This is a genomic window from Streptomyces clavifer, from assembly GCF_036345975.1.
In the GTDB taxonomy this organism is placed as follows: domain Bacteria; phylum Actinomycetota; class Actinomycetes; order Streptomycetales; family Streptomycetaceae; genus Streptomyces; species Streptomyces clavifer.
Genome location: NZ_CP107793.1, coordinates 6183964 through 6413175 on the forward strand (window position 1 = coordinate 6183964; position 229212 = coordinate 6413175).

The 229212-nt window shown below is 71.7% G+C and carries 199 protein-coding genes, 1 tRNA gene and 4 pseudogenes (2 of these 204 cut by a window edge); 111 read left to right on the forward strand and 93 right to left on the reverse strand.

The genetic code is table 11. The annotated features are described in order from the left end of the window. Positions 1 to 781 carry the 3' portion of a dihydrodipicolinate synthase family protein gene (locus tag OG927_RS26830; RefSeq protein ID WP_330320904.1) on the forward strand. The gene continues 155 nt to the left of window position 1, outside the view, so the window shows 781 of its 936 coding nt (coding positions 156-936); its start codon lies off the left edge, out of view; it ends in the stop codon at positions 779 to 781. A 68-nt stretch (positions 782 to 849) separates the two neighbouring features. On the opposite strand, the gene OG927_RS26835 is transcribed toward OG927_RS26830, so the two are convergent. After that, the gene (locus tag OG927_RS26835; RefSeq protein ID WP_330320905.1) at positions 850 to 1659 is read right to left on the reverse strand and encodes a chaplin; all 810 of its coding nucleotides are present in this window, start codon (positions 1657 to 1659) and stop codon (positions 850 to 852) included. 445 nt (positions 1660 to 2104) lie between these two features. On the opposite strand from OG927_RS26835, the gene OG927_RS26840 reads away from it, so the two are divergent. The 4 genes from OG927_RS26840 (at position 2105) to OG927_RS26855 (ending at position 4707) form a co-directional block, all read left to right on the forward strand. Beyond that, positions 2105 to 2791, forward strand: a complete 687-nt coding sequence (locus OG927_RS26840) for a hypothetical protein (RefSeq protein ID WP_330320906.1) — start codon at positions 2105 to 2107, stop codon at positions 2789 to 2791. 559 nt (positions 2792 to 3350) lie between these two features. Next, on the forward strand, positions 3351 to 3623 hold the full coding sequence (locus OG927_RS26845; protein ID WP_056792021.1) for a hypothetical protein: 273 nt from the start codon (positions 3351 to 3353) through the stop codon (positions 3621 to 3623). A 356-nt stretch (positions 3624 to 3979) separates the two neighbouring features. Then, positions 3980 to 4255: a hypothetical protein gene (locus OG927_RS26850; protein ID WP_056792023.1), complete on the forward strand. Its 276-nt coding sequence runs from the start codon at positions 3980 to 3982 to the stop codon at positions 4253 to 4255. 101 nt (positions 4256 to 4356) lie between these two features. Beyond that, positions 4357 to 4707 (forward strand): hypothetical protein, encoded by a 351-nt coding sequence (locus OG927_RS26855; protein ID WP_056792025.1) that lies wholly within the window; start codon positions 4357 to 4359, stop codon positions 4705 to 4707. A gap of 100 nt (positions 4708 to 4807) precedes the next feature. Here OG927_RS26855 and OG927_RS26860 read toward each other — a convergent pair whose 3' ends face one another. Further along, positions 4808 to 5818 carry an alpha/beta fold hydrolase gene (locus OG927_RS26860; protein ID WP_330320907.1) on the reverse strand — a complete coding sequence of 337 codons (1011 nt, stop codon included), beginning with the start codon at positions 5816 to 5818 and terminating at the stop codon, positions 4808 to 4810. A gap of 373 nt (positions 5819 to 6191) precedes the next feature. Here OG927_RS26860 and OG927_RS26865 point away from each other — a divergent pair, with 373 nt between their 5' ends. From OG927_RS26865 to OG927_RS26875, 3 genes are all read left to right on the forward strand, one after another. Further along, complete coding sequence (locus tag OG927_RS26865) at positions 6192 to 6389, forward strand: hypothetical protein (RefSeq protein ID WP_124280736.1); 198 nt, start codon at positions 6192 to 6194, stop codon at positions 6387 to 6389. 234 nt (positions 6390 to 6623) lie between these two features. Next, entirely contained in the window at positions 6624 to 7775 is a 1152-nt protein-coding gene (rsgA, locus tag OG927_RS26870) for a ribosome small subunit-dependent GTPase A (protein WP_056792033.1), read from the forward strand. A gap of 69 nt (positions 7776 to 7844) precedes the next feature. Beyond that, the gene (locus OG927_RS26875; RefSeq protein WP_330320908.1) at positions 7845 to 9233 is read left to right on the forward strand and encodes a DNA-3-methyladenine glycosylase 2 family protein; all 1389 of its coding nucleotides are present in this window, start codon (positions 7845 to 7847) and stop codon (positions 9231 to 9233) included. Between the two features lie 83 nt (positions 9234 to 9316). On the opposite strand, the gene OG927_RS26880 is transcribed toward OG927_RS26875, so the two are convergent. Both OG927_RS26880 and OG927_RS26885 read right to left on the reverse strand, forming a co-directional pair. Beyond that, positions 9317 to 9799, reverse strand: a complete 483-nt coding sequence (locus tag OG927_RS26880; RefSeq protein ID WP_209469440.1) for a DUF456 domain-containing protein — start codon at positions 9797 to 9799, stop codon at positions 9317 to 9319. Positions 9800 to 9874: 75 nt separating this feature from the next. Then, a complete protein-coding gene (locus tag OG927_RS26885; protein WP_056792040.1) occupies positions 9875 to 10861 on the reverse strand; it encodes a helix-turn-helix domain-containing protein in 987 nt (328 codons plus the stop codon). 367 nt (positions 10862 to 11228) lie between these two features. Between OG927_RS26885 and OG927_RS26890 the strand changes: the two genes are divergently transcribed. Both OG927_RS26890 and OG927_RS26895 read left to right on the forward strand, forming a co-directional pair. After that, positions 11229 to 12788: a protein phosphatase 2C domain-containing protein gene (locus tag OG927_RS26890; protein WP_330320909.1), complete on the forward strand. Its 1560-nt coding sequence runs from the start codon at positions 11229 to 11231 to the stop codon at positions 12786 to 12788. A gap of 80 nt (positions 12789 to 12868) precedes the next feature. Beyond that, positions 12869 to 14611 (forward strand): pyruvate dehydrogenase, encoded by a 1743-nt coding sequence (locus OG927_RS26895; protein WP_056792042.1) that lies wholly within the window; start codon positions 12869 to 12871, stop codon positions 14609 to 14611. Between the two features lie 21 nt (positions 14612 to 14632). On the opposite strand, the gene OG927_RS26900 is transcribed toward OG927_RS26895, so the two are convergent. After that, entirely contained in the window at positions 14633 to 15022 is a 390-nt protein-coding gene (locus tag OG927_RS26900) for a barstar family protein (protein WP_124280732.1), read from the reverse strand. A 94-nt stretch (positions 15023 to 15116) separates the two neighbouring features. After that, entirely contained in the window at positions 15117 to 15515 is a 399-nt protein-coding gene (locus OG927_RS26905) for a ribonuclease domain-containing protein (protein ID WP_124280731.1), read from the reverse strand. Positions 15516 to 15756: 241 nt separating this feature from the next. On the opposite strand from OG927_RS26905, the gene OG927_RS26910 reads away from it, so the two are divergent. Continuing rightward, positions 15757 to 16176, forward strand: coding sequence for an ATP-binding protein (locus OG927_RS26910; RefSeq protein ID WP_124280730.1), 420 nt, complete (start codon positions 15757 to 15759; stop codon positions 16174 to 16176). Between the two features lie 47 nt (positions 16177 to 16223). On the opposite strand, the gene OG927_RS26915 is transcribed toward OG927_RS26910, so the two are convergent. Continuing rightward, complete coding sequence (locus OG927_RS26915) at positions 16224 to 17306, reverse strand: DUF2637 domain-containing protein (RefSeq protein WP_124280729.1); 1083 nt, start codon at positions 17304 to 17306, stop codon at positions 16224 to 16226. Positions 17307 to 17510: 204 nt separating this feature from the next. Further along, positions 17511 to 18359 (reverse strand): (2Fe-2S)-binding protein, encoded by an 849-nt coding sequence (locus OG927_RS26920; protein ID WP_056792050.1) that lies wholly within the window; start codon positions 18357 to 18359, stop codon positions 17511 to 17513. Positions 18360 to 18501: 142 nt separating this feature from the next. Here OG927_RS26920 and OG927_RS26925 point away from each other — a divergent pair, with 142 nt between their 5' ends. After that, positions 18502 to 19251 carry a GntR family transcriptional regulator gene (locus tag OG927_RS26925; RefSeq protein ID WP_124280727.1) on the forward strand — a complete coding sequence of 250 codons (750 nt, stop codon included), beginning with the start codon at positions 18502 to 18504 and terminating at the stop codon, positions 19249 to 19251. Between the two features lie 117 nt (positions 19252 to 19368). Here the strand turns inward: OG927_RS26925 and OG927_RS26930 are convergent, their stop codons facing one another. Continuing rightward, on the reverse strand, positions 19369 to 20151 hold the full coding sequence (locus tag OG927_RS26930) for a hypothetical protein (RefSeq protein ID WP_056792055.1): 783 nt from the start codon (positions 20149 to 20151) through the stop codon (positions 19369 to 19371). A gap of 163 nt (positions 20152 to 20314) precedes the next feature. Further along, positions 20315 to 22078, reverse strand: coding sequence for a PucR family transcriptional regulator ligand-binding domain-containing protein (locus OG927_RS26935; protein WP_124280726.1), 1764 nt, complete (start codon positions 22076 to 22078; stop codon positions 20315 to 20317). A gap of 285 nt (positions 22079 to 22363) precedes the next feature. Here OG927_RS26935 and OG927_RS26940 point away from each other — a divergent pair, with 285 nt between their 5' ends. The 6 genes from OG927_RS26940 (at position 22364) to OG927_RS26965 (ending at position 32981) form a co-directional block, all read left to right on the forward strand. Further along, on the forward strand, positions 22364 to 23254 hold the full coding sequence (locus tag OG927_RS26940) for an FAD binding domain-containing protein (RefSeq protein ID WP_056792059.1): 891 nt from the start codon (positions 22364 to 22366) through the stop codon (positions 23252 to 23254). 3 nt (positions 23255 to 23257) lie between these two features. Continuing rightward, positions 23258 to 23842: a (2Fe-2S)-binding protein gene (locus tag OG927_RS26945; protein ID WP_056792062.1), complete on the forward strand. Its 585-nt coding sequence runs from the start codon at positions 23258 to 23260 to the stop codon at positions 23840 to 23842. Between the two features lie 2 nt (positions 23843 to 23844). Continuing rightward, the gene (locus tag OG927_RS26950; protein ID WP_330320910.1) at positions 23845 to 26262 is read left to right on the forward strand and encodes a xanthine dehydrogenase family protein molybdopterin-binding subunit; all 2418 of its coding nucleotides are present in this window, start codon (positions 23845 to 23847) and stop codon (positions 26260 to 26262) included. Positions 26263 to 26435: 173 nt separating this feature from the next. Further along, on the forward strand, positions 26436 to 27893 hold the full coding sequence (locus tag OG927_RS26955) for an NCS2 family permease (RefSeq protein ID WP_124280723.1): 1458 nt from the start codon (positions 26436 to 26438) through the stop codon (positions 27891 to 27893). 41 nt (positions 27894 to 27934) lie between these two features. Next, positions 27935 to 29077, forward strand: coding sequence for an XdhC/CoxI family protein (locus OG927_RS26960; RefSeq protein WP_319101816.1), 1143 nt, complete (start codon positions 27935 to 27937; stop codon positions 29075 to 29077). A gap of 151 nt (positions 29078 to 29228) precedes the next feature. Further along, positions 29229 to 32981: a S8 family peptidase gene (locus tag OG927_RS26965; RefSeq protein WP_330320911.1), complete on the forward strand. Its 3753-nt coding sequence runs from the start codon at positions 29229 to 29231 to the stop codon at positions 32979 to 32981. 531 nt (positions 32982 to 33512) lie between these two features. Here OG927_RS26965 and OG927_RS26970 read toward each other — a convergent pair. From OG927_RS26970 to OG927_RS26990, 5 genes are all read right to left on the reverse strand, one after another. Beyond that, positions 33513 to 35060: a peptidoglycan-binding protein gene (locus tag OG927_RS26970; RefSeq protein WP_330320912.1), complete on the reverse strand. Its 1548-nt coding sequence runs from the start codon at positions 35058 to 35060 to the stop codon at positions 33513 to 33515. Between the two features lie 214 nt (positions 35061 to 35274). After that, positions 35275 to 36006, reverse strand: a complete 732-nt coding sequence (locus OG927_RS26975) for a nitroreductase family protein (protein WP_056792072.1) — start codon at positions 36004 to 36006, stop codon at positions 35275 to 35277. Between the two features lie 158 nt (positions 36007 to 36164). Beyond that, positions 36165 to 36605 carry a nitroreductase family deazaflavin-dependent oxidoreductase gene (locus OG927_RS26980; protein ID WP_330320913.1) on the reverse strand — a complete coding sequence of 147 codons (441 nt, stop codon included), beginning with the start codon at positions 36603 to 36605 and terminating at the stop codon, positions 36165 to 36167. A 370-nt stretch (positions 36606 to 36975) separates the two neighbouring features. Then, positions 36976 to 39390 carry an endonuclease/exonuclease/phosphatase family protein gene (locus OG927_RS26985; protein ID WP_330320914.1) on the reverse strand — a complete coding sequence of 805 codons (2415 nt, stop codon included), beginning with the start codon at positions 39388 to 39390 and terminating at the stop codon, positions 36976 to 36978. A 483-nt stretch (positions 39391 to 39873) separates the two neighbouring features. Beyond that, on the reverse strand, positions 39874 to 40311 hold the full coding sequence (locus tag OG927_RS26990) for a VOC family protein (protein ID WP_056792077.1): 438 nt from the start codon (positions 40309 to 40311) through the stop codon (positions 39874 to 39876). 90 nt (positions 40312 to 40401) lie between these two features. Between OG927_RS26990 and OG927_RS26995 the strand changes: the two genes are divergently transcribed. Continuing rightward, complete coding sequence (locus tag OG927_RS26995; RefSeq protein ID WP_056792495.1) at positions 40402 to 41895, forward strand: MFS transporter; 1494 nt, start codon at positions 40402 to 40404, stop codon at positions 41893 to 41895. Then, positions 41892 to 42917, forward strand: a complete 1026-nt coding sequence (locus OG927_RS27000; RefSeq protein WP_056792079.1) for a glutathione S-transferase family protein — start codon at positions 41892 to 41894, stop codon at positions 42915 to 42917. The genes OG927_RS26995 and OG927_RS27000 overlap by 4 nt, the downstream gene beginning before the upstream one ends. 7 nt (positions 42918 to 42924) lie before the next feature. Here the strand turns inward: OG927_RS27000 and OG927_RS27005 are convergent, their stop codons facing one another. Continuing rightward, entirely contained in the window at positions 42925 to 43794 is an 870-nt protein-coding gene (locus OG927_RS27005) for a DMT family transporter (RefSeq protein ID WP_241191696.1), read from the reverse strand. A 105-nt stretch (positions 43795 to 43899) separates the two neighbouring features. On the opposite strand from OG927_RS27005, the gene OG927_RS27010 reads away from it, so the two are divergent. Further along, positions 43900 to 45018 (forward strand): winged helix DNA-binding domain-containing protein, encoded by a 1119-nt coding sequence (locus OG927_RS27010; RefSeq protein ID WP_319101802.1) that lies wholly within the window; start codon positions 43900 to 43902, stop codon positions 45016 to 45018. Positions 45019 to 45121: 103 nt separating this feature from the next. On the opposite strand, the gene OG927_RS27015 is transcribed toward OG927_RS27010, so the two are convergent. After that, complete coding sequence (locus tag OG927_RS27015) at positions 45122 to 45967, reverse strand: response regulator transcription factor (RefSeq protein WP_056792084.1); 846 nt, start codon at positions 45965 to 45967, stop codon at positions 45122 to 45124. A 105-nt stretch (positions 45968 to 46072) separates the two neighbouring features. Between OG927_RS27015 and OG927_RS27020 the strand changes: the two genes are divergently transcribed. Then, positions 46073 to 47749, forward strand: a complete 1677-nt coding sequence (locus tag OG927_RS27020; RefSeq protein ID WP_056792086.1) for an AMP-binding protein — start codon at positions 46073 to 46075, stop codon at positions 47747 to 47749. Then, positions 47746 to 49353, forward strand: a complete 1608-nt coding sequence (locus OG927_RS27025; RefSeq protein WP_330320915.1) for an AMP-binding protein — start codon at positions 47746 to 47748, stop codon at positions 49351 to 49353. The genes OG927_RS27020 and OG927_RS27025 overlap by 4 nt, the downstream gene beginning before the upstream one ends. A gap of 76 nt (positions 49354 to 49429) precedes the next feature. On the opposite strand, the gene OG927_RS27030 is transcribed toward OG927_RS27025, so the two are convergent. The 3 genes from OG927_RS27030 to OG927_RS27040 all read right to left on the reverse strand — a co-directional run bounded on the left by OG927_RS27030 (position 49430) and on the right by OG927_RS27040 (position 50984). Then, entirely contained in the window at positions 49430 to 49651 is a 222-nt protein-coding gene (locus OG927_RS27030; protein ID WP_056792088.1) for a hypothetical protein, read from the reverse strand. Positions 49652 to 49722: 71 nt separating this feature from the next. After that, positions 49723 to 50250, reverse strand: coding sequence for a GNAT family N-acetyltransferase (locus OG927_RS27035; RefSeq protein WP_124280716.1), 528 nt, complete (start codon positions 50248 to 50250; stop codon positions 49723 to 49725). 20 nt (positions 50251 to 50270) lie between these two features. Further along, positions 50271 to 50984 (reverse strand): hypothetical protein, encoded by a 714-nt coding sequence (locus OG927_RS27040; RefSeq protein WP_330320916.1) that lies wholly within the window; start codon positions 50982 to 50984, stop codon positions 50271 to 50273. 283 nt (positions 50985 to 51267) lie between these two features. On the opposite strand from OG927_RS27040, the gene gcl reads away from it, so the two are divergent. Further along, positions 51268 to 53052 carry a glyoxylate carboligase gene (gene gcl / locus OG927_RS27045; RefSeq protein WP_124280714.1) on the forward strand — a complete coding sequence of 595 codons (1785 nt, stop codon included), beginning with the start codon at positions 51268 to 51270 and terminating at the stop codon, positions 53050 to 53052. Positions 53053 to 53497: 445 nt separating this feature from the next. Here gcl and OG927_RS27050 read toward each other — a convergent pair whose 3' ends face one another. The 4 genes from OG927_RS27050 to OG927_RS27065 form a co-directional block, all read right to left on the reverse strand. Then, complete coding sequence (locus OG927_RS27050; RefSeq protein WP_330320917.1) at positions 53498 to 54955, reverse strand: catalase; 1458 nt, start codon at positions 54953 to 54955, stop codon at positions 53498 to 53500. A 181-nt stretch (positions 54956 to 55136) separates the two neighbouring features. After that, entirely contained in the window at positions 55137 to 56030 is an 894-nt protein-coding gene (locus tag OG927_RS27055; RefSeq protein ID WP_330320918.1) for a 2-hydroxy-3-oxopropionate reductase, read from the reverse strand. Between the two features lie 44 nt (positions 56031 to 56074). Then, positions 56075 to 56905 (reverse strand): TIM barrel protein, encoded by an 831-nt coding sequence (locus OG927_RS27060; RefSeq protein WP_056792094.1) that lies wholly within the window; start codon positions 56903 to 56905, stop codon positions 56075 to 56077. 154 nt (positions 56906 to 57059) lie between these two features. Then, positions 57060 to 58178 (reverse strand): glycoside hydrolase family 16 protein, encoded by a 1119-nt coding sequence (locus OG927_RS27065; RefSeq protein ID WP_408058130.1) that lies wholly within the window; start codon positions 58176 to 58178, stop codon positions 57060 to 57062. On the opposite strand from OG927_RS27065, the gene OG927_RS27070 reads away from it, so the two are divergent. From OG927_RS27070 to OG927_RS27105, 8 genes are all read left to right on the forward strand, one after another. Continuing rightward, positions 58059 to 58748, forward strand: a complete 690-nt coding sequence (locus OG927_RS27070; RefSeq protein ID WP_408058131.1) for a GntR family transcriptional regulator — start codon at positions 58059 to 58061, stop codon at positions 58746 to 58748. The genes OG927_RS27065 and OG927_RS27070 overlap by 120 nt on opposite strands. A gap of 178 nt (positions 58749 to 58926) precedes the next feature. Further along, a complete protein-coding gene (locus OG927_RS27075; RefSeq protein ID WP_056792095.1) occupies positions 58927 to 59178 on the forward strand; it encodes a hypothetical protein in 252 nt (83 codons plus the stop codon). Next, on the forward strand, positions 59175 to 59552 hold the full coding sequence (locus OG927_RS27080; RefSeq protein ID WP_056792096.1) for a helix-turn-helix domain-containing protein: 378 nt from the start codon (positions 59175 to 59177) through the stop codon (positions 59550 to 59552). Before OG927_RS27075 ends, OG927_RS27080 begins: the two co-directional genes overlap by 4 nt. A gap of 170 nt (positions 59553 to 59722) precedes the next feature. Beyond that, entirely contained in the window at positions 59723 to 60244 is a 522-nt protein-coding gene (gene uraD / locus OG927_RS27085) for a 2-oxo-4-hydroxy-4-carboxy-5-ureidoimidazoline decarboxylase (protein ID WP_056792097.1), read from the forward strand. A 5-nt stretch (positions 60245 to 60249) separates the two neighbouring features. Next, positions 60250 to 60639 (forward strand): hydroxyisourate hydrolase, encoded by a 390-nt coding sequence (gene uraH / locus OG927_RS27090; protein ID WP_241191695.1) that lies wholly within the window; start codon positions 60250 to 60252, stop codon positions 60637 to 60639. 6 nt (positions 60640 to 60645) lie between these two features. Next, positions 60646 to 61569, forward strand: coding sequence for a factor-independent urate hydroxylase (gene pucL, locus OG927_RS27095; RefSeq protein WP_124280711.1), 924 nt, complete (start codon positions 60646 to 60648; stop codon positions 61567 to 61569). Positions 61570 to 61730: 161 nt separating this feature from the next. After that, the gene (locus tag OG927_RS27100; protein WP_056792100.1) at positions 61731 to 63128 is read left to right on the forward strand and encodes an 8-oxoguanine deaminase; all 1398 of its coding nucleotides are present in this window, start codon (positions 61731 to 61733) and stop codon (positions 63126 to 63128) included. Between the two features lie 258 nt (positions 63129 to 63386). After that, positions 63387 to 64808 (forward strand): nucleobase:cation symporter-2 family protein, encoded by a 1422-nt coding sequence (locus tag OG927_RS27105; protein ID WP_330320919.1) that lies wholly within the window; start codon positions 63387 to 63389, stop codon positions 64806 to 64808. Between the two features lie 161 nt (positions 64809 to 64969). Here the strand turns inward: OG927_RS27105 and OG927_RS27110 are convergent, their stop codons facing one another. Together OG927_RS27110 and OG927_RS27115 are read right to left on the reverse strand one after the other, a co-directional pair. Continuing rightward, the gene (locus tag OG927_RS27110) at positions 64970 to 65857 is read right to left on the reverse strand and encodes a chitosanase (RefSeq protein ID WP_330320920.1); all 888 of its coding nucleotides are present in this window, start codon (positions 65855 to 65857) and stop codon (positions 64970 to 64972) included. A gap of 192 nt (positions 65858 to 66049) precedes the next feature. Continuing rightward, on the reverse strand, positions 66050 to 66853 hold the full coding sequence (locus OG927_RS27115) for a chitosanase (RefSeq protein WP_330320921.1): 804 nt from the start codon (positions 66851 to 66853) through the stop codon (positions 66050 to 66052). Positions 66854 to 66917: 64 nt separating this feature from the next. Between OG927_RS27115 and OG927_RS27120 the strand changes: the two genes are divergently transcribed. Together OG927_RS27120 and OG927_RS27125 are read left to right on the forward strand one after the other, a co-directional pair. Next, on the forward strand, positions 66918 to 67598 hold the full coding sequence (locus tag OG927_RS27120) for an alpha/beta fold hydrolase (RefSeq protein ID WP_330320922.1): 681 nt from the start codon (positions 66918 to 66920) through the stop codon (positions 67596 to 67598). A 172-nt stretch (positions 67599 to 67770) separates the two neighbouring features. Further along, positions 67771 to 69921 (forward strand): hypothetical protein, encoded by a 2151-nt coding sequence (locus tag OG927_RS27125; protein WP_330320923.1) that lies wholly within the window; start codon positions 67771 to 67773, stop codon positions 69919 to 69921. Between the two features lie 55 nt (positions 69922 to 69976). On the opposite strand, the gene OG927_RS27130 is transcribed toward OG927_RS27125, so the two are convergent. Beyond that, complete coding sequence (locus OG927_RS27130) at positions 69977 to 70582, reverse strand: TIGR03086 family metal-binding protein (RefSeq protein ID WP_209469416.1); 606 nt, start codon at positions 70580 to 70582, stop codon at positions 69977 to 69979. A 132-nt stretch (positions 70583 to 70714) separates the two neighbouring features. On the opposite strand from OG927_RS27130, the gene OG927_RS27135 reads away from it, so the two are divergent. Next, positions 70715 to 71695 carry a fibronectin type III domain-containing protein gene (locus OG927_RS27135; protein ID WP_330320924.1) on the forward strand — a complete coding sequence of 327 codons (981 nt, stop codon included), beginning with the start codon at positions 70715 to 70717 and terminating at the stop codon, positions 71693 to 71695. 58 nt (positions 71696 to 71753) lie between these two features. On the opposite strand, the gene OG927_RS27140 is transcribed toward OG927_RS27135, so the two are convergent. Both OG927_RS27140 and OG927_RS27145 read right to left on the reverse strand, forming a co-directional pair. Beyond that, positions 71754 to 71960: a DUF397 domain-containing protein gene (locus OG927_RS27140; protein WP_124280707.1), complete on the reverse strand. Its 207-nt coding sequence runs from the start codon at positions 71958 to 71960 to the stop codon at positions 71754 to 71756. Beyond that, on the reverse strand, positions 71957 to 72787 hold the full coding sequence (locus tag OG927_RS27145) for a helix-turn-helix domain-containing protein (protein WP_330320925.1): 831 nt from the start codon (positions 72785 to 72787) through the stop codon (positions 71957 to 71959). Before OG927_RS27145 ends, OG927_RS27140 begins: the two co-directional genes overlap by 4 nt. Before the next feature lie 234 nt (positions 72788 to 73021). On the opposite strand from OG927_RS27145, the gene OG927_RS27150 reads away from it, so the two are divergent. After that, positions 73022 to 73567 carry a QsdR family transcriptional regulator gene (locus OG927_RS27150; protein ID WP_199862756.1) on the forward strand — a complete coding sequence of 182 codons (546 nt, stop codon included), beginning with the start codon at positions 73022 to 73024 and terminating at the stop codon, positions 73565 to 73567. 102 nt (positions 73568 to 73669) lie between these two features. Continuing rightward, complete coding sequence (locus OG927_RS27155) at positions 73670 to 75025, forward strand: hypothetical protein (RefSeq protein ID WP_330320926.1); 1356 nt, start codon at positions 73670 to 73672, stop codon at positions 75023 to 75025. 54 nt (positions 75026 to 75079) lie between these two features. Here the strand turns inward: OG927_RS27155 and OG927_RS27160 are convergent, their stop codons facing one another. From OG927_RS27160 to OG927_RS27180, 5 genes are all read right to left on the reverse strand, one after another. Beyond that, on the reverse strand, positions 75080 to 76246 hold the full coding sequence (locus OG927_RS27160) for a vWA domain-containing protein (RefSeq protein WP_330321360.1): 1167 nt from the start codon (positions 76244 to 76246) through the stop codon (positions 75080 to 75082). A 1-nt stretch (position 76247) separates the two neighbouring features. Continuing rightward, complete coding sequence (locus tag OG927_RS27165) at positions 76248 to 77456, reverse strand: AAA family ATPase (RefSeq protein WP_330320927.1); 1209 nt, start codon at positions 77454 to 77456, stop codon at positions 76248 to 76250. Then, positions 77453 to 79198: an ankyrin repeat domain-containing protein gene (locus OG927_RS27170; RefSeq protein WP_330320928.1), complete on the reverse strand. Its 1746-nt coding sequence runs from the start codon at positions 79196 to 79198 to the stop codon at positions 77453 to 77455. Before OG927_RS27170 ends, OG927_RS27165 begins: the two co-directional genes overlap by 4 nt. After that, a complete protein-coding gene (locus OG927_RS27175) occupies positions 79195 to 80331 on the reverse strand; it encodes a leucine-rich repeat domain-containing protein (RefSeq protein WP_209469411.1) in 1137 nt (378 codons plus the stop codon). Before OG927_RS27175 ends, OG927_RS27170 begins: the two co-directional genes overlap by 4 nt. A gap of 102 nt (positions 80332 to 80433) precedes the next feature. Beyond that, positions 80434 to 80506 (reverse strand) — tRNA-Arg (locus OG927_RS27180). A 223-nt stretch (positions 80507 to 80729) separates the two neighbouring features. Between OG927_RS27180 and OG927_RS27185 the strand changes: the two genes are divergently transcribed. Continuing rightward, positions 80730 to 85673: a DUF3320 domain-containing protein gene (locus OG927_RS27185; protein ID WP_330320929.1), complete on the forward strand. Its 4944-nt coding sequence runs from the start codon at positions 80730 to 80732 to the stop codon at positions 85671 to 85673. Positions 85674 to 85834: 161 nt separating this feature from the next. Next, the gene (locus tag OG927_RS27190) at positions 85835 to 86191 is read left to right on the forward strand and encodes a hypothetical protein (protein ID WP_330320930.1); all 357 of its coding nucleotides are present in this window, start codon (positions 85835 to 85837) and stop codon (positions 86189 to 86191) included. Positions 86192 to 86330: 139 nt separating this feature from the next. Here the strand turns inward: OG927_RS27190 and aceB are convergent, their stop codons facing one another. Together aceB and OG927_RS27200 are read right to left on the reverse strand one after the other, a co-directional pair. Continuing rightward, positions 86331 to 87950 carry a malate synthase A gene (aceB, locus tag OG927_RS27195; RefSeq protein ID WP_124280704.1) on the reverse strand — a complete coding sequence of 540 codons (1620 nt, stop codon included), beginning with the start codon at positions 87948 to 87950 and terminating at the stop codon, positions 86331 to 86333. A gap of 257 nt (positions 87951 to 88207) precedes the next feature. Then, positions 88208 to 88813 (reverse strand): nucleotidyltransferase family protein, encoded by a 606-nt coding sequence (locus tag OG927_RS27200; protein WP_209469407.1) that lies wholly within the window; start codon positions 88811 to 88813, stop codon positions 88208 to 88210. 187 nt (positions 88814 to 89000) lie between these two features. Between OG927_RS27200 and OG927_RS27205 the strand changes: the two genes are divergently transcribed. Beyond that, positions 89001 to 89315 carry a DUF5955 family protein gene (locus OG927_RS27205; RefSeq protein WP_056792119.1) on the forward strand — a complete coding sequence of 105 codons (315 nt, stop codon included), beginning with the start codon at positions 89001 to 89003 and terminating at the stop codon, positions 89313 to 89315. Between the two features lie 2 nt (positions 89316 to 89317). Here OG927_RS27205 and OG927_RS27210 read toward each other — a convergent pair whose 3' ends face one another. Both OG927_RS27210 and OG927_RS27215 read right to left on the reverse strand, forming a co-directional pair. Beyond that, entirely contained in the window at positions 89318 to 89962 is a 645-nt protein-coding gene (locus OG927_RS27210) for a response regulator (RefSeq protein WP_056792120.1), read from the reverse strand. Continuing rightward, positions 89959 to 91164 (reverse strand): sensor histidine kinase, encoded by a 1206-nt coding sequence (locus OG927_RS27215; protein WP_330320931.1) that lies wholly within the window; start codon positions 91162 to 91164, stop codon positions 89959 to 89961. Before OG927_RS27215 ends, OG927_RS27210 begins: the two co-directional genes overlap by 4 nt. Positions 91165 to 91274: 110 nt before the next feature. On the opposite strand from OG927_RS27215, the gene OG927_RS27220 reads away from it, so the two are divergent. After that, the gene (locus OG927_RS27220; protein ID WP_056792122.1) at positions 91275 to 92360 is read left to right on the forward strand and encodes an ABC transporter permease; all 1086 of its coding nucleotides are present in this window, start codon (positions 91275 to 91277) and stop codon (positions 92358 to 92360) included. Beyond that, on the forward strand, positions 92357 to 93046 hold the full coding sequence (locus OG927_RS27225; protein ID WP_056792123.1) for an ABC transporter ATP-binding protein: 690 nt from the start codon (positions 92357 to 92359) through the stop codon (positions 93044 to 93046). Before OG927_RS27220 ends, OG927_RS27225 begins: the two co-directional genes overlap by 4 nt. Positions 93047 to 93101: 55 nt before the next feature. On the opposite strand, the gene OG927_RS27230 is transcribed toward OG927_RS27225, so the two are convergent. Further along, positions 93102 to 93905 (reverse strand): IclR family transcriptional regulator, encoded by an 804-nt coding sequence (locus OG927_RS27230; protein ID WP_056792124.1) that lies wholly within the window; start codon positions 93903 to 93905, stop codon positions 93102 to 93104. A gap of 334 nt (positions 93906 to 94239) precedes the next feature. Here OG927_RS27230 and allB point away from each other — a divergent pair, with 334 nt between their 5' ends. From allB to OG927_RS27245, 3 genes are all read left to right on the forward strand, one after another. After that, positions 94240 to 95607 carry an allantoinase AllB gene (gene allB, locus OG927_RS27235; protein ID WP_124280700.1) on the forward strand — a complete coding sequence of 456 codons (1368 nt, stop codon included), beginning with the start codon at positions 94240 to 94242 and terminating at the stop codon, positions 95605 to 95607. Between the two features lie 3 nt (positions 95608 to 95610). After that, the gene (gene alc / locus OG927_RS27240; protein ID WP_330320932.1) at positions 95611 to 96726 is read left to right on the forward strand and encodes an allantoicase; all 1116 of its coding nucleotides are present in this window, start codon (positions 95611 to 95613) and stop codon (positions 96724 to 96726) included. 123 nt (positions 96727 to 96849) lie between these two features. Next, on the forward strand, positions 96850 to 97179 hold the full coding sequence (locus OG927_RS27245; RefSeq protein WP_330321361.1) for a putative quinol monooxygenase: 330 nt from the start codon (positions 96850 to 96852) through the stop codon (positions 97177 to 97179). A gap of 370 nt (positions 97180 to 97549) precedes the next feature. Here the strand turns inward: OG927_RS27245 and OG927_RS27250 are convergent, their stop codons facing one another. After that, positions 97550 to 97945: a GNAT family N-acetyltransferase gene (locus OG927_RS27250; RefSeq protein WP_164494153.1), complete on the reverse strand. Its 396-nt coding sequence runs from the start codon at positions 97943 to 97945 to the stop codon at positions 97550 to 97552. Positions 97946 to 98056: 111 nt separating this feature from the next. On the opposite strand from OG927_RS27250, the gene OG927_RS27255 reads away from it, so the two are divergent. Beyond that, positions 98057 to 98245, forward strand: a complete 189-nt coding sequence (locus OG927_RS27255) for a hypothetical protein (protein ID WP_209469404.1) — start codon at positions 98057 to 98059, stop codon at positions 98243 to 98245. 60 nt (positions 98246 to 98305) lie between these two features. On the opposite strand, the gene OG927_RS27260 is transcribed toward OG927_RS27255, so the two are convergent. Both OG927_RS27260 and OG927_RS27265 read right to left on the reverse strand, forming a co-directional pair. Next, positions 98306 to 99142, reverse strand: a complete 837-nt coding sequence (locus tag OG927_RS27260) for an aldo/keto reductase (RefSeq protein ID WP_124280698.1) — start codon at positions 99140 to 99142, stop codon at positions 98306 to 98308. 71 nt (positions 99143 to 99213) lie between these two features. Next, the gene (locus OG927_RS27265) at positions 99214 to 99969 is read right to left on the reverse strand and encodes an SDR family NAD(P)-dependent oxidoreductase (RefSeq protein ID WP_056792131.1); all 756 of its coding nucleotides are present in this window, start codon (positions 99967 to 99969) and stop codon (positions 99214 to 99216) included. 218 nt (positions 99970 to 100187) lie between these two features. On the opposite strand from OG927_RS27265, the gene OG927_RS27270 reads away from it, so the two are divergent. Continuing rightward, on the forward strand, positions 100188 to 100811 hold the full coding sequence (locus tag OG927_RS27270; protein WP_209469403.1) for a dihydrofolate reductase family protein: 624 nt from the start codon (positions 100188 to 100190) through the stop codon (positions 100809 to 100811). 170 nt (positions 100812 to 100981) lie between these two features. On the opposite strand, the gene OG927_RS27275 is transcribed toward OG927_RS27270, so the two are convergent. Further along, positions 100982 to 101626, reverse strand: a complete 645-nt coding sequence (locus OG927_RS27275; protein WP_056792133.1) for a TetR/AcrR family transcriptional regulator — start codon at positions 101624 to 101626, stop codon at positions 100982 to 100984. Positions 101627 to 101845: 219 nt separating this feature from the next. On the opposite strand from OG927_RS27275, the gene OG927_RS27280 reads away from it, so the two are divergent. From OG927_RS27280 to OG927_RS27290, 3 genes are all read left to right on the forward strand, one after another. Then, on the forward strand, positions 101846 to 102766 hold the full coding sequence (locus OG927_RS27280) for a DMT family transporter (RefSeq protein ID WP_056792496.1): 921 nt from the start codon (positions 101846 to 101848) through the stop codon (positions 102764 to 102766). A 283-nt stretch (positions 102767 to 103049) separates the two neighbouring features. After that, the gene (locus OG927_RS27285) at positions 103050 to 104222 is read left to right on the forward strand and encodes a cytochrome P450 family protein (RefSeq protein ID WP_056792134.1); all 1173 of its coding nucleotides are present in this window, start codon (positions 103050 to 103052) and stop codon (positions 104220 to 104222) included. 91 nt (positions 104223 to 104313) lie between these two features. After that, positions 104314 to 104517 carry a hypothetical protein gene (locus OG927_RS27290; RefSeq protein WP_330320933.1) on the forward strand — a complete coding sequence of 68 codons (204 nt, stop codon included), beginning with the start codon at positions 104314 to 104316 and terminating at the stop codon, positions 104515 to 104517. Positions 104518 to 104563: 46 nt separating this feature from the next. Here OG927_RS27290 and OG927_RS27295 read toward each other — a convergent pair whose 3' ends face one another. Beyond that, positions 104564 to 105568, reverse strand: coding sequence for a Gfo/Idh/MocA family protein (locus OG927_RS27295; protein ID WP_319101762.1), 1005 nt, complete (start codon positions 105566 to 105568; stop codon positions 104564 to 104566). Between the two features lie 93 nt (positions 105569 to 105661). Here OG927_RS27295 and OG927_RS27300 point away from each other — a divergent pair, with 93 nt between their 5' ends. From OG927_RS27300 to OG927_RS27340, 9 genes are all read left to right on the forward strand, one after another. Further along, a complete protein-coding gene (locus tag OG927_RS27300; RefSeq protein WP_124280693.1) occupies positions 105662 to 106423 on the forward strand; it encodes a GntR family transcriptional regulator in 762 nt (253 codons plus the stop codon). 252 nt (positions 106424 to 106675) lie between these two features. Beyond that, complete coding sequence (locus OG927_RS27305) at positions 106676 to 107689, forward strand: substrate-binding domain-containing protein (RefSeq protein ID WP_442759648.1); 1014 nt, start codon at positions 106676 to 106678, stop codon at positions 107687 to 107689. Next, the gene (locus tag OG927_RS27310; protein WP_056792139.1) at positions 107686 to 108732 is read left to right on the forward strand and encodes an ABC transporter permease; all 1047 of its coding nucleotides are present in this window, start codon (positions 107686 to 107688) and stop codon (positions 108730 to 108732) included. Before OG927_RS27305 ends, OG927_RS27310 begins: the two co-directional genes overlap by 4 nt. Beyond that, the gene (locus OG927_RS27315; RefSeq protein WP_056792140.1) at positions 108729 to 109595 is read left to right on the forward strand and encodes an ATP-binding cassette domain-containing protein; all 867 of its coding nucleotides are present in this window, start codon (positions 108729 to 108731) and stop codon (positions 109593 to 109595) included. The genes OG927_RS27310 and OG927_RS27315 overlap by 4 nt, the downstream gene beginning before the upstream one ends. A 131-nt stretch (positions 109596 to 109726) precedes the next feature. Next, the gene (locus tag OG927_RS27320; protein ID WP_056792141.1) at positions 109727 to 110893 is read left to right on the forward strand and encodes an ROK family glucokinase; all 1167 of its coding nucleotides are present in this window, start codon (positions 109727 to 109729) and stop codon (positions 110891 to 110893) included. A 67-nt stretch (positions 110894 to 110960) separates the two neighbouring features. Further along, positions 110961 to 111638, forward strand: coding sequence for a hypothetical protein (locus tag OG927_RS27325; RefSeq protein WP_371613049.1), 678 nt, complete (start codon positions 110961 to 110963; stop codon positions 111636 to 111638). A 255-nt stretch (positions 111639 to 111893) separates the two neighbouring features. Further along, the gene (pcaDC, locus tag OG927_RS27330; RefSeq protein WP_434092659.1) at positions 111894 to 113447 is read left to right on the forward strand and encodes a bifunctional 3-oxoadipate enol-lactonase/4-carboxymuconolactone decarboxylase PcaDC; all 1554 of its coding nucleotides are present in this window, start codon (positions 111894 to 111896) and stop codon (positions 113445 to 113447) included. Between the two features lie 13 nt (positions 113448 to 113460). Further along, positions 113461 to 114114, forward strand: coding sequence for an MBL fold metallo-hydrolase (locus OG927_RS27335; RefSeq protein ID WP_209469399.1), 654 nt, complete (start codon positions 113461 to 113463; stop codon positions 114112 to 114114). A gap of 34 nt (positions 114115 to 114148) precedes the next feature. Continuing rightward, positions 114149 to 114928 carry an exodeoxyribonuclease III gene (locus OG927_RS27340; RefSeq protein ID WP_056792144.1) on the forward strand — a complete coding sequence of 260 codons (780 nt, stop codon included), beginning with the start codon at positions 114149 to 114151 and terminating at the stop codon, positions 114926 to 114928. 10 nt (positions 114929 to 114938) lie between these two features. Here the strand turns inward: OG927_RS27340 and OG927_RS27345 are convergent, their stop codons facing one another. Further along, positions 114939 to 115232 (reverse strand): glutaredoxin domain-containing protein, encoded by a 294-nt coding sequence (locus tag OG927_RS27345; RefSeq protein ID WP_056792145.1) that lies wholly within the window; start codon positions 115230 to 115232, stop codon positions 114939 to 114941. A 129-nt stretch (positions 115233 to 115361) separates the two neighbouring features. Between OG927_RS27345 and OG927_RS27350 the strand changes: the two genes are divergently transcribed. Beyond that, a complete protein-coding gene (locus OG927_RS27350) occupies positions 115362 to 116114 on the forward strand; it encodes a Clp protease N-terminal domain-containing protein (protein ID WP_330320934.1) in 753 nt (250 codons plus the stop codon). A 208-nt stretch (positions 116115 to 116322) separates the two neighbouring features. On the opposite strand, the gene OG927_RS27355 is transcribed toward OG927_RS27350, so the two are convergent. Further along, the gene (locus OG927_RS27355; protein ID WP_056792147.1) at positions 116323 to 117102 is read right to left on the reverse strand and encodes an SDR family NAD(P)-dependent oxidoreductase; all 780 of its coding nucleotides are present in this window, start codon (positions 117100 to 117102) and stop codon (positions 116323 to 116325) included. Between the two features lie 100 nt (positions 117103 to 117202). Between OG927_RS27355 and OG927_RS27360 the strand changes: the two genes are divergently transcribed. The 5 genes from OG927_RS27360 to OG927_RS27380 all read left to right on the forward strand — a co-directional run bounded on the left by OG927_RS27360 (position 117203) and on the right by OG927_RS27380 (position 120962). Beyond that, positions 117203 to 117664 carry a DUF6278 family protein gene (locus tag OG927_RS27360; protein WP_124280690.1) on the forward strand — a complete coding sequence of 154 codons (462 nt, stop codon included), beginning with the start codon at positions 117203 to 117205 and terminating at the stop codon, positions 117662 to 117664. Between the two features lie 101 nt (positions 117665 to 117765). After that, positions 117766 to 118509 carry an amino acid ABC transporter ATP-binding protein gene (locus OG927_RS27365; protein WP_330320935.1) on the forward strand — a complete coding sequence of 248 codons (744 nt, stop codon included), beginning with the start codon at positions 117766 to 117768 and terminating at the stop codon, positions 118507 to 118509. 11 nt (positions 118510 to 118520) lie between these two features. Next, a complete protein-coding gene (locus OG927_RS27370) occupies positions 118521 to 119435 on the forward strand; it encodes a glutamate ABC transporter substrate-binding protein (protein ID WP_124280689.1) in 915 nt (304 codons plus the stop codon). 16 nt (positions 119436 to 119451) lie between these two features. Next, positions 119452 to 120096: an amino acid ABC transporter permease gene (locus tag OG927_RS27375; RefSeq protein ID WP_056792151.1), complete on the forward strand. Its 645-nt coding sequence runs from the start codon at positions 119452 to 119454 to the stop codon at positions 120094 to 120096. Continuing rightward, complete coding sequence (locus OG927_RS27380) at positions 120093 to 120962, forward strand: amino acid ABC transporter permease (protein WP_056792152.1); 870 nt, start codon at positions 120093 to 120095, stop codon at positions 120960 to 120962. The genes OG927_RS27375 and OG927_RS27380 overlap by 4 nt, the downstream gene beginning before the upstream one ends. A gap of 391 nt (positions 120963 to 121353) precedes the next feature. Here the strand turns inward: OG927_RS27380 and OG927_RS27385 are convergent, their stop codons facing one another. From OG927_RS27385 to OG927_RS27410, 6 genes are all read right to left on the reverse strand, one after another. Continuing rightward, on the reverse strand, positions 121354 to 122100 hold the full coding sequence (locus OG927_RS27385; RefSeq protein WP_056792153.1) for a hypothetical protein: 747 nt from the start codon (positions 122098 to 122100) through the stop codon (positions 121354 to 121356). 220 nt (positions 122101 to 122320) lie between these two features. Further along, positions 122321 to 124552 carry a M20/M25/M40 family metallo-hydrolase gene (locus OG927_RS27390; protein WP_330320936.1) on the reverse strand — a complete coding sequence of 744 codons (2232 nt, stop codon included), beginning with the start codon at positions 124550 to 124552 and terminating at the stop codon, positions 122321 to 122323. Further along, on the reverse strand, positions 124549 to 125370 hold the full coding sequence (locus tag OG927_RS27395) for an SDR family NAD(P)-dependent oxidoreductase (RefSeq protein WP_056792155.1): 822 nt from the start codon (positions 125368 to 125370) through the stop codon (positions 124549 to 124551). The genes OG927_RS27390 and OG927_RS27395 overlap by 4 nt, the downstream gene beginning before the upstream one ends. Further along, entirely contained in the window at positions 125370 to 126698 is a 1329-nt protein-coding gene (locus OG927_RS27400; RefSeq protein ID WP_056792156.1) for an MFS transporter, read from the reverse strand. The genes OG927_RS27395 and OG927_RS27400 overlap by 1 nt, the downstream gene beginning before the upstream one ends. Next, positions 126695 to 127651 (reverse strand): polysaccharide deacetylase family protein, encoded by a 957-nt coding sequence (locus tag OG927_RS27405; RefSeq protein ID WP_330320937.1) that lies wholly within the window; start codon positions 127649 to 127651, stop codon positions 126695 to 126697. Before OG927_RS27405 ends, OG927_RS27400 begins: the two co-directional genes overlap by 4 nt. 85 nt (positions 127652 to 127736) lie before the next feature. Next, positions 127737 to 128744, reverse strand: a complete 1008-nt coding sequence (locus OG927_RS27410) for an Lrp/AsnC family transcriptional regulator (protein WP_079099390.1) — start codon at positions 128742 to 128744, stop codon at positions 127737 to 127739. Positions 128745 to 129111: 367 nt separating this feature from the next. Between OG927_RS27410 and ggt the strand changes: the two genes are divergently transcribed. The 13 genes from ggt to OG927_RS27475 all read left to right on the forward strand — a co-directional run bounded on the left by ggt (position 129112) and on the right by OG927_RS27475 (position 143853). Next, positions 129112 to 130920, forward strand: coding sequence for a gamma-glutamyltransferase (gene ggt / locus OG927_RS27415; RefSeq protein WP_330320938.1), 1809 nt, complete (start codon positions 129112 to 129114; stop codon positions 130918 to 130920). Between the two features lie 185 nt (positions 130921 to 131105). Further along, positions 131106 to 131804, forward strand: coding sequence for a glycoside hydrolase family 75 protein (locus OG927_RS27420; RefSeq protein WP_242413104.1), 699 nt, complete (start codon positions 131106 to 131108; stop codon positions 131802 to 131804). Between the two features lie 127 nt (positions 131805 to 131931). Continuing rightward, a complete protein-coding gene (locus tag OG927_RS27425; RefSeq protein WP_330320939.1) occupies positions 131932 to 132321 on the forward strand; it encodes a PPOX class F420-dependent oxidoreductase in 390 nt (129 codons plus the stop codon). Between the two features lie 122 nt (positions 132322 to 132443). Beyond that, a complete protein-coding gene (locus tag OG927_RS27430; RefSeq protein ID WP_330320940.1) occupies positions 132444 to 133835 on the forward strand; it encodes a hypothetical protein in 1392 nt (463 codons plus the stop codon). 442 nt (positions 133836 to 134277) lie between these two features. Next, complete coding sequence (locus tag OG927_RS27435) at positions 134278 to 134460, forward strand: hypothetical protein (RefSeq protein ID WP_056792161.1); 183 nt, start codon at positions 134278 to 134280, stop codon at positions 134458 to 134460. Next, on the forward strand, positions 134457 to 135182 hold the full coding sequence (locus OG927_RS27440; RefSeq protein WP_330320941.1) for a hypothetical protein: 726 nt from the start codon (positions 134457 to 134459) through the stop codon (positions 135180 to 135182). Before OG927_RS27435 ends, OG927_RS27440 begins: the two co-directional genes overlap by 4 nt. Then, the gene (locus tag OG927_RS27445; RefSeq protein WP_124280680.1) at positions 135179 to 136099 is read left to right on the forward strand and encodes a DUF6895 family protein; all 921 of its coding nucleotides are present in this window, start codon (positions 135179 to 135181) and stop codon (positions 136097 to 136099) included. The genes OG927_RS27440 and OG927_RS27445 overlap by 4 nt, the downstream gene beginning before the upstream one ends. Next, a complete protein-coding gene (locus OG927_RS27450; RefSeq protein WP_124280679.1) occupies positions 136096 to 137130 on the forward strand; it encodes a serine hydrolase domain-containing protein in 1035 nt (344 codons plus the stop codon). Before OG927_RS27445 ends, OG927_RS27450 begins: the two co-directional genes overlap by 4 nt. A 132-nt stretch (positions 137131 to 137262) precedes the next feature. After that, the gene (locus OG927_RS27455) at positions 137263 to 138105 is read left to right on the forward strand and encodes a nitrilase-related carbon-nitrogen hydrolase (RefSeq protein WP_056792165.1); all 843 of its coding nucleotides are present in this window, start codon (positions 137263 to 137265) and stop codon (positions 138103 to 138105) included. Further along, positions 138102 to 139385 carry an aspartate aminotransferase family protein gene (locus OG927_RS27460; protein ID WP_330320942.1) on the forward strand — a complete coding sequence of 428 codons (1284 nt, stop codon included), beginning with the start codon at positions 138102 to 138104 and terminating at the stop codon, positions 139383 to 139385. The genes OG927_RS27455 and OG927_RS27460 overlap by 4 nt, the downstream gene beginning before the upstream one ends. A 387-nt stretch (positions 139386 to 139772) precedes the next feature. Then, positions 139773 to 141173 (forward strand): dihydropyrimidinase, encoded by a 1401-nt coding sequence (gene hydA / locus OG927_RS27465; protein WP_124280678.1) that lies wholly within the window; start codon positions 139773 to 139775, stop codon positions 141171 to 141173. An 11-nt stretch (positions 141174 to 141184) separates the two neighbouring features. Next, positions 141185 to 142186, forward strand: coding sequence for a TIGR03842 family LLM class F420-dependent oxidoreductase (locus tag OG927_RS27470; protein WP_124280677.1), 1002 nt, complete (start codon positions 141185 to 141187; stop codon positions 142184 to 142186). Between the two features lie 134 nt (positions 142187 to 142320). After that, entirely contained in the window at positions 142321 to 143853 is a 1533-nt protein-coding gene (locus tag OG927_RS27475) for an NCS1 family nucleobase:cation symporter-1 (RefSeq protein ID WP_056792169.1), read from the forward strand. Between the two features lie 123 nt (positions 143854 to 143976). On the opposite strand, the gene OG927_RS27480 is transcribed toward OG927_RS27475, so the two are convergent. After that, positions 143977 to 144750, reverse strand: a complete 774-nt coding sequence (locus OG927_RS27480; protein WP_056792170.1) for a hypothetical protein — start codon at positions 144748 to 144750, stop codon at positions 143977 to 143979. Positions 144751 to 144935: 185 nt separating this feature from the next. Between OG927_RS27480 and OG927_RS27485 the strand changes: the two genes are divergently transcribed. From OG927_RS27485 to OG927_RS27495, 3 genes are all read left to right on the forward strand, one after another. Next, entirely contained in the window at positions 144936 to 145292 is a 357-nt protein-coding gene (locus OG927_RS27485) for a hypothetical protein (RefSeq protein WP_056792171.1), read from the forward strand. A gap of 287 nt (positions 145293 to 145579) precedes the next feature. Then, positions 145580 to 147052, forward strand: coding sequence for an amidase (locus OG927_RS27490; protein WP_056792172.1), 1473 nt, complete (start codon positions 145580 to 145582; stop codon positions 147050 to 147052). A gap of 274 nt (positions 147053 to 147326) precedes the next feature. Further along, on the forward strand, positions 147327 to 149546 hold the full coding sequence (locus tag OG927_RS27495) for an NADP-dependent isocitrate dehydrogenase (protein WP_124280674.1): 2220 nt from the start codon (positions 147327 to 147329) through the stop codon (positions 149544 to 149546). A 90-nt stretch (positions 149547 to 149636) separates the two neighbouring features. On the opposite strand, the gene OG927_RS27500 is transcribed toward OG927_RS27495, so the two are convergent. Beyond that, the gene (locus OG927_RS27500) at positions 149637 to 150692 is read right to left on the reverse strand and encodes a lipoate--protein ligase family protein (RefSeq protein ID WP_319102390.1); all 1056 of its coding nucleotides are present in this window, start codon (positions 150690 to 150692) and stop codon (positions 149637 to 149639) included. A gap of 200 nt (positions 150693 to 150892) precedes the next feature. Between OG927_RS27500 and OG927_RS27505 the strand changes: the two genes are divergently transcribed. Then, entirely contained in the window at positions 150893 to 151504 is a 612-nt protein-coding gene (locus OG927_RS27505; protein ID WP_330320943.1) for a hypothetical protein, read from the forward strand. A gap of 90 nt (positions 151505 to 151594) precedes the next feature. Here OG927_RS27505 and OG927_RS27510 read toward each other — a convergent pair whose 3' ends face one another. Together OG927_RS27510 and OG927_RS27515 are read right to left on the reverse strand one after the other, a co-directional pair. Then, entirely contained in the window at positions 151595 to 152143 is a 549-nt protein-coding gene (locus OG927_RS27510; RefSeq protein ID WP_319102384.1) for a tellurite resistance TerB family protein, read from the reverse strand. A gap of 445 nt (positions 152144 to 152588) precedes the next feature. Beyond that, positions 152589 to 153107, reverse strand: a complete 519-nt coding sequence (locus OG927_RS27515) for a DUF4232 domain-containing protein (protein WP_124280673.1) — start codon at positions 153105 to 153107, stop codon at positions 152589 to 152591. Between the two features lie 115 nt (positions 153108 to 153222). Between OG927_RS27515 and OG927_RS27520 the strand changes: the two are divergent. Further along, a pseudogene (locus tag OG927_RS27520) lies at positions 153223 to 153792 on the forward strand (transposase family protein); the annotation flags it as partial. A 176-nt stretch (positions 153793 to 153968) separates the two neighbouring features. Here the strand turns inward: OG927_RS27520 and OG927_RS27525 are convergent. Both OG927_RS27525 and OG927_RS27530 read right to left on the reverse strand, forming a co-directional pair. Continuing rightward, a pseudogene (locus OG927_RS27525) lies at positions 153969 to 154664 on the reverse strand (alpha/beta fold hydrolase); the annotation flags it as partial. A 106-nt stretch (positions 154665 to 154770) separates the two neighbouring features. Then, positions 154771 to 155739 (reverse strand): annotated as a pseudogene (locus tag OG927_RS27530) (AraC-like ligand-binding domain-containing protein). 583 nt (positions 155740 to 156322) lie between these two features. Here OG927_RS27530 and OG927_RS27535 point away from each other — a divergent pair. After that, complete coding sequence (locus OG927_RS27535; protein ID WP_124280671.1) at positions 156323 to 156784, forward strand: peptidoglycan-binding domain-containing protein; 462 nt, start codon at positions 156323 to 156325, stop codon at positions 156782 to 156784. Positions 156785 to 156864: 80 nt separating this feature from the next. Here OG927_RS27535 and OG927_RS27540 read toward each other — a convergent pair. The 5 genes and pseudogenes from OG927_RS27540 to OG927_RS27560 form a co-directional block, all read right to left on the reverse strand. Beyond that, positions 156865 to 157053, reverse strand: a pseudogene (locus OG927_RS27540) (DALR anticodon-binding domain-containing protein); the annotation flags it as partial. A gap of 256 nt (positions 157054 to 157309) precedes the next feature. Continuing rightward, positions 157310 to 157603 carry a hypothetical protein gene (locus OG927_RS27545; RefSeq protein ID WP_330320944.1) on the reverse strand — a complete coding sequence of 98 codons (294 nt, stop codon included), beginning with the start codon at positions 157601 to 157603 and terminating at the stop codon, positions 157310 to 157312. A 177-nt stretch (positions 157604 to 157780) separates the two neighbouring features. Continuing rightward, positions 157781 to 158893, reverse strand: a complete 1113-nt coding sequence (locus tag OG927_RS27550; protein WP_330320945.1) for an alkene reductase — start codon at positions 158891 to 158893, stop codon at positions 157781 to 157783. Positions 158894 to 158956: 63 nt separating this feature from the next. After that, positions 158957 to 159559 carry an NADPH-dependent F420 reductase gene (locus OG927_RS27555; RefSeq protein WP_330320946.1) on the reverse strand — a complete coding sequence of 201 codons (603 nt, stop codon included), beginning with the start codon at positions 159557 to 159559 and terminating at the stop codon, positions 158957 to 158959. Continuing rightward, positions 159556 to 160587, reverse strand: coding sequence for a zinc-binding dehydrogenase (locus OG927_RS27560; protein WP_330320947.1), 1032 nt, complete (start codon positions 160585 to 160587; stop codon positions 159556 to 159558). The genes OG927_RS27555 and OG927_RS27560 overlap by 4 nt, the downstream gene beginning before the upstream one ends. Before the next feature lie 95 nt (positions 160588 to 160682). Between OG927_RS27560 and OG927_RS27565 the strand changes: the two genes are divergently transcribed. Beyond that, on the forward strand, positions 160683 to 161282 hold the full coding sequence (locus tag OG927_RS27565; protein WP_330320948.1) for a TetR/AcrR family transcriptional regulator: 600 nt from the start codon (positions 160683 to 160685) through the stop codon (positions 161280 to 161282). Positions 161283 to 161999: 717 nt separating this feature from the next. On the opposite strand, the gene OG927_RS27570 is transcribed toward OG927_RS27565, so the two are convergent. From OG927_RS27570 to OG927_RS27590, 5 genes are all read right to left on the reverse strand, one after another. After that, a complete protein-coding gene (locus OG927_RS27570; RefSeq protein ID WP_330320949.1) occupies positions 162000 to 162842 on the reverse strand; it encodes a MerR family transcriptional regulator in 843 nt (280 codons plus the stop codon). A gap of 423 nt (positions 162843 to 163265) precedes the next feature. Next, positions 163266 to 163418 carry a hypothetical protein gene (locus OG927_RS27575; protein ID WP_206431724.1) on the reverse strand — a complete coding sequence of 51 codons (153 nt, stop codon included), beginning with the start codon at positions 163416 to 163418 and terminating at the stop codon, positions 163266 to 163268. Between the two features lie 255 nt (positions 163419 to 163673). After that, positions 163674 to 163997, reverse strand: coding sequence for an SCO4225 family membrane protein (locus tag OG927_RS27580; RefSeq protein WP_124280664.1), 324 nt, complete (start codon positions 163995 to 163997; stop codon positions 163674 to 163676). Between the two features lie 56 nt (positions 163998 to 164053). Beyond that, on the reverse strand, positions 164054 to 164734 hold the full coding sequence (locus OG927_RS27585; RefSeq protein WP_209469386.1) for a response regulator: 681 nt from the start codon (positions 164732 to 164734) through the stop codon (positions 164054 to 164056). Next, positions 164731 to 167103 (reverse strand): sensor histidine kinase, encoded by a 2373-nt coding sequence (locus OG927_RS27590; RefSeq protein ID WP_330320950.1) that lies wholly within the window; start codon positions 167101 to 167103, stop codon positions 164731 to 164733. Before OG927_RS27590 ends, OG927_RS27585 begins: the two co-directional genes overlap by 4 nt. A gap of 329 nt (positions 167104 to 167432) precedes the next feature. On the opposite strand from OG927_RS27590, the gene OG927_RS27595 reads away from it, so the two are divergent. From OG927_RS27595 to OG927_RS27620, 6 genes are all read left to right on the forward strand, one after another. Beyond that, positions 167433 to 167741, forward strand: coding sequence for an SCO4225 family membrane protein (locus OG927_RS27595; RefSeq protein WP_209469384.1), 309 nt, complete (start codon positions 167433 to 167435; stop codon positions 167739 to 167741). Positions 167742 to 167845: 104 nt separating this feature from the next. Beyond that, positions 167846 to 171166 carry a S8 family peptidase gene (locus OG927_RS27600; protein ID WP_330320951.1) on the forward strand — a complete coding sequence of 1107 codons (3321 nt, stop codon included), beginning with the start codon at positions 167846 to 167848 and terminating at the stop codon, positions 171164 to 171166. Between the two features lie 186 nt (positions 171167 to 171352). Then, positions 171353 to 171766, forward strand: a complete 414-nt coding sequence (locus tag OG927_RS27605) for an RICIN domain-containing protein (RefSeq protein WP_330320952.1) — start codon at positions 171353 to 171355, stop codon at positions 171764 to 171766. 70 nt (positions 171767 to 171836) lie between these two features. Then, complete coding sequence (locus OG927_RS27610; RefSeq protein ID WP_245376666.1) at positions 171837 to 172298, forward strand: site-specific integrase; 462 nt, start codon at positions 171837 to 171839, stop codon at positions 172296 to 172298. 47 nt (positions 172299 to 172345) lie between these two features. Further along, the gene (locus OG927_RS27615) at positions 172346 to 174142 is read left to right on the forward strand and encodes a gamma-glutamyltransferase family protein (RefSeq protein ID WP_124280657.1); all 1797 of its coding nucleotides are present in this window, start codon (positions 172346 to 172348) and stop codon (positions 174140 to 174142) included. Between the two features lie 45 nt (positions 174143 to 174187). After that, positions 174188 to 175021, forward strand: coding sequence for an inositol monophosphatase family protein (locus OG927_RS27620; protein WP_209469382.1), 834 nt, complete (start codon positions 174188 to 174190; stop codon positions 175019 to 175021). A gap of 3 nt (positions 175022 to 175024) precedes the next feature. On the opposite strand, the gene OG927_RS27625 is transcribed toward OG927_RS27620, so the two are convergent. Continuing rightward, positions 175025 to 175870: a nucleotidyltransferase domain-containing protein gene (locus OG927_RS27625; protein ID WP_056792177.1), complete on the reverse strand. Its 846-nt coding sequence runs from the start codon at positions 175868 to 175870 to the stop codon at positions 175025 to 175027. Between the two features lie 86 nt (positions 175871 to 175956). On the opposite strand from OG927_RS27625, the gene OG927_RS27630 reads away from it, so the two are divergent. Next, a complete protein-coding gene (locus OG927_RS27630) occupies positions 175957 to 177372 on the forward strand; it encodes a phytoene desaturase family protein (protein WP_124280654.1) in 1416 nt (471 codons plus the stop codon). Positions 177373 to 177528: 156 nt separating this feature from the next. On the opposite strand, the gene OG927_RS27635 is transcribed toward OG927_RS27630, so the two are convergent. Further along, positions 177529 to 178752, reverse strand: coding sequence for an erythromycin esterase family protein (locus tag OG927_RS27635; RefSeq protein ID WP_330320953.1), 1224 nt, complete (start codon positions 178750 to 178752; stop codon positions 177529 to 177531). A 70-nt stretch (positions 178753 to 178822) separates the two neighbouring features. On the opposite strand from OG927_RS27635, the gene OG927_RS27640 reads away from it, so the two are divergent. The 3 genes from OG927_RS27640 to OG927_RS27650 all read left to right on the forward strand — a co-directional run bounded on the left by OG927_RS27640 (position 178823) and on the right by OG927_RS27650 (position 181936). Then, the gene (locus OG927_RS27640; RefSeq protein WP_330320954.1) at positions 178823 to 179596 is read left to right on the forward strand and encodes a TioE family transcriptional regulator; all 774 of its coding nucleotides are present in this window, start codon (positions 178823 to 178825) and stop codon (positions 179594 to 179596) included. A 332-nt stretch (positions 179597 to 179928) separates the two neighbouring features. After that, positions 179929 to 181401, forward strand: coding sequence for an AlkA N-terminal domain-containing protein (locus OG927_RS27645; protein WP_330320955.1), 1473 nt, complete (start codon positions 179929 to 179931; stop codon positions 181399 to 181401). Positions 181402 to 181417: 16 nt separating this feature from the next. Next, complete coding sequence (locus OG927_RS27650; RefSeq protein WP_330320956.1) at positions 181418 to 181936, forward strand: methylated-DNA--[protein]-cysteine S-methyltransferase; 519 nt, start codon at positions 181418 to 181420, stop codon at positions 181934 to 181936. 95 nt (positions 181937 to 182031) lie between these two features. Here OG927_RS27650 and OG927_RS27655 read toward each other — a convergent pair whose 3' ends face one another. Continuing rightward, positions 182032 to 182616: a TMEM165/GDT1 family protein gene (locus OG927_RS27655; protein ID WP_056792183.1), complete on the reverse strand. Its 585-nt coding sequence runs from the start codon at positions 182614 to 182616 to the stop codon at positions 182032 to 182034. A gap of 325 nt (positions 182617 to 182941) precedes the next feature. Here OG927_RS27655 and OG927_RS27660 point away from each other — a divergent pair, with 325 nt between their 5' ends. Continuing rightward, positions 182942 to 183349: a (2Fe-2S) ferredoxin domain-containing protein gene (locus tag OG927_RS27660; protein WP_056792184.1), complete on the forward strand. Its 408-nt coding sequence runs from the start codon at positions 182942 to 182944 to the stop codon at positions 183347 to 183349. A 213-nt stretch (positions 183350 to 183562) separates the two neighbouring features. On the opposite strand, the gene OG927_RS27665 is transcribed toward OG927_RS27660, so the two are convergent. Further along, on the reverse strand, positions 183563 to 184294 hold the full coding sequence (locus OG927_RS27665; protein WP_330320957.1) for an SIR2 family NAD-dependent protein deacylase: 732 nt from the start codon (positions 184292 to 184294) through the stop codon (positions 183563 to 183565). 113 nt (positions 184295 to 184407) lie between these two features. Next, positions 184408 to 184929, reverse strand: a complete 522-nt coding sequence (locus tag OG927_RS27670) for an NUDIX domain-containing protein (RefSeq protein WP_056792186.1) — start codon at positions 184927 to 184929, stop codon at positions 184408 to 184410. 153 nt (positions 184930 to 185082) lie between these two features. Between OG927_RS27670 and OG927_RS27675 the strand changes: the two genes are divergently transcribed. Continuing rightward, entirely contained in the window at positions 185083 to 186198 is a 1116-nt protein-coding gene (locus OG927_RS27675; protein WP_056792187.1) for a glycerate kinase, read from the forward strand. A gap of 145 nt (positions 186199 to 186343) precedes the next feature. Here OG927_RS27675 and OG927_RS27680 read toward each other — a convergent pair whose 3' ends face one another. Next, the gene (locus OG927_RS27680) at positions 186344 to 187060 is read right to left on the reverse strand and encodes a PucR family transcriptional regulator (protein ID WP_056792188.1); all 717 of its coding nucleotides are present in this window, start codon (positions 187058 to 187060) and stop codon (positions 186344 to 186346) included. 218 nt (positions 187061 to 187278) lie between these two features. Between OG927_RS27680 and OG927_RS27685 the strand changes: the two genes are divergently transcribed. The 5 genes from OG927_RS27685 to OG927_RS27705 are packed head-to-tail and all read left to right on the forward strand — an operon-like array spanning position 187279 to position 192154. Continuing rightward, positions 187279 to 188079 (forward strand): ABC transporter ATP-binding protein, encoded by an 801-nt coding sequence (locus OG927_RS27685; protein WP_056792189.1) that lies wholly within the window; start codon positions 187279 to 187281, stop codon positions 188077 to 188079. Then, the gene (locus tag OG927_RS27690) at positions 188076 to 188879 is read left to right on the forward strand and encodes an ABC transporter ATP-binding protein (RefSeq protein ID WP_056792190.1); all 804 of its coding nucleotides are present in this window, start codon (positions 188076 to 188078) and stop codon (positions 188877 to 188879) included. The genes OG927_RS27685 and OG927_RS27690 overlap by 4 nt, the downstream gene beginning before the upstream one ends. Next, positions 188876 to 189766, forward strand: a complete 891-nt coding sequence (locus OG927_RS27695; protein ID WP_056792191.1) for a branched-chain amino acid ABC transporter permease — start codon at positions 188876 to 188878, stop codon at positions 189764 to 189766. Before OG927_RS27690 ends, OG927_RS27695 begins: the two co-directional genes overlap by 4 nt. A gap of 4 nt (positions 189767 to 189770) precedes the next feature. After that, on the forward strand, positions 189771 to 190904 hold the full coding sequence (locus OG927_RS27700; protein ID WP_199862761.1) for a branched-chain amino acid ABC transporter permease: 1134 nt from the start codon (positions 189771 to 189773) through the stop codon (positions 190902 to 190904). Further along, positions 190901 to 192154 carry an ABC transporter substrate-binding protein gene (locus tag OG927_RS27705; RefSeq protein ID WP_056792193.1) on the forward strand — a complete coding sequence of 418 codons (1254 nt, stop codon included), beginning with the start codon at positions 190901 to 190903 and terminating at the stop codon, positions 192152 to 192154. The genes OG927_RS27700 and OG927_RS27705 overlap by 4 nt, the downstream gene beginning before the upstream one ends. A 57-nt stretch (positions 192155 to 192211) precedes the next feature. Here OG927_RS27705 and OG927_RS27710 read toward each other — a convergent pair whose 3' ends face one another. The 9 genes from OG927_RS27710 to ccrA all read right to left on the reverse strand — a co-directional run bounded on the left by OG927_RS27710 (position 192212) and on the right by ccrA (position 204969). Beyond that, positions 192212 to 194578, reverse strand: coding sequence for a galactose-binding domain-containing protein (locus tag OG927_RS27710; RefSeq protein WP_330320958.1), 2367 nt, complete (start codon positions 194576 to 194578; stop codon positions 192212 to 192214). Positions 194579 to 194836: 258 nt separating this feature from the next. Beyond that, positions 194837 to 196969: a SpoIIE family protein phosphatase gene (locus OG927_RS27715; RefSeq protein ID WP_330320959.1), complete on the reverse strand. Its 2133-nt coding sequence runs from the start codon at positions 196967 to 196969 to the stop codon at positions 194837 to 194839. Positions 196970 to 197179: 210 nt separating this feature from the next. Further along, a complete protein-coding gene (pssA, locus tag OG927_RS27720) occupies positions 197180 to 198043 on the reverse strand; it encodes a CDP-diacylglycerol--serine O-phosphatidyltransferase (RefSeq protein WP_245376664.1) in 864 nt (287 codons plus the stop codon). Beyond that, the gene (locus OG927_RS27725; RefSeq protein WP_056792197.1) at positions 198030 to 198677 is read right to left on the reverse strand and encodes a phosphatidylserine decarboxylase; all 648 of its coding nucleotides are present in this window, start codon (positions 198675 to 198677) and stop codon (positions 198030 to 198032) included. The genes pssA and OG927_RS27725 overlap by 14 nt, the downstream gene beginning before the upstream one ends. Positions 198678 to 198858: 181 nt before the next feature. Next, positions 198859 to 200064, reverse strand: a complete 1206-nt coding sequence (locus tag OG927_RS27730; RefSeq protein WP_056792198.1) for an acyl-CoA dehydrogenase family protein — start codon at positions 200062 to 200064, stop codon at positions 198859 to 198861. Beyond that, positions 200061 to 200594, reverse strand: a complete 534-nt coding sequence (locus tag OG927_RS27735) for a MaoC family dehydratase (RefSeq protein ID WP_056792199.1) — start codon at positions 200592 to 200594, stop codon at positions 200061 to 200063. Before OG927_RS27735 ends, OG927_RS27730 begins: the two co-directional genes overlap by 4 nt. A 2-nt stretch (positions 200595 to 200596) precedes the next feature. After that, positions 200597 to 201577 carry an HpcH/HpaI aldolase/citrate lyase family protein gene (locus OG927_RS27740; protein WP_209469371.1) on the reverse strand — a complete coding sequence of 327 codons (981 nt, stop codon included), beginning with the start codon at positions 201575 to 201577 and terminating at the stop codon, positions 200597 to 200599. Further along, on the reverse strand, positions 201574 to 203586 hold the full coding sequence (locus OG927_RS27745; RefSeq protein ID WP_330320960.1) for a protein meaA: 2013 nt from the start codon (positions 203584 to 203586) through the stop codon (positions 201574 to 201576). The genes OG927_RS27740 and OG927_RS27745 overlap by 4 nt, the downstream gene beginning before the upstream one ends. 9 nt (positions 203587 to 203595) lie before the next feature. Further along, positions 203596 to 204969 carry a crotonyl-CoA carboxylase/reductase gene (gene ccrA, locus OG927_RS27750; protein ID WP_056792202.1) on the reverse strand — a complete coding sequence of 458 codons (1374 nt, stop codon included), beginning with the start codon at positions 204967 to 204969 and terminating at the stop codon, positions 203596 to 203598. A gap of 710 nt (positions 204970 to 205679) precedes the next feature. Here ccrA and OG927_RS27755 point away from each other — a divergent pair. Then, complete coding sequence (locus OG927_RS27755; RefSeq protein WP_330320961.1) at positions 205680 to 206438, forward strand: restriction endonuclease; 759 nt, start codon at positions 205680 to 205682, stop codon at positions 206436 to 206438. A 28-nt stretch (positions 206439 to 206466) separates the two neighbouring features. On the opposite strand, the gene OG927_RS27760 is transcribed toward OG927_RS27755, so the two are convergent. Together OG927_RS27760 and OG927_RS27765 are read right to left on the reverse strand one after the other, a co-directional pair. Beyond that, positions 206467 to 207282: a TetR family transcriptional regulator gene (locus tag OG927_RS27760; RefSeq protein WP_056792204.1), complete on the reverse strand. Its 816-nt coding sequence runs from the start codon at positions 207280 to 207282 to the stop codon at positions 206467 to 206469. Positions 207283 to 207373: 91 nt separating this feature from the next. Next, positions 207374 to 209155 carry a 3-hydroxyacyl-CoA dehydrogenase family protein gene (locus tag OG927_RS27765; RefSeq protein WP_056792205.1) on the reverse strand — a complete coding sequence of 594 codons (1782 nt, stop codon included), beginning with the start codon at positions 209153 to 209155 and terminating at the stop codon, positions 207374 to 207376. Positions 209156 to 209510: 355 nt separating this feature from the next. Here OG927_RS27765 and OG927_RS27770 point away from each other — a divergent pair, with 355 nt between their 5' ends. After that, positions 209511 to 210083, forward strand: coding sequence for an adenylosuccinate lyase (locus OG927_RS27770; RefSeq protein ID WP_330320962.1), 573 nt, complete (start codon positions 209511 to 209513; stop codon positions 210081 to 210083). On the opposite strand, the gene OG927_RS27775 is transcribed toward OG927_RS27770, so the two are convergent. The 3 genes from OG927_RS27775 to OG927_RS27785 all read right to left on the reverse strand — a co-directional run bounded on the left by OG927_RS27775 (position 210061) and on the right by OG927_RS27785 (position 213427). Beyond that, positions 210061 to 210624, reverse strand: a complete 564-nt coding sequence (locus OG927_RS27775) for a GNAT family N-acetyltransferase (protein WP_330320963.1) — start codon at positions 210622 to 210624, stop codon at positions 210061 to 210063. The genes OG927_RS27770 and OG927_RS27775 overlap by 23 nt on opposite strands. A gap of 45 nt (positions 210625 to 210669) precedes the next feature. Beyond that, positions 210670 to 212259 carry an alpha/beta hydrolase gene (locus OG927_RS27780; RefSeq protein WP_330320964.1) on the reverse strand — a complete coding sequence of 530 codons (1590 nt, stop codon included), beginning with the start codon at positions 212257 to 212259 and terminating at the stop codon, positions 210670 to 210672. 127 nt (positions 212260 to 212386) lie between these two features. Beyond that, a complete protein-coding gene (locus tag OG927_RS27785) occupies positions 212387 to 213427 on the reverse strand; it encodes an Rv2578c family radical SAM protein (protein WP_330320965.1) in 1041 nt (346 codons plus the stop codon). 148 nt (positions 213428 to 213575) lie between these two features. Here OG927_RS27785 and OG927_RS27790 point away from each other — a divergent pair, with 148 nt between their 5' ends. Together OG927_RS27790 and OG927_RS27795 are read left to right on the forward strand one after the other, a co-directional pair. Next, complete coding sequence (locus tag OG927_RS27790; RefSeq protein WP_056792220.1) at positions 213576 to 214019, forward strand: SRPBCC family protein; 444 nt, start codon at positions 213576 to 213578, stop codon at positions 214017 to 214019. Between the two features lie 199 nt (positions 214020 to 214218). Continuing rightward, positions 214219 to 216636 carry an MFS transporter gene (locus OG927_RS27795; protein ID WP_124280628.1) on the forward strand — a complete coding sequence of 806 codons (2418 nt, stop codon included), beginning with the start codon at positions 214219 to 214221 and terminating at the stop codon, positions 216634 to 216636. Positions 216637 to 216701: 65 nt separating this feature from the next. On the opposite strand, the gene OG927_RS27800 is transcribed toward OG927_RS27795, so the two are convergent. From OG927_RS27800 to OG927_RS27810, 3 genes are read right to left on the reverse strand one after another with little or no spacing between them, the layout of a single operon-like run. After that, entirely contained in the window at positions 216702 to 217778 is a 1077-nt protein-coding gene (locus OG927_RS27800) for an acyltransferase family protein (protein ID WP_056792222.1), read from the reverse strand. Beyond that, on the reverse strand, positions 217778 to 220024 hold the full coding sequence (locus OG927_RS27805) for a bifunctional polysaccharide deacetylase/glycosyltransferase family 2 protein (RefSeq protein ID WP_056792223.1): 2247 nt from the start codon (positions 220022 to 220024) through the stop codon (positions 217778 to 217780). Before OG927_RS27805 ends, OG927_RS27800 begins: the two co-directional genes overlap by 1 nt. Next, on the reverse strand, positions 220024 to 220431 hold the full coding sequence (locus OG927_RS27810) for a hypothetical protein (protein WP_056792224.1): 408 nt from the start codon (positions 220429 to 220431) through the stop codon (positions 220024 to 220026). The genes OG927_RS27805 and OG927_RS27810 overlap by 1 nt, the downstream gene beginning before the upstream one ends. Before the next feature lie 291 nt (positions 220432 to 220722). Between OG927_RS27810 and OG927_RS27815 the strand changes: the two genes are divergently transcribed. Beyond that, a complete protein-coding gene (locus tag OG927_RS27815; protein ID WP_056792504.1) occupies positions 220723 to 221727 on the forward strand; it encodes a chitinase in 1005 nt (334 codons plus the stop codon). Positions 221728 to 221757: 30 nt separating this feature from the next. Here OG927_RS27815 and OG927_RS27820 read toward each other — a convergent pair whose 3' ends face one another. After that, positions 221758 to 222648, reverse strand: a complete 891-nt coding sequence (locus OG927_RS27820; RefSeq protein ID WP_056792225.1) for a LysR family transcriptional regulator — start codon at positions 222646 to 222648, stop codon at positions 221758 to 221760. A 128-nt stretch (positions 222649 to 222776) separates the two neighbouring features. On the opposite strand from OG927_RS27820, the gene OG927_RS27825 reads away from it, so the two are divergent. Further along, positions 222777 to 223781, forward strand: coding sequence for an aldo/keto reductase (locus OG927_RS27825; protein ID WP_319102159.1), 1005 nt, complete (start codon positions 222777 to 222779; stop codon positions 223779 to 223781). A 142-nt stretch (positions 223782 to 223923) separates the two neighbouring features. On the opposite strand, the gene OG927_RS27830 is transcribed toward OG927_RS27825, so the two are convergent. After that, positions 223924 to 225006 (reverse strand): magnesium and cobalt transport protein CorA, encoded by a 1083-nt coding sequence (locus tag OG927_RS27830; RefSeq protein ID WP_330320966.1) that lies wholly within the window; start codon positions 225004 to 225006, stop codon positions 223924 to 223926. A 273-nt stretch (positions 225007 to 225279) separates the two neighbouring features. On the opposite strand from OG927_RS27830, the gene OG927_RS27835 reads away from it, so the two are divergent. The 3 genes in view from OG927_RS27835 to OG927_RS27845 are tightly spaced (at most 22 nt apart) and all read left to right on the forward strand, a layout consistent with a single transcriptional unit that may run on beyond the window. Next, positions 225280 to 226116: a M55 family metallopeptidase gene (locus OG927_RS27835; RefSeq protein ID WP_056792227.1), complete on the forward strand. Its 837-nt coding sequence runs from the start codon at positions 225280 to 225282 to the stop codon at positions 226114 to 226116. Then, the gene (locus OG927_RS27840; protein WP_056792228.1) at positions 226109 to 227449 is read left to right on the forward strand and encodes a M20/M25/M40 family metallo-hydrolase; all 1341 of its coding nucleotides are present in this window, start codon (positions 226109 to 226111) and stop codon (positions 227447 to 227449) included. Before OG927_RS27835 ends, OG927_RS27840 begins: the two co-directional genes overlap by 8 nt. Before the next feature lie 22 nt (positions 227450 to 227471). Beyond that, positions 227472 to 229212, forward strand: the 5' portion of a protein-coding gene (locus tag OG927_RS27845; protein ID WP_056792229.1) for a S9 family peptidase. The gene runs 269 nt beyond the window's last position; the window shows 1741 of its 2010 coding nt (coding positions 1-1741); its start codon is at positions 227472 to 227474; the stop codon falls past the right edge of the window.

Genomic DNA, 229212 nt, shown 5'->3' on the forward strand with positions numbered 1-229212 from the left:
TGAGACCGCCTACCTGACACCGGGGCAGCAGGACGAGGTCATCAAGGTGATCACCGCGGCCTCGGGTGGCCAGGTGCCGGTGCTGGTCGGAGCCATCGAAACCACCACCAACCGTGCCATCGAGCGGGGCCGCGCCGCAGCGGCTCTCGGCGCCGACGCCGTGGTCGTCACCGCACCGTTCTACACGCGCACCCATGCCACCGAGATCGACCGCCACTTCAGGGACATCGCCGACGCGGTCGAACTGCCGCTCCTCGCGTACGACGTACCGGTCTGCGTCCACAGCAAGCTCGACCCGGAACTGCTGCTGCCGCTCGCCGCCGACGGTGTGCTGGCAGGGGTCAAGGACTCCAGCGGGGACGACGGTTCGTTCCGCCGGCTGGCCATCGGCGCACGTGGTATCCCGGGGTTCGCGGTGCTCACCGGCCATGAGCTGGTCGTCGACGCGATGATGCTGAGCGGGGCCGACGGTTCGGTCCCCGGCCTGGGCAACGTCGACCCGCACGGCTACGTGCGGCTGCACGAGGCGGCGGTGCGCGGCGACTGGGCCGCAGCGAAGGCCGAGCAGGACCGGCTGGTGGCCCTGTTCGACATCGTCGGAGCGGCCGCACCGGGCACGGCGTCGGCCACCGCGGCCGGCCTGGGCGCGTTCAAGACGGCCCTGATGCTGCGTGGCATCATCGCGACGAACGTGATGAGCCCCCCGATGCGCCGGCTGGACGCGGCCGAGACGGCCAGGATCGCGGCCCACCTGGACCGTGCCGGACTTTCCCGCACGTAGGGACACGAAGAGAGGGCCGCCCGGCAGCGTCAGGTGCTGCCGGGCGGCCCTCTCCGTAAGTACCGCGACTAGTTGCGCGAACCGCGGGTACGGCGCATGAGCACCGCTCCGCCGAGCAGCAGAGCCGCGCTCGCACCGGCGGCCATGCCGATCTCACCGGCACCGGTGTGCGCCAGCTGCTCGACGGGGACGTTCGGCGCGGGGGCGGCCGGGGTCTCACTGACGGGGGGCTTCTCGGCCGGCGGCTTGGCCTTGGTCGGGGGCTCGTCGACCGGCGGCTCGTCGACCGGCGGCGCGACCGGGCCGCTCTCGTTGTAGCACTCGTTGTCGGAGGCCGCGTTGAGCGCACCGATCACATTGACGCTGTTGCCGCAGGCGTTGACCGGGACGTGCACCGGTGCCTGGATCAGGTTGCCGGAGAGCACGCCGGGGGAGTTGCTGGCCACGCCCTCGGCGTGCGCTCCGCCGTAGCCCTGGTAGGCGTCGTCGTAACTGTTGGCGCTCGGGGCGTCGAGACCGCGGTCGCTGGGCTCCGCGTAGGCATCCTCGTTCTTGCCGTCGCTGTCGAGGCTGCGGCTGTCGCCGTGACGGTCGCTGCGTTCGGCGTCCTGCCCCTTCTCGTGGCCCTTGCCGGATCCGACGTTCGCGCATTCGTTGCCGAAGGAGGGGTTCAGCAGGGCGGCCGCGTTGACGGTGTTGCCGCAGGCGTTGACCGGGACGTGCACCGGCACCTGGGCGACGTTGCCCGAGGCGACGCCCGGCGAGTTGACGGCGGCGCCCTCGGCGGAGGAGTCGGCGTGGGCATACCCGCCGACAGTGGTCAGGATGCCGGACGCCGCTGCCATGACGATCATGCTTTTGTTCAACACGTGACGCATTGAATGGGCCTTCCTCAACATTTCTATGCGGGTGGTGCACCCGCAAGTGACGCGTGTGTGTGACGAGTGGTGCCGTTGCTGTGTGAGGTCATGGCCTCGGCGGATCGTCATCTCCAGTGCGCTGGACGACAGTCATAACGAGCGGGCCGCTTCGGGGAAACTCGGAAAACGCCGCGAATCGAGGAATCCTCCGAACGGGTTACGTGCACGCGTGCCACCGTGTTCGCCGCAGTCGCCGGCGGATGCGCCTCGGCATGCGCTTCCGTACTTGTGTACGGCCAGGCGTGGACCCCGTCACTCGTTCAGCGGCATTACCCATCCGAATCCATGTCGTTCATTGTCGTGGTACGTAGGAAATCGCTGGGACGTTGTACAGTCGCGAAGAATTCGACTTACCAGCAGTTTCCGTCGAATGAATTCACGCCAGCAAATGAAAGGTATCTCCGTGTTCGGAAAGCGAACTGCCGTTGTCTCCCTGTCAGCCGTGGCCCTGGTGGTCATCGGGGCGGCCGCGGCTCAGGCCGACGACGGTCCCAAGTTCGAGAACAACGGGCAAATCCTGTCCTGCTTCAGCCTGGAAGCCCTGAACCTCCCGGTCGCCTCGACCTCGAGCAGCAAGATGGACTGCTCCACCAACTACGAGTGGAACACTCAGGCGAACACGAACACGACGGTCATCGACGCCAACGCGGCCCCCGCTGCGGCTCCGGCCGAGGCCCCGGCTCAGGCTCCGGCGCAGGCCCCGGCTGCGGCCCCGGTCCAGGCTCCGGCCGAGGCGCCGGCCGCTGCTCCGGTCCAGGCTCCGGCTCAGGCTCCCGCGCAGGCTCCGGCTGCAGCGCCGGTCCAGGCCCCCGCGCAGGCTCCGGCCGAGGCGCCGGCTGCGGCTCCGGTCCAGGCCCCCGCGCAGGCTCCGGCTGCGGCTCCGGTCCAGGCCCCCGCCCAGGCCCCGGTCCAGGAGCAGGCCCCGGTCCAGGAGCAGGCTCCCCAGCAGGCCCCGGCCCAGGAGCAGGGTTCGTCCGCGCCCGTCAAGACGCAGGCCTACCTGCTGACGCCCATTCAGGATGAGGCTCCGGTGGGCGCGCAGGCTCTCGTCGAGGCGCCTGTCGAGGGGCTCGCCCCGACCCTGGGCTGAGCGAAAGCCTGACGGGGACTAGCACCAGACATTTGCTTGTGCGTCGCGCGCTGAATTCGAAGCGCCTTTCTGGGTGACGGGAATAGCGCCGACGTGCGGGCTGGCTGACTGCATTTCGCTCAGTTGGCATTCAGGCCGATAGTAATATCGAATACCTGGATGGGTCCGGCTGGTGAGTGCTCCTGAGAAACCGCAGTGAAGCGGGAGAGGTCACTGCCGCTGACCTCTTGCCCCGCGCACCCCCGCCCCCGGGTTCCTCCCCCGGCGGCGGGGGTCTTTTGTGTCTCGGGTGTGGAGCCCGCTCGTGGCACATTCAGCAGCGACGCGCTTCCCAAGTGGGCTGAACGGGTGTATTCGCCCGGGGTGCGCCCTGGTCCTCGAAACCCGCAAATTCCTTGCCCTGTAAGGGGACTGAGGCGTTGCGCACCTCGTGACCCGTGACCACCGTGCCGAACACGCGTCGTGGCGCTGTGACTCGACGGACATTCTCCACTAACATCCTGTAACTGTACGAACACGGTCCACAACGGACTGTGTCGAATGAGCAAACGGAGAAAAAATGCGCAAGCTTCAGAAGGCTGGCGTCGTGGTCGCCATGCTCGGCAGCCTCGGCTTCATCGGTGCCGGCACCGCCTTCGCTGGTGACGACGGCCCGAGCGTGGACGTGACGCAGAGCACCACCTGTAAGTCCCACGACCTGAACGTCGACATTCTCGGCAACGTCGGCATCCTCAACGGCCTGCTGGGCAACGCGCTCAACGGCGAGGGTGACCCGGGTGCCCAGAGCACCAAGCTCGGCTCCACGATGGACTGCAGCAACGACGCTTTCTGAGTCGGTGAGCAGTTGACCCTTTAGAGCACCACAGCGGCGGGCCGCCCCCTCGGGGGTGGCCCGCCGTCTTGCTGTGCCGGCGCCGTGCCCGGCGTGGTGCACCGCCCCGGTGCGGCGGCGCTGCCCCTGATGTCGCGCGCTGTCCTGGCGCGCGGTGCCGCACCCGATGTGGCCTGCCGTTCCGGTGCCTGGATCACCGGGTCGGGCGCACGGAGGGGCGAGCGCTCGGCCGAATGGTTGTCATCGCCGCCAAAACCCTGCGCCTCGTTGGTGGTTGCGGTTGTTCCACCCTAAGATCGTCACTGTTGGTACACGCTCCAGCACGGAGCGTGTCGATATGCGAAAACGGAGAAAAAATGCGCAAGCTCCAGAAGGCTGCCGTCGTCGTCGCCATGCTCGGCAGCGTCGGCTTCATCGGTGCCGGCACCGCCTCCGCCGGTGGCCACGGTGGACCGGACATCGACGTCACGCAGAGCTCGGTCTGCACCTCGCACGACGCCAACGTCGATGTTCTCGGCAACGTCGGCATCCTGAACGGCGTCGCGTCCAACCTGCTGAACGGCGAGGGCGACGCCGGTGCCCAGAGCACCAAGCTGGGCTCGACGCTGGACTGCAGCAACGACGCCTTCTGAGTGACCTGGTAGTTCGAGCAAGTACCTGAGAGCGGGTCCCGGTTTCCGAGCCATGCGCCCGGTGGCCGGGCCCGTTTTCTTAGTGCGGAGGAACGCAGCACATGTTCAGTCGGAAGAAGATCGCAGTCGCCTCCATGCTCATGGGGGGCCTTGCCCTGACGGGGCTGGGTGTCACTCAGGCGTACGCCGGAGGGGCGCAGGGCGACTGCACGCCGGACGCGTACGGCAACGTCGTCTGCGTCGAGAAGACGGAGACCTCGTACACCAGCGAGGACGGCACGTACCACCTCAACCAGACGCAGGAATGCACCACGACGGCCCGTGAGACGGTCCAGCAGCCTACTGGGGCCGGCGTGGGGCAGCGAGGGACGACGGATGTCGGCCCCGCCGTCGACTGCGCCAACTCGGCCCCCGCGCCGGAGGGCTTCGTCGCTCCCACCGTCGGGTACTGAGTCCGGGCCGAGGGCCCGGTACGTGTGAATGGACGAATGGCCGGACCCGAATCAACCGGGCCCGGCCATTGGTCTGTTCACGCGCGTTCAGGTGCGGCCCTCACCGGACCGACGCCGCCTGGCTCCCACCGGTCGGCGCGGGGACGGCGGGGCGCCGCACGGCGGTGCCCAGCGTCTCGACCTGGTTGCAGTACGGCAGTCCGACCAGCGGCTGCTGCGTGCAGAACCTGATGATCAGGTCGGAGAACTCCTCCATCCGTTCCACCGGGGCCAGGTGGTCGGCCTCCTTGATGGTGGTGAAGCTCGCCGCGGGCAGTGAGGCGGCGACGGCGCGTCCCATGGCGGGTGTGCAGAGCGTGTCGTGCTCGCCGGTGAACACCAGGGACGGGACGGCCGGTACCGGCTCGTTCCGGTACCAGTCGTGACTCATCAGCCGCGCGTTGTGCTCCACCGACATCCGGAGCTCGTCCTCGGACTGCGCCATGAACTGCCGCAGGAGCAGCCGGGAGACGACCGCGTGCTTGCGGACCGCGCCGGTACCGGCCGGTGACATGAACCGCTCGACCAGTTCGCCGGCGATCCCGGCCCTGTCGCCCTGCTCCAGCATCCGCGTCCAGCGGGGTACGGAGTCGGCGTAGTCGTCCGGGATCACCCGGGTCATGCCGACCAGTCCGAGCCTGGCCACGTATGCGGGGTGCTGCTGGGCGAAGCGCAGAGCGATGGCCCCGCCGAAGCAGCTGCCGACGAGGTTGACGCGGGGCATGGCCAACTCCCCGAGTAGGTGGCGCACGTTGGCGGCGAGGAAGTCGATGCCGTGGACGACGGGCAGGAAGTCCGCCGTGCCGTAGCCCGGCAGGTCCACGGTGACCGTCGTGCAGTACTCGGCCAGCCACTTCTCGTGGCGCAGCCACGCGTACCGGTTCTGTGAGGAACCACCCAGCAGGATCAGTGGCTCGGTCCGCGGGTGATCCTGGTGGACGATGCGGCAGTGGTACGCGAACCCCTCGAAGGTGAGCGTCCGTTCTTCCACCCGTGCGGTGGCCGGCGGCATCGGACCGGGCCCGGGATCTGCCGCGGATGTGTCCTGTGCGGTGCCGATGTCAGAGCGCATGGTGCCCCCAGAGGAGTGAGACAAGTATGAGACCTAATCTCACGATCCTCCCCCTGCTCCCCGCTTCGCGCCGTTCCACCCATGGTGGGCGTGTCGGGGATATTTGTTCTGTAGTCCGTCCGTGTCATGGGCGGCGTCCCGCGGGCAGGGGTGTGGCCCGTGGCGGAGGGCCAACAGGGCGGTGCGCGAACGGACTTGTCCGGACCGACGGGGCTGTCCTGTCCGAACTCACGTATGCGGCGGGGCGTCCGGCTGCCCGGCGGCCGCGGTCCGTCCCGGCGGCAGGGTCCGGTGCGCCCGCACGGGCCCGGAGGCTTGGGCCGGTCGGCGCAACAGCCGATACGGTCTCGCGGGCTTCGGGTACTGCATCTCCATGGACCAGCACGACAGCCCCGCCCCCTCCTGGCGCCCGGAATCCGATACGCCCATCTACGACCGGCTGCTCGCCGAATGGCGGGAGGCGGCCGAGGGCCCGGAGCGGATGCCGCGTCCCGCGCCCCGCCCTCACTCCAGGAGCGTCCTCGTCCCCGGGGCGCGCACCTCCGGCGAGGTCCTGGGCGGCCGCGGCTGACGGAGGGACCGGAAAACCCTTAACGCTGCCCGGCGCCCGCGGGCTATGGTGTGGCCGAGCACGAGCACGAGAACGCCGGATACAGGAGAGGTGAGGACATTGATGACGGTCGTTGCGATGGGCACCGCCCACACGAAGAGCATCGTTCCCACTCCTGTGGCCGCCGGCTGACCCGACCTTCTCTCTCCGCGCTCGAACGCGCGTTGCCGGGGCCACCCTTGTGAAGGGTTTCCCTTGTCTTTCCCCATTCCCGGTAGTTCCCCGTCGCACCCGCTGGCCCCGTACGGCTGGGACGACGACTGGGCTGCCGCCTTCGCCCCGTATGCCGAGCAGGGACTCCTGCCCGGCCGTGTGGTGCGCGTGGACCGCGGGCAGTGCGACGTGGTCACCCCGGACGGCACAGTCAGGGCGGACACCGCGTTCGTCGTGCCCCGCGATCCGATGCGGATCGTCTGCACCGGCGACTGGGTGGCCGTCGATCCCGACGGTGACCCGCAGTTCGTCCGTACGCTCCTGCCCCGGCGCACCGCGTTCGTACGCTCGACGTCGTCGCAGCGCTCGGAGGGGCAGGTGCTCGCCACCAACATCGATCACATCGTCATCTGCGTCTCGCTCGCCGCCGAGCTGGACCTCGGGCGCCTGGAGCGTTTCCTCGCGCTGGCGATGTCCAGCACCGCCGGCGCCGCACTGCTCGGCGACGGTACGCAGGCCGACCGGTACGAGGCACACCCGCTCGTCCTGCTCACCAAGGCCGATCTGGTCCCCGACGTGACCACGCTGTCCCATCTGGTCGACGACATCGAAGGCATCGCCCCCGGCGTGCAGGTGCTGCCCGTGAGCTCCGCCACCGGTGAGGGGACCGACGTGTTCGGGGCCATCGTCGCCGGTGGCACGAGTGTGCTCCTCGGGCTCTCCGGCGCGGGCAAGTCGACCCTCGCCAACACCCTGCTCGGCGAGGACGTGATGGATGTGCGGGCCGCGCGCGACGTGGACGGCAAGGGCCGGCACACCACCACGACGCGCAACCTCCTCGTCCTGCCCGGCGGCGGCACGCTGATCGACACCCCGGGACTGCGCGGGGTCGGCCTGTGGGACGCGGAGGCGGGCGTCGGCCAGGTCTTCTCCGAGATCGAGGACTTGGCGCAGCAGTGCCGCTTCCACGACTGCGCCCACGAGGCCGAGCCGGGCTGCGCCGTTCTCGGCGCCATCGAGGACGGGACGCTGCCCGTGCGACGTCTGGAGAGCTACCGCAAGCTGCTCCGCGAGAACCATCGCATCGCGGCGAAGACCGACGCCCGGCTGCGCACCGAGACCCTGCGTGAATGGAAGCGCAGGGGAGCGGAGGGCCGGGCGGCCATGGCGGTCAAGCAGGGCCGGATGCGGTAGCGCCCGGCGGGCTCCCTGTCCGAAATCCGCGAGTGTGCGCCGCCGGGGGCGGCGCACACTGGACCTGTGATGGATGAGCGGACCAGGTACGAGGCGGTGAGCAGCCGCGACGCGCGCTTCGACGGAGAGTTCTTCTTCGCCGTCGCGACCACCGGCATCTACTGCCGGCCGAGCTGCCCCGCCGTCACCCCCAAGCGGCAGAACGTGCGGTTCTACCCCACCGCGGCCGCGGCGCAGGGCAACGGCTTCCGGGCGTGCAGACGATGCCGCCCGGACGCCGTGCCCGGCTCCGCCGACTGGAACGTCCGTGCCGATGTCGTCGGACGCGCCGTCCGCATGATCGGTGACGGCGTGGTGGACCGCGAGGGCGTCCCGGGCCTGGCCGGCCGGCTCGGCTACAGCGCCCGTCAGGTGCAGCGTCAGCTCACCGCCGAGCTGGGCGCCGGTCCGGTCGCCCTCGCGCGCGCCCAGCGCGCCCACACCGCGCGGGTCCTGCTGCAGACCACGGACCTGCCGGTCACCGAGATCGCCTTCGCGTCCGGATTCGCGAGTGTGCGCCAGTTCAACGAGACGATCCGGCAGATCTACGCCCGTACCCCCAGTGCCCTGCGCGCCGAGGCCGCGACGGGCCTGGGGGCGTCGGCACGCGAAGGGCGCAGGGCCGGCATTCCGCTCCGGCTCGCCCACCGCGGCCCGTACGCCGCCCGGGAGGTGTTCGACCTCCTCGGGGCCGAGGCGGTGGCCCGGACCGAGGAGATGATCGGCGACCCCGGTGCCCGTACCTACCGGCGCACCCTGCGGCTGCCGTACGGCACGGGCACCGTGTCCGTCGACGAGAGGTCCGCGGGGCCCTGGCTGGAGGCCCGGATCGACCTGACGGACCTGCGCGACCTGACGACCGCCGTGCAGCGCCTGCGCCGCCTTCTCGACCTGGACGCCGATCCGTACGCCGTCGACGAGGCACTGGGCGCGGACCCGCGCCTGGCACCGCTCGTCGCTGCGACCCCCGGGCTGCGCTCTCCGGGCTCGGCGGACCCGGCGGAGTTCGCCGTGCGCGCCCTGGTCGGCACCGAGGCCGCCGGTGAGCTGGTCGAGCGGTACGGGAAGGTCCTGGACGTGCCGTGCGGGGGGCTCACCCATGTCTTTCCGGAGCCGGGCGTGCTGGCCGGCGTCGACGACCCCGCGCTGCGTGCGCTCGCGGGCGCACTGGCCGACGGCACGGTACGGCTGGACGCCGGGGCCGACCGGGACGAGGCGGAGCAGGAGCTGCTGAGACTGCCCGGCACCGGACCGCGGACCGCAGCCCTGATCCGCATGCGGGCGCTGGGGGACCCCGATGTGGATCCGTACGGGACGCCGGCCGTCCAGGGTCTGCGGCCCTGGCGCTCGTACGCCGTGCGCCATCGCGAGCTCGCGGGGTGGTCCGCCCGGGAGGGTGCGTCGGGTTCCCGGCCGTGAATCCCCCGGCGGGTGGATGCGGACGACCTCCTCGCCGCAACGCCGGCCGAGGTCGTCGGTCCCGGTGAGGAGCCCCGCCACGGTCAGCCCCAGATCACGGCGCCCAGCCACGCCCCCGCCACCATCAGGCAGCAGTAGAGCTCCAGGAGCACCGAGTGGCCCGTCGTCCGCATCACCGACTTCAGTGAGGCCCAGCCCGCCCCGTGGCTGCCCAGCCGCAGCCGCTCGGCGCCGTAGATCGCACCCACGTACCCCAGGATCCCGCCCACCACCGGGACCACGAAGAAGCCGGCGATCGCGGCGAGCCCGCCGAGCACCAACGTCCTCCGCGGGGCCCCCGCCTCGCGCGGACGGCGCGAGGGCAGCGTCGCCTTCAGGGCCTGGTTCAGCAGCATCAGGCACGTCGCCCCGATCAGGACGCCCCAGGCGACCGCCGTCGTGTCCGTCAACGCCCACCACAGCACCGCCGCCCAGACGATCGCCCGGCCGGGTACGCCCGGCACCAGTACGCCCACCAGGCCGAGCAGCATCACCGCCCCGACAGCGACGAGCTGCCACACACTCATTCGACCAGCCTGCCGGAGTCCGTCCGGTCCTGCCCGTCAGGGCCCACGGGCAGGACCAGGGAAGGCGCGGTGCGGTCAGCGCGGGGCGCGGGCCACCCAGCCCCGTTCGTAGGCGTGCCAGCCCAGCTGCAGACGGGTGGAGACCCCGGTCAGCTCCATCAGCCCCTTCACCCGCCGCTGGACCGTCCGCAGCCCCAGCTCCAGCTGCTTCGCCACGCTCGCGTCGGTCAGACCCGCCAGCAGCAGCGAAAGGATCTCCAGATCGGTCGCATCCGGCCCGGGGCCGTCCTCCTCCCGGATGCCGCCCTCGCCCAGCCGCAACGGCATCGAATCCCGCCACACGGCCTCGAAGAGCCCCATCAGCGACTCCAGCAGCCCGCTGGCGTGGACGACGAGAGCCGAGGGCTCGGCGCCCCGTCCGGTCAGCGGCACCAGGGCGAGCGACGCGTCGGCGACCACCAGTTTCGTCGGCACCCGGTCGATCACCCGGCACTGCTCGTCACGGCTCAGCGCGGCCGAGAGCTCCACGATCCCGGACGGCAGCGAGAGCACGTCCCGCTCGACGACCACCCGGTAGGACACCCCGCGCATCGTCGCGCGCTCCTCGGACTCGTTCTCCATGCCGGTGACCGCGATCGGTTTGCCCGTGACCAGCGCGCAGACCTCCGAGGTGGCGCCCAGCTGCAGCTGGTGGAACCGGTGGGCCACGGCACGCGCACCGGTCACCACCTCCACCAGGTCGTGCACCGCGGGGACGGCAGCCTCCGCCCGGTACTCCTCGGCGAGCAGCACCGACGCCAGCTCGGCCTGCTCCAGCTCGTGCCGCTGCTGCGTCAGCAGCGCACCCAGAGCGACTCCGGGAGGCGCCGCGACCCAGCGGCCCGCCCGGGACGAGGACTGGGCCGCAAGCCCCTGCTGCTCCAGCCGGCGCAGCGCCCGCTCGGTGTCCGCCTCGGGCAGCGCCAGCCGGCGTGCGAGATCGGAGAGTTCCGCCGCTCCCGCCGCCACCAGCGCGCGGTAGGCCGCTTCCTGTCTCTCGTCGAGACCTATCGCTGCCAGCATCCTCGGGCCCTCCCCGGAGTGGTGATCGCACATCGCTGCGCCCGTCGGCCGTGGCGGGAATCTGCCACGGCGCTCATCCGCCGGGTCATCCTGCCCCGTACCAGCAGGCACTCTGCCAGTGTGGCGTTACAGCGGAACCAACTACCGCTCCCTACGAACGGCTTGTACTGCTCTGTGCCGCAATCGCCCGAGGACGGCGATGCGTCCGGCATCGCGCGGGGCATTCCGACCGGGCCGCCGGGTGACCTTCCCGTGGGGGGTGGGGACACCCGGCGGACCCTTCTCGCGCCCCCGCCCGGGCTTCACTTCCGGGCCTCTTTTCCTGATGACCCGTTTTCGCGCGGCCTGTGCGGTGGACAATATGGGCATGAGTCAGCAGGGGGAGAAGCCCGCCGCCCACGAGGACGACTGGTGGCGCAGGCTGTACGACGACACCGCGCCGGACACGGGCCCGAGCAGCGCGCCCGACAGTCTCGACGACCGCTTCGACTCCGCCTCGGACGCGGTGAGCGGGCCGCCCGGCCCTCAGGACCACCCGGTCACGGCGGTACCGGTGCCCGACCCGCGCACACCCGGGCCGGGATCGGCAGTACGGGACACGCCGGGTGGCGCACCTGCGGCCCCGGCTCCACCCCCTGCCCCTTCCGCACCTTCGACCCCATTCGCCCCGGAGCGATTCCGCGCGCCGCCCGCGGCACGCTCCGCGCCGGAGCAGCCCTTTGTGCCCCCGGTCCCTCCGGAGCCTGTGCCCGCGCCCTCCGCGCCGGAGCGATCCCCGGCGCCGTCCGCGCGCTCCACGCCCCCCGTACCCCCGGCCCCGTCGCCGCCGCGCACCCTGGCCGTTCCCGCGCCCTGGGAGGCCCCGTCCGGACCGGCGGGGCCCCGTACCTTCGCGGTGCCGCTGAATCCGGAGCCGCCGCCCGAGCCGCCGGCCCCCGCAGGATTCCCGTACGTGTCCCCGGAGGGCGAGCCGCCGCGCCCGGTCGTCGGCCACCTCGGGGACCGGCCGCCGACGTACGACGCCGACCCCGCCGCGCTGCCGGTCTCCGGCCCGGACGACATCGGCGGACTCGTCCCCGACACCGTGCTGGACGGGGCCCGCTACGGCACGTACACGCTGCGGGCGGCCTCCGTGCGCGGCGACTCGGCGCGCTTCCGCGGTGAGCCCCGCCGTGACGCCCTGCTCACCGCGCGTTTCGGTACCGGTGACGACGCACTGATCCTGGTCGCGGTGGCCGGGGGAGCCAGGGCCTCGGGCCACGCGCACCTCGCCGCCGCCGACGCCTGCCGCTGGATCGGCGGTGCGGTCGCCCGCAGCCACACCAGGCTCTCCGACGACATAAGGGTGGGCCGCCGGGGAGACCTCAGATCGGGGCTGCACCGCCTCACCGACCGCACCAGCGGCAGGCTGCGCGCCCGCGCGTCCGAACTGGGCCTCGAACCGACCGCGTACACCGCCGCGCTGCGCTGTCTGCTCCTCCCCGCCGATCCGGAGTGCCGCACCCGGGTCTTCTTCGGCATGGGTGCCGGCGGCCTCTTCCGGCTCCGCGACGGCGTCTGGCAGGACCTCGAACCACGCGTCCCGGAGCCGTCCGGCGCAACGGCCGACGAAGAGGGCCCGGGCGGGGACAGGCTGACGATGGATCTGCAGATCACCACACCCCCGCCCCCGTACACCGCGGAGCCCGCGCAGCCGCCCGCCGAGCCCTTCCGGTTCCGTGCCTCGGTCGCCCGCGCCGGGGACACGCTGCTGCTCTGCGGCAGCGGACTGGCCGGACCGATGCGCGGCGAGCCCGTTCTCGCCGAGGAGCTCGCCCGACGCTGGGCCACGGGCCCGCCGGGCCTGCCCGCCTACCTGGCCGACACCCAGCTCAGGATCAAGGGGTACGCCGACGACCGCACGAGCGCCGCGGTCTGGGAGGCGTAACCGCGCACACCATGGGTTGATGGACTCCGTAGCGGGGCAGCCGCATGTGCACGGAGCACACACAGAGAGGGTGCGCACCCATGGCCAAGCAGAACGTGTCGGAACAGTTCGTCGACATTCTCGTGCGGGCGGGGGTCAAGCGGCTGTACGGCGTCGTCGGCGACAGCCTGAACCCCGTCGTCGACGCCGTCCGGCGGAACGCAGCCGTCGAGTGGATCCAGGTCAGGCACGAGGAGACCGCCGCCTTCGCGGCCGGTGCGGAGGCCCAGATCACCGGGAGCCTGGCCGTCTGCGCCGGATCCTGCGGCCCGGGCAATCTCCACCTCATCAACGGCCTCTACGACGCCCACCGCTCGATGGCCCCCGTGCTGGCCCTCGCGTCGCACATCCCGTCGAGCGAGATCGGCCTCGGCTACTTCCAGGAGACCCATCCCGAACTGCTCTTCCAGGAGTGCAGCCACTACAACGAGATGATCTCCAACCCGCAGCAGATGCCGCGGCTGCTCCAGACGGCCATCCAGCACGCGATCGGCCGCGGCGGCGTCAGCGTCGTCTCGATGCCCGGCGACATCGCCTCCCAGCAGGCCCCCGAGAAGTCCATCGAGCACGCCCTGGTCACCTCGCGGCCCTCCGTGAAGCCCGGCGACGAGGAGATCGAGAAGCTCTGCCGGATGGTCGACGAGGCCAAACGGGTGACGTTGTTCTGCGGCAGCGGAACGGCCGGCGCGCATGCCGAGGTGATGGCCTTCGCCGAGCGCGTGAAGGCGCCGGTCGGCCACGCGCTGCGCGGCAAGGAATGGATCCAGTACGACAACCCGTACGACGTCGGCATGAGCGGTCTGCTCGGCTACGGTGCCGCCTACGAGGCCACCAACGAGTGCGATCTGCTGATCCTGCTGGGCACCGACTTCCCGTACAACGCGTTCCTGCCGACCGACGTGAAGATCGTCCAGGTCGATGTGCGGCCCGAGCACCTGGGGCGGCGGTCCAAGCTCGATCTGGCGGTCTGGGGCGATGTGCGCGAGACGCTGCGGGCCCTGACACCCAGGGTGCGGGCCAAGACCGACCGCAAGTTCCTCGACCGGATGCTGAAGAAGCACGCCGACGCGCTGGAGGGCGTGGTCAAGGCGTACACCCGCAAGGTCGAGAAGCACGTGCCGATCCATCCCGAGTACGTCGCCGCCGTGCTCGACGAACTCGCGGACGACGACGCGGTGTTCACCGTCGACACCGGCATGTGCAACGTGTGGGCCGCCCGCTACCTCACGCCGAACGGCAGGCGGAGGGTGATCGGTTCGTTCAGCCACGGCTCCATGGCCAACGCACTGCCGCAGGCGATCGGGGCCCAGTTCACCGACCGGAACCGGCAGGTCGTGTCGATGTCCGGCGACGGCGGATTCACCATGCTGATGGGCGACTTCCTCACGCTCGTCCAGTACAACCTCCCGGTGAAGGTCGTCCTGTTCAACAACTCCTCGCTCGGCATGGTCGAGCTGGAGATGCTGGTGGCGGGCCTGCCCTCGTTCGGCACGACCTACAAGAACCCGGACTTCGCGGCGGTCGCCCGGGCCGCCGGAGCCTACGGTGTGCGGGTGGAGAAGCCCAAACAACTGGAGGGCGCCCTCAAGGACGCCTTCAAGCACAAGGGGCCCGCACTCGTCGATGTGGTCACCGACCCGAACGCGCTGTCCATTCCGCCGAAGATCAGCGCCGACATGGTCACCGGCTTCGCCCTGTCCGCCAGCAAGATCGTGCTGGACGGAGGCGTGGGGCGGATGCTCCAGATGGCGCGCTCCAACCTCCGCAACGTCCCTCGCCCCTGAGGCGGGCCCGGCGAGGAGCGGTCACCTCAGGCGCAGGGTCCCGGGCGCGGTGCGCTCGGTGATGATCTGCACCAGCTGGTCGAAGAGCGTCGGCCCCCGGCCGGCCAGCGCCTCGGCCAGCTCGGCCCGCACCCGCTCCCTGCCGGTGGCGTGCGCCCGGTCCAGGGTGCGGCGCAGGTGGCGGGCGGTCTCCTCATGGCCCAACGCGCCTGCGGACGCGGCATGGTCGCGCCACTCGATGACGAAGTCGGCATCGTCCGGGGTGCCCATGCCACCGCTCAGGCAGTCGGCGAAGGCGTCGAGATTGCGTCCGAAATAGCCGCCGGGACCGTTCACGGCCTCGCCGACCACCTCCCAGAAGCGCTCCAGGCCGGTGACCTCGGAGCCGTCGATCACATAGATCACGGTCATGCTCGGAGGGTACAAGCGTCTCTCCCGACGCCCGTCCGGTGATCCGCGCCGCAGGTGGGGGGCTGCGGCGCGGACCGGACCGGGGTGGTGCGGATCAGCAGCCGTGGTCGACCAGGTCGAAGGACTCGTAGTGGTCCGCGGTGTAGTAGTCCTCCCGGACCTCGTCACCCGTCACGATCCGGCGGGCTCCGCGCGTGTCGGAGCCCGGCGTGATGACCGTGTACTCGTGGTAGTAGCCCGCACCCCGGCTCGGCAGGACGCCCTCCCGGTTCTGGAAGACGGTGCCGTCCTGGTCGAACGGGAAGGGGCCGCCCGCGTCGATGAGATCGAGGGTGTCGTGCGCCTGCGCCGGCAGCGCCGAGTAGCAGATGCTGCCGACGGCGGCGGTCGAGGGAGCGGTCGCCGCCGTCGCCGTGACGGGGCCGGCGACGAAGAGGACGGACAGAAGGGCGGCGACGCCGCCGAGCGTGGTGATCCGTGGGGGGATTCGCATGCCCACCATGATGACGCGCGTAGATACCCTTCCGTCAACGCCGACCCGTGTGAATCTTTGGCGAGTCAACCGTGCTCATGGATACACAACTCGACTGACACGCCAGGGGTGTTGGACGGGTGCATGTTCACCTGTTGGTGCCGGAAAAAGGGTGACCGCCCGTCAGTGGGGCATGCATCCCGTGACGGTGTTCGACACATGACGGAATCAAGGAGGCCGATTCACGGTGCATGCGGGGGACATGACGAAGCGGCAGAAGCGTCAGGAGAGCGAGCCGGTCCGGCTGCACCGCAGACTCGGCCACACCGATCTGTCCGGTGTGGGGGAAGTGCGCGGTGCGCTGAGGGATTTCCTCCGCCACCGCTCGCGCCCCGAGGAGACCGATGTGGCGGAGCTCCTGCTGAGCGAGCTGGTGACGAACGCACTGATCCACACGCGGAACGGGGCCGTGGTCACGGTGACGGCGGCTCCCGCGCGATTACGCGTGGAGGTGCGCGACTTCGTGGCGGGGCAGGAGCCCGCGCCGTACGTACCCAACGCCGACGACGGTACGCACGGCAGAGGGCTCCTCCTCGTGCAGAGCCTGGCGGACTCCTGGGGGGTCACGGCACAGGCGCTGGGCAAGGTGGTCTGGTTCGAGCTGAACGGCGGGAGGGCCTGACGCCCGGCTCGCGGCTCACGCCGCTCAGCCGGACCGCTGTACGCCGGTCACCCGAACTGCTGCTCCAGGTCCTTGAGTTTCTGCTCGAGCGAATCGAGCCGGGGCAGTGCCTGGGCGTCGTACTCCGCACCGACGTCGACGGCGGCCGGTTCCTTGCTGGTGGTCGGTGCCGACGTGCTTCTGGATTGCGTGTGGTTCAGGGCCTGCAGGGACGGCCGGGGACGAAGGGGCAGCTGTCCCGCCTCCGTCGTGGCGGGCTCCACGGCCGCCTGTCCGCCGCCCGGTGCGGTGGCGATGGCCTGCACGTCCATCTGGCGGCCGATCCGGGCGCTGCGCCCCCACACCCGGTTCTGCCGGTTCAGTGCCTTGATGTGGGCGCGGTCCAGCTTCGCCCGGTCCCTTCTGTTGTGCCGGTCCAGCTCCTTCTTCTGACGGTCCTCACGGACGTCGTCCACCGCCTCGTCCAGGGTGCGTACGCCCTCGAGGAGCATCAGCGACCAGGCGCCGAAGGTCTCCCTGGGGGCGCGCAGCCACCGCACGATGCGGATCTGGGGCAGGGGGCGGGGCACCAGGCCCTGCTCGCGCAGTGCGGCCCGGCGGGTCTGCTTCAGCGCGCGGTCGAACAGTACGGCAGCCGAGAGGGACATCCCCGCGAAGAAGTGAGGGGCGCCCGCATGCTCAATACCGCGGGGTGCGTGCACCCAGTTGAACCAGGCGGCGGCGCAGGCGAACGTCCACACCAGCAGCCGGGACCCCAGCGCGGCGTCGCCGTGGCTGGCCTCGCGCACCGCGAGCACCGAACAGAACATCGCGGCCCCGTCGAGGCCGAACGGGACGAGGTACTCCCAGCCTCCGGAGAGGTTGAGGTTTTGCCGGCCGAAGCCGACGAGCCCGTGGAAGGAGAGGGCGGCGGCAACCGCGGCGCAGCAGAACAGCAGCAGGTACGAGGCGGTGGCGTACAGTGCCTCCTTGCGCCTGCGGCGGTCCTCGCTGCGTTCCCAGCTGTCGTCGGCTGCGGCCTGCTCGGCGGCGCGCTTGCCGCGCGCGATCACCGTCACCGCCGCCAGTACCCCCACGAGCAGCACGGCGCCCGGAAGCAACCAGTCAAGCGAGATATCGGTCAATCTCATGCGCGGTCCCTTGCGTCACGTAGGGCGTATCGAGCGCCATCGTGACGGAAAACCGCACCGTGCAGGGGGGTTTCGGGCCAACTAAACCCTATTGAGGTGGTCAAGTTCACCGATGGGGTGAAAACTTATCGAACGGCCGCCTATGGGTAGCGTGTTGTGTTCGAAGTCGGGTCGCCCGGACGGGCGGTGCGAGCCAACGAGGGCTCAGGGAGCGGGAGTCAGCTTCCGGACACGGTCGGCGTCGCAGGTGCGGGGGCAGGTGACACAGGTGTCCTCCGGCCGCAGCGTGTAGAACAGGCAGCAGCTCGCCCGGTCACGGGTCGGGAGGGACGCGCCGTCGGGGCCGGTCAGCTCACGGAAGCCGGCCGTGCCCACGTACGGCTTGGTGGTGCCGGGCAGGAGCAGCCCCAGCTCCTTCATCGCGCGGCGCTCCTCGCCGAGCAGGTGGGCCACGTACCAGAGGCCCTCGACGATCTCGTCGGTCGCCATGCCCCACAGTGCCCGCTTGCCGCGCCGCATGCGCGGTCCGAATCCGTCCAGCACCGGGCCGAGGTGTTCCGCCACGGCATCGAGGACCTCGGCCCGCAGCGCGGCCTCGTCCGGCACGATCCGGGCGCCGGGCAGGACCGCCGCCGGGTCGTCCGGCAGACAGGCGAACTCCCGCACACGGAGGGTCAGACGGCCCAGTGCCCGATGGAAGGAGACGTCCTGTACGGGGATCCGGGGCACCCGGCGGTGCGTGAACCAGGGCACCGTCACCAGCAGGCAGGCGGGCCAGGCGTAGCGGTGCAGTCCGAAGCTGGCCACCACGTCGGGGCGGGCTCGCGTGCCGTAGTCCCGCACCACCTGGGCGTCGTCCCAGGCCAGGAAGGTGTCCAGGGTCGCACCGCCCTCCGCGAGCCCGGCCGCACCGACCCAGCCGGATCCCGACGGTGCCGGGGCGTCATCGGCGAGCACCTCGGCGCGCAGTCCGGGGAAGACCTCGGCCAGACGTGTGTACGCCGCCGTCACGGGTGACGGGGCGGCGGCGGTGAGCAGGGTGGGGACGGTCATGCGGGACCACCGAATCACGATCTTTTACAGGTAAGCCTTACCTTACCCGAAACGGTCGGTATTTGAACTGCGGGCCGCTCCGCCTATCGTGCTCAGGGGGCCGGGCGCATGCGAGCGGGGCCCGCGGTCCGAGGAGGTTCCGGTGGAGCAGGGCAGAACGCGCGACGGCGTACGCCTGCCGTACGCATCCTCAGGGACCCCGCCGGACGCCCGCGTGCCCGAGCAGGCGCGCGGTGAGCACACCCACAGTGAGCCGCACGCGCCCCGGGTGGTGCAGCGGCACTCCGTGCGCAGCCAGGTCCTCGACGCGCTGCGCGCCGCCCTCGTCGGCGGTGAGCTCGCCCCCGGGCAGGTCTACTCGGCCCCGGCGCTGGGCGCCCGCTTCGGTGTCTCGGCTACACCGGTGCGTGAGGCCATGCAGCAGCTGACCGTCGAGGGAGCCGTCGAGGTCGTGCCCAATCGCGGCTTCCGGGTCAGTGAGCGCGGCCCGCGTGAGCTGTCCGAGCTCGCCGAGGTGCGTGCCCTGATCGAGGTCCCCGTGATGCTGCGGCTGGCCCGTACCGTCCCGGCGGGCAACTGGTGCGCCCTGCGGCCACTGGCCGACGCCACGGTCGCGGCGGCCGCGGTCGGTGATCGTGCGAGCTACGCGGAGTGCGACCGCGCCTTCCACCGTGCCGTTCTCGCGCTCTCGGGCAACGAACAGCTCGTGATGGTCGCCGACGACCTCCACCGCCGCTCCCAGTGGCCGCTGGTGAGCAACCCGGCCACCCGCCGGGCCGATCTCCTCGCCGACGCCTCGGAGCACACCGCGCTCCTGGACGCGCTGATCGCCCGGGACCTGGCGGTGGTGCAGTCGCTGGTGCGCGAACACTTCAACGGCGCGGACGGCTGAGGGCCGCCGGTCGCGCCCGCTCCCGCCGTCCGGAAGCCTCCCCTCCCGGCCCTGCCCGTCGGGCGGAGGGGCGGTACGGCGGCCCGGGTGAGGGCCTGACCGCCCCTCCGCCCGCGCTCAGTTCGCCTCGACGGTCTCCGGGGCCGGCGGTTCCAGCCGGGGAGCCAGCCAGGTCGGTACGCCGCCCAGCAGCCGGAACAGCCTGCCCGCCTCGGCGCGCAGCCGGGCGGCCTCGGGTCCCGTCTCGGCGTCCGCGAGGGAGATGAGCGCGGGGGCCGTGCCGACGAGATAGCCCAGCTCCTCCCGTATCCGCAGCGACTCCGCGAATCCGTGCCGGGCCTCCGCGAGCTCCCCGTCGCGCAGGGCGAGCGAGGCGAGGTGCCGCCAGGTGAACGACAGCAGCAGCTCGTCCCCCTGGGCCGTGGCCCCGGCGTGCGCCCTGCGGTAGGCGGCGCGTGCCGACTCGGGTGCGTCGGCGATGTTCTGGGCGATGAGCCCACGCCGGAAGTCCAGCAGCGGGCGGCCCGGAGCCGCGGGGGCGAGCAGGGCCGCGGCCCTGCTGAGCGCCACGCTGGCCTCGTCGGCCCGGTCCCGTGCGCCGAGCAGGGTCGACGCGTAGGCCAGGTAGCCGCGCTCGCAGGCGGCGGCTCCGCGCTCGGTGTTGTCGTGGGCGAGCGCCTCCGCGGTGCGCAGCGCGTCCTCGGCGTCGGTCCAACCGGTGCCGGTGTACAGGCACCGTTCGGTCAGCAGGGAGGTCCGCTGGAGGGCGGCGGCGGGGTCGGTGGCCGCGTGCGGTTCGAGCAGCGCGGCCGCGTCGGTCCAGCAGGCGCGTGAACGCAGCCGCCATACCGCTGTCTGGAGCGGCGGATCGTCATCTGCTGTCGTTCCGGAACCAGACATGGCGGTATGCGCCACATTGCCCTCCCCGAGCGCGCCATTGAGCTGTTGAGTCTGGGCGCATCTCAGCACGGATTGGCACGCCGGGCCAAGGGGTGGGATCGATGTCAGGTGAAAGAATTCACAATCGGGCGGAGCCCGGACGGGCCGTCCGGGGGCCCGGAGGTCAGCTCATGCGCAGGGCGAGGAAGAAATCGAGCTTGTCCTCCAGGCGCGAGAGGTCACGCCCCGTCAACTGCTCGATACGTCCGACGCGATAGCGCAGTGTGTTGACGTGGAGGTGCAGCCGGGCGGCGCAGCGCGTCCAGGAACCGTCGCAGTCCAGGAAGGCTTCGAGCGTCTCGATGAGCTCCGCCCGGTGACGCCGGTCGTAGTCGCGCAGCGGGTCCAGGAGCCGTGCCGTGAAGGCCCGGCGCACGTCGTCGGGGACGAAGGGCAGCAGCAGGACGTGCGAGGCGAGCTCGTGGTGACCGGCCGCGCAGACCCGCCCCGGCCGGGCCGCCGCGACCCTGCGGGCGTGCCGGGCCTCCTCCAGGGCGCCGCGCAGACCTTCGGCGGAATGCACGGCGGCGCTGACACCCAGTGTCAGGCGGCCGTCGTCCGCGAGACCCGCGGACAGCGGGTCCCGGACCGTGGCGAGCAGGGAGTCGGCGTGCAGCGCGGTGTCCCGCCGCTCCCGCGCCCCGGTGTCCCGGGCCGTCCCCGCGGGGGACGCGCCCTCGGGCCTCTCCGCGCCCTCGACGTCCGACGGCCCGCCGGGTGCGGAGGCAGGGCTCACGGCGGGCAGGGGCACGAGGGCGATGGCCTCGTCGCCCGTGTGTGCCACGGCGATCCGGTCGGCGGAATCGGGACCCGTCACCGCGGGGTCGACCAGGATCTCCTCCAGCAGGGCCTGCGCGACCTGGCCGCCCGGAAGGTCGGCGTCCTCGCCCGACCACTCGACCCGGGCCACCACGACCTGCCAGTGCGGGGCCGTACCGAGGCCCGGCAGCAGGACCGGGGCGGCCACCCGCAGCCTCGCCGCGATCTCGGACGGGGCGGCACCCGTCTGGACGAGCTCCAGCACCTCCTGGGCGAGCCTGCGGCGTACCGCGCGGGCCGCGTCGCGGCGGTCGCGTTCGACCGCGATCAGCTGGGTGACGCCCTGGAGCAGGTCCAGCCGCGCGGCCGGCCAGTCGCTCGCGTCCGCCTCCACGGCGAGCAGCCAGTCCGAGAGCACCGACTCGCGCACGTCGCGGGGTGCGGCCGGGACGGTGCCCCGGCCGTTGTTCCGGATCGGGAACAGCGAATACGTCGTACCGTCGGCCTCGGCCCGGTGCGGGCCCCGGCGGCCGGTCCGGGTCGCCGCGAGGTGCTGCCCGGCCAGGGCCGCACCGACGTGCCCGGCCAGCGGCTCGCCCGCCCCGGCGATCTGCCGGCCCGTGGGGGAGAGCACCCAGGCCCGCAGATCGAGGTCGGAGGTGAGCAGGTCCAGGACCACTTCGGGGCCGCCGCCGGTCGGGCCCGAGGTCATCAGCCTGCGGTGCCTGTCGACGACGGCGGCGAGGTCGCCGGCCCGTTCGCCGGAGACCTGGCGCACCACGTGCTCGGTGATCGTTGCGAAAGCGACGATCTCGTTCACTGCGAAGAGCGGCAGCCGGTGCTGCAGGCACGCCTCGACCAGATCGTCGGGGACGTCGCCCAGCTCCGCCTCGCCCGCCGCCAGCCCGGCCACCCCGGCACCGGCCAGGATCCGGACGAACGGCTCCGAGTCCGAGGCGTCCCGGCGCCAGGCCAGTCCCGTGAGGACCAGCTCGCCGCCGGAGAGATAGCGGCTGGGGTCGCGCAGATCGGTCGTCATGACGCCCCGGACCGAACGGTCCAGCTCGTCCTCGCCGCCGAGCAGCCGCAGGCCCAGCGCGTCGGTGTCCAGCAGTGCGCGCAGCCGCATCGTCGATTCGCCGCCGATTCTTTTCGTTGGTGCGTGAGGGGGTGTGGGGGCGGCGGGGACACCTGTGAATTGCGGTGAGGTTACCGGAACCCGCCATTCGTTCGAATCTACAAGACAGGGGTGGGGGCCAGCCAATTCCTTCATGGTTTCGGTGACTGCACCGAGTGGAGCAAGGCTTGTGTACTGGGCCACACACCGCGTCAACAACACAGGAACGACCAGTAGAGGGCAGGCCGCACCCCGCCCCCAGCCGAACGACCCCGATTGAGAAGAAGAGAGCCACTCATGGACTTCCTTCGCCCCGCCAGCTGGGAGGAGGCGCTCGCCGCCAAGGCCGAGCACCCGACGGCTGTGCCCATCGCGGGTGGCACCGATGTGATGGTCGAGATCAATTTCGACCACCGGCGGCCCGAACACCTCCTGGACCTGAACCGGATCGGTGAGCTGTCCGAGTGGCAGACCGGCCCGGACACCGTGCGGCTCGGCGCCTCCGTGCCGTACAGCGCCATCATGGAGAACCTCAGGACCGAGCTGCCCGGCCTCGCGCTCGCCTCGCACACCGTCGCCTCACCGCAGATCCGCAACCGCGGTGGTGTCGGCGGCAACCTCGGCACCGCGTCCCCCGCGGGCGACGCCCACCCGGCCCTGCTCGCCGCGGGTGCCGAGGTCGAGGCCGAGTCCGTACGCGGCACCCGGATGATCCCGATCGACGCCTTCTACACCGGCGTCAAGCGCAACGCCCTCGCGCCGGACGAGCTGATCCGGGCCGTCCACATCAAGAAGGCCGACGGCCCCCAGCAGTTCTCCAAGGTCGGCACCCGCAACGCGATGGTCATCGCCGTCTGCGCCTTCGGCCTCGCCCTCCACCCCGGGACCCGCACCGTCCGCACCGGCATCGGCTCCGCCGCCCCCACCCCGGTCCGGGCCGAGGCGGCCGAGGAGTTCCTGAACGCCGCGCTCGACGAGGGCGGGTTCTGGGAGAACGGCAAGATCATCACTCCGTCCGTCGCCAAGCAGTTCGCCCAGCTCGCCTCCGGCGCCTGCAGCCCCATCGACGACGTACGGGGCACCGCGGCCTACCGCAGGCACGCCGTCGGCGTCATGGCCCGCCGCACGCTGGGCTGGACCTGGGAGCAGTACCGCGACACCGGCCGCACCCTCGAAGGAGCTGCTTAACCCATGCGAGTGAATTTCACGGTCAACGGCCGCAAGCAGGAAGTCGACGACGTCTGGGAGGGCGAGTCCCTCCTGTACGTCCTGCGTGAGCGCATGGGCCTTCCCGGTTCGAAGAACGCCTGTGAGCAGGGCGAATGCGGTTCCTGCACCGTCCGCCTCGACGGTGTGCCGGTCTGTTCCTGTCTCGTCGCGGCCGGCCAGGCGGAGGGCCGTCAGGTCGTCACCGTCGAAGGTCTCGCGGACTACGCCAGGCACCGCGAGGACGCCCACCCCGGCACCGGCTGCGCCACCGGAGCCTGCGGCACCCCGCTCGGCACGGCCCGGAGCCGGCAGGCCGGGGACGGGCAGGGCACCGAGGAGCTCTCCCCGATCCAGCAGGCGTTCATCGACGCGGGCGCGGTGCAGTGCGGGTTCTGCACCCCCGGCCTCCTGGTCGCCGCCGACGAGCTGCTCGAAACACAGCCCTCCCCGTCCGACCAGGACATCCGCGAGGCACTCTCCGGCAACCTCTGCCGCTGCACCGGTTACGAGAAGATCCTCGACGCGGTCCGCCTCGCGGCCGCCCGGCAGGAAGAGGCGGTCCGATAGCCATGGCGCTGCACCCACGAGCCGCCTCCGTACCGGCCGGCACCCCCACCAGGATCACCCAGGGTTCGATGACGAAGGGCGGAATCGGCGAGTCCACCCTGCGCCCCGACGGCACCCTCAAGGTCACCGGGGAGTTCGCGTACTCCTCGGACATGTGGCACGAGGACATGCTGTGGGGCCACACGCTCCGCTCCACCGTGGCCCACGCCGCGATCAGGTCGATCGACATCGGCGAGGCCGTCGCCACGCCCGGCGTCTACGCCGTGCTCACCTACGACGACCTGCCCGCCGCGATGAAGAACTACGGCCTGGAGATCCAGGACACCCCGGTCCTCGCCCACGGCAAGGTCCGCCACCACGGTGAACCGGTGGCCCTCGTCGCCGCCGACCACCCCGAGACCGCACGCCGCGCCGCGGCCAAGATCCGCATCGACTACGCCGAACTGCCGGTCATCACGGACGAGGCGTCCGCGACCGCACCGGACGCGGTCCTGGTCCACGAGGGCCGCACCGACCACCACGTCGGTCATGTCGCGCACCCCAACATCGTGCACCGCCAGCCGGTCGTCCGCGGCGACGCGGACGCCGCCGCGCAGCAGGCCGACGTCGTCGTCACCGGCGACTACGTCTTCGGGATGCAGGACCAGGCCTTCCTCGGCCCCGAGTCCGGCCTCGCCGTGCCGTCCGAGGACGGCGGCGTCGAGCTGTACGTCGCCACCCAGTGGCTGCACTCCGACCTCCGCCAGATCGCCCCCGTCCTCGGCCTCCCCGAGGACAAGGTCCGGATGACGCTCTCCGGCGTCGGCGGCGCCTTCGGCGGCCGCGAGGACCTGTCGATGCAGATCCACGCCTGCCTGCTCGCCCTGCGCACCGGCAAGCCCGTGAAGATGGTCTACAACCGCTTCGAGTCCTTCTTCGGGCACGTCCACCGGCACCCGGCCAGGCTCCACTACGAGCACGGGGCCACCAAGGACGGCAGACTCACGCACATGAGGTGCCGGATCGTGCTGGACGGCGGCGCGTACGCCTCCGCCTCCCCGGCGGTCGTCGGCAACGCGGCCTCGCTCGCGGTCGGACCGTACGTCGTCGAGGACGTCGACATCGAGGCGCTCGCGCTCTACTCCAACAACCCGCCCTGCGGCGCCATGCGCGGCTTCGGAGCGGTCCAGGCGTGCTTCGCGTACGAGGCGCAGATGGACAAGCTGGCCGCCGCACTGGACATGGACCCCGTCGAGCTCCGGCAGCTGAACGCCATGGAGCAGGGCACCCTGCTCCCCACCGGCCAGCGCGTCGACTCCCCGGCCCCCGTCGCCGAGCTGCTGCGCCGCGTGAAGGCCCGCCCCATGCCGCCCGAGCAGCAGTGGCTCTCGGCCGACGCCGGGGGCAGCTCCGTCGACGTACGCGCGCTGCCCGGCGGGCTGTCCAACACCACGCACGGCGAAGGCGTCGTGCGCGGGGTCGGCTACGCGGTCGGCCTCAAGAACGTCGGCTTCTCCGAGGGCTTCGACGACTACTCCACCGCCCGGGTGCGGATGGAGGTCATCAACGGCGAGCCCGTCGCCACCGTGCACACGGCGATGGCCGAGGTGGGCCAGGGCGGTGTCACCGTCCACGCCCAGATCGCCCGTACCGAGCTCGGCGTCAGCCAGGTGACCATCCAACCGGCGGACACCCGGGTCGGCTCCGCCGGTTCCACCTCCGCGTCCCGCCAGACGTACGTCACCGGCGGCGCCGTGAAGCACTCCTGCGAGGCCGTCCGCGAACAGGTGCTGGAGATGGGCCGCCGCAAGTTCGGTACGTACCACCCCGCGTGGGCGACCGCCGAACTCCTCCTGGAGGGCGGCAAGGTCGTCACCGACGGCGGCGAGGTGCTCGCACCGCTGGCCGAGGTGCTGGAGGACGAGGCCGTGGACATCGAGCTGGAGTGGCGCCACCGGCCCACCGAGGCCTTCGACCTGCGGACAGGCCAGGGCAACGGCCACGTCCAGTACTCCTTCGCCGCCCACCGCGCGGTCGTGGAGGTCGACACCGAGCTCGGCCTCGTCAAGGTCATCGAGCTCGCCTGCGCGCAGGACGTCGGCAAGGCCCTCAACCCGCTGTCGGTCGTGGGCCAGATCCAGGGCGGCACCACCCAGGGGCTGGGTGTCGCCGTCATGGAGGAGATCCTCGTCGACCCGAAGACCGCGAAGGTGCGCAACCCGTCCTTCACGGACTACCTGATCCCCACCATCCTCGACACGCCGAGCATCCCGGTCGACGTGCTGGAACTCGCCGACGACCACGCCCCGTACGGGCTCCGCGGCGTCGGTGAGGCCCCGACCCTGTCGTCCACCCCGGCCGTCCTCGCGGCGATCCGGAACGCGACGGGGCTGGAGCTCAACAGGACACCGGTGCGCCCCGAGCACATCACCGGGACCTGACGCACCGACAGACGACCCGGGACGGTGCCGCGCACCGTCCCGGGCCCGGACCCACCTGCACGAAACGTTCGCCTCGGGCCGTCCCCCGGGTCGTGCCGCCACGCAGTCATCCCAAATCCCGCAATCACGTCGCTCCACGCGGGTGCCCCTGTGAACCTTGGGAGTCAGGCAACATGACCCAGCAGTCAGTGGAACCCAGGACGAGCGCGGACGACGCGGGCCCCGGCTCGCGCGTCCCCGCAGGACGGTCCTGGCTCGACCGGTACTTCCACATATCCGAACGGGGATCGACCGTCGCGCGCGAGGTGCGCGGCGGCGTCACGACCTTCATGGCCATGGCGTACATCCTCCTGCTCAACCCGCTCATCCTGGGCGGCGAGGACGTCGACGGCCGGCTGCTCAGCCAGCCGGGACTGATCACGGCCACCGCGCTCGCGGCGGCGGCGACCACGCTCCTCATGGGCTTCGTCGGCAAGGTCCCCCTCGCGCTGGCCGCCGGCCTCAGCGTCTCCGGTGTGCTCGCCTCACAGGTGGCCCCGGCCATGACCTGGCCGCAGGCCATGGGCATGTGCGTGGTCTACGGCGTGGTGATCTGCCTGCTCGTCGTCACCGGCCTCCGCGAGCTGATCATGAACGCGATCCCGCTCGCGCTGAAGCACGGCATCACGATCGGCATCGGTCTCTTCATCGCCCTCATCGGCCTCTTCAAGGCGGGCTTCGTCCACCAGGGGACCGCGACCCCGCTCTCCCTCGGCCCCGCCGGTGAACTCGCGGGCTGGCCGGTCCTCGTCTTCGCCGTGACCCTGCTGCTGATCTTCATGCTGCAGGCGCGCGACGTCCCCGGCGCGATCCTGATCGGCATCGTCGCCGGAACCGTGGTCGCGATCGTCGTCAACGCCGTCGGCGACATCGACCCGAAGGCCTGGAGCAGCGGCCCGCCCGAGCTGGGCGGCAGCGCCGTGTCCCCGCCGGACTTCTCGCTCTTCGGGCACGTCGAGTTCGGCGGTTGGGGCGACGTCGGGGTGATGACCGTCGGCCTGATCGTCTTCACCCTCGTGCTGGCCGGTTTCTTCGACGCGATGGCCACCATCATCGGCGTCGGCACGGAGGCGGAGCTCGCCGACGACAAGGGCCGGATGCCGGGGCTGTCCAAGGCGCTGTTCATCGACGGCGCGGGCGGAGCGATCGGCGGAGTCGCCGGAGGCTCCGGCCAGACCGTGTTCGTCGAGTCGGCGACCGGGGTCGGGGAGGGCGCGCGCACCGGCCTCGCCTCCGTCGTCACCGGTCTCTTCTTCGCCGCCTGCCTGTTCTTCACCCCGCTCACGGCGATCGTTCCGGCCGAGGTGGCGTCGGCCGCCCTGGTCGTCATCGGCGCCATGATGATGCAGAACGCCCGGCACGTGGACTGGAGCGACCGCTCCGTCGCCGTCCCGGTCTTCCTCACCGTGGTCCTGATGCCGTTCACCTACACGATCACCACCGGTGTCGCCGCAGGCGTCATCTCGTACGCCGCCATCAAGCTCGCCCAGGGCCGGGCCCGGGAGGTCGGCGTCTTCATGTGGGTCCTGACGCTGGTCTTCCTCGTCTACTTCGCCCTGCACCCGATCGAGAGCTGGCTGGGCGTCAACTGACCCGCATCCCCTCGCACCTCCGTCAGAAGGAGACACACGCCATGCTGGACATCGCCGAGGAACTCCACCTGTGGGTCGGGCAGGGACGCGCGTTCGCGGTGGCCACCGTGGTGGCCGTCGGCGGCAGCGCGCCCCGGCAGCCGGGCGCCGCACTCGCGGTCGACAGCGACGGCACGGCCATCGGGTCGGTCTCCGGCGGATGCGTGGAGGGGGCGGTGTACGAGCTGTGCCGGCAGGCCCTCGACGACGGCACCACCGTGCGCGAGCGCTTCGGCTACAGCGACGACGACGCCTTCGCGGTCGGTCTGACCTGCGGTGGCGTCATCGACATCCTGGTCACACCGGTGCGCGCGGACGATCCCGCGCGCCCGGTGTTCGCCGCCGCGTTCGCCGCCGCCGCCGGGGGGACGGCGGCGGCGGTCGCCCGGGTCACCGAGGGGCCCGACGACCTGCTCGGCCGCCCGCTGCTCGTGCACGCCGACGGCACGTACGAGGGCGGGCTCGGCGGCGCGCCCGAACTGGACCGCACCGCCGCGGCCGAGGCCCGCGCGATGCTGGACGCGGGCCGCACCGGCCCGGTGGGCATCGGTGCCGAGGGGTCGCGCTGCGGCCGGCCCCTCACCCTGCTCGTCGAATCGAGCGTTCCGCCGCCCCGCATGATCGTCTTCGGGGCCATCGACTTCGCCGCGGCGCTGGTGCGGGCCGGCCGCTTCCTCGGCTACCGCGTCACCGTCTGCGACGCCCGCCCCGTCTTCGCCACCGCGGCCCGCTTCCCGGAGGCCGACGAGGTCGTCGTCGACTGGCCGCACCGCTACCTCGCGGCCACCGGCGTGGACGCGCGCACGGTCCTGTGCGTCCTCACGCACGACGCCAGATTCGATGTGCCGCTGCTCGAACTGGCCCTGCGCCTGCCGGTCGCCTACGTCGGCGCGATGGGATCGCGCCGCACGCACCTGGAGCGCAACGAGCGGCTGCGCGAGGCCGGGGTGACCGAACACCGGCTGGCCTCCCTGCACTCGCCCATCGGGCTCGATCTGGGGGCCCGTACGCCCGAGGAGACGGCTCTGTCGATCATGGCGGAGATCGTCGCCGACCGGCGCGGTGGCAGCGGCGTACCGCTGACGGGAGCCCACACCCCGATCCACCACGAGGGCGGCCCGTCGTCGCTCGCCTCCGTCGCCTGATGCCTGATGCCTGATGCCTGATGCCTGACGACTGACCCGACGCCCGAGGCTCGACGGGCCGTCGTCCGAGCACGGGCGGATTGCCGCCACGGCGGCTTCCTGCCAGGCCCGAAAGCAGCCGTGGCCCGGTATTTGCCGGTAGATCAGCTGCATGACATCTTCCCCCTCCTCCGTTTCCGGCCGGGCGCGACCCGCCCGTGCGGGACGCAGAGCCCTGCTCATAGCGACCTCGGTCGCGCTCGTGAGCGGCGTGCTGCTCCCCGCGGCCGGTACCGCCTCCGCCGCCCCCGGCCCGACGGCCGCCGGCATCCGGCCCGAAGTCCGGGTCCAGGACCACGACATCACCCTGGTCACCGGGGACGTCGTGCACTACGCCGACGGGCCCGGCAGCCAGGACACCGTCACCGTGGACCGCCCCGACGGCGCGTACGGGGGTGTCCACGTCCAGCAGGCGGGCGGGGACCTCTTCGTCCTGCCCGACGAGGCGACCGCGCTCCTCGCGGCGGGCAAGCTGGACCGACGGCTGTTCAACGTCTCGGCCCTCGTGAAGATGGGCTACGACGACAGGAGCACCGGCGGCATCCCGCTGATCGCCACCTACGCGGCGTCCCCGGGCCGCGCGCTGCCGGCCGCCCCGCGCGGCAGCGAGAGGGTCAGGACACTCGGCTCCATCCACGGTGCCGCGCTCGCGGCCGACAAGGACGACGCCCGCGCCTTCTGGAACGACATCGCCCGCACGGACAGGGCCCGTTCGCTCGACAACGGCATCGCCGAGCTCTGGCTGGACGGCCGCTCCGAGGCGCTGCTGAAGGAGTCCGTGCCGCAGGTCGGTGCACCGCAGGCCTGGGCCGCGGGCTTCGACGGCAAGGGCACCAAGGTCGCCGTCCTGGACACCGGCATCGACACCGGCCACCCGGACGTCAAGGACCGCATCCTGGAGACCAGGAGCTTCGTGCCCGGCGAGGAGGTCGACGACAAGAACGGCCACGGCACGCACGTCGCGTCCACCATCGCCGGTTCGGGAGCCGCTTCGGACGGGGCCAACAAGGGGGTGGCGCCGTCCGCCGGCCTGCTGGTCGGCAAGGTCCTCGGAGACGGCGGATCCGGCGCGGACTCCGGCATCATCGAAGCCATGGAATGGGCGAAGGCCGAAGGCGCAGACGTCGTCTCCATGAGCCTCGGCTCCCCGGTCCCGGACGACGGATCCGACCCGATGTCGCAGGCCGTCGACGCCCTGTCGGCCGACGGCGGCCCGCTGTTCGTGATCGCCGCGGGCAACGCGTACGGCGCGGGAACCATCGGCTCGCCCGGTTCGGCGGAGAAGGCGCTCACGATCGCCGCCGTCGACAAGCAGGACGGGCGCGCCCCGTTCTCCTCCATGGGTCCGCTGGTCGGCTCCTACGGCCTGAAGCCCGACCTCTCGGCGCCGGGCGTCGACATCAACGCGGCCGCCTCGCAGTCCGTCCCGGGCATCGAGGGCATGTACCAGTCGATGTCCGGTACGTCGATGGCGACCCCGCACGTCGCGGGTGCCGCGGCGATCCTGAAGCAGCGTCACCCCGACTGGTCGGGCCAGCGCATCAAGGACGCGCTGATGAGCTCGTCCGAGCAGCTCGACGCGTACACCCCGTACGAGCAGGGCACCGGTCGGCTGGACGTGAAGGCGGCCGTCGACACGACGGTCGAGGCCACCGGTTCCGTCGCGGTCGCGTCCTACGGCTGGCCGCACAGCCCGTCCGACCCGGTCGCCGAGCGGACCATCACCTACCGCAACACGGGCGACCAGGACATCACCCTGAGGCTGGCCACCGACACGGACGCGAGCGCCTACACCCTGTCCGTCCCCGAGCTGACCGTCCCGGCCGGCTCCACAGCCGAGGCCGTGCTCTCGCTGGACCCGGCGGAGGTGGCCGCCGACACGCGGTTCTCCGGCCAGGTCGTCGCCACGGACGCGGCGGGCAGGACGGTCGCGCACACCGGCTTCGCCCTCGACAAGGAGCGGGAGCTCCACGACCTGACGCTCAGGCTGAAGGACCGTGCGGGTGAACCGATGGACGGCCAGGTCGTTCTCGCCGCGCTCGGCGACCCGGAACTCGGAGTGGTCCAGGTCTCCGGCGAGGCCACGCTGCGGCTGCCCCCGGGCACCTACACGGCATGGACCACCGCGGAGATCGACGGCGACCGGGCCGACTCGAAGGCCGTCGCCTTCCTCGCGGCTCCCGAGACGATCCTGGACAAGTCCACCACCGTCACCCTGGACGCCTCCGAAGCCCACCGGATCAGCGTGCGGACGCCCAAGGAGACCGAGACCCGTCAGCTGCGGTACGACATGGCACGCACCGCCCCGGACGGCAGCGTCCAGCGCGATGCCTACCAGATCCCGCTGACGTACGACCAGCTGTGGGCGAGCCCCACCAGGAAGGTCACGCAGGGCAGCTTCAGCTTCCTGACCCGCTGGCGCCAAGGAGAGGAACTGATCGGCCTGACGGCCGACGGGCGTGACGTCCCGGCCACCGTGCAGGGCGGGTCGGTCGTGGCCGAGGACAGTGAGCAGAAGCTGACCGGTGTCTTCGCCGGGAACGGTGCCGCCGCCGACTACGAGGGCCTGGACGCCAGGGGCAAGGCCGTCGTGATCGACCGCAGCGACGCCGTGGCCCCCGCCGACCGGCTGGCCCACGCGCTCGCCGCCGGCGCCAGGGCGCTGTTCGTCGTCAACGACGGCCGCGGCGTCGCGATGGAGTCCTACCTCCCCTACGGCGAGGAGAGCACCATTCCCGTCGCCTCCGTGCAGAAGATCGCGGGCGAGACCCTGACCAGGGCGGCACAGCGCGGCAAGAAGCTGTCCGTCGACCAGAAGAGGTTCGCGAGCTACGTCTACGACCTGGTCGACCGGCACGACGGAGCCGTCCCGGACCGTTCGCTGGCGTTCGCCCCGTCGCCCCGGCAGCTCGCGAAGGTGGAGAACACCTTCTACGGGCACAAGGAGACGCTGGGCGGCGGCTTCCGCTACGACATCCCGGACTACGGGCCGGGCGTCGGCTTCGAGGAGTGGGAGAAGTACCCGGGCGTCCGGACGGAGTGGGTCAACCCGCTGCCCGGCGACTCCTTCTGGTACGAGAACCACTCGGTGCTGAACGCCACCGCCTCCGACACCGCACACGAGGTGCGCAGCGGGAAGCTGGACTACACGGCGGGCCGGACCTACCGCGACGAGTGGTTCGCCCCCGTCACGAGCCCCCGCCTGGGCACCGGCTACTGGGGTCCGTTCCGGACCGCTTACGACGACGTCCAGTTCAACATCACCCCGTGGACCGACTCGGGCGAAGGCCACTCCGGGTCCATGCCGGAGGACGAGTACGACACCACGTCCTACGGCTTCTACCAGGGGGACACCCTGATCAAGAAGGGCGCCGGCCGGGCCGGGTACGCCTGGGACCTGTCACCGGAGGAGCTTCCCTACCGGCTGGTCATCGACTCGGTCAGGGACGCGGAGACCTGGAAGACGTCGACGCGGACGCACACCGAGTGGGACTTCGTCTCGGGCGCCCTGTCCGACGGCACCCAGCAGGCCGACATCCCGCTACTCCAGCTGGACTACTCCGTGGACACCGACCTGGCGGGCGACGTCAGGGCCGGGAAGTCCGTCGAGCTCGGCCTGGAGGCCGCTACCCAGGCGTGGCTGGACGGTGCGGTGAAGGCGACGAAGGCCTCGCTGTCGGTCAGTTACGACGAGGGCAGGACGTGGAGCGAGCCCGAGCTGCGCAGGAACGCCTCCGGTACCTGGACCGCGAAGTTCACGACGCCCCGGAAGGGCGCCACGTCGGTGTCGCTCCGGGCACACGCCGAAGGGCCCGGCGGTCTGGCCGTCGACCAGGAGATCATCAAGGCCTTCGGCCTGAAGTGACCCGCTGACTGACACTTGAGAGGTGGTTCCGCATCCCCGCCCGGGGATGCGGAACCACCTCTCTTCACGCGCCGAGGGACCAGGGTTCGTGGCCCCGCTACCGGGTTCCGCCTCTGCCCGCCCGGTCCGCCGCCTTGCGCCGTGCCACCGTGTACCTCGACCAGTCGCCCCGATGCCGGTCGCACCGGGACGCCCCCACCATGGCCAGCCGGCGGCAGCCCGTGCCCTTCTGGGTGAGTGCTCCGCATACCGACTGTCTACGAGCCATGCCCGACCGCCCCCTCGCATCCCGCCCGTTCCGCCGGCCCGATGCCGGCAGGGCCCAGACTCGCCCGGCGGCGGCCCCTGCGGGAAGGCGTACCGAGGTGCCCCGGGTGCGCTCCGGAGCGTGGGGGCGGGCGGGGCGGCGCCGGACCGTCGCGCCCGTCGGACCGGCGTACCACGCCCGGGCCCACCGAGTGATCACGACGAGCGCGACGGGTCGGTCGTACGCGTACTCAGCAGGCAGGGGCAGGGGCAGGGCGTCGGAGGTCAGCGTCCGGACTGCAGAGCGGCCCAGGTGTCGGGTCCCGCGCTGCCGTCGGCGGTCAGGCCGCGCGAGCTCTGGTAGCCGCGTACGGCCGTGTCCGTCGCCGAGCCGAACGCGCCGTCGACGGCCACCGTCGAGCCGAGCGCCGCGGTCAGCGCCCGCTGCAGTCGCTTCACCGCGTCCCCCGAACCTCCCTTGACGAGCGTCGGTGTCGTCCCGGCCGAGAGCAGCGCGGTCCAGGTCTTCGGGCCGACCGTGCCGTCGGCGGTGAGCCGCCGGGCCGTCTGGAACGCCTGGACGGCGCTCTTCGTGGCCGTGCCGAAGGTGCCGTCCACGGCGCCCGCCTGGTACCCCTGGTCGTTGAGCAGCTTCTGGACGGCCTTGACCTGGGCGCCCGACGAGCCCGACTTCTGCGTCGCGTACGAGGCGAAGCTCAGCCCGTCGCTCCCGCTGCCGCCGGTGCCGGTGACGAGCTGCATGTAGTAGGTCCAGTTCCAGTGGACGCCCGGGTCGGTGTGGTCGTTCCCGGGGGCCTCGCTGTGCCCGATGACGTGGGACCGGTCCTTCGGGATCCCGTACCGGTTGCAGAGGTACGCCGTCAGCGCCGCCGAGGAGCGGTACATCGAGTCCGTGAACCACGACGGGTTGTCGACGAAGCCCTCGTGCTCGATGCCGAGCGACGACGCGTTGGCACTCTTGGCGTGGTACGCGGTGTCCTTGTCGCGCACCATCTGGGTGATCTCGCCGTCGGCGGACCGGATCACGTAGTGGGAGCTGACCTTGGACGTCGCGTTCTGGAACCAGCTGATGGTGCCCGCGTAGGAGCCCTGTGTGACGTGGACGACGACCTTGTCGACCGTCGCCGTCCTGCCCGCCGCGTAGTTGGCGGAGTTCGCCGGCACCCAGAGTGCCGAGGGGTAGTCGGGGCTCGGGGCGGTGACCTGGGCCGCTGCCAGGGCGCCCTTGTCCGGGGAGACCGGCCGGGAGGTGACCGAGATCCGCTCCCCGCCGGGGACCGTCGTGTGCAGTCCCTCGGCGAGGAAGGTGTAGACGGTGTCCGCGTACAGGGCCGCGATCGCGCCCTCGGCGCCGCTGTAGCGGGCGACCGCCGGGTACCAGGCGTCGATGTCGTCGCGCTCGGCCCGGGACAGGCCGAGTGCGTCGGCATGGCTGCGCAGCACGGCGGCGCCGCCCAGGATGTTCGCCTCGGTGTCGTTGCGCAGAGCGGCCGCTGACTCGCCCGTCAGGGCCGCGGCCTTCTCCAGGGAGCGGTTCGTGGGGTTGCTGGCGAGGTGCATCACGCCGTAGCCGTTGGCCTGGCTGGGGCGTCCCGCATGTCCGTCGAGGTGGGTCTCGCCGTATCCGACGGCGGCGAGCAGGTCGCGCGGGACGTCGAACTCCTCGGCCGCCGCGGCGAAGGCCTGGTTCATGGGTTCCGGCCCGGCCTGGGCGGCGGGGGCCGGGTGGCCGGCGGCGACGAGGGTGGTCGCGGCGACGGCGGCCAGAACTGCTGCGCGTCTTCCGGTGTGGCCTGCTGGGCGTCGTGGCATACCTGCTCCTGGTCCGTGGGGGAAGGAAGGCCCCGGACGCGGTGGGGTGGGTACGGGGCCGCTGAGCTCGCACAGGCTATCGATGTGATCAGGGCATGACAATGCCTCTCCGGCGTGTCCAAAACCCCTTCACTCCAATGGAGTTGTGCCGGAGACCGGACTTCCCCCGTGGGGAGCCGTCACCCCCGGCCGGGGGTGACGGCGAGGGGTACGGCTACCAGCGGTCCCGGTGGATGACGTCGGCCACCGGGCGGCGCCGGACCGGCCCGAAGTTGCCCTGCGGCAGGCCCACCGGAATGGCAGCGAAGGTGTGCGTGTCCGCGGGGATCCCGAGAGCCTCCTTCCACTCCTGCTCCAGGAACAGGTGCCAGATGGTGACGTTGGCCGCGAGGCCCAGCGCCCGGGCCGCGAGCAGGAGGTTCTGGACGCCCGGGTAGACGCAGGAACCCTCCGCGAGTGCCTGGAAGCGGGTCTGGGTGTTCGTCATGTGCTCCAGGCCCGCCGGGCCGAGCGCCTGTGCGTAGACCCCAAGGCCCTCCTCGTCGAACCGCGGCTCCGGGAACTTGTAACAGGGGATGATCAGCACCGGGGTGTCCGCGAAGTGGTCGCGCTGGTACTCGATCGCCGCCACCATCCGGCCGTACGCCGCGTCGTCCATGCCCTGCGGCGCGTGCTTGCCGGTCGTCGCCAGGTAGGCGTCCACGCAGCGCTTCCACAGCGGGGCCAGTCGGGCCATCACCGCGCGGTCGGTGACGACCACGTACTCGTAAGCCTGCATGTTGCCGCCGCTGGGCCCCCAGACCGCGGCCTGTATGAGCTGATCGATCGTCTTGTCCGGTACGGCGTCCGGCTTGAGGCGGCGCATGGCGCGCATCGTGGACATGGTCGGGAAGAGTGCGGGCCCGTCGAGGGCGGACGCGTCGGCCTGAACCGTTTCGAAGGTCATGATCGCGGAGTGTACGGGCCGACTCCCGCTGCGGGGAGCCCTGTTGGCGTGCTCCTCCGGCAGTCGCGCACACCGACTGCACGCCGGGATGGAGCCGCCGGCCGGGACGGTCCGTGCGGCCGGGCCGTCCCGTGCGGGCGGAGCGGGCCCCGTGCGGGTCAGCGCCGTCGGAGGCGCACCACTGGGATGTCGCGCGTGGTGCCCGCGCGGTACGCGGCGTACCGGGGGAAGACCTCCACCAGGTGCGGCCACACCCGCTCCTTCTCCTCGGCGGAGAGCGTCTCGGCGAGCGCGGGGAAGCGCTCGGTGCCCACCCTGACCTCGACGGCCGGATCGTCCAGCAGGTTGAGGTACCAGAGGGGGTGGCGGTCCGAGCCGCCGTTGGAGCCGACGATCAGGTGGTCGTCGCCGTCGCGCCCGTACATCAGCACCGTGCGCCGCCGCGCCCCGCTCCGCCTGCCGACGTAGTCCAGCAGCAGGCAGGGGACCCCGAGCTGGGTGGTGCCCTTCGTCCCGCCGGAGGACTCGTACAACTCGGCCTGCCGGGCGACCCATCGCGTCGGGCTGACCTCCGGTCCGTCCTGCTGCTCCTCCGCCATGACTCCCTCGTCCTCCGCCCGTCCCCGTGTCCGCCCCATCGTGCCACTCACGGCCCCGGCGAGGCGGATTCGCGCATCCGGGCACCCGCACCGCCGCGTCCGGCTGTGCGCGCCACGACCCGGACGGGGCGCACCGTCTCGTCCCGGGTCGTGGCGCGCATCGGTGCGGCGCGACGACCGGCGCCGGGCGACGCGGCGGTGGACGAGAGGGCGCGCGGGGATGCGCGGCGCCGGCCGCCGACGCACTGAACACGGAGCCGCGGGTCCTTCACGGTCCGGCCGCCCGGCTCCGAGCAGCGGAGCCGCCCCGAAGGGCCGCGTTTCCGGGGGCGGTTGGGGCCGTGGCCGGCCCCAACCGCCCCCGTGACCGTCAGTGCCGGTGGCCGGAGCCGTTCACGTCGATCCGTACGATCTGCGGATCGTGGTCGCTCGCCTGGTCGGCGAACTCGGCGTTGATGTGCACCACGTCGTAGTCGAAGCGGCGGATGGCGGGGCTGGTGAGGATGTGGTCCAGCGTCTGCGAGTTGCCGTCGTACACGTAGCTGTACTGCTCGCTCGCGGGCAGCGTCGTGATGAGCGGCTTGAGGACCCTGCCGCGGGTCAGCGCGTCCATCGTGGGGGAGAAGGCGAAGTCGTTCAGGTCGCCGAGCGTGACCACCCGGGCCGACTTGTCCGCCTTCAGCAGCGAGGTGACGAAGGAGTTGACCTCGGTCGCCTGCTGCACGCGCTTCGTCTCCGAACTGCGCACCGGCTCCTGGTAACGGCCGTGCAGCGGCTGGTCGCCGCCCTTGGACGCGAAGTGGTTGCCGATGACGAAGACCGGCTCGCCACGGAAGCGGAACTCGCCCACCAGCGGCTTGCGGCTGTCGTCCCAGGCTGCGCTCGCCGGGTTGATCCGGCCGGGCGAGACGGAGAGCGTGACCCCCTTCCTCGTCTTCACGGCCTTCACCGCCGTGGTCGCGTCGCCGCCCGCGCGGTCCACGAAGTCGACCCGCTCGGGGTTGAAGAGGAAGACGTTGCGGATGTTGCCGCCGGGCTCGCCGCCGTCCCGGCCGTCGGCGGGGGCGACGTAGCGCCACGCGTAGCGCGGGCCGCCCGCGGCGACGATCGCGTCCGTGAACCGCTTCAGCGTCGCCTCGGAGCCGACCGTCCCGTCGTTCGTCGCCCCGTTGTCGTCCTGGATCTCCTCCAGCGAGACGATGTCGGGGGAGGAGAGGGAGACCGCGACCCCCGAGGCGAGCGTGTCGAACTTGGCCTGCTCGTCGAGCGCGTCGAGGTTCTCCACGTTGTACGTGGCGACCGCGAGCTCCTTGCGCTTCTGCTTCCGCGTCACCTCGCGCCGCAGCCCGTTGTCGGTGAGCGTGCCGAGCTCGGTGGCCTGGAGGTTGTACCCGCCGAACGACGCGTAGTCGATGACGCCCGTGGTGGAGCCCGAGAGCACGTCGCCCACGTCCGCCACCGGGACGGGCTGTGCGGCGTTCAGCGACATCACCTTGATGCGGCCGGTGTTCTGGTCCTCGTACGACGCGTAGAGCGTGCCGCCGCGCCGGGTGCGGTTCTCCTTCGGCTTGACCGTCACCCAGACCTCGTCGTACGCGGTCGTCGCACCCGTCACCCGGGTGTCGGCGACCGTGACGCGGGTGCCCTCGAGCGACTCGTACAGGTCCAGGGCGTAGGCCGCCGGCTCCAGCGCCAGCGTGTCGATCGACCCGCCGCCCGCCGTCGGCACGTAGGCGCCGGGCACGGACTTCGCGTCGAGGACGACGGGCGCGGGCAGGGCGTTGCCCGAGGACAGGACCGTCGACGTGGGGGCGGTGAGCTGCGTGAGCGACTGGGTGGTGGAGGACGGGTAGTACTCCGCCACCTTGCCGCTGACCAGCACCGAGTCGCCCACGGACACGGTCGGGGCGGCGGAGCCGGTGTAGACGAACAGCCCCTCGCTCGTCCGGGGATCGGCGTCCGGTGCGGTGTCCTGGATCCAGAAGCCGCGCGAGCCGCTGGTGCGTACGCCGGTGACGACGCCGGGGACACCGGTCACCGACTGGCCGACGAGGGGGGAGACGCGCGTCGTGCCCTGGATGTCGTGCACCCGCACGGTGCCGGGCTCGGTCGGTCCGCCGGGCTCGCCGGGGCCGGAGCCGCCGGACGTCTCGCCTGCCGCGTTGACCGGGGTCGGGGTGCCGGCGGTCAGGTCGGCGGCGTTGTCGTCCGTGTCGTCGAGGGCCGTGCCGCGCGCCACGGACGCGGTGGCCGACGTGCCCGTCACCGGACCGCTGCCCTCGCGCACGACTGCGGAGCCGTAGCCGACGAGGTCGACGATCCGGGTGTCCACGGCACAGTCCGCGGCGGTCTTGCAGGTCAGCGGGGTCGTACCGGAGACGAGGGCGACGGTGCCGCTCGACGCGGACATGGCCACGGTGCCGGTGGCGTCGGCGGTCGGCAGCGCCACCGTGCCGCCGGTGCCCGCCGCCTGCGCGACGAGGTAGCGGTCGCCGGGGGCGACAGCGCCGGACAGTTCGGAGACCTGCCACAGCGAGCCGGCCGACGGGGCGCCCGGCAGGTACTGGACGCTGAAGCCGGACAGGCCGAACGGGCTCGAACCGGCGTTGGCCAGCTCGATGAAGTCGCGGGTGAGCGTCGCGCCGGAGTTGCCGCCGCCCCCGTACACCTCGGAGATCACGGCGGACGAGGACGGGGCCGCGAAGGCGGCGGGCAGCGCGGTCGCCGAAAGCGTTACGGCGACGGCGCCGGCCAGCAGGGCGGAGCCGGTTCTGGCTATCTGCACGGGAACTGCCCCCAAATGTGTAGTGAGGGAGCAAAAACTATGCGCGTAGACCCTGGGTGACAAGGCATCACGAGGTTAAATCCTGGAAACGGCCGGGTGCGCGACCGGCCGCCGGGTGACAGGCCGCGCGGCCGGTGGAGGCGCGGGGCCGCGTCATCGTGCGGTCATCCGCCGCCCGCAGCGCCTCAACACCCCCTCGCCACACGGCGGCACGGGGGCGACGGCACGTCCCGGCAAGGCGTCGCGCACGCGGGCGGAGGGTCCGACCGGCTCACCGCGTCCCGGCCCTCGTCCAGCCGTCCCGGCCCTCGTCCTGGAGCACCCGGGCGTCACCTCGGCGATCACCGGCCCGCACCCTCGGACAGCCGGAGAGCGCGGACGAGGCGCGGACGAGGTGCGGTCCGGCCGTGACGTGACGTGACGTCCTTGACCGGACCGACGAGATCGCCCCGCCGGCACCAACCCGGCGGCACGCGGGACGCGTTACACCCCGTCCGAGCTCACCGATCCCGCTTCGCGCCGCCGTTCGGTGGCGAAGGAGGGGTAGACGGCCAGGGAGAAGGAGTGCCCGGCCGGATCCGTGTAGACGCGGACATCACGCGGACCGCTGTTGCTGTCCTTCGTGTCCACCGGCCGGGCACCGAGGCCTATCGCCTCGCGTTCGGCCTCGTCCATGTCCCCCTCGTCCACCAGGATGCGCAGATGCGCCTGCTGGGAATCCTCGGGGCGGGGCCAGCTGGGCGGCGCGTAGCCGTGGTCGCGGCGGACGGCCAGGTGCACACCCTGGTTGCCGATGATCTCGACGAAGTCCGGATCGCTCCCGACCTGCATCTCGGCACCCAGCAGAGCCGCGTAGAACCCGGCGAGCTCCATCGGCTCGGCGCAGTCCAGGACCAGAACGCTCGTTTTGAGGACAGTCATGTTCCGCGAATACCCCCGGTGGGGCGGAACACGCCGGGCCCCGCTACCGGAGTCCGCCGGAACCGGGGGCCGCGGCCTAGGGTGCGGACCATGGCAGAGAGCGCGGTGCACCGGGATCCTGGCTCTCCTCCCGGACCTTCCGATCCCCGTCGCTGGCGGGCCCTCGCCGTCTGCCTGGTGGCGGGCTTCATGACGCTCCTCGACGTGTCCATCGTCAATGTGGCGCTGCCGTCCATCAAGCAGGGGCTCGACACCCCGGAGTCCGACCTCCAATGGGTGCTGTCCGGCTACGCGCTGGCCTTCGGGCTCGTCCTCATCCCCGGCGGACGCCTCGGGGACGCCCGCGGGCGGCGCACGATGTTCATGTGGGGCCTCACCCTGTTCACACTGGCCTCCGCCGCCTGCGGGGCCGCCCAGTCCAGCCTGTGGCTCGTCATCGCGCGGCTGCTCCAGGGCGCGGCCGGAGGACTGCTCTCGCCGCAGATCTCGGCACTGATCCAGCAGATGTTCTCGGGCCGGGAGCGGGGCCGGGCCTTCGGCATGTTCGGCACCGTCGTCGGCATCTCCACCGCCGTCGGCCCGCTCGCCGGCGGGCTGCTGATCCAGGGTGCCGGGGCGGAGGAGGGCTGGCGCTGGGTGTTCTACGTCAACCTGCCGATCGGAGCCGTCTGCCTCCTGCTGGCCCACCGGCTGCTCCCCGACACCCCGTCCGCGAGCCGGGTCGGGCCGCGCGACCTGGACCCGCTCGGGGTGCTGCTGCTCGGCTCGGGGGTACTGGCCCTGCTTCTGCCGTTCGTCCAGGCCCAGCAGTGGCCGGGCAACGGGAAGTGGCTGCTCGTCGTGGTGGCCCTGGTCCTGCTGACCGCCTTCGTCGGCTGGGAGTCCCGCTGCGCGAAGAAGGGCGTCCAGCCCGTGGTGGACCTCTCGCTCTTCAGGCTCAGATCCTTCTGGCTGGGCTGCCTGATGATCCTGCTGTACTTCGCGGGGTTCACCTCGATCTTCTTCATCACCACCCTCTACCTGCAGTCGGGCCTGCACTACACCGCCCTGGAGGCAGGCATGGCGATCACCCCGTTCGCCCTGGGCGCGGGAGGCGCGGCGAGCATCGGCGGCCGGCTCGTCGGCCGGTTCGGCCGGCCCCTGATCGTCGTCGGGCTGACCATGGTGGCGGTCGGGCTCGGCCTCACCGCGCTGGCCGCACACCTGGTGCCGGGCCGCGGCGCCGGACTGGCCATGGCGGCGCCGCTGCTGCTCGCCGGACTCGGCAGCGGACTCGTCATCGCCCCCAACCAGACGATGACCCTCTCCCAGGTGCCGGTGCACAACGCGGGCAGTGCCGGGGGCACCCTCCAGACCAGTCAGCGGGTCGGATCGGCCATCGGGATCGCCGCCGTGGGTTCGGTCTTCTTCTCCCAGCTGGGACCCGACGGCTGGGCGGACGCGTACGACCGGGGGCTCGTCGTCTCGGTCGCGTTCGTCCTGGCCGCACTGATCGTGGCCCTGGCCGACGTCGGAGCCGGCCGACGGGGAAGAAGACGCCAGGAGACATCCCGAGCAACTGAACCGAAGAGGGGAACACGATGAGCGAGGAAGCAGAGCCGGGCGGGAACGACTCGTACGGCCACAAGCCCTTCAAGCGCTCGCGCAGCCACTTCGCCGACCGCATCACCGCCGACGGCCGCGACGGCTGGCCCGTCGAGGCGGGCCGCTACCGGCTGGTCGTCAGCAGGGCGTGCCCGTGGGCGAGCCGCGCGCTCGTCTCACGGCGGCTTCTCGGGCTGGAGAGCGCCCTCTCGCTGGCCGTCACCGATCCGCTCCAGGACGACCGCAGCTGGCGCTTCACCCTGGACGAGGGCGGCCGCGATCCGGTGCTCGGCATCCAGTACCTGAGCGAGGCCTACGAGGCCCGCGAACACGGCTACCCCGGAGGGGTCAGCGTCCCCGCGATCGTCGACGTACCCAGTGGCAGGCTCGTCACCAACGACTACCAGCGGATCACGCTGGACCTGGCCACCGAATGGAAGGCGCTGCACCGTCCCGGAGCCCCCGACCTCTACCCGGAACCGCTGCGGGAGGAGATCGACGAGGTGATGGAGGGCATCTACCGCGACGTCAACAACGGCGTCTACCGGGCCGGATTCGCCGACGGTCAGAGCACGTACGAGGCGGCGTACGCCGATGTGTTCGGCCGGCTGGACAGCGTCTCGGAGCGGCTCGCCGACCGGCGCTACCTCGTCGGCGACACCCTCACCGAGGCGGACATCCGGCTCTTCACCACCCTGGTGCGCTTCGACGCCGTCTACCACGGACACTTCAAGTGCAACCGCACGAAACTGGCCGAGGACCCCGTGCTCTGGGCGTACGTCCGCGACCTCTACCAGACCCCGGGCTTCGGCGACACGGTCGACTTCGACCACATCAAACAGCACTACTACCGCGTGCACACGGGCATCAACCCCACCGGCATCGTGCCGCTCGGCCCCGACCTGTCCGGCTGGCTGACCCCCCACCACCGGGAGCAGCTCGGCGGCCGCCCGTTCGGCGACGGCACCCCGCCCGGTCCGGTGCGGCCCGGCGAGGAGGTGCCGCCCCGGGGCCGCCCCTGATCCGCCCTCACCGCACCCGCGGCGCGGGTGGGGCGTTGCCCCCGGCCAGCGGGGAACGCGCCAGCACCACACAGCCCACGGCGATCAGGGCCGCACCGGCCAGCTGCGGCAGCAGCCACCAGCCGGTGCGCAGCTCCTCGCCGAACAACGTGACGCCGTACGCGATGCTGATCAGCGCGTCCCCGAGCGTCAGCATCGGCTGTACGGCCGCCAGGCTGCCGGCGTGCAGCGCGTTCTGCAGGAGGAACAGCGCCCCTACACCGGCCGCCGCGGTGGCGTAGAGCTGCCAGGCCGTCAGCAGGCCCGTCACACCGCCCTCGTCCAGCTGCGCCATGGCGTCCTTCATCAGGGCCGCCGTCAGCGCGTACCCGCAGGCCGCCGCCAGGCCCAGCAGCGCGGCCCGCGCGTTGCCGTCGCTGCCGAGCGCGGCGGTGATCAGCGCCGCCTCGAACAGCCCCGTGACCACCAGGGCCGGGAACCAGTCCCCGCCCGGCACGCTCTCGCGGCCTCCGACCGGTGCGGCGGCGGCCATGGCGACGGCCAGTCCGACCGTGACGGCGGACACCCCGTACCAGACGGTCCGTGGCACCCGCACGCGCATGACGACTCCCGCGAGCAGCAGCGTCGCGGGCAGTTCGATCACGAAGATCGGCTGGACCACCGCGATCGGGCCGGTGGCCAGCGCGACCGCCTGGCACACCGCGGCGACGATCACCAGAACGATCCCGCACAGCCACACCTTCTGGCGCAGCAGATGCCCCATGAGGGACAGACGCATCGCCTCGCCGGCGGGCACGTTCAGGGCGGCGCGGCGTTGGAGGACCGAGGCGGCACCGTTGCTGAGCGCCGTCAGGACGGCGAAGAGGACACTGATCACGGGCACCATCATGAGGGCGTACGGCGCCCGGCCGGTGGTGCCGCCGTCACGTGCGAGTGTCGGAATCGAGCGTCAGTGCACCACCTCCCGCGTAGCGTGCGGTCCATGGTCGCGAAGAATGCTCCCGTGCTCACCACCCGCGCTCTCAACAGGGCAACCCTGGAACGCCAGTTGCTGCTCCGGCGCGCCGCCGTGCCGGTGCGGGACGTCGTCACCCGCCTGGTGGGGCTGCAGGCGCAGAACACCCGGCCGCCGTACTTCCAGCTCTTCTCCCGGATCGACGGCTTCGACCCCGCGTCGCTCTCCGCGCTGATGGAGTCCCGTGAGGTCGTCAGGATCGTCACCCTTCGGTCCACCATCCACACCCACACCGCCGACGACGCGCTCGCCCTGCGCCCCCTCGTCCAGCCGGCGCGCGACCGGGAGCTGAAGGTGTTCCGGAGCGGGCTCACCGGGGTGGACCTGGACCGGCTCGCCTCCCTCAGCAAGGAGCTCGTCGAGGAACGGCCCCGCACCATGAAGGAGCTGCGCGACGAACTGACCGTGCACTGGCCGGACGCCGACCCGCGGGCCCTGTCGGTCGCCGCCCGCTGCCTGCTGCCGCTGGTCCAGGTCACCCCGCGCGGACTGTGGGGACGCAGCGGACAGGTCGCGCTGACGACCGCCGAGCACTGGCTCGGCAGACCGTCGCAGGCGGCCCCCGCGCCCGACGGAACCGTACTGCGCTACCTCGGCGCCTTCGGACCGGCCTCCGTGAAGGACATGCAGATGTGGGCCGGGCTGACCCGGCTGCGCGAGGTCTTCGAACGGCTGCGCCCGCACCTGGTCACCTTCCGCGACGAGAGCGGCGTCGAGCTCTTCGACCTGCCGGACGCCCCGCGTCCCGGCCCCGACGTCCCCGCTCCCGCCCGGTTCCTGCCCGAATTCGACAACGTGCTGCTCGGCCACGCCGACCGGACACGGGTCATCCCCGCCGCCTACAAGGGGCGCAACGGCGTGGGCAACCAGTCGTACGGGACGGTCCTCGTGGACGGCTTCCTGGCCGCGCTCTGGCGCCTCGACGAGACGGCCGACGACGCGACGGTCACCGTCCAGCCCCTGGGCACCCTCGGCGGGGCGCAGCGCGAGGAGATCACGCAGGAGGCCGTGGAGATGCTGACGGCCATGTCGGCGGCGCCCGCGCACGACGTCCGGTTCGCCACGTTCATCGACTTCGGCGACTGAGGCGACTGAGGCGACCCGGGCGCCGGGGCGGACCGTCCCCGCCGAGTGGCGGCGTGGACCGACCGACGGACCCCATGTCCGTCACCCTCCCGTCCGTGGTCCATCAGGGCAGCAGCCCCGCCCGCCGCGCCGCCACCACCGCCTCGAGCCGGGTGTGCGCCCCCAGCTTCCGCATCGCGGAGCGCAGATACCCCTTCACCGTCTCCGGCCGCAGCCCCAGCCGCTCGGCCGCCGCCGCGTTCGTCGCTCCCGAAGCGACACAGGCGATCACGTCCACCTCGCGGGGCGCCAGCCGTACGGACCGTACCGCCGGATACCGGTCCCCGCCCGCGGCCGACGCGAGCCGCCCGCACACGGCGAGCAGCTCGTCGCGCAGTGCCGGATCGACGATCTTCGGTGCCAGCGCCCGCAGCTCGCGGTGCGCCTCGCGGACGTGCTCCCACGTGCCGGGGCCGGTCCCCGGGTCGGCCACCTGCTCCCGGGTGGCCGCCAGGAGCTGCCGCACCTCGTCCCGTACGGCCAGCGCCTGCTCGACATCACGCGCCGCCGACGCCGCCGCGTCGAACGTGCGGTCCCCGAGCGTGAGCGGCTCGCGCAGCGCCCCGTACAGCACGCCGCGCACCTTGCGGCGGACGACGACGGGCACCGCGACGACCGAGCGCAGCCCCTCCGCCGCGACGGGGGTGTCGTACTCGTGGCTGATGTGGCGCGAGGAGGCGTAGTCGCTCACCGCGCACGGCCGCGACAGGGCGATGGCCTTGCCACCGAGCCCGCTGCCCGCCGAGATGACGAGCCCGCGCAGCGCACCCGTCTGCGCCCCGTTCAGCTCGGCGATCCGCGCGTGGCGCGCGTCAGAGAGGAGTCCGCCGAAGACGACGGGCAGCCCGCTCGTCCGGCGCAGCCTCAGCAGGGCCGCCTGCAGTTCGGTCGCCTCGCCCGGTTCCGGCACGCCGATGTCTCTCCGCCCTCTACGTCGTACCCCCGTTCGGGGGTGGTGAGATCTGGGTCACTGTTCGCATGATGTTAGGGGACGGGTCCGCAACGAGGAGGGCACATGTCGGCAACCAGCGCGACGCAGACGTTCCGGGCAGCCCGGGACTTCCTGCTCGAGCACCGTGAGGACTACGCGAAGGCCTACGAAGGCTTCAGCTGGCCGCGCTCGGACCACTTCAACTGGGCGCTCGACTGGTTCGACGTCATCGCGGAGGACAACGACCGCACCGCCCTGCACATCGTGGAGGAGGACGGCGGCCGCACCGAGGTGTCCTTCGCCCGGATGGCCGCCCGCTCCAACCGGGCCGCGAACTGGATGCGGTCCCAGGGTGTGCGGGCGGGCGACCGGATCCTCGTGATGCTCGGCAACCAGACCGAGCTGTGGGAGACCGCCCTGGCCGCGATGAAGCTACGCGCCGTCGTGATCCCCGCGACCCCGCTGCTCGGCCCGCTCGACCTGCGCGACCGGGTGGAACGCGGCAGGGTCCGGCACGTCCTCGTACGGTCGGCGGACACGGCCAAGTTCGACGAGGTCCCCGGCGACTACACGCGGATCGCGGTCGGCGACGAGGTCGGCGGCTGGCGGAACTACAGCGGGGCCGACGAGGCACCGGACACCTTCACGGCGGACCGGGAGACCGACGCCGACGAACCGCTGATGCTGTACTTCACCTCCGGCACGACCGCGAGCCCCAAGCTGGTCGAGCACACCCACGTCTCGTACCCGGTCGGCCACCTGGCCACGATGTACTGGATCGGGCTCAAGCCCGGCGACGTCCACCTGAACATCTCCTCGCCCGGCTGGGCGAAGCACGCCTGGTCCAATCTCTTCGCGCCCTGGAGCGCGGAGGCCACCGTCTTCATCTTCAACTACACCCGTTTCGACGCGGCCCGGCTGATGGCGGAGATGGACCGTTCCGCCGTGACCAGCTTCTGCGCACCGCCGACCGTCTGGCGGATGCTCATCCAGGCCGACCTCACCCAGCTGAGGACACCGCCGCGCGAGGTCGTGGCAGCCGGAGAACCCCTCAACCCGGAGGTCATCGAGAGCGTCCGGCGCGCCTGGGGCGTCACCATCCGGGACGGCTTCGGGCAGACGGAGACCGCCGTCCAGGTGGCCAACTCGCCGGGACAGCCGCTGAAAGCCGGCTCCATGGGACGGCCCAGCCCCGGCTTCACCGTGGAGCTCCTCGACCCGGTCACCGGCGAGGCGGGCGTCGCGGAGGGTGAGATCTCCCTGGACCTGGCCGCCGCCCCCGTGGGCCTGATGACGGGCTACCACGGCGACCCGGACCGGACCGCCGAGGCGATGGCGGGCGGCTACTACCGCACCGGGGACATCGGCTCGCGTGACGAGGACGGTTACATCACGTACGTGGGCAGGGCCGACGACGTCTTCAAGGCCTCCGACTACAAGATCTCGCCGTTCGAGCTGGAGAGCGCACTGCTGGAGCACGAGGCGGTCGCCGAGGCCGCGGTCGTCCCCGCACCCGACCCGGTGCGGCTGTCCGTCCCGAAGGCGTACGTCGTGCTCGCGGAGGGCTGGGAGCCCGGCCCGGAGACGGCGAAGGCGCTCTTCGCCCACTCCCGGGCGGTCCTCGCCCCGTACAAGCGCATCCGCCGGCTGGAGTTCGCCGAGCTGCCCAAGACCGTCTCCGGCAAGATCCGCCGGATCGAGCTGCGCGAGCGCACGGCCCAGGGAGAGGGCACCGAATTCGACGAGGGGGACCTGCGATGAGCGAGCTGTCCTACGCGCACGGCACCGGCACCACCGCCCTGCTCGGTGACACCATCGGGCGCAACCTCGACCGGGCGGTCGGCGCCTTCCCGGAGCGGGAGGCACTCGTCGACGTGGTGTCCGGACGACGCTGGACGTACGCCGGATTCGGCGCCGCCGTCCGGGAGCTGGCCCGCGGGCTGATGGCGTCCGGCGTCGCCAAGGGCGACCGGGTGGGGATCTGGGCGGTCAACTGCCCGGAGTGGGTGCTCGTCCAGTACGCGACGGCCCGCATCGGCGCCGTCATGGTCAACATCAACCCGGCCTACCGGGCGCACGAGCTGGAGTACGTGCTCAACCAGGCAGGCGTCTCCGTCCTGATCGCCTCGCTCGCCCACCGGACCAGCGACTACCGCGCACTCGTCGGGCAGGTCCGCGCCGGCTGCCCGGCGCTGCGGGCCGTCCACTACATCGGCGACCCGAGCTGGGACGAGCTGACGGCCGCGTCGGCGTCGGTCGACGAGGAGGAACTGGCCGCCCGCGAAGCGGCGTTGTCCTGCGACGACCCGATCAACATCCAGTACACCTCGGGCACCACCGGCTTCCCCAAGGGGGCCACGCTCTCCCACCACAACATCCTCAACAACGGCTACTTCGTCGGGGAGACGGTCGGTTACACGGAACAGGACCGCGTCTGTCTGCCGGTGCCCTTCTACCACTGCTTCGGCATGGTCATGGGCAACCTCGGCATCACCTCGCACGGTGCCTGCATCGTGATCCCCGCCCCGTCCTTCGAGCCCGCCTCCGTGCTGGCGGCCGTCCAGCAGGAGCGCTGCACCTCGCTCTACGGCGTGCCCACCATGTTCATCGCGGAGCTGAACCATCCGGACTTCGCCACGTACGACCTGTCCACGCTGCGCACCGGGATCATGGCCGGATCCCCGTGCCCGGCCGAGGTGATGAAGCGGGTCGTCGCCGAGATGCACATGGACGAGGTGTCCATCTGCTACGGGATGACGGAGACCTCCCCGGTCTCCACACAGACCCGCCGGGACGACGACCTCGAGCGCCGCACGGGCACGGTCGGCCGGGTGCTGCCGCACGTAGAGGTGAAGATCACCGACCCGGTGACGGGGCTGACCCTGCCGCGCGGCGAGGCCGGTGAGCTGTGCAGCCGGGGCTACGGCGTGATGCTCGGCTACTGGGACCAGCCGGAGCGGACCGCCGAAGTCGTGGACGCGGGGCGCTGGATGCACACCGGGGACCTCGCGGTGATGCGGCAGGACGGGTACGTCCAGATCGTCGGCCGGATCAAGGACATGATCATCCGGGGCGGCGAGAACGTGTACCCGCGTGAGATCGAGGAGTTCCTCTACGGCCACCCGAAGATCGCCGACGTACAGGTGGTCGGGGTACCGGACGCCGCCTACGGGGAGGAGATCCTGGCCTGCGTCATCCCGCGCGACCCGGCCGACCCGCCGACGCTCGACGACGTGACGGCGTACTGCCGCGAGCGGCTGGCGCACTACAAGATCCCGCAACGGCTGCAGGTCCTGGAGACGTTCCCGATGACGGTCAGTGGGAAGGTCCGGAAGGTCGAACTGCGGGAGACCTACGGGAGCTAGCCCGCGCCGGCAAAACGGCGAACCGGCGCGCGGGAGGCGGCCGGCACGCCCCGGGGGACGGCCGGCGCCCCCGGGGTCAGGCGGCTTCGATGATGTCGGAGCTGATGCCCCGCGTCGCCGCCGCCCATTCGATGAGCAGCACTTCGTACTTCGCGGCTTCCACGGACGACCAGTCCTGGCCGGCGCGCGCATCCACGAGTGCGCGGATCGCCTCGTTGGCCTCGACGGCGGACTGGTGTGTCGGCTGGGTCGGGAGAACGGGGGTGGAACGGGTGGAAAGTCGTGGAGTTAAGACCATGCCTTCACTCTACGTCCCCACACTGACAACAGTCCGAACATATGCGCTTCAGGGGGCGCAGGTGACCGAAATCATGGCCCGGGGCGGAAGGGGAGTTCGCCGCGCATGCACACGCGCGGCCAGCGGTTCAGGCCGTGTTCCGCCTCCTGTTCCCTGATCGAGCGGAGCCCTTCTCCGAGCTCGTCCGCCGCCAGTGTCCGAAAACCGAGGCGGGCGTAGTAAGGGGCGTTCCACGGGACCTCGGCGAACGTGGTCAGCGTCAGTGCCGTCATCCCGTGCTCCTCGGCCCAGGCGGCGGCCCGGCCGATGAGGGCGCGGCCCACGCCCCGGCGGGCGGCCGCCGGGGCTACCGACACCTGCTCGATGTGTGCGGCGCCGTCGACGCGTTCGGCGATCAGATAGCCGACGGGCAGGTCCGTCCCCCCGTCCGCCGCCACCCAGCAGCGCCCGTCGCGACGGCAGGCCTCCAGGAGGCCGAGCGACGGAGGGTCGTCGTCCGCGACGGACCGCATGCCGAGGGCCCTGAAGGGTTCGCCGGCGGCGCGCTCGATGTCCTGGAGCAGGGGGAGTTCGGCGCGGAGGGCGGGGCGGATGCGCATGGGCCGAGTATGGCGGGCGGTCAGGGGCCGGTGCGGGCCAGTGCGTCGGCGGCGCCGTTCGCCGGCCGGGGCGTCCCCGTGAGGTCCATGACGAAGAGGGGGATGGACAGGCCGTTCGCCCGTGACCGGGCGTCGTCGGCGTATCCGGCGAGGGAGAAGAGCACTCCGGACACCGATGTGTGGAGAGCGTTGAGCCAGAGGCACTCGACGTCGCGCAGGGCGATGGGCCGGGTGGTCGAGTCGACCTGGGCGATGACTCCGGCCGCCCGGAGGTCGATGCGGGAGGTGGGCCGCACCTCGGGCTGGACGACGTCGCGGTAGCCCAGCCAGGTCAGGTAGAGCGCGGCGGCGCTCACCGCGTCGCGTGCCGTACGGATCACCAGGGGCTGGAACGCCGGGCGGGGTTGCGCGGCCGTACGGGGAAGGGGGGCGGGGGGCGGCCCGGGCGGGGCGGACGGTGTGAAGCCGCGCGTGGCCACCGGCCGCACGGGTATGCGCAGCACGGTCCCGCAGGGGCAGCACAGTTCGGGGTACGGCCACTGGTCGCGGCGCCCGCAGGAGTGGCAGCGCACGCTCACCCAGTCGTCGTCCCAGGTGCGGCGGGTGATGGGCTCGACCGGGGCGCCGCGCATCAGCGGCGGGGCGGTCGGGGAACCGCACGGGCAGGGGTACACCGGCGTGAGGTACGCGTGATCCCGGCTGCAGACCGGGCAGCGCACCGGTAAGGACTCCACGTTGTGCCCCTCCCCGCCGCCGTCGCGGCGACTGCGTTCCGTGCCCCCATCGTCCACCAGGAGCGACGCTCGGGGGAGGGGCTTGGCGTACTTCGTCCCGGCGTTCTCCCTATGGGGTCCCCGCGCCGGCCTCGCACCGCTCCCGCGTCCTCCCTTGACGCTCGTACGGGTCCACCCTAGATTTGATTCCGCATAGCAGAACAACATTTCCGTCATGCGGAATTGGTGCTCTCAGGTGGCGCGACAGAGCCCGACTCCACCAGGTCCGAAGCAGGAGTACTCAATGCCTCGTATGACCGCTGCCCGAGCGGCAGTCGAGATCCTCAAGCGTGAAGGCGTCAGTAACGCGTTCGGTGTGCCCGGTGCGGCGATCAACCCGTTCTACGCCGCCCTCAAGGCCTCCGGCGGGGTGCACCACACCCTCGCCCGTCACGTGGAGGGGGCCTCCCACATGGCCGAGGGCTACACCCGCGCGAAGGCCGGGAACATCGGCGTCTGCATCGGTACGTCCGGTCCGGCCGGCACCGACATGATCACCGGCCTCTACTCGGCCGTCGCCGACTCGATCCCGATCCTCTGCATCACCGGCCAGGCGCCGACGGCCGTGCTCCACAAGGAGGACTTCCAGGCCGTCGACATCGCGTCGATCGCCGCCCCGGTGACCAAGGCGGCGACCACCGTCCTGGAGGCCGCGCAGGTCCCGGGGGTCTTCCAGCAGGCCTTCCACCTGATGCGCACCGGGCGGCCGGGGCCGGTCCTCATCGACCTGCCGATCGATGTGCAGCTCACCGAGATCGAGTTCGACCCCGAGCTGTACGAGCCGCTGCCCGTGCACAAGCCCGCGGCGACCCGCAAGCAGATCGAGCGGGCCGTCGAGATGCTGAACTCCTCCGAGCGTCCGCTGCTCGTCGCGGGCGGCGGCATCATCAACGCCGACGCCTGCGAACTCCTGGTGGAGTTCGCCGAGCTGACCGGTGTCCCGGTCGTCCCGACCCTGATGGGCTGGGGCATCCTCGCCGACGACCACGAGCTGAACGCGGGCATGGTCGGCCTGCAGACCTCGCACCGCTACGGCAACGCGAACTTCCTGGAGTCCGACTTCGTCCTCGGCATCGGAAACCGATGGGCCAACCGGCACACCGGCAAGCTGGACGTCTACACCCGGGGGCGTACGTTCGTCCACGTCGACATCGAGCCCACCCAGCTCGGCAGGATCTTCGCGCCGGACCTCGGTATCGCCTCCGACGCGAAGGCCGCGCTGGAACTCTTCGTCGAGGTGGCGCGCGAGCTCAGGGACGCGGGCAGGCTCAAGGACCGGTCGGCTTGGGCGGCGTCCACCCAGGAGCGCCGTGCCACGCTGCAGCGCCGTACGCACTTCGACGACGTCCCGCTGAAGCCGCAGCGGGTGTACGAGGAGATGAACCGGGCCTTCGGCCCCGAGACCCGGTACGTGACGACGATCGGCCTCTCCCAGATCGCGGGCGCGCAGATGCTGCACGTCTACCGGCCGCGCCACTGGATCAACTGCGGCCAGGCCGGACCGCTCGGCTGGACGATCCCGGCCGCGCTGGGTGTCGCCACGGCCGACCCGGACGGCTCCGTCGTCGCGCTCTCCGGGGACTACGACTTCCAGTTCATGCTGGAGGAGCTGGCGGTCGGCGCGCAGCACCGCATCCCGTACGTCCACGTGCTGGTGAACAACTCCTACCTGGGGCTCATCCGGCAGGCGCAGCGCACCTTCGACATCGACTTCCAGGTCAACCTGGAGTTCGAGAACATCAACTCCCCGGAACTGGGCGCCTACGGCGTGGACCACGTCAAGGTGGTCGAGGGGCTCGGGTGCAAGGCGATCCGGGTCACGGAGCCGGACCAGCTGCTGCCGGCCTTCGAGGAGGCGAAGAAGCTGGCGGCGGAGTTCCGGGTGCCGGTGGTGGTGGAGGCGATCCTGGAGCGGATCACGAACATCTCGATGAGCGGGACGGACATCGCCTCGGTCAACGAGTTCGAGGACGTGGCGACGGAGCCGGGCCACGCGCCGACGGCGGTCCGTGCGCTGACCGTCTCCTGACCCGCCTTCCTTCCTGGCTCCCGCCCGGGCCCCCGGGCGGGAGCCTTCTGCCATCCTCGCCGGGGTGTGTCCTCGATCGCCGGACGGGCCTGGTCCGGGCCGAGTGGCATGTCCGAGCCCGTCCGGCGATCGAGGACGAAGGCCTGCACCGGCGGTGCGGGACAGGGCATCCAGCCCGTCCGGCGATCGAGGACGGGCAGGCAGCAGAACAGGGGCGCGCCCCACGGTGGGCTCCGTGGGGCACGCCCCTGTTCGCTCAGCTCACAGCGACCGCGGCGGCGGCGAGCGGGCCGGCCGGCGACCGGGCTCCTTCAGGTCAGGAGCCGGGCCGGCCGGGCCCTTCGCCACCGCACTGGCGTCGTCCGCCGCCGCGGCCCCGTCCTGCCCGCGCCGCGCTTCACCCCTCATCCGGGTACGCGGCACGGGCAGGGCCCCGGGTGAAGGCTCAGTCCTCGCGCAGTGCGCGGACCGCCTTCTCCACGCGGCTGCCGTAGTCGGCGTCCGCCGCGTGGAAGTGGGAGAGGTTCTTCTCGATCACGTCGTCACGGGCGACCTGCGAGAGTCCCCGCGCGATGTTCGCGACCAGGCGGTCCTTCTCGTCGTCCGACATCAGCCGGTAGAGCTCGCCCGCCTGGAAGAAGTCGTCGTCCTTGGTGTGTGCGGGTGTCTCGTGCGTGCCCGTCCAGCCGTGTACGGCCTGCGGGGCGGCGAGGGCCCTGCCGGTCTGGGCCGGGCCCTCGTACGAGTTGGGTTCGTAGTTCCTGTCCCGGCGCGAACCGTTCCGGGTCGCGTGCAGGCCGTCGCGGCCGTAGTTGTCGACGACGGCCGCCTTCGGCGCGTTGACCTCGAGCCGCGTGTGGTTGACGCCGAGCCGGTAGCGGTGCGCGTCGGCGTACGCGAACAGCCGACCCTGCAGCATCCTGTCCGGGGACGGGCCGATGCCGGGCACGAAGTTGTTGGGCGAGAACGCCGCCTGCTCGACCTCGGCGAAGACGTTGTCCGGGTTGCGGTCGAGTACCAGGCGCCCCACGCGCTGCAGCGGGTAGTCGGCGTGCGGCCACACCTTGGTGACGTCGAACGGGTTGAAGCGGTAGTCGGCGGCCTCCGCGGCCGGCATCACCTGTACGTGCAGGGTCCACGACGGGTTGACCCCGCGCTCGATGGCCTGGAGCAGGTCCGTCTGGTGCGAGGCGGCGTCCTGGCCGGCGAGCTCGGCGGCCTGGTCGGCCGAGAGGGAGCGCACGCCCTGGTTCGTCTTGAAGTGGTACTTCACGAAGAAGGCCTCGCCCGCCGCGTTCGTCCACTGGTAGGTGTGCGAGCCGAAGCCGTCCATGTGGCGGTAGGAGGCGGGGATGCCGCGGTCCCCCATCAGCCAGGTGACCTGGTGCGTCGCCTCGGGGGAGTGCGCCCAGAAGTCCCAGACGTTGTCCGGCTCCTGGCGGCCCGTGAACGGGTCGCGCTTCTGCGAGTGGATGAAGTCGGGGAACTTGACGGGGTCCTTGATGAAGAACACCGGGGTGTTGTTGCCGACGAGGTCGTAGTTCCCCTCGTCCGTGTAGAACTTGAGGGCGAAGCCCCGGGGGTCGCGTACGGCGTCGGCGCCGCCCAGGGAGTCGGCGACCGTCGAGAACCGTATGAACGTCTCGGTGCGGCGGCCCACTTCGGAGAGGAAGTCGGCGCTGGTGAAGCCGGTGACGTCGTCCGTCACCTCGAAGTAGCCGTACGCGCCGGAGCCGCGCGCGTGGACGACGCGCTCCGGGATGCGCTCGCGGTTGAAGCGGGCGAGCTTCTCCAGCAGGTGCTGGTCCTGGAGGAGGAGCGGCCCGCCGGCGCCCGCCGTGGCGGAGTTCTGGTTGTCGGCGACCGGGGCGCCTGACTCGGTCGTGAGCACACGCTTCGACATGGAGACCTTCCGTACGGGGCTGCTGACGGCTTCAGGAGCGTAGATTCGCCGCGGACGAAACGTCAACAGTTTGTTGAAATCGGAGGAGAGGGTTCCGGGTCGCGGCGGCACCTGGGCGCGACAGGACAGGTGTCAGCGCCGCCGCGACCCGGAGTTCCGGGGGCCCGGGAGGGCCGGAGTGTCAGACCTGGGCGCCCGAGAGGCGCTCGACGGAACGCAGCAGCGCCGAGTGGTCGAGGCCGCCGTCGCCCTGTGCGCGCAGCGAGGCGACGAGCTGGGCCACGACCGCGCCGACGGGCAGCGCGGCCCCGACGGTGCGGGCGGCGTCCGTCACGATGCCCATGTCCTTGTGGTGCAGGTCGATCCGGAAGCCCGGAGCGAAGTCCCGCTTGAGGAAGTTGTCCTTCTTCCGGGTCAGTACCGTGGATCCGGCGAGCCCGCCGTTCAGTACGTCGAGTGCGGCGGCCAGATCGACCCCGGACTTCTCCAGGAAGACCACGGCCTCGGCGCACGCCTGGATGTTGACCGCGACGATCAGCTGGTTGGCGGCCTTCACCGTCTGGCCGGAACCGTGCGGCCCGCACAGGACGATCGTCCTTCCCAGCGCCCGGAGCAGCGGCTGCGCGGCGTCGAAGTCGGTCTGCTCGCCGCCGACCATGATGGACAGGACGGCCTCGACCGCGCCGGCCTCACCGCCGGAGACCGGCGCGTCCAGCACGCGGATGCCCTTGTCCTTCGCGTTCCTCGCCAGGTCCACGGAGGTCTGCGGCGTGATCGAGGACATGTCGATCAGCAGGGTGCCGGGCCGGGCGTTCTCCAGGATGCCGTCGGAGCCGTACGCGACGGCCTCGACCTGCGGGGACGCGGGGACCATGGTGACGACGACATCGGCCTCGCGCACGGCGTCCGCGATCGAGGCGGCGCCCGTGCCGCCCGCCGCGACCAGCCGGTCGACCTTGTCCTGCTCCAGGGTGTGGCCGGTGACGTCGTACCCGGCCCTGATCAGGTTCTCCGACATGGGCGAGCCCATGATGCCGAGCCCGATCCACGCGACCTTGGGGAGGTTGCTGCTCATGAGGTGCCTTCCGATAAGCGTGTGTACGAGGGGGCCGGCGCGTCCTACCGGTGCCCGGCGGGGAGCCAGTCGAAGGACTCCGCGCTCGGCCGGTCGCCCGGCTTGTACTCCAGGCCGACCCGGCCCTCGTAACCGGCCTGCGCCAGCTCGTCGAGGAGCCGCTCCAGCGGGAGGGAACCGGTGCCCGGCGCGCCGCGCCCCGGGTTGTCGGCGATCTGGACGTGGCCGGTCTTCGCGGCGTACGCCTTGATCACCTGGCCGAGGTCCTCGCCGTTCATCGACAGGTGGTAGAGGTCCAGCAGGAACGCGGTGTTCCCCAGGCCCGTCGCCTCGTTGACCCGGTCGACCACCTCGATCGCCGCCGGTGCGCTCACCAGCGGGTAGCGGGGCGACTCCGGCTCGTTGAGGGTCTCGATCAGGAGGGTGGCCCCGATGCCGTCGGCCGCACGGGCGGCGGCGGTGAGGTTCTCGAGGGCGAGCGCGTCCTGGGCGGCCGGGTCCGCACCGTCGACCCGGTTGCCGTACAGCGCGTTGAGCGCCCGGCAGCCGACCGAGTCGGCGAAGGCGGTGGCCACCGCGATGTTGGCGCGGAAGCGGTCCGACTCCGCGCCGGGCACGGAGAGTGCGCCGCGATCGGGTCCGGGCAGCCGGCCCGCGTAGAAGTTCAGCCCCACCAGCTGGGTGCCCGCGTCGTCGAGCGCCCCCTTCAGGGCGTCGAGCTCGGCCTGCGCCGGGGTGGGGGTCTCCGTCCACGGCCACCAGAGCTCGACCGCGGTGAAGCCCGCAGCGGCGGCTGCCGCGGGGCGCTCCAGGAGCGGGAGTTCGGTGAAGAGGATCGAGAGGTTCACATCGAAGCGCTGGTCCGAGTACCCCATAGTGCGCTCCTTCCGTATCGCGGAAGTTACTTTCTGCTCAACGGAAGATTGCCCGGAAGGGGGTCGGGCTGTCAAGGGGCCGCCCGGACTTCCGGGCATGCCGGAGCGGGGTGGAGGCCGCCCGTCCCCCACCCCGCCGGTCACACCCGTGGGGTCAGCCGGCCGGCACCGTGTCCTGGAAGGCCGTGCCCGCCGCGCGGTACGTGGCCACCCGTGCGGACACCTGGGCCGGGGACAGGACCCGGTCCTTCACGTGCAGCACGTAGTCCACCTGCTGGTCGTAGGCACGGGGCGTGGTGCTGCTCTGGCCCGCGAGATCGATCAGCCACTGGTTGAAGTTGATCGACATCGGCCGCTCGGGCAGATACGCCGCCCCGTGCGTCCCGAAGTGCTGCCCGTCGACGTAGTACGTGATGGCGCTGTCGTCGACGGTCACCACCAGGTCGTGCCATCCGGCGTAGCTCTGCCGCACCTCGCTGTGCTGGTTGACGGCCTCCCACGGGTCGGGGCGGTAGGTCTCCCACGACGTGGTGTAGAGGATGTTGGCCGGCTCGCCCCAGCCGCCGTTGGGCAGGTACTCGAAGTCGTACTCGGCGTAGTCGTCCGCCATCGGCGCCTTGAGGTCGTTGATGGTGAAGAAGGTCTGGACGAGGTGGTCGCCGTCGGGCCCGGACCGGGGGGCGTCGCTGAACTTCACCCGGGCCGCGTAGGTCCCGTTGCGGAACTTCGTGGCCTGCGTGAGGATCTCCGTGTGCTCCGTCGAGGCGCCGGTACCCGCCGTGGACGTCTCCAGGTTCATCACCGCATTGCCGTTCTGGCTGCTGAAGGTGACGTTCTCCGGAGCCCACACGGCTCCCGGCACACCCGGACCGCCGGAGTTGGAGCGGACGCTCCAGCCGTGCGCCGCGATCCTCGGGTCCGTGTGGCCGCTGTAGTCGAAGTCGTCGAACAGCGTGGGCCCGTCGGCAGGCGGATCGGTGGGGGGATCGGTCGGATCCGTCGGGCCGTTCCCGCCGGGAGCCTCGCCCCAGGCCGTCACCCCGCCCGACTGGGCGGTGATCCGGGGCCAGTCGCCGTAGGCGGTCCGTCCGGCGCCGAAGGAGTAGTCGTCGCTCTGGCGCAGCGACTGCCAGTCCGCCCGGTGGAAGCGCGGCTGCATGTCCCCGGTGTCCGCACCGGGGGCCAGCGAGCCCGCCCCCGGGGTGAAGGCGATCTCCAGGTAGCGGTCGGCGTCGGCGGTCGGGTTCGCGAGCGTGCCGAACGTGCCGGTGATGTTCCCGCAGCCCTTCACCGCCCAGGAACAGGCGAAGCGGTAGGACGCCGAGGCCGAGTCGGCCGCAAGCTGCGGATGTCACCCGCCGAGGAGATCGTGTACGTCGCCCGGCTGCGCCTGGTGGACGGTGCCCCGATGGCCATCGAGCACCTGCACATCAGGGCGGTGTTCGTCCCCGGCCTGTCCGCCCAGGAGCTGGAGAGCGGAGACCTGTACGAGCACCTGCGCGACATCCACGGCGTGCACGTCCACGAGGCGGTCCAGGCCATCGAGCCCACCGTCGTGACCCGCGCCGAGGCGCGGCTCCTGGAGGTTCCCGAGCTGTCCCCCGCGCTCCTCTTCGAGCGGCTGACCTCGGACACCGCGGGGCGGCCCGTGGAGTACGTCCATTCGCTGTACCGGGGCGACCGCTACCGGATCGTCTCGCGGCTCGCGCTCGGCCCGGCGGCAGCGGCGGCGGCGGCCGGAAGGGGCAGGGACGGGCACCATCCCGGCATCCCGCCCGGCGACTTCGCGCACGGCGACCCGATCACCTCGTCCACCCGGGGGGACATCCAGGCGGGCACCTGACCGCCGTGCCGTTCGAGCACCTGACTGCCATGCCCCGACCGCCACGCCCCGGGCGCCCCTCGCCGGGCGGGCCGGGCGCTCCCCTCGCCGGGCGGGCCGGGCGCCTCATCGGCGTGCCTTAGGGTCGGGAGCCAGCCGTGCGAGCCGACGACCGCGGCGGGGACATGAGGGAGGCACCGTGCGCTTGAGGGTGGAATTCACCACCGAGCCCTTCGATCTCGACGAGGCGCCCGCCCACGCGGTGGTGGCCCGTGAGGTGATCAGGACGGCCGAGCTGGACGCAGTGGATGTCGGACCCTTCGGCAACACGGCCGAGGGCGGCGCGGACCAGGTCCTCACGGCCGTGGACTCGCTGCTGCGCAAGGCCCTGGACTCGGGAGCCACCCGGGTCTCGCTCCAGGTCAACGTGATCGGGGAGGACACCCCGTGACCGGACAGGCGGACCACCCCTTGGTCGCCGCGGTGAAGCCGCTCGTCGACGCCATGGGCGCCGAACTGCTCGGGCCCGAGCAGGCGCAGGCCGATGACGTGGTGCTCGCCTGGGAGGGCCGGGACGTCCTGGCGGTACGGCTTCCGCAGCTCTCCGACTCGCTCGACCACATCCTGGCCGGGATGGCGCGGCGGCACGGAATGCCGCTCGCCGACCTGGACCGCAAGACCAAACAGCTGATCGTGCGGACTCTGGAGGCACGCGGTGCCTTCGCCGTGCGACACGGAGTGGAGACCGTGGCGGGTGCCCTGGGTGTCAGCCGCTTCACGGTCTACAACTACCTGAACCGCGAGAACGGCGCCAAGAGTGAGTAGGTGACCCGGGGGCCGGCCGTGCGCCCGAGGGAGAGCCGCCGTCCGGATGCCGGGACGGCGGCTCCTTGCGTTCGTGGAATTTCAACAAACTGTTGACGTGAAGTTGCGAAGGGCGTTAGCTGTCCGCAGCCCGAACAACGCACAGCGAAGAAGCAGCCACGGAGGCTCCCGTGACTTCGAGCTCCACACCGGGCCTGGCCCGGTTCAACACCCTGACGGCCGACGAGGCCGCTGCCGCGCTGCACGAGGTGTGCGCCAGCACGGCATGGGGGAGCGCCGTCCTCGCCCACCGGCCGTACGCCACCGAGGAAGCCCTGTTCACCACGAGTGACGCCGCCACGGCCGAGCTCTCCCCGGAGGACCTGGCCGAAGCGATGGCGGGCCACCCGCCGATCGGCCGCCCGAAACCCGGGGACCCGGCCTCCGCCCGTGAACAGCGGGGGATGGCCGGAGCGTCCGAGGAGCTCAGGACCGAAATGCTCGAACTGAACCTGGCCTACCAGGAGCGGTTCGGCCATGTCTTCCTGATCTGCGCCACCGGAGCCACCGGTGAGCAGATGCGCGACGCGGTGAAGTCCCGGATCGCCAACTCGCCCGAGCAGGAACGCGGACACGTACGCACCGAACTGGGCAGGATCAACCGCATCCGGCTGACCCGCCTCGTACGGGAATCCCCAGAGCAAGGAGCGTGACGGCCTTGAGCACCGACACCACCGCGTCCGTGTCCACCCACGTCCTGGACACCAGCACCGGCCGCCCCGCCGCGGCCGTCGCGGTCTCCCTCGCCGCCCGCGGCGGCGACGCGCCGTACGCGGCGCTCGGCGGATCCGCGACCGACGCGGACGGGCGCTGCAAGGACCTGCCGGCCCTGCCGGAGGGCACCACCCACGTACGGCTCGTCTTCGACACCGAGTCGTACTTCACCAGCCAGAAGCAAGCCGAGGCGCAGCAGGACGCCCCCCGCGTAAGGGACAGCGGTGCGTTCTTCCCGGAGGTGGCGATCGCTTTCGCCGTCGCCCCGGGCGAGCACTATCACGTACCGCTGCTGCTCAACCCGTTCGGCTACTCCGTTTACCGAGGGAGCTAGCAGACAATGCCCACGATTCTCGGCCAGAACCAGTACGGCAAAGCAGAGAACCGCGTCGTCAGGATCACGCGGGACGGCGACACGCACCACATCAAGGACCTCAACGTCTCCGTCGCCCTCTCCGGCGACATGGACGAGGTCCACTACTCCGGCTCCAACGCGAACGTCCTGCCGACCGACACCACCAAGAACACGGTGTTCGCGTTCGCCAAGGAGCACGGCATCGAGTCCGCCGAGCAGTTCGGCATCCACCTCGCCCGGCACTTCGTGACCTCGCAGGAACCGATCGGGACCGCCCGGATCCGGATCGAGGAGTACGCCTGGGAGCGCATCGCGACCTCGGACGCCAACTCGAGGTTCATCGGCGCCGACGACGTCAAGCACTCCTTCGTCCGCAAGGGCCAGGAGACCCGCACCACCCAGATCACCTACGACGGACAGAAGTGGGAGGTCGTCTCCGGTCTCAAGGACCTCACGGTGATGAACTCCACCAACTCCGAGTTCTGGGGTTACGCCAAGGACCGGTACACGACGCTCAAGGAGGCGTACGACCGCATCCTCGCGACGGACGTGTCCGCGAGGTGGCGGTACAACTGGACCGACGACGAGGAGCGCATGCCGAACTGGGAGAAGTCCTACGAGCAGGCGCGCAAGCACATGCTCCAGGCCTTCGCCGAGACCTACTCCCTCTCGTTGCAGCAGACCCTGTACCAGATGGGTTCCCGCATCATCGAGAGCCGGAGCGAGATCGACGAGATCCGCTTCTCACTGCCCAACAACCACCACTTCCTCGTGGACCTGGAGCCGTTCGGCCTCGAGAACGACAATGAGGTCTACTTCGCGGCCGACCGCCCGTACGGCCTCATCGAGGCGACCGTGCTCCGGGACGGCGCCGAGCAGAGGATCCCGGTGGACATGACCAACCTCTGACGCAGTACCGAGCCGGCCCTCCGCCGCCCCCGCAGCCGTGCGGAGGGCCGGACGATCTCTCCCCCCTCGGCACCCACGGCGCCCGCCTCGCCGCCGTGGCACTCAAATCCTCCCAGGGTCCTGCCGTGCCCACCTCGCCAGAGACGGAAGAAGGAAGCACCATGGCAGCTTCGGCGGACCCCAGGGCCACGGAACGCATCGTCATCGAGAACTGTTCGATCGCGACCGTCGACGCCCACGACACCGAGTACGCCTCGGGCCATGTCGTCGTGGCCGGCAACCGCATCGAGTCCGTCGGCGCGGGCAGCGCGCCCGACGGGCTCGCCGGCGTCGTGCGGCGCGTCGACGGCACCGGTCACCTCGTCACGCCCGGCCTGGTCAACACGCACCACCACTTCTACCAGTGGATCACCCGGGGCCTCGCGACCGACCACAACCTCTTCGACTGGCTCGTCGCCCTCTACCCGACCTGGGCGCGCATCGACGAGCCGATGGCCCGCGCCGCGGCCCAGGGCTCCCTCGCCATGATGGCCCGCGGCGGAGTCACCACCGCGATGGACCACCACTACGTCTACCCGCGCGGCTCCGGCGACCTGTCCGGCGCCATCATCGGAGCCGCCCGCGACATGGGCATACGCTTCACCCTCGCCCGCGGCTCCATGGACCGCAGCGAGAAGGACGGCGGACTCCCGCCGGACTTCGCCGTCGAGACCCTGGACGGGGCTCTCGCCGCCACCGAGGCGACCATCGACGCACACCACGACGCGTCGTCCGACGCGATGACCCGCATCGCCGTCGCCCCCTGCTCACCCTTCTCCGTGTCGACCGAACTCCTCCGGCAGGGCGCCGAACTGGCCCGCCGCCGCGGAGTACGGCTGCACACGCACGGCTCGGAGACCGTCGAGGAGGAGCAGTTCTGCAAGGAACTGTTCGGCATGGGCCCGACCGACTACTTCGAGTCGACCGGCTGGCTCGGCGACGACGTGTGGATGGCGCACTGCGTCCACATGAACGACTCCGACATCGCCGCCTTCGCCCGCACCGGCACCGGCGTCGCCCACTGCCCGTCCTCCAACGCCCGCCTCGCCGCAGGCATCGCCCGCGTACCCGACATGCTCGCCGCCGGTGTCCCCGTCGGCCTCGGCGTCGACGGCACCGCCTCCAACGAGTCCGGCGAACTCCACACCGAGCTGCGCAACGCCCTTCTCATCAACCGTCTCGGCGCCCGCCGCGAGAAGGCGCTCAACGCCCGCCAGGCCCTGCGCCTGGGGACGTACGGCGGTGCGCAGGTCCTCGGCCGCGCCGGCGAGATCGGCTCCCTGGAGGCCGGCAAGCTCGCCGACCTCGTGCTGTGGAAGCTCGACACCCTCGCCCACGCCTCCATCGCCGACCCGGTGACCGCACTCGTCTTCGGCGCCGCGGCACCCGTCACCCTCTCCCTCGTCAACGGCAGACCCGTCGTCGAGGACAACCACCTGATCACGGTGGACGAGGACGCCATCGCCCGCGCGACCCGCGACGAGGCCCGGCGCCTGGCGACGATCGCCGCCGGAGCCTGACGCTCCGCGCCCTCCCACCCGCACCACCCCCCCTGACAGGCCGGCCGAGGGGGACGGCCCTCGGCCGGCCGCCGTGGACCCGTGAGGATCCGCGGCAGCCGCTGCGGGAGCGTGTGCCCGGACGCACCTGTCCGGCGCATGCCCCGCACCGGTGACGAAAGCTGCCGCACCAGCTGCACGACCTGCATCAACGCCCCACTCAGCACCACCTCCCTGACACCCGCGTCCCTGACGCGTACCCGACCGGAGGAAGCCGCCGTGGCAGCTACGCCCAGGTTTCGCACAGACACATCCGTAGAATCCGACCTGAAGCACCCGGTCGACGAGAAGCTCCCCCCGCTGAGGATGTTCACCAGCGGTCTGCAGCACGTGGCCGCGATGTACGCGGGTGTGGTGGCCCCGCCCATGATCGTGGGGCCCGCCGTGGGCCTCACCGCGGCGGAGACCGCGTTCCTGATGGGAGCGAGCCTCTTCACCGCCGGTATAGCCACCCTGCTCCAGACTCTCGGCTTCTGGCGCATAGGCGCCCGGCTGCCGTTCGTCAACGGGGTCTCGTTCGCCGGGGTGACCCCGATGATCGCGATAGGCAAGGACCGGGGGCACGACGGCATCGCCGTCATCTTCGGCGCGATCATCGTCGCCAGCCTCCTCGGTTTCGTACTCGCCCCGTACTTCTGCAAACTCGTCCGGTTCTTCCCGCCGGTGGTCACCGGCACCGTCATCACCCTGATCGGCGTCTCCCTGCTGCCGGTCGCCTTCAACTGGTCCCAGGGCGGCGACGCGCGCGCGGCCGACCACGGTTCGACGACCAACATCACGATGGCCGCCGTCACCCTCGTGATCGTGCTCGCCCTGCGCAAACTCCTGCGCGGCTTCCTCCAGCAGATCGCCATCCTGCTCGGCCTGGTCGTCGGCACGCTCATCGCGATCCCCGTCGGCATCACCGACTTCGGGGCGCTGGGGGACGCGGACCTGGTCGGCTTCCCGACGCCGTTCCACTTCGGGGCACCGCAGTTCGAGATCGCGGCGATCATCTCGATGTGCATCGTGATGCTGGTCTGCATGACCGAGTCCACCGCCGACATGCTGGCTCTCGGCAAGATCGTCGGGCGCCCGGCGGACGAGCGGACCATCGAGGGCGGGCTGCGCGCGGACACGCTCGGCAGCGCCATCAGCCCGCTCTTCAACGGGTTCATGTGCAGTGCGTTCGCCCAGAACATCGGGCTCGTCGCGATGACCAAGGTCCGCAGCCGGTTCGTCGTCGCCGCGGGCGGGGTCATCCTCGTGGTGCTCGGCCTGGTCCCCGTCGCCGCGTCCGTCATCGCCCTCGTGCCGCTGCCCGTACTCGGCGGCGCCGGCATCGTCCTCTTCGGGTCGGTCGCCGCGAGCGGCATCCAGACCCTGGCCGCGGCGGCGCTGGAGAAGGGCGAGAACGCCCTGATCGTCGCGACCGCGGTCGGCATCGGCCTGATCCCGATCGCCGCGCCGGACTTCTACCACGCCTTCCCCGAGGACCTGCTCGTCGTCCTCGACTCGGGCATCTCCACGGGCTGCGTCGTGGCGATCCTGCTGAACCTGGCCTTCAACCACCTGGGCCGCGAGCGGGACGGGGGAGCGGGGGGAGAGGACGTGGACGGCGAGCAGCCGAAAGACCCGATGGCCCTGCCCGTCGCCCACTGACCGGGGGCGGGCGACCGGGGCCCGGGGTCGTGGGCATGCCCGGCCGGGTGCGCGCACGACCGGGCGTACGTACGGCCGGGTGCGCGGCGGTCCGGGTGCGCGGCGGACCGGTACGGGTACGGCGGTCCCGGGACCGCCGTACCCGCACCGGGCGCGGGGGATCAGCCGATGTGGAAGGCGTCGCCGTACACGTGCCAGTCCAGCGGCGGATCCAGATCCAGGTTGCCGTTCCGCAGGAAGACCCGCTGGGCCGTGTCCACCCGGCTGGTGTCCGAGTGGGCCTCCTCCTGCTCCATCGCCCAGACCCGCGCGTCCAGGAACGCGTCGAGGTAGGCGACCTCGTCACCGCCCTGCGACGGCGGCCGCGCCTGCGCCACGGCCCTCTGCCGGATCGACCCGAAGCTCGTACCGTCGTCGCCGCCGCCGTGCATGACGATGGCGTCGTAGTACGCGAACTGCCCGAGCGTTCCCAGGCCGTCGGCCTTGCCCCGGCTGACCGCCGGGTCGAAGTAGACCCGGTCCCGCTCGTCGTTCTGCGCCTGCTCGAACGCCGGGTCGGACGCCGCTTCGGCCCAGTCCCCGGTGAAGCCCGGGTCGAGCCCGTCGTGCGAGTCGGATCCGTCCACCTCACGCAGGGCGGGCAGGTACTCCGCGAGGACGTTGCCCGGCTTCCGCTCCGTGTACAGCTCGACCAGATCGAGCATGTCGCCGGTGCCGGAGCAGAATCCGATGATGCCGGCGGTGTAGCCGCGGCCGTCCCCGATGTCCTCGATGTAGCCGTACTGCGCCTTCCAGTCCAGTGAGGAGTTCTCCGCGCTGGACACCAGCCGCATGGCGATGTCCTTCTTCGCCGGATCGTCGAGCCCGGTCGCGGCGGCCTCCAGGTGATGAACGGCCGGCGGCGTGGGGACGCCGGCCTGGGCGGTCATCGGAATCGCCGTGAAGGTCAGCCCGAGGGCCAGCATGGCGAGACCGACGGGGCGGGTGAGGTGGGTACTGCGGGTGGTGCCGGTGGTGCGACGTGCGGTGCTGTTGTGGGGGTGATGCACCAGTCCTCCAAAGGGAGTTCGCCGTTCCGTTGTTCTGTTAGGAAGCTTTCCTATCAGGCTGTGGAGCGTCCGGTACACCCCCCGGACACAGGTGAACCGAGATCGTGCACGGCGTTGCGCACGAGCCACGCACCGAAGGAACCGGCGTACGCGCACAGGGGTGCGGGTGCTTCGCGCGCCCCCGGTCGTGGGTCAGCCGCCGGAGATGCGGAAGCTCTCTCCGTACACCCGCCACACCAGCGGGGTCTCCAGTTGCAGTCTGCCCTCGCGCACGAAGACGCGCTGAGCCGTCTCCACCCGGCTGGTGTCGCTGTGCGAGGGCTCCTTGCGGATCGCGGCCACGCGGGCGTCCAGGAAGGCGTTCAGATAAGCCTCCTCGTCGCCGCCCTCGGACGGCGGATCTGCCGCCGCCAGGGCCTCGGCGCGCATCGTGCGGAAGCCGACCGAGCCCTTGGCGTCCGCGTAGCCGTGCATCACGTACGCGTCGTAGTAGATGAACTGACCCAGGGAACTGAGTCCGTCCGCCTCGCCCCGCGCGACCGCCGGATCGAAATACGCCTCGTCGCGCTCCGCGTCCTGCGCCGCCCGGAACGCCCGGTCGCCCGCGGCCTTCGTCCAGGCCGCGGTGAACGCGGCGCCGAGCCCCTGGTGCGAATCACTGCCCTCCACCGCCCGCAGCGCCGGCCGGAATCGGGCGAGTGCGTTTCCCGGGCGGGCCTTCGCGTACCGCTCGACGACCTTCAGCATGTCGCCGGTGCCGGAGCAGAATCCGATGATGCCGGCGGTGTAGCCCCGGCCGTCCCCGATGTCCTCGATGTAGCCGTACTGCGCCTTCCAGTCCAGTGAGGAGTTCTCCGCGCTGGACACCAGCCGCATGGCGATGTCCTTCTTCGCCGGATCGTCGAGGCTCCTCTCCGGGGAGCCGGAGGCGGATGCGGAGCAGCCGGTCAGGGCGAGGGCCACGGTGGCGGCGAGGGCGAGACGTAGGGGTTTCACCCGCCAAGCCTGCCAGGCGGGGGCCGGGGCCCGGCGGGCGCCGTGCGGCTGTAGCGTTCGGGGCATGGAAGATCAGTCTGTTGTGGACGTCGGAGATGTGCGGCTGGCGTATCGGACCTGGGGTGATGCGTTCGGCTCGCCCGTCGTCCTGCTGCACGGCCTCGGCGGCTCGTCCGCGAGCTGGGAGACGGTGGGCGGTCTGCTCGGTGAGGAATGGCGGGTGTACGCCCTGGATCTGCGCGGGCACGGCGAGAGCGACTGGCCGGACGAGTACACGTTCGAGCAGATGACGGAGGACGTCCTCGGGTTCCTCGACGCGTGCGAGCTCGACCGGGTCGGCATCGTCGGCCATTCGATGGGCGGAGTCGTGGCCTACCTGCTCGCCGAGGAGCACGCGGACCGGGTCGAGCGGCTGGTGCTCGTGGAGACCCCGCCGCCCTTCCCGGGCCAGGTGGTCGACGGCCGCCCCTCGGGGCCGGTGGACTACGACGAGAACGCGGTACCCGAGATCAAGGCCCAGATCGCCGCCCCCGACCCGCGGTGGGAGGAGGACCTGGGGCAGATCGTCGCACCCACCCTGATGATCGCCGGCGGACCGGAGAGCGGCATGCCGCAGGACCGGCTGCCCGACATGGCCTCCCTCATCCCCGACTGCCGGCTGATCACGCTCGGCGGCGGCCACCAGGTGCACAAGAGGCACGCCGACCAGGTGGCCCAGCAGATCAGCGAGTTCTTCACCAGCTGAGAACCCGGCACCGGTCCGGGGCGGCGCACACGCCGGGCCGCCCTCCGGCCGTCGTCCGGCGCCGCGTCCCGGGCCGCCCTCCGGCGCCGCGTCCAGGGCGGCCCGGACCGGCCGTCCCCGACCCAGGCGCGTCCACCGGGCGTTGTCAGTACCGGGTGCCAAGATCCGGCTCATGGATCTCGCACCCCTGTTCGCCGGTCTCGACGCCCAGCCCTGGGCCACCTACCAGCATGCCTACGGCAGCGCCGCCGATGTGCCCGACTGCCTGCGCGCGCTGGTGGACGAGGACGACGAGCAGGCCGGCGAAGCACTCGGCGAGCTGTACGGGAGCATCCTGCACCAGGGCTCGGTCTACGAGGCCACGGCACACGCCGTCCCGTACCTGGCACGCCTGGCCCGTGCGGGTTTCCGCACCGCGGACGTGCTGGCCCTGCTCGGCGGGATAGCGGAGGGCGGGGCGGACGAGGGGGAGGGCGACGAGGCTGCCTGCCGGAGGGCCGTGACCGCGCAGCTCCCCCTGCTGCTGGCCTCGGTGGAGGCGGGGAGCGCCGACGTACGGCGGGCCGCCGTCTGGGCGGCGGCCATGACCGGGGCCGCGGACCGGGTGCGCCCGGTGCTGCGGACCCGCTTCGCCACGGAGGCCGAGCCGCTGGTCCGCGCCGAGATCCTCGGCGGCCTGGCCCACCTGGACCCGGCGGGCACGGCAGACCTGGCGGCCGGGGCGATCGGTCCGGACGGGCCGGGGGAGCTCCGGATCGCTGCACTCCTCGCCTGCGTGGACGCGGGCGCGCCCTGGTCCGCAGCGCACCACGAGGCGATGCTCGACCTGCTGCCGGCCGACGAACTGGTAGCCGCCCGCATGGACCTGGAGCGCAACGAACCCCTGCGGTACGTGGTCTCGGAGCTCCTGCTGCGTGACACGGACACCGATCGCGACGCCGTGTTCCGACTGCTGGACGCGGCGCTGCGGAGTGAGCGGTCCGAGGCACGCACGGAAGCCCTGTGGGCGGCGGAGTCCGCCTGCCAGATCTCGCGCAGCGCGCCCGACAGGGTGGCCGGCCCGCTCGCCGCCGCGGTCCTCGAAGACCCTGAGGCCGTCGGGCAGGCGCTGTCGCTCCTCAGGCTGCTGGGCCGCCGCGCCGCCGCAGTGGCTCCCGCCCTGGCCGACGTCGCGGAGGGGGACGGCGACCTTGCCGACCGGGCGCTCGAAGCGCTGGTGAGCGTGGCCCCGGAGCAGGCCGTGCCGCTCCTGACCCGTGACCTGGAGAATCGGCCGCGGGCACTCGGCGCCGCGTGCGGCGGACTGCTCGGGGCCTCGCCCACGGTGCCGTTCGACGCCGGACTGCTCGCCGCCGTACGCGCCCGGCTGGCCGCGCCGGAGAAGCTCAGGGACGACGAACCCTTCCGGTACGCGGTGCTGCTGTCGTCCTGGGGGCATCGCGCGGCCCCTGCCCTGCCCGAGCTGGGCACCGCGCTGCGCATGCATCCGCAGCCGATGGCGAGGGCCCTGGCCGCCGTCTGTCCGCCGGACCACCGCGAGGCGACGGGCGGACTGTTGCGCCGCGCAGCCCGGTCGGGACCGCCCGAGGCCCGGCTCGCCGCGGCCCGGGCCGTGTGGCAGCTGACCGAGGACGCCGGCCCGCTGCTGGGCGTCCTGGCCGAGCAGCTGACCGACGGCGGTCGCGTGCGGGAGGCCGCGACCGCCGCGGCCGAGCTGGGACCGCGGGCGGCGGAGTTGGTGCCCGCCCTCGTGGCGGCGGCGAGCACTCCCGGGGCGAGCCGCGTCATCCCGCACCTCGACGCCGATGTCGCGATCGCCGAGGCGCTGTGGCGGATCACGGGCCGGGCGGAGGAGGCGCTGCGGCTCCTGGCAGGAGTGCTGGGCGAGACCGGGCTGAGCTGGATCCGGTGGACGTTCGTCCGGGCCGCACGGGTCGCGGCCCGGCTCGGGGACGAGGGCCGTCCACTCGTACCCGAGCTGGAGAAGCTGCTCACGCACCCGCTCCACACCCCGGCGGCGGTGCTCGCCCTGCACACCATCGCCCCCGGGACGCTCGACGTCCGCGCGGCGGCCGGACTGCTGCTGGACTCGGCGGAGGACGATGCCGACGCGGCCACGGCACTGGAGGCGCTCCTGGCACTCGGTCCGGACGCGCTGACCGAGGACCACGCACGGCGGCTGACGGCCCTGGCCGAGCGGGACCTGAGGGTGACGGCCTCCGGCGTGGAGACCACCATCGCCGCCACCGACGACAGGCTGCGGGAACAGGCAGGGCAGGTGCTGCGAGCGCTGGGCGCGGGCCCGACCGTCGCAGGAGCCTGAGAGCCCCCGGGCCGTGGCGCTCGGTGGAGTGCGCGGGACAGGGTTCCCGGCGCCGTCAGTCGCCCGGCCGCCAGTCCGGGCGGCGACCGCTCAGCCCGATCACACGGTCGAGCAAGGGTGCGTCGTGCGGAACCGGCACGGGCGGGCCGAAGGGCGATTCCGCCCCCGGGCCGTCGTCCACGGGGGCCAGCAACGCCTGTGACGAGCGCAGGCTCGCCTCGTCCGCCTCGAATTCCTGACCGGTGGACCTGGCCAGATCCCAGCCGTGCACGACCAGTTCGTTGAGCACGACCATCGCCGCCACCGATCCGGGCAGGTCCACCCCGCCGGCCCGGGTCATGCCCTGGGAAGCGGCCGGAGCACGCCATGCCGTGACGAGCTCGTCCAGCAGCGGGGGCCACGACTCACGCCAGTCGCCGGGGAGCACCGGCAGCGCCGAATCCGGTGGGGTGCTGGTCGCCGGCCCCAGATCCTTGCGTGCCGCGTCACGGAAGGCGACGGCCAGTCCGAGCACGTGGGCGAGCAGCTCGCGGACCGAATAGTCCGGGCAGGGCGTGGGCCCGGACAGCTGCCGGTCGTCGACGGCGTCCATCAGTTCACCCATCTGCCGGGCCGCCGGTTCCAGATCGAGGGCGGGCGCGGTCCCGCTGTGCGTATCCATACCCTTCGGACTCCCGCGGAGCCCGGAACTCATCGCGGACATTGCGGAACGTTCCGATCCGTCCTCTTGTCGGCACCCCCACCGGCATGGCATACAGGTCTGGACCATTGCTTCCGGACGGAAGGCATCACCGTGCAACGCCCCCACGCACGCACCGCGTTGGCCTGCTCCGCCGCCGCCCTGTTCCTCGCCGCGATCACCGGATGCGGAGGGTCCGCGCAAGCGGACACCCAGAAACCGACGGCACCCGAAGGAGTGACCGCGCAGGCCGGCAGCGCCACGTCCGTGCACGTCATGTGGGAACAGGCCTCGGACAACAAGGGGATCGCCGGCTACGAGGTCTACCGCGAAGGCAGGAAGGCCGGATCGGTACCTGCCGCCAAGCGGATGACCGACATCGACGGGCTGACCGCCTCCACCGCGTACACGTTCACCGTCCGGGCCCGCGACGCCGCGGGGAACCTCTCCGCCCCGAGCGCTGCCGTGCCCGTCACCACCCCCGCCCCCACCCCCGACGACGCCGAGCCGCCGACGGCCCCCGAGAAGCTGCGGGGCAAGCCCGTGAACGGCAGGACGGTCACCCTGGCCTGGGGCGGCTCCACGGACGACGTGGCAGTCACCTCGTACGACATCTACCAGGAGGACTCCAGGATCCACAGCGTTCCCGGCACGCAGCTGACGGCCCGGCTCACCGGGCTGCGCCCCGGCACCGTCTACACCTTCACCGTCCGCGCCCGGGACGCCGCCGAGAGGTCCTCCCCGGACAGCGGGGCGCTCGACCTGACCACCCCCTCGGCCCCCGGCGCACCGTCCGGCACGGCACCCACCGGCCTGCGGACGGAAGCTGCCATCGTGGGCGAGGAGTCCGTGATCGACCTCTCGTGGGACCAGCCCGACACCGGCGGCACGATCCCCGCGTACCAGCTGTACCTGAACGGGAAGCCGACCACCACGATCGTCTGGGGCGGCACCCCGCCCACGGGTCGCGCGACCTACCGCCTCACCGCCACGGACCCGCCCGGCACGCGCTACTCGCTCAAGATCCGGGCCAAGCTGCCCGACGGGACGTGGGGCGACTTCTCCGCCCAGCGCACGGTGGTGGTCACGGGCTGACGGCACCGTCCCCGCCGCGGGGTGCCACAGCGGCGGGGACGAGGCGTCCGCTGCGCGGTCAGCCCTGCGCGGCGTAGCCCACGAAGGCCGCCCAGCCGCCGGAGGTGACGGACAGGACCGGCCCGGCGGTGTCCTTCGAGTCCCGGACGTGGACGGTGCCGGGGCAGGCCGCGACCTCGACGCATTCGCCGCCGGCTCCACTGCTGTAACTGCTCTTGGACCACGCGGACTCGGGCAACGTCCCCACAAGCGCTTCGGCGTTCATGTCTCTCCCAGCAGTGTCTCGATGAGGACCAGCGATTCGCGCGGAGTGAGTGCCTGGGCCCGGAGGACTCCGTACTGCTCCTCGAATTCCCGGACCGACTTTCGCTCCGTGTAGAGACGGCTGTCCTTGTGCGCCTCAACGTATGCGATCCTCCGCTCTTCCTTGGTCTCGATCAAGGTGAAGGGACCGGCCATTCCGGCGTGCTCCTCGCGCCGGGTGGGCATCACCTGGATCTCGACGTTGCGGTACTGCCCCATCACCAGGATCTGCTCCAACTGGCCACGCAGTACCCCGTTCCCGCCCAGAGGCCGGTGCAGCACGCCCTCCTCGATCACGAAGCTGATGGTCGGGCCGGGACGGCGGGAGTAGATCTCGTGCCTGGCCAGACGAGCGGCCACCCGCTGCTCCACGACCTGCTCTTCCAGCAGCGGTCGCCACATCGCGAACACGGCCCGTGCGTACTCCTCCGTCTGCAGCAGCCCGGGCACCCCGTGGTTGGCGTACACATGCAGCTCGATCGCCTCTGCCTCCAACCGCGCCGCATCCCGGAAGAACGCCGGATACTGCGCCCGGGCGACCTCCTCCTTGCTGGCCTTCAGCACCCCGCCCGCGTCCAGCAGTTCGTCCGCCTGGTCGATGAACTTCGGCTGCGGGATCCGGCGCCCCTGCTCGAACGACGCGATGGACGACGCCGCGTACCCCGTCATCGCCCCGAACTCCGCCCGCTCCAGCCCCGCCCGGACCCGGAACAGCTTCAGGTGCTGCCCGAACACCTGGAGGATGCCCGATCCGACCTCGTACTCCGGCTGCTGTCGTTGATCGTCCACGTCCCACGCCTCCCACTTCACCCCGCACGCCCCGAACCGGCCGTCCCCGCCTACGGATCGGCCAACGCCGTCCGGCCGGACCGGTTACGCCCGGTGCCGCGTACAGTCCGGGAGCCGGCGCGTACAGCGCGAGGAGGTCGGGGCCGCCGCACGGTAAGGTACCGGCGCCGCCCGGGAGGGGTGGCCGGACGAGGAGGCGGGTCTGTCGTGCCGGGTGCGGGGTCTGCCCGGCGCGTGGTCAGCCGGGGTCATGTGGTGCACAGCGCCTGCCGGTACTTCCTGCGGCACGGCACGGTGGACATGGAGGCGCTCGCCCGCGACCTCGCGATCAGCCGGGCCACTCTCTACCGCGTGGTGGGCAGCCGGGACGGTCTCCTGGCAGACGTGCTGTGGCAGTTGGCCGACCATCTGCTGGACCGGGCGCGACGCCGGCGTACCCGTGGGGGTGTGGACGGGGTTCTGGAGATCACCCGTTACTTCGTGACGGCCCTGCGCGGCTCCGCACCGTTCCGCGCCTTCCTCCGGGCCGAGCCCGAGACGGCGCGGCGTCTGCTGACGGGCGGAGGCGTGCACCGGCGGGCCGTGCTGGCCCAGCGGGCCATTCTGCTGGAGGCGGGGGAGGGCAGGCCGCTCTGGCCCGAGGCGGGCGTCGACGAACTGGCCTACCTCTACGTCCGGGTCGTCGAGTCCGCGCTGTACGCCGAACTGCTGAGCAGCCGCCGGCTGGACCCCGCGCTGGCGGAACGCGCTGCCCGTGCCGTACTCCGGCAAACCCTCTGAACCGGACCTGAGACCGCCGTCTCACCCTCGCGTCACCGTCTGGTGGCCCGGCAGGTACCGGCCGTAGCTTCCGACTCCGACGACGCGACCCCGGAGGAGATCATGACCGGTTCCCTGCCGGCCCGGACGGGCCGGACCATTCTGTACGCCGTAGTCCTCGCACTCGTCGCGACCCTCGGCGCGCTGACGGACCCGACGCGGTCCGAGGCCGCACCGCGCACGACGGTCAATCCCGTGATCTTCGTGCACGGCCAGCAGGGTTCGGCGCAGCAGTGGCAGTCGCAGGCCCAGCGGTTCTCCGGCAACGGCTACCGCGACGACCTGCTGTACGTCCACGAGTACGACACCTCCGTGGCGACCGACGACCACGCGATCGCCGGTCTGGAGGCACTGGTCGACTCCGTCCGGGCGCGCACCGGCGCGGCACGGGTCGACATCCTGGCGCACTCGCGGGGTACGCGCGTCGTACAGGCGTACCTGTCCGTGCCGGAGCGGGCCGCGGAGGTGGCCAAGTACGTGAATCTGGACGGCCGCACGGCGTCCGCGCCGCCCGGCGGAGTGCCCACGCTCGCGATCTGGAGCAGTCTCCAGCCGAACGGGTCGATCCCCGGGGCGGTCAACGTCCATGAGCCGCAGGCGGGCCACACGGAGTCCGCCACCTCCGCCGAGAGCTTCGGTCACATCTACGCCTTCCTCCGCGGCAGGCCGCCGCACACCACCCGGGTGCTGCCGGAGCTGCCCGGCCTGGTGGAGATCGCGGGGCGGGTCGTGCACTTCCCGCAGAACGCGGGGCTCCGGGGCCGTCTGGACGTGTGGAGGCTCGACCCCGGCACGGGCGCCCGGGTCGGCCTGCTCCCGCAACACACCGCGCGGGTGGGCGCGGACGGACACTTCGGCCCGCTCCGCGTCAACGGGCGCGGACACTACGAACTGGCCCTCGTCCGCGACGGGGAGCGCGTCAGCCACTTCTACTTCGAACCGTTCGAGCGCAGTGACCGCTTCGTGCGGCTCCTCGTCTCGCCGCCGGGCGGTGTCGCCGATTCCATCGACACCTGTCCCGGGCACACGGCCCTCACCGTCGTCCGCGCCCGGGAGTGGCGTGCGGGCACGGCGGACGACGACCGCCTCCGCATCGGCGGGACCGACGTCCTCAACCCGGCCGTCTCGCCCCAACTCCGCCAGATACTCGGTGTGTTCGTGTTCGACCGGGGCTGCGACGGTGTGAGCCGGCTCGACGTGCCGCTGCCGCCCTTCGACCGGGTCCCGTTCCTCACGGCCACCGACCTCTACCTCCCGGCCGACGCGCAGGCCCGGGGGGCGATCCCCGTCACCCAGACGATGCGCGGCACCGGCGGGGCGACCGCGACCCTCGTGGTGCCCGACTGGCCCTCCGACCAGCACGCCGTCTCGCTGCAGTTCGACGACTACGCGGACGTCCCGTCCACGGCGGTGCGCTGAGCCCGGCGCCCGCCGGTCCGGGAGCGGCACACCCGGACCGGCCGGGCGACGGGCTCAGCCGGTGATGCGTACCGACTCGACCCACGGAGGAGCGGCAGGGGCGGACGGGCCGATGAGGGCGGCGATGATCCTGCACGACGGGTTCTCGTCCGGCCAGGGGGTGAGGCCGTCCGTCAGGACGATGACGATGTGCGGGCGCTCCCGCACCTCCAGCGCCGCGGCGATGCCGACCCGCATGTCGGTGCCGCCACCGCCGCTCAGGGTGATCTGTTCCGCGGACGTCACGCGGGAGACGGCCCGCACATCCGCGTCGCAGGCCAGGACGGTCACCCGGTTGCCCCGGATCCCCACCTCACGCAGGACGCCGGTGACCTCGGCCAGGGCCGCGGCGATCTCGGACCCACCCATGGAACCCGAGGTGTCGATGACGACCGCCACCCGGGGCAGCGGACGCCTGAGACTCGGCAGGACCACACCGCGCAGCGAAGCGCTGCGGCGGGACGGCCGGCGGTAGGTGTAGTCGATCGCCCCGGCGGCCCAGGCGGCGCCCTCGCGCACCGCACCCGCGAGTGCCTGCCGCCAGTCGACCGTCGGCTCACAGATCTCGTCGGCCCAGCGCCGCCAGCCACCGGGCAGGGTGCCCCTGGCCCGCACATGGGCGCGCATCGCCTCCGCGGTGTGGCGCCTCAGCGCCTCGGCCTCGACCGGGCCCACCCCCGCCGGGCCCGTGTCCCGCCCGCCCGACTCCCAGGGCACCGGCTGCCCATGGGCGCCCGATCCGCAGTCGTGGGTGAAGCCGGACGGGGGCAGCGCGGCCAGGTACACCTCGAAGAGCTGCCCCTCCGGAAGGCCGAAGAGGCGTGGCTCCAGGCGCCCGGCGGGCAGCGGCAGCCCGTCGGAGACCAGGTCGTCGTTGATCTCGCAGTCCTGCGCGACGTTCACCCGGTGCCGGTCCCGCTGGTCCGCCGCGGGCAGCAGCCCGGCCCGCCCGTGGTGGTCGCGCAGCAGATGCGCCACCTCGTGCACCCACACCGCCGCCAGTTCCGCCACCGGCGTCCGGTCGACGAACCCGGGCGACACGTAGCAGCGCCAGTGCCGGTCCACGCCCATGGTCGGCACCTCGTCGCTCGGCACCACCGTCAGGGCGTACAGCGCCGACGCAAGGTACGGGCGGTCCTGGGCCGCCCGGTAGCGCGCCGCGAGGAGCTTCGTCGTGTCCAGCTCAGCCTCCCTGCGGCAGGGCGCCGGACTGCCGCAGCAGGTCCAGGAACCCGTCGATCCCCGGCGGCACCGGCCAGTCGAGGCTGCGCATCGCCGCCAGGTCGACCGCGGCCCGGGCGGCCACATCGGGCACCCCCGCGTCCACGGCCTTGGCCAGCACGGCCCAGCCCGCCTCCCAGCGCTTCCGGGTCAGGTCACCCTGAACGGCGGCGACGACCGCGATCAGGAAGGCGAGCTGCCGGTCCCCGCGCTCGGGCAGGGCGAAGGCGTCCGGGTCGGCGAGCACACGGTCCGGGTCGGGCAGGTCGAGGTGTTCCAGGTACGACAGCAGCTCGATGCCCGCCCCGTCCCCGACGGCCCCGGTGAGGGCGGCGGCGACCGCCTCCCGGCCGGCACCCGTCGCGTACCCGGTGGCGAGCAGCCGCAGGGCCATGTCCCAGGTGCGCGGGGACGGCCAGGCCCGGCCCCGGCTCTCCGCGTCGGCCGGGAGGTGGTGGACCAGGCCGGGCCGCGCGGTCAGGAAGCCGGAGACGGCGCCCCGCGCACGGGCGGCGGCGCCGGGCACCTTGGCGGGTTCGACGACCGGCACACCCAGCGCGGGCCACGTCCCGGCCATCCCACGGGCGACGGTGCGAGGGTCGTGTGTCCACCGCAGGTGGACGAAGCGGTTGGCCAGCGGCGGGCTGAGGTGCCAGCCGTCCGCCGCGCTCGACGGCGGGTTCGCCGCCGCCACGATGCGTACCGCCTCCGGCAACTCGAGGCTGCCCACCCGGCGTTCGAGCACGACCCGCAGCAGCGCGGCCTGCACGGCGGGCGGCGCGGACGACAGCTCGTCGAAGAAGAGCAGCCCCTGCCCCCTGCGGGCGAGGCGCACCGCCCAGTCCGGCGGCGCCATCGGCACACCCGTCACGGCCGGGTCGTCACCCACGACCGGCAGACCGGCAAAGTCCGACGGCTCGTGGACACTGGCGATGACCGTCTCCAGGCCGAGACCCAGACCGGCGGCGAGCTGCTCCATGCCGGCGGACTTGCCGATCCCCGGCTCGCCCCACAGCAGCACCGGCTGATTGGCGGTCACCGCAAGTGCCAGTGCCTCCAGCTGCGGGCTGCGGGACGGCTCGGTGCGGGTGGTGCGCAGCCGCCGGTTGAGCTCGTCCGCCGCGTCCAGGGGGCCGGGGGCCGGGGACGGGGGCCGGATGGTGGTGCTCACTGTTCCTCGTCCTCTTCCTTCTGCTGCTGCCACTCGTCGTACCAGTCCGACCCGATGCCCGGATGCTCGGCCAGCACCCGCTCCCGGAGGAAGCCAAGGTCCGCGCGCTTGTACCGGCGGATCACCTGGGCCAGCGAGAGCTCCATCTGGTCGATCACGTCGATGCGGGCCCCGGCGTCCAGCAGAGCCCGGACCAGCGCGGCGGAGCCCCCCTCGCTCACCACGACGCCCAGGGGGGTCCGGTCATGGTGGTCCAGGGCCTCGAGGTCGAGCCCCGCCGCCAGTAGCCGGGGCAGCAGCGCCTCGTGGTCGAGCAGGTGCAGCACATGCAGCAGCCCGCGCCGCCTGCCGTCCCGTACGCGCAGGTCGACACCGGCGTCCAGCAGCTCCAGGACACCCGGGGTGTCCCCGTGCTGGACGCGCAGGAAGAGCTCCTGGCGCTGTGCCCGCAGCGCTCTGGGAAGCCGGCCCGTCCCCGACGTGCAGGAGTGCTCGACCGCGAAGCAGCCTGCCACGGCGCCGCCGAACGCACGCATGGCGCTCTCGCGGTTCCGCTCCTCCTCGGTGTGCGGGGAGCGGAGCGCACCGTCCCGGAAGACGACCTCGTGCCAGTCGCCGCGGCACCGTACCCGCACGGGCCGCGGAGCCGACGGGCCCGGCGCACCGAACGGGCCCTCCAGCGCGGGGAGGAGCGCCCCGGCGACGAGCGGGTGCAGCCACCGCGCGGGCATACGCCCGGCCCGCAGCAGGTCGAGGTCCGGCAGGCGGCGCCAGACCACCTCGGGGAGGAAGGCGGCCGCCGTGGCCGTTCCCGGTTCCACGACACTCGCCCGGAGCCGTCCGCCCGCGCTGTGACCGGTGAGTTCCAGCAGGACGTGCCCCCGCCAGTGGGCGCCGATCCGGAAGCGCTCCGTACCGGTCGCCGCCATCGACCGCCGCACTCCCGACTCCAGCCTCGGGATGTCGAGGGCCATCGAGGCGATGACCTTCTCCGGCTCCACGCGGTACCAGGAGCGGTCCGACTCCGGCGGCGTCGGATCCCACTCGACGCCCGCAGCCGCGAACGCCTCGGCCACCCTGCCGTCCCGGTGCAGCAGCGACACCCGCTCCGCCCTCGCCGCGGCGTCACCGCGGTCCGGCGGGGCGGGCTCCCGCGGCGCACGGGGTGTGCCGTCGGGGTGGAGGAACGGGATCCGATCCCCGATGCCGGCCGCGGCACGCAGGTCGCCCGTGCGCCGCGCGTCCCACGCGTACCGGGCCGCCCGCCAGTCCTCGGTGCCGGAGCCGAACACACCGGGAGAGGTCTCGCCGGGGACGGCCCCGAAGTCCAGGGTGAGCCGCTGGGGTCCGTCGACCATCGGGGGCGTACGCAGGTGCAGATACGGGGCGAGGGGCAGACCTGCCCCGTCCCGGTAGCCCGCCAGGACGACGGTGCGGTCGGTGGAGACCGTCGAGCGTCCGCCCAGCACCCGGGGCAGGTGCCAGCGCACCAGATCGGGCGCCAGGTGCTGGAGGTCCGACACGAGCGCCCCGGCCACGGCCGTACCGTGCTCGGCCGCCACCCGGGCAGGGTCGAAGGCCGCGTCGACCCCGGCCACGGCGAGCGCGCCCCGCCAGTCGCCCGCCAGTCGGCGTTCCGTGGCCCGCTCGACCATCCAGCGGGGCACCGCGTACTGACGCGCCCTCCGCAGACTGGACGCCTCCTCGGCCGGGATGAAGGGGTCGTCCGGGCGGTGCCTCACCGGTAGACGCTCCGTATCGCACGCAGATCCGTGTGGGCGCCGCCGTCCGGGCGCAGCCGGGTCGCGAAGGAGCGCTTCACCTTGCGGGGGAGCCCCGGGCCCAACCCCACGTACTCCAGCCGGGAGTCCGCTCCCACGGCACCCAGCAGGGTCTTCGCGCCCCGCCCGGTCAGCCCGGTGTGCGCCAGCTCCAGACGCCGCAGCGGGCTGCCGCGCAGCGCGCCGGCCAGTGCGTGGGCCCCGGCGTCGCCCGTCGCGTTGCCCGTCGCCCCGAGGCTGCGCTCCGACATCGGGCGTCCGAGGTCGAGCGCCTCGATCCCGTCGAGCGCACCCGCCAGGGCGCACGCGCCCGCCGGCCCGATGCCGTTGCCGCCCAGCCCCAGCCGCACCGGGCGCGCCGGGTCGGCCGCGGCGGCGAGCACCGCGGCCCCCGCGTCGCCCAGGTGGTTGGCAGGCACGTACAGCTCCCGCACGCCCGCCTCACGGATCAGCGCGGCGAGCGCGGGTGCGGTCTCCGGGCCGAGGCCGTTGCCGCCGAGGAACAGCCGCTCCACGGGCCGCTTGCGGGTGGTCAGCACCCCGAGCAGCACCTCCAGTCCGGCGGCGGTGATTCCGCTGTTGACCAGGTCCAGGGTGCGCAGCGCGGTGTTGCGGGCCAGCATCCGCGCGAGGACCCGGACACCGGGGTCGCCCAGCGGATTGCGCTTCAGCCACAGGGCCCTGACGGTGTCGTCCTCGTCCAGGGCGTCGGCGAGCGCGGCGGCCCCTTCGGCCCCGATGCGGTTGCAGCCGAGATAGACGGTCCGCAGCGGGTGACGGCCACCGCGCAGCGCGTCCGCGACCGCACCGGCACCCTCGTCACCGAGGGAGTTGGTGCCGAGCAGGGCATGGGTGGCGTGCGGTGACCGTACGAGAGCGGGCATCACCCGGGCCGCACCGGCGGCACCGAGTCCCTGCTTGCACAGATCAACGCGCCCGTCCGCACGCAGGGTCCCCAGCGGGAACACCTCGTCCGCCCCGACGGGCGGCTCCTCCGCGAGCCGTGCCAGCAGCGGATCCAGCAGTGCCGTGTCGGCGAGCGGAATGTCCGGGTGCTCGATCACGGGGCAGCGCACGGGCATTGGCTGCGACATCACAACTCCCCAGTCCCCGCCGGATTCCGGCGGGGACGGACGACCGCGTCCGCCGCCCGTCCAGGACGCCGACGCCATCGACTTTCCTTCACGAAAAGGCGGCAAGACCGGTCGGATTCGAACCGACGTCCTCCAGCTCGATGCTAGGGCGCGACGACCTCTGCGCTACAGCCTTGCCGTGCGTGATCATAGCTCCAGAAGAGCGCTAGTCGCACGCCAGTGCGACTGTTTTCCGAGAGCTCTTCAGGTCCTGATTTGTTCGGTCCTTCACAACAGATACATATCGTGTTGCCCTGCACCGGCGTGTCGGACCATCTGGGCTGATAAGTAGATACCTCCAGGGGGGACCTGTTGAGAGTGGATACCCCTGTGCGCCCTGCTCAGGAGGTACCTGCCCCATGCCCCGTCAGCCCCAGACCCTGTCCGCCGACGCGAGCGATCCGGGTCTCGACCGGCTGAAGGCCGTGCTCGACGGGTGGCGCAACTCCCTCCTGGACATGGGCGGACGGAACCGCCTGCTGAACTTCCGGCACACCAGGACGTCGACTCTGGAGATCACCTCGCCCGACGCGGGGTCCCTGCTTCCGGTACTCGCCAAGGGCCGGGAGTTCGCGCCGGTGGTGGAGGCCGGCGACGAGGACCGCGATGCGGCCGAACGCCGTGCCGACCCGGGACTGGTCACCCAGAAGGCCACCCAGGCGACGTTGGACAGCGCCCTGTACCAGCTGAGGCAGAAGTCCGGTCAGATGTTCAACGACTACGGCCTGTGGGTGCTGTGGCTGGGGATCGGCATGCTGGACTGGCGCGAGGACGGCGCCCACGAGGGCAGCCTCGCACCGCTGTTGCTGGTCCCCGTGGAACTGCGCCGTGACACTCGTCGCGGGTACCGGCTCCACCTGGCCGACAACCAGGACCGGGCCCACAATCCCGCACTCGCTGTGAAGCTGGAGCGGATGGGCGTCGACTGGTCCACGGTCACCGCCACCGACGTCAACGACCTGCCCGCCCTGTTCTCCGCGGCCCGCGCCGTCTGTGCCCGGCAGAAGGGCTGGTCCGTCGACGAGCGGGTCGTACTCGGCCTGTTCGCCTCGCACCGCGAAGCGATGTACCAGGACCTCCAGCAGAACGAGGACCGGATCCTCGGGCATCCGCTGGTCCGCGCCGTGGCCCTCGGCCCCGACGCGGGCCTGCCCGACGACCTCATCGGCTTCGAGCCGCCCGAGCTGGACCGCATCGACGACGTCCAGCTGCCCGAGAAGACCCCGCTGGTGCTGGACGCCGACGCCTCTCAGCGCCAGTGCATCGCCGCGGCACTCGACAACAGGTCCTTCGTGATGAGCGGCCCGCCCGGTACCGGCAAGAGCCAGACGATCACCAACATGATCGCCGCCCTCATGCACGCCGGGCGCAGCGTCCTGTTCGTCAGTGAGAAGGCTGCTGCGCTCGACGTCGTACGCAACCGTCTGCGCGGCGTGGGCCTCGGCGACTTCGTCATGGCGCTCCACAGCGGTGACACGAGCAAGAAGGCGGTCGCCACCGAGCTCGCCCGGGTGCTGACCACCGAGGCCCGCGTCACCGGAGCCGCCGAGCACGAACTGGAGCGGGCCCGGCGTCTGCGCGAGGAGCTGTCCGCGTACGCCGCCGGTATGAACCAGGAGCGGGAGCCCCTCCGGCAGACCCTCCACGACGTCCTCGGACGACTCGTCCAGCTGGAGCGTGCGGGCACACCGCAACTGCCGTTGTCGGCCCAGAACGCGAAGACCGTCCAGACCCTGAGCGCCGGAGCGCTGCAGGAGCTCGCCGAAGCAGCCCAGGCGGTCAGCAGAGCCTGGCGTCCCGCAGCCGAGGGGGAGGCCTTCCCCTGGCGCGGGCTGGTCGGGACATCGGCGCACCAGGTCGCCACCGAGGCGTCCGACGCTCTCGCCGCACTGCAGACCGTGGCAGGCCGCCGCCCCTTCGCGGGGAGTGTCGACGAAGCCCGGTCGGTCCGCGCACTCCAGCAGGCCGTACGCTCCGTGCGGGCCGGCCTCCCCGACGGCATCGGCTCGCCCGACGCGCCCCTCCCCGACGACGTGTCCGGCCGGCTCGCGCAGCTCGCCGACCTGTTCGGCGTGCCGAAGCGGGGGGAGGTCGACGCGGCCTTCGCCCTCTGCGAGCTCGCGGACCTGACCACCGCCGAGCACCGCCCGCCACGCGGGTGGTTCGACCGCGACACCCTGCGCCGCGCGCACCGGGCCGCGCAGGAGCTGCGGCAGGCCCTGGAGGCCGAGACCGAGGCGCGCACGGCCGCCGAGGACGTCTTCCACGAGCGCGTCCTCGATGCGGCGGACCTGGCGGATCTGGTGGCCCGTTTCGCGGATCAGCACCGTGGGCTGCGGGCCCGGTTCTCGGCCCGTTACAAGGCGGACCGTGCAGCCGTCGCGGCCCTCACCCACTCCGGGACCTGGGCCAAACCGCTCGTCGGCCGCCTGGAGCACGCACTGGCCTGGCACGTGGCCGCGGCCGAAGCGGCACGCCTCGCGTCCGAGCACGCCACCCTCCTGGGCCGCTACGTCCCCCGTGAACGGGAAGCGCTGGACGTGCTCGACGAGGCACTGGCCACCGCCGACCGCGTGGCCGCCCTGGGCCGCGAAGCCGACGGGTGGGACCTGCTCGCCGGGCAGCTCGCCGACGGTGTCGAGACGGACCGCCTGCCGGCGCTGCTGGCCGCCGATGTCAGGCGGTCGCTGGGCGACTGGTGTGCGATCTCCACCCGCCGGGCCGAGCGCTGGAGCACGTCCGTGGCCACGCTGCTCGGCCTCTTCGGTCCTGCCCGGCAAGGGCAGCTCTCCCCGCTCCTGCTGGACACCTTCGAACAGGCGCAGCAGGTGGTCGGCACGTTCCTCGCCGACCCGCACGGTCCCGAGGAGTGGCACGCCCACCGTGACGGCCTCGACGTCCTCGCCCGCCATGGTGCCGACGGCCTCGTGGCGAGCGCGGCCGAGCGGTCCGTCGATCCGCGGCAACTGCCCCACATCGTGGAGCAGGCGATGCTCCGGTCCTGGGCCGACGGCATCCTCGCCACCGACGCACGCCTGCGCACGACCCGTTCGGACGACCTGGACGCACGCGTGGCGGACTACAAGGAAGCCGACCGCCGTCTGATCGCGGCCGCGGGCGGAGCCGTGATCGAGGCGTGCAACAAGCGCCGGCCCCGCCGCTTCGGCAGCGGGGGCGGCGCCGTCATCACCCGCGAGGCCGAGAAGAAGACCCGGCACATGCCCGTGCGTGAGCTGCTCGGCCGGACACGCGAGGTCGTGCAGCCGATCAAGCCCTGCTTCATGATGAGTCCACTGACGGTCAGTCAATTCCTGCCCGCCGACTACCACTTCGATGTGGTCGTCTTCGACGAGGCCTCACAGGTCCGGCCCAGCGACGCGATCAACTGCATCTATCGCGGACGTACGCTCGTCGTGGCCGGGGACGACAAGCAGCTGCCGCCGACCTCGTTCTTCGACTCCGCGGGTGAGGACGACTCGGACGAGTACGAGGAGGACGCGCCCGAATCCTTCGAGTCCCTGCTGCACGCCTGCAAAGCCGGCGCCATGCGGGAACTGCCCCTGCGCTGGCACTACCGCAGCCGCCACGAGAATCTGATCACCTTCAGCAACCGCTCGTTCTACCAGAACTCGATGGTGACCTTCCCCGGCGCCCTCGACGAGGGCAACGACGTCGGTGTCGCCTTCCTCAAGGCCGACGGCGTCTACGACCGGGGCGGCCGCCGCGACAACCGGGCCGAGGCGAGCTACGTCGCCGATCGCGTCATCCACCACTTCGACACCCGCCCCGGCCGGACCCTCGGTGTGGTCGCCCTCTCCCAGGCACAGGCCTCGGCCATCGACCAGGCCGTGCAGCAGGCCCGTCTCGTGCGCCCGGACCTCGAGCACTGCTTCACCGAGGGCCGCCTCGACGGCTTCTTCGTCAAGAACCTCGAGTCGGTACAGGGCGACGAACGTGACGTGATGATCATGTCGGTCGGCTACGGCCCCGACGAGCACGGCAAGCTCGGGCTGAACTTCGGCCCCATCAACAAGGGGGGCGGCTGGCGGCGCCTCAATGTCGCCGTCACCCGCGCCCGCTACCGCATGGAGGTCGTCGCCTCCTTCCGCGGCGCGAGCCTGGCCGACAGTGCGAACGAGAGCGTCCAGCACCTCAAGCGCTACCTGGAGTACGCGGAGAACGGTCCCGCCGTCCTCGCCCGTGACGTCATCCAGTCCGACGCGGAGCCGGACAGCCCCTTCGAGGAGTCCGTACTGGCCGTGCTGCGTGACTGGGGCTACCAGGTCCAGCCGCAGGTCGGCGTCGCCGGCTACCGCATCGACCTCGGCCTGCGGCACCCGGAGCTGCCGGGCGCCTACGCCCTGGGCATCGAGTGCGACGGGGCGATGTACCACTCCTCGAAGACGGCCCGGGACCGGGACCGGCTGCGCGAGCAGGTGTTGAACGGCCTCGGCTGGCGGTTGTACCGGATCTGGGGCACCGACTGGTACCGGGGGAGGGCGGCGGCGGAGCTCCGGCTGCGCGAGGCGGTCGAGCAGGCGATCGCCCGGGGCCCGCTGACGGCGTCGGTGCAGCCGGGGCCCTCGGCACCGGCGGAGGCGGAATCCGTAGCCGTGGCCTCCGCGGTCAGTCCGGCCGGTCAGTCCGGCGGGCGGGTGCTCACCGTTCCCCTCACACCCGTACCCGCGCGGGCGGAGGCGCCGGCCGGTATCGAGTACGAGCGGGTTCCCGTCGACGTGGAGGTGCAGCGTGAGTGGAGTGCTCCGTATCGTGCCTGCCGGATCACAGCCACCTCCGGCGGCCACGAGCTGCACACGGTGGAGGCCAGGCCGGCACTGAAGGAGGTGCTGGCGCAGATCATCGGCTCCGAAGGGCCCATCCACGAGGACCTCCTGGTGCAGCGCGCCCGTGAGGCGTGGGGCGTGGGCCGGGCGGGGAACCGCATTCGGGACAACGTCCGCGCCGTGGCCCACCAGCTGGTCCGCTCGGGAGGCTTCTCCTCGCAGGGCGACTTCTACGCGGCGGCCGGTGGGGGCAGCGTCAGGGCGCGGCGGGCGGAGGACGGGGAGGCGGCGCGCAAGGTCACGTACATCGCGCCGGCTGAGCGGCAGTTGGCGCTGAGCGAGCTCGCGGCGGAGTGTCCCGGCATGACCCAGGACGAGTTGATCAAGCAGGCGTGCGAGTTCTTCGGGTGGCGCAGGATGGGCGCGGACATCCGCACGTGCCTGGAGGCGGACATCGCGGAGCTGTACAGGCAGCGTCGGCTCGAGGGCGGGCCCGGCCGCATCAACGCATTGCGCTGACGGGTACCTCGGAGGGCTGGACGAGGCCCGTGGGCCGTCGGCCGGCCGTGGGCCTCACCGGCGGTCGGGTGATAGGTTTCGAACGTGTTCAAAAGTGAGGGCGTGGCAGGCCGGGCGGCCACTTCCGGTGCGTCGTGCGTCATGAGGAGAGGCCCGCAATCATGAGCCGTAGCAGCCGTTTCCGGACCGCTCGGGCCCTCGCCCTCGCGTACGTCGCCCTCACGGCCCTCGCCGGGCTGATCGCGGGCGCGCAGGGATCCTCGCTCGCGGAAGTGCTGGTGTTCTGGCTGTCGCAGCCCGGGCTGAACGTCCTCTACGTCTTCGTCCTCATGCCGCTCACCGTGGCGTTCGGCGACTTCGGCGGGGGAGGGGGCGAGCCAGGTGCCGTCGGCTCGGCGCTCGCCGGCGGGCTCGGGGCCGCCGTGAACGTTCTGCTCGTGCGCGGCGCGGTCTGTTTCCTCCGTAGGGTCGCCGCTGATCTGCCCGTCTGCCGGAAGCGTCGTACGCCCCTCGGCTGACCGGCCCGTGCGGCGCCCCCTCTCGGCTCGCTCCGCGGCCGCCCGTCGCGTTGCGGGCCGGCCGGCATCGCACTGTCCCCGGCCGCACACCGCCCCCGGCGCCGTGCGGCACCGGGGGCGGTCGGGAGCGCGCGAGGTGTCAGCGCAGCTGCTCGTACGCCGGCAGCGTCAGGAAGTCGGCGTAGTCCTGGTCCAGCGAGACCTGGAGCAGCAGGTCGTGGGCCTGCTGCCACTTCCCCGCGGCGAACGCCTCGTCGCCGAGTTCCGCGCGGATCGCGGCCAGTTCCTCGGTGGCGACCTTGCGGGCCAGGTCCGCCGTGGCGTGCTCGCCGTTCTCGAAGACGACGTCCGCGTTGATCCACTGCCAGATCTGCGAGCGCGAGATCTCCGCGGTGGCCGCGTCCTCCATCAGGTTGAAGATGGCGACCGCGCCCATGCCCCGCAGCCACGCCTCGATGTAGCGGATGCCGACCGCGACGGCGTTGCGCAGACCGTCGTACGTGGGCTTCGCGTCCAGGGTGTCGATGGCGATCAGGTCGCCCGCCGCCACCGAGACGTCCTCGCGCAGGCGGTCCTTCTGGTTCGGCTTCTCGCCGAGGACGGCGTCGAACGAGGCCATCGCGATCGGGACGAGGTCCGGGTGGGCCACCCAGGAGCCGTCGAAGCCGTCGCCGGCCTCGCGGTCCTTGTCGGCCTTGACCTTCTCGAAGGCGACCTTGTTGACCTCCGCGTCGCGCCGCGAGGGGATGAAGGCCGCCATGCCGCCGATGGCGTGCGCCCCGCGCTTGTGGCAGGTACGGACGAGGAGTTCGGTGTACGCCCGCATGAACGGGGCGGTCATCGTGACGAGGTTGCGGTCCGGCAGGACGAACTTCGGTCCACCGTCACGGAAGTTCTTGACGATGGAGAACAAGTAGTCCCAGCGGCCCGCGTTCAGCCCGGAGGCGTGGTCGCGGAGCTCGTAGAGGATCTCCTCCATCTCGTAAGCGGCGGTGATCGTCTCGATCAGGACCGTCGCACGGACCGTGCCCTGCGGGATGCCGACGTAGTCCTGGGCGAAGACGAAGATGTCGTTCCAGAGACGGGCCTCCAGGTGCGACTCCGTCTTCGGGAGGTAGAAGTACGGGCCCTTGCCCAGGTCGATCAGCCGCTGGGCGTTGTGGAAGAAGTAGAGGCCGAAGTCGACCAGCGCACCGGGCACGGGTGTGCCGTCCAACTGCAGGTGGCGCTCGTCCAGGTGCCAGCCGCGCGGGCGGGTGACCACGGTCGCGAGCTCCTCGGCGGGCTCGAGGGCGTACGACTTGCCGGACTTCGGGTCGGTGAAGTCGATGTTCCGGGTGTACGCGTCGCTCAGGTTGAGCTGGCCGGTGATCACGTTCTCCCACGTGGGGGCGGACGCGTCCTCGAAGTCGGCGAGCCAGACCTTGGCGCCCGAGTTCAGGGCGTTGATGGTCATCTTGCGGTCGGTCGGGCCGGTGATCTCCACCCGGCGGTCGTTCAGCGCGGCCGGGGCCGGGGCGACCTTCCAGGAGTCGTCCGCGCGGATCGCCGCCGTCTCGGGCAGGAAGTCCAGTGTGGAGGTGCGGGCGATCTCGGCGCGGCGCTCGCCCCGGCGGGCGAGCAGCTCGTCGCGCCGCGGGGTGAACCGCCGGTGCAGCTCGGCCACGAACGCGAGGGCCGCATCGGTCAGGACCTCGTCCTGCCTCGGCAGGGGCTCGGCGTCGACGATGGCCAGCGGGGACGGCGCTGGTGCGGACATGAGCTGTCACTCCTTCAGCGGGGCGGTGCGGACGGTGTGCCGCGGTCGCCGGGTCGCCCGGGTGCGGCACGGGGTGCCAGGGCTCCGGGATGCGGCCGTGGGTGCCGTCCGGGGGCAGAAGCGGTCCTGCAGAGCTTCTGATCAGTGGATATTAGTTTCCTCATGGTGGAAGTTCAATGGTTTGTTGATGTCGAGATTCTCCGGGTCGACAGAGGTGCGCCCGCGGTGGCCCACCGTGCCAGGGCGGGCACCACCGGTCACTCCAGGTGCCGCAGATCCTCCGCCGTGTCGATGTCGAAAGCCTGAGCCACATCGGAACACTCGACGAGCGTGATCGCATCGTGGTGCGCCCGCAGGTACTCCCGTGCGCCCCGGTCGCCGGTCGCGCCCGCGGCGATGTCCGCCCACCGGTCGGCCCCGAACAGCACCGGATGGCCGCGCTTCCCGCCGTACGCCGCCGCCGCGAGGGACGACCGGGTGCGGTAGGCCGACCGCACCCGCGCCACCGCCTCCGCCCCGATGCCCGGCTGGTCGACCAGGAGCACGAGCGCCGCGTCCACGTCCGAGCCGACCAGCTCCCCGAGTCCCGCCCGGAGCGAGGAACCCATGCCCTCCTCCCACCAGGGGTTGACGGTGGTCACGCACCCGGAGAGGTCCGCCCGCGCCCGCACCTCCTCGGCCGCGGCACCGAGCACCACATGGACGGGGCCGCACCCGCCGTTGCGCAGCGCACGCACCGCGTGCTCGACCAGCGGACGGTCGCGGTGTTCCAGCAGCGCCTTCGGCCGGCCACCGAGCCGACGGCCGCCACCTGCGGCCAGCAGCACCCCTGCGATCACCGGGACGGGTTGTGTGTGAGCCATGGCCCCTGGATACCACCGCCCCGTTCGCACAGGCGAAAGGCATGTCACCCTCACGGGTACTCTTTTGTGTCCGCGCGGTGGCGCGCGCCGCCTTTTATGGCGTTAACTTGCTTACAACCCTGGGCACTTGACCGCCGTCCGGGATCTGATGAGTACTGCGGCACGCAGTGGCGCGAGGGGGAGTGCTTTGTTGCGAAGTGTGGGGCAGAAGCGGTTGCGCGGTGATGAGGACCTGAGGGTGACGGAGCTGCGTACGGCCGTGTCCCGGCTCCGGCGCGAGCTGGCCGGCCATCCTTCCGAGTTCCCGGACCGGGGCATCGCCGAGGACGAGCTCGCGGCGCTGGACGCCATGGCGGCCAGTGGTACGCCCGAGATCCCCCGGCTCCGCCGCTCGCTGCTGCTGGTCGCGGGGGCGATCGGATCGGTCAGCGCACTGGCGCCCGGCCTGCGGGCCGTACGGATCGCCGTGGACCTCTTCGGGGAGCCGCCGCGCCACTCGTGAGGTCAGCGGCGGAGCAGACGGCGCGCGGTGGCCGCAGCGACCGCCGAGGTGCGTGAGTCGACTCCGAGCTTGGCGTAGATGTGCACCAGGTGGGACTTCACCGTCGCCTGGCTCAGGAACAGCCGCTTGCTGATCTGCTGGTTCGACAGGCCCTCGCCGACGAGCTGGAGGACCTCCAGCTCGCGCTTGGTCAGGGCCTGCGCGGGGGTGCGCATCCGGTCCATCAGACGGTGGGCGACCGCCGGGGCGAGTGCCGAGCGGCCGGCCGCCGCCGTGCGCACCGCCGCCGCCAGCTCCTCCGGAGGGGCGTCCTTGAGCAGATAGCCCCCGGCCCCCGCCTCGACGGCTGCCAGGATGTCCGCGTCCGACTCGTACGTGGTGAGGATCAGCACCCGGGGCGCGTCCGCCGCAGCCGTGATCGCGGCGGTCGCCTCCGCGCCGTGCATCCCCGCGCCGAACTGCAGGTCCATCAGGACGACGTCGAAGGCGCCGGTCGCCGCGAGGGCGACGGCCCGCTCGGCGGTCGCGGCCTCGGCGACGACCTCGAAGTCCTGTTCCGTGTCGAGCACCGCGCGCAGGCCGGCCCGGACGACCGGGTGGTCATCGGCGAGCAGCAGCCTGATCGGGCCGGTCGTGCGGGGGGTCATGCGGCGGGGTCCTCTCCGTCGGCCGGCGGATGGGGGAGTGGCAGCGGCAGCGTGACCGCCAGCGCCGTGCCCTGGTCCGGCGCCGACTCCACGCTCAGCGTGCCGCGCAGCGAACGGGCCCGCGAACGCATCGCGGGCAGGCCGAAGCCCCCGCTGCCCGAGCTCCGCCGTACCCCGTCCGTGGCGCCCGGGTCGAAGCCGCACCCGTCGTCCACGACGTCCAGGGACACCGACGTCTCCATGAAGCTGAGAGTGATCTCCGCCCGCCGTGCGCCGGAGTGCCGCACCGTGTTGGCCAGCGCCGACTGCGCGGTGCGGAGCAGCGCCACCTCGTACGGGGTCGGCAGCACCACCGGCGTGCCGCTGACCGCGAACTGCACGGCGAGCTCCGGTGTCGAGGTGCGGGACGACAGCCGGGACAGGGCCGCCGCCAGCGAACCGTGCTCCAGGTCCGGCGGACTCAGCGCCCGCACGAAGCGGCGGGCCTCGGCCAGATTGTCCTGCGCGGCCTCACGGGCCCGGCGCACATGAGGGGTGGCCGGTGCGTCATGGGGGAGCGTGCGCTCGGCGGCCCGCAGCAGGAGCTGGATGCTGGACAACCCCTGGGCGAGGGTGTCGTGGATCTCGCGGGCCAGCCGCTCCCGCTCGGCCAGGGTGCCCGCGTCGCGCTCCGCCTCGGCGAGCTCCGCCCGGGTGGAGACCAGCTCCTCGATGAGCTCGCGGCGCCGCTCGCTCTCCCGGAACAGCGCGTCGTACCCCCACGCGGTCGCGACGGCCACCGCCGCACCGAGCAGCGGGCCGATGAACGTACCCGGACCGATCTCCTGGTCGTGCAGCAGGAAGCCGGTGATGGCACCGGCCGCGGTGACCGCCACGGCGGCCAGCCCCCAGCGCACCGGAAGCAGGTGCAGCTGCAGGAAGTAGAGCGGGAAGGCCACCCACAGGGCGTCGGGCGACAGGGCGAGAAGGGCCAGCCAGACCGCGCCCAGCGCGGCCAGCCAGAGGGCGGCGGCCCGGGTGTGCGGCAGTACGACGGGGGCCAGCGCGCCCGCCCCGTAGAGCGCGGCCATCACCGCCGCGAGCACGACGAACGCGGTGTCGTCCATCGAGCGGGTCGCGGCGAGCGCGAGCAGCCCCACCAGCAGCGCGTGCAGACAGAGCCGCAGGGCGGTGGTGACGTGGGTGTGCGCACGCGGATCCATGGTCGTTCCAGCGTAGGGGCGACCGGCCCGCGACCGGTCAACCGAAAGGTTGATGTCCGCCCCGTCCGGCGTGCGATGTCCGTCCGGGCCCGGGGCCCGAATCTGGAGTCATGTTCGTCGCATGGAGAGATCTGAGGTTCGCCAGGGGCCGGTTCGCGCTCATGGGCGCGGTCGTGGTGCTGATCACGCTGCTCGTGGGGCTGCTGTCCGGCCTGACGGCCGGGCTGGCCAGGGAGAACACCTCGGCCGTCACGGGGCTGGGCGCCGAACGTCTGGCGTTCGCGGCCCCACCGGACGGCCGCCCGGTGTCCTTCACCGACTCGGCGGTCGAGGAGAATGCCTGGCGCACCTGGGCCGCCCTGCCCGGAGTCACCGCCGCCGAGCCCCTCGGGATCCGGACGCTGGACGCCGCCACCGGGGAGGGGGACCGTACGGCCGCGGTCTCGGCGTTCGGCGTCCGGCCGGACGGCGGGCTCGCGCCCGGAGCGGTGGCACCGGGCCGGGTGGTGCTCTCCGAGCAGGCCGCCGAAGCCCTCGGGGCCGGCGCGGGCGACACCGTCCGGCTGAGCGGCGCCGAGGTGACCGTCGACGCGGTCGCGGGCGACGCCTCGTACAGCCACACCCCGGTGGTGTGGGCCTCGCTCGACGACTGGCAGGGCTTCGGCCGGGACGGCGGCAGCATGGCACGGGCCACCGTGATCGCGCTGACGACGCACGGAGCCGACCTTGCGGCCGGCGACCTGGCGGCGGGCACCCGCACCCTGACCCTGGACGAATCCCTCACCGCGATCGGCTCCTACCAGGCGGAGAACGGCTCGCTCCAGCTGATGCGGGGCTTCCTCTTCGCCATCTCCGCCCTGGTCATCGGCGCCTTCTTCACCGTCTGGACCATCCAGCGCGGCGCCGATGTCGCCGTGCTCAAAGCGCTGGGTGCCTCCACCCCGTACCTGCTGCGGGACGCGCTCGGACAGGCCGTCGTGATGCTCGCCGCCGGTACGGGCACGGGCACCGTGCTCGCCGCGGGCATCGGTGCGCTCATCGGGGGAGGTGCCGGCGCCGTGCCGTTCGTCCTGGACGCGTCGACCGTACTCGTGCCGGCCGCCGTCATGATCGCGCTCGGTGCGCTCGGGGCCGCGCTGTCCATCCGGCGGATCACCGCCGTCGACCCGCTCACCGCACTCGGGAGTGCCCGATGACCCTCACCCTCGCCGACGTCACCCTCACCTACCCCGACGGGGACGCACGGCTCACCGCCCTCGACCGGGTCTCGCTGGACGTTCCCGCGGGCACGCTGACCGCGGTCGTCGGACCGTCGGGGTCCGGCAAGTCCAGCCTGCTCGCCATCGCCGCCACGCTGGTCACCCCGGACCAGGGGCGGGTCGTCGTGGCGGGCACGGACACCGCCGGGCTCGGCCGTGCGGAGAAGGCGGCGCTGCGCAGGGAGCGCATCGGCATCGTCTTCCAGCAGCCGAACCTGCTGCCGTCACTGACCGCCGCGGAACAGGTGCAGGTGATGGCGCACCTGTCCGGCGGATCCGTACGCGCGGCCCGGGCCCGGGCGGAGGAGCTCCTGGACGCGGTCGGCCTGGCCGACCGGGCGGACCGCAGGCCGCACCAGCTGTCGGGCGGCGAGCGCCAGCGGATCAACATCGCGCGGGCCCTGATGAACGAGCCCGCCGTGCTGCTCGTCGACGAACCGACCAGCGCACTCGACCACGAACGGGGCGCCGCGGTCCTGGACCTGCTGGCCGCGCTGACCCGGGAACGGTCGACGGCCACGGTCCTGGTCACCCACGACCTGGCGCACCTGGACCGGGTGGACGGGACGGTGACGATGGAGGACGGACGGCTGACGGCACCGGCCGCGACGTCCTGCCGCTGAAGCGCGGGACCAGGCACCCGGAACGGGCGTCGGGACCCTTCACCCGCTCCGGGGGTCAGCCCGCCGCGCCGCCGCTGCTGGCCAGTGCCTCGGAGAGCTCCTTCGCGGTCTGCTGCAGGATCGGCACGATCCGCTCCGTCGCCGCCTCCGTCACCCGCCCCGCCGGACCGGAGATGGAGAGGGCGGCCGAGGTGGGGGAGTTGGGCACCGACACGGCGAGGCAGCGCACCCCGATCTCCTGCTCGTTGTCGTCCACCGCGTAGCCCGCCCTGCGCACCTGCTCCAGCGCGTCCAGGAAGCCGTCCGGGGTGGTGATCGTCTTCTCGGTGGCCGCGGGCATGCCCGTACGGGCCAGCAGCGCCCGGACCTCGTCGGCCGGTGTGTTCGCCAGCAGGGCCTTGCCCACACCCGTGGAGTGCGGGAGCACCCGGCGGCCCACCTCGGTGAACATCCGCATCGAGTGCTTCGAGGGCACCTGGGCGACGTACACGATCTCGTCCCCGTCGAGCAGCGCCATGTTCGCCGTCTCGCCGGTCTCCTCGACGAGCCGCTGGAGGTAGGGCCGTGCCCAGGTGCCCAGCAGCCGGGACGCGGACTCGCCGAGCCGGATCAGGCGCGGGCCCAGCGCGTAGCGCCGGTTGGGCTGCTGGCGCACGTATCCGGCCACCACGAGGGTGCGCATCAGCCGGTGGATGGTCGGCAGCGGGAGCCCACTGCTCGCGGAGAGCTCGCTGAGGCCGACCTCGCCCCCGGCATCCGCCATGCGCTCCAACAGATCGAAGGCACGTTCGAGGGACTGCACCCCGCCGCTGGAGCCGGCGGGCTTGGAGTCGGAAGTGCTGGCGTGGGACGGCGGCACGTCAACGGTCCTTTCGAGGCAGGGGCAAGGCAGCAGCCTACCGGGCTGTTCCCGATCGGCCCACTGCTCCCGGTGCGGCGTCCTTGCCGGTCAGGACCCGTTCTGTCCCGTTGTCGGCGGTCGGGTCCGCAGCCCGGCCGCGGGCTCGCGGGGCCACTCCTGGCGGCATTCTACGTTCCGTATGCCGAAATTGAACTTTTACTTTGTGGAAATACCCTCCGGGTGGTGCGAGTGGTCTTCTGGGGGTCCCGAGGGGAGGGTGGGGTCTTGACGGGCCGTGTCCCCGAGTGAAGACTCCTTCAACAGTTCGTTGAATTCTGAGGAAGGGGCGCGCGTGGCCGGTGCGGATGCGAAAGCGGAGACGGAGGCGGACGTGGGGCTGGTGCTGCGCTCCACCCGTGTCGTCACCCCCGAGGGGACCCGCGCCGCCGCGGTCGTCGTGGCCGGCGGGGTGATCGAGGCCGTCCTCCCGTACGACACCGGGGTGCCCGCCGGTGCCCGTCTGGAGGACTTCGGTGACGACGTGCTGCTGCCCGGCCTCGTCGACACCCACGTCCATGTGAACGACCCCGGCCGCACCGAGTGGGAGGGCTTCTGGACCGCCACGCGGGCCGCGGCGGCGGGTGGCATCACGACCCTGCTGGACATGCCGCTCAACTCGCTCCCGCCGACCACGACCGTCGAGCACCTGCGCACGAAGCAGCGGGTGGCCGCGTCCAAGGCGCACATCGACACCGGTTTCTGGGGCGGCGCGATCCCGTCCAACACGAAGGACCTGCGGCCGCTGTACGAGGCGGGAGTCTTCGGCTTCAAGTGCTTCCTCTCGCCCTCCGGCGTCGAGGAGTTCCCCGAGCTGGACCAGGAGCAGCTGGCCCGGTCCATGGCCGAGATCACCGGCTTCGGGGGACTCCTCATCGTGCACGCCGAGGACCCCCACCACCTGGCGTCCGCCCCGCAGCAGGGCGGACCCGCCTACGCCGACTTCCTCGCCTCACGGCCGCGCGACGCGGAGAACACGGCGATCGAGGGCCTCATCGCCCATGCGCGGCGACTGAACGCCCGCGTCCACGTCCTGCACCTCTCCTCCGCCGACGCCCTGCCGCTGATCTCCGAGGCCAGACGCGAGGGCGTCCAGGTCACCGTCGAGTCCTGCCCGCACTTCCTCACCCTCACGGCCGAGGAAGTCCCCGACGGCGCGACGGAGTTCAAGTGCTGCCCGCCCATCCGGGAGGCCGCCAACCAGGACGCGCTCTGGGCCGGGCTGGCCGACGGCACGATCGACTGCATCGTCTCCGACCACTCGCCCTGCACCACCGATCTGAAGACGCCGGACTTCGCCTCCGCCTGGGGCGGCATCTCCTCCCTGCAGCTGGGTCTGCCCGCCGTCTGGACCGAGGCGCGCCGGCGCGGCCACACCCTCGACGACGTCGCCCGATGGATGTCCGCCGCCCCCGCCGGCCTCGCCGGACTCACCCGCAAGGGCGCCATCGAGGCGGGCCGCGACGCGGACTTCGCCGTCCTGGACCCCGACGCGTCCTTCACCGTCGACCCGGCCGAGCTGTTCCACCGCAACCAGGTGACCGCCTACGCGGGCCGGACGCTGTACGGCGTCGTCAGGTCGACCTGGCTGCGCGGGCAGCGGATCGCGGCCGACGGCGTACTCGCCGGGCCCACCGGCCGCCTCCTCGAAAGGAACCACTGAACCATGACGCCGACACGGCACTTCACCGGCGACGCGAGCCCGTACGGAGGCGGCGACCCGTACGCCGACTACCGCACCGCGGACTTTCCCTTCACCTCGCTCCTCGACCTCGCCGACCGGCGGCTGGGCGCGGGCGTCGTCGCCGCCAACGACGAGTTCTTCGCCGAACGCGAGAACCTGCTGAAGCCTGGGCCCGCGGAGTTCGACCCGGAGCGCTTCGGCCACAAGGGCAAGATCATGGACGGCTGGGAGACCCGCCGCCGACGCGGTGCGGGCGCCACCGAGCCCCACCCCACCGACGAGGACCACGACTGGGCCCTCATACGCCTGGGCGCACCCGGAGTCGTCCGCGGACTGGTCGTCGACACCGCCCACTTCCGCGGCAACTACCCGCAGTCCGTCTCGGTCGAGGCGACCTCCCTCCCCGGATCGCCGTCCCCCGAGGACCTTCTGGCGCCCGGTGTGGCGTGGACGCCCCTCGTACCCCGTACGGCCGTCGGCGGCCACGCGGCCAACGGCTTCGTGGTCGACGCCGAGCAGCGCTTCACCCACCTCCGCCTCAACCAGCACCCGGACGGGGGGATCGCACGCCTGCGGGTGTACGGCGAGGCAGTCCCCGACCCCGCCTGGCTCGCGGCCCTCGGTACGTTCGACCTCGCCGCCCTGGAGAACGGCGGACAGGTCGAGGACGCCTCCGACCGCTTCTACTCCCCGGCCACGAACACCATCGCGCCGGGCCGCTCGCACAAGATGGACGACGGCTGGGAGACCCGCCGCCGGCGGGACAAGGGCAACGACTGGATCCGCTACCGGCTGGCCGCACGCTCGGAGATCCGCGCGGTCGAGATCGACACGGCCTACCTCAAGGGCAACGCGGCGGGCTGGGCGACGCTGTCGGTGAGCGACGGGGAGGGCGAGGAGTGGACCGAGATCCTGCCCCGCACCCGGCTGCAGCCCGACACCAACCACCGCTTCGTCCTGCCGGAGCCCGTGTGCGGCACTCGGGTGCGGATCGACATCTTCCCGGACGGCGGGATCTCACGGCTGCGGCTCTTCGGCTCGCTCACCGAGGCCGGCGCGGCGCGACTGGCGGCCCGTCACCAGGAGCTCGGCGGATAACGGTTCCCCGGGGCGGGCCCGTCCGGCGGCACCCGGGTGTGCCGGACGGGCCCGCCCTGTAGGCATATGGGAGCCTGGTCGGTGCCCGATCCGAGGGACACCGGCCCCGACCAGGAGTTGCCCATGATCTTCATCGCCGTCAAGTTCACCGTCCGCACCGCCGAGCGCGACAACTGGCTGCCGGCCGTCGACGCGTTCACCCTTGCCACCCGTGAGGAGCCGGGCAACCTCTTCTTCGAGTGGTCGTACAGTGTCGAGAACCCCGACCAGTTCGTCCTGCTCGAAGCCTTCGCCTCGCAGGAGGCGGGCGTGGCGCACGTGAACTCCGACCACTTCAAGCAGGCGATCGACACCATGTCCGAGCTGGTCGCCGAGGTCCCGGAGATCATCAACGTCGACGTGCCGGGCGACGAATGGTCCCGGATGGCGGAGGTCACCCCGCGCAACCGGTAGGGCGGCACCCGCACGGGCGGGGGTGCGCTCCTCGCGCCGGGTGGCGGGACGTCGAGGTCGTCGGCGCGGGCAGGCGCGCTGCGTCGGCCCCTCGTTCCCCCGGCCGGGGCGGCGTCATCGGCGCCCGGGCTGCCGTGGTGCACGTGGTGTGCGCGGTGTACGTGGAGCGGTGGTGCCGCTCGCGTGTCCGCCCTTCACCGTCTTGACGTCCATGCCGGCCGACCCCAGGAATCCGACGGCCGAATGACGGCTGAGCGAAAGAAGGATCGCATGGAGCGGCGTGAGCTGATCGAATACCGCAGCCTGCAGGGTGCGCCATCGCTGCTCTAGCTCGGCGGCGGTGCGCTCGGGCGTCGCGCAGCGAGGCGGCTCAGAGCGCGATGAGACCGGCCGTTGTCGGTGTGAACCCGCAGGCGTCGAAGTAGAACGGCCGCAGGTCGTCCTCGAAGTCGACGTGCAGCCACGTGCATCCGGCTTCGCGGGCTTGCCGGGCGGCCTCGGCGATGAGGTCGGCTCCGATCCCGGACCGGCGCCTGCCTCCCGCGACCACAGTGTCGAGGATGAATGCGTGAACGCCGCCGTCCCACACGACGTTGACGAAGCCGACGAGGTCACCGTCATCACGTGCACAGACCCATCCGAGGCTGTGGCGTTGCACCCGGGTCAACCAATCGACATCCCGGGTCGGATGGTTGAAGCCCTCTGCGTGCAGCGCATTGACTGCGACGTTGTCGAAGCCGCCCCGCCACTCATAGGTGATCGTCATGGCGCGAGCGTAGACCGCCACCCCTGCCCGATCCTCCTCCGCGGCAGGGGCTGGTACGCGCAGGACATGCCGGACGAGTTCGAGGACCACGAGGCCGCGCTCCAGGACTAGGTGGACAGCACCGACCCGGGCCTGGTGGCCCAGCTCGCAGGCGAGCTCCGCGAGCTGCTCGCGCTTCCCGCCGAGGAGCTCGACTCCATCACCGGGCCGGCCGAACTCGGCCTGGAGGTCGAGCCGCCCGTCCCGCTCAGCACGGTCGGGTGGCTCGTCGAGCCGGCACGAGCGGTCGACCGGCACTGACCCGGAGGCCGGGGTTCGTGAGCCGGCTTCCCAATCCTCGACTGCGCTCCACGGTGACGGTCAGAACTCCTCGTGGGTCTCCGGGTCGCCGCCGAAGCGGTGCGACGGCCGGGACCCGATCCGCTCGAGCTCCTCCGGCGTCAGCTCGAAGCCGAACAGGTCCAGGTTCTCCCGCTGCCGTCCGGGATCGGCGGACTTCGGGATCGGCACCGCGCCCAGCTGGGTGTGCCACCGCAGCACCACCTGGCCCGGCGTCACCCCGTGCGCCTCGGCGGCGGCCACCACCGCCGGGTCCTCCAGCACCTGGCGGCCACGGGCCAGCGGGCTCCAGCTCTCCGTGACGATGCCCTTGGCGGCGTGCACCGCACGCAGTTCCTGCTGGGGGAGCAGGGGATGCATCTCGATCTGGTTCACGGCGGGCACCACGCCCGTCTCCCGCTCCAGCCGGTCCAGGTGGGCCGCCGTGAAGTTGGAGACGCCGATGGACCGGACGAGACCGTCCTCGCGGAGCTTGATCATCGCCTTCCAGGTGTCCACGTACCTGCCCACGCGCGGCAGCGGCCAGTGGATGAGGTAGAGGTCGACGTACTCCAGCCCCAGATTGCTCCGTGACTCCTCGAACGAGGCCAGTGTCTCCTCGTACCCGTGGTGGCGGCCGGGCACCTTGGTGGTGACGAAGAGGTCCTCGCGCGGTACGCCGCCCCGGGCGATGCCGCGGCCCGTACCGGTCTCGTTCCGGTAGTTCAGCGCCGTGTCCACGAGCCGGTAGCCCAGCCCCAGTGCCCCGGCGACGGCCGCCTCGGCCGCCTCGTCGTCGAGGGGCCAGGTGCCGAGGCCCACCGCGGGGATGGTGCGGCCGTCGTTGAGGGTGTGTACCGGGGCCGGGGTCTGGCTCATGGTCTGCCTTTCGGGTCCGTAGCGTCCTGCCAGCGTAGGCCGGGCGGCGGAACGGGGCAGCACGGCGGGCGTTACGCGGCGTGACCGCCGTCCACCACCACCTCCGTACCGGTGATGTAGGCCGCCTCGGAGCTCGCCAAGTAGGCCACCAGGGAGGCCACTTCCTCCGTGGTGCCGAAGCGGTCCAGTGCGGTGGCCGAGCGCTGGCCGGCCGCGAACGGTCCGTCCGCCGGGTTCAGGCCGGTGTCGACCGGGCCGGGCTGGACCAGGTTCACCGTGATGCCGCGCGGGCCGAGCTCCCGGGCGAGCGGCTTGGTGAGGCCGGACAGGGCGGACTTGCTCATCGCGTACAGGGTCCCGCCGGGGCCGCCCGCGTACCTGCTCAGAGCCGTGCCGACCGAGATGATGCGGCCTCCGTCCGCCATCCGGCCGGCCGCGGCACGGCAGGCGAGGAACACCGCGCGTACGTTGACCGCGAGCACCCGTTCCACCTCGGCCGCAGTGAGGTCCGCGATGGGTCCGAGAACACCGATGCCCGCGTTGTTGACGAGGACGTCGAGCCGGCCCAGCGCGTCCGCCGCCTCGTGCACGGCCGCCGCCGGCGCCTCGGCGTCGGCGGCGTCGGAGTGCAGGGCGACGCCCCGGCGGCCGTACCCCTCTATCCGGCGCACGACGGCTTCGGCCGCCTCCTTGTCCCGGACGTACGTGAGGACGACGTCGGCGCCGTCCCGGGCGAGCCGCAGGGCGGTCGCCGCACCGATGCCCCGGCTCCCGCCGGTCACCAGCGCGGTCCTGGTGCTGCTGGTCGTGTTGTTGTCGCTGGTCATGGCGGGTTCCTGTCCATCCGGGGAGGCCGCCGGGCCGGTGTGGCGGCGGCAAGGACAAGGAAAGTCCTCCGGGCCCGCGGACACCGGCGGGAAACGGACGCCGAGGGCGGCTCCTGCCACCGGGCGCACCGATGGGTTCCGTCCGACAGTGGGATCTGAAGAGGTGCAGGCACACGGGATGCCGGGACCCGCCGGCAGGGATGTGAAGGAGCAGGACCATGGCGAAGCTGACCCTCACCGCGTTCGTGACCCTCGACGGCGTGATGCAGGCTCCCGGCGGCCCCGAGGAGGACTCCAGCGGCGGGTTCGAGTGCGGCGGCTGGATGGTGCCCTTCGCGGACGAGGACACGATGGCGTTCATGCACGAGGTCTTCGACCGCACGGGCGCCTTCCTCCTCGGACGGCGTACCTATGACATCTTCTCGGCCTACTGGCCCCGGGTGACCGACCCCGAGGACCGGATCGCAGCCCGGCTGAACACCCTGCCCAAGCACGTCGTCTCCACGACCCTGAGGGATCCGGAGTGGGAGAACACCACGGTGGTCCCGGGCGACGTCGCGGCCGAGGTCGCCCGGCTGAAGGAGCGGACGGAGGAGGGCGAGCTGCAGATCCACGGCAGCGGCGCACTCGCCCGGTCACTGATGCCGTACGACCTCATCGACGAGTACCACCTGCTGGTCCACCCGGTCTTCCTGGGGTGCGGCCAACGGCTCCTCCCGGACGGCGGCCCGCCGACGGCCTTCGAGCTGACCGGTGCGCGGACCACCGCGAGCGGCGTCGCGATCCACACCTACCGGCCCGCCGGGCACGCGCGGTTCGGGTCGTTCGCACTCGACGCGTGAGCCACGGCGGGCGCAGGCCGTACGGGCACCCGGGGCGTGCCGCGCGGCGGTGGTACGGCAGTTCGGCGGGTGCCCAGGGGGCAGCGGACAGCGACGCGGCGCTCGTCACCGCAGTGCGTGGCCGCCCGAGGCGCGCCGCGCCGTACACGGCGCGGCAGTTGTGCGGGTGCTCAGGGTGCGGCGGGCAGCGGTGTCACACCCGTCGCCGCGCTGCGCAGCCGCCCCAGGATGGCCCGCGCCGCCTTCGTGTAACCGGGGCTGTTGTTGTGCAGGACGGACTCCGCGTTGGCCAGCTCCATGAACGCGATGAGCTCGAAAGCCAGTTGGGAGACGTCCGTGTCCGCGGCCAGTTCCCCGCGCACCCGGGCCTCCTCGATCGTCTCCTCCACGAACGTCACCCAGCCGGTCTGCGTGGACGCCAGTGCGTCGTGCACCTTGCCCGCCCGCGAGTCGAACTCGGCGATGGTGGCGTAGAAGAAGCATCCGCCGCGGAACACTCTCTGCTGCGAGTAGGAGATCCAGCTCTCGCACATCCGCCACACGCGACCGAGCCCCGGGTCCACGGCCCGGGTCGGGGTCAGCACGTGATCGACGAAGACCGTCACGGCCGCCCGTACGGTGGCGAGCTGCAGCTCCTCCTTGGAGCCGAAGAGCGCGAAGACACCGCTCTTGCTCAGCTTCAGCTCCGTGGCGAGCCGGCCGAGCGACAGGCCCTCCAGCCCCTCCGTCGAAGCGACCTGGACCGCGCGCCCCAGGACCAGCTGCCTGGTCTGGTTCCCCCGCTCGACCCGTCCGTCCGGCCGCGCTCCACCCATGTGCCAACTCCGTGTGTCCGAGCGTCAAGACCGACATTCTAGGAGGACCCGTCATCGCGGGGAGGCCGCTTCGGCACGGACAACCCCTGGGAGCGGACGACCGGACCGCCCCTCGGACAGAGGTTCACGCGGGGGGTGTCCGTTCGGTACGGTGACCGCTTCCCGTGTGAGCCGGCGAGGTCTCCACATCGTTTCCCTGTGGAGAACCAGGAGAACCAGGTGTCCTCTGTCGCGCTGCCCACTGCCGCGCCGTCCCGCCGTGCGTGGGTCACGGACCTCCCCGTCCTGCTCGTCGCCGCCGTATGGGGTGCCAGCTATCTCGCGGCCAAGGGCATCACCACCACGCACACCGTGATCGCCGTGCTCGTGCTCCGCTTCGCGGTCGTCCTGCCCGTCCTGGCCGTGGCGGGATGGCGCAGGCTCCGGGCGCTGAGCGCGGCCCAGTGGCGCGGCGCCGGACTGCTGGGGCTGGTACTCAGCGGCATCTTCCTCCTGGAGACGTACGGCGTCGTCCACACCTCGGCCACCAACGCCGGGCTCATCATCAGCCTCACGATGATCTTCACCCCGCTCGCCGAGGCCGCCGTGACCCGGACCCGGCCGCCCCGGACCTTCCTCGCCGCCGCGGGGCTCTCCGTCACCGGCGTGGTGCTGCTGACCCAGGGCGGCGGCTTCACCAGCCCCTCCGCGGGGGACCTCCTGATGCTGCTGGCCGCCCTCGCCCGCACCGTCCACGTCCTGGCGATGGCGCGCATCAGGTCGGTCAGGGACGCGGACTCGCTGTCCCTGACCACCGTGCAGCTCGGCAGCGCGGTCATGGTCTTCGCCGTCCTCGCCGCCGTCCCCGGCACCGGCCCGGCGCCCTGGACGGTGGCGGCGGGCTTCGGCGCGGCCGAGTGGGCGGGGCTGATCTTCCTCTCCGTCTTCTGCACGCTGTTCGCCTTCTTCGTGCAGATGTGGTCCGTACGACGCACCTCGCCGTCCCGCGTCAGCCTGCTGCTCGGCACGGAACCGCTCTGGGCCGCCGCCGTCGGCATCTCCCTCGGGGGTGAGCGCCTCGGCGTCCTCGGGGTGCTGGGTGCCGTCCTCGTCCTCGCGGGCACCGCGTGGGGGCGCCGCAGCGCGGAGGTCAGGCCCTGATCGGGTCCGCTGCGATCACCGCCCCGCCACGTCATGCGACCGGCGCCGTGTGACGGGGTGAACGGGTATGCGGGCAAGCGGCGTTGGCGGGCGGGACGCTTCGAACGGCGCCTTGCCGGGCAGGAGCGGTGAACCGGAGGGCAGGGGACGTGCCCCGACGGTGTCCCGGGCACCTCCCTACCGGCCTGCTGCCGCGCCCCGACCCGCCTGGGCATCCGAACTCCCCGATCGAGCAGTCCCGTTGTCCTAGGCTGAGCGGATCAGACCGGAAGGGGGCGGGCCGATGTCCGTGGTCGATCTACGCGAGGTGCCGGACTTCACAGCGAACCCGTATCCGCACTACGCGAAACTGCGCGCCGAGGGTCCCGTGCACACCATCCGGACCAGCGACCCGGGACGGATCTGGCTGATCGTCGGGTACGAGGAGGGCCGCGCGGCCCTCGCGGACCAGCGTTTCAGCAAGGACTGGCGGTCGTCGGACAGCTGGACGGCATCGAGCAACCCGATCAACGCCAACATGCTGGAGATGGACGGACCGGAGCACGCACGGCTGCGCAAGCTCGTCGCCCGTGAGTTCACCGCCCGGCGCGTCGAGGCGCTGCGCCCGCGCGTCGAGCAGATCACCGGTGAGCTCCTCGACGCGATGGTGCCCGCCGGACGCGCCGATCTCGTCGACGCCCTCGCCTTCCCGCTGCCGATGACCGTGATCTGTGAGCTCATCGGCGTACCCGACCTGGACCGGGACAGATTCCGGCTGTTGTCCAACGCCATCGTCGCGCCCCTCTCGCCCGAGAAGGAGAGCGAGGCCGTCCACGCCATGGGCACCTACCTCGACGAACTCATCGAGGACAAGCGCCGTGCGCCCGGCGAGGACCTCATGAGCGCCCTGATCCAGGCGCGCGACGAGGAGGGCGACCGGCTCTCGCCCGAGGAACTGGTCGGCATGGCCTTCCTGCTGCTGGTGGCGGGCCACGAGACGACCGTGAACCTGATCTCCAACGGTGTACGCGCGCTGCTCGACCACCCGGAGCAACTCGCCCTGCTCCGCGCCGAACCCGAGCTGATCGACGCGGCGGTCGAGGAGATGCTCCGGTACGACGGTCCCGTCGAGAACTCCACCTTCCGCTTCACCCGGGAGCCGGTGCGGGTCGGCGGCCACGTCATCCCGGCGGGCGAAGCGGTCCTGGTCGCCCTGGCCTCCGGGGACCGCGACCCCGGCCGCTATCGGGACCCGGACACGTTCGACATCCGGCGCGGGGCACAGGGCCATCTCGCGTTCGGGCACGGCACGCACTACTGCCTGGGGGCGCCGCTGGCCCGCATGGAGGGGCGGATCGCGGTCCGGGCGCTGCTGGAGCGGTGCCCCGGCCTCGCACAGGACCCGGACGGCGGTGAGCTGGACTGGCTGCCAGGGATGCTGATCCGGGGGGTCCGCAGCCTGCCCGTCCGCTGGTGAGTCACGGACCGCCGTCCGGTGTGCTGACGGGCGGGCGGCCGAGGTCTTCGGACCGTGGGCTCCCGCACGGCGTCCGGTGCGTTGTCAGTCAGTGGCAGAGCCACGACCGCGGGAGACCCGCCACGCGCTGCCGGTCAGGGCCAGGAAGTCGAAGGACCGCACGCTGTGTCTGAACGACGCCTCCGGCATCGTCCTGTGGCACGAGGGCACCCAGAGCCCGGCCCGACCGGTGTCGCCGGCGGTGGCGGACGTGACCGGTACCGCGAGGTGGGTCGTCATTCCCGCCCTCGGGTGAACCGGCTCGTACGTCCGTTCCGGTCGTGATCCCGGCACTCCCCGGGTCAGAGCCCGGGGATCTCCGTCATCCGTACGGGCCGCCGCTCCTTGCGCGAGAGCTCGCACGCCTCGGCGATCCGCAGTGCGTGCAGCGCCTCGCGGCCGTCGCAGGGGTTGGCCGCCTCCCCGCGTACGACACCGACGAACGCGTCCAGTTCCGCCTCGTACGCGGGGGCGAACCGCTCCAGGAACCCGGGCCACGGCTCGGCAGGGGCAGGCGGGCCCTGCGGTTGTGCCGAGGTCAGGGGCGTACGGCCGTCGAGCCCGACCGCGATCTGGTCCCGCTCGCCCGCCAGCTCCATGCGTACGTCGTAGCCGGCGCCGTTGCACCGGGTGGCGGTGGCGGTGGCGAGTGTGCCGTCGTCCAGGGTCAACAGGGCGGCTGCCGTGTCCACGTCGCCCGCCGCCCGGAAGATCGGGGGCCCGGCGTCCGATCCGGTGGCGTACACCTCGGTCACCTCGCGGCCCGTCACCCAGCGCAGGATGTCGAAGTCATGCACCAGGCAGTCCCTGAACAGGCCGCCGGAGAGCGGCAGATAGGCCGCGGGCGGGGGAGCGGGATCTGACGTCACCGCCCGTACGGTGTGCAGCCGCCCCAGGGAGCCGCCGCGCACCGCGGTGCGCGCCGCGGCGTAGCCCGCGTCGAACCGGCGCATGAATCCGAGCTGCAGCACACTGCCCGCGCGCTCGACCGCGCCGAGCGCGCCCAGGGTGCCCGGCAGGTCCAGGGCGATCGGCTTCTCGCAGAACGCCGGCAGGCCCGCCCGCGCCGCCCGGCCGATGAGCTCCGCGTGCGCCGAGGTGGCCGAGGCGATGACGACCGCGTCCACCCCCGAGGCCAGGACCTCGGAGGCGGAGGCGGCGGTCGTGGCACCGGTCCGCTCCGCCACCCGCGCGGCGCGGGCCGCATCGGGGTCCGTCACCACGAGGGCGTCGACTCGGGGATGGCGTGCGAGCACGCCCGCGTGGAAGGAGCCGATACGGCCCGTGCCGATGAGTCCGATGCGCATGGACTCAACGTGCCGCCCACCGGCTGCCCTGTCAACTATATGTCCTGACAATTCGCAGGTGCGGGAGCGAGGCGACGGGGTACGCTCCGTGCCGTGCCCAAACCCACCGCCGACTCCGCCGCCCTGGGGCTGGGTGTGGACCGCACCAGTCCCGTCCCGCTCTACTACCAGCTGGCCCGGCAGCTGGAGACGGCCATCGAGCAGGGCCTCCTCGCACCCGGCAGCCTCCTCGGCAACGAGCTGGAGCTCGCCGCACGGCTCGGGCTGTCCCGGCCCACCGTCCGGCAGGCCATCCAGTCGCTCGTCGACAAGGGCCTCATGGTGCGCCGCCGGGGCGTCGGCACCCAGGTCGTGCACAGCCGCATCAAGCGCCCGCTCGAACTGAGCAGCCTCTACGACGACCTGGAGGCGGCCGGCCGCCGGCCCGCGACCCGCGTGCTGCGCAACACGGTCGAGCCGGCGACGGCCGACATCGCGGCGGCGCTCGGGGTGGCGGAGGGCAGCGACGTCCACCTCGTCGAACGCCTGCGGTACGCCTACGACGAGCCCATGGCCCTCCTGCGCAACCACCTGCCCCCGCAACTGCTCGATCTCGGCACCGAGCGGCTGGAGTCGACCGGCCTGTACCGGATGATGCGCTCCGCCGGAATCACCCTGCACAGCGCCCGTCAGACCGTGGGCGCCCGGGCCGCCACCGTCGAGGAGGGGGAGCTGCTCGACGAAGCCGCCGGCGCCCCGCTGCTGACGATGGAGCGGACCACGTTCGACGACGGCGGCCGGGCGGTCGAATACGGCTCCCACGTCTACCGGGCCGCACGGTACGCGTTCGAGTTCCAGCTGCTGGTGCGTCCCTGAGCCCGAGCCCCGTACGCCGTGGGTGAGGAACGTACGGACCATGTATTGACGGGGTCACGTAAGGCCGCTAGAACTCCCACAGCCGCAATCCCGCGGTGGGGCGAGGGAAGGGGTACGGCCACCGAATCGCCGTCACGCCCCTGCCGGGCTGTCCCGGGACGGGCTCGGGGATACTTGGGCGGCCGGGCCGCGAGTCCGCTCCCCCGGCTCCACCAGGCAGCACAGTGAGCAGCACAAGAAGGGCACGGCGTCGTGGCAAGGGTTCGGACAGGGGTACGTGCGATGGGTGCCGTGCTGGCGGCGGTGCTGGGTGCCTCCCTCATGGGATGCAGCAGCACCGGCGGCAAGCGGGCGGAGGAGCGCGCGGCGAAGGAAGCCGCGGAGGGCCGGTCCGCGGTGAACACACCTCGCTGGACGTTCGCCATGGTCACCCACTCGGGAGACGGTGACACCTTCTGGGACATCGTCCAGAAGGGCGCCGAGCAGGCGGCCCTCAAGGACAACATCAACTTCCTCTACTCGCACAGCGACGAGGGCCAGCAGCAGGCCGAACTCGTCCAGACCGCGATCGACAAGAAGGTCGACGGCCTGATCGTCTCGCTGGCCAAGCCCGACTCGATGAAGGCCGTCGTCGCCAAGGCGGTCGCGGCCGGTATCCCCGTGATCACGGTGAACTCCGGCTCGGCCGAGTCCAAGTCCTTCGGCGCGCTCACCCACATCGGGCAGGACGAGTCCATCGCCGGTGAGGCCGTCGGTGACGAGCTCGACGACCGGGGCCGCAAGAAGGCGCTGTGCGTCCTGCACGAACAGGGCAACGTCGGCCACGAGCAGCGCTGCGCCGGAGCGAAGAAGACCTTCGACGGCACGATGCAGAACCTGTACGTCGACGGCACCAACATGCCCGACGTCCAGGCCTCCATCGAGGCGAAGCTCGACTCCGACCGGAGCATCGACGCGGTCGTCACCCTCGGCGCACCCTTCGCCGCCGCGGCGGTGAAGGCGAAGAAGACCGCCGGCAGCAAGGCCGAGATCGACACCTTCGACCTCAACGCGAGCGTCGCCACCGGCCTCGCGGACAAGTCGCTCGGCTTCGCCGTCGACCAGCAGCCCTACCTCCAGGGCTACGAGGCCGTCGACCTGCTCTGGCTCCACCGCTACAACCGGAACGTCCTCGGCGGCGGCCTGGCCGTCCTGACCGGCCCGCAGATCATCACCGCCGACGACGCCGACGAGCTCGCCGAGTACACCGATCGGGGAACCCGATGACGGCGACCGGTCGGACGGCACCGGAAACCGACGAACGGCTGGTCCGCACCTCGCCGCTGCGCAAGCTGCTCGGCCGCCCCGAGCTCGGCTCGATCGTCGGGGCCGTGGCCGTCTTCCTCTTCTTCGCGATCGTCGCCGACAGCTTCCTGCAGTCCTCCAGCTTCGGCACGGTGCTCTACGCGGCCTCCACCATCGGCATCATGGCGGCGCCGGTGGCACTCCTGATGATCGGCGGCGAGTTCGACCTCTCGGCCGGCGTGATGGTGACCAGCGCCGCGCTGATCTCCTCGATGTTCAGCTACCAGATGACGGCGAACGTCTGGGTCGGCGTCTTCGTGTCGCTGCTCGTCACCCTCGGCTTCGGCGCGTTCAACGGCTTCATGCTGACCCGCACCAAACTGCCCAGCTTCATCATCACGCTCGGCACGTTCCTGATGCTGACCGGCCTGAACCTCGGCTTCACCAAGCTGATCAGCGGCACCGTGTCGACCAAGGCCATCGGCGACATGGAGGGCTTCGAGTCGGCCCGCAAGGTCTTCGCCTCCTACCTCACCATCGGCGGCGTCGAGTTCAAGGTCACCATCCTGTGGTGGGTCGCGCTCGTCGCGGTCTGCACCTGGATCCTGCTCCGCACCCGCTTCGGCAACTGGATCTTCGCCGTCGGCGGCGAGGCCGGCGCGGCCCGCGCGGTCGGCGTCCCGGTGATCCGCACGAAGATCGGGCTCTACCTCGGGGTCGCCTTCGCCGCCTGGGTCTCCGGACAGCACCTGCTGTTCTCCTACGACGTGGTGCAGTCCGGCGAGGGCGTCGGCAACGAGCTGACGTACATCATCGCGGCGGTCATCGGCGGTTGCCTGATCACCGGCGGCTACGGTTCCGCGATCGGTTCCGCGGTCGGCGCGATCATCTTCGGCATGACCAGCAAGGGCATCGTGTACGCGGAGTGGAACCCGGACTGGTTCAAGTTCTTCCTGGGAGCGATGCTGCTCCTGGCCACCCTGCTCAACGCATGGGTACGCAAGCGCGCGGAGGCGACGAAATGACGGCCCCCCAGGCTCCGGCCCCCCGGGACACCGACACGGCCCGCCCGGCGCTCGTCGAGCTCGACCACGTCAGCAAGTACTACGGCAACATCAAGGCCCTGGAGAACGTCTCCCTGGAGGTCCACGCGGGGGAGATCTCCTGTGTCCTCGGGGACAACGGCGCGGGCAAGTCCACCCTCATCAAGATCATCGCGGGGCTGCACCGGCACGATGCCGGGACCTTCCTGATCGAGGGCGCCGAGACCACGCTCGCCAACCCGCGCGACGCCCTCGACCGGGGCATCGCCACCGTCTACCAGGACCTGGCCGTCGTCCCGCTGATGCCGGTCTGGCGCAACTTCTTCCTCGGCTCCGAGCCGACGAAGGGGGCCGGGCCGTTCAAGCGCCTCGACGTGCAGCTGATGCGCGAGACGACCCGCACGGAACTGCTCCGCATGGGCATCGACCTGCGGGACGTCGACCAGCCCATCGGCACCCTGTCGGGCGGGGAGCGCCAGTGCGTGGCGATCGCCCGCGCGGTCTACTTCGGGGCCAAGGTCCTCGTCCTGGACGAGCCCACGGCGGCGCTCGGCGTCAAGCAGTCCGGCGTCGTCCTCAAGTACGTCGCCGCCGCCCGCGACGCCGGGCTCGGCGTGGTCCTCATCACGCACAACCCCCACCACGCGTACCTCGTGGGTGACCGGTTCGTCCTCCTCAAGCGCGGCGTGATGTCCGGCAGCCACACCAGGGACAGCGTCACGCTGGACGAGCTCACCCGCCAGATGGCGGGTGGCAGCGAGCTGGAGGAGCTCAGCCACGAGCTGGAGCGGGCTCCCGCGCCGGACCACCTCGGTGGCCGTCCGGTCGGCGACGACACCCCGTAGACGCCCCGGATGTTTCCCGCCCCCGGGCCATCCACCGGTCCCGGGGGCCCGGGAATGGCAGAATCGGGGGCGGCGGGCACCGTTCGCCGCCGGAGGGCTGACCCGCCGGCCCCCCGACCTGCGCAGGGACGATGAGCACGTACCGCGACTTCACACACCGCGGCTCCGCCCGCGCCACCGTTCTGCGGACCGTCGGGACCAGGGAGCGGCGCTCGCACCTGACCGCGCCGCGGGTCCCGACCGTCGGGATCGACATCGGCGGTACGAAGGTGATGGCCGGGGTCGTCGACGCCGACGGCAACATCCTGGAGACCCTGCGCACGGAGACGCCGGACAAGTCCAAGAGCCCCAAGGTCGTCGAGGACACCATCGTCGAGCTGGTCCTGGACCTCTCCGACCGGCACGACGTGCACGCCGTCGGCATCGGCGCGGCCGGCTGGGTCGACGCGGACCGCTCCAAGGTGCTCTTCGCACCGCACCTCGCCTGGCGCGACGAACCCCTCCGGGACGCCATCGCCTCGCGCCTCGTCGTCCCCGTCATGGTCGACAACGACGCCAACACGGCGGCCTGGGCGGAATGGCGCTTCGGCGCCGGACGCGGCGAGGACCACCTGGTCATGATCACGCTGGGCACCGGCATCGGCGGCGCGATCCTGGAGGACGGGCACGTCAAGCGCGGCAAGTACGGCGTCGCGGGTGAGTTCGGCCACATGCAGGTGGTACCCGGCGGGCACCGCTGCCCGTGCGGCAACCGCGGCTGCTGGGAGCAGTACAGCTCGGGCAACGCGCTGGTGCGCGAGGCCAGGGAGCTGGCCGCGGCGGACTCCCCGGTGGCCCACGGGATCATCGAGCGGGTCAAGGGGAACATCCCCGACATCACGGGCCCGCTCATCACCGAACTGGCCCGTGAGGGCGACGCGATGTGCGTCGAGCTCCTCCAGGACATCGGCCAGTGGCTCGGCGTCGGCATCGCCAATCTCGCCGCCGCGCTCGACCCGTCCTGCTTCGTCATCGGCGGGGGCGTGAGCGCGGCCGACGACCTGCTGATCGGCCCGGCCCGGGACGCGTTCAAGCGCCACCTCACCGGCCGCGGCTACCGCCCCGAGGCCCGCATCGCGAAGGCTCAGCTCGGCCCGGAGGCGGGTATGGTCGGCGCGGCCGACCTGGCCCGTCTGGTCGCCCGGCGATTCCGGCGGACCAACCGGCGGCGCGTGGAGCGGTACGAGCGCTACGCGCAGTTCTACGACCAGGCGGCGAGCACCATCCGCAGCACGCGCAGCACCCGCGACGCCGACTGACCGCAGCCGCGCCGCGGCACCCTGGCCATCAGCACTTCCGCACCGCAGCTTCGAGGGATCACCGACCATGACCGCAGCCGAGCACCACGTCGTGCCGGGACAGCCCTCCACCTCGGGTACCCCGGGTTCCGACGGCTCCTCGGGTTCCTCCGGCTCCCCGGGTTCTCAGGCTTCTCAGGGTGCTCCGGGTTCCTCCGGGGACGGTGGCGCGATGCCTCCGCAGGACCGGCGCCGGATGATCCGGCGCAGGCTGATCACCCTGACCATCATCGTGCTGCTCATCGGCATCCCGGCCGGTTACCTGGTGATCTCCGCAGGTCAGAGCCGCCGCTCGGGCCAGGACAAGGAGGCCGAGGCGGCGGCCCAGGGACTGCGCGAGGACTGGCCGTCCGGTATGCAGCGCCGGATCTTCGAACTGCCGGTCCCCGGCAACGCCACCGGCGTCCAGTACTACGAGACGAACAACTGGAAAGCCAGCAGGATGTACCTCAAGTTCCGGACGACCTCCGCCGGTCTCGACCGGTTCCTGAGCGGCGTGGGAACCGGCCGTGCCGCGCTGGAGACCGGCAAGGTCAGCATCGGGGAACGCGACACCCGGATCACCGGATGGTTCTTCGGACCGGGCGTCGACTGGGCGGGGACGACCCACCGGAACAAGGCCCCGCGCCCCACGCAGGACATCACGGTCAACATGACCGACCCGGCTGCCCCCGTCGTGTACGTGGTGTCCGCGGCGACCCCCTGACGGGGAGCGGACGGGTGGCTCATTACCCTGGAGCGAGTGAGTGACGTGAGCGAGACGACCCCGCAGCCCGCCCAGCCCCCCCACCACGGTCAGGGCGACCCGGCCCGGCAGCTCCACCCGACCCCGCAGCCGGCGGCCGCTCCGCAGTACGCGCAGGACCAGCGGATACCCCTGGCGCCGCTGATGCCGCAGGTCCCGCTGACCCCCCAGGTCCCCCTGACCCCCCAGGTCCCGCAGGTCCCGCTGACCCCCCAGATGCCGTCGGTGCCACTGGCCTCGCAGGCCGGGAGACCGCACTCCGTGCAGGGCGAGCTGGTCCAGCAGCCCTCCGGGCAGCCCCAGGACCTCCTGCCCGGCCCGGCACCGCAGCCCGTGCCGCAGCACGCACTGGCCCACCCGCCCCAGCAGCAGCACCCCGGGCAGCCCCAGGCCCCCCAGCCGGCGCACGTGCCCCTGTACACCGGCGCCCCGGAGGCCACCCACGGCCGCCCGCCCGGCACGCCCCCGCAGGGACCCCGCGCGCCGCAGCAGGACCGGCAGGCGGCGCAGCTGCTCCAGTACCGCTTCGACGGGCCGGACGACGCCCCCGTCCTGGTGATCGGCCCCTCGCTCGGCACGACCTGGCACATGTGGGACCGCCAGATCCCCGGGCTCTCCCAGCACTGGAGGATCTTCCGGTACGACCTCCCCGGGCACGGCGGAGCACCGGCGTACCCGGCAGCAGCCGTCAGTGACCTCGCCGACCGGCTCCTCGCCACGCTGGACAGCGTCGGTGTCCACCGCTTCGGGTACGCGGGCTGCTCCATCGGCGGCGCCGTCGGCGCCGACCTCGCGCTGCGCCATCCGCACCGGGTGGCTTCCCTCGCGCTCGTGGCGGCCTCGCCCCGCTTCGGCACCGCCGACGAGTTCCGTCAGCGCGGGGTGATCGTCCGCAGCAACGGCCTGGAGCCGATCGCCCGCACCTCCCCGGAACGCTGGTTCACCCCCGGCTTCGCCGCAGCCCAGCCGGCCATCGTCGAGTGGGCCGTACAGATGGTGCGCACCACGGACCCCGGCTGCTACATCGCGGCCTGCGAGGCCCTGGCCGCCTTCGACATCCGTACGGAGCTCTCCCGGATCGGCGTGCCGACCCTCGTCCTGGTCGGTGCCGAGGACAAGGTCACCGGTCCCGCCGAGGCCCGTACCCTCGTCGCGGGAATTCCGGACGCCCGGCTCGCCCTCGTACCCGGCGCCTCGCACCTGGCCCCCGTCGAGCAGCCCGGTGCCGTCACCGATCTGCTCCTCATGCACTTCTCCACGGGCTGGCAGGACACCCTGGGCTCGATCCCGGTGCCGCCCGCCCCGGGGGGCACGGCCTCCTTCGTGCCCGTGGTGCCGGCGGGCGAGATAGCCGCCGCCGTCGTGCCCGAAGCGGTCCCCGCCGGCCGCGGTGACCGCTACGACAGCGGGATGAAGGTCCGTCGCGAAGTGCTGGGCAACGCCCACGTGGACGCGGCCACGGCCGCCTCCGACGCCTTCACCGACGACTTCCAGGAGCTCGTCACCCGCTACGCCTGGGGGGAGATCTGGACCCGGGAAGGCCTGGACCGCAGGGCCCGCAGCTGCGTCACCCTCACCGCGGTCGTCGGTTCGGGGCACCTGGGGAGCCTCGCCCAGCACGTCAGGGCCGCCCTGCGCAACGGGCTCACCCCCACCGAGATCAAGGAAGTACTGCTGCAGACGGCCGTCTACTGCGGCATTCCGGCGGCGAGTGCCGCGTTCGGCATCGCCCAGTCGGTGATCCAGGCCGAGACCACTCCGCCCGCGTAGCAGGATGGTCGGCATGAACACACCGCCCAGCACGCTCACGCTCACGAAGAAGTCGCACTCCTGCATCCGTCTGGAACGGGACGGGCAGTCGCTCGTCATCGACCCCGGCGGATTCTCCGAGGAGGACGCCGCGGTCGGTACCGACGCGATCCTGGTGACCCACGAACACCCGGACCACTTCGACGAGGCGCGGCTGCGCGCCGGCCTGGAGTCCAACCCGGCCGCGCAGGTGTGGACCCTGCGGAGCGTGGCCGAGAAGCTCTCGGCCGCGTTCCCCGGGCGGATCCACACGGTGGGCCACGGCGACACGTTCTCCGCCGCCGGCTTCGACGTACAGGTGCACGGCGAACTGCACGCCGTGATCCATCCGGACATCCCGCGGATCACCAACATCGGCTTCCTGGTGGACGGTTCGGTCTTCCACCCGGGCGACGCGCTCACGGTGCCCGGCCGGCCGGTGGACACCCTGCTGCTGCCCGTGATGGCCCCCTGGAACAAGATCTCCGAGGTGATCGACTACGTGCGCGAGGTCGGCCCGCGACGAGCCATCGACATCCACGACGCGCTGCTCACCGATCTCGCCCGCCCGATCTACGACCGTCAGATCGGAGCCCTGGGCGGAACGGACCACGGTCGGCTGGCACCGGGCGACGCGACCCGTCTCTGACCCGGCTGTCAGAGGGAGCGGCTAGGTTGGCTGCATGCGCATCGCCACCTGGAACGTCAATTCGATCACCGCCCGGCTGCCGAGGCTGCTGGCCTGGCTGGAGAGCACCGGCACGGACGTGCTGTGCATCCAGGAGACCAAATGCACGCTGGAGCAGTTCCCCGCCGACGCGCTGCGTGAGCTGGGCTACGAGTCCGCGGTCAACGCCACCGGCCGGTGGAACGGCGTCGCGCTGCTCTCCCGTGTGGGCCTCGCGGACGTCGTGACGGGCCTGCCCGACGGCCCGGACTACGAGGGTGTGCAGGAGCCGAGGGCGATCGCGGCGACCTGCGGGCCGGTCCGTGTCTGGTCGGTGTACGTCCCCAACGGCCGCGAGGTCACGCACGACCACTACGCCTACAAGCTGCGGTGGTTCGAGGCGCTGCAGAAGGCCGTGGCCGCCGACGCCGCGGGTGCGCTGCCGTTCGCGGTCCTGGGCGACTTCAACGTCGCGCCGACCGACGAGGACGTCTGGGACCCGGCGCTGTTCGAGGGCGCCACGCACGTCACCCCCGCCGAGCGCGCCGCGCTCGCCACCCTGCGCGCGGAGGGGTTGTCGGACGTGATGCCGCGCCCGCTCAAGTACGACCGTCCGTACACCTTCTGGGACTACCGCGAGCTGCGCTTCCCGAAGAACAGGGGCATGCGCATCGACCTGGTCTACGGCAACGCCCCGTTCACGTCCGCGGTCAAGGACAGCTACGTCGACCGCGAGGAGCGCAAGGGCAAGGGCGCGTCGGACCACGCCCCGGTGGTCGTGGACCTCGACCTCTGACCGTCTGCGGTCAGAGGCCCTTCGCGGATCCGCCGGTGTCCAGCAGGTGCGGGGCGTGCTCCCTGACGGCCCGCACCACCTGGCGCATGGACGGGTTCACCATGGAGTGCCCCGCCACGGTGACCGTCGGCACGGTCTCGTGGCCGTCCGCGACCGAGCGTACGAACGCGGCGGCGTCCGGGTCGCTCCAGATGTCGACCTCGGTGTACGTCAGCTTCGAGAAGCGCAGCCGCAGGCGGAGCTTCATGCAGAAGGGGCAGCCCGGCCGCCAGTGGACGACCATGCCGTCGCGGTGCTCGGCCATCGGGTGCCTCTCCTCGCTGCTCACGTCGGTCGATCCGGTCAGCCAACACCCAGGGCGCCCCGGTGGACAAGACCCTACGGGCGTCAACCCTGGGTTGACGCCTAGGGGGTGTCAACCTAGGGTTGCCTCATGACGAAGCCACTCGGGCCCAACCCTCCCATCCGCCTCGACGACCTGATCGACGCGATCAAGAAGACCCACCCCGACGCGCTGGAGCAGCTCTCCGGTGCTGTCGTGGCGGCGGACCACCTCGGCGAGATCGCCGACCACCTCATCGGCCACTTCGTGGACCAGGCGCGGCGCTCGGGCGCCTCGTGGACGGACATCGGCAGGAGCATGGGCGTCACCCGGCAGGCCGCCCAGAAGAGGTTCGTGGCGAAGAAGCCGGACGAGACCGCTGTCCTGGACCCGAGTCAGGGGTTCGGGCGATTCACCGAGCAGGCACGGAACGTCGTGATGGGCGCCCACAACGAGGCGCACGCGGCCCGCAACGACGAGGTGCGCGTCCCACACCTGGTGCTGGGCCTCCTGGGGGAGCCCGGCGCCCTCGCCGCGCAGGTGATCACCGGCCAGGGTGTGCCGCCCGCCGCGGTCCGCGAGGCGGCGGTGCGCGCGCTGCCGCCCGCGGCGGACACCGTCCCGGAGCTGATCCCGTACGACGCGGGAGCGCGCAAGGTCCTGGAGCTCACCTTCCGGGAAGCCCTGCGGCTGGGTCACGACTTCGTCGGGACGGAGCACATCCTGTTGGCCCTGCTGGAGTTCGAGGACGGCACGGGTGTGCTCTCGGGGCTCGGCATCGACAAGGAGGCCGCGTCGGCGGCCGTCACCTCCGTCGTCCCGGCCGGTGAGGACGGGGCGGCAACTCCCGGCACCGACGGCTAGGGTGCGCGCATCGGGCCCCCGGTGCGTGGGCGCGGAGGTGCCCCTCCGGGAAGAAGGGGGCCGGGGACCGAAGCCTGGCCGTCCGGCACGGGCCGGACCGCGGTGTGGCGGTCGCGTCCCGTGCCCGTCGCGCCGACTTCTGCGCCCGGGTGCCCACTTGCGCGGACACCGCCCCTCGCCGGGGGCGGCGTCCCGCGCTCCCCACCGCTCAGTGCACGGAGAAGCCGCCGTCGACGAAGATCGACTGCCCGGTGACGTACGCCGACGCCGCGCTCGCCAGGAACACCGCGGCGCCGGCGAAGTCGTCGGCCAGCCCGTTGCGTCCCACCATCGTGCGAGCGGCCAGCGCCGCCACCCGCTCCGGGTCCGCCGACAGCCGTTCGTTGAGCGGCGTCATCACGAAGCCCGGAACCAGGGTGTTGCAGGTGACACCCTGCGGGGACCACGCCTCGGCCTGGGAGCGCGCCAGTGATTCGAGCGCGCCCTTGGAGACCCCGTACGCCCCGCTCTGCACGAATGCCCGGTGCGCCTGCTGCGAGGTGATGTGGATGATCCGCCCGTACCCGCGCTCGGCCATGCCGGGGCCGAAGCGACGGCCCAGCAGATAGGGCGCCTTGAGGTTCACCGTCATCGTGGTGTCCCACACGTCCTCGTCCAGCTCGCCCATCGGGGGCCGCAGATTGACGCCCGCGCAGTTGACGAGGATGTCGGGCTCGCCGAACGCGGCCACCGCCTTCTCGGCGGCCGTGCGCACGCCCTCCGAGGTCCCCAGGTCGGCGCTCACCCAGGCCGCCCGGCAGCCCTCCGACGTCAGTTCGGCGACGGTGCGGGCCAGCTCGGCCTCCCGGCGCGCCACGACGACGACGCTCGCCCCCGCACGCGCGAGCGCCCCGGTGATGCCCCGGCCGATGCCGGAACTGCCGCCGGTCACCACGGCGACCCGGCCGTCGAGCGAGAAGAGTTCGGAGAGGTAGTTGCGCGATGTCATCCGCCCAGCCTAGGCAGGCGCTCCCCGGCACTTGGTCCCGGATCCGGAACAGTCGCGCGGCTTGCGGTGCGGAACACGTCCGGGATGGGATCCTAGTGGTATGAACATCCCTTTCTTGGACAACTGGCGTAAGCGCCAGGGCGGTACGCGGGGGGTGGCTCTCGCGGCTGCCGTCGAGACCGATCCGGACGGCGTGGCCGAACTGCTCGCCGAATGCGAACTGCTGCGTGCCCGGGCGGGGCAGCACGGACTGGAACTCGACGACAGCCCCGCCTCGTTGTCCGCGCTCGACCAACTCCCGCCCCTGTGGCGCGACGATCCCGAGGAGCTTCCCTGGCTGGGCAACGACGCGGGTCTCTACCTCGGCACCGTCCTGGTGCGGACCGTTCCCGGCGCCGCCTGGGACATCCTGGGGAGCGGGCAGCCCGTGGTGCGCCTGGCCTCGGGCCGTGAGATCGACGTCGTCGGGGCGGGCCTGGACTGGGCGATGTCGGGCAGCCCCGAGCTCTCCGAGATGTACGCGGAGTCGGCCGAGAGCGGGCCGGCACCCAAAGCGCGATAAAAAGCCTTATGCGGCGTTGATGCGTGTCGGCCCCGAAGTGGGCTGACGGCCTGGATAGTTTGCGCTGACCTCGACACAGCGATAAGTGGGTAGGGCAGCGTATGGCCGTCGATCCGTTGATCGAGCTGCGGGACGTCAACAAGCACTTCGGGACGTTGCACGTACTGCAGGACATCAATCTCACCGTCGGCCGCGGGGAGGTGGTGGTGGTCATCGGCCCCTCGGGATCGGGCAAGTCGACGCTCTGCCGGACGATCAACAGACTCGAGACGATCGAGTCCGGCCACATCGCCATCGACGGGCAGCCCCTGCCCGAGGAGGGCAAGGGGCTCGCACAGCTCCGTGCCGAAGTCGGCATGGTCTTCCAGTCGTTCAACCTGTTCGCGCACAAGACGGTCCTGGCGAACGTCTCGCTGGCCCAGATCAAGGTCCGCAAGCGCAAGAAGGACGAGGCCGACCGGCGCTCCCGGGAGCTGCTGGAGCGGGTCGGGCTCGCCTCGCAGGCCGACAAGCTCCCCGCCCAGCTCTCCGGCGGCCAGCAGCAGCGGGTGGCCATCGCCCGCGCGCTGGCGATGGACCCCAAGACCCTCCTCTTCGACGAGCCCACCTCGGCCCTCGACCCGGAGATGATCAACGAGGTCCTCGAAGTCATGCAGCAGCTCGCCCGCGAGGGCATGACCATGGTCGTCGTCACGCACGAGATGGGGTTCGCCCGGTCGGCGGCGAACCGCGTCGTGTTCATGTCCGAGGGATGCATCATCGAGGACCGCACCCCGGAGCAGTTCTTCAACGCTCCGGAGAGTGACCGCGCCAAGGACTTCCTGTCCAAGATCCTCAAGCACTGACAGGGGGCCCCATGTTGCGTACGAAGAATCTCGCGGCCGTGCTGGCCGGCGTCCTGCTCGCCGTGCTCGCCGCCGGCTGCGGCAGGGAGGGCAGCCCGCCGGTCAAGGGACCCAAGGCCGGGGCACTGCCCCGGTACACGGTCGACACGGACTTCCGGCTGCCCGAATCCAAGACCTGGGTCGAGGCCGAGAAGCGCGGCTACCTCGTGGTCGGCGCCAAGGAGGACCAGCCCTATCTCGGCGAGAAGGACCCGGCGACCGGCGTCTACTCCGGCTTCGACATCGAGATCGCCCGGATGATGGCTGCTTCGCTCGGCTTCGAGCCCGACACGATCAGCTTCCGGACCATCGCCTCCGCCAACCGGGAGACGGCCCTCCAGAACGGGCAGATCGACTACTACGTCGGCACCTACACGATCAACGACATGCGCAAGAAGCTCGTCGGCTTCGCCGGGCCCTACTACATGGCCGGGCAGGGGCTGCTCGTGCGCAGCGACGAGAACGACATCAAGGGACCGCAGGACCTGGCGGGCAAGACCGTCTGCTCCGCCGCCGGATCCACGCCGTACCAACGGATCGCCGCCGATTACCCCGACGCCGACCTCGTCGCCTACGACACGTACTCGATCTGCGTCGACAACCTGCTGACCTTCCAGGTCGACGCCGTCACCACGGACGACGCCATCCTGCTGGGCTTCGCGGCCAAGGCACCGGACGAGATGAAGGTCGTCGGCAAGCCGTTCTCCGAGGAGCCCTACGGCATCGGCGTCCCGCGCGGCGACAACGCGCTGCGCCTCGCGCTCGACGACGCCCTGGAGGCGAACGAGAAGAACGGCAACTGGAAGAAGGCGTTCGAGGCCACGCTCGGCCTCTCCGGGGTGCCCGCGCCGACACCCCCGCCCATCGACCGCTACCCGGCGAACTGAGGGGCGGGCCACCACCATGGACGTACTGACAGACAACTTCTCCCTCTACGGCGAGGGATTCCTCGGCACGGTGGAGCTCACCGTCTACGCCTCGATCCTGGCACTGGTGCTCGGCTTCCTCATGGCGTCCTTCCGGGTCGCGCCCGTCGGCTCGCTCCGGGTGATCGGCACCGTCTGGGTGGCGGTGCTCCGCAACACCCCGCTGACCCTGCTGTTCTTCGCCGTCCTCCTGGGTCTGCCGCGCTTCGGCCTGGTGCTGCCCTTCGAGGTCTTCGCGGTCCTCGCCCTCGGCTGCTACACCTCGGCCTTCATCTGCGAGGCCCTGCGTTCCGGCATCAACACCGTGCCCACGGGACAGGGCGAGGCGTCCCGCAGCCTCGGGATGACCTTCGGACAGACGCTGAACAGCGTCGTGCTGCCGCAGGCCTTCCGCTCGGTGATCCCACCGGTCGGATCGACGCTCATCGCGCTCGCCAAGAACTCCGCGATCGCCGGAGCGTTCAGCGTCACCGAACTGCTGGGCACCTACAAGACCCTCAACGAACTGGGCTACAGCATCGTCTGGTCCTTCGTGTGGATCGCCGTCGGATACCTGATCATCACCCTGACCATCAGTGCGCTCTTCAACGTGATGGAGAAGCGCTGGGGAGTCGCCCGATGACCCACTCCACCGCCCACGCCACCGCGCTCTACGACATTCCGGGGCCGGTCACCCGCAAGAGGCACTTCACCTACGGCGTCATCTCGACGATCGTGATCCTCGCCCTGTTCGGCTGGATCCTCTACCTGCTCTTCGACACGGACCAGTTCACCGCCGCGAAGTGGAACCCCTTCACCTACAAGGGCATCCAGGAACTGCTGCTGCGCGGGCTGGGCAACACCCTGAAGGCCTTCGCGTACGCGGCGGTGCTCTCCCTCGCACTCGGGGCCGTGCTCGCCGTCGGGCGGCTCTCCGCCCACCGGCCGGTGCGCTGGCTCGCGACGCTGCTGGTCGAGTTCTTCAGGGCCATGCCCGTGCTGGTGATGATCTTCTTCATCTTCGTCGCGCTCAAGGTGCAGCCCCTGCCCGCCCTGGTGGCCGGGCTCACCCTCTACAACGGCTCCGTGCTCGCGGAGGTCTTCCGCACCGGAATCGTCTCCGTGGAGCGGGGACAGCGGGAGGCGGCGTACGCGCTGGGCATGCGCAAGACGCAGGTCACGACGTACGTCCTCGCCCCGCAGGCCGTCCGCGCGATGCTGCCCACCATCATCAGCCAGCTGGTGGTGGCCCTCAAGGACACGTCGCTGGGCTACCTGATCACCTACGAGGAATTCCTCCACGCGGGCAAGCTCATCGCGTCGAACCTCGACTACGACCTGCCGTTCATCCCCGTCGTCATGGTGATCTCACCCATCTACATCGGGATGTGCATGCTGCTCTCGTGGTTCGCGACCTGGATGGCCAGGCGGCAGCGGCGCAACCCGAAGACGGAGGCGGTGGGCGTCGCCCCCGCCCAACCAGGAACGGTGCTGCCGGGCAGGCAGTAGCCGAGACCGTCCGGCAGCAGTCGGTGATCACTTCTCGCTCAGCGGTACGGGCCATGGCCCGGATCCGTTCCGCGCAAGGGGAAGGTCAGCTGTGCGCCGGTCGGAGAGTGCCCGATGCAGAGGTGGCCGGCCTGTCGGTCACCAGGGTGAGCCGATGACCGGCCGGACGCCGTGGGCGGTGGAGTACGCCTCAGGCCGACGGATGACGGCCGGCCCAGGTGTCCGCCCGTCGAACGTATAGGGGGCGTTGCCGACGAGTCTGCCGAGGCCGGGCGGCCCCACGTCGCAAAGGCACGCGACGTGGGGCCGCCCTCCTTGGTTCCGGTGGCCGCTCCCGCGGTACGACGACGCCGTAAACGGGACCGGACCGGGCGCGCCCCCGTCTCCCGCCTCAGCCGGCCGCCCGGTGGGACGTGGGCACGGGGGTGGGCAGCGGCGCCTGTGCGGTGCGCGTCACATCGCCGACCAGCTCCACCACATCCGGCCCGTACGCCTGGGAGTTGACCACCTTCAGCAGCAGGACGAACGAGCTGTTGCGGTACTTCCGCATCAGCTTCTCGTGATGGCGGGCGAGATAGCGCGAGGCCGCCTGGTTGGTGATGGCCCGCTGCCCGCAGAAGAGGAACACGGGGCGGGCGTCCTGGCCGCCCGTCAGCCGGGCCAGCAGCACGTACTCGGCACTGCCCGCCTCCAGCCGGTAGCGCTCCGATCCCACCTGGAAGGCGGAACGGTCCGGGCCGGGCTCCGGATCCACGTTGATCTTCACGCCGGGCAGCAGGGACTGCAGGTGGGCGGCCATGCGCCGGTTGGACCCCGGCCCGCCGACGCAGAACTCCGTACGCTCGCCGAAGCCCTGCCGGGCGCCGTCGTGGGAGACGATCTGCGCGTGCGCGGAGCAGTCCTTGACGAGCGCCGAGAGTTCGAGCAGGGCGAAGACGTCGTTGCGGTGGACCGCACCGTCCGTCCCCGGGTCGCGGTTGACGACGAGCAGGCACTCCGAGTTCCCGGGCAGACCGAGGAAGGCCTGCTTGCGGCGGAGTCTGCGCCGCCACAGATGGCTGCGGGTGAGCCAGCCCAGCGAGGCGCTGATTCCGGCAGCTATGACACCCAGCACGATGTTGCGCACGTCGTCAGTCATGGCCGGGCATAGTAGCGGTCCTCCCGTGCCGTGGCCGAGCCGGTCCCGGCGATCCGGCCCGGGCGGCGTCACCGGCCGGGGCCGGCCGCGCAGCACCACCCGGCGGGCGCCGGAGCGGCGGACGGTCCGCGTCGTGCGGTCCGGTCCGCCGCGGCGAAGCCCCGTCCGTCACCGGCGGGCAGGTGGCTCGTCCGGGAGAGCCGGGCCGGGGCCCGGGTCATCAGGCCAGCGCGAGCAGCACCGTGGCGGCCAGTGCGGAGCGTGCGACCATGCCGGAGACCGAGGTGTTCTCCGAACGGGCGTGAGCACCCGAGCCGACCGCACCGATGCCGTCCAGGACCGGTGTCCCCGCTGCCACCACGAAATTCCCGTCGCTGGCCCCTCCCACGGACGTCTCGCGCAGGTCCTCCCCGAGCAACGCCGCGCACCTGATGGCCAGTTCGGCGTACGCTGCGACCTGTTCGGTGCGTTCGAAGACGGGGCGGTTCCAGTCCCCGCCGATCTCCACGCGCGTCCGGGGGTCCACCGGGCGCAGTGCGGCGAGGGCCTCCGTGACGCGCTCCTGCTCGGCCGCGGAGGCGACGCGCACGTCGATGCGGCCGACGGCTCGTCCCGCGGTGACATTGCTGCGGGTGCCGCCCTCCACCACGCCCACGTTGAGCGAAGTGCCGGCCTCGACGTCGCGCAGCCGGGCCAGGCGCAGGATCTGGTGGGCCAGTTCCTCCACCGCGCTCGCCCCGGCGGCCGGATCGAGACCGGCATGGGCCTCCTTTCCGGTGACCGTGACCGTGAACAGCCCCACGCCCTTGCGGGCGGTCTTGATCGCGCCGTCGGCGGCCGCCTCGAAGACCAGGGCGAGGCGGCTGCCGCGGGATTCCTCGACGACGGCCTCGTGGGAGCCGAGGCTGCCGGTCTCCTCGTCGCCGTTCAGCATCAGGGTGCAGGCCGGCCGGGGCAGGCCCAGCGCGTCGAGCGCGCGCAGCGCCCAGACCGCCTGTACCAGGCCCGCCTTCATGTCGAAGACGCCCGGCCCGCTGATGTGGTCGCCCTCCCGCAGGAAGGGCCAGTCGTCCAGGGTGCCGGTCGGCCAGACGGTGTCGTAGTGGCCGAGGAGCAGGACCGGCCGGGTGTCCTCGGGGGTCGCGTCACGGGCCGGGTAGCGGCGGACGAGGATGTCCCCGACGTCCGTGCGCGGGAGGATCTCCTCGGCGTCCGGTGCGCCCAGGCGCCGGTCGAGCCAGCCGCGCAGCCAGCCGAGGCAGGCGTCGAGCTCGGCGGGGTCGTCGCCGGCGCTGCCCCGGGACGTGTACGCGGCGAGGTCGGCGACCATCTCCTCGCGATGCCCGTCGAGCCACCCCCGTACCGCCTCGGCCTGGTCCGCCCCCGGCAGGCGGCCGGGTATCACGGGCTCGGCCAGGCGGTCCAGCTCCTCCAGCCGCGCCTCCGACATCCGGTCGGGCGCGCCCTCCAGTTCGAGCAGGCCGTCCATGACGGTGCGCAGCAGCGTGGTGGGCAGTCCCTCGCGGGTGGCGTGGCCGAAGACGCCGGTGTAGTGCGTGGTGGCCTCGACGGGCCGGCGGCGTACGGCGAGGTCGCGCCAGATGCCGCTGCGGTCCTTCGTCTGCGTGCGCAGCCACGACGTCAGGCGGTCGAAGGCGGCTTCGCGCTCCACCGGATCCGCCCCCGGCCGCAGGGGGCGGGGGTCGAAGGCGTCGAACGCCTCCAGGGTGACGCCGAGGCGGTCGGACACGGCGAACACCTCACCGGTCAGCCCCGCCATGGCGGTTCGGTGCCGGTCGATGAGGTCGGCCATGGGCGCGTCGGCGAGAGCGGTCGCCGCGAGCATGGCGCCGAAGCCGGCCTTGGCCCACAGATAGCCTTCGACGTTGTCGCTGGCCACCGCCGGGCCCCAGCTGCGCAGGTCGGACACGAGGGAGCGGACGCGGGCACTGACCGGGGCGCCGTCCGGCTCGCCGATGACGAGGGCGCCGGCTCCGCCGTCCAGGATGACGCCCGGTTCGATGACGTCGGCGAAGATGTTGACGAACGCGGCGACGGTGCGCTCGGCGCCCACGTGCCGGGCGATGAGGTCCTCGTTGAAGCCGTTCTGGAGGGAGACCACGCAGCCGTCCGGTGCCAGGCGGGGCGCGATCCACGCGATCGCGGTCTCCGTGGCGTGGGCCTTCACGGCCAGCAGAACCCGTCCGAGGGTTCCGTCGAACTCGTCCGGGGTGGCCGCGGCGACCGGTACACCGGTGCGGGTGTCGCCGTGCTGGACGACGAGTCCGGCGGTGCGGATCGCCGCCACATGGGCCGGGTCGGTGTCGACGACGGTGACGGGGTGGCCGGCCCGCGCGAGGGCGAAGGCGAGCGTGCCGCCGATCGCGCCTCCGCCGACGACGGTGTAGGCGGCCCGCTGCGGGGAGGGGGCCTGCGGGGAGGGGTCGGTCATGGGGTGGGTCCTTCCGTCGGGGCGTCCGGTGTCGTGGGCGGCGCGGTCGCGGGGGTGTCGCCGGGCTGCCAGATGCGGGGCAGGTCCAGTACGCCCGTACTGGAGCCGCCGTCCACGCGCAGCACCTCCCCGGTGATCCAGGAGGCGTCCCGGCCCGTGATCCAGCAGACGGCACGGGCGATGTCCTGCGGCCTGCCGGGGCGGCCCAGCGGATTGGCGCCGATGGCCCCGGCGTACTCGGCGGACACGGGGTTGCACGCGCTGGCGACCTGGACGAAGCCGGGGCTGACGGCGTTCACCCGGATGCCGTGCCGGCCCAGTTCCAGGGCGGCGGCGCGGGTGGCCATCTCCAGGGCGGCCTTGGAACTCGCGTAGGGGCCGCCGCCGGGCCGGGAGCGGAGCGCCGAACCGGAGGAGATGTTGACGACCGCGCCGGGCCGCCCGGCTCCCACGGCGAGCCGGGCGAACGCGGCGGTGGCGAGGACGGGGGCCCGCAGGTTGACGGCGAACAGCCGGTCCCAGGCGTGGGCGTCGACGTCCGCCATGTCCAGGGACGGGTAGACACCGGCCGCGTTGACCAGGACGTCGACGGGGCCGCGCTCGGCCCAGGCCCTCTCGACCAGCACGGCGGGGGCGTCCGGGTCCGTCAGGTCCGCGGGGTACGCCGCCGTGTCACGGCCCAGCCGTGCCGCCGCACGCTCGAGGGCCTCGGGGTCGCGGTCCGTGAGGGTGAGCAGCGCGCCCCGAGCGGCGAACTCCTCGGCGATCGCTCCGCCGATGCCGCCTGCCGCGCCGGTGACGATCACGTGTGTCGTCATCAGGAGAACTCCTTGTCCTTGGTCTCCGGCATCGTGAGGTAGACGACGAGGGAGACCAGGGCCGCGGCGGAGACGTAGATCCACAGCAGGTCGCTGTGGCCGCTCTCGTGCATCCAGGTGGTGAGGTAGGGCGCCGTCCCGCCGAAGACCGCGACCGCCAGGGCGTAGGGCAGGGCGATTCCGGTGGCGCGGACCTCGGCCGGGAACTGCTCGGCCATGATGACGGCGCAGTTGGCGGAGTATCCGAGGATCAGCAGCATGCCGGTGAGCTGGACCAGGAACAGGCTGAGGAAGCTGCCGTCGAGCAGGTGCAGCAACGGCCAGGCCAGGACGACGAACCCGCCGGCGAAGGCCGCCATGGTCGGTTTGCGGCCGATCCGGTCCGAGAGCAGCCCCACGAAGGGCAGCGCGACGACGAAGACGACCAGGCAGAGCGTCTGCGACAGCAGGGCGGTCTTCAGGGGGATGCCGGTGGTCAGATTCGCGTAGGTGGGGAGGTAGTTGACCCAGATGTAGTAGGTCAGGGTGCCCGCGATCGTTATGCCGACGACGCGCAGCGTCGCCGCGGGATGCTCGACGAACATGGCCTTGACGGGGTTGGTACGGGTCCGGCCCGAGCCCTTGGCCTCGGTGAAGGCCTCGGTGTCCTCCACGGAGACCCGCAGCCAGAGACCGACCAGGCCGAGGAGGGCGCCGAAGACGAAGGCGGCACGCCATCCCCACGCGTGCACGGCGTCGTCGCTCAGCACCGAGGTGGTGAGGGTGCCCAGGAGTGAGGCGATGAGGACGCCGCCCGCCACTGACACCTGCTGCCAGGAGCCGGCGAACGCGCGCCTGCCGCGGGCGGCCGATTCCACGAGGAAGGCGGAGGAGGAACCGAACTCGCCGCCTGCCGAGAAGCCCTGCACGAGCCGGGCGACGAGCAGGAGGAGGGGCGAGAAGACGCCGATGGTCTCGTAGTTCGGGGTGATCGCGATGACGAATCCGGCACCCGCCATCAGGGCGACGGTGAGGGTCATGCCCTTCTTGCGGCCGTGGCGGTCGGCGTACGCGCCGAGAACGGCGGCGCCCACCGGACGCATCACGAAGCCGACGGCGAACACGGCGAGCGTGGACAGCAGAGCCACCGCGCCGTTGCCCTTCGGGAAGAACTCGTCGGCGATGACCTTGGCGAAGATGGAGTACAGGGCCCAGTCGACCCACTCGACGGTGTTGCCGATGGTCCCGGCGACGATGGCCTTGCGCTGGGTGCGGTTCAGTCTGCCGGGGGCGGGGGAGCCGCCGTCCTGGGACAGCGGACCGGCGGGTGCGGCGGATCCTGTGTTCATGGCGTGTGCTCCGGGGCGTCGGGGACGGAACGGGAGGTCGTCGGGTCGGTCAGCACCGCGCGGGCCGCATCGGCGAGCTGTGCGTGGGTGGCGAACCAGACATCGGAGTGGGCGGTGATGTGGTCGAGGAGTTCGCGCAGTGCCACCAGACGTGAGCGGTGGCCGATGACGTGCGGGTGCAGGGTGAGCTGGAAGACGCCGCCGTCGCGGTGGGCGGCGTCGAACTCGTCGGCCCAGATCTCCCGGACGTCGCGCGGGCGGCTGTGCGGCCGGACGGAGCCGTAGCGGTCCATGGTGAAGTAGGGGGCGTCGTCCCGGATCCAGTCCACGGGGATCTCGACCAGGCCGGTGGGACTGCCCTGGGCGACGATCTCGTACGGCTCGTCGTCGGCCATGAGCGAGGAGTCGTAGGCGAAGCCGAGTTCGAGCATGATGTCGAGCGTGGAGTCCGAGAAGTCCCAGGACGGTGTGCGGATGCCCACCGGCCGCCGCCCGGTCACGGTCTCCAGGGTGTCGAGGGCGCGGGCCGTCAGCTCCCTCTCGTCGTCCCGGCCCAGCAGCGTGTTCCGCTCGTGGATCCAGCCGTGGACCGCCAGTTCGTGACCGTCACGCGTGTACGCCCGCGCCTCCTCCGGGTGGAGCAGGGCGGAGACCGCCGGCATGAAGAACGTCGCGGGGACACGGTGACGGGCGAGCAGGTCCAGGATCCGCGCCGCGCCGACGCGTGCCCCGTACTCGCCCTGGGCGAGCCGGCCGGGACTGGTCTCGCCGTCGCGCAACGGGATCGTCTCGTGATCGGAGTCGAAGGACAGGGCGACCGCGACCCGTGCGCCGCCGGGCCAGCGGCCGGGGACCAGCCGCCGTCCGGCACGTACGGCGTCCACGTGGCCGCGCCAGGTCTTTTCGGTCCAGCGCCAGCTCTCTGCGGGCAGGCCGGAGTCGTCTGTGTGCATGGTGACTCCACGAGGGTCGGGGAAGGAAGGGAGGAAGAGGGCGTGCGACGGCACGAGCCCGCGCGTCGCGGCGGCCGGAGCGCGCTCAGACGGGACGGACCATCCGGTGCCAGGAGTACTTCATGGTGACGAGATGCAGGGTCACGTCGGAGGCGATCAGGCCGGGCAGCCTGCCGATGACGTCGCTGGTGTAGGGGAAGAGGTCGGTACGGCGGGGCAACACCATGTGCCCGACGAGGTTGAACCGACCGGTGGCCGCACCGAGGAACTTGGTCGCCGGATGCCGCGCGAGCTGCCGGCCCGCCGCGTCGAGCCGGTCGGGCTCGATCGAGAGCCAGACCATGAACTCCGCGTCGTATCCGAGCAGCGACGGATCGACCAGGGTGCGGAACTGCAGTACGCCGCGGGAGATGAGCCGCTCCATGGCCCGCGCGACGCCGGACTCGGTGTGGCCGAGCTGCCGGGCCAGCGCACTGACCTGGGTACGGCCGTCCTCCTTGAGCGCGGCGACGAGGTCGTGCTCCAGAGGGGTGAGCGCTTGTGGCGTCACGTCCCAGTCGGCCCGGTCGCAGGACGACGCGAGGGAATCGGGCCTCAGGTCGGCCGCCGCCTCCACGGGCAGGAGCCCGGTGTCCCACATCGACGCCGAGGTGAAGGCGCGGATGACCGGTACGGCCTCGGTGCTGGTGATGAGGTCGGCCGCGGGCAGGTCGGTGAAGAGCATCCGCATCATCTCCTCGTTGTCGCGGGCGACGAAGTCGACGATCAGGTCGGCGGCGCCGGTGACCACGGCCACGAAACGGACGTCCGGACTCTCGGTGAGCCGGTCGGCGACGGCCAGACCCCGGCCCGGCCTGGCCTGCACCCGGACGAGCATGGAGGATCCCTCTCGCGTCCGGTCCAGTTCCATGGTGCCGACGACCCTCAGCAGGCCCCGCTCGCGCAGCGCGCGGTAACGCCGCTGAGCGGTCGTCTCACTGGCGTCCACCCAGCGCGCCACCGTGCTCCACGGGGCACGACCGTTGAGCTGGAGCGCGGCGATGATGCGCTGGTCCAGCTCGTCGATGATGCCTGTGGGGGCTCGGTGATTCATGGTGCCGACGGTAACGAGCACCCTGACCACCGTCAATGAAGGAATCCTGCATCATCGCTGGTCAACGCCATGCCATCCCGCAGCCGCAGCGTTACGGAGGGGTAAAGAACGCAGCTCGGCCCGGCATCCGTACGTGGCTGAAAGGTGACGGATTACGCCACGCGGTGTCCGAAAAAGTTCATCCGGCGTCCATGGGCACGGTGCTCGGCGGCAGTCGCTGCCGAGCACCGGGGTCCGGTCGCGGCCCGGACCCCGGTGCTCCGTCGGAGGTTCCCGTCCGGCCGCGAGGCAGGGGAACGGAGGCGGTCCTGACGATCCGGCCGGGGCGGGGTTACCCTGCGCGGACGATCCCTCACTGGAGGTACGGATGCGTCGTTCCGTCGGCCGGAATGTGTCGTTCTTAAGCGTGATCGCCGTCATCGGCTCGCTCGGTGCCGCAGCCCCCGCATCGTCGCCGCCCTCCGCGCCACCGCCGCCCAAGTCGCCGGTGGCCGTGGGATACGGGGGAGCGGTCGCGAGCGTCGACGCGGACGCGTCCGCGGCCGGCATCGAGGTGCTCCGCAAGGGCGGCAACGCCGTCGACGCGGCCGTGGCCACAGCGGCGGCACTGGGCGTCACGGAGCCCTACTCGGCGGGCATCGGCGGCGGGGGCTACTTCGTCCACTACGACGCCCGCAAGCGCACGGTGGAGACCATCGACGGCCGGGAGACGGCACCCCGCAGCGCCGACTCCTCGCTCTTCCTGGAGAACGGGCAGCCGATCCCCTTCGCCGACGCCGTCACGAGCGGCCTCGGCGTCGGCACCCCCGGCACCCCCGCCACCTGGGACAGGGCCCTCGACGCCTGGGGCACCAAGCCCCTGCGCCAACTGCTCAGGCCGGCCGAACGGCTGGCCCGCGAAGGATTCGTCGTCGACGACACCTTCCGCTCGCAAACCGCGGCCAACCAGGCCCGGTTCGCCGACTTCCCCGCCTCCGCCGAGCTCTTCCTGCCCGGCGGAGAACTGCCCGTGGCCGGCTCCGTCTTCAAGAACCCCGACCTCGCCCGCACCTACGCGACCCTGGGGCGTGAAGGGGTCGACGAGCTGTACCGGGGCGAACTCGCCCAGGACATCGTGTCGACGGTGCGGACACCACCCGTGGACCCGGCCGCAGCCCGTACGGTGCGACCGGGTGACCTCACGGTCAAGGACCTGAAGTCCTACAGGGCACTGCGCCAGGCGCCGACGCGGATCGGCTACCGGGGCCTCGACGTCTACGGCATCGCGCCCTCCTCCTCCGGTGGCACGAGCGTGGGCGAGGCGCTCAACATCCTGGAGTCCACGGACCTCACGAAGTCGACCGAGGCGCAGTACCTGCACCGGCTCATCGAGGCGAGCCGGATCGCCTTCGCCGACCGGGGACGCTGGGTGGGGGACCCGGCGTTCGAGGACGTACCCACGCGAGGGCTGCTCAGCCAGCGCTTCGCCGACTCCCGTGAGTGCCTCATCAAGGACGACGCGGTCCTCACCAGCCCCCTCGCTCCGGGCGACCCGCGCGACCCGTCCCGCTGCGCCACCGGGGGCACCGCCGCCCCGACGACGTTCGAGGGCGAGAACACGACGCACCTGACCGCCGCCGACAGGTGGGGCAACGTCGTCGCGTACACCCTCACCATCGAGTCGACCGGCGGCAGCGGCATCACGGTGCCGGGGCGTGGCTTCCTGCTCAACAACGAACTGACCGACTTCTCCTTCGCGCCCGCCAATCCGGCGGTGCACGACCCGAACCTGCCCGGTCCGGGCAAGCGCCCCCGGTCGTCGATCTCGCCGACCATCGTGCTGAAGCGCGGAGTCCCCGTACTGGCGCTTGGCACACCCGGCGGCGCCACGATCATCACCACCGTGCTGCAGTCCCTGACCGGCCACGTCGACCGGGGCCTGCCGCTCGTCGAGGCGATCGCCGCGCCGCGCGCCAGTCAGCGCAACTCGGCCACGACGGAGATCGAGCCGGGGCTGTGGAACAGCCCGGTGCGCGGTCAGCTGGAGGCGCTCGGCCACGTCTTCAGGGCCAACCCGGAGATCGGGGCCGCCACCGGCGTCCAGCGGCTGCCGGACGGACGCTGGCTCGCGGCCGCGGAAAAGGTGCGGCGGGGCGGCGGCTCGGCCATGGTGGTGCATCCGAGCGGTCGTTCCTGACCGGTCGGCAGCAGCAGTGGCCTCGGGGCCGGTGCGTCGCGCTCAGCCGCGTCGTGCCGGCCCCGAGGCCATGACGCGGGCGGGCCGTGCACGAGGTTCGGGCGGCTCGGGCGGCTTCCCCGGCCGCGTCGGCAAGGAAGGACCCGAACGGGTCCTTCGCGTCCAGTGAAAGGGCATCCCCCACCGTGCGTACGAGAATGCTCGCTCTCTCCCTCCTCTCCGGCGCCTCCCTGCTCGCCGCCGCCGCACTCCCCGCAGCCGCCGACGGGACCGCCGGTTCCGGCGGCGGAACCGCGGAGGACCCGGTGAGCGCGGCCGAACTGCTGGCCCGGGTGAAGTCCTGCACCCGGATCTCCGCCGGGAAGTACCGAACGGACCGGGGCGGCCCGGCGACGGTGCCGGTGTGCGGGACGAAGGGGGCGGTGTTCTGGAAGGCGGACATGGACATCGACTGCGACGGCCGGATCACCGAGGCGTGCAACAGCAGGACGGACCCCTCCTTCCTGCCGGAGACGGCCTTCCGGACGTCCGCGGGCCGGCCCCTGGACTCCGCCCGCCTGCCCTACGTCGTCGTACCGGGACCCGGGCCGCTCTGGAACCACACCAGGTCCGGGATCGGCGGGGGCGGTGTGGCCGCCGTCATCTACCGCGATCAGGTCCAGTACGCCGTCGTCGGGGACACCGGGCCCACCGGGATCATCGGCGAGGCGTCCTACGCCACGGCCGAGGCCCTCGGTATCGACCCGGATCCGAGGAGCGGCGGAACCGCCTCCGGCGTCACGTACATCCTGTTCAAGGACTCCGAGGTGTCGCCGATCGAGAGCCGCGCGGCGGCCGTCGCCGCCGGCCGGGCGCTGGCCCGGGAGTTCGTCGGGAACGAATAGGTCATGTCGTCCGGCCCGGGCCGCTGCCGTGCCTCCCGTCCGGGCGTCTCCCGGGGGCGCGGCCCGATGCGCCTCCCGTACAGGGGCCACCGCCGCCCACGGGGAGGGGCGGAGTAGGGTCACGCCCGTGACTCTCCAGGACTTCTCCCGCAGTGAGTACGTCAGCCTGACCACGTACCGGAAGGACGGCACGCCCGTCGCCACGCCCGTCTGGGCCGCGGCGGACGGCGACGCGCTGTACGTCTGGACGCGGAGTGATTCCTGGAAGGTCAAGCGACTGCGCAACAATCCCCGGGTCCTCGTGACCGTCTGCGACGTCCGCGGCAGGATCGCCGAGGGCGCGCCGAGCGCGGAGGGTGAGGCGCGCCTGCTCGACAAGGACGGGACGGCAGGGGTGCGCAAGGTGCTCGCCCGCAAGTACACCTGGAAGTTCTGGATGGTGGACTGGCCCGCCACGGCCGTGCGGCTCGGCAAGCGGCCCCACACGGGGATCGCCGTCACCTTCCGGGGGGCGTGAGCGGCCCGCGCCGCGCTCCGGACGCAGCACGCCTGAAAAGTGCGCGTAGCCCGCCCGTAACACCCCTGCGGTCGAATGCCTGCGGGCTGGAACGCTCCAGTCGGCGACTGGCGAGGGCACCGGTGACAGTGCATCAACATGCTTGGCACGTAAGGCAGTTCGCACAGTACCTGCAAGATCTTGCTGCCCTGCTCGATCCGGGGCGGGGGTGGTACGGAGTGTTCTGCGCGCGTGACCCCGAAGGGATGCGCGCCTGCTTGGACGGCACCGAGGTCCCGCCCTGGGACGTGGTCGAATCACTCCTCCAGGACCTCGCCGCGGCACGCGGCAGCGACGTGGCCGTGCAGGAGTCCGGCCGCGCTGCCGCGCTGTACTCCGCTTCGGCGGGTGCGCACGACCGGCGGCCGGGCGGACGCCGGGCCCTCGTGGACCGCTTGGGGCTGATGCTCCGGGAGCAGGCCCACGCCGCACAGCGGCTACGGGCCGCCGGGGAGGACGTGGGCGCGCAGCCGGACGCCCTGGCCTGGGCACGCGACGACCACGCCCGCGCCACGGCCCGCTGCGCGGAGCTCCGCAACCGACTGGCGGCCCTGGAGGCCGCCGCGCCGGACACCTCGTTCCGTGAGGAGCCGTTACGTGCGGAGTCGTTCCGTGCGGAGGAGGGCGAGTGCGCCCCGTACCCGGAACCCGCCGGGAGCATGCGGCAGGCTCCCGAAGCCGGCCGCCCGTCCCGGACCGCGGCCCCCGGCACACGCCCCGCACCGGAGCCGGCTCCCGCCCCGAAGCGCGGGAAGCTGCGCGGAGCCCGCTTCGCGGGTCTGGAGCCGGGGGACGACGCGGAGGCTGGCCCCTCCCCCTCGGTGGCTCCCGCACTGCCCGACTCCTCAGCGGCCACCGCCGCGCCGCGCGGCGCCCGATACGGCGGTGCCCCGGCGGGGACCGCCGACGCTGCCGTCACACCGCCCGCCGCCGCACCCGACGCAGCCGCCCACCGCGTCGCCGACGACGCCGTCGCGCTCCTCGTCCGGCTGCGCGCGGAGGGCCGCAGCGGTGAGGCGCACGTCGTGCTCTGCGAGGCGGCCGCCTGGCCCGCCGGGCATCTGCCGGTTCTCGCCGTCGCCCTGCACCGGGCAGGTCTGGGCGCCGACTGGGCCACCCTGCTGTGGGAGGTCTCCTCCCTGCCGCCCGCCGGACTCGCGGCCGCGGCAGGGGCGTTGGCAGGGGCGGGACGCGCCGAAGACTGCGGGCAGCTGCTCCGGCAGGGTGTGGCGCGGCCCGCGGCCGAGATCGCCGACGCGGTGGTCGCCCTCGACCGGGCGGGCCTGGAACCCGAAGCGCAGGCCCTGCTGAGCGCGTTCGTGCGCGTACGGACGGCGCGGGACGCCGCGCGGATCGCCGAGGGCGGCCCGCGCCACCTCGTCCCGCAACTGCTCGCCGCCGCCCGTGAGGTGTCCGCCGAGCGGGAGTGGGACCTGGTCCACGCCCTGCGGGTGGCCGGCATCGCGGCGCCGTAGGCCCGCCCGCCGGTCCTGCGGGGCGGCCCTCGGGCACGGTGCCCGCCCGCCCGCCGGAACGAGCTCCCGCAGCGGCCGCCGACCGGCTCGCCGAGGGCCGGACCGGCGATGCGCGGCCGGTCGGCGTGGGCCGTGTCGGCGGGATCGTCGCCGACCTCCGTACGGGCGTCGCAGGCCACGTCCGCCCGCCGGTCCGCCTGGCGGGTACGGCTTCTCCGATGCGCGGCTGCCGGGCGGCGGGAGCCTGCCCGCGGCCCGGACCTGCCGGACAGGGGTCGAATCCGTCGGTGGAATGGTCACCGGAGGCTACGATTCGAGGCCCATTTCGACGCAAAATCCCCATGAACTCGGACTTGTGGAGATAAATCTCATTTCGGCCTTTAGGCTCGATCGAGGCATCACCACACAAGTGGTTCATGCTCCCCAGTGATGAGGAGGCACCATGCTTGCCCAGGAAATCACTCTCACCGCAACGCAGACCGAGACCAGCGCACTGGGTGCGCTGATGACGGAGCCCGAGGCCGTCGTCAGTGACGCTCCCCTGTACACCCCTGAGGCCGAGGGCTTCCTCCTCGCGCTTCTGCTCCTGTCGCCGAAGGAGCCGAAGGAGCCCCGGGGCAAGTGAGCTCCCAGTCTGAATTCGCCGCGGCGACCGATGCCCTGGCAGTCAGCGTCCTCGGTGCCCTCGACGGCACCGGGGGCGCTGTACAGCTGGCCCGGTACGTCGACGACGCCTCGGACACCCTGGCAGCCCTCGCGGCCGTCCGGGTGCTCGGGGCCGATGCCCTCAGCTCCCACCTCCTCGTGGGCGACCCGTTCGAGGCGCAGGACGCGGCCGTCGTGGCCAAGGCCTTCGACTCCTTCCCGGCGTCCGATGTCCTTGAAGAGCGAACGGTCGCCCGGCGCGACTGGGCGACCGCCCAGCTCCTCGCCCGGCTCGCCGGGGACGACACCCTCCGGGCCGTCGCGGCCCCGCCGGCGGACGAGACCGAACTCGCCGACACCGTGCACTGGCAGGCGTGGTGCGTCCGTATGGCCCAACTGGCCCCGCTCGCCACCCTCGTCCTCGACGGGCCGGTGCACGACGCGGCGCGCGGCGGCGCCCTGACGCTCAGCCGGGGCATGAGCCGGTCGATCCTGCGCCGCGACTTCCCCACGGCCGTGCGGCTCATCCGCTGGCTCGCCTGGCTGCACCACGACGGCACGCCGCTGCCGCTGGACCCGGCCCTCGCCGCGGAGCACGTATCGCTGTTGGGCGGAGCGGGCCCCCGTGCCGCCCTGGACCTGGCGATCGCCGGCCACTTCCTCCGGCGGCCGGACACGGACCCGAAGGCGGCACGCGCATGACGACGATTCCCGAGCCCGTGACCCGGGCGGCCCGCGGTATGGCAGACCGGGCCCTCTCGTGGCTGCACGCCAACCGCGCACTCGGCGGCCTGCCGCCCGACACCACCGAGACCATGGCCGACCCGGACAGCGTCTACAAGCCCCTGGGGGAGACCACCCTCGCCGCGTCGCTCATCCTGCGCGACGGTGTCGCCGGACCCGGCCGCCTGGTCGCGGCCCGGAGCCTGATGGACTTCACCTGGGAGCAGTTCCGGGGCGGCGACATGATCTACGAACGCCAGCTCCGCCACACCCTGATGACGGACCCGCTGGAGATGTACGCCCCCTTCTACCGCTGCGGCTACCGCCACGAGGGGCTCGACCGGCTGCTCGCCCACCGGGCCCGCATGCGGTCGGTGAACAGCGTCGAGTTGCTGCCCAACCGGCGCCTCGCCGCCGCCAACGCCGCCCGCGTCGTGGGCCTGGGGCACGCCGAGGACATGGCGGCGCTGGCCGGCGCCACCTGGCTCGGCGCGACACCTGAGCCCTGGGCCATCAACTGGATCACCGCGTACGCGATGACCCACACGGTCTTCCACCTCACGGACTGGGGTGCCGACCCGGACGGGCTGCCGCCCGAACTCGCCGCGTACGTACGCACCTGGCTCCCCGTGTGGATCGACGTCTGGCGCGAGGTCGGGCAGTGGGACCTCGTCGCCGAGCTGCTGATCGTCGGCGCCTCGCTCCCGGACCCGTACTGCGCGGCGGAGGACTGGGAGGCCGTCGCCGCTCTCCAGCACGAGGACGGGCTCGTGCCCCGGGACTCCGATCCGGTGGACGACGACCCGCAGCGCAGGTTCACCGACCACCAGCACACCGTCGTCGTCACAGCCGTCGCCGGATCCATCGCGCTCGCCCGGGCGGCGGGCCGGCGGTGACCGGACCGCCGCTGACCGCCCGTCTCCGCCCCCTGCTGGCCGTGGCCAGGGGGCCGGGGGCGGCGGTGGCGGCCGTTCGCCGGGACGAGAGCCTGGTGCTCTGCCGCGGGCCGGTGGGGGAGCGCACCCGCTTCGAGACGGGCTCGCTGACCAAGACCTTCACCGCGCTGCTCCTCGCGGAACTGGCGGCCCGCGGCGAGGTCCGGTACAACGACCGCGTCGACCGCTACCTCCCCTTCCGGCTCCCCGGGCCGCTCACCCTCCTCCACCTGGCCACCCACACCTCCGGCCTGCCCCGGCTGCCCCCCGGCCTGCTCACCCGCGCCGTGCGCACCGGATGGCTCAGCAACCCGTACGCCGGATTCTCCGAGGCCGACCTCCTGGCGGCCCTGCCCCGGACCCGGCTGCACCACCGCCCCGGCACCCGGGTCCTCTACTCCAACTTCGGCGGCGCCCTGCTCGGTCACGTACTGGCCCGGGCAGCCGGAGGCTCCGGGGACGGCTACGCGGACCTGCTCGCCGAACGCATCACCGGGCCGCTCGGCCTCACCGACACGGACTGCGACCCCAACCGGCCCCAGGCGACCGGCCATTGGCGCGGCAGGCCGCGCCCGGTCCAGCTGATGCCCGGCCTGCCCGCCGCCGGCGCGGTCCGCTCCAGTGCCAGGGACCTGCTCCGCGTCCTCACCGCACTGCTCGACCCGGACGCCGCGGCGGACTCCGCCGCTCTGCGCACCGCGCTCGCCGAGGTGCAGCGCCCCCGGCTGAGCGTGCCCAGGACCGGTGCCCGGCTGTGCCTGATCTGGAACCTCCGTCCGCGCCCGGACGGGGCGCTGCTCCACCACTCCGGGGGCACCCGCGGCTTCACCGCGTTCGCCGGCTTCCTCCCCGGCTCCCGCACCGGACTCGTCGCCCTCACGAACACGGCTCCCACCCCGCTCGCGCCGTTCATCCAGGCCGCGTACGGGACGTTGCGCGCCCTGGACGAGCCGCTGCCCGGCACCTGTGGACCGCTCGGGTGTGAAACATGATCGACTCCGCCGGTTCACGACGATGGTCTTGCCCCGCTGTGTGACGGGGCTTACGTTCTCCTCCTATGCATTGTGTCTACGGGCGTAGAAATCGCGTAGAGGCTCTCTGACGCCGCGTCGAAGGAGCAGCTCATGTCCCATGTCGTACGCGCCGCACTTGTCCAGGCGACCTGGACCGGCGACACCGAATCCATGATCGCCAAGCATGAGGAACATGCTCGCGAGGCAGCCCGGCAGGGCGCGCAGGTCATCGGCTTCCAGGAGGTGTTCAACGCCCCCTACTTCTGCCAGGTGCAGGAGCCCGAGCACTACCGCTGGGCCGAGGCCGTCCCGGACGGGCCGACCGTCCGGCGGATGCGGGACCTGGCCCGCGAGACGGGCATGGTGATCGTCGTGCCGGTCTTCGAGCTGGAAGGGTCCGGCTTCTACTACAACACCGCCGCGGTGATCGACGCCGACGGCTCGTACCTCGGCAAGTACCGCAAGCACCACATCCCCCAGGTCAAGGGCTTCTGGGAGAAGTACTACTTCAGGCCCGGGAACGCCGGCTGGCCGGTCTTCGACACCGCGGTCGGCAAGGTCGGCGTCTACATCTGCTACGACCGGCACTTCCCCGAAGGGTGGCGGCAACTCGGACTCAACGGAGCCCAGTTGGTCTACAACCCGTCGGCCACCTCGCGCGGCCTCTCCAGCCATCTGTGGCAGCTGGAGCAGCCCGCCTCCGCCGTCGCCAACGAGTACTTCATCGCCGCGATCAACCGCGTCGGCCAGGAGGAGTACGGCGACAACGACTTCTACGGCACGAGCTACTTCGTCGACCCGCGGGGCCAGTTCGTCGGCGAGGTCGCCAGCGACAAGGTGGAGGAACTCCTCGTCCGCGACCTGGACTTCGGCCTGATCGAGGAGGTCCGGCAGCAGTGGGCGTTCTACCGCGACCGCCGGCCGGACGCGTACGACGGGCTGGTGGAGCCGTGACCGGACTGCACGAACGGCACAGGGCCGTCAGTCCCGACTGGCTGGCCCTCTACTACCGGCAGCCCCTGGAGATCACCCACGGCGAGGGGCGCCACGTCTGGGACGCGGACGGCCGCTGCTACCTCGACTTCTTCGGCGGCATCCTCACCACCATGACCGCGCACGCGCTCCCCGAGGTCACCAAGGCCGTCACCGAGCAGGCCGGCCGGATCATCCACTCCTCGACCCTCTACCTCAACCGGCCGATGGTCGAACTGGCCGAGCGCATCGCCGCACTCTCCGGCATCCCCGACGCCCGGGTCTTCTTCACCACCTCGGGCACCGAGGCCAACGACACCGCGCTGCTTCTCGCCACCGCCTACCGCCGGTCGAACCAGATCCTGGCGATGCGCAACAGCTACCACGGCAGATCGTTCTCGGCGGTGTCCATCACGGGCAACCAGGCCTGGTCACCCACCAGTCTCTCGCCGCTGCAGACGCTGTACGTCCACGGCGGGGTCCGCACCCGCGGGCCGTACGCGGAGCTCGGTGACGCGCAGTTCATCAAGGCCTGCGTGGCCGATCTGGAGGACCTGCTGGGTCACACCAGGGAGGCCGCGGCACTGATCGCCGAGCCCGTCCAGGGCGTCGGCGGCTTCACCGCACCGCCCGACGGGCTGTACGCGGCCTTCCGCGAGGTCCTCGACCGGCACGGCATCCTGTGGATCTCGGACGAGGTGCAGACCGGATGGGGCCGGACCGGCGAGCACTTCTGGGGCTGGCAGGCACACGCTGCGAGCGGCCCGCCGGACATCCTCACCTTCGCCAAGGGCATCGGCAACGGCATGTCCATCGGCGGAGTCGTCGCCCGGGCCGACGTCATGAACTGCCTGGACGCCAATTCCATCTCGACGTTCGGCGGCTCCCCGGTGACCATGGCGGCCGGGCTCGCCAACCTCTCGTACCTCCTGGAACACGATCTCCAGGGGAACGCACGGCGGGTCGGCGGGCTGCTCATCGAGCGGATCCGCGCGGTCGCCGCGGGTTCGGCTGCCGTACGGGAGGTGCGCGGACGCGGCCTCATGATCGGCATCGAGCTGGTGAAACCCGGTACCGACGAGGCGAACCCGGAAGCCGCGGCGGCCGTGCTCGAAGCGGCCCGGGCCGGCGGACTCCTCATCGGGAAGGGCGGTGGGCACAGCACCAGCGTCCTGCGGATCGCGCCGCCGCTCTCGCTCACCGTCACCGAGGCCGAGGAGGGTGCGGAGATCCTGGCCGACGCCCTCCAAGCCGCCGGGTGAGACGTCCGGCCGTCCGGTGTCCGCCCCGTCCCTCCTCCACGCGGAACGCCGCCGTGAGGTGGGGCGGCGGGCACCGGACGGCCGGAGCCCCCTCGGCGCGGGCCCCGACCGTCCCGGCCCCCCCCGTGCGGGAGTCCGCTGCTGCGGCCTCCCCTCCGGGCCGGCGTTCCCCGGTCCGCGCCCCGTATACGACGTGCCACGACGACGTGCCACGCGCCGTGCACGACGCCGGGCACTGGGCCGGTGGGGTGTGCCGCAGGGAAAACGGAAACGTCCTCACCCGTCGCCGGCAACGGTGTTGCCACAGTGGGCCACCCGCTTCCACGTTCTTGACCACACATCAGGTCTACGTGCGTAGACCCATTCCGCCACTGCGAGGAGGGGCACATGAGCCGCACCGTCATCCACGGCGGCCTCGTCATCACCGCGTCCGACGAGATCCACGCCGACGTACTCATCGAGGGCGGACGCATCGCCGCCCTCGCCGCCCACGGCACCGACGCCGCCGGGAGCTGGAGCGCCGACCGGAGGATCGACGCCACCGGGAAGTACGTCATCCCGGGAGGTGTCGATGCGCACACGCACATGGAGATGCCGTTCGGCGGGACCTTCGCCGCCGACACCTTCGAGACCGGCACCCGGGCCGCCGCCTGGGGCGGCACCACCACGATCGTCGACTTCGCCGTCCAGAGCATGGGACGGTCGCTGCGCGAGGGGCTCGACGCCTGGCACGCGAAGGCGGACGGCAACTGCGCCGTCGACTACGCGTTCCACATGATCATGTCCGACGTGAACGAGTCCTCGCTCAAGGAGATGGACCTCCTCGTCGCCGAGGGCCTCACCTCGTTCAAGCTGTTCATGGCCTACCCCGGCGTCTTCTACAGCGACGACGGGCAGATCCTGCGCGCCATGCAGCGGGCCTCCGGCAACGGCGGCCTCATCATGATGCACGCGGAGAACGGCATCGCCATCGACGTCCTCGTCGAGCAGGCCCTCGCCGAGGGCCGGACCGACCCCCGGTACCACGGCGACGTACGCAAGGTGGCGCTGGAGGCCGAGGCCACCCACCGCGCCATCCAGCTCGCCAGGGTCGCCGGTTCGCCGCTCTACGTCGTCCACGTCTCCGCCGACGAGGCCGTCGCCGAGCTCGCCGCCGCCCGCCACAAAGGACTCCCGGTCTTCGGCGAGACGTGCCCGCAGTACCTCTTCCTCTCCACGGACAATCTCGCCGAGCCCGGCTTCGAAGGCGCGAAGTACGTCTGCTCCACCCCGCTGCGCCCCCAGGAGCACCAGGAGGCGCTCTGGCGAGGACTGCGGAACAACGAGTTGCAGGTCGTCTCCACCGACCACTGCCCGTTCTGCTTCTCCGGCCAGAAGGAGATGGGCCTCGGCGACTTCTCGAAGATCCCCAACGGCATGCCCGGTGTGGAGAACCGGATGGACCTCCTCCACCAGGCCGTCGTGGACGGCCACCTCTCCCGCCGCCGCTGGATCGAGATCGCCTGCGCCTCCCCGGCCCGGATGTTCGGGCTCTATCCGAAGAAGGGCACCATCGCGCCCGGCGCCGACGCGGACATCGTCATCTACGACCCGCAGGCCCGGCAGACCATCTCGGCCGAGACCCACCACATGAACGTCGACTACTCGGCGTACGAGGGCAAGCAGCTCACCGGCCGGGTGGAGACCGTCCTCTCGCGCGGCGACGTGGTCATCGACGAACGGAAGTTCACCGGCCGGGCCGGCCACGGCATGTACACCCCGCGCGCCACCTGTCAGTACCTCGACTAGGAGCACCTGTCATGGACTTCGGACTCGTCCTCCAGACCGACCCGCCCGCCTCGGCCGTCGTCGGACTCATGCGCCGCGCCGAACGGAACGGCTTCCGCTACGGCTGGACCTTCGACTCGGCGGTGCTCTGGCAGGAGCCCTTCGTCATCTACAGCCGCATCCTGGAACACACCGAGCGGCTGATCGTCGGCCCCATGGTCACCAACCCCGGCACCCGCACCTGGGAGGTCACCGCCTCCACCTTCGCCACCCTCAACGAGATGTACGGCAACCGCACGGTCTGCGGGATCGGGCGCGGCGACTCGGCGATGCGCGTGGCCGGCCGCAAGCCCAACACGCTGGCCAGGCTGGGGGAGGCCATCGACGTGATCCGTGACCTCGCCGAAGGGCGCGAGGCCACCGTCGACGGACAGCAGGTCCGGATCCCATGGGTGAAGGACGGCCGGCTCCCCGTCTGGATGGGGGCGTACGGCCCCAAGGCGCTGGCCCTGGCCGGGCAGAAGGCCGACGGATTCATCCTGCAGCTGGCCGACCCCTACCTCACCGAATGGATGATCAAGGCGGTGCGTGAGGCGGCGGCCGACGCCGGCCGCGACCCGGACTCCGTCACCATCTGCGTCGCTGCACCCGCCTACGTCGGCGAGGACCTGGACCACGCCCGCGAGCAGTGCCGCTGGTTCGGCGGCATGGTCGGCAACCACGTCGCCGACCTGGTCACCCGGTACGGGGAGCACTCCGACCTCGTGCCCGAGGCCCTCACGGCGTACATCGCCGGCCGCTCCGGCTACGACTACAGCCATCACGGCCGCACCGGGAACCCCGACACGGCCTTCGTTCCCGACGAGATCGTCGACAGGTTCTGCCTGCTGGGCCCGGCCGAGGCCCACATCGAGAAGCTGCGGGCCCTGCGGGACCTGGGCGTCGACCAGTTCGCCGTCTACAACATGCACGACGCACGCGAGGCGACCATCGACGCGTACGGTTCCACGATCATTCCCGCGCTGACCGCCTGACCGTCCCATCGCCTGACCGCCGCACCGCCCGGCCCCGGCAGGCGCCGGCCCTCACACCCGCCGGCCGCACGCCCAACCCCCCCCCCCCCCCGCGCCCCGCACGGCACCGCCCCCGAGCGAAGGGTTCCGCAGCCATGACCGCCACCGTCCCACCCGGCCCACCACGCGCTCCCGGGGAGCGGACAGCCGACCCCTCGGGCCGGATCGAGCTCGCCCCCGGGGCCGTCCCCGACGACCCCCGCTTCGTCAACGACGACCTGCTGCCGGTCCCCCTGGAGCGGCGCCGCTGGACGACGTACAACTTCGCCGCCCTGTGGATCGGGATGGCGCACAACATCCCGTCCTGGCTGCTCGCCTCCGGGCTCGTCGCACTCGGCATGGACTGGAAACAGGCGGTCCTCACGATCGCGCTCGCCAACCTGATCGTGCTGGCCCCCATGCTGCTCACCGGGCACGCCGGACCCAAGTACGGCATACCCTTCCCCGTTCTGGCCCGCGCGTCCTTCGGGCTGCGCGGCGCCAACCTGCCCGCCATGATCCGGGCGGCCGTCGCCTGCGCCTGGTTCGGGATCCAGACCTGGATCGGCGGCGTCGGCATCTTCACGCTGCTCGGCAAGATCTTCGGCGGCTGGGCGCAGGCCGACGAGATCGGCGGCCAGCCCTGGACCCTCTGGCTCTGCTTCGTCCTCTTCTGGACGCTCGAACTCGCCATCATCTACCGGGGTATGGACACGCTGCGGCGCTTCGAGAACTGGGCGGCGCCGTTCGTCCTCGTCGGCGCGGTGGTGCTGCTGGTCTGGGTCGCCGTCAAGGCCGGCGGATTCGGTCCGCTGCTGGACCAGCCGTCCGCGCTCGGCTGGGGTGCCGACTTCTGGCCGGTCTTCTTCCCGTCCCTGATGGGCATGATCGCCTTCTGGTCCACGCTGTCGCTGAACATCCCCGACTTCACCCGCTTCGGTGCCGGGCAACGCGCCCAGATCCGGGGACAGTCGCTCGGACTGCCGACCACGATGACGTTCTTCGCCCTGCTCTCGGTCTTCGTGACCTCCGGCTCGCAGGCCGTGTACGGGGAGGCGATCTGGGACCCGGTACAGCTCGTCGCCAAGACCGACAACGTCTTCGGTCTCCTCTTCGGGCTGATCACCGTGCTCATCGCGACGATCTCGGTCAACATCGCGGCGAACGTGGTGTCGCCCGCGTACGACCTGGCGAATCTGGCGCCGAAGCTCATCAACTTCCGTACGGGCGCCCTGATCACGGGCATCGTCGGCGTCCTGATCATGCCGTGGAAGCTCACGGAGACCCCCGAGCTGTACATCTTCACATGGCTCGGCCTGGTGGGCGGGCTGCTCGGTACGGTCGCGGGCATCCTCATCGCCGACTACTGGATCATCCGCCGCACCGTGCTCGACCTGGCCGACCTGTACCGGCCCGGTGGCCGCTACTGGTACACCAACGGCTGGAACCTGCGGGCGGTGGCGGCCTTCGCGGCCGGTGGCGTCCTCGCGATCGGCGGTTCGCACTCCACCCCCGGGAAGGGCCCCTTCCCGGCGGACGGGCTGATCCCCTTCCTCAAGCCGCTCGCCGACTACGGCTGGGCGGTGGGCCTGGCCGCGTCGCTGCTGCTGTACACACTGCTCAGCCGGGGTTCCCGGACCCGCGTCTGACACAGGGACCGCGGTCCGCGGCGGCCACCTCCCCGGGCCGCCGCGGACCGCCACGCGTTTCTCCGGGGCGCCGGTGCGGCGGGGCGGGCGCGGGCCCGGACGGCGGTGTTCTGCCGGGCGTGTTCAGACGGGCGCCGGTGTGCGCCCCAGCAGGGCGCTGACGTCCACCGTGTCCTCGGGCGACGGGGTGGCCGTGGGTACCGGACGGTCGAAGCGGGAGAAGTCCACGGCCGCGTCCGCCGAATCGTTCCTCACCGTGATCCGCACCGGATAGGGCTTTCCCTCGGTGGCCACGTACACCGTGAGCCGGCCGTCCCTCCGGTCCCCGTCCCCGCTCCTCGTCACAGGGATGGCGGAAACGCCGTCGACCGTGGTCTTCGTCCCCTTGGTGAGCGTCCCCCCGACGGTGTCGGCGTTGTCGGTGACCAGTTCCTGGACCGTGTCGAGGTCGCAGGCGTCCACCACCGGGCGGAGCCGGGAGTCGGAGGCCTCGCCCTTCATGTACCGTCCGGCCAGGATCGCGTCGAAGGCCGCGCCGCCCACCGGGACCTGGTTCTCCCAGAAGTCCGCGTCCGGCTTCAGCCAGACCGCGTCGCCCCGCTTGACGATCTCGACCTTGCCCCGGTCGTCGCCGAGGTCGATGCCGCCCGCGCAGTTGCCGCTCCGGTCCAGGGTGAGGTCGATCATCATCGAGGGCCGTCCTCCGCCCAGGTCGCCCTGCACACGCATGTGCAACGACTCGGCGCCGAGCAGCGCGTCACGGGAACGGTCGGCGATCTCCTGGGCGGGGAGCGACTCGATGTCGTCGTCCGCACGGGCCACCGCGCCACTCGTCATGGTGAGCACGACCGCCGCCCCGAAGGCGGCCGCACGGGCGGCGATGCGCTGTACGGTCACGGCGCCTCCTCGGAAACGGCCTTGCCGGCGGCCTTCTCGAGCCTGTTTTCCCCCCAGCGAGCGTACGCCCGAAGCCGTGCGCCCGCGCGACGACCGAATGCACGAAGTGTGAGGTTCGGGGCTGTTTTCGGCTACGGAACGTAGGGGAGGGCTGCCCTGGCAGGCAAGCACTCCAAGGGGGAGACATGAAGAAGCCGTCCAAGGGGAACGCCGTCCGAACCGTCGTGCGCGGTGCCGCGGTCCTGGGGCTGGTCCTCGCCCCGGCCGCCCCGGTCACCGCCGCGTCCGCCGGTGCGCCGGGCGCCGCACCGCCCGGTCTGTCCTGCGACACGGGGAAACACGCGGCCGGCGACTACACCGGATACGCGCTCTGCCGGAACGACGGCTCCTCGCCCCGGACCTTCCGGGTCCACCTGGTCTGCGGCTGGTCCCCGGATGTGGACGGCGAGCGCGTCACACTGAATCCGGGTCAGTCCGGGCAGTCGACCGCCCACTGCGCCGGTCTCGGCTCGGGCATCGGCGAGATCCACGTCAGGCCGTAGACCCGGGCAGGCGGTCCGTCCGCCGGAGCCCGGACCGCCACGAGCGCTCCCGATCCGTCCACGAGCGCTCCCGATCCGTCCACCAGCCCTCCCGATCCGTCCACCAGCCCTCCTGGTCCGTCCACGAGCCCTTTGGGCCGTCCGCGCCACGAAGGGCGGGGGCGGCCCTCCGGCACCATGCTTGAGCGGAGCGCCCCGTCTCGTTACTCTCCAGTAGCCCCCGCTCGGGCGGCCCCGGGGCGGACCCGGGAGACCGGTGCTCCGGCGGACACGAGGAGGCGGCGGCGATGTCCTCAGCAGAACCCGTGGAGCGGCGACCGGGCAGGCCCGACGACTCCTCCGTACAGCCCGGACTCGTGGACAGCGCGCGGGAACTGGCCGACGGACGGACGACCTCGCACGAGCTCGTCGCCGCCGCGCTGGCTCGTATCGAGGCGAGCCACGACACCCTCAACGCCTTCCGCCACCTGCGGACCGAGGCCGCCCTCGCCGAGGCCGCCGAAGCCGACCGGCGGCTCGCCGCGGGCGAAAGGCTGCCCCTGCTCGGGGTGCCGGTCGCCGTCAAGGACGACACCGACGTCGCCGGGATGCCCACCTACTTCGGCTGCGACGGAGTGCTGCCGCCCGCCACCGCCGACAGCGAGGCCGTCCGGCGGCTCCGGGCCGCCGGGGCCGTCGTCGTCGGCAAGACCAACTCCTGCGAGCTGGGACAGTGGGCCTTCACCGAGGGGCCGGCGTTCGGGGTCACCCGCAACCCGTGGAACACCGCCCACACGCCCGGCGGCTCGTCCGGCGGCTCCGCGGCGGCCGTCGCCGCCGGTCTCGTCCCGGCGGCCCTCGGTTCGGACGGTGCGGGGTCCATCCGCATCCCCGCCGCCTGGACCCACCTCGTCGGCATCAAGCCTCAGCGCGGCCGGATCTCCGTCCACCCCAACAGCGACGCCTTCCAGGGCCTCACCGTCAACGGCCCCCTCGCCCGTACGGTCGCCGACGCGGCCCTGCTCCTGGACGCCGCCGCGGGACCGCACCCCGGCGACCCGCACCGTCCGCCCGCCGTCGATGCCTCCGCCGCGGCCCGCCGCGACCCCGGCAGACTGCGGATCGGCTTCGCCCTCCGGCCCCCGCTCACCCTCACCAGGAACGCACCCCACCCCGAGGTGGTGCGAGCCGTCACCGCGCTCGCCGAGACCCTCGCCCGCCTCGGCCACCACGTCGAGGAGGCCCGTCCCCGCTACGGGCTGATCGGCCTCTCCTTCGTCCCCCGCGCCACCGCCGGAATCGCCGAACTCGCCGCCCTGCACCCCGACCCCGCGCTGCTGGACCCGCGCACCCGTAGCGCCCTGCGTACCGGGACGCGCCTGGGCGGCCGGGTGGTCCGCGCGGCGAGGGCCCGGGAGGTGCGCCAGCACCGCAGACTGGGCGCCTTCTTCGAGGCGGGATCCGGCCGCGGATACGACGTACTGCTCACCCCGACCACCGCCGCCCCGCCCCCCGGGGTCGGCACGTTCGACCGGTTGAGCGCCTGGCGCACCGACCTCGCGATGACCGCGGCCTGCCCGTACGCCTGGCCCTGGAACGTCCTCGGCTGGCCCGGGGTGAACGTCCCCGCCGGCTTCACCCGCGACGGCCTGCCCCTCGGCGCCCAGCTGCTCGGCCCCTCCCGCAGTGAGGCACGCCTCATCTCGCTCGCCGCGCAGCTGGAATCCGACCAGCGCTGGTACGAGCACCGCCCGCCCGCCCCGGGGCCGGCGCGGGGCTGACCCTCCTGCGGCGCCCCGTCCGCGACCCGTGCTCGTGCGCCGGGAAGAGCGGCCGCGCCGCGGGGGGTGCCGCGTGCCGCGGACGGCCCTCGCGCGGGAAGCCGGAGACGGCCGGGGCGCGCGGGCCACCTGCGGTGAGAGGGACCGGCCGGCCCGGGACGGGACGCGGGTGACCGGTTCCGGCCGAGAACGGGGGCGGGCCCCTGTGGAGAGGGGGGCGGTCACGAGATATCTTGATGTCAAGCAATGTTGCAGACGTGGAGCGGAGCACCCGGTGACTGACTCGACCATCATCTATACGCACACCGACGAGGCCCCTGCCCTGGCGACGTACTCGTTCCTGCCCGTCGTCGAGGCCTATGCCTCGACCGCGGGGGTCACGGTGGAGAGCCGCGACATCTCGCTGGCCGGCCGGATCATCGCCGTCTTCCCGGAGTACCTCGAGGCCGGCCAGCGTATCGATGACGCACTCGCCGAGCTCGGCGAGCTGGCCAAGGCTCCCGGCGCCAACATCATCAAGCTGCCGAACGTCTCGGCGTCGATTCCGCAGCTCAAGGCCGCGGTCGCCGAGCTGCAGGCGCAGGGCTACGCGCTGCCGGACTACCCGGACGACCCCAAGAGCGACGAGGACCGGGACGTCCGCGCGCGCTACGACAAGATCAAGGGCAGCGCGGTCAACCCCGTCCTGCGTGAGGGCAACTCCGACCGCCGGGCCCCCGCCTCCGTCAAGAACTACGCCAAGACGCACCCGCACCGCATGGGCGCCTGGTCGGCGGACTCGAAGACGAACGTCGCGACCATGGGCGTCGACGACTTCCGGTCCACCGAGAAGTCCGCCGTCATCGCCGAGCCCGGCACCCTGCGCATCGAGCTCGTCGGCGACGACGGCACCACCACCGTGCTGCGCGAGTCCGTACCCGTCCTGGCGGGCGAGGTCGTCGACGCCGCCGTGATGCGCGTCGCAGCGCTGCGCGAGTTCTTCACCGCGCAGATCGCCCGGGCCAAGTCCGAAGGCGTGCTGTTCTCCGTGCACCTCAAGGCCACGATGATGAAGGTCTCCGACCCGATCATCTTCGGCCATGTCGTCCGCGCGTTCTTCCCGAAGACGTTCGCCGAGTACGGCCAGACGCTGGCCGCGGCCGGCCTCACCCCGAACGACGGGCTCGGCGGCATCCTCAAGGGCCTCGAGTCGCTGCCCGACGGTGCGAAGATCAAGGCGTCCTTCGAGGCCGAGATCGCCGAGGGCCCCGAGCTCGCCATGGTCGACTCCGACAAGGGCATCACCAACCTGCACGTCCCCAGCGACGTCATCGTCGACGCCTCCATGCCGGCCATGATCCGCACCTCCGGCCACATGTGGGGTCCGGACGGCCAGGAGGCCGACACCATCGCCGTCCTGCCGGACAGCAGCTACGCGGGTGTCTACCAGGTCGTCATCGACGACTGCCGGGCGAACGGCGCCTTCGACCCGTCGACGATGGGTTCGGTGCCCAACGTCGGCCTCATGGCGCAGAAGGCCGAGGAGTACGGCAGCCACGACAAGACCTTCGAGATCCCCGCCACGGGCACCGTGCGGGTCCTCGACGCCGCCGGCAACGCCGTGCTGGAGCAGGCCGTGGGCGCCGGCGACATCTTCCGGATGTGCCAGACCAAGGACCTGCCGATCCAGGACTGGGTCAAGCTCGCCGTCACCCGTGCCCGGGCGACCGGCAACCCGGCCGTCTTCTGGCTCGACGAGGACCGCGCGCACGACGCCAAGCTCATCGAGAAGGTGCGCACCTACCTCGCGGACCACGACACCGACGGTCTGCAGATCGAGATCAAGACGCCGCAGGAGGCCACCGCCTTCTCCCTGGAGCGCATCCGCCGCGGCGAGGACACCATCTCCGTCACCGGCAACGTGCTGCGTGACTACCTGACGGACCTGTTCCCGATCCTCGAGCTGGGCACCAGCGCGAAGATGCTCTCCGTCGTCCCGCTGATGAACGGCGGCGGCCTGTTCGAGACGGGTGCCGGCGGTTCCGCGCCCAAGCACGTCCAGCAGCTCGTCAAGGAGGACTACCTGCGCTGGGACAGCCTGGGCGAGTTCCTCGCCCTCGCGGTCAGCTTCGAGCACCTCGCGCAGACCACGGCCAACGCCCGCGCCCAGGTCCTCGCGGACACGCTGGACCGTGCGACCGCCACGTTCCTCAACGAGGACAAGTCGCCCAGCCGCAAGCTCGGCGGCATCGACAACCGCGGCAGCCACTTCTACCTGGCCCTCTACTGGGCCCAGGAGCTGGCGCAGCAGACCGAGGACGCCAAGCTCGCCGAGGCGTTCGCCCCGCTCGCCAAGACGCTGGCCGAGCAGGAGCAGACCATCGTCGACGAGCTGATCGCCGTCCAGGGCAAGCCCGTCGACATCGGCGGCTACTACCAGCCCGACCCGGCGAAGGCCGCGGCCGTCATGCGTCCGTCGGCGACCTTCAACAAGGCCATCGCGACACTGGGCTGATCCCCGGCCGCGCCGCCCGACGGCGCGGCACCGCACCCACCGGCCGCCCCGGCAGGCACCACCTGCCGGGGCGGCCCGCGTGTGCCCCGCCTACGGCACGCGGGCGGTCCACCCGGCCGTGCCGAACTTGGTCCGCACGAGTTCCTCGGCCAGGGCCAGCTCCTCGGGCGTCACCGCACCCTGGGTCAGGCCGTGACGGTTGCGGAACGAGTCGATCATGTTGGCGATGACGGTCTCGCGGGGCAGACCCGTCTGGCGCCGCAGCGGGTCGACGCGCTTCTTCGCGGACCTGGTGCCCTTGTCGGACAGCTTCTCCTTGCCGATCCGGAGCACCTCCAGCATCTTGTCCGCGTCGATGTCGTACGACATGGTCACGTGGTGCAGCACGGCGCCCTCCCCGCCGACCACCCGCTTCTGCGCAGCCCCCGCGATCTTGCCCGCGTCCGTGGCGATGTCGTTCAGCGGCTGGTACCAGGCCTTGATGCCCATGTCGGCCAGGGCTCCGAGCACCCAGTCGTCGAGATAGGCGTAGCTGTCGGCGAAGGAGAGCCCCGAGACGAGCGAATCCGGCACCGAGAGCGAGTAGGTGATGGTGTTCCCCGGCTCCACGAACATCGCTCCGCCGCCCGAGATGCGCCGGACCACCTCGACGCCGAGCCGCTCGGCGGCCGGGCCGTCCACCTCGTTGCGCAGGGACTGGAAGCTGCCGATGATCACGGCGGGGGAGGCCCACTCCCACACCCGCAGCGTGGGCGGCCTGCGGCCGGCGGCGACCTCGGCGGTGACGACCTCGTCCAGCGCCATGTGCAGGGCGGGGGACTGCGGTGCGTCGTGGATCAGCTGCCAGTCGTAGTCGCTCCACTCGGTGGCCTGGGCCAGAGCCCGCCGTACGGCTACGGCGACGCCCTCCGCGGTCAGCCCCAGCATCACGGTCGACTCCGGCAGGGCCGCGTCGATCCGGGCGGCGAGGCCCGCCGTATCGGTGTGGGCGGGCGCACCCTCCAGTGCGGCGTCGATGGCGAGGATGGCCTCGTCGGGCTCCAGGAAGAAGTCCCCGGCCACCCGTACGCCACGCAGGGCACCGCCCTCCACGTCCAGGTCGACCACCACGAGCTTGCCGCCGGGGACCTTGTACTCTCCGTGCACCGCCATGCCTCCGCATCCGCCGACCCATCTCCGCGAATCGGCTCCGATCAGGCACAACCCTGCCGAATGGCTCTTTAATCCGTGCCGGCGCACGGACCGGCGCCACCGCCGGGGCAGGAGCGCGTGGCGGGCCAGCACGGCGGCCGCGGATGAGTACCCGCACTCATGTCCGAACGCGCCCCGGGTGGGACACTCCGCGCATGTCCAAGCCCATCAGACGATCCGTCGCGGCAGCCGCGCTCCTCCTGATCGCCGGCACCGCCTGCGGAACCGAGCGGAGCGGGGAGGCGCGGTCGGCCGGTCCCCAGCCCTCCGTCACCCCGCAGACCTCCTTCGCGCCCCGGCCCACCTGCGCGCAGCCACCCGGGGGCGCGCCCTCGGAGGTGCCGTCCGCCCCTGCCGGGAGCGCCGGTGCGAGCGCCGTCCCCGACGCCGACGGCACCCGGCGCGCCGAGAACGGTGACGGTGCGCCCCACTACGAGGAGAACCACGCCTACCGCACCCGGGCCCCGTTGGCCGAGGACCGGCGTGCGCGGGGCGAGGCATCGGCCCTGCTGATCCGGGAGGAGCTGGAGAGCGTCCGTGAGGAGGGCGACTTCAGTGACGCCCGGATCGCGGCAGCGCTGGAGCGCCTGGGGTGCGGCAAGGAGCACGGCGTCTACATCTGGTCCGGGTTCTACAGCGTCCACACGGGGGTCACGTGTGTCTCCGGGCATGTGACGAAGGACGAGCTGACCAGCGAGGTGCACGGCGCCTACGCCGAGCCGCAGCCCGGAACCGGGCCCTGCGTGGAGAACCGGGGAGGCCACTGAGCCCGTGGACGGCGCCGGGCCGGCGGACCCGGCGCCGGACGGCGTCCGACGCCGGGCGCCGCCGCACCGGGACCGGCGTGCGGGAGCCCGTCAGAGCTGGAACTCGGCGGGGGACAGCCCCAACGCCGTGCAGGCCTCCCGGAGAATCATGTGTTCGGCGTGGGAGAAGTCGCCGTCGGCCCCGGCGACGATGATCCCCGTCTGGATCACGGCGCGTGCCTCGGCCGGCTTCTTGGCCGCCTTGGCGATCTCCTGCATCGCGTCGGCCTTGCCCTGCGGGAAGTTGCGTGCCATCTGGTCCACGTGCTTGTTGAAGCGCTGGCGCAGCTGCTCCGGCGGGAAGTTCTGCAGGACGTCGTTGCTCAGGATCATCGACTCCACGTGCTGCCGCTCGGCCGGGTCCACATGCCCGTCCGCCGCCGCGACCAGCGCGCACACCGCCATGCTCGCGTCCCGGTACGCACCGCTCTTCAACTCGGTCTTGAGCGAGGTCAGTTGCGATTTCAGCGTGCTGACCAGCTGGGCACGTGAACCACCGCTGCCGGACCGCGTCCCGCCGCTCTGTCCCGCGGACGGGCGTCCTCCCTGCGACTGCTGCAGATTCTTGGCCTGGTCCTTGAGCCGGTCCCACACTGCCATGTGACGTCACCTCGGTCTGATTCTGACTTGTCGGTCGTGAGCCGTGCGCTCGCTGGACCAACGGCCCGTCCCGGGTAAAGGTTCCGCAAAGTGGGCCGTCCGTCACGTCGGGTCCACCGCCCCAGGTCCGACGCGACCACGGGGCCGGCCGGCCCGACTCATGGCCCGTCGTGCTGGCATCCTCCTGCTCCGCCACCGCGTCGTCCTGATCGCCCACTTCCGCCACCGCTGCGCGGACCGGCCGACCTCACACCGAGATGATCTCCAGCTACGAAAATCTTGCCAGAGCCACGGTCACGTGTGCGGCGACACGAGGAGCCTCCACCCCGACAAGAGGACTTCCGCCGGACGAAGCTCCTTGGCCAGCCGTCTGTCGCCCGCCACCAGGACTGGAGGCGGGCGACGCTGTTGTCGACGGGCGCCGTGGAGGCGTCCGGCGCGGGGGTCAGCTGTAGGGGACGGCGTCGGCGGGGTCGGCGTGCCAGTTGGTGGCGAGGGGGCGGTCGACCTGGACGAGGTGGGGGAGGTTGAGGGTGACGAAGTTGTCCTCGTCGCCTGTGACGGAGAGGTGGAGCTTCTCGAACAGCCTGCCGTTCTCGTCGTTGGTGGACTTGGGGTTGATGCCGGCGTAGGCGGCGGCGGAGCCGGAGAGGACGACGTCGTCGCTGACGCTGTGCTCGACGGGCCGCAGCTCGGTGTTGGCGGCGGAGCCGAAGGACGCGGAGGGGAAGACGCCCCTCAGGTAGCAGGTGATGCCGGACTTGGCCTTGGCGGTGACGAGGAGGTAGCCACCTGCCTGTGTCTTCGAGGTGATCTTGAAGGTCAGGTCGTTGGTGGCACAGGCCCGCGCGGCGGTGCTTCCGCTGTCGGCGGTGGCTGCCGGGGTTGCGGTGGCAGCCAGGGCAGCCGCGGCGGCGACGGCCAGGGCGAGGCGGGTGGAGCGGGCGGCAAGTCGCGAACGCATCGAAGATCTCCATGGTGCGGAAGTGGCTCGTCCAGCGGACTGCTTGGACGGCCACAGCTTGTTCCGTAATCTGTTCCGCCCGCCACAAAAAGCGATCATGTTGGGACGCTGGAATGCTGGAACGGGCGCTGACCAGCAGAAACGCTGGCGGTCTGGAACGGGTGGCCGGGACGGGCAGGGTGGATTATCACCTGGTCTCGCTGAGCCTCTTTCCACGTTATCGTCGACGGCACCCTGATCCCCACCGACCGGATCCGCGCGGACGAGCCGTACTACTCGCAAAAGCACCGCAAGCACGGCATGAATGTGCAGGTCATCGCCGCCCCGGACGGCACCCCGCCCTGGTTCTCCCGCGCGACGCCCGGCCGCACCCACGAACCTGACCTCCGCCCGCGCCCACGGCATCGTCCAAGCGTGGCTCACACGGCAGATCCTCGTCCTGGCCGACCGCGCCCACCAGGGCGCCGGCGCCACTTTCCGCACCCCCTACCACCAACACCGCGAACAGCCCGAGCACTGCCAGCAGTTCAACCGGGACCACGCCCGGCTGAGAGCTCCGGGAGAACGCGCCTGCGCCCAGCTCAAAGCCTGGCGACTGCTCCGGCGAGCGAGATGCTCCACCCGCCGTATCGGCACCATCGTCCAGGCCGTCCACACCCTACTGACCAGCGACTACAGTGGATGAAAGAGGCTCAGTGGCACCGTCTTTCGACACCGGCTTCTGGGAACGCAGCGCCGGTTCTCTGCAAGCTGCAGATGTGAATAGGGGACCCGGCTTGCCCTGGGCCAGATCTGGCCCAGGGGCTGATCCGGTCCCGCGCAGTGTTCAGGGGCGTCCGCTCCACGCCCCTGAACTGACCACGCCACGTCGTGGTTCTCGACGGGTCCGTCGAGTACGGGTCCCACAGGGACAGGCCGAAGGCGTCGTGGGGGCGGCCCTCGGTGGCGGTGAAGAACAGCACGGGGCCGTGGAACATGCGGGGGGTGTACGTCCTCATCAGACGGGCCTGGCCTGCGAAGTTGTCCACCATCGCGTCGATCGTGGCCGGCTCCAGAGCCCCGAGGGGGCTCCCGCTCGCGAGGAACTGGTCGCGCACGGAAACGGCTTCGGCCGGGCCGTTCCCGTCCAGGGCTTCCTGGCCGACTCCCATGTTGGAGAGCAGCGCCCTGATGACGGTGTCCCGATCCGCGCCGTCCAGGTCGTCCAGCGGGGCGAGCGGGAAGGCGTCCAGGATCGTCAGCAGAGCCACCTTCTCGCCCGACTCGTGGAGCTGGACGGCCATCTCCTGGACGACGATGCCGCCGAAGGACCAGCCGAACAGGTGGTAGGGGCCGTGCGGCTGGACGGCCCGCAGCTCGGCCACAGACGGCGGCCATCGCCTCGATGCTGTCCGGGAAGGGCTCGGTGCCGTCCAGGTTCGGGGTCTGGAACCCGTAGACCGGCCGGTCGTCGCCGAGGTGGGGGAGCAGCCCGGCGTACGACCAGGCAAGGCCGCCGGCCGGGTGGACGCAGAACAGCGGTGGCAGGCTGCCGCCGGTGCGTAGCGGCAGCGATGTCAGTCGCCTGAACCATCAAGCCGGACAGGTCCTCTGAACGACATTGCCCTGGCCCCAGAGCGAGCGTCCAACGTCGGTCACGCGAAACGCGGCCGCGCGGGGACCATCACGCGCAGGAGCGGGGGTGGTTCTGGTCGCGCCAGGCCCGAGGCGAGATTCCGTATGCCTGTCTGAACACCTTGCTGAAGTGGGTCGCGTCCATGAAGCCCCAACTCCGTCCTATCGCTGCGATGGTCCGCAGTCGGCCGTTCGGGCCGGCCAGCTCTCACCTGCATGCGGCCAGGCGGCGGGTGCGGATCCAGTCTCCGAGGCTGATGCCCGACCGGGACAGCACAGCGTAGAGATGACGCACGGAGATGTCGTGTGCGGCGGCGATCCGTGCCGCCGACAGGTCGGGATCAGCCAGGTGCTTCCGGAGGTATTGAGTGATCCGCAGGCTGAGGGTCGCCTCCAACGGTGCTCTGGCCAGGCTGGCGTTTCCGTGCTGGGACGTCAGGACGGCACGGAGGAGTTCGACGCTGGGTTCCACGACGGCGTCGGCGTGCCCGCCCTGGTGCAATGCGTCGGTGATGGCCAGTTGGGAGAAGTACGGGAAGGCGAGGCGCGCGATGGGGCTGTCGGATCCCAGGGGGACCGCGGCGATGTCTCGTAGTAACCGGTCGGGGAGGGCGAGTGCCGCGCGGGGGAAACGGATGAAGCGGTAGTCGACTCCCTTGTCGAAGAGATGTGTGTAGGGAGCGATCGATTCGTAGACGGCGAATTCCCCTGCTTTCAGCAGGCACTCGCGATCGTTCTGCACCACCACGCTGCTGCCCGTCATCTGAACACCGAGGGTGACGGCCGGCTCCTCGTCCCTGCGGGCGAGCCGCTCCGTGCGACGGAGGGTGACCGCGGTCGCCCGTGCCGAACAGATCCTGATGGGCCCCGCGGTGCCGAGCCCGATGCGAACGGAGATGTCTTCAGCCGCAGGACGGTGGTCGATATCGACTGCCACCATGGATTCCCACACCGCGTTGCGGACCACTTCCTCCCGGTCCCGCGGCGGTATGAACGCGGTGTCCAGGACCGGGCTCATGAGGCAGACCTTCGTCTGCTTCGGTCACAGAGCCGGCCTGGCCGTACATCGACCCGTTCCCCCACAAGTCACCCCTCGACACGGACGTTCCCGACATCAGTGTGGCGGGATTCCCTCTCGCTGTGCAACGGCTTCGACGGGCATACGCAGGGCCCGCCCTCGCCTGATGCGGCGTCAACGTGAGGCGGTGCGCTACTGACGAATTTCCTTGCACGGATGACAAAGTCCGAAGCCCACGATGACCCTAAGGTCCATGGGCGAGGCCAGAGAAAGGGGAGTCACATGTGCACCATTTCGCGCAGGCTGCAGGTTCTGCCCGGACCCTCATGTCCCGGCCTCATTCCGCATCAGCCGTCACGGCGAACGGGGGGTCCCACCCCTCCTGCAGAATCGGCCATCGCCCGTTCACGGCCGTCCCGTCGTAGTGACTCGACGGGCGATGTTTCATCAGGTCAGCGTCTGGGACGCCCCGGGATGATGCCACTTCTGCGTCAACTGTGACCGGACATCGGGCCGAAGTCTCGTTGCGGAGGCGGCCGGTGCGGTCGGTTCCGTTCATCGCACGTCAACGGAGGGGAACAGTATGCGAGCTCTCACGAAGGCACTCGTCAGCGCCACCACCGCGGTCGGGATCGCCGCAGGCGGCCTGGCGACCTCGGGCACGGCCATGGCGGCTCCCGCGCCGGCCCAGCAGCAGACGGCGAGCGCCGAGGTCGGCACGCTCGCGGTGGTCAACCTGGGGCTGAACACCGCACAGGCGAAGGACTGGCAGTGCTGGCTGCGCGCGATGGGTTACGCGCCTGGCGTGATCGACGGGCAGCTTGGTACCAAGAGCTGGAAGGCGGCACAGACGTTCTGGACCCCCCTGGGGTTCTACGACGATTCCATCGATGGAATCGTCGGACCCAACACGGTCAAGGCGCTGCAGCAGTACCTGAACTCCCGCGGCCGCGGCTACGGCCTTGCCCTCACAGGGATCGCCGGAGAACGCACCAAGGACGCATTCGCGGATTATGTCACCCATCAGTTCTCGCATCTCTGCTGAGCCGACCGACGACCGCACACTCGCGCGGCCCCTTCCCCTCTTGCGGGGGGACGGGCCGAGTGAGTCTCTGAAGGCGCACAGAGCCACTCGGGCGTCCGGATGCCCGGCGGGGCCGTGCTCCGGTGCAGTGTGGGGGCCGTGACTTCGAACAGGAAGAGGCGGTTCGCCATCTGCTATGGCGTCTCGGCCTTCAGCACCGGGCACGCGTCGTAGAGGGACGTGTACAGCGACGCCACCTGGTACAGGTACGCCGTCAGCTTCTGCGGGGCCTACTCCTTCGCTGTCTCCGATAGGCCGCCAGTTGCGGGTTTCGCTGCATCTGGGGAGCGGTCGCATCATCCGGGCCGACGTTCAGGAGGCCGATGCGCTGGAGCCGTTGCGGATCGGCCTGGACGAATTCACCGGGCAGTGGTCACTCCGCGTAGGGCCGCCCACGGACGGCTGATGTGGGTGCGGAGTTCATCGACGGGGACCGACCCGATGCAGGCACGACTCCCGGGCGATCATGAGGCGTCGAGTCCATGATCACCGCAAGGGAGACCGTGCCTGCCCGCTCATCACCGCCCGTCCCTGCCGGCTATAGCGACAGGCCCTCCTCGGGCAGTCGGTGACCTGCTCGGCGAGCTGCATGATCAGGACGGCCAGGGAGACCAGCAGCACGATCATGGTCACGCCTCCGAGCCAGCGGCTTAGCGAGGGGTGCGCGCGGTGGAGGTGCGCGCACCCCTCGGCGGAGCGGGAGTCCGGGTCGAGCTGCCGCTCGGTCCCCTCGCCGGTGACATAGTGGCAGCGCTTGAGCCCGAAGGTGCTCGCATTCACCTCGATGGTGCCGCCCGGGACGGTGACGACGGCGGGGAGCTTGGACTCGGCCTGATGCCTGATGCCTGATGCCTGATGCCTGCTGTCAAGGCTTGGCCTCAGCCTTGCCGTCCCGGATCGGTCGTTTGAGCTTGCGCCGCAGCATGCGCCGGAGTGAAGCCGCTGGTTACACAGCCCTCAGGGGCCGGTCATGGCGGGGTAGTCCGTGTACCCCTGCGTGCCACCTGCGTAGTACGTGTCGCGGTTGCCGGCGGCGAGAGGATGACCGTGGGTGAACCGATCGACGAGGTCTGGGTTGGCGATGAAGGGGGCGCCGAAGGCAACCGCGTCGGCCAGTTGGCGTTCGAGTAGTTCGTTGCCGGTGGCCTGGGTGAAGCCGAGGTTGGCGATGACGGCTCCGCGGTAATGGGCGCGGTAACGGGTGAAGGCCGTGAAGGTGTCCTCTGCGGCTGTGTCGGATGCGGGGCCGACGAGGTGGAGGTATGCCAGGTTGCTGTCGTTGAGTCGCTTGAGGAGCTGGTCGTAGTCGGCCAGCGCCTCGGCATCCGCGGTGAAGGAAGGTCCGCCGTTCCAGTAGGGGGACAGTTTGATGCCGATGCGGTTGCTGTCCCACACGCTGCTGACGGCATCCACGACGTCGAGGAGGAATTGGGCCCGCTTCTCACTGCTGCCGCCGTAGGCGTCGGTGCGGTAGTTGAGTCGGGGGTTGAGGAATTGGGCCACGAGGTGGGACCCCTGCGCGTGGATCTCCAGGCCGTCGAAGCCGGCGCGCAGGGCGTTGGCGGCGGCCTGCCGGTAGGCGCTGATCGTGGTGGCGATCTCTGCGGCGGTCAAGGCGCGAGGAGTGAGGGTGCCCTTCGGGCCGTCGGGGGTGAAGGACGTCTCGTGGGGGTTGATCGCCGAAGGCCCTGCGGGGAGCCGGCCGCCGAGATGATCCGGGTGGGAGATAGCGCCGACATGGCCGAGCTGCGAGATGATCTGGCCGTCCGCGCCGTGCACGGCGGCGGTGACCTCGGCCCAGCGGGCGGTCTGCGCGTCGGTGTATATGCCGGGGACGTTGACGAAGCCGATCGCGTCCGGGCTGACCCAGGTGCCTTCGCTGATGATCAGGCCGGCACTGGCGCGCTGTGTGTAGTAGGTGGCGTGCAGGGTGGTGGGGGTCAGTTCCTCGTTGTCGGAACGGGAGCGCGTCATGGGGGCCATGACGACGCGGTTGGGCAGCTCGAGGCCGCCCAGTCGAACGGGCTGCAGGAGAGGCTGGATGCCAGGTGTCGCGGTCTGGTCGGACATGGGGATCTCTTTCGTGGAGCGAGTGCCGTCATGGACGTGAGGGGCACGGGCAGGTGGGTGGAATCAGTCCTGCTTGAGGGCGTGCAGGGCGGAGAGAGGGCCGTCGAGCTGGATGAGGCGCCCTCCCGCGTGCAGTGTTCCGAGGTCGACGGGCGCGAAGCCGAACTGGGCGGTCAGGCGTTTCACGGTGTTTTTGGCGTCGGCGTCGTCGTCGGCGAGGAAGAGCACCTGTCGGCCGGCCTCGTGGCGGGGGTCGGGTGCGATGAACTGGGCGTAGAGGGCGTTGAAGGCCTTGACCACGCGCGCGCCGGGAAGCAACGAGGCCACGTATTCACTTCCGGTGAGATCGCCCAGATCCGCGATCTTCGGGTTCGGGGGAGGCGAGGCGAACTGGTTGGTGGTGTCGATGACGACGGTCCCGTTCAGGCGTGGGAGCTCGGCGACAGCGTCGGGGATCTGCGGCCAGTTGACCGCGAGCACGACGAGGTCTGCGGCAGCGGCCTCTGCGGGAGTTCCGGCTGCGGCGAGAGGGCCGAGGTCCTGCACCAGCGGGGCCAGGGACGCGGGCCCCCGGCTGTTGCTGAGTACGACCTCATGGCCGTGACGGATGGCGTGCCGGGCGATGGCTTGAGCGATTGTCCCGGCTCCGAGCATTCCGATCCTCATAGGGCTGCCCCGTGCTCAGGGCCGGTGGCCCGCGGTGAGGTGATCAGGACAGTGCCGCTCTTGCCCGGGCGGCGGGCGTGTTCGATTGCCGCCTTGAAATCGGCGAGGTCGTAGTCGGCCGCGACCTCGAACAGATCCGGGCTGCTCCGCGCCAGGTCCAGGGCGAAGGCTATGTCCTGTGCCCGCTCCTCAGGGGTGCGGTCCAGCCAGTGCAACACCGTCACCCCCCGCACCGTCAGTGCCCGCTGCACGAGTGCCAGCTCCTCCAGTGCTGTGGTGCCGGCCCCCAACTGTCCGTAGGAGATCAGGGTGCCGCCGTCGGCGAGCAGCTCGGCGAGGTCCTGGGTCATGGCACCGCCGACGCAGTCGAGAACGACCTCGGCGCCGTGGCCGCCGGTCAGGTGACGGACCTGCTCCTGCCAGTCGTCGTCGCAGGTGGCGATCACGGGCAGCGTGGGGTGCAGCAACCGCATCCGCTGGGCACCGGATGCGCTGCGCACGAGGTTGATCAGCTGGAGGTCGTGCCGGACAGCGGCCATGCTGATGAGCTGGCCGATGGAGGAGCCGGCGGCCGTCTGCAGGACGGGGCCCTTGCTCCCTCGCAGGGCATCGTCTACCGCGCGGTGCAGCATGAGCAGCGTCAGCGGATTGACCAGCATCAGGGCTGCGGTTTCATCGCTGACCTCGACCGGCACCGGCACGGCCAGACCGGCTGGCACCACGATGAAGTCGGCCCACGATCCCGGCGCCGGGAAGACTGCCACGCGCTGACCGGGACGCAGCGAGTGCACATCTGCCCCGACACTCTCGATGACGCCCATCCCCTCCGCTCCGGGCGTTCGGCGCTCCGCGTTCTGTTCCTGCACCTCCTGCGGGCCCTCCACGCCGACCAGGTCGCCCGGATGAACGGGCCGGACCAGCATGCGGACCAGAACCTGCCCGGTACCGGGACAGGGCCGATCCGGCTCCTCCCTCAACGTGAGTACCTGCGCGGGTTCCCCGGGTCGGGTGTGCACGACAGTGCGCATGACTCCTCCGCCACTTTTTAATGATGATCAACATTAATATAATGATGAGAGGTAACCTTGAAAAGGTCAAATGCAGTCGATGCGGGAGGGCAGTCATGCCGCGGATCACCAAGGAAGACAAGGCCAGGAACCGGCAGAACATCGTCGATGCAGCCGGGCGCATGTTTCGCGCGCAGGGCATTGACGCCGTCGGGATCACCGAACTGATGAAGGAGGCGGGCCTGACCCACGGCGGCTTCTACAACCACTTCGCGTCCAAGGGTGAACTGGCCGCCGAGGTGTGCAGCGCCTCGTTCGCAGCGTCTCTGGGGCACCTGGAGCAGGCTGTCGCCGAGCGGGACAATGTCGCAAGCTCACCGTTGGAGCGAGTGGTGGACGACTACCTCTCCGCCGCCCACCGCGACGCCCCGGACGGCGGCTGCCCATCCGCCTCCCTGGTCATTGATGCCGGGCGGCACGACGACTCCATCCAGCGCCCGTATGCAGTCGGCGTGGAGGGATATCTCGCCGGATTCGCCGGAGAGTTCGCCCGCGAGCATGACCACGAGACCACCCCGCAGCAGGCGCGAGACCGAGCAGTGCTTCTACTCAGCCAGCTCGTCGGCGCGATGGTGCTCGCCCGGGCGGTGCGCCGCACCCAACCCGAACTGTCAGACGAAATCCTGCAGACCTGCCGCACCCATGCCCTCGACTGACTAGATGTCCCAGTCCGCAGGGCCCCTGCGTCAGGAGTCTGACGAGGCCGGAGCAGGGCGGCCCGTTGTCTCCAGACGGATGCCCCTGCCGCTGGTCCAGGTGTCGGTGCCGGTGACCGGTCCGGCGCCGGCGGTCGCCAGGATCCGGCACAGCAGAGACGACATCAGCCAGAAGGGGTCGCAGGGCCGGGCAGTCTTGGCGGGCGTAGGCCGCCTCTTCGACGGGTGTCCAGTCCGGTCGCCGCAGCACAGACCCGTAGACGCCCTCGCGCTTCGTGGCGAACCGCTCCCACCTATCCGGGCTGAACCAGCGCAGGAGGATCGCCACCGCCAGCTGTAGATCGCCGGCCACCGCCGGACGGACACCGGCGTGCGATCGAGGCGTACCGCTTGGGCGCGCCGCCGTCCCGTGCGGACGTGTGCATCGCGGAGGCAGCGGAGCGGCAGACCAGGGCGATCCGGGAGCTCTTGCGCTGGGCGCTCCCCGGGTTCGACGTCATCCGTGACAATGCGCCGCCCGATGGAGCAACCCCGCGTCCAGCGCGGCCGCCAGGCCGCGGCGACCGAGGCCGCCGCGCTGCACCGCGCCCGTGCCGAATGTGCTGGCGCGTCCTCCCTGCACCCCGAACCCGGCACACGGATTGCGGACGACCAGCGGGAGACAGTTGCCTGCCAGTCAGGCGAGTCCGCGGTACAAGGAGGTAGAGAGGAGCGGGGTTATCCGTCCCCGTTCCCCTCATCGAGCTTGCGGATCGCTGCGCAGGTTTCGACACCGGCGTCGTGCAGCACATGGCGCATGCGGGCCATGTCGATGTGAGCGGCGTCCAGGGGGTACATGATCAGTCGCGAGATCGCAGTGGCGTGCTTGGCCGTCGTGTTCTTGCCCGGTATGAAGATCGACAGTTCGTCGCGGGCCTCGAATCTCTGCACCTCAACGTCGCATGGCAGATTGGTCAGCACTTCGTCATCTGCCGTGATGGGCACCTTCACCAACCAGTGTGGCCCCTCATGGGTGATGACCTGGCTGTGCTGCTGTGAGGTTTCAGCGGCCAAGGTTCGCCACGGAGGCCCCGACACCACGCCTCCACGCGACTCAACGACCCGAACAAGGTCCTGCACGGCTGCGGTAGAGGCTGCATCGACTGCCTCCCAGTCATACCCTCTGGCCCGTATGGGAGGACCGGGCACGACCTTCGACACCACGGTGCCCTCCGCCACGTGCTGCAGGCGTACCTCCGGGGCCGAGGTGAAGAACGCACGCGCGTTGCTGATCGCCTCATCCTGGGTCCGCCGCTCGCGCTGAAGCTCTGCTGTGTGCTGCTGCAGCAGGGCTGGGGCTGCGTCCGGCTCGTCCAGGGCACTACGGACGCGCTTCACGCTCATGCCCGTACCACGCAGAACAGCGATCAGCATTGCCTGCTCGACTTGTTCAAAAGTGTACGAGCGATAGCCGGTTCGCTCATCGACGCCGGCTGGGACGAGCAGACCCTCCGAGTGGTAGTACCGCAGCGTTTGGGGCGGCAGGTCGCACATCTCGCTGAAATCGCTGATCGACAACATGTCGTCATGTTCGGCCTTGCAGCCACTGCAAGGTCAAGCGCCGAGACCCATGAAGGCATCACACAGCTCGTACCTGCAAACCTCAGCGGGAGGAGTCGGTGGTGACGCCGGAGTCGAGCAGGACGTAGAAGTTGCCGATGCCCTCACCCAGCGGATGCCTGAGACCGCGTACGCCGGCAGACGCGCGGACCGGGAGGCCGGAGAACTTCCGCAGAGGACGTCGGCGTGCTCCGTGACCACCATGAGATCACCGCGCTCGCCCGTTGCCGGCTGCACGACCTGGACCAAGCCCAGCCCGTGTAGCCGAAGGACGTCGCCCGCCGAGTCCGCTCAGCAAATGGCAGTGGCTGTGGAGCTGGAGTAACGACCTCGGGGAAAATTGAGGTTCGGGCGTGCTGGTCTGGTGGGTCGGTTGGCGGGTGATCAGCAGGCGCTGTCCCGGGCGTGGACCAGTTCGGTGCTCGCCCGGCGGCGGGTTACCCGCTGCGCGGATCGGTCGGAAACCAGTCCGCCGATCGCGAGGTGGGTGTCGGCGTAGTCGTCGCGGCGTCCGGTGAACGCCGCAAGGGAGCCCATTGGCGGAGCTCGGCGTTGGTGTGCTCGACGCAGATCCTGGCCGAGGACTGTCGGCGCCGCATCTCACGCCAGGCGTATTCGTCGCCGTCGCACGCCTCGTCCTTGGGTCTCCGCCGACACAGGTGCTGGCCCCCTGAGAGAAGGAAACTCAAGCCCCCGAGCGTGCGGGATCTCGACAAGGGATCTCCCGCCTGCTGCACCGACCAGCGGGCACGATGCCAAAGCGACGCAGGTGACCAAGGCGATCAGTGTTCTCTAGTCCGCTGGGCCTCCGCCTTGGCGCAGTTTTCGGGTGCACCAGCCGATGATCGTGGCGTTGACGGCTGCTCCGACGCCGATGGCGGTGACGAATACGAGGGTGTTGGTCTGCAGCATGAGGAAGAGGAAGCTGACGGGGGCGGTGGCGAGGAACGGTATGACCATGGCCATGGACGCGTCCGGGCGGTCCTGGATGCTCACCACCCATGCCCACACGAACAGGGCGGTAGAGACAGCGAGGTAGCCGAGCCCGATCGGGCCGAGGTTGTTGTACAGGCGGCGGAGGATTGATCTTGCGGGGTTGGCGCCGGGGGCAGGCATGGTGGTGAATCCTCGGTCGATGGTTGTGGCGGGTTCTGCTGGTGGCTTCTGAGTGGTCAGAGGTGGGTGCCGGGTGGGTTCGGGGTGGCGAGGCCGAGGTCGTAGGCGAGGATGGTCGCCTGCACGCGGTCGCGCAGGTTGAGCTTGCGGAGCAGCGCTGTGACGTGGGATTTCACTGTGCCCACGGCGATGCTGAGTTCCTCCGCGATCTCGGCGTTGGTGTGTCCGGCTGCGACGAGGGTGAGGACTCGTCGCTGACTGGCGGTGAGGCTGTCCAGTCCGGGAGTGCTGCGTGTGGGGGCGGCGTTGGGTGATCGGGGTGCGTAGTGACCGATGAGGTGGCGTGTCGCGGAGGGGGCGAGGACGCTTTCGCCGTTTGCGACCTCCCGGATGCCCTGGAGCAGTTTGTGGGGGTGTACGTCTTTGAGGAGGAAGCCTGAGGCGCCGGCGCGAAGGGCCTCGAAGACGTATGCGTCGAGGTCGAAGGTGGTCAGGACGAGGACGCGGGGCGGGTTCTCGTGGCCGGTGATGATGCGGGTGGCGGCTATGCCGTCCAGGTGAGGCATGCGCACGTCCATGAGGACGACATCGGGCGCCAGTTCCTGGGCGAGCTGTACCGCGGTGGCGCCGTCGGCGGCCTCGCCAACGACGGTCAGGTCATCTTCGGCGTCGATCACGGCGGCGAATCCCGCCCGTACGATGCCCTGGTCGTCGACGACCAGCACCTTCAGGCTCATCGTTGTCTCTCCTCGTCGTTCTGCACGTTGGTGAGGGGCAGCCGGAGACGGACGGTCTCTCCCGGACCCGTGGTGAGGCTGCCGCCGAGCGCCGTGATCCGCGCTGTCAGCCGCTCCCGCACGGCTGCGCCCGCGTGGGGAATTCCGGTGGCCGTGAGCGTCAAGGTAGCGGTGTCGGCGTCGAGTTCGAGCAGGCAGGGCCCCTGCCCGCCGACTGTGAGGATCGTTTCGGCGGCGTGGTAGGCGGTCAGGTCGACGGCGGTGGGCAGTTGTCGCGGTACGCGGTCGGTCAGCCGTATGTCGATGTCGCGGCCGGTGGCCCGCAGGTGGTGAGCGAGCAGGTCGAGCGCCTGGAGGGTGGGCTGCGGGCGTAGTTCGGGCCTGGTCCCGTCCTGCGGCTCGGTGTCGAGCAGGGCGCGCATCGCCGCCAGGGCCTCGCGCGCCCTGGCCGCCGTCGCGTCGAGCCGGCCGGCCTCGGCTTCGGTGATCATGTCGGCGGTGCGGGCGAAGACCGTGCCTTCGAGTCCGGCGGCGATGCGGTGCCGCTCGACCCAGGCGTCGCGGACGGCCTCCTCGGTCAAGGCGGCGAGGCGCTCCTCGTTGGCCCGGTTACCGGCTTGCCGGTGGCGGGCCCGGCGGACGCCGGCCAAGCCGGCCGTCGAAACTGTGAGGGCTACGCCGATCGTGACGCCCACGATGACCGCCCAGGCAGGGACTGTCGTACCTCGGTCCAGAACCGCTGCGGTGGCGGAGACCGAGTGCACCAGCACCGTCAGGAAGATGGTCGTGAGGTGGCCGCGACCCGGCACGAGCGAACCTGCCTCTTGTTCGCGGGTGGCCTGGGGCACAGCACAGCCGGCTCGGGACACGCGCCTTGTACGTGACATCGCCGGCCGGGCAGGCTGCATCACGAGCGCCGCGTAGGTGGCCAGGAGGCTCAGCGCGGGAGGGAGCAGGACCGGGCCGCGGTAGTGCCCCACTGCCATCGCCACCGGCCACAGCAGTGTCAGCCCGAGCAGCATCGCGTACGCCGCCCGTGGAGTCTTCCGCAGCCACAGCAGGGTCATCGCCTGGCCTGCGGCCAGCAGCGCGAAGAAGAGGCCCGCGGACACCTGTGTCCCGCTCGACAGGTCCTCAGGTCTGATGACGAGCGCGGGGAGCAGCGGCTGAACGATCAGTCCGAGGGCTGCCACTACCTGCGCCACCCGGTAGGCCCGCGGCGTTGCTGGTTCCACGGCCGTGGAGATCCTGCCGGGGAGGACTGCCCGCACCTCCCAACCGCCGTCCGCCGTCGGGCCGCTGCGTACCGTGCCGCCCGCCTCCCGTGCCCGGGAGCGCAGAAAGCCCTGTCCACGGCCACCGCCGAGCCCCGCACCATGCGCTACCGCACCAACGGGCGGAGCAGTGCTGGTGACCATGATCTCGGTCCGGGTATCGCCGTACCGGCACAGCAGAGTGGTGTGCGCGCCGGGGGCGTACCGTGCGACGTTGGTCAGCGCCTCGCGCGCGATGCCGTACGCCGCTTCCGCGACGGCTCCGTCCGGCAGGGGATCGATCTCGCAGTCCACCCGCTGGCCCAGGCGCCGGAATCCGGCGACCAGGCCCGCTAGCTGATCCTCCGGTGGGGGCGATTCCGTACGTGAGGGCGCCGGGGCTCGTACCGCGCCGAGTGCGCGAGTGACTTCGCGGCCTGTCGAGGACGCGAACTCCATTGCCCCGGCAGCCAGTTCAGGACGACGATCCCGCAGGCCGAGGGCCGCGCCCACCGTGACGACCACGGCGGTCAGATGGTGGGCGCTGATGTCGTGCAGCTCCCTTTCCATCCGGCGCCGCTCGGCTGCGGGGAGCCGGTGGCGCTCGGTTTCGGCACGCTCCAGCCGCTGGTGCGCCGCTTGTCGTGCGCGGCGGTTTCGGCGCGCGAGCAGTCCGGTGCCGCACGTGGCCGCGTACAGCAGGGCGGTCAGGACCATATCGAGCCCGTCACGGTCGCTGAGGCCGTGCAGGCTGATGCCCTGCAATAACTGCCAGAGAGCGAGCGCCGTCACGCACAGCACGGCAGTGAAGGCATCACGCCCGATCGCCACGGTGAACACCGCCAGTGCGACGCCTGCCGTCCCGAGCACGGCCATCGCCCCGGAGGGCAGCGGCCCGGCGCCCAGCGCGCACACCGCGGCAACGACGATGAGCGCGGCGACCGGCCGGGTACTGCGCAGGACGAGCATCGCCACCACCACCCCGGCGACAAGGGCGGCCAGCAGCAGGGCGGATGGGGCCGGGACCATTCCGCGCACGAGCGGCACCCCGGGCCACACCAAGGCCTGGGCGCACAGCAGCAGGACCGGCACCAGCCGGTCGTCAGTTCGGTTCATGGTGGACAAAGGCTATCGCCGCAGGTGAACGGCCCGGATCGGGCTGAAGACGGACTCCCGTCTCCTACCGGGGGTGTGCCGTCTCTACCTCTGGTCCAACACTCTGATCATCCCGCAGCCCGAGGACGCCGCCGGCCGCCCGCGCCTAAGCTCGTCCGCGTCGAGATCAGTCACCGCCACAGAGCGGCACACCCTCCCCACTGCGGTGACGCTTCGACACCTGTGGTCCCCAGTAAGGGCGCCACCCATGTCCTTGTACACGCGGATGCCCAGGCGGCGCTGCTCACCTCAGCTCCGTCCGATCCTGCCCTTCCTCTTCGGAGTCCGAGATGACTGCTTCTTCGCGTACCTTCCCCCGGTCGCTGCTCCGCTGTCTGAAGAGTCCCGTCGCGGTGGGGTACCTGGCGGTGGTGGTCTGGGTCGGGACGGACGTCGCGCTGACCAGTTCCCTGGACGGCAACATGGCGGGCGTCTGGCTGTTCTTCCTCACGGCTCCGACCTCGTTCCTCTTCGTTGCTCTGCCCGGCTCCCTCCCCTGGGCGGGCGTGGTGATCGGGGCCCTCGTCCAGGCGGCAGCACTCGGCGCCGCCTACCACTGGGTCCGCGCGAGGCGCGCACGTCGCACGGCCAGCGCCTGACCTCCCACCGTTTCGCAACTCCGCGCCGACAGCGGCCATCGCACCGCACTTTGAAGAACGGAACAGCTGTGCTCAAAGACAAGAGATACGGAGGCGCGGCCATAGTGGCAGCGCTGCTCACGACCTCCCTGACGGCCGGTGCCGCATCGGGTACGACCTTCGGGCCCGGAGCGGGGACGCCGTCCGCGCACGCGGATGAGCCGGCCCCCTCCACGGGCATGGGGGGCGGGCGTGTCGTCACGCTCATCTCCGGCGACCGGGCGTACGTCGATCGCGGCGGCAAGGTGGTGCGTGTGCAGCCGGGCAAGGGGCGCGAGCACATCACGATGTCCATCCAGCGCCGCGGTGCCGACACTCACGTGGTGCCCTCCGATGCCCTTTCCCTGGTCGGACAGGGCGTCCTGGACCGCCGGCTGTTCAACGTCACCGGGCTGCTGAAGGCCCGCTATGACGACGCGCACCGCGCGACGATGCCGCTCATCCTCTCCTACACCAGGAAGGACCGCTCGGTCGCGAAGACGGCGATGGACGCCGCGGATGTGCGTGTGCGCCGCAGCCTGCCTACGGTTCAAGGTGAGGCGCTGAGCGCGCCCAAGAGCGAAGCGGCCCAGGTCTGGGACGCGCTCACCACGGCAGGACCACAGGGTGAGGGGGCCCGGACGGCGGCGCCGGGCATCGCCCGGGTGTGGCTGGACGGCCGGCGCAAGGTGGCCCTGGACCGGAGCGTCGCGCAGATCGGCGCCCCGGTTGCCTGGAAGGCCGGCTTCGACGGCAAGGGGGTGAAGGTTGCCGTACTGGACACCGGGGTGGACGAGACGCACCCCGACCTCAAGGGTGTGGAGATCGCCCAGAAGGACTTCTCGGGCTCGAAGAACACCGTCGACCACGATGGTCACGGCACCCACGTGGCGTCGACCGTCGCAGGCTCGGGGGTGAAGTCCGGCAAGCACAAGGGCGTCGCGCCGGGTGCGAAGATCATCGACGTCAAGGTCCTGAACGATGAGGGCACGGGGGAGGACTCCGGCATCATCGCGGGGATGCAGTGGGCCGCAGACAGCGGCGCCCGGGTGGCCAACCTCTCCCTCGGCGGTGAGGACACAGCGGAGAACGATCCGCTGGAAGCAGCCGTGGACCGCATATCGGCGAGCAGCGGCATGCTCTTCGTGATCGCGGCGGGCAACGAGGGCCCGGGTGCCTCGACGATCGGCTCCCCGGGCAGCGCGGCCTCCGCACTCACCGTCGGGGCGGTCGACCGCAAGGACCGGATCGCGGAGTTCTCCAGCACCGGGCCGACGGCCGACGGTTCACTGAAGCCGGACATCACCGCACCGGGCGTCGGCATCATCGCCGCGAAAGCGGCCAAGAGCACCGGTGCCACGCCGGCTGCACCCGGATACGTGGCCATGTCGGGCACCTCGATGGCCACACCGCACGTGGCCGGCGCGGCCGCTGTCCTCGCCCAGCAGCACCCCGACTGGACCGGAGAGCGCATCAAGCAGGCGCTGACGGCCTCGGCGAAGCCCGGCAGCGATCTGTCGCCCCTGCAGCAAGGCACCGGACGCACCGACCTGACACGGGCGACCAGCGCGAGCGTGGTCAGCGAGCAGACGTCGGTGAACTTCGGCACCCAGCTGTGGCCGCACGGTGACGACAAGCCGGTGACCCGGCAGATCACTTACCGCAACGACGGCGCCGAGTCGGTCACCCTCAGTCTGTCCACGGAGACGACGGGTCCCCAGGGGAAGAGTGCACCGGCCGGGTTCTTCACCGCTGGCACCGACCGTGTCACCGTCCCCGCCGGCGGCACCGCCGACGTCGCTCTCACCGCCGACACCCGGCTCGGCAGCCAGGACGGCATGTTCACCGGAGTGCTCATCGCCCGGTCCACCGATGGCGGCCACAGCGTGCGTACCTCTTTCGCCGTACAGCGCGAGGCGGAGGCGTACGACCTCACCCTCAAGTACATCGGCACCGATGGCCGGTCCTCGGAGTCGGGCACCTTCATCCTCGACCGGAACACCGACTTCGCCCTGGACGCCTACGACACCAAGGGCCAGGGCATCCTCCGCACCCGGGTACCCAAGGGCACCTACCTGCTGGAGACACCGGTCCAGACCCGCAAGGGCACCCAGGCCGACCCGGACATCGCGCTGATGGTGCAGCCCAAGCTCACCGTCGCCAAGGCCACCACCGTCACCTTCGACGCCCGCAAGGCCAAGCCGGTCGACATCACCGTGCCCACAGGTGCCAAGAGCGTCGACACCTTCCTGAAGTACTACCTGGAGACCGGCGACATCGCCTATGGAACGGTCTGGCAGCAGCCGTCCTTCAAGGGCTTCCGCACCGCCCAGGTAGGCGCAGCGCTGTCCGCCAAGGAGTTCAGCTCGAACGTCGGCGGTACCTGGCAGAAGGGCAGCACCACCTACAACCTGCTCTACGACCGCACCGGCTCCCTGCACACGGGGCTGACCCACAAGGTCGCCACCAGCGAGCTGGCCCTGGTCAACAACCGGATCGGCGCCTCCGCGAAGAACCGCACCGGCGCGGTCAGCCCCACCTGGGAAAACGCCACGGGTGTCGGGCACGAGACCGTCAGCCGGCCCTTCGCCCTGCCCGCCACAGCGAAGACCTACGTCAACACCCGCAAGGGCGTCACCTGGGGCTTCTCCGCCGGGCAGCACCAGCCCGGCAGCGGAGACGACAGCCTTGAGGTCATCTTCAACGAGCCGACCCCGAAGGCCTACCAGCGGGGGAAGACCTACACACAGACGTTCAACGTCGGAGTGTTCAGCCCCAAGATCAACACGTACAACACCGCCCGCCGCTCGGGCAACGACCTCAGCTTCTGCATCGCGGAGTACACCGACGGCGCCGGCAACATCGGCCTGTCGACCGTCACGAAGCAGCAGACCCGCGTCACCGCCGACGGCAAGAAACTCCTCAACTCCGAAGAGGGCCTCTGCCAGGACGTCTACGGCCTGCCGTCGAAGAGTGCCGCCTACCGGATCAGCACGGACGCGACCCGCTCCACCAAGGTCGCCGGCGTCACCACCCGCCTCACCGCCGCCTGGACCTTCCGCTCCAAGAAGACCCCGGCCGACAACTACACGGTGCTCCCGCTCTCCTCGGTCCGCTTCGCCCCGAAGCTCGACCTGCACAGCCGGGCCGCGGCAGGGAAGAAGCTCACGGTCCCGCTCACCCTCCAGGGTCCGGCAGCCAAGAGCTTCAAGAGCCTGTCCGTACAGGTCTCCTACAACGGCGGCAAGACCTGGTCCAAGGCCCCCGTTCTCACGAACATGAGCAAGCGGACACTCCCCCTCAGCCACCCCAAGAAGGCCACCTCGGTCTCCCTCAAGGCCAAGCTCACCGACAGGCAGGGCAACACCTACCAGGTCACCATCGTGAAGGCCTACCTGCTCAAGTAGCCGGCCCGACGCCCACGGCCGACCACCGGCGAGCACTTTCGCGCCCGAAGCAGCCAGGGCTCCGCTCCTCCGGGAACACCACCCCGGAGGAGCGGAACCCTCTCGCCCACTGCGGGCACGACCACATACCGGCAAGAACGTGAAAGGCACAAGATGCAGAGCTCCTCACTCCGCCCAGGATTCCGAATGGCAGCTGGCGCAGCCATCGCGCTGACCGCGCTGATGGCGACGCCGGTGACAGCCTCGGCCTCCGCCCAGGGCAAGACGCTCGTCCAGATGGCCACCTACCGGTGCCTGGACTCCAACGGTTCGGGCCAGGTCTACACACTGCCGTGCAACGGCGGCCCCTACCAGAGATGGGCGACCACAGGTGATGGCGGACTGAGGAACGAGGCCACCGGACGCTGCCTGGACTCCAACGGCGCGGGCCAGGTCTACACGCTGCCCTGCAACAACGGCAGCTATCAGAAGTGGACAGCCGTCGCCCACACGCTCCGCAACGCGGCCACTCGAAACTGCCTGGATGCCCGCACTGCCGGCGGTGTCTACGCACCGTCATGTAACGGTGGCAACTATCAACAGTGGAGCCCCTTCGGCTGATCAGGCCCAGGCATCCGCTGAAGAGCGAGGTCAGGTGTCTCCAACACCAAGGCCTCATATAACGGCGCCCGTGGCGCTCTTGTATGAGGCCCTGGTGTTGGCTGCATGTCATCACGGCCTGGCGCAAACCGGGCTGTGCGGGATTACCCGCCGGTTGTGCCAGGCGTGCTGGAACGCTGTCGCGGCGAACACGTGGAACACCGAGATCTGGAAGCCGGCACTGGCCAAGGCCGGTGTGATTCCGCCCCTTGCCAAGGGAGCGAAGCCCTGGCAAGGGCAGGCGGCCCCCCGGGACGGCTTCCATGTCCTGCGGCACACACACGCTTCCGTTGTCCTGGAGGCGGGGGAGCCGGTAGTGACATCGGCCAGGTGGCTGGGGCACGCGTCACCCACCATCACCCTCCACCACTACGCGCACTTCATGCCGGAGGCGGGTCGCAGGGGGCGACAGGCGATCGATAGCCTGCTCGGCGATCAGGCGAACGACCCTGCAGGGCGAAACTCCCCAGATTCTCCCCAGGCCCGATCGTGAGCCGTGATCGGCCCGTCCGACACGTACAACCAGCAAGGTGAGGCGCGATGTTCACGACCCGGCCGACCCTCCAGGGCACCTTCGGCATGGTGTCCTCCACCCACTGGCTCGCCTCGCAGTCCGCGATGGCCGTCCTGGAGGACGGCGGCAACGCCTTCGACGCGGCCGTCGCCGCCGGCTTCGTCCTGCACGTCGTCGAACCCCACCTCAACGGCCCGGCCGGCGAGGTCCCCGTCATCCTGGCGCCGAAGGACGGCGAGGTGCGGGTGCTGTGCGGCCAGGGCCCCGCCCCCGCCGGGGCGACAGCCGCCCACTACCGCGGGCTCGGTCTCGACCTGGTGCCGGGCACCGGGCCGCTCGCCGCCGCCGTACCGGGTGCGTTCGACGCCTGGATGGTGCTCCTGCGCGACCACGGCACCAGGACCCTCCGCCAGGTGCTCCGCTACGCGATCGAATACGCCGAGGACGGCCACGCACCGGTCGAGCGCATCGGTGAGACCGTCGAGACGGTCCGTGAACTGTTCGAGACCGCCTGGCAGTCGTCCGCCGAGGTGTACCTGCCGGGCGGGAAGGCCCCGCAGCCGGGTGAGCTGTTCCGCAACCCCGCGCTCGCCGCGACCTGGCGACGCCTCACCGCCGAGGCGGAGCAGGCCGGCGGCGCCGGCCGCATCGCCCAGATCGAGGCCGCCCGCACCCTGTGGAGCGAGGGCTTCATCGCCGAGGCGCTGGTCCGGCAGGCGGCCGTACCCACCCTGGACACCAGCGGCACCCCGCACACCGGCACGCTCACCGCCGCCGACCTGGCCGGCTGGTCCGCCACCTACGAGGCCCCGGTCACGTACGACTGGAACGGCTGGACGCTGGCCAAGGCCGGCGGCTGGAGCCAGGGGCCCGCATTCCTTCAGCAGTTGGCGCTCCTCCCCGACGAACTGCCGCCGTACGGCGGTGCCGACTACATGCACCTGCTCATCGAGGGCTGCAAGCTCGCCATGGCCGACCGCGAGGCCTGGTACGGCGACGCCGACGACGTCCCCCTGGACACCCTGCTCTCCGAGCCGTACAACACCGCACGCCGCGCCCTCGTCACCGGCGAGGCGTCCCACGAGCTCCGCCCCGGCAGCCCCGATGGGCGCACACCCGTCCTCGGCGCCCACGCCCGCGCGGTCGCGTCCGGCCTGGACACGACCGGCATACCGGCGGCGGGCGCGGGTGAGCCGACCGTCTCCCCGGACGGTGCGACCCGCGGCGACACCTGCCACCTCGACATCGTCGACCGCTGGGGCAACATGGTCTCGGCCACTCCCAGCGGCGGCTGGCTCCAGTCGAACCCCGTCGTCCCCGAGCTGGGCTTCCCGCTCGGCACCCGGCTGCAGATGGCGTGGCTCGACGAGGGGCTGCCCAACACCCTCACCCCCGGCCGACGCCCCCGCACGACCCTGACACCCTCGCTCGCCCTGCGCGGCGGCGTCCCGGTCATGGCGTTCGGCACCCCCGGCGGCGACCAGCAGGACCAGTGGCAGCTCCACTTCTTCCTGGCCGTCGCCCTGCGCCCCCGGGTCCGCGGCGGGCTGGACCTGCAAGGTGCCATCGACGCCCCGAACTGGCACAACGACAGCTTCCCCGGCTCCTTCTTCCCGCGCGGCATGCGGCCCGGCAGCGTGACCGTGGAGGAGCGTACGGACCCCGGCGTAGTCGCGGAGCTGCGCCGCCGCGGCCATGACGTCACCGTCGGCGCACCCTGGTCCGAGGGGAGGCTGTGCGCCGTGGCCCGCGATCCGGAGACCGGAGTGCTGTCCGCCGCCGCCAATCCGCGCGGCATGCAGGGGTACGCGGTCGGCCGCTGACCGCCCACCTGCGGCCCTCCCGGCGAACCGTGCTTAGCTGGAGGCATGATCGATGACTTCCTCGCAGAGGACGGGAACCTGGCCGAGGTCGAGGCGGCGGTCCGTGCAGCGGCCGCCGCGGAGATCCTGCCGCGCTACCGGCAGCTCGCCACGCACGAGATCGTCGAGAAGAGCGGCCCGCACGACCTGGTCACCGCCGCGGACCGGCTGGCCGAGGAGCACCTCACCAGGTCGCTGACCCGGCTCCTGCCCGGTTCGGTCGTCGTGGGCGAGGAAGCCGTCCACGCGGACCCCGCCGTGTACGACGCGCTCGGCGGGGACGCACCCGTGTGGATCGTCGACCCCGTCGACGGCACCCGCCAGTTCGTCCACGGCGAACCCGGCTTCTGCACCCTGGTCGCCCTGGCCCGGCACGGAGAGGTGTACGCCTCGTGGACGTACGCCCCCGTGCTGGGCGAGATGGCCGTCGCCGTCCGGGGGAGGGGCGCCACGCTCAACGGCACACCGGTGCACAGCGGTTCGCCCGCGCCGGGGGCGGTGCTCAAGGTGGCGATGTCCCACCCCGACTACACCTCCGACGCCCAGAAGCGCGCGCTGCTGGGCCTGCGCACCGAGGGCATCGACGCCCGCGCGTGCGGATCGGCCGGCCTGGAGTACCTCGCCGTCGCCTGCGGGGCGCAGGACGCCGTCGCCTTCAACTGGGAGTTCGCCTGGGACCATGCGGCGGGTCTCCTCCTGGTCACGGAGGCGGGCGGCGCCCAGTCGACCCTCTCCGGTGTCCCCTACCGCATCACCGGCGGCAACGACCTGCCGTTCACAGCGGCCAGGGACAGGCCCACCGCGGAGCGGATCCTGTCCGCGCTGCGGGCGGACCGCTAGCGTTCACGTCCCGGCCGGGGCGGCCGTCCCGCCGCCCTCGCGCAGTACCTCCCGCACGTCCCGTACGACACCGGCCGCGACATCCACCGCGGCCGCGTCCAGGGCGCGCAGTGACCGCGAAACCCGGTCCGCGAAGTCCGCCGGCGTGTCCGGCAGAGCGGCCGCCGCGGCGACTGCGCCCTTCTCGTTCAGGCACCACGTGCGGTGATGGGCGTGGAGCGACTGGGCGAGGATCCCGAACGCCCTCGACAGGCACAGGGCGACATGGAGGGTGTCCCCCGCCGGGGCCGACTTACGGGCACCGGCCACAGAGAACTCCGCCTCCCACGCGGCATCGGCCAGCGCCTTGCGCAGAGGTTCGGGGTAGGTGCGCGCGGCCGTCCGAAGGCGTGCCAACTCGCCGTAGGGGTCGTGCAGTACCTGCCCCAGGGCGACCTCGCCGACGTAGCAGGGGGACCAGAAGCCCAGGGGATGGCCGGCTTGTACGCCCACGTCGAAGCGGCCCTCCCGGCAGTCGGCCCACACCGACTCCACCCGGTCCAGATCGCGCAGGATCCAGTCGACCGGGACACCGTCCACCGTCAGCCACGCACCACCGTTGACCCACGGCCCCCAGCCGCCCGGCCCCGCCACGTCCACCGGGGAACCCTGGACCTCGGCGCCGAGCGCGGCCAGCGCGGCCAGGTCCGGGGTGCCGCGGTAGTAGACCCCCAGGTCCCAGTCCGAATCGGGCCGGTGCGTGCCCCGGGCGCGGCTGCCTCCGAGGACGACGGCCCGGACGCCGGGCAGCGCGGTGAGCCGGGAGGCCATGGCGGCGAGGGGCGGGGGGAGCGCGGACGTGTGGTTCATCGCCCGGGAGGCTACCCGCGGAACCGCTGTCGGCGCACACGAATATCCTGGGTGTCCTGGCCATCGGCTGACGAAGGAGTCCGAAGGTGCCATCGATGCTTGACGCCGTAGTAGTGGGGGCGGGCCCCAACGGGCTGACGGCCGCGGCCGAACTGGCCCGCCGGGGCTTCGCCGTCGAGGTCTTCGAGGCCCGGGAGACCGTCGGAGGGGGTGCGCGGACCGAGGAGCTCACCCTTCCCGGCTTCCGCCACGACCCGTGTTCCGCGGTACACCCCCTGGGCATCGGCTCGCCCGCCTTCGACGCTATGCCGCTGGACCGGCACGGTCTGCAGTGGCTGCAGCCCGAGCTCGCGCTGGCCCACCCCTTCCCGGACGGGTCCGCCGCGGTGCTCACAGGGTCCGTGGGGGAGAGCGCGATGTCGCTCGGACCGCACGACGCCGGCGCGTACCGAAGGCTGGTCGAGCCCTACACCGGCCACTGGGACACACTCGCCCAGGACTTCCTGCGCACCCCGTGGGACGGACTGCCCCGAGACCCGTACCGCTGGGCGCGCTTCGGTCTCGACGCGCTGCCGCCCGCGACGCTCCTCGCCCGCCGTTTCCGGGGCGCCAAGGCACGCGGACTCATCGCCGGGCTCGCCGCCCACGCCATCGCGCCCACCAGCGGTATCGCCACGAGCGGTATCGCCCTGCTGTTCGCGCTCGCCGCGCACGCGAAGGGCTGGCCGGTGCCGCGCGGCGGCTCGCAGGCCATCTCCGACGCCCTCGCCTCCTACCTGCGCGAACAGGGCGGCACGATCCGGACGGGCGTGGAGGTCAGGCGTCTCGACGAACTGCCGCCCGCGCGCGCGTACGTCTTCGACACCTCGCCCACCGCGCTCGCCCGCATCGCCGGACTCGGCAGTGCCTACAGCCGCTACCGGTACGGCGCCTCCTGCTTCAAGATCGACTACGCGCTGTCGGGCCCCGTTCCCTGGACGGCGACGGAGGCCCGGCGAGCCGGCACGGTCCATGTCGGGCCCACGGCCGGGGAGATCGACGCCTCCCTGCGCGCCGCCGTCGAGGGCCGCGACCCGAGTGTCCCCTTCCTGATCACCGCGCAGCCGAGCCTCGTCGACCCGTCCCGGGCTCCCGAGGGCCGCCACGTCTTCTGGGTGTACGGACACGTCCCCGCGGGCTGGGAGGGCGATGCCACGGAGGTCATCGAGCGGCAGATCGAGCGGTTCGCACCCGGCTTCCGGGACCTCGTCCTGGCCCGTGCGATCGCCGGGCCGCCCCAACTCGCCGCACGCAACGCCAACTACGTCGGCGGCGACATCGCGACCGGGGCGTTCGCCGGGCTGCAGACGGTGCTCCGCCCCAAGCTCGCCCGCGTGCCGTACGCCACCGCCCACCCCGCGGTCTTCCTCTGCTCCTCCGCCACCCCGCCCGGCCCCGGTGTGCACGGTATGTCGGGCCACCATGCGGCGAAGGCGGTGTGGCGGCGGCTGCGGGCCGCGTGAGACCCCTGGGCGGGCCCGCGTCACGGTCGACGGACGTGGCGAGCCCTCGTCCTGCCGCACGAGGGTCTGCCGGACGGTCGGGGCGGGGCGCGTGGAGGACCTCCGTCCCGCGTCACCGGTCCCGTGGCCGTCACGGCCACGGGCCATGGCGCGAGGTCATGAGCGGCCGGACAGGCTCTCGTCCGCCGGCACGTCCTTGACGAACACGATGCCGTCGCCGTGCGGCAGATGGTCCGGGTCGAGCGGGGCGTAGCCGAACCAGGGGGACACGCGGGGCGCGAGCCGGGTGTCCCCCAGGGCGGTGGCCAGCTGCGGGGCGGCGATGACGCAGCGGCTGTCCGGGAGCGCGTACAGGAGTCCTTCGAGGGTGTCCGGCGGCGGGGCGTCCACCCCCTGGTGCGGGATCGTGCCGAGTGCCATGGCCAGGAAGGCGTACTCCTCGCCGAGCCGGGCGCTCACGAGGGCGCCCGCGCTCCACCACTCCAGCGGCGTCCCGCCCATCCGCACCGTGCTCCTCTCCCGCTGGAGATGGGAGTTGTGGGCGTGCACGAGCGCGGGGCCGCGCTCGGCGACGGCGAGGAGGTTGTGGGCCATCATCTGGTCCCGCAGGCCCACCAGCCGGGTCAGGCGGGCCGGTGAGTCGGCGGCCATCCAGTGGTGGTAGCGCAGCAGACCGGTCGCCGTGCGCCCGTACAGACGCGCGCGGTCCAGCGCTTCCCGCGAGGTCGCCTTACTCAGGTGCGGAGCCTGCGCGTCGAGCAGCGCCACCAGATCGTCGGCGACCAGCCGCAGTTGACCTGCCCCGGCCGACTGTCCCACGGACCGGGCGGGGTCCGTCATCGCGGCGGGATCGGTCCACCGGCCGTCGGAGCCGAGCAGGCGGTCGAGCGCCTCCCCGGTGCAGGGCAGCAGGTCCGTGTCGAGCTGGGCCGAGAGATACCCGTGGAGGGCGGTGAGCGCCTGCCGGGGGCTCTCCGCGCCGGTGATCTCCAGCGGGCCGTCGACACCGGCGAAGCGCAGCCGCTCGGACACGGGTCTGCCGTCGTTGTGGGCGCGCATCCAGCGCACGAGCTCGCGGTTGGCCGCGGAGGCACCCCAGCCGTGGCTGAAGCCGTGCTCCATGGCCTCGTCGAGGGTGCCCGTGCCCGAAGCGACGTAGTCGTCCACGACCAGGGCCTTCAGGCAGTCGCTCTCGATCGCGATGGTCCGGTAGTCCTCCTGGTCGACGAGCTGCCGGAAGAGCTCGTTGCGCAGGTCGAGCAGGGAGTCCTGGCCGTGGGTGGGCTCGCCCAGGGCGAGCACGTGCGGCCGGGCCGTGAACAGCCCCATGACGGCGGCTGCCTCGACGGCGTGGGCGATGTCCTTGATGCCAGTAGCCATGCCTTCAACGCTATCGTTGAACCCTCGGTGGAGACTTTTACGCGAGAGTAGCGGGAAGAGCAGCGGGAACATGGGACGAAACCCTCGAAGCAGTGACCGGCTGCGGCCGATCGACCTGGCGCGCGGACACGGCCTGTCCACGCAGGCGATCAGGAACTACGAGGAGGCCGGCATCCTTCCGGCCGCCGGGCGCACGCCCCACGGCTACCGGACCTACACCACGCTGCACGCGCGGGCGCTGCGCGCGTTCCTCGCCCTCGTGCCGGGCCACGGCCACCGGACGGCGACGGCGGTCATGCGGGCGGTGAACCGGGGTGCGGTCGACGAGGCGTTCCTTCTCATCGACGAGAGCCACGCCCAGCTCCTCGAGGACCGACGGACACTCCAGTCCGTGGAGGACGCCCTCCGCGGACTGGAACCAGGCGTGGCATCCGGCCCGGGGGCGGCGTCGGGCCCGGACACGGTGTCCGGGGCCGGGGCGGACTCCGGGGCCGGGCCGGGCGGTACGTTCATCGGGCCCCTGGCGGCGAAGCTGGGACTCAGGCCCGCGACCTTGCGCAAGTGGGAGCGCGCGGGGCTGTTGAGCCCCCGGCGCGACCCGCGGACCGGGTACCGGGTCTACGGCGACGCCGACGTCCGCGACGCCCGGCTGGCCCACCAACTGCGGCGCGGCGGCTACCCGCTGGAGCGGATCGCCCCGGTGATCGACCGGATGCGGGCGGCCGGCGGGCGGGAACCGCTGGAGGCCGCACTGCACGACTGGCGCCGCCGGCTGTCCGCCCGGGGGCGCGCGATGCTGTCAGGTGCTGCCGAACTGGAGGCGTACCTCCGCGATCGCGGATGAGACCGGTGCCCTACGACGCCTGCGCACGGGGGTTCGAGAGGGCGGCGCAGGTCACGGGCCCGGCCGGGCCCGGGGTTGCCGGCACCCGACCTCCGGCACCCGACCTACGGCACCCGACCTCCGGCTCCCGACCTCCGGGCCCGGGCCGGCATGGGCACCGCGCTTCAAGGGCCCCCGGGGGCCCCGGAGGCGCCGCCCCCGTACTCCGTGCGCGTGCGCCGTGAAGACCGGCGGGCCGTGGTCGTGGCCGGACGCCCGGTGTCGGATTCCCGCGCGAGGCTGATGTCGGATTTCCGCCAGCCCTCCCGTCCCGGGTGCCCGATCCTTGAACCATGCACACCGACACCGAGCGCTGCGTACGGGCCGTCCAGTCGAAGGACGCCCGCTTCGACGGCTGGTTCTTCACCGCGGTCCTGACCACTCGGATCTACTGCCGGCCCAGCTGCCCCGTCGTGCCGCCCAAGGTGCGCAACATGAGCTTCTATCCGAGCGCCGCCGCCTGTCAGCAGGCCGGATTCCGGGCCTGTAAGAGGTGCCGGCCGGACACCACTCCCGGATCCCCGGAGTGGAACGCCCGCGCCGACTCCGTCGCCCGTGCGATGCGCCTCATCCAGGACGGGGTCGTCGACCGGGAGGGCGTAACGGGTCTCGCCGCGCGGCTCGGCTACTCCGCCCGGCAGATCGAGCGCCAGCTCCTCGCCGAGCTGGGCGCCGGGCCGCTCGCCCTGGCACGGTCCCAGCGCGCCCAGACGGCGCGCGTCCTCATCGAGACGACCGCCCTGCCCATGGCCGAAGTGGCGTTCGCCGCCGGATTCGCCTCGATCCGCACGTTCAACGACACCGTCCGCGAAGTCTTCGCGCTCGCCCCGGGAGAGCTGCGCACCCGCGCGGCACGCGGAGGCGGCACGGCCGACGCCCCCGGAGTCATCACCCTCCGACTGCCGTACCGTGCCCCGCTCAACCCCGGCAACCTCTTCGGGCACCTGGCCGCGACCGCCGTCCCAGGCGTGGAGGAATGGCGGGACGGCGCCTACCGCCGCACGCTCACCCTCCCGCACGGACACGGCACAGTGGCGCTCTCCCCGCGGCCCGACCACATCGCCTGCCGGCTCTCCCTCACCGATCCGCGCGACCTGACCCGGGCCATCAGCCGCTGCCGCAGACTCCTCGACCTGGACGCCGACCCGGTCGCCGTCGACGAGCAGCTGCGCTCCGATCCGCTGCTCGCACCGCTGGTCGAACAGGGGCCCGGGCGCAGGGTGCCGCGCACGGTGGACGCGGCGGAGTTCGCCGTACGTGCCGTGCTCGGGCAGCAGGTCTCCACGGCCGCCGCCCGGACCCACGCCGCCCGGCTGGTCACCGCCCACGGGGTGCCCGTCGAGGACCCCGAGGGCGGTCTGACCCATCTCTTCCCCACCCCGGAGGCGCTGGCCGGGCTCGATCCGGAGGCCCTCGCACTGCCGCGCAGCCGCCGCACCACGCTCACCACCCTGGTCGCCGCGCTCGCCGACGGTTCCCTCCGCCTGGGCGAGGGCACCGACTGGGAACAGGCCCGGGCCGAGCTGACGGCCCTGCCGGGATTCGGTCCCTGGACGGTCGAGGTGATCGCCATGCGCGCGCTCGGCGACCCGGACGCCTTCCTCCCCACCGACCTGGGCATCCGCCGGGCGGCCGAGAGGCTCGGCCTCACCGCGACCCCGGCAGCCCTCACCGCACGCGCTGCGCACTGGCGGCCCTGGCGCGCGTACGCCGTGCAGTACCTCTGGACCGTCGACGACCACCCCATCAACCACCTGCCCGCCTGACACCCGAGGACGAACCATGACAGCCACACCTGTGGTGACCAGGCAGCACACGGTCATCGACAGCCCTTACGGAAACCTCACCCTGGTCGCCACCGACGGTGTCCTGGCCGGCCTCTACATGACCGGGCAGCGGCACCGTCCGGCGGAGGAGACCTTCGGCGCACCGGACCGCGGGCCCTTCGCCGAGACGGTCCGGCAGCTGGCCGCCTACTTCGCGGGCGAGCTGACGGAGTTCGACCTGCCGCTGCACCTGGCCGGCACGCCCTTCCAGCGCAGTGTCTGGGCGGAGCTGGAGCGCATCCCGTACGGCGAGACCCGCTCGTACGGCGAGCTGGCCGAGTGCCTCGGCAAGCCCGGCGCCTCCCGTGCGGTGGGCCTCGCCAACGGCCGGAACCCGGTCGGGATCATCGTCCCGTGCCACCGGGTCGTCGGAGCCTCGGGCAGTCTCACGGGGTACGGCGGCGGTCTGCACCGCAAGCAGCGGCTGCTCGACTTCGAACGGGGGACGGACAGCGCCGTACCGGCCCTGTTCTGAAGGGACCGGCCGGTGCGCCGTGCCAGTGGCTCAGGTCCGCGCCGGCGGAGCGGGCCCGCGCCCCCCGCCCCGCCGGTCGGGCCCGCCCCGGCCTGTCAGCCCGTGAAGATCTCGACGACCGACCAGATCGCGAGCCCGAGCATGCACAGGCCGCCGATGCGCTGCACGGTCTTCAGCGGGACCCGCTTCGCGATGAACCGTCCGGCCAGCAGCGCCAGCGCGGACACGGACATGAGAGCGGCCGCCGCCCCGACAGCCGTGGACCAGGTGCCGTTGCTCGCTGCGAGGTTCGCGGTGGTGATCTGGGTGAGGTCGCCCCACTCGCTGATGAAGACGGCCATGAAAGCGGTCGAGTAGACCGGCCAGAAACCGGTCACGGTCCTGATCTCGGCCCCGTCGTCCTCGTCGTCGCCGCCACCGCGCAGCAGCATGAACGCGCCGAAGGCGAAGAGGAGGGCCGAGACCAGCTTGACGATCCAGTCGGGCAGCAGACCGAGGAGGCCACCCGCCCCGACCGCGATGGCGACGTGCACCACGAAGGCGGACGACGTACCGAACCAGACGTACAGCGGGCGCATGCGCGTGCCCATGGCCAACGAGGCGAACATCGTCTTGTCGGGGAGCTCCGCGAGGAAGATCAGCCCGAAGGCGGTGAGGATCGCCAGTGGGTCGAGATGCATTCCGGGTGGCTTTCTGTGAGAGCCGGGCCCCGGGTCGTCCGCGAAGTGCCGATCGGGCTTTTCGGAGGACCACTCGGCCCGGCATGACGGCAGCGCCCGCAGGGCGCGGGCGTGTCATACCTGACCGAAGGTCTCGCCCACCCGTAAGGATCTACGGGCCCGGCCACCGGGAACCCGAGGGCTCCAGTGTGTCGACGACCGGTTTTCGGGGCTACTCCCCTTCGCAGCCGTCAACATTACCCCACCCCGGGCCCCGGACCTGCGGGAGACCGGCTCGGTACAGTCCTACGGTGATCATCCGAGCCACCACCGGGAGTGCCCCCGCATGAGTCGCCGCACCCGCAGGACCGCCGCCGGACCGGGGCCGTCCCGGCCGACCGTCAGCGTCTGCCGGGGCTGCTGCTGCGGCACCCCGAAGATCCCCGGCGTGGACCACGCCGGGCAGCTGTCCCAGCTGCGGCAGTCCCTCGACGGGATCGCCACCGTGCGCGCCGTGGAGTGCCTGGACGCGTGCGAGCACGGCAACGTCATGGTCGTGCAGCCCTCCGCCGAGGGCCGCGGCGCGGGAGGCCGCCCCGTCTGGCTCGGGCTGGTGAACGATCCGCAGGCCGTCGCCGACATAGCCACCTGGGCGCAGGACGGGGGACCGGGCCTCGCCGAGGTGCCCGAGATCCTGGACCTGTACGCGTTCAAGCCCTCGCGCCGGATCCGGGGCGGTCTGGAGGAGGGATAGCCCGGCGGGCCGGGGAGCTCCGGCCCGCCCGGTCAGGACAGGGCGGGCCCACACGTCGACCGGCCGACGGGCCGTCCGCGCAGACCGGTCCGAGCCCGACGGGCGCGCCTCCGGATGTGCCGGACAGCCGGATCCCGTCGCCGCACAGCACCGGGCCGATGCGCGGATCGGCCCGCCGATAATGTCCGCGCCCGAAGAGCGCGCCAGGTTCGGTCAGCCCTCCCCGGACGGCGCCAGCCGTGCCAGCAGCGCGGGCAGGGCCGTCCCGATGGGTTCGCGGATCGTCTCCTCGGCCAGTTCGTCGTACGGGGTCGGCTCGGCGTTCACCACGACGAGCCGGGCCCCGTGCTCCACCGCGATACCGGCCAGAGAGGCGGCGGGCTGCACCTGAAGAGTCGTGCCCACCGCGATGAAGACCTGACTCGCCTTGGTCACGGCCATCGCCTCGCCCAGCACCCGCGGGTCCAGACGCTCACCGAACATCACCGTCGCCGGTTTCAGGATCCCGTCGCAGACCGTGCACGGCGGATCGGCCTCGCCGGCATCGACACGGGCCAGGGCCCGGTCCATGCCCGACCGGGCATGGCAGCGGGTGCAGACGACCTCGCGTGCCGTGCCGTGGAGTTCGACGACCTTGCGGGCGGACAGCCCGGCCCGCTGGTGCAGCCCGTCGACGTTCTGGGTGATCACGCGCACCGGTGTCCCGGACCGTTCGAGCGCGGCCACCGCACGATGGGCCGCGTTCGGCTCGGCGTTCCAGGTGTCGGCGGTGCGGCGCATCAGCCAGGAGCGGCGCCGGATCTCCGGGTCGGCCATGTAGAAGTCGTACGTGACGAGCTTCTCGGCCTCCGGGTCCTTCCGCCAGAGGCCCTGCGGGCCGCGGTAGTCGGGGATGCCGGAGTCCGTGGAGACGCCGGCGCCGCTGAGGATCGCGACGAGAGTCATGGGCCGAGCGTACGCAGGGGGCCGCACCGGCGGCGGTCATTTTCTGCGGGCACCCCGCCCCGGCCCCCGCGGCGCGCGGAGTTCGGACGACGCCGGGCCCGGCGCACGAACGATCAAGGATGCCGGAGCGGCGAACCGCTCTGACGGAACGGCGGTTCACCGTCCTCCAGCTCGGCCGCGCCCGCCCCGGAGTCCAGCACCTCCAGTGCCGCCAGAACCCGCCGCCCGAGCCGGTCCGGCAGGTACCCGCCGAGGTCCGCGCGGTCCACCAGCCGCCAGGACAGGAGCTCCTCCTCCTGGAGCCGGACGGCCTCGAACTGCTCGCCCGACAGCACGCCGCCGTCGAACAGGTACGCGGCGATCGGCGGGCGCGCCGCTCCGCGTACCCAGTCGACCGCGAGCAGCCGTCCCGGCTCCAGATCGAGGCCGATCTCCTCCGCCGTCTCCCGGCGCGCGGCCTGCCGAGGGCTCTCGCCGGTGTCGGATTCGATCGTGCCGCCGGGGAGCGCCCAGCCCTCCCGGTAGTTCGGCTCTACGAGCAGCAGCCGGCCGTGTTCGTCGCGGAACAGCGATGCGGCCGCGGCCAGTACCCGGGGCAGCCCCGCGATGTAAGTGGCGTAATCGGTAGTGGTCACGTGGGGCAGCGTAGAGGCAGGGGCAGGGGGCCCGCCCGAGCCGTGGTCGACGGGTGGACAGCCATGGGCAGACCGGGGGCCGTCCGGATAGGGTCGGGGCGGCGCGACTGCCTGTTCGAAAGCAAAGGATGCAAGGTGACGGACGGAGCAGTGATGGAGACCGCCCGCGTGCTCGTCGCGGCGGACAAGTTCAAGGGCTCGCTCACGGCCGTGCAGGTCGCGGAGCGGGTGACGGCCGGGCTGCGGCGCGTCGTCCCCGGTGTGCGGGTCGAGACCCTGCCCGTCGCGGACGGTGGCGACGGCACGGTCGCGGCGGCGGTGGCCGCCGGATTCGAGCGCCGCGAGGCGCGGGTGACCGGGCCGCTGGGGACACCGGTCGCGGCGGCGTACGCGGTGCGCGACAGCACCGCCGTGGTGGAGATGGCCGAGGCCTCCGGCCTCCAGCACCTTCCCGCGGGGGAGTTCGCCCCGCTCACGGCGACCACCTACGGCTCCGGCGAACTGCTGCTGGCCGCGCTCGACGCGGGCGCCCGGACGATCGTGTTCGGTGTCGGCGGCAGTGCCACGACGGACGGCGGCGCGGGCATGCTCGCCGCACTGGGAGCCCGTTTCCTGGACGCGGACGGCACACCCGTCGGCCCCGGCGGCGGCGGGCTCGCCGACCTGGCCGAGGCCGACCTTTCGGGGCTCGACAGCCGGCTGGCCGCCATCGACCTGATCCTGGCCAGCGACGTGGACAACCCGCTGACGGGCCCCAAGGGCGCCCCCGAGGTGTACGGGCGGCAGAAGGGCGCCACCGAGGACGACATCGCGGTCCTCGACGCGGCGCTCACCCACTACGCCTCCGTCCTCGGCCCCGAGCACGCCGCGCTTCCCGGCGCGGGTGCCGCCGGAGGCATCGGCTACGGCGCGCTCGTCGCCCTGGGAGCACGCTTCCGGCCCGGCATCGAGGTCATGCTCGACGTCCTGGGCTTCGCCCCGGCGCTCGCCCGCGCCACCCTCGTCGTGACCGGCGAGGGCTCGCTCGACGAGCAGACGCTGCACGGCAAGGCCCCGGCGGGCGTCGCCGCGGCGGCCCGGGCCGCGGGGGTGGAGGTCGTCGCCGTCTGCGGGCGTCTCGCGCTGCGGCCCGAGGCGCTGGAGCGGGCCGGGATCCGACGGGCCTACGCCCTGACGGACCTGGAACCCGATCCTGCGGTCTGCATGGCCCAGGCGGGGCCGCTGCTGGAGCGTGCGGCCGAGTCGATCGCCCGCGACTTCCTGGTCTGAGACGACCCGCGTCACCGGCCCGGGGGCGGCTGCGCCCCCGGGCCGAAGCGCCTCGCGCGGAAGCGTCACTCCCGCCCCGTCGCTCCCGTCCGCCGCGCTCCCGTGCGCACCGGCCCCGGTTGTGCGCACGCACAAGGCCGCACCCTCACTGCGGGGACACCGACAGCCGGAACGCGTCCAGGGCCAGCACCATCTCGATCAGTTCGCGCGGTCGTGACAGCGACCGCGACGTCAACCGCTCCAGCCGCCGCAGCCGGTTGAGCACGGTGTTGCGGTGGCAGTACAGCCGGCCCGCCGCCCGCCCCGCCGACCCTCCGCACTCCAGCCACGCGTCCAGCGTCCGCACCAGCAGTGCCCGGTCCGCCGGGTCCAGGGCCAGCAGCGGACCGAAGACGTCCGCGACCAGCCGCGCCGAGAGTTCCGGCTGGCTCACCACCAGCGCGGCGGGCAGCCGCTCCTCCAGCCGTACGAACCCCTCCTCGCCCGGCACGCAGGTCAGCAGCGCCACCTCGGCCAGCCGACGAGACACCCCCAACCCCGCCAGGCCGTCCGCCACCGGGCCGATCCCGCCCGGGCCCGGACACCACCGCGCCATCAGCGCGGCGAGCCCGGCCGGATCGCGGTCACCCAGCGCCACGACGACGAGCTCGCCGTCCGCCCGCACCCGCCGGAAGAACCGCAGGCCGTCCGCGTCCCCGGCCGGTCCCGTCGCTCCGCCCCGCCGCAGCACCACCACCGCGTAGCGGCCCTGTTCCGGTACGCCGAGACCTGCCGCCGCGCGCGCCGCGAGGCCCGGCGTGGACCGGCCCTCCAGCAGAGCGTCGAGCAGCACGGCGCCCCGCTCGTCACTGCGCCGCTGCATGTGTCGCTCCGTTCTGCGGCCGGGCCCGTTCATGGCTGGTGACGATGCCATCCGCGGTGGCGGCGGCGGCAGCGGATCATCACCCCTCTGTGCGCGTGCACAACCGAGCCGTTCGAACACTGGTCAGCCGCAGCGAGTGCGCGACGGACCGTGGACGCACGGTGCGCCCCCCTGCTGGTCTGTGGCACCACGACGACCAGTCGGAAGGAGGAGGACGCATGGCAACGCTCGAGATCCGCGAACTGTCCGTGGGCTACGGCCCGGTACGGGCACTGCGCGACGTCTCCGTCGACGTGCCGCCCGGCGCGATCACCGCCGTACTCGGCGGCAACGGCGCCGGTAAGACCACGCTGCTGCGGGCCGTATCGCGGACCCTCGGCTTCCACCGCGGCACGGGCACGGGCACCATCCGCTTCGACGGACGGTCCCTGGACGGCCTGGGCCCCGCCCAGGTGGTGGCGGCGGGAGTGATCCAGGTACCGGAGGGGCGGCAGGTGTTCGCCCGGATGACGGTGGCCGACAACCTCCGGGCCGGCGCGCTCGGCGCCCGCGGCGGACGCAAGGAGACCGCCGCCGCGCTCGACCGCGTCCACGAGCTGTTCCCGGTACTCGCCGAGCGCGCGCACCAGCGGGCCGGACTGCTGTCGGGCGGTGAGCAGCAGATGCTGGCCATGGGACGGGCCCTGATGGCAGGTCCCCGCCTGCTGCTGCTCGACGAACCCTCGCTCGGCCTCGCACCGCTGATGGCGGCCAGGATCGCCGAGACGATCCAGGAGATCAACGCGACGGGGACCTCGGTCATGCTCGTCGAGCAGAACGCGGCCATCGCGCTGCGGCTCGCCTCGACCGCGTACGTCCTGGACGTCGGGGAGGTCGCCCTCGAAGGCCCCGCGGACGAACTGGCCGCCTCCGACGAGGTGCGCCGCCGCTACCTGGGCGTCGTCGACGAGACGGCCGCCGAGGACGCCACGCAGGCCGTCGCCGGGCCCTCGCGCTCGCTGAGCAGGTGGTCCGCATGACCACCGCTCCGGCCGCCACGGCGCCCGCCACCGCCCCCGCCGCACTCGCCGTGCGCGACGTGACCGTACGCTTCGCCGGGCTCACCGCCCTCGACGCGGTCTCGTTCACCGTCGAACCGGGCAGTGTGCACGCCGTCATCGGACCCAACGGCGCCGGGAAGTCCACCACGTTCAACGTGCTCTCCGGCGTCTACCGGGCCACCTCCGGCACCGTGCACCTCGGTTCCACCGACCTCACCCGGCTCGCTCCGCACAGGATCGCCGGCCTCGGCATCGCCCGGACGTTCCAGAACCTGGCGCTGCCGCCGCACGCCACCGTCGCCGACAGCCTCCTGCTCGGCCGGCACCGCCTCACCCGCTCCGGCTTCCTCGCCAGCGGACTGCGCCTCCCGTCGGCGGCCCGCGAGGCGCGGCTGCACCGGGACCGGGTCCGGGAGATCGCCGAGTTCATCGGCCTGGAGAAGGAGTTGGAGCTGCCCGCCGGGATCCTCCCGTACGGCAAGCAGAAGCTCGTGGAGCTCGGCCGCGCGCTCTGCATGGAGCCGCAGGTGCTGCTGCTCGACGAACCCATCGCCGGCATGACGGCCGACGAACGGCGCCGTGTCGCCGCCGTCGTGGCGGACGTGCGCGACAGCCTCGGCATCTCCATCGTGCTGGTCGAACACGACATGGGTGTGGTGATGCGGCTCGCGGACGCGGTGACCGTACTCGACTTCGGACGCAGGATCGCGGGCGGCACCCCCGCCGAGGTCCAGAACGATCCGGCCGTCGTCCAGGCCTACTTGGGGACACAGGAATGACCACCTTCATCGAACTCCTCCTCGGCGGGCTCTCCATCGGGTCGGTCTACGCACTGATCGCGCTCGGTTTCGTCGTCATCTTCAAGGCCACCGAGGTCGTCAACTTCGCCCACGCGTCCCTGCTGCTGGCGGGCGGCTACGTGACCGCCGTGCTCCATGACGACATCGGCTTCTGGCCGGCCCTCGGCGTCGGTATCGCGGGCGCGGCGGTCGTCGGCTCCGCCGTCGAGTTCCTCGTGATGCGCCGCTACCGGGGCAGCGACCACAGCGTCCTGGCGATCGTCACCATCGGCGTCGACATCGTCATCACGACGGAACTCGTCCGGCGGATGGGCACCGAGGTCCTCTCGCTCGGCGACCCGTGGGGCGACGACGTCGTCACCGTCGGCGGAGTCACCCTGGCCGAGACCCGCATCGCCGCGTTCGTCGCGGCGGCGCTCCTCATCACGGTGTTCCTGCTCGCGTTCCGCTACACCTCGTGGGGCGTGTCGATGCGGGCCGCCGCGGAGAACCCGCAGACCGCCGCCCTCATGGGCATCCGGCTCGGCCGGGTCTCACTCTCGGCCTGGGCGGTCGCCGGGGCACTCGCCGCCGTCGCCGCGCTCTTCCTCACGGTCTTCCCCACCCCGGGCCTCGAACGGGCCACGTCCTTCGCCGCGCTCAAGGCCTTCCCGGCCGCGATCCTCGGCGGCCTCGACTCGACGACGGGAGCACTGGTCGGAGGACTCGTCGTCGGAGTCACCGAGTCGCTCGCCACCGGCTACCAGAGCGATCTCTCCTTCCTCGGACGCGGTATCGGTGATCTCGCGCCCTACCTCGTGATGGTGGCCGTCCTGCTCATCCGGCCCGCGGGACTCTTCGGCACGAAGGAGCTCGCCCGTGTCTGAAGCCATGCCCGACACCGCGCAGGAACCGTCCGTGGGACCGGACGCCGGGGCGAAGCCCGCCCCGGCCGGCAGCGGGCGGACACTCACCGGACCGCTGCGGAGCATCCGCACGTACCTCTGGCTCGCCGGTTCCGTCCTGCTCCTCCTCTTCCCGTTCTACCTGGACCGCTTCTGGCTCCAGGCCGGACTCTTCGCGATGGCCGCCGCGATCGGCGCGATCGGGATCAACCTGCTCACCGGCAGCACCGGCCAGCTCTCCATGGGCCACGCCTTCTTCCTCGCCGTGGGCGCCTACGGCTACTGCATCCTGGCGGGGGAGAGCAGCACCGAGAACGGCCACGAGCTGAGCGGCCTCGGCCTCCCCACCTGGCTCGCGGCGATCCTCGCCGTACTGCTGGCGGGCGCGGCGGGCGGACTGTTCAGCCCCATCGCGGGACGGCTGCGCGGCGCGTACCTCGGCATCGCCACGCTCGCGCTGATCTTCATCGGACAGCACGTGCTGTTCAACGCGGGCTCGCTCACCGGCGGCTTCAACGGCCGTGCCGTGCCCCCGCTCTCACTCTTCGGGTTCACCTTCGACGACACCGAGGTGGTGGTCGCCGCAGTGCCCTTCCAGGCCTCGGAGAAGCTCTGGTACGTGGCACTGGCCGCCCTCGCCTTCAGTGCGCTCTTCGCCCGCGGGGTGCTGCGCGGCAGGCCCGGCCGGGCACTCAACGCCATCCGGGACCACCGGATCGCGGCCGGCGTGATGGGCGTACCGGTAGCGCGGTACCGGGCCGGGGTGTTCGTCCTGTCCTCCATGTACGCGGGCCTCGCGGGCGTCCTGCTCGCGCTGGTCTTCCAGCGGACCGTGCCCGAGTACTTCGGCATGGTCCTGTCCCTCGAATACCTCGCCATGATCGTCATCGGCGGGCTGGGCAGCGTCGCCGGAGCCGTGGTCGGCGCCGCGTTCGTCACGCTGCTCCCGCAGGTGCTCACCCACTACAGCGACTCCCTTCCCCTGGTGTCCGCCCCCGGTACGGGCGGTCTGACACCGGGCGAGGCGTCCCGCTATCTGTACGGCGCCGCGGTGGTCGCGGTGGTCCTGTTCCTGCCCGGCGGCCTTACGCGTCTGAAGAAACCAGGGGAGAAGAAATGAGAATGCGTGTGTACGGAGCGGTCCTTGCGGCCCTCACCCTCACCCTCGTCGGGTGCAGCGGCAAGGCCGACACCGGGGGCGGCGCCGAGACGGACAAGACCGGTGTGAAGACCGGTGAGGGGGTCACCGACTCCAAGATCACGCTCGGCGCCCTCACCGACATGACCGGTGTGTACGCCTCGCTGGGCAAGAGCGTCACCCAGGCCCAGCAGCTGTGGGTGAAGGAGACCAACGCCGCGGGCGGCATCTGCGACCGGCAGATCGAGCTGACGGTCCGCGACCACGGCTACGACCCGCAGAAGGCCATCGCGGCCTACACCGAGCTGGAGCCGGACGTGCTGGGCTTCGCCCAGTTCATCGGATCCCCGTTCGTCGCCGCCGTCGAGCAGCGCGTCGACGGACAGGACAAGGGCATCGTCCTGCCGCAGGCCTGGTCCGCGAACCTCCTCGGCTCCGAGTACGTCCGGGTCATCGGCGCCACGTACGACGTCGAGACGATCAACCTGATCGACTACCTCCTCGCCGAGAAGCGCATCACCGAGGGCGACAAGATCGGTCACGTCTACTTCGAGGGCGACTACGGCGAGAACGCCCTCGCCGGCTCCCAGCACGCGGCGAAGGAGGCGGGCCTCACCATCGTCGAGCAGAAGATCAAGCCGACCGACAACGACATGACCGCCCAGGTCTCCGCGCTCAAGCAGGCCGGTGTCAAGGCGATCGTCATCAGTGCCGGGCCGCGTCAGGCGGCCTCGCTGGTCGGTGTCGCCGCGGCCACCGGCTTCAACGTCCCCGTCGTGGGCAACAACTCCGCCTACGCCCCGCAGCTCCTGGCCACCCAGGCGGGCAAGGCCCTGCAGAAGGACTACTACATCGGCTCCTCCACGCTGCCCATCGGCGACGCGGCCGAGGGCCCGGCCAAGCTGGCCAAGGCGTACGCGGCCCAGTACCCCAAGGACGGCCTCGACAACGGCGTCATCGCCGGATACAACGCGGCGTCCGTCTTCGGTGAGGCGCTGAAGAAGGCCTGTGAGTCCAAGGACCTCACCCGCGAGGGTGTCGGGAAGGCCCTGCTCACCATCAAGGGCTTCGGCGCCGACTTCGGCATCTCGCACGACTTCACCGACCCCGCGGCCCCGTCCACCAGGGAGACCGTCATCATGAAGCCCGACGCCAAGACCCCCGGCGGGCTGAAGGTGGTCCGGCCGGCGGAGGTGGCCCCGGCCGCCGAGTCCTTCGCGTCGAAGTCCTGACCCCACCGCGCACCAGGACGGGCCCGGCCTCACGGCCGGGCCCGTCCGCGTGCGCGCTCAGCCGGTGTAGGCCTCCAGTTCGGACAGCTGGGCCGCCGGCCAGCCCGTGTTCCCGGTGAAGGTCAGCCGCAGGTAGCGGGCCGGTGTCCCCGTGAGGGTGACGGTGGCGGTGTTCCCGTTCGACGGGTCGAAGGTGTAACCCGCGGACGCCTTCAGCGCGTTGTACGTGGAGTTGTCGGTGCTGCCCGAGACGCCGATGGTCTGCGTACGGGTCGCCCAGGCCGGAGCGGGGGGCAGTTTCAGCACCAGCCGCTTGACGGCCTTCGCGGCGCCGAGATCCACGGTGACGGACTGCGGGAAGGCGTTGTTGCGGCTCTCCCAGTAGCTGTTGGCGTTGCCGTCCACCGCGTTGGCGGCACCGTACACGTCGACGTGACTGGTCTCGGTGACCGTGCGGCCCTGTGCGAGGTTGCCCGTCTCCGCCGGCGGATCGGTCGGGTCCGGGGGATCGGTCGGGTCGGGGGGATCGGTCGGGTCGGTGGGGCCGCCCGGCACTCCGCCGTTGGTCCACACCGGAGCGGGCCAGGTGCCGGTGCAGGCGGGCGGGTCGGCGTACCAGCCGGAGTTGCCCTCACCGCGCGTGATCCGGAAGCCGCCGCCCACACAGTTGTGGATCGGGTTGGACTGCGCGATGTTCGTGGCCACCACCCTACTGAACGAGGCCGTGCCCGGGGCCTGTACCTGCAGTGCGTAGGTGCCCGCGCCGTCGATCCTGATGTTGTCGAAACGCAGGCCGTTCGTGGCCCCCTCGATGAGGTGGATCGCCGCGTAGGAACTGTCCAGGATCTCGCTGTCGGTGATGTTGATCGTGGCGTTGCTGATCGGCTCGTTGAGTCCGCTGAACCAGATGGCGCCGACGCCGAACTGCCAGTTGTAGTCGTTGTTGCCGGTGCGGATCAGTGTGTTGCGGGCGGCGGTGTGCGTACCCGAGACGGCGGTCCCCCGGCCGGAGTTCACGCCCGGGTAGCGGTTCGCGATGTGCAGGCCGCCGCCGTTGGTGATCGTGTCCGACATGACGTTGTCGGAGATCGTGATGTCCTTGCCGCCGTAGGTGACGATGTTGTTGGCGAGGATCGGCAGGATCACGGTGTTGAACGTGAACGCGTTCTTCACGTTCGGGATGTTCTCGGCCCACATGGCCAGGCCGTCGTCCCCGGTGTTGCGGACGAACGTGTTGGTCACCGTGGAGTTCGTGACGCCGTAGTGGAAGTTCACTCCGTCCGCGGTCTGGTCCAGGATGCGGCTGTTCCTGATGGTGAAGTTGTCCATCGGGCCGTCCATCCAGGCACCGCACTTCGTGTGCTGCATCCAGACGTTGTCGACGACCGAGTCGGACATGGCTCCGCCTATGGCGTTGACCTGGTCGTCGTCCACCCGCTCCCGGATGTCGCCGATGATGGCGAAGTCCTTGAGGACGACGTCGCTGCTGCCGCCCTGCGCGGCGTACTTCCCGTAGACCCCGACCGCCTTGCTCCGGTCCGTGGCGTGGCGGCCCGTCAGCACGCTGTACCAGGGGCCGGCGCCCCGCAGTGTCACCTTGTCGACGACGATGTGGTCGGTGACCCGGAAGGTGCCCCGCGGGATGTACACCTCCTTGCCCTGGGTGCGGCCCGCGTCGACCGCCGCCTGGATCTTCGCGGTGGAGTCCGCGGCACCCGTCGGGTCGGCACCGAAGTCGCCCACCACGTCCAGGGCGCCGGTAGGCCTGCCGGTCGGCGCGCCGACCAGCTCGAAGTCCGCCAGGTCGATCGTGAAGGACGGGGAATCGGCGGTGGACGTCACCTGGAGCCGGACCTTCGTGCCCGCTGCCAGCGTCGACCCGAACATGGTCCGGGTCTCGTCGTAGAAGTGGTGGGGGTTGGTGTCGCCCGGGTTGTTGTTGAAGGGATAGCCGCCGTAGTACCAGCCGTACTTCGAGGTCACCGGCACGCTCTTGAGCGAGGAGCCGTTCACCCGCACGTCGATCGAGGCGTCCCGGCCCGTCCCGGCGGAGTTGTCCGGCAGCGAGTAGCGGAAGGTCATCGCGTTCGCGGGGGCGGTGAGGGTGAACTCCACGTACTCACCGGCCGCGTCGAGTGTGACGGCCTGCCGGCCCGACGCCTCCGAGGGGAGTGAGCCGTAGAGCCGGTCGGGGCCGATGGGGGTGCCGTTGGTGGCGGCGTACTCGGCCTCCTGCTCCGTGAACGGAACGGTGGCGCCGCGGCCGGGTATCCCGACGGGCGACGGTGCGGGCACGGCTGCGGCCCGGGCGGCCGGAGCCCCCGCCAGCACGACCGCCGCCGCGGTACCGGCGGCGACGAGGGCCAGGGAGAGGGAGGCGGACAGTGAGCGCCTGAACAGGCGCCGTCCTCGGGGTGGGGTCACGTGTGGTCGTCCTTGCGGCTCGTGGGGGCTCTGCGGACGCCCCACAGGCTAGGAGCACCTCCGCAAGGAAGTCCACGCTGCTGCGCAAGATTTCGTGTGTGGAGCTCAAATTAGTGACTCGAAGGCGTCAATTCCGGGCTTCCTGCTCCGGTGGCGGGGCGCAGGGAGGCGCGAGTGGTGGCGGCGGGTGGGATCGGCAATGCGGAACCGCCCCACCGGCATCGGGCCGGGCGATCCGTACGGCGGCCGAACGCGGGCTCAGCCGGCCGTGCGCAGCGCGTTGACCAGGAGGAGCGCGATGTCGTCGGTGCCGGGTGTGGCGCGCCGCGCGTAGCGGACGAGTGTGTCGGCGACCTCGTCCATGGTCTGCTCCAGGGCCAGCGCGAAGTGCTCGGCCAGCTCGGCGGTGGCGTCGTCGAAGTCCACGCCCGGTGCCTCCACGAGTCCGTCCGTGTAGAGGGCGAGCGCCGAGCCCGGGGGCAGCGGGATCTCGGCCGTCGGGTAGCGGGAAGACGGATCGACGCCGAGCAGCAGGCCGGGTGGCAGGGCGAGCACCTCGGTCTGCCCGTCGGGCTGCCGCACCAGCGGCGGAGGATGTCCGGCGGTGGCCAGGACGGCACGGTGCCCGGCAAGGTCGAGGTGGATGTACAGGCAGCTGGTGAACAGCCCCGGGTCGAGATCGGTGAGCAGCCGGTTGGTACGGGCGAGGACCTCGTCGGGCGGCGCGCCCGCCGACGCGTGCACGGCCGTGCGCACCTGCCCCATGAGCGCGGCGGCGTTCACGTTGTGTCCCTGTACGTCGCCGATGGTCACCGCCGCGGTGCTGTCGTCCAGGCGGATCAGGTCGTAGAAGTCCCCGCCGATGCCCACCCCGCGGGTGGCCGGGAGATAGCGGGCCGCGACGTCCAGGCCCTCGACCCGCGGGAGGGTGTGGGGGAGGAGGTGGGCCTGCAGGCTGTGTGCCAGCCGGTCCTTGATGTCGTAGAGGCGGGCCCGGTCGAGTGCCTGGGCGAGCAGCCCCGCGATCGAGGTGAGCAGGGCACGTTCCTCGGGCTCGAAGTCATGGTCCTGGTCGTAGGCCAGCACCAGCGCGCCGACCGGATGACCGGACACGATCAGCGGGAGGAACGCGCTGGCGGCGACGACCTGGCGCAGGCCCTCGGAGGGGTAGGCGCGCTCCAGCTCCGCGAAGTCGGAGTAGAAGCCGGGGACGCCCGTCATCAGGACGTGTGCGGCGGGGGTGTCCGAGTTCAGCGGGGCGCCGTCCAAGCGGTCCATGAGGGTGGGATGGGCTCCGCGCCGCCCCTGGATCCGCAGCCGGCCCTCCGCCGAGGTCATCACGACGAGGGACTGGATCCCGAAGGCCGGCATCAGCTGGTCGCCCGTCAGCTCGATGACGTCCTGGGTGCCGACGGCCTCGGTGAGCGTCGCGGCCAGGTGCATGAGGTGGTACAGGGCGGTCGCCCGGCTCGGTGCGGGCGTGGCCGGTGGCGGGCGCAGGACCGGCGGCGCGTCGGGGGCGGGCCCGTCGGCGGGGGTGATCCGGACGCTGATGCCGGAGGAGTTCGGGAAGAGGTGGAAGGACAGCCACCGGTCCGGGGGCCGGAGTGTGGTGAAGGACGTCTGCTGGCGGCCGATGACCGCGGCCCGGTAGTGGTCCTCGACGGCGGGGTCGTCCATCCACGGCAGCGACATCCAGGGAAGCGTTCCCAGGAGGTCCGCCGCGCCGACGCCCAGGAGGTCCGCGGCGGCGTCGTTGAGGAAGGTGATCGACCCGTCCAGGGCCAGGGCGCAGCTCCCTCCCGGCAGCCGCCCGATGAACTCCAGGGCCGCCGCGGCCTCGGCGGGCTCCGGGACGGGCGGCTCCGGCGGTGCGAGCACGCGGGGCCGGCTTCCCGGCAGGACGGGGAAGCCCATGCTCTCGGCCTGCTGGAGCAGCATGCCGATGCCGTGACAGGCACCGGCCACGGCCTTGCGCTCCTGGGGTGCCAGCTCCAGGGGGTGCGAGCCGGGCCACAGGAGCACGATCCCGCCCCGGTCGGTGCTGCCGGTGCGGATCGGGGCGGCGCACAGCGCGAACCGGTAGGGCATGACGAGCGCGGGCCGCGGATAGCGGCGAGCCAGCTCCTCCTGGCTGCCCAGCCAGATCAGGCAGTGGTGCCGCACGGCGTCGGCCACCGGGATGGGGGCGGACAGCGGGACCCGGTTCCACGGGGTCGCGAGCTGCCAGGGCACCCCGGACAGCACCGCCAGGTACAGGGTTGCCTCGTCCTCCGGGAGCAGGTACAGCATGCCCACGGACGCCCCCGCCTCCCGCACGAGGTGGGTCACCGCGCTGTCGAGGAGCTCCGTGCCGGAACCCGTTGCGGCGGAGGCGGCTTGGTCCTGCACCCTCTCGACCCTTCTCCGTGACGGGCGCCTGGCAGCTCCGTGGCGAGCGGTCGGGCATCCGGTGACGACGGCTCGTCCGGGCATCGGCGGGAACTCTCCCTATGGACGATACGCCCACCCCGCACCGGCGACATCGTGATCACCCCGCACGCGGAAGGGCCCGGATGCTGGGGTGCATCCGGGCCCTCGTGTCCGTACGTGTCGGTGCTGCTACGGGAGCTGCGCCGCCCGTGCCTCGCGCCGGTTGTCGCGGAAGGTGTTCACCCGCCGCGCCGTGGCGAAGAGCGGAATCACCGCGCCCAGCACGACCTGCAGTGCGCAGCCGGTCTGCAGGAGCAGCTGGCCACCGGGGGCGTCGAACGCCCACGCGGCGAGCAGCCCCATGGCGGCCACGATCCAGCTGAGCATCGCCACCGCGAGGACGCCCCGCGGCTTCGGGTACTCGACCCGGCTGACCATCAGCCACGCCACCCCGACGATCGCGAGGAGCGTCGGCACGAAGGGCAGCTCCAGGAGCACGATCGAGACGACCGTGAGCGCTCCGAAGGGGCTCGGCATGCCCTGGAACATGCCGTCCTTCAAGGTCACGCAGGAGAACCGCGCAAGTCTGAGCACCACCGCCAGCAGCACCACGATCGCCGCGAGCGCCGACACCCTCTGGTGGGCGTCGTCCGCGACCATCCCGTACACGAGCACGAAGTACGCCGGTGCCAGGCCGAAGCTGATCAGGTCCGACAGGTTGTCCAGCTCCGCGCCCATCGGCGAGGACCGCAGCTTGCGCGCCACGAGCCCGTCGAAGAGGTCGAAGACCGCCGCGAGGAGCATCAGGATCACCGCGGTGGCCGCGGAGTGCCGGGCCATGCCCGTCTCGTCGCTGCCCGTGAGGTGCGGGATGAGGATCCCGGTGGTGGTGAAGTACACCGCCATGAAACCGCACGTGGCGTTACCGAGGGTAAGGGTGTCCGCTATCGACAGCCTCATCGAGAGCGGCATGTCCTCCGTGCCGTCGGAGTCCTCGTCCTCGGAGCCCTCCGGCACCCAGCCGGCTTGTGTATCAGGATCAATCACGGTCAATTCGAGTCACCCCCGCGGTGGTGGCCTGACCGACCTCGACCGCGACATCGATACCTTCCGGAAGGTAGATGTCGACGCGCGAGCCGAAACGGATCAGACCGATGCGTTCGCCCTGCTCCACCTTCGTACCCTGCGGGATGTAGGGGACGATTCGACGGGCGACCGCTCCCGCGATCTGCACCATCTCGATGTCGCCGAGCTCGGTGTCGAAGTGCCAGACAACGCGTTCGTTGTTCTCGCTCTCCTTGTTGAACGCCGGGACGAACCCGCCCGGAATGTGCTCGACCGACGTCACGGTGCCGGACAGGGGTGCCCGGTTGACGTGCACATTCAGCGGGCTCATGAAGATCGCGACGCGGGTGCGCCCGTCCTTCCACGGCATGATGCTCTGCACCACGCCGTCGGCCGGCGAGATGACGCGACCCCGGGTGATCTCGCGCTCGGGGTCACGGAAGAACCACAGCATGCCCGCAGCGAGCGCGGTGGTGGGCACGGCCACGGCGGCCCAGCGCCCGGACTTGCGGGCCCGGGCGAGGCTGAGTGCCGCGGTGGCGACGGTCGGGAGGAGCCACGGCGACGCTCCGCGGGCAAGGCGGACCCCGCCGCGTGGTGCAGAATTCTGACTGTCGGGCATGGATGACCTTCGTAGCGGATGATGCCGCGCTGGCAACGGGGGGACGGCGGCTTTCCGTCGATGCTATCGGGTGCGAGCGGCAACTGGGCAAGCCAGCAGCCGAGTCGGACAGCTGAAAGGCTCCCGACGAGGATGACTCGGTGTGATGTTCTTCGCCACTAAATCACCTCGAATGGGACAATCAACCCTGGAGCCGGTACTCCTCGAGGAGTCGGCGACCGATGATCATTTTCTGGATCTCGGCGGTACCTTCACCGATCAGCAGCATCGGGGCCTCGCGGTAGAGGCGCTCGATCTCGTACTCCTTGGAGAAGCCGTAACCGCCGTGGATACGGAAGGCGTCCTCGACGACTTCCTTGCAGTACTCGGAGGCGAGGTACTTCGCCATCCCTGCCTCCAGGTCGTTTCGTTCCCCGGAGTCCTTTTTGCGTGCCGCGTTCACCATCATCGCATGAGCGGCTTCGACCTTGGTGGCCATTTCGGCCAGTTTGAACTGGATCGCCTGGTGTTGGGCGATCGGCTTTCCGAAGGTATGGCGCTGCTGGGCGTACGAAACGCCCAGTTCGAATGCACGCTGTGCGACGCCGCAGCCACGCGCGGCGACATTTACCCGGCCGACCTCTACACCGTCCATCATTTGGTAAAAACCACGGCCGGTCGTGCCCCCCAGCACGCGATTGGCCGGAATGCGCAGTCCGTCCATGATGAGCTCGGTCGTGTCCACGCCCTTGTAGCCCATCTTGTCGATCTTCCCCGGGATGGTGAGACCGGGGCGGACCTCGCCGAATCCCGCCTCCTTCTCCACCAGGAAGGTCGTCATCGACTTGTGCGGGGCCGTGCCCTCGGGGTGTCCTTCGTCACTCTTGCAGAGGACGGCCACCAGCGTGGACGTTCCGCCGTTCGTCAGCCACATCTTCTGGCCGTTCAGGACGTACGCGTCGCCGTCCTTCACACCCTTGGACGTGATCGCGGACACGTCGGAACCCAGGGCCGGCTCGGACATCGAGAACGCCCCGCGCACCTCGCCCAGCGCCATCCGAGGCAGGAACGTGTCCTTCTGCTCCTGCGTGCCGTGCTGCTTGAGCATGTACGCCACGATGAAATGCGTGTTGATGATTCCCGACACACTCATCCAGCCGCGGGCGATCTCCTCGACGCACAGGGCGTAGGTGAGGAGCGACTCGCCCAGACCGCCGTACTCCTCGGGAATCATCAGCCCGAACAGACCGAGTTCCTTGAGGCCTTCGACGATTTCCGTCGGGTACTCGTCGCGGTGTTCCAGCCGGGTCGCTACAGGAATGATCTCCTTGTCGACGAAATCCCTGACCGTGGAGAGGATTTCCTGCTGGACGTCCGTCAGGCCGGCGGTCTGTGCGAGTCGGCTCATGGCTGCTTCTCCACGTTCTTCTGCGGCGGCTGGACCGGCTCCGGGCGGCCGGGCTGCTCGCCGCCCCGCTCCTTGATGTACGTCTCGGTGGGAACCATCACCTTGCGGCGGAACACGCAGACCGTCGTGCCGTCCTGCTTGTATCCCCTCGTCTCGACATACACGATGCCGCGGTCGCTCCTGGACCGTGACGGAGTCTTGTCGAGCACGGTCGTCTCGCCGTAGATCGTGTCGCCGTGGAAGGTCGGCGCGATGTGCTTCAGCGACTCCACCTCGAGATTGGCGATCGCCTTGCCGGAGACGTCCGGCACCGACATGCCGAGCAGGAGCGAGTAGACGTAGTTGCCGACGACGACGTTCTTTCCGAAATCGGTCGTCCTCTCCGCGTAGTTGCTGTCCATGTGCAGCGGGTGGTGATTCATGGTCAGCAGGCAGAAGAGGTGGTCGTCGTATTCCGTGACCGTCTTTCCCGGCCAGTGCTTGTACACAGCACCGACCTCGAACTCCTCAAAGGTCCGTCCGAACTGCATGATCAGGCCTCCGGGGCTTCGAACTTGGAGAGGCGCTGCATTCCGGCCGCACGGCCCTTGCCCGCGATCACCAGCGCCATCTTGCGGCTGGCCTCGTCGATCATCTCGTCGCCGAGCATCGCCGAACCCTTCTTGCCGCCCTCCTCCGAGGTGCACCAGTCGTACGCGTCGAGGATGAGCTCGGCGTGGTCGTAGTCCTCCTGGGAGGGCGAGAACACCTCGTTGGCCGCGTCGACCTGACCGGGGTGCAGCACCCACTTGCCGTCGAAGCCCAGAGCCGCGGCGCGGCCCGCGACCTCGCGGTACGCGTCCACGTCCCGGATCTGCAGGAACGGCCCGTCGATCGCCTGGAGGTCGTGGGTACGGGCCGCCATGAGGATGCGCATCAGGATGTAGTGGTACGCGTCGGCCGGGTAGCCGGGGGGCTGCTGGCCGACGACCAGGGTCTTCATGTTGATCGAGGCCATGAAGTCGGCCGGACCGAAGATCAGGGTCTCGAGCCGGGGCGAGGCGGCGGCGATGTCGTCGATGTTCACCAGACCCTTGGCGTTCTCGATCTGCGCCTCGATGCCGATCTTCCCGACCTCGAAGCCCATCGTCTTCTCGATCTGGGTCAGCAGCAGGTCCAGCGCGACGACCTGCTGGGCGTCCTGGACCTTCGGCAGCATGATGCAGTCGAGATTCGGGCCCGCGCCCTCGACGACCGTGATGACGTCACGGTACGTCCAGTGCGTCGTCCAGTCGTTGACCCGCACGACCCGGGTCTTGCCGGACCAGTCGCCGTTGTTGAGCGCGTCGACGATGTGGTGACGGGCGCCCTCCTTGGCGAGCGGCGCGCAGGCGTCCTCCAGGTCCAGGAAGACCTGGTCGGCGGGGAGGCCCTGGGCCTTCTCCAGGAACCGCGGGTTCGAGCCCGGCACGGCCAGACAGGAACGGCGCGGGCGCTGGCGGTTCACGGGGGCGGCGGGCGACGGGCTGGTCATGCGGAGACCTCCAGAGGGTCGAGCTTGTTCGCTTTCCGGATCTCGTCGACGATACGGCCGATGATCTCCGTGATTCCGAAGTCCTTCGGGGTGAAGACGGCGGCGACGCCGGCCCCGATCAGTGCGGCGGCGTCGGCGGGCGGGATGATGCCGCCCGCGATCACCGGGATGTCGGTCGCGCCCGCCTCGCGGAGCCGGGTCAGCACGTCCGGGACCAGCTCGGCGTGCGAGCCGGACAGGATCGACAGGCCGACGCAGTGCACGTCCTCCGCGACGGCGGCCGAGACGATCTGCTCCGGGGTGAGCCGGATTCCCTGGTAGACCACCTCGAAGCCCGCGTCACGGGCCCGTACGGCGATCTGCTCGGCGCCGTTGGAATGTCCGTCCAGGCCCGGCTTGCCCACCAGGAGACGCAGCCGGCCCACGCCCAGGTCGTCGGCGGTGCGGGCGACCTTCTCGCGGACCAGGGCGAGCGGGGTTCCGGCCTCGGCCGTCACGGCGACCGGGGCGGACGAGACACCCGTCGGCGCCCGGAACTCCCCGAAGACGTCCCGCAGCGCCCAGGACCACTCGCCGGTGGTGACACCCGCGCGGGCGCACTCCACGGTCGCCTCCATCATGTTCCCGGTGCCGGCCGCGGCCTTCTTCAGCGCGGCGAGCGCCTCGGAGGCGCGGGCCTCGTCGCGGTTGTCGCGCCACTCGTGCAGCGCCGCGACCACCCGGGCCTCGTTGGCGGGGTCCACCGTCATGATCGCCGCGTCCAGGTCGGCGGTCAGCGGGTTCGGCTCCGTCGTCCCGTAGATGTTGACGCCGACGATCTTCTCCTCGCCGCCCTCGATCCGGGCCCGCCGCGCGGCGTGCGAGGAGACCAGCTCCGACTTGAGGTAGCCGGACTCGACGGCAGCCATCGCACCGCCCATCTGCTGGATCCGGTCGATCTCGGCCAGCGACTCGGTGATCAGCTCCTCCACCTTGGCCTCGATGACGTGCGAGCCGGCGAAGATGTCCTCGTACTCCAGCAGATCGCTCTCGTGGGCGAGCACCTGCTGGATGCGGAGCGACCACTGCTGGTCCCAGGGGCGGGGCAGACCCAGCGCCTCGTTCCAGGCGGGCAGCTGCACGGCGCGGGCGCGGGCGTCCTTGGAGAGGGTGACCGCCAGCATCTCCAGGACGATGCGCTGCACGTTGTTCTCCGGCTGCGCCTCGGTCAGTCCGAGGGAGTTGACCTGGACGCCGTAGCGGAAGCGGCGCTGCTTGGGGTTCACGATGCCGTACCGCTCACGGGTGACCCGGTCCCAGATGCGTCCGAAGGCGCGCATCTTGCACATCTCCTCGATGAAGCGCACCCCGGCGTTCACGAAGAAGGAGATGCGGGCGACGACGTCGCCGAACTTCTCCTCGGGCACCTGCCCGGAGTCGCGTACGGCGTCGAGGACCGCGATGGCCGTCGACATCGCGTACGCGATCTCCTGGACCGGTGTGGCCCCCGCCTCCTGGAGGTGGTAGCTGCAGATGTTGATCGGGTTCCACCGGGGGATGCGGTCGACCGTGTACGTGATCATGTCGGTGGTCAGCCGCAGCGAAGGACCGGGCGGGAAGACGTGCGTCCCGCGCGACAGGTACTCCTTGACGATGTCGTTCTGCGTCGTGCCCTGGAGCTTCGTCGGGTCGGCGCCCTGCTCCTCGGCGACGACCTGGTAGAGCGCCAGCAGCCACATGGCGGTGGCGTTGATCGTCATGGAGGTGTTCATCTGCTCCAGGGGGATGTCCTGGAACAGCCGTCGCATGTCACCGAGGTGCGAGACGGGCACGCCGACCCGGCCCACCTCGCCGCGGGCGAGGATGTGGTCGGGGTCGTACCCGGTCTGCGTCGGCAGATCGAAGGCGACCGACAGACCCGTCTGGCCCTTGGCGAGGTTGCGCCGGTACAGCTCGTTGGACGCCTCGGCGGTCGAATGGCCGGCGTACGTCCGCATGAGCCACGGGCGATCCTTCTGACGTTCGGTCATCGATGAACCTCAGACGTTGCGGCTGGAGGGAGAGGTCTGCTCCGCTGACGTGTCACGGAACAGGTTGATGGCGTCGATGTGCTTCTCGCGGAGCTCCTGGTCGCGCACGCCCAGGCCCTCGCGGGGTGCCAGCGCGAGGACGCCGACCTTGCCCTGGTGGAGATTGCGGTGCACGTCGTACGCGGCCTGACCGGTGTCCTCCAGGGAGTAGACCTTGGAGAGCGTCGGGTGGATCTTGCCCTTGGCCACCAGCCGGTTGGCCTCCCACGCCTCGCGGTAGTTGGCGAAGTGCGAGCCCACGATCTTCTTCAGGGACATCCACAAGTAGCGGTTGTCGTACTCGTGGTTGTAGCCCGAGGTCGAGGCGCAGGTGACGATGGTGCCGCCCTTGCGGGTCACGTACACGCTCGCGCCGAAGGTCTCGCGGCCCGGGTGCTCGAAGACGATGTCCACGTCCTCGCCGCCGGTCAGTTCGCGGATGCGCTTGCCGAACCGCTTCCACTCGCGCGGGTCCTGGTGGTGCTCGTCCTTCCAGAACCTGTAGTCCTCGGCGTTGCGGTCGATGATCGCGGTCGCGCCCATCCTCCTGCAGATGTCCGCCTTCTGGTCGCTGGACACGACGCAGATCGGGTTGGCGCCGCCCGCCAGCGCGAACTGTGTGGCGTACGAGCCGAGTCCGCCGCTCGCGCCCCAGATCAGCACGTTGTCGCCCTGCTTCATGCCGGCGCCGTTGCGTGAGACGAGCTGGCGGTACGCGGTGGAGTTGACCAGGCCCGGAGCCGCCGCCTCCTCCCAGCTGAGGTGGTCCGGCTTGGGCATCAGCTGGTTGGACTTGACGAGTGCGATCTCGGCGAGTCCGCCGAAGTTCGTCTCGAAGCCCCAGATGCGCTGCTCGGGGTCGAGCATCGTGTCGTTGTGGCCGTCGGAGGACTCCAGCTCCACCGAGAGGCAGTGCGCGACGACCTCGTCGCCCGGCTGCCAGGCGTTCACGCCCGGACCGGTGCGCAGCACGACGCCGGCGAGGTCGGAGCCGATGACGTGGTACGGGAGGTCGTGGCGCTTGCTGAGGTCGCTGAGCTTGCCGTACCGCTCGAGGAAGCCGAAGGTCGAGACCGGCTCGAAGATCGAGGTCCAGACGGAGTTGTAGTTCACCGAGCTGGCCATGACCGCGACCAGGGCCTCGCCCGGGCCGAGCTCGGGCACCGGCACGTCGTCCACGTGGAGGGACTTGCGCGGGTCCTTGTCGCGGCCGGCGACCCCGGCGAACATCTCCGCCTCGTCCTTGTGCACGGTCACCGCGCGGTACGACTCGGGGATGGACAGGGCCGCGAAGTCCGCGGCCGTGCTGTCCTGCGATTGGATCGCGTCCAGGATTTCCTTCACGGTGATGCCTCCGGCAGATCGGGTCTCCAGCGCCGAGGGAACGCTGGAGGGACCCCTGTGGACAGGGGGAACGGTGCGGTGTGGAGGTGTGCCGTCGGTTCGGCGGGTGGTGCTTCGGCCTGCTCTGTGGAGCAGAAGGGTTGCCTGTGACGCAGGCGTCCGGGCGCGCAGACACGTGGTTTGCGGGGACAGCCGGCGTACGAGAGGTCTCTGCACGCCGGCCGCCCGGACACCTTCAACGTATGGCACTCCGTGACAGGTGGCAAGGCACCGAGTGCCAACAATTTCTCTCACTTGTCATCTGTTGGGCACGCATGAGCAACATCATGGGCTGTATGTCGGATTAGTGCCGGTGGGTCTGCCCCTGCGGCGTGGTGCGGGGGCAGAGGGGGCGTGCTGGGCGTGGTGGCACCCCGGGGTTCGGAGGCCGCGCGTCGGCGCGGGATCGCGACGGTCCGGTCGGTGGCATCGGCCCTGCGGGTGGCGGTGGCCGCGCTCTGTGCACGGCCGGTCACGGGCACGGCCGTCGGGGCGGGCGCGTGTGCACATCCCGGGGCCGAGGCGGGCGTGCTCCGGGGTTCCATCCGGGCGCCTGGTCACGGGGGGTGCGGCCCGGCCGGCGGGTTCCCCCGACGGGGCGTCAACACGGCCGGTGGGGGCAGGTGGAAGTGATCTTGATCCGATCACGACGAACAGGGGTGGGGCACCCGATGCCGATACAGGTGCGCGAACGCGTCCGAAGACATCGCCGTTCCGAATTCGACCTCCGCCGGACGGCCTTGGGCTTCGCTCTCGTCGCCGTACTCCTCTGCGGCGCCGGGCTGGCCTTCCGTACGGCCCTGGAGAGCGCCGAACGGCACCCGGTGGTGGCCGGAGTCGCGGTGGCCGCGCTGGTGGCCGCGGCCGCGGCGGTCCTGCGGAGGCGCCGCAGCCGCCGGGCGGCCGCCGGGGCCGCGTCGGCGGCCCTGGAGGCCGTCTACGAAGTGGTGGACACCGCACTGGAGGAAATGCCCGACCCCGACCCCGAGCCCGACCCCGGCCCCGAGTCCGTACGGAGCCCCGAGCCGGCCGGCTGGCAGGACATGGACCCGTACGACTTCGAGGAGGCCGTCGCCGCCCTCTGCCGCAGGGACGGCTGCGCGGACGCCGAAGTCGTCGGAGGCGCCGGCGACCTGGGAGCCGATGTCGTGGCCACCACACCCGACGGCCGCCGCCTGGTCGTCCAGTGCAAGCGGTACTCGTCCGGCAACAGGGTCGGCTCGCAGGAACTCCAGCGTTTCGGCGGCACCTGCTACGCCGTGCACGAGGCCGGGGCGGCCGTCGTCGTCACCACCAGCACGTTCACCGAACCGGCCCTCGAGTACGCGGAGCAGTGCGGCATCGTGTGCGTCGACCTCGACGGCCTCACCGCATGGAGCGGGGCGGGCGCCCCTCCGCCGTGGCAGGCCGTGCATCCGGTCGGAGGCTGAGGACGGCCCCGAGGGGCCTCAGGCGGCCTCAGCGCTCCGTCAGGGCCCGCTGGATCGTCCGCATGACCTCGTCCAGCGGTGCGTCGGTCCGGGCCACCGCGACCAGTACCTCGCCACCGGCGGCCACCGAGGCCGCCGGTGCCTTGGCGGCCTCGCTGTCCGCGGTCCGGCCCGCGCCGATCCCGGTCCCGAACGTGTCCCGCACGATCGCGAACGCGTGGTCGAGCTGCGCTTCCACGTCGCCCTGTCCGTCCGCCCTCAGCCAGCGCCGCAGCACATGGTTGTGCGCGGTCACCACGGCGGAGGCGGCCACCTCGGCCAGCAGCGGGTCGTCGTTGCCCACATGGTGGTCGCGCTCGTCGAAGTGGCCCAGCAGATAGCGGGTGAACAGCCGCTCGTAGCGGGCCACCGACGCGATCTCGGCCTGCCGGAGCGTGGGGACCTCGCGGGTCAGTTTGTAGCGCGCCACGGAGACCGCGGGCTTCGCCGCGTACATCTTCATGACCTCCTTGATGCCGCGGCACACGGTGTCGAGCGGGTGCTCGTGCGCGGGAGCGGCATTGAGGACGGCCTCGGCCCGGACGAGGGTGTCGTCGTGGTCCGGGAAGATGGCCTCTTCCTTGGAACGGAAGTGCCGGAAGAACGTGCGCCGGGCGACCCCGGCGGCCCCGGCGATCTCGTCGACCGTGGTCGCCTCGTACCCCTTCGTCGCGAAGAGTTCCATGGCCGCGGCGGCCAGCTCACGGCGCATCTTGAGCCGTTGCGCGGCGGCGCGGGTGCCCGCGGCGCTTTCCGGGGCGTCGGACGCGGCGGAGGAACGGGGGGACCTGGCGGGTTGGGACATGGTGTGAACGTAACTCATCCGTGCAGGAGAGCGCGCCTGTGGGGGCGGGCCCTCCGGGGGCCCCAGCAGCCCGCCCCACCCGGCTCCCGGCTCAGCGGCGGGCATATTCGCGGAAGCCGCGCCCCGTCTTGCGGCCGAGGCAGCCGGCGGCCACCAGGTGCTCGAGCAGCGGCGCCGGGGCGAGACCCGGGTCGCGGAACTCGTTGTGCAGAACCTTCTCGATGGCGAGCGAGACATCGAGCCCGACGACGTCCAGGAGCTCGAACGGACCCATCGGGTAGCCGCCGCCCAGCTTCATCGCCGCATCGATGTCGTCGAGCGTCGCGTAGTGCTCCTCCACCATCTTGATCGCGTTGTTGAGGTAGGGGAACAGCAGTGCGTTCACGATGAAGCCCGCCCGGTCACCGCAGTCCACCGGGTGCTTGCGCACCTTCGCGCAGACCTCGCGGACCGTGGCGTGCACGTCGTCCGCGGTCAGCACCGTGCGGACCACCTCGACGAGCTTCATCGCGGGAGCCGGGTTGAAGAAGTGCATCCCGACGACGTCCTCGGGGCGCGACGTCACCTTGGCGATCGCCACGACCGGCAGCGACGAGGTGGTGGTGGCCAGCACCGCGCCCGGCTTGCAGACCTTGTCCAGCATCGTGAACAGCTGCTGCTTGACCTCCAGGTCCTCGGCGACCGCCTCGACCGCGAGGTCGACGTCGGCGAAGGCGTCCAGCGAACCGGCCGCGGTGATCCGGGCCAGCGTCTCGTCCCGTGCCTCCGCCGTCAGCCGCCCCTTGGCGACCGAGCGCTCCAGCGACGTGCCGATCCGGGCCCTGGCCGTGTCCGCCTTCTGCAGGCTGCGCGCCGCGAGGACCACGGTGAACCCGGCCTTCGCGAAGACCTCCGCGATGCCCGAGGCCATCGTCCCCGAGCCGGCGACCCCGACCGAGGACACCTCGCGCCCGGCCACCCGGTCCGCGCTCTCCTTCGGGGTCAGGGCGTCCGGAACCACGCTCTGACCGCCGGGAGCGTCGTACGTGTAGAAGCCGCGGCCCGTCTTGCGGCCGGTCAGGCCCGCCTCGCTGAGCTGTCCCAGCACGGGGGCCGGGGCGTGCAGCCGGTCGTGCGACGCCGCGTACATGGCCTCCAGGACCGTGCGGGCGGTGTCGATGCCGATCAGGTCGAGCAGGGCCAGGGGGCCCATCGGCAGACCGCAGCCCAGCTTCATCGCCGCGTCGATGTCCTCACGGGAGGCGTAGTTCGCCTCGTACATCGCGGCAGCCTGGTTGAGGTACCCGAACAGCAGGCCGTCCGCGACGAATCCGGGCCGGTCGCCGACCGCGACCGGCTCCTTGCCCAGCTCGCGGGCGAGCCTGGTCACGCACTCCACGGCCGGCGGCGCGGTCAGCACGGAGGAGACCACCTCGACGAGCTTCATCGCGGGTGCCGGATTGAAGAAGTGCAGGCCCAGCACGCGCTCGGGGTGCCGGGACTCGGCGGCCAGCCGGGTCACGGACAGGGCGTTCGTGCCCGTCGCGAGGATCGCGGTGGGGGAGACGACGGCGTCGAGCTCCCGGAAGACCTGCTGCTTGATCTCGTACGTCTCCGGCACGACCTCGATGACCAGCTCCGCGTCCGCCGCGGCCTGCAGGTCGGAGAACGTGCGGAAGCGGGCGAGGACGTCGCGCCGCTCCTGCTCCGTGATCCGCTCGCGCCGCACGGCGCGTGCGGTGGAGGCCTCCAGTGAGGCGACGGCCTGACGTGCGGCGGCTTCGCTGATGTCGATGCCGATGACCTCGCGGCCGGCGCGGGCCAGGACCTCGGCGATGCCGGTTCCCATGGTGCCGAGGCCGACGACGGCAATGGTGCTGAGCGGGGTGTCCATCACGGGACTCCTGGGTGAGTGACGGCTGAGGAGCACGGCGGCGCGCGTGGTCGTGACCAACCGGCGCTCGGCGTGCGGAAGTCGCATGTCGTGGTGCACGGGTCCCGCGTGCGTGGCACGCCCGGACCGTGGACCGTCGAAGGGTGGCGGACCCCGTCCCGGGTCACGCCTCACAAAGCTGCCGAACCGACAAGCACTCCGGGTGGCTGCGTCACCAGGCCACCGGAGCCGCGGGGGGTGTGTCCCGCTCACATGAGGCTAACCGGCGGGTAACGAGCGCGCCAGTCCTGAACTGTTGTGCACTGGCCCACACTTTCGCCCACCACGTTCCGTGTGCGTCGATAAACTGACCGTCATGGATGAGGAGTTCCGCTCACTGACGGACCGGCTCCGGGCCGAGGCGGGGGACTCGGCGGCCTTTCGCCGACTCGTCGCCACGCAGGACGACGAGGAGCTGGCCGCCATCCTCGTCGAGCGTGAACGCCCGCTGTGGGCCCGCGAGATCGCGGCGTTCCGGCTCGGCTGCCGCGGCGACCGCCGGGCCTTCGAAGCGCTGGTCCTGCTGCTCAACCACCGTGATCCCGAGCGCTGCGTCTCGGCCGCGCACGCCCTGCTGCTCCTCGGCGACCCCCGGACCCCCAGGGCCGCCGCCGCTCTGGCCGGGAACGCCCTGCGCACCGCCTACGCCCTGTACCCGGTGCGTCTGCTGGCCGCGCTGCGCGCCCCCGAGTCCGTACCCGCGCTGGTCGGCACGCTGCGCCGGCTGCTGACGCCCGGAGAGCCGCACTGGCGGGTCGCGCTCGCGTGCGTGGAGGGTCTGGGAAGCCTGGGCGACGCGGGTGCCCGCCCGGTGCTGGAAGCGGCCCTGCCGCACCCTCGCCTCGGTACCGCGGCGGCCGATGCGCTCAGCCGGCTGCCGGCCCGCTGAGCGTGCGCACGTAGCGGACCTCCGGCACCGCTGCGCCCCCAGTCTCGGAGGACTCCTCGGCGCCGTCCGGCAGGAACCCGGCCCGCTCGTAGAAGCGGCGGGCACGCGTGTTGTCCCTGAGTACCCAGAGGGCCATCTCGTGGAAACCCGCCGTCGCGGCGCGGGCGGTCAGTTCGGACAGCAGTGCGCGACCCGCCCCCGTGCCGATGCGCTCCGGGTGTACGTAGAGCGCGTACAGCTCGCCGCGGCCGGACGGTGCGCCGGCATCGCGGCAGGGGCCGTAACACGCCCAGCCGGTCACCGCGGAGTCCGCTGCCAGGGACACCGCGTGCACCTGCGGGCCGCCCGCCGCGAAGGTACGCCGACGCAGCTCGGCTTCCCGGGCGACGTCCATGGCGTCCAGATACGCCTGCGGGACCAGCCCGGCGTACGCCGCCTGCCAGCCGCGCACCCGGATCTCGGCCACGGCATCGCAGTCGCCGGGCTCCATGTCGCGTACGCGTACGCCGGGGGCGTCCGCGGGGGAGGGCCGTGTGGTCATGCAGTCCATCCTCGCGTACGCCCCCGGCGGGAGGCCGCGCCGGGTTCAGCCGCGGAAGCCGAGCAGGCCGTGCAGCGCGCTGCCCTTCGCGTCCGTGCCCGCCTTCGCGGTCGTCAGCGGCTTCGGCTCGGGCAGCGCGTCGCAGACCGCGTCGGCACCGCTGCCCGCGGCCCGCGGGACGGTGCCGTCGGTGAGGTAGTCCACCAGGTACGCGTCCAGGCAGTCGTTGCCGCTCAGGCTGATGCCGTGGTTGCCGCCACCCTGTTCGACGACCAGGGCCGATCCCCTGAGCTTGCGGTGCAGGGTGGCGCCGCCCTCGTACGGGGTCGCCGCGTCGTCGGTGGCCTGCAGCAGCAGGGCCGGCGGGATCCTGTGGTTGCTGACGCCCACCGGGGTCAGCGGCTCCACCGGCCAGGTAGCGCAGGGGGCGTTGTACCAGGTGTTGTTCCACGCCATGAAGGGGGCCTTGCGGTGGGCCTGCCAGGTGTCGTTGCGCCAGGTGCTCCAGGTCCGGGGCCAGGCGGCGTCCCGGCACTGCACCGCCGTGTAGACGGAGTACCCGTTGTCACCGGCGGAGTCGCCAGCGGCGAAGTTCTCGTAGGCGGTGATGAGCGCGTCCTCGTCGTGGTCGTTCACGTAGGCCGCGAACGCCTCTGCCAGGTGGGGCCAGTAGCCGTTGTAGTACCCGCCCGGCAGGAACGTGTCCTCCAGCTCGCTCGGGCCCACCCTGCCGCCCGCGGGGGCGGCCTTCACCGCGGCGCGCATCCGGTACCAGGCCGCCTCGACCCGCGCCGGGTCGGTGCCCAGGCCGTACACGGTGTCGTTCTTCGCGACCCAGGCCGCGAACGCCTTGTGGCGGGCGTCGAAGGCGTGGTCCTGGGCGAGGTTGTCCTTGTACCAGACGCCGTCCGGGTCGACGACCGAGTCGAGCACCAGGCGCCGCACCCGCTCGGGGAACAGCTTGGCGTACACGGCGCCGAGGTAGGTGCCGTAGGAGTACCCGAAGTAGTTGACCTGCCGGGCGCCGAGGGCGCGGCGGATCACGTCGAGGTCCTTCGCGGCGCTGACGGTGTCCATGAACGGCAGCAGGTCGCCGTGCCTGGCGCCGCAGGCGGCGGCGAAGGCGGCAGCCCGGTTCCGGTTGGCCTTCTCGGCCTCGTAGGAGTCCGGCACGGCGTCAGGACGCACCGGGTCGAAGTGTTTCGGTACGCAGTCCAGGGCGGGGGTGCTCTTCCCCACCCCGCGCGGGTCGAAGCCGATCACGTCGTACTGGGCGGCCAGGGCCGCGGGGAGCGAGGCCGCCACGAAGCCGGCCATCGAGAGCCCGCTGCCGCCCGGGCCGCCGGGGTTGACCAGCAACGGGCCCTGGGTGGTCTTCGCCGTGTGCGGGATCCGGGACAGGGCGAGGGTGATCCCGCGCCCCGACGGGCGGTCATGGTCCAGCGGGGCGCGGACCGTCGCGCACTGCAGCCGTGGGTAGGCCTTCGTCGCGCAGGCCGTCCACTTCGGCGTGGGCGGTGCGGCGGCGGGTGCGGTGGACGCGACGGATCCGGTGGACGCCGCGGTCGGGACCGCGGTCACCAGACCCGCGACCGTGGCGCCGACCGCGACCAGGATTCCTGCACGTGTTGTCATATGGCCTCCCGTGGTGGAGGGAGCGCGCCTGTGAGCGGCACAGCCCCCGCCGGATGCTCCCCGAATCCGGGCACGGCAGGACGTATCCCCCGAGAGTTGACCCGATCGAGCGTGTCCGCGGGTGCGGTCAGAGCAGGGTCAGCTGCGTGGGTTCCGGGCCGTCCGGCAGCGGAACGGGCACGTCGGGCACCGGGATCCGGCGGGCCTCGCCCCGGTGCGCGGGACCGATGCCGAACTCGGCCGCCAGCTCGTGCACCCGGCGGGTGATGCCGCGCTGGTACCAGGTGGGCGCGTACGCCCCGTCCGCGTACATCCGCTCGTACCGCGGTACCAGGTGGGGGTGGTGCTGCCCGAGCCACTGCATGAACCACTCGCGGGCGCCGGGCCGCAGGTGCAGGACGAGCGGCGTCACCGAGGTCGCCCCGGCGGCGGCGACGGCGCGGACCGTGGCGCGCAGCTGGTCGGGGTGGTCGCCGAGGAAGGGGATGACCGGTGCCATCAGGACCCCGCAGTCGATGCCGTTGTCGGTGAGGGTGCGGACGACGTCCAGGCGGCGCTCGGGGGACGGGGTGCCCGGTTCGACCGTGCGCCAGAGCTCGCGGTCGGTGAAGCCGACGGAGACGGAGATGCCGACCTCGGTGACCTCGGCCGCCTGCCGCAACAGCTCCAGGTCGCGCAGAATCAGGGTGCCCTTCGTCAGGATCGAGAAGGGGTTCGCGTGGTCGCGCAGCGCCGCGATGATGCCGGGCATCAGCCGGTACCGCCCCTCGGCCCGCTGGTAGCAGTCGACGTTCGTGCCCATCGCGATGTGCGCTCCGTGCCACTGCCGTGAGGCGAGGTGACGGTCCAGCAGCTCACCGGCGTTGATCTTGACGACGATCTGCGAGTCGAAACCGAGCCCGGTGTCCAGGTCCAGATAGCTGTGGGACTTGCGGGCGAAGCAGTACACGCAGGCGTGGGAGCAGCCCCGGTAGGGGTTCACCGTCCATTCGAACGGCATGCGGGACGCGCCGGGCACCCGGTTCACGATCGAGCGGGCCCTGATCTCGTGGAAGGTGATGCCCCGGAATTCGGGGGTGTCGAAGGTGCGTGTGGTCACCGCGTCCGCGGCGAAGAGCGCGCCGTTCCCCGCCTTTGCGGTGTTCTCGGCCAGATTGTCCCAGCGCATGGACGCCTCCTAGGTAGCACTGCGCAGAGAATAGAACACTTGTTCCCTTGATCGTGCACGTGCGAACACGGGGCCCGATTTTGAGGGGCCGTACCGGAGGTGGTTGGCTCAGCAGCACCCCGAACATCCGATTGCTGGAGGAACAGGCATGGCGCAGGTCGAGGCCACGACAGAGCGAATCATCGCGGCGGACGCAGAGACGGTGTTCGATGCGCTGGCCGACTACAAGGAGGTCCGGGGCAAGGTGCTGACCGGGCACTTCAGCGAGTACGAGGTGCGCGAGGGCGGAGACGGCGAAGGCACCCTCGTGCACTGGAAGCTGCAGGCCACCAGCAAGCGGGTGCGCGACTGCCTGCTCGAGGTCACCGAGCCGACCGACGGACAGCTGGTCGAGAAGGACCGCAACTCCTCGATGGTCACCACCTGGGTCGTCACGCCGGCCGGGGAAGGCAGGTCCAAGGCCGTCGTCACGACCGTCTGGGACGGCGCCGGCGGCATCGGCGGATTCTTCGAGAGGACCTTCGCCCCGAAGGGACTCGGCCGGATCTACGACGAACTGCTGCAGAACCTGGCCACCGAGGTCGAGAAGTAGCTCCTGCGCCCACTCCGCGGCGTCGCAGCCGGCCTCACCGGAACGGGTGGTTTTCCGGGACGGCCGGTTGTGCGCCGTAGCGCCTCCCACCGGCGCATAAGCCCTTGGTGCGCGCCGCGCGCACGCCCGGTCGCGTTTGCCCCGCCTCACCGCCTGGTGCGAGAAATGGGCGGCGCAGCAGCGACGAGGGGAGCGTCACGTGGTGGGTGGGATCACTCTGGTGAAGGACGAGCCGAGTGGTGCGGGAGGCGCCGCGTCGGCGCCGCCCCCACCGCCCGCCCCGTCGCCGGAGGACATCGGCCCCCGCCGCATCCGCCTCGTTTTCCTGGGGCTGATGCTCACCCTGCTCCTCGCGGCGCTCGACCAGATGATCGTCGCCACCGCCCTGCCGAAGATCGTCGGTGAGCTGCACGGCCTGGACAAGATGTCCTGGGCGGTCACCGCCTATCTGCTCGCCTCCACGATCGGACTGCCGGTCTACGGGAAGCTCGGCGACCTCTTCGGACGCAAGGGCGTCTTCCAGTTCGCCATCGTCGTCTTCGTCATCGGCTCGGCCCTGGCCGGCTGGTCGCGCACCATGGACGAGCTCATCGCCTTCCGGGCCGTCCAGGGGATCGGCGGCGGCGGACTCATGATCGGTGTCCAGGCGATCATCGCCGACATCGTCCCGCCGAGGGAACGCGGCCGCTACATGGGCCTCATCGGGGCCGTCTTCGGCCTCGCCTCGGTCGCAGGTCCGCTGCTCGGCGGCTTCTTCACCGACCACGCCTCCTGGCGCTGGTGCTTCTACATCAACGTGCCGTTCGGGCTGGTGACCCTCGCCGTCATCGCCGTCGTGCTGAAACTCCCCAAGCCGGCCGTCCGCCCCCGCCTCGACGTGCTCGGCGCCCTTCTGCTCGCCGCCGCCTCCACCTGCCTGGTGCTGCTCACCAGCTGGGGCGGCACCGAGTACGCCTGGGGTTCGCGCACCGTCCTGGGGCTGGCCGCCGGGGCCGTCGGAACGATCCTGCTCTTCCTCGCCGTCGAGCACCGCGCGGCCGAACCCGTCATCCCGCTGCGGTTGTTCCGCGACTCCGTCTTCAATGTCACGGCCCTGGTGGGAGGGGTCGTCGGGGTCGCGCTCTTCGGTGCGGCCAGCTATCTGCCGACGTATCTCCAGATGGTCGAGGGCGTGAGCGCCACCGAGTCCGGACTGCTGATGCTGCCCATGATGGGCGGCATCGTCGGCGCGTCCATCGTCTCCGGGCAGCTGATCACCCGTACCGGCCGCTACCGGATCTACCCCCTCGTCGGCAGCGCCGTCTCGACCGTCGGCATGTGGCTGCTGTCCCTCCTGGACACCGACACCCCGCCGCTCGTGTACGGGATCTGGCAGGCGGTCCTCGGTATCGGCATCGGTCTGGTCATGCCCGTCCTCGTACTCGCCGTCCAGAACTCCGTGCGGCCCGCCGACCTGGGTACCGCGACCAGCGCCAACAACTACTTCCGGCAGATCGGCGGCAGCGTGGGCGCCGCGATCTTCGGAACCCTGTTCGCGGGACGGCTGGCGGACGCGCTCGGGGTGCGGCTCCCCTCCGGAGCCGATCTGCCCGATCCGGAGTCGATCACCCCGCAGCTGGTCCACGCGATGGAGCCCGCCCTGCGCGACGCCTACATCCAGGCGTACGCCGACGCGATGCCGCGGATCTTCCTCTACCTGGTGCCGGTGCTCCTGCTCGGCCTGTTCCTCGCGTTCTTCCTCAAGGAGAAACCCCTGGTGTCCCACCACATCCCCGGCACGGCCGCCGACCCGTCCGCGACGCACCCGACGATTCCCGCGGCCCGCGTCGACCCCGGTCCGCCGCAGTCCGGGCGGCTGCCGGGCGTCCCGGTCCGCGGCAGCGTCCAGCACCCCGACGGGACGAAGGTGGGACGGGCGGCGCTGACCCTCATCGACGTCCAGGGTCGGCAGATCGGACGCGGCGCGAGCGGTGACGACGGGCGGTACGCCCTGAGCGCGCCCGGCGCCGGTTCGTACGTCCTGATCGCCGCGGCGGGCGGGCACCAGCCGCAGGCCGTCAGCGTCACGGTCGGCGAGCGGCCGGTGGAGCTCGACGTGGTGCTCGGAGGCGCGGGACGTCTCGCGGGCACGGTCGTCACCCCGGACGGGGCACCGGTCCGCGACGCGGCGGTGACCCTCACCGACGTGCGCGGCGAAGTCGTCGCCACGACCCGCTCGGGGCGCGAAGGCGGTTACGTGATCGGCGAGCTGGTGGCCGGCGAGTACACCCTGGCGGCCGGCGCCCCGTCCTTCCGCCCCGCCGCCCTGATGGTCAGCGTGCAGGCGGCGCGGGAGACCAGGCAGGACATCGAACTGGCCGGCGGGGCCGTGCTGCGCGGTGTCGTACGGGCCGCCGGCGGACGGGTCGTCGAGGACGCCAGGGTCACCCTGCTGGACGCGGCCGGCAATGTCGTCGGCACGCTCACGACCGGGCCCGACGGAGCGTTCCGCTTCGTCGACCTGTCGACGGGTGAGTACACGGTGATCGCCGCCGGCTACCCGCCGGTCGCCACCGTGCTCCAGGTGCCGGGTGGCGGACGGACCGAACGCGACCTCCAGTTGGGGCACGAGGACTGAACGTGCTCTCCGGCGGTGCGCGAGGGCCGGGAAGCCGGTGCGCGAGGGCCCGGCCCCCGGTGTCCTCACGGCAGCAGGCGCGGCCCCCGTCCGGCCGCGACGTCCTCGACCCACCCGAGACAGAGCACCGCGGCCGCTGTCAGCACCCACGCGACGCCGAACTGCACCCACGGGCTGTCCAGCGGAAGACGCCGTTCCAGCATCGGTACCTCCCACATCAGATCGATCAGAGGCACAGCGGCCATCAGCGCCACCTCGTGCCAGAGGTAGACGGTCACGGCGCGCGCGTTGAACACGGTGACGATCCGGTCGGCCACCGGACGGCGCGCGAGCGCGTCGAACCGTGGACGGAAGCGCATCAGGAGCAGCACGAAGCCGGCCGACCACAGCGCCTGGGCGAGCGGGATGTCGTCCAGGTCGACGGAGCCGTCCACCGGGTGCCGCACCGCCCACCAGGCACCGGCCGCCATCAGCGGCAGCGCGGCGGCGGCCACCCGGGCGCCCCGGAGCCGGTCCAGCGCACCCTCCCGGTGCGCGAAGCCCAGCAGCCAGCAGAACAGGAACACCGACAGGTCGCCGATCGCACTGCCCAGCCGCCCCTCCGGCACGCCCCCTGCCCCTGCCTCCAGAACCACGACGGGCACGAGCGACAGCCCGAGCACGGGGAGGGGAGCCGACCGGAAGACGCGCAGCAGCACCGGTGACAGCAGCACGAACCACAGATACGCGCGCAGGTACCAGAGCACCGCCCAGGCCTGCTCGCCCCACGCGTCGCCCCGCGGATCACCGAGCGGGAGCACCCAGTACAGGACGTCCGGCCCGGGGACCCAGCCGTGCAGCAGCATCGCCGCCCCGAGCACGAGACCGAAGACCCAGACCGGGATCAGCAGCCTGCGCAGCCGGCCGCGGATCACCCCCGCGGCCGGCCGCGCCAGTGAGCGGGCCATGAGCGAGCCGGCCAGCGCGAACATCACCCCCATCGAGGGGAAGAGGAACCCCAGCCAGGGCCATTCGAAGGTGTGGTAGGTCACCACCCGTACGAGCGCGAACGCCCGCAGCACGTCGAACGAACGGTCGCGGCCGGTGCCCGGCACGGTCGCCGGGGCCGGGGCGGGAGCCGTCCTGCGGTGCGCACCCGCCATCACCCCGCCTCCGGGCCGGGGCGGGGCGTACCCACTTCGCCCGTGCGCTTCAGCTTCTGCCAGCGCAGCCGGCCGCCCGTCGCGGCGGTCACGCACGAGTGGATCAGCACCAGGTACATCAGCTGCCGGTAGGCGAGCTGCTGGAGCGGGAGCATCAGCAGGTAGCGGTACTTCTCCCGGTCGAGACGGAAGGCGTAGGCCGCGCAGAACAGCTGCACCCCCAGCACCGCGAGCCAGGCGAGCAGCGAGGCGCGGAAGTCCACGAAGGCCATCGCGTAGAGCGTGAACACGTCGATGAGCGGGGCGAACACCGGTGTGACGATCTGGAAGAGGACGACCAGCGGCATGCCGACCCGGCCGAAGCGCCCGGACGGGCCCTTGTCGGTCACGGACCCTCGGTGCTTCCAGAGCGCCTGCATGGTGCCGTAGCTCCAGCGGTAGCGCTGACGCCACAACTGCGCCATCGAAGCGGGTGCCTCGGTCCAGGCCCGCGCGTGTTCGGCGTACACGACCCGCCATCCCGCGCGGTGCAGGGCGATCGTGATGTCGGTGTCCTCGGCCAGCGTGTCCTCGCTCATCCCGCCGGCCTCCAGGACCGCGGTGCGGCGGAACGCCCCGATGGCGCCCGGGATGGTGGGCATGCAGCGCAGCAGGTCGTACATCCGGCGGTCCAGGTTGAAGCCCATCACGTACTCGATGTGCTGCCAGGCGCCGATCATCGTGGAGCGGTTGCCGACCTTCGCGTTGCCCGCGACGGCACCGATCGCCGGGTCGGCGAAGGGCTGCACGAGCTGGTGCACCGTGCCGGGTTCGAAGACGGTGTCGCCGTCCATCATCACGACGATGTCGTGACGCGCCTGCCGCACACCGTGGTTGAGTGCGGCGGACTTGCCGGCGTTCTCCTGCCGGACGACCCGGACATGGGGCAGGCCGAGCGATTCGGCGATCTCGGCCGTGCCGTCGGTCGAGCCGTCGTCGACGACCAGGATCTCGATCGGATGGGTGCTCGCCGCCAGGGAGCCGAGCGTGTTCGCGATGCACTCCTTCTCGTTGTACGCGGGGACGATCACGGTCACCGGCCGGGTCACCTCCGCACCCCAGGAGAACCGGCGTCCGTCGCGCTGCCGGTGGTGGCGCCGTGCGAGGAGGAGCATCAGGCCGAACCTGCCCAGCACGGCGAATCCGACGACGGCCAGCACCGCCGCCAGCCCGGGCACGGTCCATTCCGCGACCGCGACGGCGGCGAGCAGCGCGCGGCCCTCCCACCGCGTGGCCGTGTCCGCCGTGCGGTGGGCGGCCTGCGCGGAGTCGCCCCGTGCGTCCTGCGCACGCTGCGGGCCCTGTGTTCCGGGCCCGGCCCCCTCGTCCTGCTCCGTCCCGGCGGCCTGCTGCCGGGCGCCGCTCACGGTGGTGAAGGTGTAGCCCTTCGCCTTCATCTTCTTGATGTACTTCGGCAGCGCGGCCAGCGTCTCGGAGCGGTCGCCGCCCGCGTCGTGGAAGAGGACCGAGGCCCCCTCCCCGTCCTTCGGGGTCGCCCACTCGATGATCTTGGAGACGCCGGGGCGCTGCCAGTCCTCGCTGTCGGTGTCGATGAACACGCTCGTGTAGCCCATGGCGCCGAGCCGCTGGTAGACGGGCCAGCTGTAGTCGTCGACGGCGTCGTTCGTCGAGGAGTACGGGGCGCGGAACAGCGTCGTCGTGATGCCCGCGGCGCCCGCCAGCGCGAGCTGCGTCTGGGCGATCTCCCGCTCGACCCGGGCCTCGCTCTGGTAGGAGAGGTCGACATGGGTGAAGGTGTGGACCCCCACCTCACTGCCGTCGTCGACCATCCTGCGCACCACGTCCGGGTAGCGCGCGATCATCGAGCCGACGAGGAAGAAGGTGCCCGGCACGTCGTTGTCGTCCAGGATGTCGAGGACCTTCCCGGACCACTCGGGGTCGGGGCCGTCGTCGAAGGTGAGCACGATCGTCTTGTCCGGTACGGACTGCGTACGGGCGGTGCCGCCGGCGAAGCTCAGGAGCGGCCCTCCGTCCAGGACGCTCTGCGGCACGGTGTCCGACGACGCGTCGGAGCGCACCCGCTGGTCGTTGCCGACCTCGGCCCGGAGATAGCCGTCGAGGAGCATCACGCAGACGAGTCCCAGCAGCAGGAGCAGGGCCATCACCACGCGTGGTTTCGGGACCGCCCGGCGCCGGACCCGGTCGATCGCGCGGGGTGTGGCGTGCCGTCGGCGGGACGCGGCCATCAGCCCTCCCCGCCGGACGGGGCCGTCGTGGCGGACGAGGAGGGCGTGCCGCTCGGTGGCGCCCCCGAGCCGCCCGGTGCGGGGCCGTGTCCAGGCCGCGCTCCACCGCCCGGGCCGGCCCCGGCTGCCGGGCCGCCTTCGAAGGGCAGCAGCTGGGAGGGGGTCAGCGAGATGCCGCCCATGAAGGCGAGCCCCAGCACGGCGGCGTAACCGGCGCAGGTGACGCCCAGCAGTGTCCCGGCGCGGCGCAGCAGCCGGGCCCGACGGCCGGAACCGTCCACGAACACAGGTCCCTCCGGGGACCGTCCTGCGGTGCGGGAGCGTCCTGCCGTGCGGTGCTGCCCGGCGTGTGCGCGGCGCCTGCCGCGTGGCGCCGGGTCCTTCTCGATGACGGGATCCGATTGCATGTGCGCATGCTGACGAACCCCGATGTGCGAAGTCTGGAGCTTTGCTGGCCGCACGCTGTGAATACGGCCCGAACCTGTCCGGCCGCTGAGTGGCCGGCGGCCCCCGCAGGACACCCGGGGAGAGCAACAGACTTTCCCTCATGCCTAGTTGACTGCGACGGGCGGTTCCTGTGGACCTCTTCCCATGAGTTCCCTGTGTCTTCGCGCGGGCCCCGGATGTGAGAGGTTCTGTGGTGTCCCGGCGTCCACGTGCCGTTTCTGGGCGCACATTCGAGAACAGGTGCACACATGATGCAAAGGCGAACACGGGTTCCCTCCGTCGTTGCCGGGCTGGTCGCGCTGGGCCTCGCGTGCTCGGCCTGCGCGACCGGGACGGCGGCGTACCGGACCGACGGGGCGGGCGCCTCCCCGCCCCGGGCCCCGCAGACCGCCTACACCCCGTACGTCAGCGCCACGACAGCTGCCGACACCGACGGCGCGGCGTCCCCCGACACGTACAACCTGGCCTTCGTGACCTCCGACGGTTCCGGCTGCACGCCCGTCTGGGGCGGCACCGAACCCGCCACCAGCGACGCGGTCGTGGCCCGTGCCGCCGCGCTCACCGACACCGGGGCCGACCTCCGGGTCTCCTTCGGCGGGGCCGCGGGCACCGAGGCGGCACTCGACTGCGACAGTGCGCAGGAGCTGGCCGACGCCTATGCCGAGATCCTCGACGCGGTCGGCGCCACCAAGGCCGACTTCGACATCGAGGGCGACGCGCTCACCGACGAGGTCTCGGTCGCCCGCCGCAACGAGGCCCTCGCCCTCCTCCAGAAGGAACGCGACCTCGACCTCACGTACACGCTCCCCGTGATGCCCGACGGACTCGAGGACACCGGGCTCGCAGTCGTCCAGGACGCCGTCGACCAGGGTGTCCGCCTCTCCGCGGTCAACATCATGGCGATGAACTACAGCAGCTCCCACAGCGGGGACATGGGCGACTACGCGGAGCAGGCCGCGCAGGCGGCCCACGACCAGCTCGTGGACGTACTCGGGCTGTCGCGGGACGCTGCCTGGCAGGCGCTGCACCTCACCGTGATGATCGGGGTCAACGACGTGGCGGGGGAGACCTTCACGCTCGCCGACGCCGCGTCGCTGCGCGACTTCGCCACCCGGAAGGGCGTCGGCGCGCTGTCGATGTGGGCGGCCTTCCGCGACCGGCCGTGCGCCGAGGGCGAGGACCTGACGGAGGCCGACGACGCCTGCAGCGGCGTCGCGCAGGAGCCGGGCGCGTTCGCCGAAGCCCTGAACGGCTGAGCAGCCGGCGGACCGGGAGGCCCCGCGGTCTCAGCGCAGCGCGTCCTCCCGGAGCAGCGTCATCAGCGCCCGCGCCCCCGGGCTCATGGCCCGGGACGGCGGGAGCAGCACCACGCTCTCGTACACCGGCCGGTGCGCCCCGTCGAGCTCCACCACCACGAGCCCCCGAGCCTCCTGCTTACGGCAGAAGTGGTGCGGCACCACCGCGATGCCGAGGCCTTCGTGGACCAGCTCCAGCAGGCTGTGCACGTCGTTGACCTCCAGCGCCACCGTGCGGCGCACCCCCGCGGCGGCGAACGCCTCGTCCGCCGCGCGCCGCGGGCCCCAGTCCGGGTGGAAGTCGATGAACGACTCCCCGTGCAGCCCGGTCCACGCCACCCTTGCCTCCTGACCGAGACGGTGGCCGGGGGCGCACAGGACGACCATGGGCTCCCGCGCCAGCGGCAGGAGCTCGCCCCGCCACTCCGGCGGGCTGACGGTGGCCGCGAACGCCAGGTCCAACCGCCCGCCGGCCACCCCCTCCAGCAGGCTGGAGGTGCCCTCCTGGCGGAGCCGGATCTCCATGTGCGGATGCTCCCGGTGGAACGCGGCGAGAAGCCGGGCAGGGCTGACCCCGGCCACGCACTGTTCGACCCCCAGCGTCAGCGTGCCGCGCAGCAGTCCCCGTACGGCGTCGACCGCGTCCCTCGCCGCCCTGGCCCCCGCCAGCGTCCGCTCGGCCTCCACGAGCAGGGCCTGCCCCGCCTCGGTCAGCCGCACCGTGCGCGTGGTGCGGCTGAACAGGGGGGTCCTCAGCTCGTGCTCCAGCGCCCGGACGGACGCGGACAGCCCGGACTGGGACACGGCGAGGCGCTCCGCCGCGCGGGTGAAGTGCTGCTCCTCGGCGACGGCGACGAAGTGCTCCAGCTGACGCAGTTCCATGATTGAGCAACCTAATCGATGAATCCCAGCGGAATCTCCTGTTGGACCGCTGGATCGATCTCCGCCAGTCTGGACACGCGCACCAGACCTGGCGCGCTCCCCCCGGACCTCTCCCGTGGAGTGCTCGCATGTACCTTCCGTCCGCCGACCGCTACACCGCCATGCCCTACCGGCGCACCGGACGCAGCGGCCTGCTGCTCCCCGCGCTGTCACTCGGGCTGTGGCACAACTTCGGAGGCGACCGGACGCCGGAGAGCCAGGGCGCGATCCTGCGCAGGGCCTTCGACCTGGGCATCACCCACTTCGACCTCGCCAACAACTACGGCCCGCCGCCCGGTTCCGCCGAGGTCGCGATGGGCCGCGCGCTGAAGACGGACTTCGCACGCCTCCGGGACGAGATCGTCATCTCCACCAAGGCCGGCTACCACATGTGGGACGGTCCGTACGGGGAGTGGGGCTCCGCCAAGTCCCTGCGCTCCTCGCTGGACCAGAGCCTGACGCGGCTCGGCGTCGACTACGTCGACGTCTTCTACTCGCACCGCTTCGACCCCGACACCCCGCTCGAGGAGACGATGCGCGCGCTGGACAGCGCCGTGCGCCAGGGCAAGGCGCTCTACGCGGGCGTCTCCAACTACTCCGCCGCGCAGACCCGCGAGGCCGCACGGATCCTCGACGACCTGGGCACCCCGCTCCTCATCCACCAGCCCCGCTACTCGATGCTGGACCGCTGGGTGGAGGACGACGGGCTGCTGGACGCCCTGGACGAGCTCGGCACCGGCTCCATCGCCTACTCGCCGCTGGAGCAGGGCATCCTCTCCGACCGCTATCTGCGGGGCATTCCGGAGGGCTCGCGCGCCGCGGGCGCCAGCCCGTTCCTCTCGGCCGACGCCGTCACCCCCGAGCTGGTGGCACGGCTGGGCGCGCTGAACGAGCTGGCGCAGGAGCGCGGGCAGTCCCTGGCCCAGCTGGCGCTGGCCTGGGTGCTGCGCGGCGGCCGGGTCACCTCCGCCGTCGTCGGCGCGAGCAGCGTCGCCCAGCTGGAGAACAGTGTGGCGGCGGTCCGCAACCTGGAGTTCGGCGAGGAGGAACTCACCCGGATCGACGAGCTCCTCAAGGGCGCGACCCGCTCCTGAGCACCTGAGGCCCCGCCGGCCCGGTGGATCGAAGCCCGTCGCGTGGGAACCCGCGGCGGGTTTCGACGGACCGGTGCCCCGTGGGGGAACGCGGTGACCGGTGCCGGCCGTCGCATTGGAACCCGCGGCGGGTTCCGGCGCGTCAGAGCCAGCCGTTGCGCCGGAACCCGCGGTGGATGACGAAGCACGCCACGGCCATCACACAGAGGACCGCGGGGTACCCGTAGGTCCACCGCAGCTCCGGCATGTGCGCGAAGTTCATGCCGTACACACCGCACACCATGGTGGGTACGGCGACGATCGCCGCCCACGCCGTGATCTTGCGCATGTCCTCGTTCTGGGCGACGGTCACCTGCGCGAGATGGGCCTGCAGCACGGAGTCGAGCAGCGCGTCGAAGGAGGCGATCTGCTCGGCCGTGCGGGCCAGGTGTCCGGCCACATCGCGGAAGTACGGCTGGAAGCCGGGGCCCACCGGCTCCATGGTCTGGCTCGCCAGCGCCTGGAGCGGCCGGTCCAGCGGGGACACCGCCCGCTTGAACTCGAGGAGTTCACGTTTCAGCTGGTAGATGCGGCCCGCGTCGCCCCGGCCCGCGTGCTCGCTGAAGACCGCGGTCTCCACGGCGTCGATGTCGTGCTGCATGGAGTCGGCCACGACGAGGTAGTCGTCGACCACCCGGTCGGCTATCGCGTGCAGCACGGCCGCCGGGCCCTGGGCCAGGCGCTCCGGCGTGGCCTCCAGGCCCTCGCGCAGCGGGCCGAGGGAGCCGTGGCTGCCGTGCCGGACGGTGATCACGAAGTCGGCGCCGGTGAAGACCATGATCTCCCCGGTGTCGACCACCTCGCTGGTCGCTGTGAGCTCCTCGTGCTCGACGTAGCGGCACGTCTTGAAGACGGCGAACAGCGTCCCGTCGTAACGCTCCACCTTCGGTTGCTGACGGGCGTGCACCGAGTCCTCGACGGCCAGCGGGTGCAGCTCGAACAGCTCGGCGACACCGGCGAACTCGGCGGCGGTCGGCTCGTGCAGGCCGAGCCAGACGAAGCCCCGGCCCGAGGAGCGGACCCGGCGCAGGGCCTCGTCCGCCGGGCAGTCCGACGGATGCCGCCGCCCGTCCTCGTACAGCACGCAGTTGACCACCGCGCTGCCGAGCGGGGAGCGTGCCGGATGGCTCAGGTCCACCGTGCCGCGGTAGACGCGGCGGACCGCACGGCGGAGATTGCGGATCATCGTCACTGCGGACTCCTTCGCACGGTCGGCGGCCAGTGTGCCATCCCTTACGGCGGAGCGTTTCCGCAGCTCGCGTCACTGGACTGGACCAGTGGTAGATCGGGGCTGCTCTGGTCCCGTGCCGCCCCGGCGCGTACCGTGATGCGGCACGAAGATCTTCCTCCCGGCGGACGGGCGGAGGGTCTCCGTCAGGCGTACGGATACCGGGGTCGCACGACCGGCGTGGTGGCCGTACGTACCGCACCCGACCGACGAACGACAGGACCGCGCACCGTGAAGATCCTCGTGAGCGCCGACATGGAGGGCGCCACCGGCGTGACGTGGCCGGCCGACGTGCTGCCCGGCACCCCGCAGTGGGAGAGGTGCCGCGCGATGTTCACCTCCGACGTGAACGCCGCGGCCCTCGGGTTCTACGACGGGGGCGCCGACGAGGTGCTCGTCAACGAGGCCCACTGGTCCATGCGCAACCTCCTCCTGGAGCAGCTGGACGACCGCGTCCAGATGCTCACCGGCAGGCACAAGTCCCTCTCCATGGTCGAGGGGATCCAGCACGGGGACGTCGACGCCGTCGCCTTCATCGGCTACCACACCGGTGCCGGTGCGGAGGGCGTGCTCGCCCACACCTACCTCGCCAACTCCATCACCGGGGTCTGGCTGAACGGCGTCCGTGCCAGTGAGGGCCTGCTCAACGCCCACGTCGCCGCGGAGTACGGTGTACCCGTCATCCTCGTCACCGGCGACGACCTGACCTGCAAGGACGCAGAGCTCTACGCCCCGGCCGCCCGCATGGTCGCGGTGAAGGACCATGTGTCGCGGTACGCCGCCGTGTGCCGCACCCCGGCCCGTACCGCCGCCGACATCAGGGCGGCGGCGAGCGAAGCGACCGCGCTCGCCGTGCGCCACGCGCCCGTGACGACGGGGGACGGCTACACGGTGCAGCTGGAGTTCGACGCCGAGCACCTGGCGGCGGCGGCGACCGTGGTTCCCGGAGTGGCGCGCGACGGCGAGAGGCGCGTCGCCTACACCAGCGGGACGATGTACGAAGGTATTCGCACGTTCAAGGCGGTGACGACGATCGTGTCGTCCGCCGTGGAGGAACAGTATGGCTGACACGACCAACCCGCCCGCCGTCGACGAGCTGGCGCTCGACGAGTCGGTGACGTTCACCTCCGAGCTGATCCGCATCGACACCACCAACAGCGGAGACGGCAGCTGCCGGGAACGCCCGGCCGCCGAGTACGTCGCCGAGCGGCTGGCCGCCGCCGGTCTGGAGCCCGCGCTGCTGGAGCGCACGCCCGGACGGACGAACGTGGTCGCCCGGATCGCGGGCACCGACCCGTCGGCCGACGCCCTGCTCGTGCACGGCCACCTCGACGTGGTGCCCGCCGAAGCGGCCGACTGGACCGTGCACCCCTTCTCCGGGGAGGTCCGCGACGGTGTCGTGTGGGGACGCGGCGCCGTCGACATGAAGAACATGGACGCGATGATCCTGTCCGTCGTCCGGGCCTGGGCCCGCGCCGGAGTCCGTCCCCGCCGGGACATCGTCATCGCCTACACGGCCGACGAGGAGGCCAGCGCCGCGGACGGCTCCGGCTTCCTCGCCGACCGGCACGCGGACCTCTTCGAGGGCTGCACGGAAGGCATCAGCGAGTCCGGGGCCTTCACCTTCCACGCAGGACCCGGCATGTCGCTCTACCCCATCGCCGCGGGTGAGCGGGGCACCGGCTGGCTGAAGCTGACCGCCGAGGGCAAGGCGGGGCACGGCTCCAAGGTCAACCGGGCCAACGCCGTCAGCGCGCTCGCCGCCGCCGTCGCCCGGATCGGGGAGCACGAGTGGCCGGTCCGGCTGACCCCGACCGTGCGGGCCGCCCTCACCGAGATCGCCGCGCTCCACCACATACGGGTCGACCTGGACGCGCCCGGTTTCGACGTGGACGAGCTGCTGGGCAAGCTCGGCCCGGCCGCCGCGCTGGTCGAGGCGACCGTGCGCAACAGCGCCAACCCGACCATGCTGGAAGCCGGCTACAAGGTCAACGTGATCCCGGGCCGGGCCACCGCCCACGTCGACGGCCGCATGCTGCCGGGCGCCGAGGACGAGTTCGTCGAGACCATGGACCGGCTGACGGGGCCCGGCGTCGACTGGGAGTTCGACCACCGCGAGGTGCCGCTCGAGGCACCGGTCGACTCACCCACGTACGCGAAGATGCGGGCCGCCGTCGAGCTGTTCGACCCGGGCTCCCACGCCGTGCCGTACTGCATGTCGGGCGGCACGGACGCCAAGCAGTTCTCGCGCCTCGGCATCACCGGCTACGGCTTCTCGCCGCTGAAGCTGCCCGTCGGCTTCGACTACCAGGCGCTCTTCCACGGCGTCGACGAACGGGTCCCGGTCGACGCCCTGCACTTCGGCGTCCGGGTCCTGGACCACTTCCTGCGCACTGCCTGACCGATCACGGGGGGAAACACTCATGGTGTCCACAGCGTCATACGGCTCATGGCCGTCACCGATCGACGCGGCGCTCGCCGCGTCGCACGACGGCCGGCCGGAGTTCGTCGGCAGCGTCGGCGACGAGGTGTGGTGGACGGAGCCGCGCCCGGCCGAGGGAGGCCGCCGTGCCCTCGTACGCCGCCGGGCCGACGGCACCACCGCTTCGGTGCTCCCCGAACCGTGGAACCCCCGCAGCCGCGTCATCGAGTACGGCGGGGCGCCGTGGGCGGGCGCGGCGCGGGGGACGGGCGGACCGCTGGTCGTCTTCGTCCACTTCCCCGACCAGCGGCTGTACGCGTACGCGCCGGACGGGCCCGACGCACCCTGGCCGCTCACCCCGGTGTCGCACACCGGCGACGGGCTGCGCTGGGTGGACCCCGAAATCCACCTCGACCGCGGCGGCAGCGGTGAGGTCTGGTGCGTGCTGGAGGAGTTCACCGGCGCGTCGCCCACCGACGTGCGCCGGGTGATCGCCGCCGTCCCACTGGACGGCTCGGCCGCCTCCGACCGCGGCGCCGTCCGCGAACTCACCGACGACCGGCACCGGTTCGTCACCGGTCCCCGGCTGTCCCACGACGGCCGCCGGGTCGCCTGGATCGCCTGGGACCACCCGCAGATGCCGTGGGACGGCACCGTCGCCATGATCGCCGAAGTCACCGCGGAGGGCCTCTTCACCGGGGTACGGCCCCTCGTCGGCGACCTCGACGAATCGGTTGTCCAGGTCGAGTGGGACCGGGACGGTTCCCTGCTCTTCGTGTCGGACATCGGCGGCTGGTGGGAGCTCCAGCGGATCCGGCCGGACGCCGTCGAGGGCGCGGTCGTGCCCAGCAGCCGGCTCTGCTCCGGACGCGGCGAGGAATTCGGCGGGCCGCTGTGGAAGATCGGTCTGCGCTGGTTCCGGCTGCTGGACAACGGGCTGATCGCCGTCATCCACGGCCGGGGCACCACCCGGCTCGGCGTGCTCGACCCGGAGACCGGCGAACTCGTCGACGCCGTCGGCCCCTGGACCGCGTGGGCCGAGACCCTCACCGTGCAGGACACCCGGGTCATCGGCATCGCCGCGAGCCCGCACACCTCGTACGAGGTGGTCGAGCTGGACACCGCGACCGGGCACACCCGCACCCTCGGCTCACCCCACCGGGACGCCGTCGACCCCGCGTACTACCCCGAGCCGCAGATCCGCACCTTCACGGGCCCCGACGGCCGCGAGATCCACGCGCACGTCTACCCGCCGCACCACCCCGACCGCACCGGCCCCGACGGCGAGCTGCCGCCCTACGCGATCTGGGTGCACGGTGGGCCCACCGGGCGTGACCCGCTCGTGCTCGACCTCGAGATCGCCTACTTCACCTCCCGCGGCATCGGCGTCGCCGAGGTCAACTACGGCGGCTCGACCGGCTACGGCAGGCTCTACCGCGAACGGCTCCGCGGACAGTGGGGCGTCGTCGACGTGGAGGACTGCGCCGCCGTCGCGCTCGGGCTGGCGGAGGAGGGTTCGGCCGACCGCGACCGGCTGGCCGTCCGGGGCGGCAGCGCCGGCGGCTGGACCGCCGCCGCCTCCCTCACCGGCACCGACGTGTACGCGTGCGGGGCGATCAGCTACCCCATCCTCGACCTGGAGGGATGGGCCACCGGCGAGACGCACGACTTCGAGTCGCAGTACCTGGAGTCGCTCGTGGGCCCGCTCGACGAGGTACCCGAGCGCTACCGGGAACGGTCGC

Bases quoted from the DNA above. Each gene is read 5' to 3' on its own strand.
- OG927_RS27535 (WP_124280671.1), top strand. From the start codon at position 156,323: ATGCGAGCTCTCACGAAGGCACTCGTCAGCGCCACCACCGCGGTCGGG.
- OG927_RS27505 (WP_330320943.1), top strand. From the start codon at position 150,893: ATGTCCAAGCCCATCAGACGATCCGTCGCGGCAGCCGCGCTCCTCCTG.
- OG927_RS27215 (WP_330320931.1), bottom strand. From the start codon at position 91,164: ATGGATCCGCGTGCGCACACCCACGTCACCACCGCCCTGCGGCTCTGT.
- OG927_RS27605 (WP_330320952.1), top strand. From the start codon at position 171,353: ATGGCAGCTGGCGCAGCCATCGCGCTGACCGCGCTGATGGCGACGCCG.
- OG927_RS27000 (WP_056792079.1), top strand. From the start codon at position 41,892: ATGAGCGAGGAAGCAGAGCCGGGCGGGAACGACTCGTACGGCCACAAG.
- OG927_RS27655 (WP_056792183.1), bottom strand. From the start codon at position 182,616: ATGCATCTCGACCCACTGGCGATCCTCACCGCCTTCGGGCTGATCTTC.
- OG927_RS27580 (WP_124280664.1), bottom strand. From the start codon at position 163,997: ATGCCTGCCCCCGGCGCCAACCCCGCAAGATCAATCCTCCGCCGCCTG.
- OG927_RS27335 (WP_209469399.1), top strand. From the start codon at position 113,461: ATGAACACACCGCCCAGCACGCTCACGCTCACGAAGAAGTCGCACTCC.
- OG927_RS26910 (WP_124280730.1), top strand. From the start codon at position 15,757: ATGACGAAGCGGCAGAAGCGTCAGGAGAGCGAGCCGGTCCGGCTGCAC.
- OG927_RS27275 (WP_056792133.1), bottom strand. From the start codon at position 101,626: ATGGGTGGAGCGCGGCCGGACGGACGGGTCGAGCGGGGGAACCAGACC.
- OG927_RS27665 (WP_330320957.1), bottom strand. From the start codon at position 184,294: ATGACTCTCGTCGCGATCCTCAGCGGCGCCGGCGTCTCCACGGACTCC.
- OG927_RS27830 (WP_330320966.1), bottom strand. From the start codon at position 225,006: ATGATCCGCAATCTCCGCCGTGCGGTCCGCCGCGTCTACCGCGGCACG.
- OG927_RS27050 (WP_330320917.1), bottom strand. From the start codon at position 54,955: ATGTCGAAGCGTGTGCTCACGACCGAGTCAGGCGCCCCGGTCGCCGAC.
- OG927_RS27815 (WP_056792504.1), top strand. From the start codon at position 220,723: ATGCAAAGGCGAACACGGGTTCCCTCCGTCGTTGCCGGGCTGGTCGCG.
- OG927_RS27355 (WP_056792147.1), bottom strand. From the start codon at position 117,102: ATGACATCGCGCAACTACCTCTCCGAACTCTTCTCGCTCGACGGCCGG.
- OG927_RS27515 (WP_124280673.1), bottom strand. From the start codon at position 153,107: ATGCGTTCGCGACTTGCCGCCCGCTCCACCCGCCTCGCCCTGGCCGTC.
- OG927_RS27840 (WP_056792228.1), top strand. From the start codon at position 226,109: ATGGCTGACACGACCAACCCGCCCGCCGTCGACGAGCTGGCGCTCGAC.
- OG927_RS26895 (WP_056792042.1), top strand. From the start codon at position 12,869: ATGGCCAAGCAGAACGTGTCGGAACAGTTCGTCGACATTCTCGTGCGG.
- pcaDC (WP_434092659.1), top strand. From the start codon at position 111,894: ATGCCGTCGGTGCCACTGGCCTCGCAGGCCGGGAGACCGCACTCCGTG.
- OG927_RS26975 (WP_056792072.1), bottom strand. From the start codon at position 36,006: ATGACCTTCGAAACGGTTCAGGCCGACGCGTCCGCCCTCGACGGGCCC.
- OG927_RS27190 (WP_330320930.1), top strand. From the start codon at position 85,835: ATGAGCCGTAGCAGCCGTTTCCGGACCGCTCGGGCCCTCGCCCTCGCG.
- OG927_RS26880 (WP_209469440.1), bottom strand. From the start codon at position 9,799: ATGAGTGTGTGGCAGCTCGTCGCTGTCGGGGCGGTGATGCTGCTCGGC.
- OG927_RS27380 (WP_056792152.1), top strand. From the start codon at position 120,093: ATGACCCACTCCACCGCCCACGCCACCGCGCTCTACGACATTCCGGGG.
- OG927_RS27455 (WP_056792165.1), top strand. From the start codon at position 137,263: ATGTCCCATGTCGTACGCGCCGCACTTGTCCAGGCGACCTGGACCGGC.
- OG927_RS27725 (WP_056792197.1), bottom strand. From the start codon at position 198,677: ATGCCCGACAGTCAGAATTCTGCACCACGCGGCGGGGTCCGCCTTGCC.
- OG927_RS27735 (WP_056792199.1), bottom strand. From the start codon at position 200,594: ATGCAGTTCGGACGGACCTTTGAGGAGTTCGAGGTCGGTGCTGTGTAC.
- OG927_RS26860 (WP_330320907.1), bottom strand. From the start codon at position 5,818: ATGCGCTCTGACATCGGCACCGCACAGGACACATCCGCGGCAGATCCC.
- ggt (WP_330320938.1), top strand. From the start codon at position 129,112: ATGCGTCGTTCCGTCGGCCGGAATGTGTCGTTCTTAAGCGTGATCGCC.
- OG927_RS26945 (WP_056792062.1), top strand. From the start codon at position 23,258: ATGCGAGTGAATTTCACGGTCAACGGCCGCAAGCAGGAAGTCGACGAC.
- OG927_RS27130 (WP_209469416.1), bottom strand. From the start codon at position 70,582: ATGGATACGCACAGCGGGACCGCGCCCGCCCTCGATCTGGAACCGGCG.
- OG927_RS26965 (WP_330320911.1), top strand. From the start codon at position 29,229: ATGACATCTTCCCCCTCCTCCGTTTCCGGCCGGGCGCGACCCGCCCGT.
- OG927_RS26845 (WP_056792021.1), top strand. From the start codon at position 3,351: ATGCGCAAGCTTCAGAAGGCTGGCGTCGTGGTCGCCATGCTCGGCAGC.
- OG927_RS27100 (WP_056792100.1), top strand. From the start codon at position 61,731: ATGGCAGCTTCGGCGGACCCCAGGGCCACGGAACGCATCGTCATCGAG.
- OG927_RS26940 (WP_056792059.1), top strand. From the start codon at position 22,364: ATGGACTTCCTTCGCCCCGCCAGCTGGGAGGAGGCGCTCGCCGCCAAG.
- OG927_RS27820 (WP_056792225.1), bottom strand. From the start codon at position 222,648: ATGGAACTGCGTCAGCTGGAGCACTTCGTCGCCGTCGCCGAGGAGCAG.
- OG927_RS27660 (WP_056792184.1), top strand. From the start codon at position 182,942: ATGAGTCGCCGCACCCGCAGGACCGCCGCCGGACCGGGGCCGTCCCGG.
- OG927_RS27780 (WP_330320964.1), bottom strand. From the start codon at position 212,259: ATGACAACACGTGCAGGAATCCTGGTCGCGGTCGGCGCCACGGTCGCG.
- OG927_RS27245 (WP_330321361.1), top strand. From the start codon at position 96,850: ATGATCTTCATCGCCGTCAAGTTCACCGTCCGCACCGCCGAGCGCGAC.
- OG927_RS27470 (WP_124280677.1), top strand. From the start codon at position 141,185: ATGGACTTCGGACTCGTCCTCCAGACCGACCCGCCCGCCTCGGCCGTC.
- OG927_RS27325 (WP_371613049.1), top strand. From the start codon at position 110,961: ATGACCGCAGCCGAGCACCACGTCGTGCCGGGACAGCCCTCCACCTCG.
- OG927_RS27400 (WP_056792156.1), bottom strand. From the start codon at position 126,698: ATGAACACAGGATCCGCCGCACCCGCCGGTCCGCTGTCCCAGGACGGC.
- OG927_RS27220 (WP_056792122.1), top strand. From the start codon at position 91,275: ATGTTCGTCGCATGGAGAGATCTGAGGTTCGCCAGGGGCCGGTTCGCG.
- OG927_RS27790 (WP_056792220.1), top strand. From the start codon at position 213,576: ATGGCGCAGGTCGAGGCCACGACAGAGCGAATCATCGCGGCGGACGCA.
- OG927_RS26990 (WP_056792077.1), bottom strand. From the start codon at position 40,311: ATGACTGTCCTCAAAACGAGCGTTCTGGTCCTGGACTGCGCCGAGCCG.
- OG927_RS26970 (WP_330320912.1), bottom strand. From the start codon at position 35,060: ATGCCACGACGCCCAGCAGGCCACACCGGAAGACGCGCAGCAGTTCTG.
- OG927_RS26890 (WP_330320909.1), top strand. From the start codon at position 11,229: ATGAGTCAGCAGGGGGAGAAGCCCGCCGCCCACGAGGACGACTGGTGG.
- OG927_RS27615 (WP_124280657.1), top strand. From the start codon at position 172,346: ATGTTCACGACCCGGCCGACCCTCCAGGGCACCTTCGGCATGGTGTCC.
- OG927_RS27435 (WP_056792161.1), top strand. From the start codon at position 134,278: ATGCTTGCCCAGGAAATCACTCTCACCGCAACGCAGACCGAGACCAGC.
- OG927_RS27010 (WP_319101802.1), top strand. From the start codon at position 43,900: ATGGTCGCGAAGAATGCTCCCGTGCTCACCACCCGCGCTCTCAACAGG.
- OG927_RS26885 (WP_056792040.1), bottom strand. From the start codon at position 10,861: ATGCTGGCAGCGATAGGTCTCGACGAGAGACAGGAAGCGGCCTACCGC.
- OG927_RS27745 (WP_330320960.1), bottom strand. From the start codon at position 203,586: ATGACCGAACGTCAGAAGGATCGCCCGTGGCTCATGCGGACGTACGCC.
- OG927_RS27260 (WP_124280698.1), bottom strand. From the start codon at position 99,142: ATGAGCCAGACCCCGGCCCCGGTACACACCCTCAACGACGGCCGCACC.
- OG927_RS27695 (WP_056792191.1), top strand. From the start codon at position 188,876: ATGACCACCTTCATCGAACTCCTCCTCGGCGGGCTCTCCATCGGGTCG.
- OG927_RS27315 (WP_056792140.1), top strand. From the start codon at position 108,729: ATGACGGCCCCCCAGGCTCCGGCCCCCCGGGACACCGACACGGCCCGC.
- OG927_RS27475 (WP_056792169.1), top strand. From the start codon at position 142,321: ATGACCGCCACCGTCCCACCCGGCCCACCACGCGCTCCCGGGGAGCGG.
- OG927_RS27140 (WP_124280707.1), bottom strand. From the start codon at position 71,960: ATGAACGCCGAAGCGCTTGTGGGGACGTTGCCCGAGTCCGCGTGGTCC.
- OG927_RS27805 (WP_056792223.1), bottom strand. From the start codon at position 220,024: ATGGCCGCGTCCCGCCGACGGCACGCCACACCCCGCGCGATCGACCGG.
- OG927_RS27730 (WP_056792198.1), bottom strand. From the start codon at position 200,064: ATGAGCCGACTCGCACAGACCGCCGGCCTGACGGACGTCCAGCAGGAA.
- OG927_RS27120 (WP_330320922.1), top strand. From the start codon at position 66,918: ATGGAAGATCAGTCTGTTGTGGACGTCGGAGATGTGCGGCTGGCGTAT.
- OG927_RS27705 (WP_056792193.1), top strand. From the start codon at position 190,901: ATGAGAATGCGTGTGTACGGAGCGGTCCTTGCGGCCCTCACCCTCACC.
- OG927_RS26960 (WP_319101816.1), top strand. From the start codon at position 27,935: ATGCTGGACATCGCCGAGGAACTCCACCTGTGGGTCGGGCAGGGACGC.
- OG927_RS27210 (WP_056792120.1), bottom strand. From the start codon at position 89,962: ATGACCCCCCGCACGACCGGCCCGATCAGGCTGCTGCTCGCCGATGAC.
- OG927_RS27825 (WP_319102159.1), top strand. From the start codon at position 222,777: ATGTACCTTCCGTCCGCCGACCGCTACACCGCCATGCCCTACCGGCGC.
- OG927_RS27370 (WP_124280689.1), top strand. From the start codon at position 118,521: ATGTTGCGTACGAAGAATCTCGCGGCCGTGCTGGCCGGCGTCCTGCTC.
- OG927_RS26995 (WP_056792495.1), top strand. From the start codon at position 40,402: ATGGCAGAGAGCGCGGTGCACCGGGATCCTGGCTCTCCTCCCGGACCT.
- OG927_RS27635 (WP_330320953.1), bottom strand. From the start codon at position 178,752: ATGGCTACTGGCATCAAGGACATCGCCCACGCCGTCGAGGCAGCCGCC.
- OG927_RS27575 (WP_206431724.1), bottom strand. From the start codon at position 163,418: ATGGGCTCCCTTGCGGCGTTCACCGGACGCCGCGACGACTACGCCGAC.
- OG927_RS27690 (WP_056792190.1), top strand. From the start codon at position 188,076: ATGACCACCGCTCCGGCCGCCACGGCGCCCGCCACCGCCCCCGCCGCA.
- OG927_RS27175 (WP_209469411.1), bottom strand. From the start codon at position 80,331: ATGTCGCAGCCAATGCCCGTGCGCTGCCCCGTGATCGAGCACCCGGAC.
- gcl (WP_124280714.1), top strand. From the start codon at position 51,268: ATGCCTCGTATGACCGCTGCCCGAGCGGCAGTCGAGATCCTCAAGCGT.
- OG927_RS27270 (WP_209469403.1), top strand. From the start codon at position 100,188: ATGGCGAAGCTGACCCTCACCGCGTTCGTGACCCTCGACGGCGTGATG.
- OG927_RS27020 (WP_056792086.1), top strand. From the start codon at position 46,073: ATGTCGGCAACCAGCGCGACGCAGACGTTCCGGGCAGCCCGGGACTTC.
- OG927_RS27395 (WP_056792155.1), bottom strand. From the start codon at position 125,370: ATGACGACACACGTGATCGTCACCGGCGCGGCAGGCGGCATCGGCGGA.
- OG927_RS27590 (WP_330320950.1), bottom strand. From the start codon at position 167,103: ATGAACCGAACTGACGACCGGCTGGTGCCGGTCCTGCTGCTGTGCGCC.
- aceB (WP_124280704.1), bottom strand. From the start codon at position 87,950: ATGTCCGCACCAGCGCCGTCCCCGCTGGCCATCGTCGACGCCGAGCCC.
- OG927_RS27385 (WP_056792153.1), bottom strand. From the start codon at position 122,100: ATGACTGACGACGTGCGCAACATCGTGCTGGGTGTCATAGCTGCCGGA.
- OG927_RS26905 (WP_124280731.1), bottom strand. From the start codon at position 15,515: ATGCGAATCCCCCCACGGATCACCACGCTCGGCGGCGTCGCCGCCCTT.
- OG927_RS27265 (WP_056792131.1), bottom strand. From the start codon at position 99,969: ATGACCAGCGACAACAACACGACCAGCAGCACCAGGACCGCGCTGGTG.
- OG927_RS27035 (WP_124280716.1), bottom strand. From the start codon at position 50,250: ATGCGCATCCGCCCCGCCCTCCGCGCCGAACTCCCCCTGCTCCAGGAC.
- OG927_RS27785 (WP_330320965.1), bottom strand. From the start codon at position 213,427: ATGCGCTGGGACAATCTGGCCGAGAACACCGCAAAGGCGGGGAACGGC.
- OG927_RS27295 (WP_319101762.1), bottom strand. From the start codon at position 105,568: ATGCGCATCGGACTCATCGGCACGGGCCGTATCGGCTCCTTCCACGCG.
- OG927_RS27225 (WP_056792123.1), top strand. From the start codon at position 92,357: ATGACCCTCACCCTCGCCGACGTCACCCTCACCTACCCCGACGGGGAC.
- OG927_RS26875 (WP_330320908.1), top strand. From the start codon at position 7,845: ATGGATGAGCGGACCAGGTACGAGGCGGTGAGCAGCCGCGACGCGCGC.
- OG927_RS27675 (WP_056792187.1), top strand. From the start codon at position 185,083: ATGGAGACCGCCCGCGTGCTCGTCGCGGCGGACAAGTTCAAGGGCTCG.
- OG927_RS27700 (WP_199862761.1), top strand. From the start codon at position 189,771: ATGCCCGACACCGCGCAGGAACCGTCCGTGGGACCGGACGCCGGGGCG.
- OG927_RS27445 (WP_124280680.1), top strand. From the start codon at position 135,179: ATGACGACGATTCCCGAGCCCGTGACCCGGGCGGCCCGCGGTATGGCA.
- OG927_RS27125 (WP_330320923.1), top strand. From the start codon at position 67,771: ATGGATCTCGCACCCCTGTTCGCCGGTCTCGACGCCCAGCCCTGGGCC.
- OG927_RS27030 (WP_056792088.1), bottom strand. From the start codon at position 49,651: ATGGTCTTAACTCCACGACTTTCCACCCGTTCCACCCCCGTTCTCCCG.
- OG927_RS27390 (WP_330320936.1), bottom strand. From the start codon at position 124,552: ATGACCGACCCCTCCCCGCAGGCCCCCTCCCCGCAGCGGGCCGCCTAC.
- OG927_RS27775 (WP_330320963.1), bottom strand. From the start codon at position 210,624: ATGACCACACGGCCCTCCCCCGCGGACGCCCCCGGCGTACGCGTACGC.
- OG927_RS27365 (WP_330320935.1), top strand. From the start codon at position 117,766: ATGGCCGTCGATCCGTTGATCGAGCTGCGGGACGTCAACAAGCACTTC.
- OG927_RS26865 (WP_124280736.1), top strand. From the start codon at position 6,192: ATGGACCAGCACGACAGCCCCGCCCCCTCCTGGCGCCCGGAATCCGAT.
- OG927_RS27555 (WP_330320946.1), bottom strand. From the start codon at position 159,559: ATGAGGATCGGAATGCTCGGAGCCGGGACAATCGCTCAAGCCATCGCC.
- OG927_RS27620 (WP_209469382.1), top strand. From the start codon at position 174,188: ATGATCGATGACTTCCTCGCAGAGGACGGGAACCTGGCCGAGGTCGAG.
- OG927_RS26900 (WP_124280732.1), bottom strand. From the start codon at position 15,022: ATGACCGTGATCTATGTGATCGACGGCTCCGAGGTCACCGGCCTGGAG.
- OG927_RS27650 (WP_330320956.1), top strand. From the start codon at position 181,418: ATGACAGCCACACCTGTGGTGACCAGGCAGCACACGGTCATCGACAGC.
- OG927_RS27055 (WP_330320918.1), bottom strand. From the start codon at position 56,030: ATGAGCAGCAACCTCCCCAAGGTCGCGTGGATCGGGCTCGGCATCATG.
- OG927_RS27060 (WP_056792094.1), bottom strand. From the start codon at position 56,905: ATGGGGTACTCGGACCAGCGCTTCGATGTGAACCTCTCGATCCTCTTC.
- OG927_RS27285 (WP_056792134.1), top strand. From the start codon at position 103,050: ATGTCCGTGGTCGATCTACGCGAGGTGCCGGACTTCACAGCGAACCCG.
- OG927_RS26950 (WP_330320910.1), top strand. From the start codon at position 23,845: ATGGCGCTGCACCCACGAGCCGCCTCCGTACCGGCCGGCACCCCCACC.
- OG927_RS26955 (WP_124280723.1), top strand. From the start codon at position 26,436: ATGACCCAGCAGTCAGTGGAACCCAGGACGAGCGCGGACGACGCGGGC.
- OG927_RS27570 (WP_330320949.1), bottom strand. From the start codon at position 162,842: ATGTTGTCGATCAGCGATTTCAGCGAGATGTGCGACCTGCCGCCCCAA.
- OG927_RS27680 (WP_056792188.1), bottom strand. From the start codon at position 187,060: ATGCAGCGGCGCAGTGACGAGCGGGGCGCCGTGCTGCTCGACGCTCTG.
- OG927_RS27410 (WP_079099390.1), bottom strand. From the start codon at position 128,744: ATGAATCACCGAGCCCCCACAGGCATCATCGACGAGCTGGACCAGCGC.
- OG927_RS27405 (WP_330320937.1), bottom strand. From the start codon at position 127,651: ATGCACACAGACGACTCCGGCCTGCCCGCAGAGAGCTGGCGCTGGACC.
- OG927_RS27510 (WP_319102384.1), bottom strand. From the start codon at position 152,143: ATGGCAGTGTGGGACCGGCTCAAGGACCAGGCCAAGAATCTGCAGCAG.
- OG927_RS27200 (WP_209469407.1), bottom strand. From the start codon at position 88,813: ATGGCTCACACACAACCCGTCCCGGTGATCGCAGGGGTGCTGCTGGCC.
- OG927_RS26920 (WP_056792050.1), bottom strand. From the start codon at position 18,359: ATGACCGTCCCCACCCTGCTCACCGCCGCCGCCCCGTCACCCGTGACG.
- OG927_RS27625 (WP_056792177.1), bottom strand. From the start codon at position 175,870: ATGAACCACACGTCCGCGCTCCCCCCGCCCCTCGCCGCCATGGCCTCC.
- OG927_RS27765 (WP_056792205.1), bottom strand. From the start codon at position 209,155: ATGGACACCCCGCTCAGCACCATTGCCGTCGTCGGCCTCGGCACCATG.
- OG927_RS26915 (WP_124280729.1), bottom strand. From the start codon at position 17,306: ATGAGATTGACCGATATCTCGCTTGACTGGTTGCTTCCGGGCGCCGTG.
- OG927_RS27340 (WP_056792144.1), top strand. From the start codon at position 114,149: ATGCGCATCGCCACCTGGAACGTCAATTCGATCACCGCCCGGCTGCCG.
- OG927_RS27740 (WP_209469371.1), bottom strand. From the start codon at position 201,577: ATGACCAGCCCGTCGCCCGCCGCCCCCGTGAACCGCCAGCGCCCGCGC.
- OG927_RS27685 (WP_056792189.1), top strand. From the start codon at position 187,279: ATGGCAACGCTCGAGATCCGCGAACTGTCCGTGGGCTACGGCCCGGTA.
- OG927_RS26930 (WP_056792055.1), bottom strand. From the start codon at position 20,151: ATGTCTGGTTCCGGAACGACAGCAGATGACGATCCGCCGCTCCAGACA.
- OG927_RS27025 (WP_330320915.1), top strand. From the start codon at position 47,746: ATGAGCGAGCTGTCCTACGCGCACGGCACCGGCACCACCGCCCTGCTC.
- OG927_RS27310 (WP_056792139.1), top strand. From the start codon at position 107,686: ATGACGGCGACCGGTCGGACGGCACCGGAAACCGACGAACGGCTGGTC.
- OG927_RS27755 (WP_330320961.1), top strand. From the start codon at position 205,680: ATGCCGATACAGGTGCGCGAACGCGTCCGAAGACATCGCCGTTCCGAA.
- OG927_RS27250 (WP_164494153.1), bottom strand. From the start codon at position 97,945: ATGACGATCACCTATGAGTGGCGGGGCGGCTTCGACAACGTCGCAGTC.
- OG927_RS27800 (WP_056792222.1), bottom strand. From the start codon at position 217,778: ATGGCGGGTGCGCACCGCAGGACGGCTCCCGCCCCGGCCCCGGCGACC.
- OG927_RS27585 (WP_209469386.1), bottom strand. From the start codon at position 164,734: ATGAGCCTGAAGGTGCTGGTCGTCGACGACCAGGGCATCGTACGGGCG.
- OG927_RS27485 (WP_056792171.1), top strand. From the start codon at position 144,936: ATGAAGAAGCCGTCCAAGGGGAACGCCGTCCGAACCGTCGTGCGCGGT.
- pucL (WP_124280711.1), top strand. From the start codon at position 60,646: ATGCCCACGATTCTCGGCCAGAACCAGTACGGCAAAGCAGAGAACCGC.
- OG927_RS27490 (WP_056792172.1), top strand. From the start codon at position 145,580: ATGTCCTCAGCAGAACCCGTGGAGCGGCGACCGGGCAGGCCCGACGAC.
- OG927_RS27350 (WP_330320934.1), top strand. From the start codon at position 115,362: ATGACGAAGCCACTCGGGCCCAACCCTCCCATCCGCCTCGACGACCTG.
- OG927_RS26855 (WP_056792025.1), top strand. From the start codon at position 4,357: ATGTTCAGTCGGAAGAAGATCGCAGTCGCCTCCATGCTCATGGGGGGC.
- OG927_RS27770 (WP_330320962.1), top strand. From the start codon at position 209,511: ATGGATGAGGAGTTCCGCTCACTGACGGACCGGCTCCGGGCCGAGGCG.
- OG927_RS27155 (WP_330320926.1), top strand. From the start codon at position 73,670: ATGACCGGTTCCCTGCCGGCCCGGACGGGCCGGACCATTCTGTACGCC.
- OG927_RS26850 (WP_056792023.1), top strand. From the start codon at position 3,980: ATGCGCAAGCTCCAGAAGGCTGCCGTCGTCGTCGCCATGCTCGGCAGC.
- OG927_RS27595 (WP_209469384.1), top strand. From the start codon at position 167,433: ATGACTGCTTCTTCGCGTACCTTCCCCCGGTCGCTGCTCCGCTGTCTG.
- OG927_RS26980 (WP_330320913.1), bottom strand. From the start codon at position 36,605: ATGGCGGAGGAGCAGCAGGACGGACCGGAGGTCAGCCCGACGCGATGG.
- OG927_RS27640 (WP_330320954.1), top strand. From the start codon at position 178,823: ATGGGACGAAACCCTCGAAGCAGTGACCGGCTGCGGCCGATCGACCTG.
- OG927_RS26935 (WP_124280726.1), bottom strand. From the start codon at position 22,078: ATGCGGCTGCGCGCACTGCTGGACACCGACGCGCTGGGCCTGCGGCTG.
- hydA (WP_124280678.1), top strand. From the start codon at position 139,773: ATGAGCCGCACCGTCATCCACGGCGGCCTCGTCATCACCGCGTCCGAC.
- OG927_RS27345 (WP_056792145.1), bottom strand. From the start codon at position 115,232: ATGGCCGAGCACCGCGACGGCATGGTCGTCCACTGGCGGCCGGGCTGC.
- alc (WP_330320932.1), top strand. From the start codon at position 95,611: ATGACGCCGACACGGCACTTCACCGGCGACGCGAGCCCGTACGGAGGC.
- OG927_RS27565 (WP_330320948.1), top strand. From the start codon at position 160,683: ATGCCGCGGATCACCAAGGAAGACAAGGCCAGGAACCGGCAGAACATC.
- OG927_RS27320 (WP_056792141.1), top strand. From the start codon at position 109,727: ATGAGCACGTACCGCGACTTCACACACCGCGGCTCCGCCCGCGCCACC.
- OG927_RS27550 (WP_330320945.1), bottom strand. From the start codon at position 158,893: ATGTCCGACCAGACCGCGACACCTGGCATCCAGCCTCTCCTGCAGCCC.
- OG927_RS27810 (WP_056792224.1), bottom strand. From the start codon at position 220,431: ATGCAATCGGATCCCGTCATCGAGAAGGACCCGGCGCCACGCGGCAGG.
- OG927_RS26835 (WP_330320905.1), bottom strand. From the start codon at position 1,659: ATGCGTCACGTGTTGAACAAAAGCATGATCGTCATGGCAGCGGCGTCC.
- OG927_RS27185 (WP_330320929.1), top strand. From the start codon at position 80,730: ATGCCCCGTCAGCCCCAGACCCTGTCCGCCGACGCGAGCGATCCGGGT.
- OG927_RS27560 (WP_330320947.1), bottom strand. From the start codon at position 160,587: ATGCGCACTGTCGTGCACACCCGACCCGGGGAACCCGCGCAGGTACTC.
- OG927_RS27375 (WP_056792151.1), top strand. From the start codon at position 119,452: ATGGACGTACTGACAGACAACTTCTCCCTCTACGGCGAGGGATTCCTC.
- OG927_RS27760 (WP_056792204.1), bottom strand. From the start codon at position 207,282: ATGTCCCAACCCGCCAGGTCCCCCCGTTCCTCCGCCGCGTCCGACGCC.
- OG927_RS27645 (WP_330320955.1), top strand. From the start codon at position 179,929: ATGCACACCGACACCGAGCGCTGCGTACGGGCCGTCCAGTCGAAGGAC.
- OG927_RS27360 (WP_124280690.1), top strand. From the start codon at position 117,203: ATGAACATCCCTTTCTTGGACAACTGGCGTAAGCGCCAGGGCGGTACG.